The following is a 181,731-nucleotide window of genomic DNA, read 5'->3' as shown; positions in this document are numbered from 1 at the left end:
GATTACCCAAGCCGATATTAATGCGGGAAGTGTTACCAATTCGGCAATAGGAAGCGCCACTGATCCATCAAATGTGATTGTTTCTGATACTTCGGGAACCACAACTACGAATGATTCGCCGACAGTTACGACAGTTCCAAAAACATCAAGTGTTGCTTTAGTAAAAACAGCTGTTTACAATGGCAACGCCACTGCCGCTCAAATTGGCGATACCATTACGTATACCTTCACCATCACCAACACAGGTAATACGACTTTAAGCAATGCAGTTGTTACCGATGTTAAATTAGGAATGAACAACGTAGTGGTAAGTCCAAGCACTTTGGCACCAAATGCAAGCGGAACCTTAACGCAGAACTACACGATTACCCAAGCCGATATAAATGCGGGAAGCGTTACGAATTCGGCAGTAGGAAGCGCCACTGATCCATCAAATGTAACAGTTTCAGATACATCGGGAGCAACAACTACGAACGATACAGCAACGGTAACCAATCTTCCAAAAACTTCAAGCGTAGCTTTAGTGAAAACTGCCGTTTACAATGGCAATGCGACAACTGCTCAAGTGGGAGATACGATTACTTATACATTTACTATAACCAACACAGGCAATACAACTTTAAGCAATGCCGTTGTAACGGATACTAAATTAGGTATGACCAATTTAGCGGTTAGCCCGAGTACTTTGGCACCAAGCGCAAGCGGCACTTTAACACAAAACTACACGATTACCCAAGCTGATATCGCTGCGGGAAGCGTTACGAATTCGGCAGTAGGAAGCGCTACGGATTCATCAAATACGACAGTCTCTGATATTTCAGGAACAACAACTACGAATGATACACCAACAGTAACTACAGTCCCATCTGCGCCAAGTACATCAAGCGTAGCATTAGTAAAAACGTCCGTTTATAATGGCAATGCCACAGCTGCTCAAGTAGGAGATACGATTACTTATACATTTACCATAACCAACACAGGTAATACAACTCTAACCAATGCAGTTGTTACTGATGCTAAATTGGGATTGACCAATGTAGCGGTAAGTCCAAGTACTTTGGCACCAAATACCAGCGGTACTTTAACACAAAACTACACAATAACCCAAGCCGATATCGATGCGGGAACGGTTACGAATTCGGCAGTAGGAAGCGCTAAAGATCCTTCAAATGCTACAGTCTCTGATATTTCAGGTACAACTACTACAAATGATTCGCCAACAGTTACGACACTTCCTTCTGCGCCAAGCATATCAAGCCTAGCTTTAGTGAAAACGGCAGTTTATATTGGAAATGCTGCTGCTGCAAAGGTTGGCGACACAATTACCTATACTTTCACCATCACCAACACAGGAAATACTAATTTAATCAATACTGTTGTTACTGATGCAAAATTAGGAATGACAAATGTAGCGGTTAGCCCGAGTACATTAGCACCAAACACTAGTGGTACTTTAACTCAAAGCTATACAATTACGCAAGGAGATATTGATGCAGGCCAAGTAGTAAATTCAGCATTAGCTGCGGGGCGTACACCACAAAATGTCCTTGTTCAAGACACCTCAGGAACTTCAATTACTAATGACACTCCAACCACGACAATTTTAAATTCTGTTTCAAGTATTAGCCTTTTAAAAGAAGGTGTTTATATAGATTCAAACAATGATGGAATTGTAAATATTGGAGATCGAATAAATTATACATTCACTGTTCAAAATACGGGACAAACAACTTTGAGCAATGTGATGATTTCTGATCCTAATGTTATTGTTGTTGGGCAAGCAATTCCAACTCTGGCAGTAAATGCAATAAATAGTACTAATTTCTCAGCTTCATATCTCATTACACAAAGTGACATAAGTGCAGGTGTAGTTTACAATTTGGCAACAGTAACTTCCACAAACCCGAAAGGAATGACAGTAACAGCTACATCATCAGATCCAACGCCTTGTGTTACATGTCCAGTAAGTCCTACATGTTTAACATGTACGATTACTGAGTTGCCTATAAATGATTGTGCTGTTGAGGTTTTCAATGCAGTATCGCCAAATACGGGTGACGATTTTGAGCGTATTTTATATATCAAAGGAATTGAGTGCTATCCGAATAATACGGTGCAAATATTTGATCGTTGGGGGGTAAAAGTTTTTGATCTAGCAGGCTACAATAATACAAATAAGGCTTTTAGAGGAATGTCAGAAGGTAGAGTAACCATACAACAATCCTCAGGATTGCCGACAGGAACTTATTTTTATGTAATTGATTACACCAATTTTGCAGGTGAAAAAATAGAAAAAACAGGCTATTTACATTTAGAAAACGATTAAAGTTTCACTACTGTTCAATTTGCGCATTGCTTACTTTTCTAAAACAAAAACTATGAAAAAAATATATACATTTATCCTGCTTATTTTTATTTGTAGTGCTTCATTTGCACAGCAAGACTCACAATATACGCACTACATGTACAATACTATTAACATCAATCCTGCTTATGCGGGTAATAGAGGTGCTCTAAGCATATTCGGATTGCATCGTACGCAATGGATGGGCCTAGAAGGGGCACCTACAACTTATGCAGCCTCAATAAATTCGCCAATTGAAAACTCAAAATTGGGTTACGGATTATCTTTGGTAAATGATAAAATTGGTGCAGGAAATCAAAGTAATATTGCTGTTGATCTGTCTTATACGATAATGATTTCTGAGGAGTTTGATTTATCATTTGGGATCAAAGGTTCTGTTGATTTATTGAATGTGGATTATACAAAATTGAATCGTTATAATGTCAATAATCCAATTTTTCAAAACAATATCGACAATGAATTTTCACCAAATGTGGGAGCAGGATTGTTTTTTTTCTCTGAAAAAATGTACTTAGGAGCTTCCGTGCCTTACTTTTTAGCAACCAAACATTTTGATGATAATACTAGCGGTATTGAAATTGATCGTTTACATTATTATTTTATAGGAGGATATGTTTTTGATTTGAGTTCGAATATAAAACTAAAACCTAGTTTCTTAACAAAAGTGGTTGCAGGAGCGCCTTTGCAAGTTGACCTCTCTGCTAATGTTTTGTTCTCTGAAAAATTCACATTAGGATTAGCCTATCGTGTAGACGCAGCAGCAACAGCAATGACAGGTTTTCAAGTAAACAAAAATTGGTTTATAGGTTACAGTTATGATTTTGAAACCACCAAATTGAACAATTATAATTCAGGTTCACATGAACTTTTTTTACGCTATGAACTACCTAAAATCAAGAGAAGAACAATAACACCAAGATTTTTTTAAGATGAAAAACTATCCTAAACAACATATACTTTTTACACTCTTTGTCTTTGGTTATACCGTTATTAGCTCTGCGCAAAACACCGAAAAAAAAGCAGCTACTGACTACGAAAATTATGCTTTTGTAGATGCTAAAAAGACCTACGAACGCTTGTACGAGAAAGGATTAAAATCGCCTGATCTAGTATTAAAATTAGCAAACAGCTGTTATTTTAACGCCGATTTTGAGAGTGCAGCTAAATATTATAAAGCATTTTTTGATTTGGGACAAAATACAGTCTCAGCTGAATTGTACTACCGATACGCACAATCTCTTAAAGCAATTACGGAGTATGCCAAGGCAGATGAAATGATGGAAAAGTTTAAAAAACAAAACAGCAGTGATGGTAGAGCCAAATTAGCTTTAAACCAAAAAGATTATTTAGCTGTAATAAAAAGTAATTCTGGCAGATTTGATATCACTAATGCAGGAATTAACAGTAAATATTCAGATTATGGAACTGCATTTTACCAAGATAAGGTAGTTTTTGCTACTGGAAGAGATGTTAGTTCAAAATCGGATAAAATGGATCCTTGGACAGGCGAGGGGTATACCAATCTTTATTTATCAAATAAAAATGCCGATGGGACATTGGCTTCAGCCAAAATTTTAGAAGGGAATTTAAATACTAAATACCATGAGTCTACACCTGTATTTACCAAAAATGGTAAAACAGTATATTTTACTCGTAACAATTTTGTTAACGGAAAAATAGGAAATGATGAGAATGCAACCATTTTATTGAAAATTTATAAAGCCGAACTGATTGATGGGCAGTGGAAAAATATTGTTGAGCTGCCCTTCAATAGCGATCAATACAGTGCAGCGCATCCCGTCCTAAGCACTGATGAAAAAACACTCTATTTTGCCTCAAATATGCCCGGAACCATTGGGCAATCGGATATTTTTAAGGTAGCAATAGGCTTTGATGGTTCTTTAGGAACTCCCGAAAATTTGGGCAATAAAATTAATACCGAAGGCCGAGAAACTTTTCCTTTTATTTCAAATGAAAACGAATTGTATTTCGCCTCTGATGGGCATCCAGGACTTGGTGGATTAGATGTTTTCGTAGCTAAAGGTAAAAAAGAAGGGGTTTACGATGAGGTAATAAATGTAGGTGCCCCATTAAATAGCTCAAAAGATGATTTTGGTTTCATTATAAATACAGCTACTAAACTAGGATTTGTTACATCTAACCGAGACGGCGGAGTAGGTGGCGATGATATTTATCGCATCAAAGAAATTAAACCTTTGCAGACCGCTTGCGAGCAAACTTTGGCAGGCATAGTAACAGATAGCAATACCAAAAAAGCAATCGAGGGTGTGCAAATTGTATTGTATGATGATAATTATAAAAACCTACGCTCATTGATGACCGATGCTGATGGTAAATTTAATTTTGGTGTAGTCGACTGTTCCCAAAAATATTATTTACAGTTATCTAAAAAAAATTATCATGTCGAAGAAATCCCTACCAATACGGGCGATCAATCTGGTGAAACATTTTTGCCTGTAGTACTTGAAGAAAGTATTCAAAGAGTGGGACTTGGAGATGATTTAGCAAAGGTTTTTAAAATTAATCCTATTTATTTTGACTTCAATAAAGCAGATATTCGTATGGATGCTGAAATCGAACTTTCTAAGATATTAGATTTTTTATTGGCTAATCCTGGTATCAAAATTGAAATTAGATCACATACGGATAGTAGACTTTCTGATGCCTATAATTTTAATTTATCTAAAAGACGTGCCGACTCAACCAAAAACTGGTTGATAAAATATGGTGTAGACGCTACCAGATTAAAAGCTTATGGCTATGGTGAATCGCAACTTCTTAATAAATGTGCGGATAATGTAGTTTGCACCGAAGCGGAACACCAACAAAACAGAAGAAGCGAATTTATTATCGTTGAAATTAAATAATTTGTTGAACCTAACAGAAAAGCCAAATAAGCAAGTAGTCTACAAAAAGCTATTTCGTTCCTTTGGCTTTTTTATTTTACAGTTCGTCTACATTTGTGATAAATGTTTTTAGCTATTTCAAATCTGACCAATCATAACCAAACATTACATTAACAACAATTTCTTTTCGGTCGATTGATCATTGTTCTTTTATTCAATCGATCAAAAATGGTAAAAACACGTTCCAATTTGTTCCATTCCAAAGTATAAAGCGATTGAGTTCCGCTAAATTTTCTACAAATTAGTTTTTCTTCTAACAAGTCATTCAAATGTTTTGATACAGTTGATTGTGAAAGGGGTAATTCTGCTACCAATTCTTTACAAGTACGGTCTTTATGTTTGGATAAAATTGTTATGATTTGAATTCGTGCTGGGTGAGACAAACATTTTGCCATTTGTGATAATTCCAATTCTAAAGCGTGAAAAGTATTGTTGTCTTTCATATTAATCGTATTTATTAGATGAATAAAATCTAATTTTTAATTTTTTTTTTGGTTGTTTTATATGTTGTTTATCAATTAGTTGTGATTTTTGTTTTAAATATTAATCGTTAAAGTACGATTGAAAGATACAACTTTCTTGTTAGCAGTTACGTATATTTCAGAAATATAAATTACGCTACATGAAAAACATTTGTACTTTTTTACTATTGTGCTGTTCTTTAATGCTTTGTGCTCAAGAAACTACAGGGATTTTAAAAGGAAATATTACTGATTCACAAGGAAATTTTTTACCAGCGGTAGCCGTTACGGTGCTGCAAAAAAGTACTGGAATTCAATACAGTACGCTATCACAAGGTGATGGATATTACGAGTTCAATCAATTGCCGCCAGCAGCTGATTATCAGGTTAAAATTGTACTCGATGGCTACGAAGCGTTAATAATAGAATCGGTTCAAATTTTATTGGGAAAAGCCACCAAAAGAGATTTGCAATTGATTGCAAATGCCCAACAGCTTCAAGAAGTTACGGTAGTTTCTAATTCTGGCTCTAAAAAAAATAATGAAAAAAGATTAAAAATTGAGGTGATAACGAGTCTGCCTAGCGCAAACAGAAGTATTCAGGATGCTACACGATTATTACCAGAGGCTAATTTAAATTCTTTTGGTGGAGCTAATTACCGATTCAATAATTTATCTATTGATGGTAGCTCAACAAATGATGTTCTTGGTTTTCAAGAACCGGCTAGCGGTGCTGCGGGATCAACTGCGTCAGGAACTCCAGGCGGTTTAGCAGGTACACAACCAATTGGATTCGGCGCCATTAGTGCTTTGTCTGTAAAAACAGCTCCTTTTGATGTAACTTTTGGTAATTTTACCGGTGCTAGTATTAATGCAGTCACCAAAAGTGGATCCAATAATACTGAAGGTTCAGTTTATACTTTTATAAAAAATAAAAATTTAATTGGTTCACATGCCAATGGAATTCGACAAGAAAATGCCGTTTTTACTGATTATACCTACGGTGTAAGTTTGGGTGGTAAACTAATCAAAAACAAATTGTTTTACTTTTTTAATGCCGAAGTTGGTGACCGCAATGAAACAGTGCTAAATGCGCCAGGAAGCGCCACTTCAAATATAGCTCCGGAAACCGTTGCTCAAATTGCTGACCGATTAAAAACGAAATACAATTACGATCCAGGAACAGCACTTGATGCGCAAATAGAACGAAAAAACACCAAGCTCTTTCTGCGTTTGGATTATAATATTTCAGATAATCACAAGCTCACACTTCGCAATAATTTTGTTACTGGTTTTGCTGATAATCTTGAATGGACACCCACAGTTTACAATTTCACCAATCAAGGTTACCGTCATAACTCGACCACAAATAGTATTGTAGCAGAATTAAAAAGTAAATTTTCAAATGCTTTGTCTAATAAGTTGACCGTTTCGTTATCTACTGTAAATGATGATCGAACTTATTCCGGACGCGTATTCCCACATATTGAAATTATAGACAATACTGCCAACACTATTTTTGCGGGAACGTATCGCGAGGCATCTGTTTATGGATTAACTTTAAACACCATTCAATTAACCGATAATGTAACCTATTATGTGAAAAATCATAAATTCACAGCAGGTGCGTCAACAGAAATCAATGCTATTGAATATCGTTTTTTAACTGCCTTTAACGGAAGATGGCAATACAATTCTGTTGCTAATTTTTTAAATGATCAACCAAGTCGAGTTCGAGGTGTGTACAATATCGAGAACAACGATTTTGAGTTGAATAAAAGAACGCCATCGGCTGATTATTCGGTGCTTTTGTCAAGCGCTTATGTTCAAGATGAAATCAGACTTTCAAAAAAGTTTTCGATTCTTGCTGGATTTAGATTAGACTGGCAAAATACACCAACACCGTTTCCAGTGTCAGATGATATCAAAAACACACCTGAATTTGCTGGCTATCAAAACAAGATTAATAGCAGGCCAATAATCAATCCTCGCTTTAATTTTAATTATACAATTGATTCGGCTGGAAAGTACAATTTAAAAGGAGGAACAGGACTTTTTACAGGGCGAATGCCTTTTGTTTGGTACGCCTATGAATACTATATCTCGGGAACCAAATATTTTAATATCGATTACCGACCAACGGGAAGCCTAGATTTAAATGAAGATTTGAGTCAATTAGCACCCTTACAAAGCAGAAGATTAACTGAAGTAAATTTGATAGACAACAATTTTAATTTACCAAGAGACTGGAAATCGAATATATCTCTTGATGTAGCTTTAAAAAATAATTTTGCTCTAAATTTTGAGGCTACCTACACCAAGACTTTAGATGGTTTATTGTTTCAATCCATCAACCGTAAAGAAGATCAAAAAAGTAATTTTGCAGGAGCAGACAATCGTCCGTACTACAACACATCGGCAGAAAGCATAAAGATCAATCCGAACTTTACCAACGTATTTTTGTTAACCAATACTTCACAAGGATACCGATACAATCTTACTTTTGGCTTGACCAAAACAGAGGAACGCTACAATGGATTTTTAGGATATACCTATGGCGTAAGTAAAGATATTTCGAGTACCAACCGCAACTCACATGCGGCTAATTTTGAATGGAATCAGGCTTTGGTTGCGAATGCTCCTGAACTTACAGCATCTAATTTTGACTTGCGTCACAAAATAGTTTCTTATCATTTTTATGACCTTCCAATCAAATCAAGAACTTTAAAATTTGGGCTTTTGTACAACGGAAGATCAGGAAGTCCGTTTAGTTTTGTCTACGAAGGTGACGTAAACCGTGATGGATCGGCTAAAAATGATATCCTTTATATTCCTAGAGACCAATCTGAAATTAGATTGCAAAACATAGTAAATAGTAGCAATCAAGTGGTAGTTTCGGCTGCAGACCAATGGTTACAGTTGGATGCGTACATTAATCAAAATGACTACTTGCGTAAAAATCGTGGTAGTTATGCCAGTCGCAATGCGGCGCGCACGCCTTGGAATCATCAGGTTGATTTGAAGGTTATTTTTGAAACAAAACTCTTTAAAAACAAACTCGAATTTGGATTGGATGTTTTTAATGTCGCGAATTTAATTTCTAAAAATTGGGGAACTCAAGTATACGTTCCTAATATCAATAACTCGGGTTATGCCTTACTTGATTTTGTGCGTATCGAAAATCAACAGCCTGTTTTTCAATTTAAAAATCCACAAGGTAAACCGTGGTTGGTTGATAATTTGAATTCAAGATGGCAAGGACAATTGAGTGCGACTTATCATTTTATGTAATTTACAGCTTCAAGTGGTAGCTGCCAATGCGCTCTTTGAATGCAGGATCTACTTGAGCTTGATCGGCAAAAGTGTACCAATTAGCAACTTTCAATTGAATTTGGTCTATAATATTAGTTGCTTTTTTGATGTTCATTGATTTAGCAACTAGTAAAAGATCTTCTCTTTGAAAATTTTTTCTTTTGCCGTTAATGCTTAAGTTGTGTTGGCTCACCCATTCGCTGTCTGGGCGGTACGCAAAGCAAACATCGTACGCGGGAGCAAGTTCCCAAGCACCACCTTTTTGAAGTCGAAAAGCAAAATTTTTTGTATGATCGTCGCAATTTCTAGCAATCACATTAAAAACCATTCTGCGAAATAATTGCTCGGCTTGCGGATAGGGCAGGCGCAACAAACGCATGGTTTGAAAAAGTTGCTCGTAGCTAAAACTGCTTATTTGATTAAAATCGTAATGCTGCATGGCGCACAAGGTCTGAATGTGATGCTTTTGTTGGCCTCCATCACGATCAAAGCGCTTGGTCATAAAATGCGCTCGATTATTTTCTTCAAGTAAACGCGACTCCATCATGTCAATTCCACAAGCTTTAGCCATATAATAGTACGCTAGTTCAATACGGCCGTAGCCTGTGCTTTCGCCAAATTGTACATCGCTCACCGTATCGAGTTTGATTAACCAATGATCAAAACCACTAGGAGCATTGGTTTGACCTGATTTTACTTGTCCTGTTTTTGCATTGTAGGCAATGATCGCTTTTGGGCGTGCGCCACCTGCCGAAGTTCCTATTTTAAGAATATCGAGCATGGCTTTTTGTTCGTCTTGAGTTAAATTCGTTTCAAATTCATCTCTACGAGAAAGCATTTTTTGAGAAATCTGAATCAAACTATCAATTTCTATATCAAAAGCTCTTTTAGTAGGTTGTAGTTGCGATGGCTCAAATTCTAAAGCGCCCATACCTCGAGAGCCTATAAAACACAAGAGCTCCACAGGATTCATACTGTTTTCAGGACGGCCATTTTGTGCTAGCCAACTATTGATTAATTGGTTTCCGTAATCATCGGGCAAAACGTCGGCTAATAAGCCAGGTAATCCTTTGAAAGTTTTGATTTGTTGTAATTCTGGAAACGAAAAAATGCGGTTGCTAGCGTTATTAATTGGCATTTTCAATGGAGCCAAATCGGTTTTAGTAGCAACAAATTTCGGATCGTATTCAAAACTAGCCAAGCCGGTTGTTGCATTCCACGCAATCGCTCCTACGGTGGTTCCCCAAATTTTGACAAAAGCAGTTGTTATCATTACCAAGCAGAATTTGAGGAGTTATCTGTATTGTTATTTCTGGCGCGTTGTCTTTTTTGTTTTTCTTGCTTGGCAAGTTGCAACGGACTTATTTGTTCTTGAATTGTAAATGAATTCAGGACATATAATAAATCTAAAACACGAAGCACTTGCAAAAGTGTTGGTAGCGTTACTGCTCCGCCTTTTTCTAATAAACTCAGTGTAGAGCGGCTGATGTTGGCAGCTTGCGCGATTTCCTCTTGTGTTTTATTTTGAGACAAGCGATGGTGTTTTACAAATGCTCCGATCGTTTGCGATAAAGCCAAATCACTCATTGCTACCCAATATATGTATGGTTTATCATTCATAATGTTATTAATTAAGTATTAATGATTGCTTTGTCATACAAAATTACAACAAAATATAGTATTGCTTACATAATGTTTTCTTTTTTATTTTAAAACATCTAGTGTTGAATACAAGTAGAGTTCTAGATTGTAAAACTATTTATCTGGTTTCTTAGAAAAGGAAAGAGAGTGATTTTATAAGGTTTACTATTTATATTTTAGATACTAACAAAGTAAAAATAGAGGTTTCAAAAAGTATAAATATAAAAAAAACCCCAACAAATGCTGGGGTTTTGTGACCTCGACTGGATTCAAACCAGTAACCTCTTGAGCCGTAATCAAGTGCGCTATTCAGTTGCGCCACGAGGCCCTTTTTGCAAAGCGACTATTTGTCTTGCTTGCGGGTGCAAATATAGGCATAAATGTGTAATTTGCAAGCGTAAAAATGTAAAAAAATAAAAAAAAATGAACTTAAAAAATTACATCCGTGATATTCAGGGTTTTCCTAAAAAAGAAATTGTGTTTAAAGATATCACTCCGCTGCTTTTAGATCCTCAGGCAACACAAAAATGCCTTGAAGAACTAGTCAATGCTGTAAAAGATTTCCAAATAACAACCGTAATTGGTGTTGAAAGCAGAGGTTTCTTTTTCGGAACGTTGCTGGCTCAACAATTAAATGTGGGTTTTGTTCCAGTTCGAAAGCCTAAAAAGTTGCCTTATGAAACAATTTCGGCTACGTATGCACTTGAATATGGCACCGATTCGTTAGAAATTCACATTGATGCTATCAAAAAAGGCGACCGCGTACTTATTCATGATGATGTTTTAGCTACTGGTGGGACTGCAGCAGCCGTATGTGAATTAGTAGAACGTTTAGGTGGAGTGGTGGTGCAGTGCAATTTTTTAATGGAGTTGTCCTTTTTAAATGGTCGCGATAAAATTAAAAACTACGACACTTTTGCGGTGTTAACATATTAGCGCAACGCACGCGAAGTTACATAATAACGGTAGGCTAATAGAGCAAGTTGCCATTTTTTGGCTTTAGAGATGTCTGTTCCACCTTTGGTGAGACTTGGTAACACTATTTTATTGATTTGAGCTAAAACTTTGTACATCTGTTATTTTTTTGAGGCAAAGGTATAAAAAAAGACAGTCTTGGATTGAGACTGTCTTTGAACATCAATTAATTATTCTTGCTTTGTTTTGCTTCAAAGGCTTCCATTGCTTTTTCGAAATCCTTCATTTTCTTTTCGAATTCTTCCATTTCCTCATTAAATGGTTTCATTTGTTTTTCAAATTCCTCCATTTTTTTTTCAAAAGCTTTCATTTGTGGTTCCATGGCTTCCATTTTTTTATCAAAGGTTTTCATTTTTTTATCAAAATCAGCCCATTCTTTTTCGTTTTTATAGTTACGAACTCCTGATGGTGCTTTAGGTGCAGCTGGAAAAATAGGCGCTTTCGGTGTTGTGAAATTAAACTTCGGCGCTACTGGAGGCACTGGTGGCTGAGGGCGTTCTATTACGCTTCCATGTTCGCCGATGTAATTTTTGGTAATAATTCGGATAGAATTTCTTTTTCCTTGTTCGTCTTTAGTAACATTTACGCTAGTGATTGTGCTAGGAAGTAAACTTTCAGCTTCTAAGGCACTCACACGTTTGTCATTTACGTATACCTCAGTATCTTCAGGGATGCCATTTTTTTCAGTTCTAATCTGTTTAACAACAGTTACGTTGTTTTCTTTTTTAACGACGGACAGATTATTTGGATCAATGCGGTCTAGACTTAATTCATTCGACGAAAATATGTTTCCGTTACCAATTGTGTTTGAGTTTTCCTTAGTGAAAATTTTAATAACAGATTTATCATTATTTTTTTCAATATTGACAGTTGCAATGTCGTTCGGGTTTGTGCTGTCCAATTCTTTTTTTGTTACTTTTTTTCCATTAATAAAAATACTGGTGTTTTCGTCTGTAATTTCAGGAAGATTTTTTGAAATCACCTCGCTTGTTTTACCTTTTTTCACAGTATCTGATACGGCAAGAGTATTAGGGTTCTGACTTTTTGTGCTAGAACTTGTTGTTGTACTTGTTTTTTCTTGTGCAACTACTTCAATTTGAAATAGTGTAAAAAAGGCGACTAAGGCAGGAACAACGGTGGCGTATTTCCAAGAATTCCATTTTTTTGATTGATTTTTGTTTAACATAACGATTCGTTTTTTGATTAATGATTGATAAAAAGGATTGGTAAGCGCAACACAATTTTGGTGTGTTGTAAATTTTAAAAGTGTGAATTGGTATTCTTTTTTGTTAGCTATTTTTTTGATAGCTTGTTGGTCAGCAATGAATTCTAAATTTTGTACCATCGCTTTTTTGTAAAGCCACACAACCGGATTAAACCAAAAAATAATACAAAAAATACGACTCAATAATACGTCAGACGAGTGGTATTGGGCGCTGTGAACTTTTTCGTGATCAATTATATTATTGAGTTCATTAGCGCTGTACAGTGATGAATTGTACACTATTGTTTTAAAAAAGGAGAAAGGCGCTGTGTTTTCAGTTGTATTTACAAAAGTGAAACCGTTTATTGTTTCTGAAATTTGCCCTTTAAGCATTTGCTGAAGTTTGTATATGTCTAAAACAAACTTTCCTGATAAATATAACACTCCCAAACCATAGCAAATACTAGCCATAAGCCACCAATTAATTGTGGTAGTAGCTTCGGGTTTGTAGCTGCTCACCGGAAGATTTGACCAATCAATAGGGTTTGGATTGGGATCTACCCAAATAATTTCCGTGTAAGTAAACAACGGAAATACGGCCGAAGTCACTAAACCTAGTAATAAAAACCATCGATTTCCAGTAAAAAACGTCTCTTTGCGGAGTAACACGTAATACACTGCAAAAAACAATGCAAGTAGGCTGCTGGATTTAATGAAGTAGAGTTGAAGTGGTTCCATTTTTATTTTGGTTTTAGGAAATAGTTGGTAAACGACTAGCTGTTTTGTTCTTGTTGCTCAATCATATTTAAAATTTCACGCAACTCAGCTGCCGAAATTTTTTCTTCTTGTGCAAAATGGGAAACCATATTTTTATACGAGCTGTTAAAAAACGTATCAATTGCGGTATGCATAAAACGCTTGCGGTATTCTTCGAGGCTCACTGTTGGGAAATATTGATGCGAATTACCATAGGCGTTGTGCGATACATATCCTTTTTCTTCAAGATTACGAACTATGGTTGATAATGTATTGTAATGTGGTTGGTCTTCGGTAATTTCATTCATAATGTCTTTCACGAAAGCTTTTTGTAGTTTCCAGACAATGTGCATGATTTCTTCTTCTTTGTTAGTAAGTTTTTGCATGATGTTTTTATTTGTTTCAAATGTATAACTATATTTCTAGTTTGCAAACTATTTTTATAGTTATTTAACTAAATTTTTAGTTTTTGATGTTTTTTGTAGTTAAGAGCTTGTTATTTAATCGAATACTTGTTTTTTCTTAGTGTTTTGAAATTGAAAACGTTTTTATAAATGTAATTAGGTTTCTGGAAACGGGTTCGCGTGAGGGATAGGAGCAAACCGCCGCAGCGGTGCAGATAGCCCGACGCCATTACAGCAAAGGGGCTACTCAAAACAATTATGAGTAGCCCCTTTGCTTTAATGGGGGCACGCCCCAATTTTTAAAATGATATTATTTTACACTTGCCTTTTCCTGTTGAACCATTTTTTGCACCCAAACGCAACCTGCAACGGCCAAAATGCCCAATGTGCCCATAAAAAACCAATTGGCTTGATAACCATACGAGGCAATAATTTCGAGTCCCGTTTTAGAACTCGCAATGTGCGCCAAACTAAAACTCATGGTAAACAGTGCCATGTATCGTCCTTCATGACCTTTCGGAGCGCGACTCAAGGCAAAAGAGTTGGAAAATGGAAAAATAAACATTTCGCCAAAAGTGATAAATAGGATGCTTACAACTAGAATTCCGGCCCAAAAATGAATTAATAACACATAAAAACTAAGCGCCATAAGTAAGGAACCCCACAAAATAATTTTGAGTTTGTCAATGTTTTTACGCTGACTGTAGCTTACAATTGGCATTTCGAGAAAGAAAATGAGCAAGCCGTTTAAAGACAGTAACAAACCACTTTGAAACTCGGTCAGGCCAAATTTTTCGTTGTGGTACAGCGGTAAAGTGGTGAAAAGTTGAAAAAATAGTACTGCGGTGACAAAACACACAAATAGAAATATCCAAAAAATTTGATCCTTGAAAACTGAAGTTGGCAAATCAGTTTCGGCCTGATCTGTTTCCAAATCTGCTGGTTTTTTGCGCTCTTTCACTAGCAACCAAAAAATCAAAATCGAGATAATACAAGAGCTACCATCAACCCAAAAAAGTCCGCTGTAGCCCAAATTCATAATGATTAATCCACCCAGCGCTGGTCCTGCTGTGAACCCTAAATTTACGGCCAATCGTACTAAAGTGAGCGCTCTAGTGCGGTTTTCGGGCTTTGCGTAGGTGGCGAGCGATACAAACATGGCGGGTCTAAACATATCCGCAACCGTCATAATGCAAAACATACTCAAGCACAATCCCCAAAACGTACGCACGTACTGCACCGCAAATAGCAACAATCCGCTGGTAAATAAGCTGAAAACCATGATTTTGTAAAAACCAATTTTGTCTGATAATTTTCCGCCCAACCAAGAACCTAACATCGAACCAAAGCCAAAAGCGACCATAATCCAGCCCACTTGTTCGTATGAAAATTGTAAATCCTCTTTTAAATATTTTGATAAAAACGGTAAAACCATCGTGCCGGCCCTGTTGATGAAGGTAATTAGCGTCAAAATCCAAACTTCTCTGGTAAATCCTCTAAAATTATTGATGTAGCGTGTAAAAGCAGTTTGCAGCATAGCCTAGAATTGTGAGTTGCAAATTTACGATGTTTTTCAGGAGCTTTTTCCAGCTATTCGCTATAATCTTTTATTTTTTTAAAGAAAAAAATAAAAGGATTTCCGCTGCTATCTGGGCTAGGGTTTTGGTCTTCGGTAGTCATTTCTACTAGTTACTTTTCGTTGCGGTATTCTAACTTTTACACTATTTTTGCATCAAAATCAAACCATTGAAAACACTTTTCACTTTTCTGTTTTTTTGGACGTGTACTTTTGCATTCGCTCAAAAGTCGTATCAGGCGACAGCTGTAGCTCAGTTTCAAAAAAAAATGAATACCGAATTTGCTGATGCCGCCACGAGTCCGCTTACAACAGAGGATCGAGCTAAGTTCAAATCGCTTGATTTTTTTCCGGCCAATGCTTCTTTTTTTGTAATTGCGACTTTGGTAAAAACACAAAATGCAGTTCCTTTTGCTATGAAAACCACCACAAGCAGACAGCCTTTGTATGTCAAGTATGGAGAGTTGCATTTTGAATTGGAAGGTAAAAAACTAAAGCTAAACGTATACCGCAATTTGGAACTCGCTAAACAAGCAAAATATAAAGACTATTTCTTTTTACCTTTTTCTGATCGTACATCGGGTCGTGAAACCTACATTGGCGGTCGTTATGTTGATTTAAAGATTCCAAAAGGGAAAAAAATAGCGATTGATTTTAACACGGCTTACAATCCGTATTGTGCCTATAATTCAAAATATTCTTGCCCAATAGTGCCTTTAGAAAATGATTTGGATGTTTCGATTACGGCTGGCGTTAAAAAAATTCACGATTAATGGAGTTTTTTAATGCACATACACACCAATGGAGCAAGCAAGAGCGTGTTGTAGAGCTGGTCAATCAATATCCGCAGGAAATGAATGGCGCCATACCGCAGTACTCAATTGGCATTCATCCTTGGAACATTAATGAAACGCGTCTTGCTGCTGATTATGATATAATTCAAAAAAGTATGAGCCAACCCAATTGTTGGGCAGTAGGTGAGTGCGGACTTGATAAACGCATCGAAATTCCATTACCCTTGCAACAGCAAGTTTTTGAAACCCAATTGCTGCTAGCTCAAGAGTACAACAAGCCAATCATTATTCATTGTGTAGCAGCGTTTCAAGAAGTTGTTTCCATCAAAAAAAAGCTGCAAATTACCGTTCCTTTGATCATACATGGTTTTTCAAAAAATAAAGCGGTAGCACGGCAACTGCTTGACAATGGCTTTTACATCTCATTTGGGAAATGTTTACTGCGCAACCCCGGATTGGAAGAGGTTTTTGCAAGTATCCCCAACAATCGTTTTTTCCTAGAAACGGACACCGTCGAAGAAGGAATTGAGGCTGTTTACGAACTCGCTGCACGTTATAAAAACACAACAGTTGCAGCCATACAAACACAAATACAAACGAATTTAAATACCGTTTTTGGACCAAAAATATAATTTTCAATTTCAAAAACTTTTCAACTTAAAACAGAATAGAATGGCAGAATGGACAGAGAGAGCAGAACTTTTATTTAAAAAAGAAGGTCTGACTAATTTACAAAATGCAAACGTACTCGTGGTAGGATTGGGCGGCGTAGGCTCATTTGCTGCTGAATTTTTAGCTAGGGCAGGCGTGGGTAAAATGACAATTGTTGATGGTGATGTGGTAGATATTACTAATATCAACAGGCAATTACCAGCTTTACACTCTACAGTAGGACAACCAAAAATTACAGTTGTAGGAGACCGTTTGCAAGACATCAACCCCGAATTACAACTAACGCGAGTGCAAGAATTTTTGTCGCCAGAGCGTGCTTTTGAAATTGTTACTCCTGATTTTGATTATGTTTTAGATTGCATTGATAGTGTAACTCCAAAACTAAACTTGATTATCGCTGCCAAACGCAAAAGAGTTAAAATTATTAGCAGCATGGGCGCAGGTGGAAAAATGGAAGCATCGAAAGTAAAGGTTACTGACATCACCAATACCGTAAATTGTTTTTTTGCCAAAACCATTCGCAGACGCCTTAAAGAGGCCAAAATAGACAAATTAAAAGTAGTTTTTTCTTCTGAAATTCAAGACGAATCTAGTTTAAGAATGACCGACGGCTCTAATTTTAAAAAATCGTTTTACGGAACTAACAGCTATATGCCAGGTTTGTTTGGGTTGTACGCTGCTGAAACGGTGATTCGTTATTTGATTAAAAAATAGGATTGACTTTCTTATTTCTTCAGTGATAACTAATTCATAATTAATAATTCACAATTCATAACTCATAATTTAAAATGATACAAACCGTAATTTTTGATATGGATGGCGTAATCGTTGATACAGAGCCGGTACACCGCTATGCTTATTTCAAACAATTTGAGGAGTTGAATATTGCTGTAACCGAAGAAATGTATACTTCATTTACAGGATTTTCAACGCGTAATACGTTTCAAAAATTAAAAGAACTTTTTGTAATTGACCAAGAAGTTGAAGATTTGATTCAGCGCAAGCGTACCATTTTTAATGATGCCTTCGATACCAAAAGTGATTTAGAATTGTTGCCCGGAGTAGAAAAATTAATCAAAGATTTGTTTGCAAATGGAATGCAATTGATTTTGGCTTCTTCAGCTTCAAAAGTAACGATCGAGCGCGTTTTTAGTCGGTTTAAACTGCATGATTATTTTACTCATGTAGTTAGCGGCGAGGATTTCCCCAAGTCAAAACCACATCCAGCTATTTTTGAGCATGCTGCTAGTTTGTCAATTTCTCCAAAAGAAAATTGTATTGTTATTGAAGATAGTACCAATGGCGTGAAAGCTGCAAAGGCGGCCGGATTACTTTGTATTGGGTACAACAGTTTGCATTCTGAAGCACAAGACTTGGCTTTGGCCGATGTCATTGTCCAAGATTTTGAAGAGTTGAGTTTTGAAACCGTTCAGCAAATAGACTTGAAATTAAGAAATTTTTAACATTTGACGGGTCTTGAATTTGTAAATTTGGGCAACAAAAAAATTAAAAAACAATGAAAAAAATAATCCTTGCGCTAGCTTTAATTGTTAGCGGTTTAAGTGCTGAGGCACAATTGAAAACACCACAATCAAGTCCGAAAGCAACTTTATCACAATCAGTAGGTTTAACTGATGTAGAGATTGTGTATTCTAGACCAAGCGCTAGAGGTCGCGTCGTTTTTGGAAACTTAATTCCGTTTGGAAAAGTTTGGAGAACGGGAGCAAATGAAAATACAACTGTTTCTTTTGGTGACGATGTAGTTATCGATGGTCAAACGTTGAAAAAAGGGACTTACTCTTTGTTTACTGTTCCAAAAATCGAAAGCTGGGAAGTGATTTTTTACAAAACAACAGACAACTGGGGAAATCCAGCAGAGTGGAAAGAAGAAAATGTTGCTTTGAGAACTACAGTAAAACCAGAGACTTTAAACAAAAAAGTAGAGACTTTTACAATTGGTTTGAGCAATATCGACAACAATTTTGCATTTCTTGAAATGTACTGGGAAAACTCATATGCAGCAGTAAAATTCGAAGTACCAACGCAACAAAAAGCAACAGCTAACATCAATAAAGTATTGGCAGGTCCAGCGGCAGGAGATTATTTTTCTGCTTCTCAGTTTTTGTTTCAATCTAATGGCGATGCGAACAAAGCGTTAGAATATGTGAACAAAGCATTAGACATGACGAAAGAAAAACCATTTTGGTATAACAGACTAAAATCGTTAATTCAAGCGAAATTAGGTGATAAAAAAGGTGCTATTGAAACTGCAAAAGTATCATTAGCAGCGGCAGAAGTAGCCAAAAACCAAGATTACGTAAAAATGAATAAAGATAGTATTGCAGAGTGGAGTAAAAGCTAAACCAATGCAATAAGAATTTTAAAATCCCGTCCGGTAACCGCGACGGGATTTTTTTGTAGCTAGTTGCTGTAAATTAGAGACTGGAATAATTACTTTGATTAGATTTATGAGATTGGTTTAAATTTGTAGCATAACTTTTCATTTATCTAATTTTGGTAATATGTTATTATTATTCTCTCCAATAAAACTTTTTGCTACCATTTATATCTTCAAACATCGATGATTCTATCCAATCATATTTCCCTTCTTTATCTTGATATAGGATCAATTTGTCAGTTTTGATATTTTCTATATATGATTTGACTTCCACAGTACAGGAACTAAAATCCTCAACTTGGTCACAATTTATATGTGAATGAATACTGGTTTCTCCTTTTGGGTCTTCAATTCCAATTGTAATTTCAGAATTATATGTTGCAATCCAAATTGAAAATATTCCGGATTCACTTTTCAAATAACAATCAAATGAATCATCATCTTGATATTTAATAGTCCTCGTAAACTCGGGAAAATTTAATTGGAGAAATCCAATTATCAATTTTGAGAAATCTTTTTGACTCATTAATTGTCGACGTTCCATTTTTCAAGTTTGTAAAAACATTGTTTTATCTTTTTAGGGAAAAATGACCCTTAAAATTTCTTCCGTTTCCCATTTCAACCGTAAACCAATAATCTGATGAAAATACTTGTTCTCCATTTAAAGTACCATCCCATCCAAAATCCTTAAAGGTTAATTTCTTCACAAATTTCCCGTAGCGATCATATATATATGTAATTGATTCTGGAAACTTTTCTATCCCTTGGATATGCCAGTAATCATTATACCCATCATCATTAGGAGTAAAAAATTTGGGGTAATCTATTAAAATAATCTCTTTTTTATCAAAACCACAACCTTTTTTATCTCTTACTTGAACCTCATAGATTCCTCCTGAAAGGTTGCTAAAGGTATTGTTCTTTTGGTAGTTAATTCCGTCAAGAGAATATTCAAAATCACCATCACCGGAGGTCGTAATTTCAATAAAATTGTTTTGCGAAATATCTTGAATTTTAACCTCGACAATTTTGGGTAAAGTTGATCGAACCAAAGTAAAAGAAAATGAGTTTTCGCAACTTAATCCATTACTTATTTTCGAAACTCGTAATGTGTATTTTCCAGCCATTACTAAATTCACTTCAAAAGATTTAGAAACAATTGTATTATCCTCATATTTCCATTCCCAAGTATCGAAAGACAGATTAGTTGCGATTTTTAAAGAAGTTTCTAAATCGCATAAATTATATTCTTTTTTTAAATTAATTTCAGGTAACTCATTTACAATTAATTGAAAACTTGTTTCAGAAAAACATAGAGGATTAGATCGATTTTCGACTCTTACATTAATTCTTTGGGACCAAGCAATTGTATTTTGATAATTTAAAGGTAGAGGACTAGGAAGTATATTTCCATTTTCGTCTTTATATGTAATTATATAAGCAGATTTGTTAGTAATTATTTGATTTTCAATATCTGAAGTATCAAAAAGAGAAAACCCGTCACCTTGATTACAAGCATATATCGTTTTTGGTTGATTAATTATTGGTTTAATAGATGTTACTAAACGTAATAATGTTTCTGTATAACAATTTGTTCGAGGGTTAGTAACTCTAACAGTGATTGTCTCTCTACTTGGGATCGAGTTTGTATAAGGATTTGGTAAAGGATTTGGAAGTTGATTTCCATTACTATCGTAGTAATTTAGCAGCATTCCTATTTGATTTCCCAAAACATCAGATGCCACATTTGATGTGTCAAAATATTCTGAGATTCCATCATTGTTATCATCACAACCAATAATCTCTTGTAAAGGATTCGCTTTAGGCAAATTACTAACAATTAAATTGAAAGTTGATTCAGTAAAACAGTTACTATCAGTATTTATAACTTTAACTGTTATCATTTCTTGATTTATAACTAGATTAGAAATTGCATTTAATGAAGCTATAATTTTCTGTCCATTTTGATGATAAAATTCTACTTTTTTATTCGCTGTACTGCCAATAATCAAAGTTTCTATAGGCTTTAAGTTAAATTGTCCAAACCCATCGGTATCATTATCACATACAACCAAGTCAGATATTGCGGCTATATTAGGTATTGGATTTACGATTAAATCAAAAGTAGTTTCTGAATAGCAGCAAAGATTGTTTCTTTGACTAACCCGCACTGTTATTGATTCTCTATCTTTAACAGTGTTGGTAAAAGGATTTGGTAATGATTTGTATTTATTTCCTTTTCCATCTATAAAAGTTATCTCTTTATCCGTTTGTCCGCCTAAAACCTGTTCGGTAACCATAGAAAGATCAAAAGATTTTGAAATACCTGAACCTGCTACGCTTTCGCATGCTGATACATTAGTGATTCCGTAGGCTTTTGGTGGTTCTTTAACATCTATTATTTCGGTTAAAACTTCCACTGTACCATCTTTTCCAGTTACGGTGGCTGTTACTGTGAATTTTCCATCAATTGAAAAATCGTGAAAAGGAGATAGATCTGTAGATAAATTATTTACTCCAGAGGCAATATCTCCAAAATTCCATACAATTGAAGCTACTTTTGATGCATCATCAACACTAAATTCTTTTAAAAATTCAGAGCAGATATTAGAAAAATTCATTTCGAAGTTATTAGATACGTTTTTTACATTTCCAGTTACATTTATATAGAAATTGGCATCTAAAATTCCATCATCATCAGTAGAAAAGTATTGATTATATCCAATATTAGGTGAGCGGTTACATCCTCTAAACCAAGAAACACCTGTGTCTTGTACAGATCCAGCAACAAAAGCAACGGTTGATCCACCTCCTAAATCGGGATTGCTACCTTTTTCTACTTCTACTAATATTCTTTCAACACCAGCTGGAACTTTTACCGCTGTATTAAAATCTATTTGTTTTATTTGAGACTCTCTACTTAAAGTTGGAGGAAGGTTGATTACTTGACTACTACCAATAAGATCTGTTTCTGAAAAAGAAACTGGGAAATTAGCATCGATTTTGTAAATATTAAATTTTACCGTAGCTCCCCAATCAGCACCATTAACCGCGACCTGACCTGAAGTTATTGTATATTCCTCTTTGGGAGATATCCCAAAATCTTTCAAGTAAAAATCTCTAGCCCAATAAAAAGTTTGTCCATAACAACCATACATATCTGTTTTTACTAAATCATCACAAACGTTATGAGATAATCGAGTTACTGAGTCCAAACTATTAGGGTTGAGAGTTTCACCCGTTACTGTTATGTAAAAATTAGCATTAGGTACAGGGATATTCAAATCTGTTGTTGGTTCTAAAAGTTGGTTTTCATTGCAACCTTTATACCATGATTCTCCACGATCATCTATCGTTCCAGCCACAAAAACTTCAGGTGTTAAATAATTTATATAATTACTTATTTTGCCTACAACCACTAATATTTTTTCAACGCCAGCCGGAACAATAATAGGCTGATAAAAATCTACTTGCACAATTTCTGGATTACCAATAATAGCTTTGGTAGCCACGGTACCACTAGATCCAAGTAAAGGCTTTTCGAAGTACGAATTATAGATATCAGGAAACCGTTCATCAACAACATAAACTGAAAAATATAGTTCTGAACCAATATCTGATTGTGCAATTCCAATTTGTCCAGACTTTATAACAAATTGTTCATTTGGTGTTATGCCAAAATCAGATAGTTTAAAGACTTTACCCCAAGTTTCTTCTTCCTTGCAGGAGAACATATCGGTCTTAATTAGTGTTGTTCCAACATTATTGTTTAAAGTTATTTGGGAATTTATATGTTGGAAACATAATAGCAAAAGAAGTATAGCTATAATGTTAAATTTACTTTTTTTAGTTAGAGTCATTTTAATTGATGTTGCTTTTCAACTTTTTACCAACGGTTGTTTGCATTAATACCTCCGTTTTTTATTAATTTACCGTAAATATAGCTGATTTAAACTACAAAAAAATAGCTTTAGATAAAAGATATTGACCAACAAAGAGAAAAATGAACAGGAAAAATGTCTTTAAAAAAACATTTTTTAGGTCTGAAAAAACAAGTCATGTGCTTTACTGTGCTTGTTGAATTCTATTTATGTATGGATTAAAAATCTTAAAAGTTGATAGTTTTAAAAATCCCTAATAGTTATCCGGATGGTAGTTTTTTATCTAGTTGTTGTCTAATAAAGACTGGAGTTCATTAATTGGATTTTTGAAATCGTCCTATGTTCAGATCAAGTTTTACAAGTAAAAAATACTATATTACGTAAAGCCTAATAGATAATCATTTTTATTTTTCACTTAATTTTTTCATTAAAAGTGGAAATTCCTCATCGGCTATTTTGTTATCCATTTTGCCATCATTGTTGTTGTCTCCATATTCTAATCCAGTGTTAATGAAATCTTCTATTCCATTCAATTCTTTGCGGTCTAGTTTGTCAATCATTTTATTAAAATTGTTTTCTCCAATTTTGTAAATAATCTGAGTTATTAAAAAACCTTTATCGTAACATCCTGCTCCATCGCCACACTGAAAATGATTAAGCCTTCTTAAAGAATCGTAGTCGCCTTTTAATGTTGATTTAATGATATCAGCAAGCTTTTTATTATCTGCAAAACTTTGATTTTCGAGTAAAGTTTTTCCAATTGCTATACCTTCAATGTTTTCCTTTTTACAAGAAATAAGAACTAAGAGAATTGGTATAAATATTAGTATGTGCATTAAGTAGACTTTTTGAAACTGTTCACTAAACTTAATATTAAGCCTCTACTGCCTTTTCGTTTCTGAAAATCGTGTACTGTAACAATTGAGAGAGTACAATTGTTCCCATTGCGCCAATAAAGTTTAACCATAAGTAACCCAGTTTTTCTTCGCCACTCGGATAGATGTAAATAGCGTAGTAATAAATTACAAAAATCGCCAATTGACAGACTACTGCGCTGTAGAATATTGCTTTTGATTGTACTTTTTTACTATAAAAACCAACCAGGAATATTCCTAGTACCGTTCCGTAAAAAATAGAACCGATAATGTTGACCAACTGAATTAAGTTTTCAAACAAGGTTCCTACGCAGGCAAATAAAATAGCGATTACACCCCACAACAATGTAAAAAACTTGGTTGCGTATAAATAGTGCTTCTCTGATTTTTCCTCTTTTACATTTCGTTTGTAAATGTCAATTGCTGTTGTTGAGGCCAGCGCATTCAATCCCGATGCTGTTGATGACATGGCCGCTGAGATAATAACTGCTAACAATAAGCCAATTAAACCTTTAGGTAAATAATTTAGGATAAAATGAAAAAACACATAATCCTTATCGTTAGTTTCGCTGTTGCTATCCGCTTTCGAAATAATTTCTTTGGCGCGGTCGCGTAAGTCTTTTTCTTTTGAGGATAGCGCTACTAATTCTTTTCTTAAAATCGGATTGTCATAATCTTGATTTAACTGATCGATGTATAATAAGTTGATTACCTTTTTATCTTCTGAAAGTTCGTTTAATTTCTTTTCAAGAGCGTTGTATTCGCCTTTGTAGGCTGATTTTTCAATAAGTGCTTTATTATTTGGGTTAAAATTCAAAGGCACGGGATTGAATTGAAAAAACACAAATACCATGACACCGGTTAGTAATATGAAAAACTGCATCGGTACTTTTAAGAGTCCGTTCATGATGAGTCCCATTTGACTTTCACGCACTGATTTCCCTGATAAGTAGCGACCAACTTGCGATTGATCAGTACCAAAATAGGCTAGGGCCAAGAAAAATCCGCCCGTGATTCCGCTCCAAAAAGTGTATTTTTCCTCTGGATCGAAAGAGAAATTAACGATATTCATTTTATCATTTGCCCCAGCGATATGCAACGCACTTGTAAAAGTCATATCATTGGGTAAGTAATACAATATCAAGAAAAAAGTAATAAACATTCCCGACATGATAACAAACATTTGTTGTTTTTGGGTCACGTTTACCGCTTTTGTTCCTCCTGAAAAAGTATAGATAATCACCAAAACACCAATCACAATATTCATGTAGGTGAGATTCCACCCTAAAATAGCCGATAAAATAATTGCTGGTGCGTAAATCGTTAGTCCTGTACCTAAACCTCTTTGAAACAAAAATAAAATGGCTGCCAGCGAACGGGTTTTTAAATCAAAACGTTTTTCTAGATATTCATAAGCGGTATATACTTTGTATTTGTGGTACAAAGGAATAAAGGTAACGCAGATAAGTACCATGGCTATTGGCAAACCAAAGTAAAACTGCACAAAGCCCATTCCGTCATGATACGCTTGCCCAGGCGTTGATAAGAAAGTAATAGCACTCGCTTGTGTCGCCATTACCGAAAGTCCCACTACATGCCAAGGAGTTTCGTTATTTCCTAAAATAAAATCCTCGACATTTTTACTGCCTTTGGTTTTCCAAGCGCCGTAAATAACAATAAAAAGTAAGGTAACAATAAGGATAACCCAGTCAAATAATTGCATAGTTTAGGCGTATAATTTCATAATAAGACAAAAGATCAAAATGTAGAGTGCGTTGGCTAGGAGCACCCAAGTATAATTTTTTTTCCAGGTTTTTGGTTTTTTTGTTTCCATGGTTTTGTTTTAAGGCTTTATTTTTTGTCCAGGTACCGTTGTGGTTTGTTGCATTGAAATCATATTGGCCAATAACTTATAGGCGCCGGTTACACCCTCTGGCAATTCTCTAAAAAAGCTTAGTCCGGTATAAATGTAATGTCCTTTTCCGTAAGGCGCTACCAATAAAGCTCCATTTTTTGGGGTTTCACCTTGATCGTTTGATGATATGATAGGTGTGAAAGCTTTGTCAAAGGTACTTGGGTAGTACAAACCTTGCTCTTGTTTCCAGCCTTTGAAATCTGCTGCCGTTATTTTATTTGGGAAATTTAAAACAGGATGATTTGGAGCTAAGAAACGAACTTCCGCATCTTCTTCGGTCACGCGATCTCGAGATAATTTCAATGAGTAAGGTGCTAAATTTTCGGTAACTAAATCAGTAGGTGTATTGTACTGAACAATCATTGTTTTACCTGATTTTACAAAATCGAAAAGAATTTCTTGTTTGTTTTTGAGTGCATTTACGGTGTTGTAAGCACGTACGCCAGTAATTACTGCATCGAACGATTCTAAACTTTCAGGTGTAATTGCATCTGGCTTTAAAATGGTAACGCTGTAACCTAATTGAGATAAACTATTAGGAACTTCGTCTCCAGCGCCCATGATGTAAGCTATTTTTTCACCAAATGTTTTTAAATCGGTTCTAATTATTTTCGTTTGAGACGTTTGTAAAATTTGTTGTTTGGTAATGTGATCAAAAGTGACAATTATTTGTTCTTTATCAAATCGTTTGCCGTTTACGGTTGCAACGCTTTTTGCAATTCCTTCAGTGGCATTTTGTGGCGCTGTGACTTCAAAAAATACCAATTGCTCGCTGCCTTTTCTGGCAATTTCAAACGGAATAGTAGTTGGTATTACTTTCCAGTTGGTTGGAACTTCGAGCGCTAAAGTTCCTTTCACAGCATCTTTGCCCGCTTTAATTTTTACTCCAATATACTTGGATTTGTTGTCTCTAAAAAGTACAACTTTATCTGTGATTGAAGTGGTAACATCCGGCACCACATCAAGATAGTTGTAGATTTCTCCTTTTACGTCATCATTGTATTTGTATATGACAGTGCGTTCAAAAGGAAGTGTAATTCCATTAATTTGAAGGTTAAAAATCACTTTCGCTTCGCGGATAATATCAGGAGTACCAATGTTTTCTTGCTTATTTACAACATACATGCCAACGCTTCCGTTTTCACTTAACCAGTAAGGGAACGTATAGTTAGTTGTTTCTGGTAATTTTAAGTCGATTGAAAAATTTTGAACAATGTTATTTTTTAACTCTTTTTCTATTGGGGTCATACTTTGTTCTGGTAGTGTAGTTATACTTTCCAACAGGAAAGGTACATTACTACGGTTGATAGCCTCCATTTTTAACTTCAACACACTTCCTGGAGTAGTTTCTTGAGTAGGTGAAACAGCTTCAAGGTACAAGCCTGCGCAGGCTGCAATTAATTCTTTTGCTGCAGCAGCTTTCAAAGGAGCCCATTGTTTATCACTTAAAGCGGTTATCATACTGTATGCTTTGGCTAAAGCTGGAATACTTGCAGCTGGATTTTTATAATCAAAATCTTTGGCAATGGTAGTCAATAATTCACCAATCGGTTTGCCGCCTTTAACGCGATTCCAAGAGGTGTCAATTCCTTCAAAAAGTGATTTTTTGTCTTGTAAAGGAGTACCATTTATAAATTCAAGATACTCTGTTTCTTCGCCACGAGCGCCTGTGCTTCCAAATCCTTGCGATTGATGACGGCTACGACTCAAAGCTGCAATTTCTTGGTTTGATTTGCCAATACCTGTAAAATAAACGCCCGTTTGTAAAGCAATTAGATTCGTTTTGTCAGCAGCATTAAATTTTTCGATAGTGCCGTAAAACCACCACGATGTGTTAAAAAATTGTCGTTTGGTTTGCCACGGTTGTACCCATTTTAATTGTTCAGGAAAACGATTTGCGTTTGCAGCCTCTTTAAAACTTTCTACGCTTAGCATGGCTGATGCGGTATGATGTCCGTGAGTTGTTCCCGCCGAACGATGGTCAAATCGATTTACAATTACATCAGGTTGAAATTTTCGGATAGCCCAAATTACATCTGCTAAAACTTGTTCTTTATCCCAAATAGCAAGAGTTTCGGTTGGATTTTTAGAAAAACCAAAATCATTAGCACGAGAAAAAAACTGTTCTCCTCCATCAATTTTTCTAGCTTCAATAAGTTCTTGAGTTCGAATCACTCCTAATAATTCTCTTAGTTGTGTTCCTATTAAATTTTGTCCACCATCACCTCGGGTTAATGATAAATAACCTGTTCTTGCTTTTTGATCGTTAGCCAAATACGAAATCAATCGTGTGTTTTCATCATCAGGATGTGCAGCAATATAAAGCACTGAGCCTAAAAAATTTAATTTTTCTATTTGGTTATAAATTTCTACACTATTTAATTTGGCGGGTTGCTGAGCGCGTAGGGTAGGAGCACAAAATAGGATACAAGAAAATAACGGAACTAGTTTTTTAAACATTCTTTTAAAATTTAGTTGGCAGTAGCTTCAAATGTAGGAATTAAATATTTTTTGTAGAAATGTTTTCACTTTTCTTTAATGCTACAATGTTTTTTTAACAAAAAAAAGAGAGAAAACAGCTTTGGTTCTCTCTCTTTCTAGTTGTGTTACCTGAAAAGTTAGTCTCTATCATGACCTCTTCCGCCTCGTTCATGGTCGTCGTGTCCTCGGCCACCTTTTCTGTGGTCGTCATGACCTCTTCCTCTATCATGGTCTCTATCATAATACTTTCTTTTGTCAACGTAGGTTTTAGTAACATATACATCACGATCGTTTCTACCTATGTTACGTTGCGGACGTCCTCTGTATCCATGGTAATATTTTACCTTGTGCGTATTAAAGTTAGCGTATGGTCTTGATCCTCGGTAATCAGTAAGTACTACTTTATAACCTCGGTACAAATCATAGTTACGGTATCTGTATGGCAAAGTTCTTGAACGAACCCATCTTCCATCTCCAAAATAAATAAATTGAGTAGCGCGAACATCGTAGTAAGCTTCAATGTCTGGAATATAATAGTAAGATACATCATTGTAGCCAACAGGTCCCCATTGAGGTGCACGACCGATGTTTACGTTTACTGATACTTGTGCTTCTATTGTGCTGCTTGCAAAAAGAAGTAGTGCAACAGCGAGTAGTTTATATGTTTTCATGATATGTGATTTTAAGTTATAAAATTAAGTGCAATTGCTTTTTTTGAAATATTTCTATTTTCGAATTTCCAACAACTGTGCCAGAATTAAAATTTCTTTCTATATGTTTTTTTAAGTATTTGTAAATCAATGAAATGTTATCTAAAAAAAAACATTTTAATCTTTGATAATTCCTTTATCATCGATGTAAAATTTTTTAAAAGCAGTAAATTTTAGAGCTTAAATTCTTTTTTCTTCTGCTTTGGTTATAGCTAATTTTGATCCCTTAATCGGAAAGTATTTAATTTACAATCTGTAATTAACTATGCGAGGTTTGGCTAAATCAAAATCTTGTAATCTAAAGTCAGTGGTTTCTAATTCATTTGTTTTGAATATATCAGTACCATTGCCAGGAATCGAAGGATAGTACGAAAGAGAAATTTGAAATGCACTAAAAACTAAATAGTCGTTGTTAATAATGAATCCGACACTTAACTTAGAATAGGCTTTACTACTTAAAATGCTTTTCTTACTATTTCCTAAAGTCGCTAAAGAATAATTTACGTAAGGATTTAATCTAAATCCCCACAATTTCCATGGTGAATAGGCTTGAGTTTGTAAAACTACCAATGCTTTTTGAGTTCCATATTGTGCCGTGTTAAAACCACTTAATCCTTCATTTTGATTGATTGATAATTGGTCTCCAATAATACTAGATCGGTGAGCACCTAGAACAATTTGAGGTTTTATAAATTGTCTCACTTTCCAAGTTCCAATACTCATTAAGTTGGTGAAATAATTGGCTTCGAAAGTAAAAGCTGATTGCTGGGTTTTCGATCCATCAAAAAAGGAGCCTAACTCTATATTTGTACTTAAAAATCCCCATTCAAAAAAGTGTCCGAAAGCAGCTCTTGCGCCTGCATAAAAGCGATTTATTTGATTTTTATTTTGGTAGCCCGCGGTTAAACCATATATTTTGCCGGTTGGTACGTCTTCAATAATACCGTTTTGAAAGATGTATCGGTCTCTTACGAATCGTCGTGAGGTAATACCTAATCCAATCAATGCTAGTTTTTCGTTTGCGTAGAAATTATCAGGATCAAAAACAGCTGTAGGACTTTCGCTGTATTGAATATTTAAAAATCGTCCGCTTAGCACCAGTTTAGAGCTTCGATCGTCAACTGTTTGACCCTTAAAAATTTGAAAAGCCCTACCAACCCAAAAATCTTGTGTATTAAATTTGAAATTTTGAAATTCAAAAACCGAATTAACATCTGGCAGAGTATCTTTTCTGAAGTTTTGTTCTATAAAAATACCACCTGCCCACTTGGCTACAGGAGAGTAAAATGGGCGCTCAAGTGCTACGCTTTTGTTATAGTACCCATCTAAATCCAGTCGGTATTTGATATCAGTACTAACAAAGGTATTTTTTATAGTTGGAATGCGATACCCTACATCATAAGCAGTTTTACCATCTTCAAAGCGGTTGGTGATTTTATTTTGAAATTGATGTCCGGAACCCAAAAAATTACGTTCATTCAATTCAAAATTGATTCTGGAACTGGATAAAGATCCTTGCGGAAGGATGCTCCAAGAATCCAACACGCGAATAGTTACATCAACGGAATCAGTGCTTGTAGTGCTACTATCGGGTGTAATATCAACCTTATTAATGTACCGTTGCGCTCGAATTAAACGCTCAGATTCCCGAACAAGTAAGGAGTCGAAAGCCTTGTTTTTCTTAATTAACAGTAAATTTAAAATTGCCAATCGGTTGGTTTTAATGTGCGCTCTGTTCCCCACTTTTTCTGCCCACCGAGTTGGTTTTTTAAGTGTGTCAGTATCAGAATATCCAAAGGGATCAAATGTAATTATGTTTATTTTACGAATTATTTTACCTTCAAATGGACTGTATTTTTTTTGAATTTGTGGTGTGCTTCTGCTGCGAATGGTATTTCTCTTAAACACCAATTTGTGCAAGATTTTGTTGAATTTATTTTTTTTTGAAAATGAATTTATGTTATTAGCTATTGTAGTCGAATCCTTTTTTCCTTCTCTTTTTTGCCCAAACGAAGTTGTTGTCCCAAATAGGAACATCACGCATAACATTATTTTGAAAAACGTATTCATAACATAGTTGCGCCTACAAATAATAGCTGGGTACAAAAAATACAATTTTCTTTTGCAATACGATTTTTGAAGCAATTGCTAAGATACTATGTTTTTGGGGTATTTGCATCTGTTATGGTTGTAGTTTCTGTGAATACAGGCACCGGCACATCTGATTTAATGACATTGGTTTTTGGTTCGGTATCTTCTTCAGAATCAAAGAGAGGTAGTTTAATATTCCTCCATGTGTAGGTTTTAGGTAAATGATCGCCCATCAAATATCCCCATGGTTCTAAAGATTCGATGCGGTCAAAAATTACTTTTAGCATAGCAAGTATTGGCAATGCCAAAAACATTCCCGAAACTCCTGCAATTGCCCCACCAATGATGATGGCGATGATAGATATAAAGGCGTTGATTTCTACTTTCGAACTAACAATCATGGGTACTAAAATATTGTTATCGATCAATTGTACAACGACTGTAACAACAATCACTCCAACGATTACTGACAAGTCTGGAGAACCGGTTAACGAGGCCACAATACTTAAAACACCTGCAAATAAAATCCCGATGTAAGGAATCAAATTTAAGATACCTGTAATGATTCCTAATAAAATAGCATATTTCACCCCAATTATCATGAAGCCAATAGTAGTCATTGTTGCCACACAAATTAGTTCGATGATTAAACCAACGATATAACTATTTATGGCCATTCGGATGTTGGTTAAAATATCTTTTAATTGAGCATGGTTTTCTTTGCTGACTAGTTTTCCTAAAAACATCAAGAAATGGGTGCGATACAGTAAAATTAAAAAAGTATAAATTGGTATTAGAGTAAGATTTAGTAAGGTATCTGTGAACGACATTAGCGTTGTACCAATTATCTCTTTACCTTTTTCCATAGAATCTTCTGCAGCTGTATCTATGTATTTTTTTTGCTCAGAAGAACTTAAGTTGAAGTTGGTGCGAATGTAATCCTGAATATTTCCTAAATGGATGGTTAAGTTTTTTTCTATTTTATCAAAATCTTCAGTAAAATCACTTATCTGGAAAGAAAGAAAAACAAACAATCCAACAAAGAATAGTACGAATAGAATGACCGCAATCATTACCGCAAGCACGTTTGGAAATCGCAATTTTGCTTTCAAAAATTGAACTATTGGATATAGCAAAATAGCAAACAAAAAAGACATGATTATGGGCACGAGAATTCCTTGACCGATATAAAACAAAAAAAGCAATGAAATTAATGCTAGTAAAATGAAAGTAAGTTTGGCGTAAAAAGGGAATTGCATCGAGTTGCTCATATTATGTTTTTTTTATAAGTACTAAAGTTATAAAACTAAAATTTTAAAGAGCAAAGATGAATCAAAAAAAAACTAACTATTTACATATTTAGGATTGAAAGTTATAGAATTTTAACTTTTAATATAAAATTACAATTCCGATTGATTGATTCGCTAATCAATGAAATCTTGATCGTGAAACTCATTTTTTAAAATTGAAATTCCTTTTTGTAATAATAAATTATTAGGGAAAATTATTTGCTCGCCATCAATTGTACGTAAAAAAACATGAAAAGCACCAATATCTTCAATTTCTGCCTGAATAGGAAAATCTTTGTCGTGAATTTTAATTACATCACCAATTTTAAATGGAAACGAAAAAAACAAAATAATCCCTGATGTGATATTACTCAAAATAGACCATTGAGCAAACATGGCAACGCCTACAACTGTTGTAAAAGAACTCAAAGCAATTATGATATCTTTTGCTTGAACTCCCCAAACTATGATTAAAGCAATAACTACTAGAATGTTTAAAAATAGGTGCAAGTACTTAATCACTAAATTAGTTCGGTGTTCAATGGTTTGGTGCGATTGCGCATATCTACGTACCAATTTAGTAGTTACAATACGTAAAATAAAAAAAACTATTGCAGTTATTCCGCTAGCGATTATCTCTCGGGAATACTCTTGAATAATGGATAAATTCATAGGATTTAAGGTAATTGGTTCAAATAATCAAATACTTTGTCAGTAGGCAATCCCATTATATTGGTGTAAGAACCTTCAATTTTTGCAACTCCAATAAAACCAATCCATTCTTGAATGCCATAGGAACCGGCTTTATCGTAGGGTTTGTAGTTTTCTACGTAATATTGAATAGTTTCTTCGGTCAAATTATGAAAAGTGACTTTGCTATATTCATGAATAACGGTCGTTTTTTCATTGCTTTTAAAACAAACAGAGGTAATAACTTCGTGGGAGCTGTTTGAAAGTGATTGTAATATTGAGATGGCCTCTTGTTCATTTTTTGGCTTGCCGAGCGCTTGATTTTTGTGCCATACAATGGTGTCGCTGGTTATCAAAATACCATTAACGGGTAGTTCATTTTCAAACGCATCCGCTTTTAAAACAGCCAAATAATTGGTTATTTCGTGCGCTTGTAAGTGCGATGGGTATACTTCTTCGGTATCTTTTAATCGAATTTCAAAATCCAAATCTAAGTCTTTTAAAAACTGCTGCCTACGCGGGGAGCCTGATGCCAGTATTATTTGGTATTTTTTTAATTTATCTTTAAGCATTGTACTGTAAATTTAGATTGAGTAGTGCAACTGAAATGATTCCGAAGAACAAAACCCATTTAAGCACTGAACTCAATAAATGATAATCAGATTTATTTTTTGCAGACCACATTTTAATGGTAAAATAGAGTAGTGGACCAGTTACAAAAATTAAAAGATAGACCACTAAAAAAAGCAAATCCATCAAATACATGTTGATGTATCGCAACAAAATCAATAGGGGAGCAAAACTAATAGCAAATACCAGTTTGCTAGTTTTTGAAGCGCCTAAAACAATAGGTAAAGTTGCCATTCCTTGCTGTGAATCGCCGTCTAAATCCTCCAAATCTTTGACCATTTCGCGCAATAAATTGACGATAAAAGCAAAGATGGCATAATCTGTTAAGATAGAGAAAAAGAGACGCATTTGCTTTTGGTTTTCTAAGCCGGTTGCAGGGTACAAATCGAAAACACCAATAATCAGGATGCTGACTGATAACAATAGTGCAACCACAATATTTCCTACAAGTATCATTTGCTTTAAGCTAGTAGCATAAAAATAAAGAGTGGCAGCAATAAAGATAAAGACAGCCGCAAAGCTAGGTTTCATTATCACATTAGACAGATAAAACCCAATAGCTACACCACTTGTAGTTAGAGCAATATAGTAATTATAGGCTTTTTGCTCTGAAATAGTCACTCCAACAATTTGTTTTCCAGGTTTGTTAACAGCATCAGTTTGTTGATCGTTAATGTCGTTGATCACATAGCCACCTGCAGCAATACAAACAGTTGCGACCACCAACAAAAGGTACTGCCAATCGGCAAGTGCTAGCGGTATTGATTGCCATTTGAAAAATGCAAAGCGAAATAGCAACTGCATTAAGGCCAGCATCATTAGATTTTGAAAGCGAATCAGGCGAAGAAAATTCATAAGCTATTATTTCTTTTACTTTTAATCGTGTTGTCCGTTAAAATGTTCCATCCATTTGCCTTGAACTCTCATTACTTGTTCAATCACATCTCGCACTGCACCTTTACCACCATTTTTATGTGAAATGTATCCTGATATTTCTTTAATTTCAGGGCTAGCATCTTGAGGACAAGTTGCTAATCCGACTAATTTCATGACATGATAATCAGGAATATCGTCACCCATGTACAAAACTTGCTCAGGATTGATTTTGGAAACGGCTGTGTATTCATTAAAAGTAGCTACCTTATCTGGAGTTCCCAAATAGATGTCTGTGATGCCTAAGTTTTGTAAACGGATACGAACTCCTTCATTACTCCCGCCAGAAATGATGCACACCTTATAGCCACTTTCGATAGCGGCTTTCATAGCATAACCATCTCGTATGTGCATTGTTCTTAATATTTCACCTTCATTGGTTACAAATACTGAACCGTCTGTAAGCACACCATCTACATCAAAAATAAAACTAGTGATGTCATTCATTATTTCTTTATAGCTTTTTGCCATTTTCTTGTATCGATTTAGTTAAAAGTAGATAAATTTCTTTTTGATATTCCTCTTTTAAAAAATTGAGGTGTGTTGTTATGGTATTTTGATCGTTGCGTTTTGCTGGGCCTGTTTGTGCATCGACTGGTGAGAGTATTTGTATTTTGGCTGCTGTTTCTTGAATTAATGGTTCAAGTATGTCAAATGGAACTTGATTTTCTTGGCAAATTGTCGCTGCAATAGAATACAAATGATTGGTAAAATTATTAGCAAAAACCGCAGCTACATGCAATGCCTGGCGTTGCTCGGTATTGATGGCTATAACTTTATCTGAAATTACTTTTCCTACTTTTTGAAGTACATGAAAATCAGTTGCATTTTCACTTTCGATACAAATAGGTATGGGTCTAAAATTAATTTCTTTGTTTTTAGTAAACGTTTGAAGTGGATAAAAAACACCTTTCCGATTGTTGTCGTTTAAAATTTGAAGTCCTGCCGCTCCTGATGTATGAGCCACCAATCTATTTTTGAAAGGTATTTGAGAGGACACTTCGGCTATAGCATCATCGGATACACAAATGATGTACAAATCGGCTTCGATTAATTCTTCAAAAGAAGAGGTAATTTGGTCCCAAGGAACTAAAGGTGTAATGGTTGCAGAATTTCGAGCGTAAACTTGCACTAATTCTACATCACTACCATGTGAATTTTCATATTCAAACGCGGCAATTAAATGTTGCGCAACGTTTCCTGAGCCTATTACTACTACTTTGATCATCATGCAAAAATAGAAAAAAAATATGGCAAATTTTTGCAAAGAAAAATCACTCTTGTTACTGTTTTGTAATGCTTTCAGTTTCAAAAAAATCAGGCTTTCAAGACCTTCTTAATTTTGATTTAATTAACAAATGTACGATTCGCGAAGTCAACATTTTTAAGTACTTTTGTGGCACTTTTACAAAACATAACCCCATAAAAATGGAGAAAAAAATAGTTTCTTTTTTGTTTTCAACTCGCTTAATGGCCTTTTTGTTTGTTGCATACGCTGCTGCTATGGCTACAGGAACTTTTATTGAAAGCAAATACAATACAGATACCGCAAAAATTTTAATTTACAATTCGTGGTGGTTTGAAGCCATTCATGTTTTTTTTGTGATCAATTTCATTGGTAATATCAAGCGTTACCAACTCCTAAAGAAAGAAAAATGGGCGACATTGCTGCTGCATTTATCTTTCATATTCATCATTTTGGGAGCTTTTGTTACTCGATATATAAGCTATGAAGGTGTAATGCCTATACGTGAAGGTGCAACTGAAAACCAAGTTTTTTCGGAAAAAACATTTTTGACTGTTTTTGTAGATGGGGAATATCAAGGCCAAATGCGACGCAGAGTTTTTGAGGAAAAGGTGTTGTTTTCACCTGCGACCTCAAATGATTTTACAATGTCAGGTAAATTTGCTGATACACCATTTGAGGTAGAGTACGAAAATTTTGTCATGGGTGCAACAGAGTATGTGAAACCAGATCCAAAAGGAATTACTTATTTAAAAATTGTAGAGGCAGGCGATGGTGGTCGACACGAGCATTTTTTAAAAGAAGGCGAAGTTCAAAACATTCACAACGTTTTGTTTTCGTTGAATAAGAATACGGATGGTGCCATTAATATTACAACAACTGGAAAAGAATACACAATTCAAACTCCTTTTGAAGGTAATTTTATGAGAATGGCCGACAAGTTACAAGGTAAAGTGACCAAAGATAATGTTCAGCAATTGATGATGCGTTCGTTGTACAGCGTTGGCGATATGCGTTTTGTTTTTCCAGATCAGGCTGTAAAAGGAATTATCGATTACAAATCGAACAACGATTTTAAAGCAAAAACTCACGAAGACGCGCTAACAGTAAAATTGATTGCTGAAGGTCAGGAAAAATCAGTAACGCTATTGGGTTCAAAAGGTAAAGTAGGAGAACCTAAAACTGTTAAAATTGGTAAAACTGATTACACATTATTTTTCGGAAGTAAAGCCTATGAGTTGCCTTTTAAAATTAAACTAAACGATTTTATAGCTCAAAAATATCCGGGTACTGAAAAAAGTTACTCTTCATTTGAAAGTAAAGTAACAGTACAAGACAAGGAAACTTTTGATGCACGTATTTATATGAACAATGTACTAGACCATGATGGTTACCGTTTCTTTCAATCTGGTTTTGATCCGGATGAAAAAGGTACTATTCTCTCTGTAAACCATGATTTTTGGGGTACGGGACTTACTTACGTTGGATATTTTATTCTTTATTTTGCTATGATGGCCATCTTATTTACAAAACACTCTCGTTTTGCTGACTTAAAGCGAAAATTAGAAGTTGTTAAAACCAAAAAGGCTAAGTTTTTACCTGCTGTATTGCTGTTGTTTAGTTTGGGTTCATTCGCGCAAGCGCAAGAACACAATCATGACGAACATGAAGGACATGTACATGAAGAGACTGCAGCTGCGCCAGCGCCAACACAACATGCGAGCCACTCACAAAAAAAATTAAGCCAATCTGAACTTTTAGCTTTTATTACTAAAAACAAAGTTTCAGAGGCACATGCGGCTAAGTTTGCACGTTTGGTTATTCAAGATGCCGGTGGACGAATGAAACCTATTAACACTTTTTCTTCGGAATTGTTGCGTAAGGTGAGTCAGAGCAACTCGTTCAATGATATGAATTCGGACCAAGTTTTTCTATCGATGACGCAATATGCTAACTATTGGATTGATATTCCAATCATTCATTTAAGAAGAGGGAATGACAGTATCAGAAAAATTATTGGTGTAGATAAAGAAGCAAAAGTGGCACCTTTTGTTTCATTTTTTGATGAAAAAGGAAATTACAAATTGGCCAAATACCTTGAGAGTTCCTTCAGCGCGGCCAATCCGAATCAATTTGAAAAGGATTTCATTGAAACAGACAAAAGAGTTAACTTAATGGAATCTGCTTTGAGCGGTAGAATTTTGAAGATTTTCCCTGTTCCAAACGATGCCAATAACAAATGGGTATCATTTTTAGAATTGAATGAAGCTGGAATAAAAGGAATGGAGGCAACCTACACCAAAAGTGTCCTACCATTGTATTTTGGCGCACTTGCAAACGCAGCCACTACTGGCGATTTTAATACTTCAGATGAATTGGTAGAGAGTATTACTGGTTTTCAAAAACGTTTTGGTAGTAAAGTAAGACCAAGTGAAGATAGGATTTCCTCAGAAATTTTATATAACAAGTTTGATGTATTTAATAAGCTGCAAACTTGGTATATGTTAGGTTCTATTTTAATGTTGTTGTTTACAATTTTACAAATTTTTAAAGAACGTAAATGGTTGCATTATGCGGTTAACGGGATGCATATTGTTATCGGACTTCTATTTGCACTGCATACAGTTGGGTTAATTGCACGTTGGTACATATCCGGTCATGCCCCGTGGAGTAATGCATATGAATCAATTATATATATTGCGTGGGCGACTATGTTTTTTGGATTGGCTTTTGATCGCAAATCAAAACTTACAGTAGCGTCATCAGCTTTTGTAACCGCTATGATTTTATTTGCTGGTAATCTGAACTGGATTGATCCTGAAATTGCCAATTTACAACCGGTTTTAAATTCGTATTGGTTGATGATACACGTTGCTGTAATCGTTGGTAGTTATGGTCCGTTGGCTTTAGGAATGATTTTAGGAGGTGTTGCTTTGTTGTTAATGTTGTTTACCAATGAAAAGAATAAAGTGAAAATGGATTTAAATATTCAAGAGATTACCTATATCAATGAAATGGCACTTACAATTGGTTTGATCATGCTTACTATCGGTAACTTTTTAGGAGGTCAGTGGGCTAATGAAAGTTGGGGACGCTACTGGGGTTGGGACCCTAAAGAGACGTGGGCTTTGATTACTATTATGGTTTATGCATTTGTAATTCACGCACGTTTTGTTCCATCATTGCGAGGTAAATGGATTTTTAATCTGATGAGTATGTTCGCATTTTTATCTACTTTGTTTACCTATTATGGCGTTAATTTTCACTTAGTAGGATTACACTCGTATGCAAGTGGAGAAGCTCACTCTTTAAATTGGATTTATTATACTTTGGGTGGAATTGCTTTATTTGGTGCAGTTTCGTATCCTAAGTATAGAAAATATTATAAAAAGTAAATTATAATTTATTTTCGAAAAAAGCCCAACTATTTTAGTTGGGCTTTTTTATTGCTCTTTTAATCGCAAAAAGTTAAAAGTTGATTGTAATATTTGCAATGTGATTTACTTAAAAACAAAAAATAAATTTTCTCACAATTATCGATACCAAGTAATTACTGTGCTTATTTGGTTTACAAAAAAAGGGCTCAACTGTTGTTGAACCCTCTTCTCTTTATAAAATTAGCTTGGTTTTATACTTTACCTAAAGTATATAATTGTTCCATTGTAGGAGTTAAACTTCCACCTGCTGGTTCTAATGTGATTCCGAATCCTTCGGCACCATTAACACTGCTTACTGCAAATAATTTTTGCTCGTTTTTATCAAAATTTTCAAGTAAACCAATGCTTGTAGGAGTAAGCGGATTTAATTTAAGTGCCCAAACTTGGTAAACCATTCCTTCTGGTGGTTTTGGTAAATTTGCAGCATCAATATAAACTACCTCAGTTTCTTGATTCCAATATACCTTTGCTGAAGACTGAGGGCTAACTGCCTGTCCACCCAAACTTACGACTGTGTTTTTGATATCACGAACTACTGCTAAGCTAGACTCAACCGCTGTGTTTTTAATTTTTAAGGTATTGAATTCTTTTTCAATTTTAGCCTTGTCTTCTTGAGCAGCAGCCACAATTGAAGAAGTTTGATTCAACTCATTATATTGATATGCTACACCCACTAACAATGCTACAGATGCGGCCCATCCTAAATATTGGAATTTATTCCTTTTAGGTTCCAATTGAATTACAGGAGCATATTTAAGCTCTAATTTTTCTTTAATTTTTTCGTAGTTAGCCACCGAATGAAAAGGTGAAAAACTAGATGATAGTGCTACAATAGCTTTTTCTATCGAAATGATTTCTGAATTAATTTCAGCATTATTTTTTGCCTTTGCGGCAACTTCTTCACTCTCTGTTTCCGTTAATAAACCATAAACATAAAGTTCCAGAATTCCTGAGTCAATATATTCTTTTGTTTCCATTATACTTTCAAATAATTTCTGAGATCGTTAATACAATTTCTATTTTGTGTTTTTACTGTTCCTAAAGGTATAGCCAACTCGTCACTAGCCTCTTGTTGGGTGTAACCTTTAAAAAACAATAAGTCAATTATTTGAATACATTTTGGTTTGAGTCTTTTTACAAATTCATTTAATCCAATCGTATCCACTTTGTCAGACAGTATCGAACTGTCTTCAAAATGATTTACGAAATTATCTGTAGAAAGGTTTTTTTGACTGTTATTAAAATTTTTGGATCGCAGTTTGTCAATTGAAGTATTTCTAGCAATATTAAGGATCCAGGTATAAAATCGTCCTTTACTTTCGTTATACGAATCAATGTTTTTCCAAATTTTCACAAAGACTTCTTGTAATACATCTTCGGCCTCTTCTCTGTTTTTTACTAAAACATTGATAACCGAGAACAGACTTTTTGAATACATATCATAAAGATGTGTGAATGCCCTCTCATCTTTTTTGTATATCAATACTAATAATTCTTCTTGACTCATAGTTTATATTGTTTATCTCTTACAAATTTATGCAATCTAAGTGTAAATACAGTATGATTTACAGTTCGTTGCTTTAATTAACTTAAAAAATTAACATTTATTTGATAAAAACGTCGGCAATTAGTTATTTTTTAGCTTTTTAAGTATGAAAAATAATAACTTTTTACAAAACCAAAAGTAATGTACTTTCGTAAATACATAAAAGGATTGATTGATCAGTAAGTTGCAGTTGTTATTTTACTCAATATCATTCCACAGTCCTTAATTATTGTATCTAAAAATTTCAAGATTAGACTATTTTAAATTTAAGAAGACGAAATGAAAAGGATTTAATATAACAACTAATCTATCATTATGAAAAAATACAATTTGCAACAGAATCGAGGCTTCAAAACGAGCCAGAAAGTGTTGAGGAAATACATTTTACTCCAGGAACGCCTTTCTTTTTGAAAGGGAAAATTACCTACGCGTTCTAAATACCACGAGAAGTTTTTGTTGTTTATTTGTTTGGAAGCCTGACAGTTCATAGGGTCGGGCTTCCTTTTTTTATTTAACCACTGTTTAACAAAAAAATAATTTATTAAAACAAAAAAAGAATTACTTTTAACAAAAATTATAATTATGAAAAATTTAGTTTATATAGCAACTTTTGCTCTAGTATTGTTCAGTTGTCAAAACCAAGCACAACCTAAAAAATCAGATAAAATTATGAGTACAGCAGTTACAGCTAAAGAAAACATTTATCAGTTTAAAGTAGAAGATTTATCAGGTAAAACATTTGATTTTAGTACGCTAAAAGGAAAAAAAGTAATCATTGTAAATACAGCATCTAAGTGCGGATTGACACCTCAATACAAAGATTTAGAAGCAGTTTACAAAGAATACAAAGATAAAGGGTTGGTAATTGTTGGTTTTCCGGCAAATAATTTTGCATCGCAGGAGCCAGGAACAAACGAGGAAATTGCAACATTTTGCCAAATGAATTACGGTGTTACTTTTCCTATGATGGATAAAGTTTCTGTAAAAGGTGATGATATGGCTGCTATTTATCAATTTTTAACTCAAAAATCTAAAAATGGTTTACAAGATTCAACTGTAGAGTGGAATTTTCAAAAATACCTAATCAATGAAAACGGAGAACTTGAAAAAGTTGTTTCTCCAAGAGTTTTGGTTACTGATCCAGAAGTAATGAATTGGATTAAAGCATAAGCAGTTAGCTCATTTTAGAAAGTAAAATATTTTAAATGAGATTTTCAGTCAAATGGAAATCTCTTTTTTTTGTGGTTTAAGTACGTGTCAAATATTTTCTAAACTTTCAACAGTCATGACATTAAGTTAAATGAATTATCAATACTTAATTTTTCTTAAATTCTTAATGGTTTATTTTTTCCTTTAGATTTTTTCGTTCTTAAAAATTTCCGCCACTGCTGCTTCGTAGTTTCGAATACTTTGCGCTTTTTTGATCTTTTTTAAAACTTTGTGCGGGTTTGAAAAAGTAGTACTAAAATACTCCCACAAATGATACATTTTCAGTAAGATATGCGTACTTCCCGATAATGACTCACTATAAATAGCGTACAATGTATCATGAAAAGCGCTAAATAATTCCATTTTATTAGATGGATATTCGGTAGTGTCATTTTTTATCATCGTTGGTAAAAATGGATCGGCAATCAAACCGCGGCCAATCATCCAATGTGATATGGTTGGAAAACGCTCTTGCATTTCTCTAAAACCTTCGACCGAAGTAATATCTCCGTTATAATACAAAGTATGTTTGGCTTGATCAATACATTTTTGAAAACCATCAAGATCTACACCGCCTTTATATAATTGTTTTCCTAATCGCGCGTGGATGGCTATATTTTTTAAGGGATATTTGTCAAGAATGGGAAGCACATCTAAAATTTCTTGCGGAGACTCATAACCCAAGCGCATTTTCATTGATACTAGAATATCTGTTTCGTTGTGGGCACGTTCCAATATATGATTGATTTTTTCGGTATTGCTTATCAAACCGGAACCCATTCCTGATTTTGTGACCATCGGATAGGGGCAACCTAAATTCCAATTGAGTTCTTTATAGCCTAATTCTAAAACATATTTGGCAACAAACAAAAATTCTTCGGCATCGTTGGTAATTACTTGCGGAATAACCTCCAAATCTAAATTATTGTCCAATTGTAAATCGCGCTGATAAGATGGTTTGATTACTAATTTACCATTAAGTCGGATGTAGGGCGAATAAAAAGTATCAATACCACCAAATAATTTATTTTGGGCATTGCGAAAACGAAAATCGGTAAATCCTTGTAAAGGTGATGAAAGAAGGGTAAAGCTCATATTGTTTTAAAAAAATACAAAGGTATCTTTTATAACGCAAGTACCCTAATTATAGCTGGATTACTCTAATATCAATTGCATAAAAACCGAGTGCAACCAACGATCAAATTTAAAACCAGATTCTTTAATTATGCCCACCGTTTTAAAACCAAATTTTTCGTGAAAGGTGACGCTACTCTCGTTTTCGGCATCAATTACGGCAATCATGGTGTGTAGTTTTTGTTGTTTTGCTAACGAAATGAGCTCTTGCAACAGTAGTTTACCAATACCTTTTCCATGAAAATTTTCATCTACATATACCGAGTGCTCTACTGTAAATTTATACGCTTCGCGGAAACGAAATTCACTATACATTCCAAAACCAACTACTTGATTTTCAATTGTGGCTACTATCACAGGGAAACTTTTAGCCAGTTTGTCTTCTAAGATATTTTTTTGTTGCTCTAAAGTTCTCACGTTGTAATCGTACAGCGCTGTAGAGTGCAAAATATTGTAATTGATAATATCGAGAATGGCTTGAGTATCTTCGGGTTGGTAGGAACGAATGCTTACAGACATGGCTATTTGATTTGGTTCAAAATTAACAAAAAAGCGCTAAAAGAAAAGGAAAAAGCCTGCCAAGTTTGTAACTTTGTAACTCAGAAAAATGACACGATGATATACCCCAAAATACCTTTAGCGCAAAGCATAATTGAGTTGTGTTTGGCCAAAGGAATTACCACCATAATAATTTCGCCCGGCTCACGTAATGCTCCTTTAACCATAGGTTTTGCGAGTAATCCTGCTTTTACCTGCTACAGTATTGCCGATGAGCGTTCGGCAGCATTTTTTGGATTAGGAATTGCACAGCAAACTAAGCAGGCAGTAGCTTTGGTATGTACTTCTGGATCAGCTTTGCTTAATTATTATCCCGCTTTTGCGGAAGCATTTTACAGTCAAATTCCATTGATTGTAATTTCTGCTGATCGTCCGCAAAGTAAAATTGATATTGGCGACGGGCAAACGATAAGGCAAGAAAACGTGTTTGCTAACCACTCCTTGTACAATGCCAATTTACAAGAAGAGGTGTCGAATGAAAACGATATCAAAATTAATGAAGCCATAAATACAGCTTTGACTCAAAAAGGGCCTGTTCATATCAACGCACCTTTCGAAGAACCTTTGTATGAAACTGTCACTGAACTTTCGGTTAATGTCAGCGTTATTCCTGTTGCATTTGAAAATTCAATTCTAGCAATTGATGAAGTACAAAAAGCTGCTGAAAGTTGGAACAAGGCATCAAAAAAAATGATTTTAGTAGGTGTCAATGAACCAAATGCGGTTAACGATACTATAATTGAAGCTTTAGCTCAAGATGAATCGGTTGTTGTACTCACAGAAACAACTTCTAATTTGCATCATAGTACCTTTATTAGCAATATTGATACTATTATTACGCCATTTACGGAGACTGAATTTGAACAACTTCGACCTGAAATCTTGATTACTTTTGGTGGGATGGTAGTCTCAAAACGCATCAAATCCTTTTTACGAAAGTACAAACCGAAAGAGCATTGGCATATCGATCCATTTCGTGCTTATGATACTTTTGGGGCGTTGACAAAACATTTTACAGTAACTCCCAATACATTTTTTGAAGCATTATTTCCGCTTGCGCAAAAGGGAAGCAGCACTTACTTCCAGCAATGGGATCAGATTAAAAGTCATAGAAAGCTAAAAGCCGATTTGTACTTGTCGAAAATTCCTTTTTCAGATTTTAAAGTATTTGAAAAAGTAATTCCAGCACTACCGCAGCACTCTCAATTGCAAATAAGTAACAGTTCGGCCATTCGATACGCCCAATTAATTGAAATTGATCCAACCATCGAAGTATATTGCAATCGCGGAACGAGTGGAATTGATGGCAGTACGTCTACCGCAATTGGCGCCGCTGTTGCTAATAATAAACAAACCGTGTTTATCACAGGTGACATCGGATTTTTATACGATACCAATGCACTGTGGAACCACTATATTCCCAAAAATTTTAAAATTATTTTGATTAATAACGGTGGTGGTGGTATTTTCAGGATATTACCAGGTCACGCTGAAACTCCTGTGTTTAATACTTTTTTTGAAACTTCACATTGCTTAACAGCCGAGCATTTGGCAAAGATGTATGGTTTTAAATATACAATTGCTAGTAACGAAGAAAGTTTACAAACAGCCCTTACCGAATTATTTGCTCAAAACGAACAGGCTTGTATTCTTGAGGTTTTCACACCTACATTGATAAACGACCAGATTTTATTGAATTTTTTTAAAGAGTTAAATTAAATTTAATCTCAGTTTTCTTGGTTCAGAAGATTTTATGTTTAAATTTGGTAGTGTTACGAAACTAATAAACAATCATTAAACCAATTATTTATGAGTGCAAGAGAAGAATTAATTACCAAGTATGCTGCTGATTTAAAAGAAAAATGCGGTGTAGAACCAAATATGGATTTGCTAACCAAAGTCACTATTGGATGTGGACCATCAATTTATAATGCAGATGCTGCTACGGTTGCAGGAAGTCAACAAGCGGAATTAGACACTGTAAAAAATAACTTTTTGATAAAAAAATTAGGTCTTACTGACGGTCCAGAACTTGATGCTGCTATTGATGCGGTGATGGAGCAGTACGGACGTTCAAATAGAAATAAGTTTAGAGCAGTGATTTATTATCTGTTAACGGTACATTTCAAAAAAGAAAGCGTTTACAATTAATAAACTTTGTTTTACTGCATAAAAAAAGCGTTCGAATCATCGAACGCTTTTTTGTTATAATAAGTTGTATTTATCGAATTGGCAATGGGAAAACTGGCAAACTCGAGTGACCTAATTCATCTACTGCTTGAACAGCAAAGAAGAAATTGTCTTTTGAATACGGAATTTCAGCTTTAGTACCTTTTACAAAAATTGTTTTTTCCCACTGTTGTGAGGATGTTTCACGAACTAAAATATTATAGCCATAAACTGGTTTTCCTGCGGGTGCAGTCCATATCAAAGTAGAGAAATTAGTTAAATCTTTTACTTCAATTCCAACGTTGGTTGGAGCTTTTGGTGACCAAGCTAAGTTGCTGTAAGAAGCTAAGTTAGATAAGGTTACTTTTTTCATATATTCAAAGTCCATAAACTCTACTAAGTCGCCGTATTGAATGTTGTTTTCCTTACGAACGTCTTGGTGTTGATGGTCGTAGTTTTCGTTCATTTCACAAAAACGAACAGCTGTAAAACCATTTTGACTAAAAGGAGTGTGATCTCCTCCGCGCAAGAAACGATCATTGCGATATACTAAAGAAATATCTAATTGGTCTACGTATTGGTTGGTTATCGTTTTGATGTAACGTGCCAATTGTCTTGACGGGCTGTCGTTATCACGGTTGATAGACTTTCTAACTTTTGCTTCAGCCTCAGTTTCTAAAAACGGAATTGCCTCACTGAACACGCGCACCTTTGTATTGTCGCGCAACATTGTTCCGCTCGAAAGGCTGTTACCAATCATGTCGTTGTTGAACATGGCAATTAGATTCAACTTTTCGTTTTTGGCTTTATCAGCCAAATGTTTGGCACCATACAAACCTTGTTCTTCGCCAACAACTGCAACAAAAATCAAGGTAAAAGGGAATTCTCTTTGGCTCATGATGCGCGCCAATTCCATCATAGCAGCAACTCCTGAGGCATCATCATTGGCGCCGGGAGCATCACTTTTAGCATCCATCACGTCAGACGCTCTGGAGTCTAAATGGCCGCTAATAACCATCACACGGTCATCAGTAGGGTCAGTACCTTTTAATGTAGCCATTACGTTACCCAACTGGCTGTCGGTAGCAATGCGGCGTCCATCGGCTTTTACAGTAAAATAGTCAATTACAGATGTCAATCTGCCGCTTGAAGCTAAAGCATATTTATCAAATTCAGATTTTACCCAGCGTTGTGCAGCACCAATGCCACGTGTATTACTTTTGGTATCGCTTAAAGTATGACGTGTACCAAACGAAACGAGTTTGCGTACGGTAGCTTCCATGTTTTCCGATTTCACTTCGGATAGCATTTTTTTAATTTCAGGATCGTCTACGGTTGATTGTGCCACGCTCGAAAACGAGAAACAAACCAACAGTAAAAATGTAATAATGGATTTAGATTTCATTAAGTAGTTTTTATTAGTTTGCCCAAAGTTAAGAAAAAAGAAAATGAATGCTGCTTGCGTGTTTAATTTTAGGATTTGTTTGAAGTTGAAGTTGGACAGTTTTGGGCGGTATTTGGAACGGAATTTGAATTTATTGAGTTTAAATTTCGATGTAGTTATTCTAGTTGTTATCAATGTGTGAGTTTTCTAGTTGGTTTAACAACATAGTTTTGATGGATTTTCTTTTAGTATATTTACTCTTTAAAAAGAAATTCTAGAAAATTGATGACAAGAATTGCAACATTTTTAATTTTACTATCTTTTAGTTTATCAATCTATCCTCAGGCTCTCTCAACAGAGAAAAAGGAAGTACTTACTTCTATTAATTCGAATTTAATTGATATCGAAAATTCAAATGCGGACTATGATTTTAAGGAAAATGCAAAACTGAAAAGTCTTTTTCAAGATGTAAAAATTTTTGGTTTTGGAGAGGCTACTCATGGCACAAAAGAGTTTCAAGATTTAAAAATGAAGTTTTTTAGATATCTAGTTTTTAATTTTAACGTGAAAATATTTGCGATCGAGGCAAACTTTGGAGATTGTTTAGCTATTAATTCTTATATCAAAGAGGGAAAAGGTAATGCTAAAGATGCTCTAAGAGGTATAGGATATTGGATATGGCAAACAGATGAATTATTATCACTTATTGAGTGGATGAAAGCATACAATACTGCCAAAACGGAGGAAAATAAATTAAGTTTTATAGGAATCGATGTCATGAATTGTCAAAGTTCTGCAACAATACTTCAAAATCATTTACAAAATAATTACTCTCTAGCAAATCAAAAGTTTCTGACCGTTTTGAGTAATTATACCTCTGTAGTTAATTCGAAAAAAATTAGAGAAAAAGATTTTATAGAGCACTATCAAATTTTAAAGTCTCTAGAGTTAGAACTTAAAAGTTTGAAAGATCCCTTTTTATGGCAACTTAACAATTCTGTCTTGCAATATATTTTAATGAGGATAGATTTTACACAAACGCTTAGGGATAAACTAATGTCTGAAAATATAAATTGGTTGATAGAAAATAATATCGGTAATGTCTTTATTTCTGCGCATAATATACATGTTAGTAAAAAAAATATTTTATTTAACCCCTTAGGTTATTATTTGAAAAATAAATATTCTGAAAAATATTATAGTATAGGGTTTGACTTTGGCTCGGGAAATTTTAATGCTTTTGATGTTGAAAATAATTTAGTCAAAAAGTATTCTGTAGATCAACCTTTAAAAGGGTCAAGTACACAAGTTTTTTACAAAGCTTCTTCCGATATTTTTTTATTAGATTTTTGTAAAAGCACTCTATCCCCAACCTTGAGTGAATTTGTAAAATCGAAATCTTTTCGTCGAGGTATTGGATCTACATTTTCTCCAAAAATGATTGAAACCGAAAAATTAGCAGAAACTTTTGATGCTATACTTTTTGTAAAAAAATCGAACGAAACTAGTTTGTTAAAGTAGAACACATAAAATTATTTGGACGGTAAGTAATTGATTTGATTTTGGTTTTTTTGGTTAATTTCTTGGAAAAAATGTAATACCTAACAGGTTTTTAAAACCTTTTAGGTCTCAGCCATATAAATCCTATGCCAGTTACTCATGAGAACATCGCCTGAAAACATAAATTACAAATCTAGCCCCGATGGAAGCGAGTATCCCACGCTTTTTTGCGTGGATACTGCGTACAGTGGGACTGTACGCGAGCAGAAAGACAGTTGTGTGCTCCCAATAAAGAAAAAAAATAGAAATTTTTAGACTTTATTTTTTTGTGGACCGTTTCTGAATATCCTATTTTCAAACTTCGTACCTTTGCGCTTTAGAAATTGAACTACAATGATTGAAATAGGAAAATACAATACGCTTACTATATTACGTGATACCCAAGTGGGTTTGTTTTTGGGAAATCCGGAGCTGGATCCAGAAGGAATTCACGATGTGTTACTGCCAAACAAATATGTTCCAAAGGTATTCGAAATAGGTGAGGAGCTCATTGTGTTTGTGTATTTGGATCACGAACAACGACCTGTGGCGACTACGCTTGAACCTTATATTTTACTGAACGAATTTGCCTTGCTTAGGGTAAACTATACCAACCAAGTGGGAGCTTTTATGGATTGGGGAATGGAGAAAGATATCTTGGTTCCGTTCAAAGAGCAAGCACGCCCGATGGAAAAAGGCAAGCGCTACTTGGTGTACTTGTATCTTGATCAAAAAACCAATCGTTTGGTGGCATCAAGTAAACTAAACCAGTTCTTGAAAAATGAAAACCTTACGGTCGAAAAAGGAGAAGAAGTTGATTTAATCGTATCGCACATTACGGAGTTGGGGATTAACGTAATCATCAATGAAAAATACAAGGGTTTGATGTACAAAGACGAAGTGTACGATGATGCAATTCGTACAGGAGATCGCATGCGCGGATATATCAAAGCCATTAGACCTGATAATAAGATAGATGTTTCGCTTCAAATTCAGGGTTACCAAAGTATTGAACCAAATGCAGAGAAAATTTTAGACGAGCTAAGAGCAAGTCGTGGTTTCTTACGACTTACCGATAATTCTCATCCAGAAGATATTAAAACGGTACTAAAAATGAGCAAGAAGACCTTTAAAAAGGCTATTGGCGCTTTGTATCGAGAACAACGCATCGAAATTAAAGAAGACGGTATTTACTTGATTAAAGAGTAAAAAAAAGAAAGACTAATCGATAATGATTAGTCTTTCTCGTTTTAATGTTAAGCTTGTACCTGCAAGCGTATCATTAAAAAATACAGGTTGCAATTTGTTTATCAATGCGTTTACGTTATTATAGCAACAGTTTTGCTATTTCTGTTATACTTTTAAACGAAGCAAACGATACAACCTTTTCTATACCTTGTTGTAGTCACGAATCACTACTAAATTCATTCTTGCAATTTATTTGAATCGAAATATAACCTAAAGTAAACTGTGTTTAACATTAAAATACAAACTCATTTTAAATGGTTATTCCGTTGATTATCATATGTTAAAGATATTTAAATTCAAATAATAATTTGCTTTTTTGGTTTTAAATTTTACTTTTTTTAACATTTGTTTTCTATAAATCAGATAAATATTACCACAAGCTTATTGAAATGGAATAGGGATAATGTAAAAAATGATTTATTTTTACACTGAAAATTTTAAATCATTCAAAATGGATTGGATTACTGCCAAAGAGTACGAAGATATCACTTATAAAAAATGCAATGGGGTAGCCCGAATTGCCTTTAACCGTCCGGATGTGCGCAACGCATTCCGACCAAAAACAACTGCCGAATTATACAATGCTTTTTACGATGCGCAAGAGGATACCTCAATTGGTGTGGTATTGCTGTCTGCTGAAGGTCCTTCGTCTAAAGATGGCGTTTATTCTTTTTGTAGCGGTGGCGATCAAAACGCACGCGGGCATCAAGGGTATGTGGGCGACGACGGGCAACACCGTTTAAATATTCTGGAGGTACAAAGATTAATTCGCTTTATGCCAAAAGTTGTTATTGCTGTTGTTCCAGGATGGGCAGTAGGTGGTGGACACAGTTTACACGTGGTTTGCGATATGACTTTAGCCAGTAAAGAACACGCCATTTTTAAACAAACGGACGCTGATGTAACTAGTTTTGATGGTGGTTACGGCTCAGCATATTTGGCTAAAATGGTGGGACAGAAAAAAGCAAGAGAAATTTTCTTTTTGGGTCGCAATTATTCAGCGCAAGAAGCAATGGATATGGGTATGGTGAATGCGGTACTGCCACACGATGAATTAGAAGCAACTGCTTACGAATGGGCTCAGGAAATTTTGCAAAAATCGCCTATGGCTATCAAAATGCTGAAATTTGCCATGAACTTGACTGATGATGGAATGGTTGGTCAACAAGTATTTGCTGGTGAAGCAACACGTTTAGCATATATGACTGAAGAAGCGAAAGAAGGTAGAAATGCGTTTCTTGAAAAGAGAAAACCAAACTTTGAAAAAAAATGGTTGCCGTAGCGAAGTAGTGAAATTTGCTGCTCGAAAATCAAAGCACTTTATGTACTTAGATTAAAGTGCTTAAACAATTGTACTCTTTATGGAAATATTTACGAATGATATTATTGACACTCAAAATTTACCCAAATTAGAGTCTATTCCGTTTACGGCTTTGAAAAGTAAATACGGAATTGTAATTGCGTGTAATCTGGCACTGATTATCGGTGTACTTATTGGCGGTTTGTTTGTCCTTGCTGAACTTGAACCTGATGTTTTTAGCAACCGAATTTGGTTCATTATTGGTGTTTTGACGCCTTTGTCATTGTTATTAATTGTTTGTTTTGCAATCATTGGTTTCAAGAAAAAAGGCTTTGCTTTTCGTGAGCATGATGTGGTCTATCGTTCAGGAATTATTGCTACGAATACTATCGTAATTCCTTATAATAGAGTGCAGCATGTGGCTTTACATGAAGGGTTTATTTCACGATTTTTAGGATTAGCAAAGGTTCAAGTTTTTACCGCAGGCGGTAGCGCAAGCGACATTGAAATTCCGGGTATCGAAAAAGAACAAGCTGAAAATATCAAACAATTATTGATGGGCAAAATTCAAAAACAATTATAATGCGCACTGATTTTAGTCAGCCGCAAAGGCAGTCAGCCGTTGGTATTTGGGTTTTGTTTTTTTATACATTACAGCAGTACGCACGAGCCTTTTGGCCTATTTTTTTGGTTTTCTTTTTTAGGTTAAAAAACTTTTATTTGGGGTACATTTTTGGAGTGATTGGGCTTTTTTTAGTGCTAATCGCTCTCATTTCGTACTTAAAATACAGGAACTTTACTTTTTACTTGGATGAAGAAAATCAAGAATTCATTATCAACGAAGGGATTTTAAACAAGACCAAAACTGCCATCCAACTTAATAAAATTCAGCAAGTAAACATCAATCAGTCGTTTATTCAAAAGATAATTGGGGTTTATGAATTGCAAGTTGATACCGCTGGGAGCAACAAAAAAGAGGGAAACATAAAGGCTATTTCGCAGCAATTAGCTTTGGATTTAAAAGCGTGTCTACTTGAAAATGAAGGCAAAGAACATAATGTAGATCAAGCTGAAGTTGGCACAACAGCAGATATTGAAAGCAACACGACGATAGCACCCTTTATTAAAATTAGTTTCTTTAGCTTATTAAAAGTCGGAATTACATCGAACTATCAGCGCACTATTGCCTTGTTGGTTTTGTTTTTCAGTACTGTTTTCGAGAGTCTTTCAAAATTATCCGATCAAGAAACTGGCTATGAGCAGGATTTTGGGTCTTATTTTGATTCTTCGCAAGGATTAAAGGCCATAATCATGGGGTTTTTCATGGTACTTGTTGCTGTTTTGGTACTAAATATTATTCGGGTTTTTATGCAGTTTTTTAATTTTAATATTGCCAAACAAAAAGGTTCATTACTTTTATCATACGGCCTTTTAAACTCCAAGAGCACTATTGTAAAACCAGAGAAAGTTCAAATCACCACCGTTACACAAAATTACTTTCAACGTAAGTGGGGTATTTTAGACATTAGAATTAAACAAGCAACGGGTGGTGCCGAGGAACAGCGCAAATCAGCAATTGAAATTCCGGGTTGTGATCCTATAGAGCGCGACGCGATTTTACAGTTGTTGTTTTCTAAACTACCTGAAAAAGGAATCGAATTGACTCCCAATTATCGAAAGTTAGTTTTTGCGCTTTTTATTACCGTAGCTATCCCTATGGCCTTGTTTTTTGGGTTGGCAAATACTTTTTACTCTGAGATAATGGAATATGTAGGTTGGGTTCCGTTTTATGTAGTCCTGATTACTGTTTTGCAGTATTTTAAGTTCAAAAATTATCGCTTGTACATTCATCCGGAATTCATAATTAAAAAGTCGGGCGCTTGGGATGTGAGCGAAGCAATTATTTTGCCTCAAAAAATTCAAGCCATTACCACTTCACAGCTGTTTTGGCACAAAAAAGCAGATATCGGTTCGGTGATTTTGCATACAGCAGGAGGGAATATTTCGTTTCAATTGGCTAATTATACCGTACTCAAGGAACACATCAATCGATGGTTGTACGAATTAGAAACTTCCAATAGCAATTGGATGTAAAAAACAGTGCATATCGTTCTTTTATGCCGTACATTTGTACATACAATTGTCAGGAAAAAAGAATCTAAAAAAATAAAAATAGTATGAAGCAGTGGATTGAAGCCGCACGTTTACGAACCCTACCTTTATCTGTATCCGGAATCATCGTGGGTAGTATGTACGCGTTGCGACCAACAAATACAATTGAAACACCTACAGAAGTTTTTAGCTGGTCTATTTTTGGCCTTGCTTTATTAACAACCTTGGGCTTGCAAGTGCTCTCTAATTTTGCTAATGATTATGGCGATGGGGTAAAAGGAACTGATAATTCCGATCGGGTAGGTCCAATGCGAGCCATTCAGAGTGGTGCTATCAGTGCCGCCGCCATGAAGCAGGCTATCATTATTACATCTGTTTTAACCTTGTTTTCAGCAGTAGCCTTAATTTATGTTTCTTTCAAAGACACTAATCTTTGGTTTTCACTATTCTATTTGGTTTTGGGAATTCTAGCAATCGTATCGGCCATTCGCTATACGGTAGGAAAAACTGCTTACGGTTACCGTGGTTTTGGGGATATTTTTGTCTTTGTTTTCTTTGGTTTGGTGAGTACTTTGGGAGTTAATTTTTTATATGCCAAACAACTTGATTTCGATTTATTTCTTCCTGCTGCCGCTATCGGATTATTAAGTACTGGAGTTCTTAATTTGAACAACATGCGCGATGAAGCTTCAGACAGAAAATCAAATAAAAATACCATGGTAGTACAAATGGGCGGTGCCAAAGCTAAAAAATACCATTATTTCTTGGTAATTACGGCAATGGTTTTGGTTATAATTTTTGCTATTTTAAGCGAGTATCGCCTAGATCAATACCTTTTTGTTTTGGCCTATATTCCGTTAATCAAACATTTAAAAACCGTGCAAACCAATCAAAATCCAAAAGAACTCGATCCTGAATTAAAAAAATTAGCATTAAGTACTTTCGCGCTGTCTTTGCTTTTGGCGTTGTGCATGGTATCGCTTATTCAGGATATTATTGTGAACTTGTTTTTAGGCGGACGTTAAGTTTATTTTACCCCAAAAAAACTTTTAGTTTACAACTTTTGACTATATTTTTTCGTTAATACACACAAACCTTTAATTCAATTCTTATGAAAATTACATTTTATGGTCACGCTTCACTAGGTATCGAGGTAGGTGGCAAAAACATTTTAGTAGATCCTTTTATTTCTCCAAATCCAAAAGCGGCGCATATCAACGTAAACGAGCTGGCTGCTGATTATATTTTGCTTACGCACGCACACGGCGATCACATTGCTGATGTTGAGGCTATCGCCAAAAGAACCAATGCCGTAATTGTATCCAATGCTGAAATTGCTGATTATTACAGCGCCAAAGGTTTTCAGGCTCACCCGATGAATCACGGCGGAAGTTGGAATTTCGATTTCGGTAAAGTGAAATACGTTAATGCTGTGCATTCAAGTTCTTTTCCTGACGGAGCTACTGGCGGAAATCCAGGAGGTTTTGTAATTGAGAGCGAGCACAAAAACATCTACATTGCAGGTGATACGGCTTTGACAATGGATATGAAACTCATTCCAATGCGCACCAAATTAGACTTAGCTATTCTTCCAATCGGGGATAATTTCACTATGGATGTTGAAGATGCTATCCTTGCGTCAGATTTTGTTGAATGTGATAAGGTTTTGGGCTACCATTTTGACACATTCGGTTACATCGAAATCAATAAGGAAGAGGCAATCCGTAAGTTTTTCAACAAAGGAAAAGATTTAATGCTGCTAGAAATAGGAGCGTCTATCGATTTATAAATGGTTTAGGAGCTTTTTCCTGCTATTCGTTACAATCTTTTACAAAATGGCTGGCCTTAACAGGCTGGCCATTTTATAAAAGGATTTCCACTACTATCAGGGCTAGGGCGAGCGTCTAGAACGAGATGAACGTTTCTTTCTAAACCAATCGATTTCAGAGTTAACTATCTTATTATGTTACAAAAAAAATATTTTTTTACTTACTACGCGCTCTTGCTAGCCTCAGGTGTTTTCGCTCAAAAAGAAGGCTACTGGGATAAAGCGCGTGCTACCACACAAGAAATTCAAGTTTCGGCACGTGATCGAATGCTAGTCAAAACTCAAGATTTACCCGAAGGTACTACTGAAATTTTGTTTCGGATTACCTTGCTAGATAAAAATCAGCAAATGGCGAGCAGTTTGGTATCTGTTTTAAAGGCTATTCCTGATCCTACCGGAATAAGTCAAGGTTCCGCCGGAGCGGTTTTTTTGTTATCTAAAATATCGGGTGACGATACCTGCAAATACGCCGTTTTTACTTCAGCTAGTGCTGCACAACAATACGTAAAAGACGGTACTGTTAATGCTGCTTGCTTCGAGCAAAGCAAAGCCGTTAGTAAAGATGCGCAATTACTTTCTGCTGATAAAAGTCTTTGCTTGCAGCTAAATTCGGGAAACTTATGGTTTGCTTTTGAAAGCAAAAATTGGATAATGAGTCAGAAAATCATTTTAGAAGTGGTGCCGTGGGTTGACACAAAATTAAGTCGTGGTTGGACGGTCGACAGCCGAAAAGCAATAATTGAGCAATGCAAGACCTCTAATTTGGCGAAAAAAATGTCTAATTCAGATGATTTTTGTGTTTGCATTTTAGATAAGATTCAAAACAAATACAAAGCTAAGGAATTTACAAAATTACTGCCTGCAGAACAGTCCAAAGCTTTTAAAGATTTCGGTAATAATTGTTACGGCGAAACGAGTTTGTCTCAATCTATTTATGATGATTTACGCACGCAAGCCACAACCTTAGCCAAGCAAGGCAAACCAGCCGAAGCGATTACGCAATTGTTAATTGTCGTGAATGATGGTCAAGCAACAGCTTTAGATTATAACGCATTAGGTCGCAATTACCTCATGACCAAACAGTACGGCAAAGCAATTAAGTATTTAGAAGAAGGAGCTCAAAAAGATCCATCTGAATTGCTAATTCAACTCAATTTGGCGCATGCCTATTTGCTAAATGATAATTTTTCGGCAGCAAAAAAAATTCACAAAACCTATCAAAATCAAAATGTAACGGCACAGGCTAGTTGGGTAAAACAAACGGAGCTTGATTTTACTGCTTTTGCAAAAGCGGGTATTCAATCTGCAGATTTTGATCGTATTTTGAAATTACTTCGTTAACAAAACAAGTTCTAAAAAACAATATCGTGAAAGCAACTTATCATAAATACATGCTTGAGTTCAAGCGCCCGTCAGGTACCTCTCGTGGTGTTTTAACAGAGAAAGAAACTTGGTTTATTACTATTGAGCACAACGGAAAAAAAGGAATAGGAGAGTGTGGTATTTTACGTGGCCTAAGCGCTGATGATCGTCCGGATTACGAGCAGCGTTTGCAATGGACTTGCGAGAATATTAATTTGGGAGTGACTTCACTTTGGGATGCTTTGATCGAGTTTCCGTCAATACAATTTGGCGTTGAAATGGCTTTTCAATCTTTAGCAAGTGCCAATCCGTTCGAGTTGTTTCCATCTGATTTTTCAAATGGAGCACAAGCCATGGATATTAATGGTTTGATTTGGATGGGCGAAGAGGCCTACATGAAAGAGCAAATTGAAGAGAAATTAGCAGATGGTTTTAGATGTGTGAAACTTAAAATTGGAGCTATCGAATTTCAAAAAGAGTTATCTTTATTGCGTTATATTCGTACTCATTTTAGTGCTAATCAAGTAGAACTTAGAGTTGATGCTAACGGTGCTTTTGATAAAAATGATGCTTTAGATAAGTTAATTCAATTATCTGAATTTGAATTACATAGTGTTGAGCAACCTATTGCTAAAAATCAAGCTGACAGTATGGCAGAGTTGTGTAAAAACACTCCTTTCCCTATAGCATTAGACGAAGAATTAATTGGTGTTTATTCTACAACGGATAAAGAAGAATTGTTGCAAAAAATTAAGCCGCAATACATCATTTTGAAACCTAGTTTTGTGGGTGGTTTTCGAGGTACTCACGAGTGGATTGCTCTAGCCGAAAAATATCAAATAGGTTGGTGGATTACCTCAGCATTAGAAAGTAATATTGGATTAAACGCAATTGCTCAATGGACGTATTTGCAAAACAGTCCGCTTCCGCAAGGATTGGGAACCGGTACTTTGTACACCAATAATTTTGATAGTCCGCTACAAGTAAAAGCTGGACAACTGTGGTACAAAAAGGAGGTGGGATGGTCTTTTGATTTTGCTTTCTTCGAAAAAAGATAACAACAAAAACTTTTGAGAATAAAAAAACGGAGCTTTAGGAGCTCCGTTTTTGCATATAGTGGCGCAATGAGGCCGAGGCCCTTTGCTGTAATTTTTTCTGAAAAAATCCGGTCCAACCTAGTAAAGTACCTTTGAAACCAAAAGCTTGTTTTGACCATTTATATAAGTCAAAATCATCGGTATGTTTACTAATAAGCCCATTTTCAAACTGAAATTGTGCTTGTATTTTGTTAACAACTACCTTATTTGTTGCACTAAACGGATAAGTGGCAATCCATTTTGTCTTGCCTACAAATTCGTTTGCAGAAACATCTGCAAATTGAATACTTAAACTTCCTTTGCTTTTTTCAAGTAACATTTGCCACATGGCGGCAACTTCTTCACCGTGCAACACTCCAAAAACTGGATCTCTGAATTGCACGTTTGGCGCATAACAGCGCGACATTGCCACAAAATCACCTTTTGCGAAAGCAGTGTAAAATGTATTTAATAGTTGCTCGTTGGTCGTCATTTTTTAAACTCGGTTATAAGAACAATGCATTTGGTTGGTTTTACTCTTTTTCATTTTGCAAATCAAATTGCTTTATATGAAAGTTGAGATGAAACCATAAGCACATTGTAAAGCTTTTTGGGCTACAAATAAATTTATTTGCTATTGACCTCAAAAAGTAGTATAATATTTAAAGATAACTTTTTTTAGATATCTCTATTTATTTGGCAAATAATAATCTAGAATTTTATTCAATTCTAATTATTCGACCGTTGTGCTTTGCTCATTGTAGGCTGCTGTTTTCTTTTGAACCAAAGCGCCTACTGCAAATTGCAACAAAGTACCAAATACTTTTTTTATAGGATTATGTGTGCTACCAACAATGGCTTTACGTGTTACATAACCGGTAAGCAAGCCTAAACCATTACTTATTAAATCATTTTTTAGATCAGATGATTGACGGACTTCGCCAAATGTTCTTTTTAAAATATTGATAGGTTTGTAGTGGCTGTAGGTTTCGTGATATTGATTTTTTAGATCTAACAATTCCAACTCTTGCTTGCGCTTCAATAGATCAATAGCTTCTTGTAAGGTGTCTGAGGGATTGATAGGTTTCATAGCGTTTTGTTTTTAAGCATTTTTACAATAATCAAGTTGCTGATTGGTGTTTTGATCCATTTATCTTTGAATACAAACAGTAAAACAGCAATAAGCAAATAAAATACTGCTACAATGAAAAAACCATGATGTATTTTGCCAACAAGATCACCTACATAAAAAGAAAGCCCAATGTTTAATAGCAATGCAAACATTCCAATTACAACAGCAATCATCATGCGTGATAATAACGATGAGGATAAATCAGCTGCTTTATCGATAGCTTGTAACTTGGCTAATTCAATTGAAGTTTTGGTATAGGTTTCTGCTTTTTCAAAGAGATCCTCTATTGAAGGTGTTTTTTTTTCCATGATAGTTGTATTGCATTAAAAGTTCAAACAAACTGAAATCGTTTGTTGTGCTATTTAAAGTTTTTTGGCCGCTTGGGTTAAAGCTTCTGTACCTTCAATTATTGCATCTTTACCTTCCTCGGTAGCCGAATCGTATTTTTTTTGAATAGTTCCTATCAAAGCATCAATTTGACTTTTTAAATCTTCGGCATAACCAGCGCCTTTATCCGCTATTTTTTTTCTGGTTTTGCTACCTTTTTCAGGTGCAAATAATACTCCTAATAATGCTCCAACGGCAACTCCGCCTAAAATTCCTAATACTACTTTATCTGCTTTCATAATAATTTGTTTTAATGTTGATCTTTTGAATATGCCTTTGCAAATGCAGGACACTATTTTTACTTGAACTAACAACAAAACCTAAATCTCTAATTAAGAACTAAGTTTTGAGGATATAAAATTGCTAAAATCTTAGACGCTTTTTCCTGAAATAAGTCTGAATAGTACTGCAATGACAGCAATAACTAAAAGAAGGTGAATGATTGACCCTAGACTGTAAGCGAAAAAGCCGATAGCCCATAAAATAACTAAGATAACTGCGATGGTGTAAAGAAGATTGTTCATGATTTTGGTTTTTAAAAGATTAGTTTTAATTAACCGTTGGATGTATTTGGTAGTAATCTAATAGTCTTTTTTGTAAAGAATATTCAAAAACAAAAACAATTTACCTTTTCATACACCCAACGGCCTATTTATTAATTATTAGTTAAGTCTTAAACCGATGTAGGCACTAAGAACACTGTTTTTTGCATCTGAGGAAAGAAAATCGCCCTCTTTTCCAATTTTTGTTAAACCGTAGTTGTAACGTACTCCAAAATTTACAGCATCTAAATCGATACCAATACCTGCAGCAACACCTGCGTCAAATTTGTTAAAATCATTTGTATCTAAAGCTTGTTCTCCAGAAATTACACCAGATTCAAATGTTCTTTTACCGCTTACCATGTATGCAGCATAAGGACCAACGTGAACGTTAAAATTTTCTGTTAAATTAGCTACTAACAATACAGGAACTTCAATATAATTTACATTGAATTTAGATGTACTATTGTTAGTTACTAACTCAGCACCTTTAGTCGTGTAGTTGATCTCAGGTTGAATTGCAATACTATTTGTAATTGGTAATTTAGCATACAAACCAGCATTGAATCCCGTCAAAATATTATTATCATCTACTGTATCAGTATACAAATTAGAAAAGTTTAAACCTCCTTTAAATCCAAAAGCAGCTGTTTTTTCTTGTGCTTGTACTCCCGTAAATGCTAATAAACCAGTTACTACTGCTGCATAAAGTGTTCTTTTTGTATTTTTCATGACTTTGTTTTTTTAATTGTTTTTATATAGTACAAAGATGGGATGCTTCACCATAAATCGTGTTACACGAATTTGTCTTATTGTTATACAATTCACATATTTTACAAAACGAAACTCTTTTTTGGAGCTATTCTATGAGTTTTTTTACCAATTTGGATAGAAATGGACTATAATTGTTTGCTTAATGATGATTTTTGATTCCAAGTAAAGTAGTTGTTTCTCGTATTGTTCTCCTCTAAAGCAATACTGTTTCACCACTTGTTTTTGTACTAACAATTAAAACTTTATTGATTGAAGAAATGGATTGCTCCGAAATATTTTGCTGATCCTAATTATTGGATAAGATTTTCTAATTTTTCATCATCTTTGAGTTCTACAGTTCTTTTTGAAGTAATTGTTGATCCAGCAGATGCAATAACCACACAGCAAAGTGCTATTATTTCATTTGTAGTCAGACGTTCACTTAAAAAAAGTAGTCCGCAAATAGCTGCTGCAGCAGGTTCTAAACTCATTAAAATACTAAAAGTACGAGCGGGTAATTGTCCAAGTGCTTTCATTTCGAGTGTAAATGGTATTGCGCTAGATAAAAGAGCAAGAGCAATTCCCATGTATAAGTAGGTTGGAGTAAGGAGTAGGAGTCCTTTTCCGGCAATGCCAAATGGTATAATTAACAAGGAAGCAAAAAGCATTCCTGTAGCTACAGCTTGACCTCCGTTCATAATTTTCGAAATTTTCCCTCCTAATACAATATAACCTGCCCAAAGGCCACCTGCTATCAATGCAAAAACAACTCCTAAAATATCAATTTTGCTATTGGTCCAAGGAGCAATCAATGCAATGCCTGTAGCTGCTAGAGCAACCCATAAATAATCTAAAATTCGTTTTGAACCCAAAACAGCGACCAACAATGGTCCGAAGAACTCTAAGGTAACCGCAAGTCCTATCGGAATGCGCTCGATAGCCATGTAAAAAACTAAATTCATAGCCCCTAACGATAATCCATACGGAATTACAATTTTCCATTGTTTAGCGGTTATGTGAAATAAGTTTGGTCTGTAAACAGCTAGCAGAATTAGTGCTGAAATCCCAATACGTAGTGAAGCTGTTGCTGATGCACCCAAAACTGGAAATAAGGTTTTTGCAATAGCTGCTCCTGATTGAACACTTATGATGGCAAAAAGCACGGAGGGAATAGGAGGGATCGAAGGTAATTTTTTTTTCACAACTCTAATTTAAAGGAGTAGTAAATCTACTAAAAATTATAGTCTAACGGTGTACTATTTTTTTCATGATAAATTATTTTTAATACAAAATAGAACAACCAATTAAAGTTAATTTTGTGATTAAATTATTGAAAATGAGTGTTTTTTGTGATTATTTTTTTAATATCTTTAACACAATCAAAAAATTAAAACGTCAATAATTATTTTAAAATTGTTAAATCCAATTATGAAAAACTACTTTCTACTCTTTTCAGTATTCTTCACCCTTATTTTACAAGCTCAAACTAAGAATGTATTTGATATTTCGCGAAAAGGAAGCTTAGATGAAATCAAAAATGTTTTTCAAGAAAACCCAAAGCTCATAAATTCCGTAGATACTAATGGATATACACCTTTAATCCTAGCATGTTACAGAGGCAATCAAGATGTAGCTCTATTTTTAGCAGAAAAGGTAAGTGATATCAATTACAATAGTGGAATGGGAAGTGCAGTAATGGCAGCGGTAATGTCAGGAAATAGCACAATTGTATCAAAACTTATAGAGTTAAAAGCCAATTTGAATGAAGTAGATGCACAAGGAAAAACAGCGCTAATTTATGCAACCTTTTTTAATAAAAATGAAATTGTCAAAATGCTTATAAAAGCAGGTGCAAATCTCAATATCAAAGACAACGATGGTAAGAGTGCACAAGATTTTGCCACATTCAATAAAAATACTGAATTAATAATATTACTAAATTAAATAACCATTAATTACTTAAATATGAAGAAAATCTACTTACTGTTATTTTTTATTGCAACAAGCTATTTTTGCCAAGCTCAAAAAACATCGGGCGAGGTTTCACTTGGTAGTCTTATGTCGGCAAAAATTGATTTGGATTCTAATACATCAAGAGTTACGCTTACGCTAAAAGGCCCGTCTGATAGGTGGTTTGCTTTTGGTTTAAACGCCTTGAGTATGAATTCTGGTACAGATTGCGTAGTGATGCGAAGCGCAACATCATTTAGTGATGACAGATTGCTTGGATTTCAAGCTCCGGTTGCTGATGCAGTACAAAACTGGACTGTTTCTAGCAATACTGTTAATGGATCAACAAGAACAATAGTAGCAACAAGGGCCTTTAATACAGGCGATGCTTCTGATTATATTTTTGATTTTAATTTAAGCTCTTTAAATGTTATTTATTCATTTGGATCGGGTTCAAATTACACATTAGGTTATCATGGATCAACTAATCGCGGAGCAACTACGCTATCATTTACTACCTTAGGAACCAATGATTTTGCAGCTACTGAAAATGTAAATATTTATCCTAACCCGTCAAACGGAGTATTTAATATTTTAAAAAATGATTTAACTACGGTTTCAAAAGTTAGAGTTTTTGATATAAATGCAAAATTGTTGAAAGAAATTGATAGTACAAATGACGATGCTATTGCTGTAAATTTATCTCAATATGCAACAGGTCTTTATTTTATGGAAATTACCACTGGTAAAGATAAAATGATTAAAAAAATTCAAAAGAATTAAGAGCATTAAGGAAAGTAAAGGTTAATTTCAACCTGAAGTCAATTTTTGATTACATCAAATGCAAAACGATACGACTTTAAAAGTTCATTATTAATTGATTTCTAAAGTAAAGCTTAAAATTACTAGATCAAAACATTCATAATAAAAAAACCGATTAGGGATCTAATCGGTTTTTTTGTTAGAAATTCTTGAAAACGGACAACAAGAAGGAAATAAAAGTTAATACATGTAAAGAATAGTAAGAGAAAAGTCATTTCATTGATCGTAAAGAATTATTAGAGAATTATAGTTTAGAAAGAATTTATAAATAAGTTAAAAACTTCGTTTAGACTGATGGATTATGTACTTATTTTATCTTGTGGAGAGCTGTACGGCTGAAATTTTATAGATATTTAGCATAAAGATAAAAGCATTTGCATATACCAAGTCTTGAAAGCAACAATTTTTTAATTTGTATCTTTGAGAATTGCTTTTACAATGATTTTTTACAAAACTAAAAGAACTATGTTTGACGTTTTTTTTTCGCATATCCTGCAAAAAGTACCGCTAACAATTGCAGATAAAGAACTTTTGAAAACCTATTTTACCTATAAAAAACTCCACAAAAAACAAGCGCTTTTGGAAGAAGGGCAAATTGCGATCTCGCTTTCTTTTGTGACTAAAGGTTTGTTGAAATCGTATAATACAGATCAAAAAGGAGTAGAGCATGTTAATTTATTTGCTTGGGAAGGTTGGTGGACATCTGATTTATCCAGTTTTTTTAAAGAGGAAAAATCGGTTATTACTATTGAGGCTGTTGAAGAATCAGAAGTTTTGATGATAACTTTATTAAACTTTGAAAAAATGACACTTGAAGTTCCTATTATGGATAGGTATTTCAGGATTTTATTTCAAAATAGTTTGTATACCAAAGAACAACGCTTGTTGAGTACGGCAACACATTCTGCCGAGGAAAGATATCGCCATTTAGCTGCTAGTAATCCACAGCTTTTACAACGCGTTCCTCAAAATTTAATCGCATCTTATTTGGGTATTACCCCGGAAACCTTAAGTCGGATTAAAAGAGGTATCGCTTTAAGTAAATCGTGATGAATTTACAAGAGACGAATTTCTTATTTTACATCAAGTAAGAGCAATTGTAGTTGGCCTATTTTTGTTGTTTTATATTTAAAATCAACTTTTATGACAACACATCATATTCCTAAAGTATTAATTACAGGAGCAACAGGTCAAGTGGGTAGCAAAACGATTGAATTTCTTGCGTCAAATAAATCTATTGAACTTATCGCAGCGGTGCGATCTCCGGAGAAAGCCATTCCATTTCAAGACAAAGGTATCGCAACAGTACTATTGGATTTTGACGATGAAAATACGCATCATGCAGCTTTTGAAGGGATTGATCGACTATTTATGGTAACAGGTTATACCGTTGACATGCTGCGTCAAAGTAAGGCTTTATTGGATGCTGCCAAAAAGCAAGGTGTGCAACATGTTGTTCATCTGGGAGCTTGCGGTCCTGATGATACAAGCATTGGACATTGGGCTTGGCATCAATTTGTAGAGCGTTACATTGAGTGGTGCGGATTTACTTTTACGCATTTAAGGCCTCAAGATTTTATGCAAAATTTGTTAGCATACGGAGGCAAAAAAGCAATAACTAACGGAATCCTAAATCACTATGTTGAAGATGCTCGATTGAGTTGGGTTGATTTAGAAGATGTTGCACAAGTGGCTGCACTATCCTTATTATATCCTGAGACACATGCAGGTAAAACTTATCGATTAGGATTTGATGCCCAAACATTCAATGAAATTGCGGAACTATTAACAAGCATAGTAGGCAAACCTTTCCGCTATGAAGCGCTCGATCCAGAAGTATTTAAGGAAGCCATGGAACGTTCAGGTGCTGAAATGGCTTATATGAATTGCGTGTACGATCATTGGAAGCGTCATGCTGCTGGAACAATTCCAAATGCGGCTGCTACTTTTGATACTTTTTATGAAATTACCGGAAAACAGCCCACCAAGTGGAAAGGTTTTATCGAGAAACATAAAGCTACTTTTGATTACTAATTGTTTAAACATCTCATAAACGGGGAACCAAAGCTAATGTGGCTATCATAAATTTATCTTTGAAGATCGTTTATACTTGATTTAACAATTTTTTACACGAATAATTTTAATAATTATTTATTGAAATTACGGGAATTATGTAGGACTTTCTTGTAAATAAAAAACCCTTACTCACTTTTTAAAAGTTGTTAGGGTTTTAATTCTGCGGAGGAATAGGTCCTGGGCCGCAACTCCATTGCTAATTTCCGAAAGGACAATTTTAAAGACATTACTCGTGCTTTTCGAGTCACGCACTTTGAACTCATTGGTGGTGCTTTGATTGCTGGTTACAGTACCAAACTTAGAGCCCAAAACTCCAACAAAAACAATTTTATTCCCAACAAAATAGAGCGTCACATTGCTTACATCGATACCTGACTTGAAGGATACAAAGCAGCTTTAGCCAAAGAGGATGCTGATTTGATTTATCAAAATAAAGTAAGCATCTAAAATAATTATGAAATTTACCGCAGACATCAAGCCATTGTAAAGCATACCTACAGCGTTATCAAATGGCAATGAGACTTTTATTTTATCATAACCAAGAAAACTATAAAACACGCAGCAGCTGATATTGGATTGATTTTAACGCTTACAACCTGCACAAATCTTCAAACTGATTAATCACGATCTACTTAAATATTATCTAAGGATACGGGCGTTCAATCTTGGGATTCTAAGAGCAATTTTAACCCTTTTTTTTCACACTTTTTTACTTCAATAATTACAAAGCGAGTTTTATCAGAACGAATGTTAAATTTAATTTAAATTATATATATTTACTTTATGGGTATAAAAGTAGTTGGTTTGGAGGTTTTTAGACGAACTGACGTTAGCTGACATGTTAAACTTTTATGTAAAACGTCTAAAACTATCTTGACATGAATACAAAACTATTATTAGTCGATGATGATATTGAAGATTTAGAAAATTTAACTGGCATTATTTTAGAAATTTCACCAACCATAAAAATTTCTGTAGCTCAAAACGGCAACGAGATGATAAGACTTCTGGAAAGCGAAGCGCAACTTCCAGATTTTATCTTCCTGGATTTAAACATGCCCATAAAAACAGGCTTTGAATGTCTGACAGAAATTAGGAGTAACGAAAAGTGGAAAGCTATAAAAATTGTTATTCTGACTACCTCATCGCATAGAGAGCAAATAAACGAAGTGTATAAAATGGGAGCTGATCTTTATATAAGAAAGCCAAATAGTTACAATGCGTTTAAAGAAATTCTGTCTAAGTGTTTACAAATGGATTGGGGCTTTGAAAAAAGTGTAAATGCTTTTGAGAATAAGGATAATTCGATAAACTTTTTCGATTCAAGACTCGTTTATAATGATATTGTAGAAAATATTGCATTAGGCATTGTAGTAGTCAATTTTTTTCAAGATGGTAGTTTCTTTATTTCATATACTAACAAGGAATTCCATAAAATAGCACCTACTTACAGCAATAAAATACACAATGAAAATAGCAATCACTTATTTGATAGTGCACACCCTGATGATTTACCATTGATTCAAGCTTCTGTAAAACAGTTATTTGAATTGAAGGAATTTGATATTGAATTCAGGATAATAGATGCAGGAAAAACCAAAAACATAAGGTCGCAGGGAAAGCCTATTTTCAATAAATCAGGCAATTGCATAACCGCATATATTTATTTTAATGATATTACAGAACAAGTAAAAAACCAAGAATCACTAAAAGAATCTGAAAAAAAGTATAAATACATGTTTGAGAATGCTCCTCACCCGATGATTGTGTGGGAGATTGGAACATTAAATATATCAGATGTAAATAAGAAAGCAACGGAATTGTATGGCTATACAAAAGAAGAATTTACACAACTAAATAGCAGGGAAATAAGCCATCCAGAAGATATTCCTTTGATTGAGCGTATTACACGGAACTTGGAAAGTTATGGGTCTGAACATCAAAAAGTATGGAGACACCTAAAGAAAAATGGTGAGTTGATGTATGTGGACGTGAGTGCAAATGTTTTTGAACTAAATGGTAAACTTGTTTCCATCGCTCACATCCAAAATGTAACCGAAAAGATAAAGGCTGATGAAGAAATAAAACTGATGGACTTCGCATTTAAAAAGTCTGCCACACCTATCATGTTGCTTTTGGCAACTGGTGAATTTTATAGTTTTAACGATGCTTTACTAAAGTTATTGGGTTACACCAAAGAAGAATTGAGCAAAATGAATTTGTTAAATGTTGCAACAACAATGGACGAAGCAAGTTGCATTAAACAATGGAATGAAATAAGAGAAAAGAAAAATATAGTTTTTGACTGTCATTTTGAGAGAAAGGATGGTACTCTATTGGATGTGGAAATAAGTAGTAACTTAATTAACTACAATGAAAATGAGGTGAACTTTTGTTATATAAATGACATCACCGAAAAAAAGAAAGCAGAAGAAAAACTAAAACTATCAGACTATATTATTCAAAAAAGTACAACTGCCATATATCTTATAAAGTCTGATGGATCAATTTATGATTTTAATGAAGCAGCTCATAACATGCTTGGTTATACCAAAGAGGAATTTGCAATGCTTGATCAAATGGATATTGACCCTAGGTTAAATTCGGATATTATACTAGAAGGCTTCGAAGTTTTAAGGAGGGAAGGTAAAGTACATTTTCAGGCTACAATTGTTAAAAAGGATGGCGCTTTAATAGATGTGGACATAATCTCGACCTTTATTGTTTATAATGGATTAGAATTGAAATGCTTATTTTTAACTGATGTAACAGAGCAGAATAAAGTATCTGCAGAAATCTATTCTATAAATGAATTGTTGCAACGCCAAACTAACCGTTTACTTTTGGCAACAAAAAGTGCACAATTAGGAATTTGGGATTGGAATTTAAAAAATAATGAGCTTACCTGGGATGAAGGAATGTATAGGCTATACAATATTGCTGAAAACGAATTTAATTCTGTCTACGAAGGATGGTTTTCAAGATTACACCCACAAGACATTCAACGGTTGAATAACGATTTGGAACTTGCCATTACTAATAAAAAAGAATATAAGCCTGAATTCAGAATTGTATGGAATGATTCATCAGTTCATTATATAAATTCCTCAGCAATTATTGAAAGAGACAATGATGGAAATGCTATACGAATGATTGGAACCAATTGGGATGTAACTGCTGAAAAAGAGCGCATACAACATCTTAAATTATTAGAATCTGTTATTGTCCATACAAAAGATAGTATTTTGATAACAGAGGCTGAACCATTTGATTTACCAGGACCTAGAATAATTTTTGTGAATCCAGCATTTGAAAAAATGACAGGTTATACCCCTGAGGAAGTAATTGGCCTATCGCCTAGAATATTGCAAAATGAAGATACCGATAGAAAGGAATTAGACAAATTGCGAACTGCAATGAATAATTGGGAGCCATGTGAAATAACAATATCGAACTCGAGGAAAAATGGCGAGAAGTTTTGGAATAACTTCAGCATAGCACCAATTGCAAATGAAAAAGGGTGGTATACCCATTGGATTGCTGTAGAAAGGGATGTGACAAAAGAAATTGAAGCTGCCTTAGAAAAGGAAAGAATGATAAAGGAACTGATGGATATCAACTTAGAACTAAAGCAGTTTAGCTATATAACTACTCATAACTTAAGGGCACCCTTAACTAACTTAGTTTTAATTTGTAAATTATTAAGCCCAGAGAAAATAGAAGATCCATCAACATTAAAACTGATAGAGTTCCTCAAAACATCAACCAATCAATTGAATGAAACGCTAAATGACCTTATCAATGTACTCATCGTAAAAGATAATACGGACCTACTATTAGATGAATTGTCTTTTGAAGAAATACTCGATTAGGTAAAACAATTCATTTCCGGAACATTGAGTGATCGCAAAGTAATAATTGAGACTGATTTTTCTGAGGTCCCTACTGTACACTTTACAATGGTTTATCTAGAAAGTATCTTTTTAAATCTAATTACAAATTCAATAAAATACCGTCATTCTGAAAGAAATATCATTATCAAGATAAAAACCATAAAAAGTGAAAATGGTAGAACCCAACTTACTTTTTCAGACAATGGAATAGGGATGGATATGTCTCGTGTAAAGCACAAGATATTTGGTTTTCAAAAACGGTTTCACAAAAATTCTGATGGCAAAGGGATAGGATTGTTCCTTGTCAAATCTCAAATAAATGCGTCAGGAGGCCAAATCGAAGTGGATAGTGAGGTGAATGTAGGCACCATTTTTACAATAACTTTTAAATAACCCATAAAATGACAAAAACAGTTTTAGTAATTGACGATGATTCTATAACCATTCATTTGAATAAAATGGTGTTAAAATCTGCAAGTTTCTGCGACAAAATAGTAGCGGCAAAAAGTGGGGATGAAGCTTTATCTTATTATGAAAATATAGAAAAAGGAGATATCCCAATGGAAAATTTGCCCGAAGTAATACTTTTGGATTTGAATATGCCAGTACTGGATGGATGGGAATTCCTTGAAATTTTTGTACAAAAGTTCCCCGATTTTGCGAAAAAAGCAAATATTTTAGTCCTTTCTTCATCTATAAACCCTAGTGATCAGGAAAGGGCACTAAAAGACCCAAACATTGCAGCCTTTCTAGCGAAGCCACTCGACAAAGAGGAACATTTTCATATAATTGAATCCTTTTTAAATAACCAATAGAGAAAAAAAGTTTCTTAATATCTTACGGAAATTATTCCGGCTGGAGCAAACATGCAACTATTAACTCAGCTGCACGACAGTGGCCCATATTGTATGTGGCCCAAATCGATTGAAAGGATTTCCTAATTGAACTTGGTAGTTCAAACAGATCTTGAAGTAAAATCCTCGAATATTTGTTCGGCAGTATTTTAAACATGCTAATAAAACATGCTTTGAATGTCTGACAGAAATTAGGAGTAACGAATAGTGGAAAGCTATAAAAATTGTTATTCTGTCTAAGTCATCGAATCAAGAGTAAATAAATGAATTGTATCAAATGGGAGCAGATCTTTATCTGCAAAAGCCAAACAGCCACAATTCGTTTAAAAGTATTATATCTAAGTGTTTACAAATGATTTGGGATTCGCTAAAACAAATTTAACGCTAATAAAAATGTTTATACAAAAATTAAGAGCCGCAACAGCTTGCAGCCATAAGCAGCTTGAACAAAATAATTTGTCGCAGGCATTACTAAGCAATAACGTTAATGAAACTATTTACTCTAGTTACCTTATCCAACTGTATAGCTTTGTAAAAGGTTTTGAGCAATATGTTTATCCCGAATTAGATCCGCATTTTTTAAATATCAACAATAGAAAAAAAGCCAATTTTATTGAAGAAGATTTAAAAGCACTCGGCATTACAATTGATAAACATAGGCTACTTAAAGAAGAATTCTTTAGAGATACATATCCTGATGTTTATTTAGCAGCAGGTGCATTATATGTACTAGAAGGTTCAACGCTTGGTGGGCAAATAATTGTGAAACACTTGCAAAAAGTAATGTCTCCCGATCTATTAAATGCCGCCTATTTTTTGGGCTACCAACAGCGAACAGGTAGCATGTGGAAAGAGTTTTTACAACAATTTACTGCTTTACCACAATCAACACTGCAAGAGCAACAAATAATCACGGGTGCTTTTAATACATTTAAAATTATAGATAACATGCTTAGCAAAAGCAACAAAAAAATTTAACATATGAAAATTAAAAGTATTGTAAATGATTCTGTAGCAAACTTGCTTAACTGCGAAAGTGAAGCCATACATATTCCTGGTACCATTCAAACGCATGGTTTTTTGCTTGCCGTTACACAAGGTGATTATACCGTGGCTTTCTGCAGTGAAAACTGTGTTGACTTTTTGAACAAAACACATATTGAATTGCTTGGCAAAAAGCTTGAAACAATTTTTGAAAAGGCTGATATTGAAAATATTCAAGAACAGTTTAAAGAGTTTTCGGATCATTTAGCGCGACCCTTTATTATTAATTATAATGAAAAAACATTCCATGTTACTGCACACAAAAGCGATAAAGTAATTATACTTGAATTTGAACCATTTACGGAAGCTAAAATAGATTTGCCGGATCTCTTAAATCGAATGCAACGATTTACATATCACACCGAAAGGTCAGACAATCTTCAAAGTCTTTGCCAGAATATTGCTGATGAAACCCGAAGTATTACTGGCTATGACAGGGTAATGATTTACCGTTTTGATAAAGAATATAACGGTCAAGTATTTGCTGAAAGTAAAAAAGAAGACCTAAAGCCTTTTTTACATTTGAATTATCCACATACTGATATTCCTTCACAGGCAAGAGAGCTTTATTTGAGTAATTTAGTAAGAATGTTAGTGGATGTAAATTACACGCCTGCTGCTATATTTACAGTTAATGATGAAGCAAATGTAAACCGTAATCTTGATTTAAGCCTTTCCAATTTACGAAGTATGTCGCCCATACACCTGGAATATTTAAAGAATATGGAGGTGGGTGCTACTTTTGTAATTTCTATCATTCATCATAAGAAATTATGGGGTTTAATTTCTTGCCATCATTACAGTCCCAAACATATTCCCTATTACACTAGACTCACGGCACATTTACAGGCCATATTTCTTTCATCGCAAATAGATGTGCGACAAGCAGCAGATGAGTTTGAACTTGCAAAAGAAATCGGGAAAAAAGTTGTTGATTTTCAAAACTTATTAACAAATAACCCAGCTATCATAACGAAAAAAGACACTCTCTCAAAACTTAAAGATTTAATAAATGCAGATGGAGTAATACTGCATTATAATGAAGAAAATTACACCGAGGGTAATTTACCATCCACTCAACAAATTGATGATTTGATTAACTGGCTAAAATCGGAAAAAAGGTCTGAGAATTTCAATACTCATCAATTGCACCAACATTATGCTGGAGCCACAAAAATCGCCAATAGTATTGCCGGTGTGATGTATTTACCGTTAAGTGACACCAACAAAAGTTGTATCGTGTGGACGAGGCGTGAAGTAGAAAAGAGTGTTGATTGGGGAGGCGACCCATCAAAAGCAATTCAGAAGAACGAGGAAAATTTGATGCTTTCACCCAGAAAGTCATTTGAAGTTTGGAAACAAGTCGTAAAACTTACCAGCGAAGAATGGAAAACACCAGAACTTAAAGAAGCTGAAGCAATTACGATAGCCATACAACGCCAACTACATTTAGCAGATTTAAGAATAGAGGAAGAAAGATATTTAAACCTTAATCAAAAATTGCAAAAAGCGAATGATGAATTGGAAAATATGAATTGGATTAGTACCCACGACCTAAAGGAGCCATTGCGGAAAATTCAGTTTTATGGTTCTATTATTCTTGAAAGAGATGGTACAAACTTAACTGATTCTGTTAAAGAAAATATTTTACGAATGCAGAAATCTGCAGGTAAAATGCAAATTTTAATTGATGATTTGCTCACTTATTCCAAAGTAATGAATGAAGAAAAAAAGCTCGATTCTGTGAACTTAAATGAAATTATTGAAGGTATCTTATTAGATTTTAAGGAAAGTATCGAAGAAAAGAATATTACAATAGAGCTTCATAATTTACCAACTATGTTTGGCATACAATTTCAATTGAGGCAATTATTTTTAAACCTAATTAGTAATTCAATAAAATTTACCAGACCAGAGGTAGCGCCAGTAATAAGTATTTCAGCCGAAAAGGTGAACAGTAAAAGATCAAATTTTGTATTGAAAGAATTTTATAAAATTATTGTAAAAGATAATGGGAAAGGTTTTGATGCAGCCTATGAAGAAAAAGTATTTAAAATATTTCAACGCTTACACAGTCAAACTGAATTTATGGGTACTGGTATTGGGTTATCAATCTGCAAAAAAATTGTAGAACTTCATGATGGTTACATTGAGGCCGAAGGGATAGATGGTGTAGGTGCAACTTTTTCTGTTTACTTTCCTGTAGAACATTTAACAATAACGCACAAAAACATCAGCTAACATATGCTGTAAGCGATTTGGGCATTTGCTTTAATAGAAAAATTGGTTTGTATTGAAGTTTTCGCAAATCCAAAAATAGGGCTTAATTTAGACCCAAGCCGCGTGTAGCGCGGGATCAGTGTATGTAATCTAAAAAGAGTACCATGAAACAAAAATTATTATTGACATTACTATTGATTTTTACAATCAAATCATTTTCACAAGATTCAAAATTAAATTTAGAAGCTAATTATCCAATTGCAATTGGTGACAATTTTTTAGAGCAGAATTATAAAGGATTAGTAGACGTAGGAGCCAAATATAAATTTTCTGACAGTAAAACAGTAGATGTAGGAGTTTCTATAAATTTCGGCTTTTTTCAGAACACAAAATCTAATGCTACTTCCTTAAATCAACTTTTTGACGTTAAAATTTTCCCGATACAACCTCGAATTTATACGGAATTCAATATTCCAAATTTAGAAAAATTTCACCCTAATATTGGTTTAGGATATTCAATCGTAATCTATAATGCAGATTGGGTAGAAAATAGAAATGCAGATTTTCCTGCCGACATTAACGATAATGAGGGTGGCTTTAATTTGAATATTGGTCTATCCTATGATTTGAATAGCAGATTATTCATTCAAGCACAATATGACTTTATAAAAATTAGAGTTGAAGATGGAATTCCAAACACAAGCTACAATACAAATGTTAATATTTTGAAATTTGGATTTGGATATCGGATATAAAAAACTAAACATAATAGATAATCAATTTCCATGAATATGTTCTTATTACGGAGCTTAATCAAGTTACAGGGATCTATAGTAAAAATGTTCCTAAAAAGATCAGAATAGAAAGTATTGATAGAAGAAAAGAGTTGTTTCAATAACCATTTTTTATTGACTTCTTAATAATTATTGTTGGTGTAGGAACTCATATTAGGGATTTCAATATTGATTTAAAAGATGTTTTTTAAAATGAAGTTTAATGAGGAGATTTCAGAAACTTAATCAGAGGAGCTAAATAAAGAATATACCGTTAGGTTGTGTCAAAAATATAATATTGTGGGGACAATGTTGGGATATTTTGAAAATAAAAAACCCTAACTAGTAGTTAGGGTTTTAATTGAGCGGAGAAAGAGGGATTCGAACCCCCGGACCTGTTACAGTCAACAGTTTTCAAGACTGCCGCATTCGACCGCTCTGCCATTTCTCCAATACGTCGCTATCGTTTTCTGATTGCGAGTGCAAATATAATAAGTTTTTTCGAATGTGCAATATTCTTTTATAATTTTATAAAAAAATGATTCAATAACAGTGTAGAGTAAGAGTTATTTCTAAATAAAAAAACACCACAAATTTTCTGTTTTTTAAGTTAAATCAAAAAAGAGTTAGACTTGCTACCGAGAATGATAGAGGAGGAGTTGTTTAAAGAAAACATTTAAAAAGTGAATTTTTAAATATTATAAATGAAAAAGCCCGAAACTTAAGTTTCGGGCTTTTCGCGGAGAAAGAGGGATTCGAACCCCCGGACCTGTTACAGTCAACAGTTTTCAAGACTGCCGCATTCGACCGCTCTGCCATTTCTCCAATAAATCGCTTTCATTTGCTGATTGCGTTTGCAAATGTAGGGCTCTTTTTGGTTTATACAAGCGCTTTTTCGGAAAAAAATCGACTCTTTTTTGGTTGATCTTTTAACCGTTTCATTATGTTGGTTTTACGATCAAAAAAAATAAATTATTTTTAAATATTTTTTTAGTAACTAACATATTCCGTTATTTCAAGGCCGTAACCAATCATTCCAACACGTTTTTCTTGAACAGAATTGGTTACTAATCTAATTTTTGAGATATCAATATCGTGCAAAATTTGTGCTCCAATACCAAAATCTTTACTATCAATCACAATTTTTGGTGCTTTCATTTCACCTTTGGACTGTAAAATTTTCAAATCAGCCAAACGACTCAATAAATTAACCGATTGCATATCTTGATTTACAAAAATAACGGCTCCTTTTCCGTCCTCGTTAATTTTGCGGAACATATCGTCAAGTTGTTTATCTGCATTATTAGTTAGGGTACCTAATAAGTCATTATTCACTTGCGATGAGTTAATCCGCGTTAAAATTGGTTCACCCAAGTTCCATGTACCTCTGGTTAATGCGATATGAATTTGCTTATTGGTTGTTTGCTCGTAAGCGCGCAATCTAAATGTACCAAAGCGAGTTTCTAAATTAAAATCCTCTTTCTTTACAATTAGACTATCATGTTGCATTCGATAAGCAACGAGGGCTTCAATTGAAACTAATTTTAAATCGAATTTCTTAGCTACAGCAACTAACTGCGGTAGGCGAGCCATGGTACCATCTTCGTTCATGATTTCTACAATCACACCGGCCGATTTAAAACCTGCCAATCTAGCAAAATCAATAGCGGCTTCAGTATGTCCGGTTCTACGTAAAACACCACCTTGCTTGGCAATTAAAGGAAAAATATGTCCAGGACGCGCTAAATCGTGGGGTTTTGTCTCTGTATCAACTAGCGCTTGAATTGTTTTTGCTCGGTCAGCGGCAGAGATTCCTGTAGTTACTCCATTTCCTCTTAAATCAACAGATACTGTAAAAGCTGTTTCCATAGGATCAGTATTGTTGCTAACCATTACATGTAATCCAAGTTCTTTACATCTACTTTCTGTCAATGGAGCACAAATAAGTCCTCGGCCATGTGTAGCCATGAAGTTAATCATTTCTGGAGTTACTTTTTCGGCAGCAGCCAAAAAATCACCTTCATTTTCACGATCTTCATCGTCAACTACAATGATTACTTTTCCTTGACGGATATCTTCTATTGCTTCTTCAATTGTATTTAATTGTATTGTGTCTAGATCCATTTTGACATTTAGTTTTGTGATGGTAGTATTTTTTTAATAAATTTTTGGAAAGGAACGAGTAAACTGTCCATGTTAATTAATCCTATGTCGTTCGTTGCGCGGTAAGTTAATAATACAGCTAGAGGTGTCAGTATAAAAGAAGACAGCCAAGAACCTAGAAACGGCGTCATTCCGTTTTCTTGTGCCAATCGTTTTCCGAAAGTATTGATAAAATGAAAAGTAATAAAAATCAAAACAGCAAAAACAATTGGTAATCCCAAACCGCCTTTACGAATGATAGCACCTAAGGGAGCGCCAATAAAGAACATCAAGAAACAAGCAAATACAATAACAAACTTATCATACAAAGCTATTAAGTGTTTGTTGATATTTTTCTGTTTGTTAAATAATTCTGTTTTAGAGGAATCAATAGAGTAGGCAGTACTTTTTAAATTGCTAACGGCTATATTTAAAATATCTTTTTGTTGTTTATCTGTATACAAAGTCAAAACATCATCAGGTAATTTCTTTTTCACAGAACTTTTAATAATCTTATTTTTTGTCGGATAATTTACTCTGTTGTTGCTGCTTTTCGCAAAAGAAACGATATCAGTTTTTAAATTCTTGTTCAAAGAATCTAAAGTATAATTCAATTCGTTGGCAGTTAGCATTGTGTTGGTATTAGCTACCGACTCGTCATTGATATCAGATTTATAAAATTCAGATAAATCAATATTTATAATTTGCTTTTTAAATGCGCTTTTTATAAAAGGCATTTTGCTACGGTCCTCGTATTTTTTAGGAACAATATCTTCATAATAATGGCCGTCATTTAAAACTAGCTGCAAAATACTTGATTCTTCGCTACTAATTAATTCACCATCTTTGGCTTTGATAACTGTTTTGCTACCATCACCAGTTTTTGATTTTTTATGAATTGTAATTCCAGAAAGAATATTTCCTTCTTTACCGCTTTTTTTATCGACTTTAATGTTGTAAAAACCTACATCACTGAATTGTCCTTCGGCGATAGCAAGTGCCGGTTTTACTTGAGCAATATTTTTTCGAAAGTTTATAAACTTGTATTCAGCGTAAGGAATCACATTATTTGCAAAGAAAAAGGCAACAATACTTAGCAACGTAATAAAAACCGTTAAACTTCGCATGGCTCTTTGTAATGAAATCCCAGAGGATTTCATAGCGGCAAACTCGTAGTTTTCGGCAAGATTACCGAAAGTCATGATTGATGCCAGTAATATCGATAAGGGTAATACCAATGGTACGATTCTAGGCATAGAAAAAGCCAGGAACTTTACGACCATAAATATGTCTAAATCTTTCCCGGCTAACTCTGATATGAATAACCAAACGGTTTGTAAAATGAAGATAAAAAATAAGATTACAAATACTGTTGTAAATGTAGTCAGAAATGTTTTTAATAAGTATTTGTCAAGAATTTTCACCTAATGTTTTAATCTAATTTGTTGATGTAGTAATTGGGATATTTACTTCCCACAAAGGTAAATTGATTTTTTGACAAAGGTTGGTTGGTTTTAAAAGAATTAACGGTTAAAGTTGTTTTTGTTCCTTTTTTGCCAACTTCTATTAAATTGTAAATGTGTTTGGTTTGTACATCAATTCCTAAAAGGATTTCTTTTCGTTGATCTTTAGCATTTGTAGGAACTAATTTGATGTATTGAATTTTTCTACCTTTTACATTTTGAATAATGTCCATCGTATACTTATACCCTGAATTAAAAAAAGTCAACATTTTAGATGGAGTTATTGCATTATCGTCTTTTTCATTGATACTCGAAATAGTGATTTCTTCATCTTCAGGAACAATTGTATACGTTTTTTTTCCGTCAAAAATTTTAGTAACTCCCATAAAATTCAATACGTATTGATTGCCTTTCATGGTCACATTGCCTTTACTATCTTGGTTGATGTTTTCTTTGGCATTGTTTAATGAATATTTAAAATCAATTCCAATATTATTGTAACTTTTAACTTTGGCCGTCACTTGGTCAAGCAAATCTTTTGCTTTTTTATCTTGAGCTTGCGTTGAAAAACTAAACAATACGCAGGCCAAAGCAAGTGTACATTTTTTTGCTAATTTTTGAAAGTTGTTGCTTTTTGAGTCTTGAATGATAAGTTCCATGTTTTAATTGTTTTGTTCATTGTTGAAAAATTGATCAAGAGCATGCATATCCATGATGTTTACACTTCGCGCTTTACTTCCTTCAAAAGGACCTACTATACCAGCAGCTTCTAATTGATCAATTAATCGTCCTGCTCGGTTGTAGCCTAGTTTAAGTTTTCTTTGCAATAGTGATGCCGAACCTTGTTGTGCATTGACAATAATTTCGGCGGCTTCTCTGAATAAGCTGTCTCTTTCAGAAATATCTACATCAAGATTAATGCCATTTTCCTCTCCAACAAACTCTGGTAATAAATAAGCTGTTGCATATGCTTTTTGTGCACCAATGAATTCTGTAATTTTTTCGACTTCGGGCGTGTCTATGAAAGCACATTGTACACGTACGACATCGTTGCCATTAGTGTAAAGTAAATCACCTCGACCAATTAATTGATCAGCACCTTGTGTATCTAAAATAGTTCTAGAGTCAATTTTAGATGTTACTCTAAAAGCAATTCGAGCCGGGAAATTGGCCTTAATTAAACCGGTAATTACATTCACAGACGGACGTTGAGTAGCAATTATCAAGTGAATACCAATAGCTCTGGCCAATTGCGCCAATCTTGCTATAGGTACTTCGACTTCTTTTCCTGCGGTCATAATTAAATCGGCAAACTCATCAACTACCAATACAATGTAGGGTAAAAATCGATGGCCATTTTCAGGATTTAGTTTCCTAGCCTTAAATTTATCGTTATATTCCTTAATGTTACGAACCATTGCATCTTTCAATAAGGAGTAACGATTATCCATCTCTACGCAAAGAGAGTTCAAAGTATTCACTACTTTCGCATTGTCGGTGATAATAGCATCATCCATATCAGGCAACTTAGCCAAGTAATGTCTTTCTATTTTATTAAAAAGTGTTAGTTCGACTTTTTTAGGATCGACCAAGACAAATTTCACTTCTGCGGGATGCTTTTTGTACAAAAGTGATGTTAAAACTGCATTCAATCCAACCGATTTACCTTGACCAGTAGCACCTGCCATCAAAAGGTGTGGCATTTTTGCTAAGTCAACTACAAATGTTTCGTTTGAAATGGTTTTTCCTAATGCAATTGGCAACTCCATTTCGGCTTCTTGAAATTTAGCGCTTCCAATTACACTTTTCATAGAAACCATCGTTGGGTTTTTATTTGGAACCTCAATACCAATAGTTCCTTTTCCAGGAATTGGAGCAATGATACGAATTCCTAATGCTGAAAGTGAAAGGGCAATATCATCCTCTAAACTCTTAATTTTGGAGATTCGAATTCCAGCTTCTGGCACAATTTCGTATAAAGTTACCGATGGACCAACGGTAGCTTTTATTTGTGCAATTTCGATTTTGTAATTGCGTAAAGTATCTACAATACGATTTTTATTTTCTTCTAATTCTTCTTGATTAATGGTAATTCCGCCGCTTGAATATTCTTTTAAGATATCAATAGTTGGGAATTTATAGTTAGATAAATCCAAAGTAGGATCAAATAAACCAAAATCAGCTACCAATCTTGATGCTAGATTTTCTTCGATGATATCTTCCTCCGGCGCCGTTTCAATAACAAATGATTCTACTATTTCTGGTTCGACTTTAATACTAGGAGCAGGAGTAAGCTCCATAGCGATGGGCTTGTTGGCTGGTTTTACGGCTAAGTCAGATGATGCGCTTATAGTTGGCTTGAGTGCTTCCTTGTTGATTTCAAATTGGGTGCCATTAGTTTTTAAATGTATGGTATCAATTTCTTCCTCTTCTGGAGTTGCATATTCTTCTAGGTTATAACCGGCGCTGTTTTCTTTATCTTTTACTCCAATTGAAGGAGTTGCTTCTTCTTTTGCGGAAGCGGTAAATAAAGATTGAATTTTTTCAGGTGAAATTTTAACTTTGAATATTACATAAATTATTATACCGAAAATTAAAGTCAATAAAGTCCCCGTTTTTCCTAAATAATCTTGCAAAAACAAGTTAAGTTCATAACCAATTGTTCCGCCTAATTCAGGTACAGAAGTGGCAAAAAATCCTAACAAGACGCATAGAATAACCATAATGAATAGATCCCAGAACCAAATGTTTTTTAGTTTGCGACCAGGTATACCAAGTACCATGTAAAGTCCCGTTAAGAAAAACAGTCTAACAAACAGAAATGCTGCAATCCCAAATCCCTGAAAAACCAATAAATCTGCCAGAAATGCTCCAAATTTACCTAACCAGTTTTCTACCGTTTCAGAACGATCTGTTAGCGCTTGAACAGCACTTTGATCTTGTTGCCCATGAAGGTAAAAGGAAATAAAAGCGACTAGCAATGCAACCGAAAAAAGCACTAACAATGCTCCCAAAACAATTTTTTGTTGTTTAGAGATTACTATACTTTTTGGTGAATCTGCTTTGTCTGCGTTTTTTTTGTTTGGGGGAGTCGTTTTGGTTGTTTTTGCCATTCGAGATTGTAAAATTGCCTAAAAAATAAAAGGGATGTAAATAACAAGACCAATAACAATTGCAGTTAGAGCGGCAAAAAATACCGCTCCTGCTGCAATGTCTTTTATGAATCCTATTTTTTCGTGAAAATTAGGGTGAATGAAATCGGCTATTTTTTCAACTGCGGTATTAAGTCCTTCTGTGCATAACACTAAGCCTAACGCCAATGTTTGAATAAGCCATTCGGTTTTTGAAATTCCAAAATAAAATCCAGCTGCTGTAACCGCCACTCCAAGACCGCATTGTACCATGATGCTATGCTCTGTTTTGATAAGTGTAACTGCGCCTTTAAATGCAAATTGTACACTTTTTAAACGTCCAGATAAAAATTTATTGTCTTTTTGAAATTCCATAGTGTTTGTGATTACAATACTGCTAAAGCAGCTTCGTAATTTGGTTCGTCAGCAATTTCAGCTACTTGCTCAGTGTGTGTAATCACACCATTAGCATCAGTAACAATGATTACGCGAGAGTGTAAACCTGCTAAAGGTCCGTCAGTGATTTCTAAACCATTATTCTTACCAAATTCTCCTGAAGCAAAATCAGATAAATTTACCACATTTTCAAGTCCTTCAGCTCCACAAAAACGTTTTTGAGCAAATGGTAAATCGCGAGAAACACAAAGAACTACTGTGTTATCAAGACTTGCAGCACTTTCGTTAAATTTTCTAACAGAGGCAGCACAAGTTCCTGTATCAATACTTGGAAAAATATTCAAAACTAATTTTTTACCTGCAAACGAAGTTAAATCGGCTACAGATAAATCAGTTGCAACTAGTTTAAAATCAGATAATTTTGAGCCAACTGTTGGTAGTTCGCCTGAAGTGTTTATTGGATTTCCTCCTAATGTAATAGATGCCATAATTTTTGTTTTTTTGTGAGGTTCAAAAGTATGAAAATTATTTAAGATTTAAGTCTACGCTTTGGGTTTTAAGTTTTGATTTTAGCGTTTATTTAAAATTAATTTTACGTCACAGTGTGTTCCATTTTCACAAAAAAAAAAACGCACTCCGAATTGGAATGCGCTTTGTATGATGTAAAACTTTTTTATTTATCGATTGATCCAAGCACTCGTTTCATAAATTGGTTCAAAGCTTCTTTTTTATCAACACCAGACTTAACTAATTTGTTGACTTCAATCGCACCGTACATGTTTGAGATTAACTCGCCAATAACATCTAATTCTTCATCTTTTAACGAAGGGATTTCAGTCATAGCTTCTAATACATCAATAGTTTCAATGATGTAGTCCTCATCATTTTCCTCGATAAATTGTGTTAAATGTTTGATTACGGGTAATTTCATTTTCTTTTTTAATTTTAGTGTCTAAGTTTTCAGTTAAATTAAAGTTTAGAATTATATCGCCTAAGCTTACAATTTTTAACCTTTAACTAAAAAATTAAACAATTTCGTTTACCAACTCAACTAGTACTTCTTGCTTGTTGGTTTGTGTTTCGTTTACCAATTTTCCATTTACAAAAGTAGCAAAAGTAGGCAAGTTACTTACGTTAGCTAATTTGCGAGATTCTGGGAAATTTTCAGCGTCTACTAAAGCAAAAGTCATGGCTTCGTTTTCAGTAGCCAACTTTTTGAATTTTGGTTTCATGATTCGGCAATTGCCACACCAAGAAGCTGAAAATTGTACAACAACTTTTTCTTCTTTAGCGATTAAATCTTGTAAACTATCAGAAGTTAATTCAATTAACATGGGATGTTTTTTTTAGGTTTGAAAGGGACAAAGGTTCAAAGGAATAAAGTTTTTAGAACTTCATGATTATTTGCGGCAAAAAAGCTGTCGCTCAGGCCCTCTGAACCTTTGTATCTTTATTTTATTAGTTTAAACTTAAGTATTCAGCAGTACTTACGCGGTCAGCGCTCATTGCTTCTTTACCAGCTTCCCAGTTTGCAGGACAAACTTCACCTTTTTCTTGAATGTGTGTGTAAGCATCAACCATACGCAAGTACTCGTTTACGTTACGACCTAATGGCATATCGTTAACACTTTCGTGGAAAATTTTACCCGTTTCATCAATTAAATAGGTAGCTCTAAAAGTTACGTTAGATCCTTCGATGATAACAGAATCTGTTTCTTCACTGTACTCAGTTGAGTCGATGTCAAGAATTCCTAAAATGTTAGATAAGTTACGGTTTGTATCAGCAAGAATTGGGTAAGTTACACCTTCAATTCCACCATTGTTTTTTGGAGTGTTCAACCAAGCAAAGTGTACTTCGTTTGTGTCGCAAGATGCTCCAATGATCATTGTATTTCTTTTTTCAAATTCTGGTAAAGCAGCTTGAAAAGCGTGTAATTCAGTTGGGCAGACAAAAGTAAAATCTTTTGGGTACCAAAATAAAAGTACTTTTTTGTTGTTGTTTACTGCTTCTTCGAAAATGTTGATTTTTAAATTATCACCCATTTCAGAGATAGCATCTACTGCAATACTTGGAAATTTTTTACCTACTAATGACATTTTTATTGACTTTAAAGTTAATTTTTTGATTTTGCAAAAGTAGTTCTTCCTTGTTTAAATAAAAATAGATGTTTCATTACATATTCTTATACTTTAATAAACTTTTCTTATGTTTTATCTCAATTAACTTAAGTCCTCGTTGTTAACTCAAAGGAACGTGAACGGGTAACGTTCCTTTTCCTAAAGTATCTGTCAATAAATGTTGCGCCGCAACTTCTTGAAACTCTATAAAATCTTGGTAAACCATCACCAAGCTATTTGCTTGCGACAGACATGGAATTACTTGCAAGGAGTACGGATTTCCAAACACGTAGACTGTACACTTTTTAGTTTCTAAAAGCTTTTGCAGCATGTGCAACACTTCTTCTTCTAACTCAAAATTATTTAGTGGCTTGGCTTTTGGAACAAACAAGGAAATTAAAACTGTATCAAAGTTTTGTAATTCCTGTTCAAATTGTGATAAGAATAATCTATTGTTAAGTGTATAGGAAAATGTCGGACTTGATAATTCACTTTCTAAACTCGTAAAAAATAAATTGTTTTTTGGCCCGTACAAGCTTATTTTGGCAAATGTGTTCCTCTCATTAGCATCTACTAATTCAGACTTGTTAGTTTTATTTTCTAAAGTTGTGATGCTGTTTTGAGCAATTTTTGTGTTGAGTTTTGATGTTGTTTCCCAGTCAAAACTAGTTTTATTTGCAACATTAAATTCGCTGTTTGTAGTAAATAAACCTGCTTTTTGCTTGTACTTTAAGATGCGATTGTAACTAGCGTCGATTCGTTCTGGAGTCGCGTTGGCTTTAATGAATTGAATTCCCTCAGCAATGTTTTCTGCAAAACACAAAACATCATTTCCCGCCTGAAAAGCTTCCCATTCTAATTGACCTTTTTCACTGTACAATTTTGAAACACTGTGCATATTCAAGGCATCTGAAATAACTAATCCTTCAAAACCCATTTGAGTACGTAACAATCCTTCAATAACTTTTTGAGATAAAGTTGCTGAAGTATTTTCGCCATCATTCAAAGCCGGCACTGCCAAATGGCCAATCATAATAGAATCAACATTGGCGGTAATTCCTGCAGCAAAAGGATGCAATTCGTTATTTGTTAATTCCTCGAGATTTTGTGTTAAAACGGGTAATCCGAGGTGAGAATCGACGTTGGTATTGCCGTGTCCCGGAAAATGTTTCAAACAACCTAAAATGCCTGCATCATTTAAACCTTGTAAATAAGCTAGCGCGAATTGAGCAACTTTTTCTTTGTCTTCACCAAAGGAACGGTAGCCAATTACTGGATTATCGGGATTGTTATTGATATCAGCTAGTGGCGCTAAATTGTAATGAATACCAACTGCTTTTAAATCAGTGCCAATTTGTTTTCCTACTTGATAAACTAAGTCTATTTCGCTTAACGGCAAAGCGCCAAGAGTAATAGCGTAGGGATATTGAGGTGTTTTTTCAACACGCATTGCTAATCCCCATTCGGCATCAATACTAATAAGCAATGGAGTAGAGGCGCATTTTTGATAGCGAACAATAAGCTCTTTCAATCGTTGGCAACTTTCATCATTTAAAATGACTTGTTTTTTAGACTCATAATTAGTGGCAGCACTGGCTCTACTATGAAAAAAAGTGAGTCCACCAATGTGATGCTCCCTAATTAGTTGTTCCAAAGCTTGAATTTCACTTTCGCTGTCGTTAATGAATGCTGCCGGAAAGAAAAACTGTCCAATTTTTTGTTCTAAAGTCATTGTAAAAGTGGAATAGTATTGTTGTAAAAGTAAAATGCGTTGGTTCTAAATACGAATATTGTGCGAACTTGTTGGAGGCTTGCCGTTTTATTTTAAATTACATTATTTCGATTGACGAAGATTCTCAGGAGTACTTTTTTTTCCAAAATCACTAGGATAAATCAAGAATCGTGACAAAATTAAACCCGGAATAGTAGCCACAAAAACCCAAATAAAGAAGTTTCCGTACCCCAAATACTCCTGTATGTAACCACTAACCATGCCTGGTAACATCATTCCAAGAGCCATAAAACCAGTAGCAATGGAGTAGTGAGAGGTTTTTGATTCGCCTTCGGCAACATAAATTAAGTACATCATGAAGGCCGCAAAACCAAAACCGTAGCCAAATTGCTCTGCCACAACCGTTGCGTATACATTCCAAATATCTGTAGGGTGATAATGAGCTAATAAAATGAATCCAATTATAGGTAAGTGCATGGTTAAAATCATGGGCAACATCCATTTTCCTAAACCATCTTTACTAATGACAATTCCGCCTAAAATTCCTCCAATTGTGAGCGCAATTAAACCAAAAGTTCCATAAATAACGCCAACTTCCTGAGTATCCAATCCTAATCCACCTTTTTCCAATGGGTCAATCAAGAATGGACTCAGCATTTTCAGTAATTGCGACTCTCCTAAACGGAACAGTAAAATAAAAGCGAGTATTAAACCTATTTGTTTCTTTTGAAAAAAACTTTTAAAAACGGTTCCAAAGCTTTTATTTGTAATGCTTTCAGCACTTAATGGAGCGGCTGTTGATTCTGTTTTTGGACTCACGAAAAAATTATAAATAGTGATGATAGCCATTAGAATTCCGACTAAAACCATTGTGTAAGACCATGCTTTATTTTTATCTCCAAATTCAATTTCGAGGTAGCCTGCCAGTACGACAATTAATCCGTTTCCGGTAAGCATAGCAAGTCTGTAAAATGTACTTCTAATTCCTAAAAAAAAGGACTGTTGGTCTTTGCTTAGCGCCAACAAATAAAAACCATCACTCGCCACATCATTTGAGGCAGAAGCAAAAGCAGCTACCCAAAAAATCGCCAAGGTCACAAAGAAAAATTGCTGCAGCGGAAGCATAAAACCGACTAAAACAAAAGCAATTGATATTAGTAATTGCATGCTTAAAAACCATTTTCGTTTGGTAGAATATAAGTCAATAAACGGACTCCATAATGGTTTAATAACCCATGGTAAGTACAGCAAACTGGTGTAAACACCGATAGCTTCATTGTCAATCCCTAAGTTTTTATACATGATAACCGACACCGAAATGATGATGGCATACGGTAATCCGGAAGCGAAGTTTAATATGGGTATCCAAAACCAAGGCGTGTTATCTGCTTTCATAGTTAGTTTTTAGTTTGATGTTGCTGCAAATGATACAATAGTTGGCTCACTTTCGTTGCCATACAAATCGATAAAAGTAATTGCGCAGGTTTTGTTTTTGTCAAGTTTGTAACTCGGAATAGCAATTTCAGCCAACTTTGATTGCTCATTGAAGGTCACTTTCGCAATAATTTGACTTGGGTTCTTGATATCTAATTTTGTTTGAAATCGAGAACTGTACACCACTACATAACGCATGGTATCGCCTGCCGGTTGAGCAACTGTAAAACGCGAAGCTATCGGGTCATATTGAATTGTAGTAGCAACTGGTTTGCTCTGGTTTTTTTTCACTGCTTGTGGCACTACGTTGGGCAAAGCAGGATATTTGTATTGATTTTCAAGAAGCAATTTAGCTACAGTTTGATTTTTATTTACAAATCCTTTCGCACTGAAATAGGCATTTCCTTGAACGTTTTTGTAAGTTCTGGTCAAGTCAATTTGGTTTGGAATCTCTTTAGGATTGTTCCATCTTTTATCCGAATCTTCATTAACTTTATAAGTACTGTTTCCGATGTAAATCGCAGTGTTGTTCGAGTTTTCAGACCACCATTTCAACAATTTTGCATATGAAGCTTTTGGATGATCAATACTCCAATACAATTGTGGCAAAATATAATCAATCCATTTATTGTCCATCCAAGCTAATGGATCAGCAAAAAGATCGTCGTAATTGGTTTGCCCCGCCTCAGTATCGGAACCTTTTGGGTCAACCGATTTATTGCGCCAAACACCAAAAGGACTAATTCCGAATTGAACCCAAGGTTTTATCTTTTTGATAGAAAAAGCGACATCTTTTACAAAAGTATTTACGTTTTGTCTTCTCCAATCTTCTAAACTCAAACCAGTACCATACTTTTTGTAAGCAACTGAGTCATTAAATTTTTCGTTGGGCACTTTGTATGGATAAAAATAATCGTCAAAATGAATGGCGTCAATATCGTAGTTGGTCACTACTTCGTTTACTACATTCAATAAATGAGCTTGTACTTCAGGCAAAGCAGGGTTGTAATAAATTTTTCCGCCATAGCGAATCATCCATTCCGGATGTTTAAAATAATCGTGTTCAGGACTTAAAATACTAGTGTTATAATCCATTGTAGCGCGGTACGGATTGAGCCATGCGTGAAATTCAAAACCTCGATTGTGTGCCTCAGTAATCATCCAAGCCATGACATCGTAGTAAGGCTGTGGCGCTTTCCCTTCTTTACCCGTTAAGAAACGAGACCATGGCGCCAATTTAGTTGGGTAAAAAGCATCGCCAACACTACGTATTTGAACAATTACGGCATTGTAATTCAGTTTTTTGTAAGTTTCTAAAATTTCAAGATAATCGGCTTTTTGCTTGGCAACGTTATCAGTGCCGGCTTTTGGCCAATCTATATTTACAACTGTTGCAATCCATACGGCTCTGAATTCGTTTTTAGGATGTTGAGTAGCTGTTTGTGCGCTCATTTGATGAAAAGTCAGTAAAAAGATAGACATCAATAAAGCGCAGCGCTTGAAATTTTTCATTCGGTTGTAATTTTTAAAGTGTTCAAAAATAGTTTTTTTAGTGATAATAGCTAGCACAATTGCCCCTAAAATTTGGCTTTATTTGAGTTTGCAATTTCTTTGCCAAATCAGCAAGAAGCTATTTTAGGAAGTTGATGCTGGTATAAATTTTTAGAAAAACGGACCACAATTGGCTCTTGATATTTCTATATTTGTGACTCAATTCTCTTTTTACCCAAAACATGTCAATTATTTCACAATTAGAACAATTAGCGCTTGAACTTGATGGAACTTTAGTTTACGATGATTTGCACAAAATATTGTATGCGACGGATGCTTCGGCTTACCGCATTTTTCCTTTGGCTGTCGCTTTTCCAAAAACGGAACAAGATATTGCTCGAATTATAACTTTTGCTGCAAAGCATCAAATTTCGATTACTCCGCGCACCGCAGGAACTTCATTGGCAGGACAAACTGTAGGAAACGGAATAATCGTAGATGTGTCGAAATATTTTACGGCGATTAAAGCTTTTGATGCCGAAGCAAAAACAGTAACAGTGCAACCAGGAGTTATACGTGACGAATTGAATTTGTATCTCAAACCACACGGATTATTTTTTGGTCCCAACACATCAACTTCTAATCGATGCATGATTGGAGGTATGGTAGGAAATAATTCATCAGGAACTACGTCTATTCGATATGGTGTGACTCGCGATAAAATTATCAAGATAAAAGCCATTTTAAGTGATGGTTCAACGGCTGTTTTTGAGTATATTACTACGGCTGAGTTCGAGCAAAAAATGAAAGATTCTACTTTGGAGAGTCAAATTTACCGAACTTTATTTGAGGAACTTTCCAACATAGAGCAGCAACTCGAAATTAAAAGAGAATTCCCAAAACCTGAAATTCACAGACGTAATACGGGCTATGCAGTAGATATTTTGTTGCAATCGGAACTTTTTGGAGGAACAAATTCTCATATCAACGTTGGACAATTACTTTGCGGAAGCGAGGGTACTTTGGCGTTCACAACTGAAGTTACCTTGAAGGTAGATGCATTACCGCCTGCCAATAACGTGATGGTTGTAGCCCATTTTGATTCCGTTCAAGAAAGTCTCGAAGCTGTCGTAACAGCGATGAAACACCATTTGTATACTTGCGAATTAATGGACGACACCATTTTAGATTGTACCAAAACCAACAGAGAACAAGCTAAAAATCGGTTTTTTATTCAAGGTGATCCAAAAGCAGTTTTAATGTTAGAAGTGGCTTCTGAAATCAGTATGGAGGATGCCGAAAAACAAGCCGACGCTTTAATTTTAGATTTACAGCAACAAAATTTCGGCTATGCTTTACCAAAAATTTACGGTGATGATATCAACAAAATAAATGAACTTCGAAAAGCAGGTTTAGGTCTTTTGGGCAGTATTGTTGGCGATGATAAAGCGGCCGATAGTATCGAAGATACTGCAGTAGAATTAAGTGACTTACCCAATTATATAGCTGACTTTTCGGCAATGATGGAACGCCACGGTCAAAGTGCTATTTATTATGCACATGCCGGCGCCGGAGAAATTCACCTTCGACCTGTTTTAAACTTAAAGACAAAAGAAGGTGTGCATCAATTTCGAAATATTGCTACCGAGGTCGCTATTTTGGTTAAAAAATACCGTGGTTCCCTAAGTGGTGAACACGGTGATGGCATTGTACGCGGGGAGTTTTTGCCATTTATGATTGGTGCCAAAAATTACGAGTTACTCAAGCGAATCAAAAAAGCATTTGATCCAAACGGAATCATGAATTCGGGTAAAATAGTTGATGCGTTAAAAATGGACGAGAATTTGCGTGTTGAAGCGGGTAGGGAAGAGCCCAACATTGCGACCATTCAAGATTTTTCAGATAGTATGGGAATTTTGCGCGTTGCCGAAAAATGTAATGGTTCAGGAGATTGTCGCAAATTACCGTCAGCAGGTGGCACTTTATGTCCGAGTTACCGCGCTACTCGAAACGAAAAAGATACTACCAGAGCACGTGCCAATGCGCTCCGAGAATATCTTACACATTCTGAAAAAGAAAATAAATTTGACCATAAAGAATTGTACGAGGTTTTCGAATTGTGCGTGAGCTGTAAGGCTTGCTCTAGCGAGTGTCCTAGTAATGTTGACGTAGCAGCCTTAAAATCTGAATTTTTGTATCAGTACCAAAAAGCAAATGGTTTCTCGATTCGTAACAAAATATTTGCTTACAATGCTAGACTTAATGCCTTGGGAAGTATCACCCCGAAAATTACCAATTGGATTGTTAACTTGCCTTTGGTAAAAAACAAAATGGGCGTTGCCAAAGAACGCACTGTACCACACTTAGCCGCAAACACTTTTAGATCATGGTTAAGTAAGCAAAAAAGAAAGAAAACTGAATTTCCAAATGGAAAATTAGTGTTATTTGTAGATGAATTCACCAATTATTATGATGTGCAAGTTGGCATCGATGCATATGAATTGTTATCGGCATTGGATTACGAAGTGCTTATTGTTGAGCATGAAGAAAGCGGAAGGGCTTTTATTTCCAAAGGTTTTTTAGAACAAGCAAAAGCGATTGCCAATACCAATGTTGCTATTTTTTCAGGATTTATTTCTAATAACTTACCATTAGTTGGTTTAGAACCCTCAGCGATTTTAACTTTTAGAGACGAATATTTACGCTTAGCGGATGCTACAGAAAAAGCCAAAGAAGTGGCTGCACATACGCATACTATCGAAGAGTTTTTTAAACTCGAAATCACCAAAGGAAAAATTTCAGCTAAAAACTTTTCTGATAAAGAAAAACAAGTTAAAATTCATGAGCATTGCCATCAAAAGTCTTTGAGTGCGATTGAAGCAACTTTTGCAATGCTAAATTTACCAAGCAATACAAAGGTAACCATCTATAATTCCGGTTGCTGTGGTATGGCGGGCTCTTTTGGATATGAAAAAGAGCATTATGAAATTAGCATGCAAATGGGCGAGGATACCCTTTTTCCTAAAATCAGAAGTACTGCAACCAACACAACTATTGCAGCAGCAGGAACAAGTTGCAGGCATCAAATTTTTGACGGAACGTTACGCCAAGCCTTGCACCCTGTTTCTATTTTGAGAGATTGTTTGCTTTAAACGAAGAATTGCGTTATGAAATGATGGAATAATTTAACTCAAAGACAACAAATTAAAGGTCAGCGACATAATTTTAAAAAAACCTAGGAATTCAATATGTTTTGGAATAAAAAGAAAAAACCGTCGGTTACAGAAGATGACAAAAAATGGATTGAGGAAAGTTTTATTTTCCTTCGTGAAATTTTGGGCAATGAACACTTCGATAATTTAATAACAATTACTCCAACTAAAAACTTTTATAATTGGACTTTCAAAGGTGATGAAGAAGATGCCGTATTCGTTCTAGAAAGAACAAAAGATTTAATGCAAATAGAAGATTCTAACATTCGAATTGAATACTTTTCTAATCAACCAATAGAAATGAATGATGGAACAATTCTATCTAGTCCAGAAGATATTAATGGACAATGGCAAAGTGCAACTGGAGCATATGAAGAATTTGAAAATGAGAAAATAATTTACATTGAGAAAGAACAACTGAAAAACTCTCTTTCCTTAATTGCTACAATTGCTATTGAATTGTCGCGCTTTATTTTGCTTGGTGAAAACAGAATTGAAGAAAATGATGAATATTTAACTGAATTGACAGCTATAGCATATGGTTTTGGAATTTTTCTAGGTAACTCAAGATTTCAACATACCAAATTCCAAAACATTTCTAATTCAGGTTGGCAAATGAGTTGTCAAGGATATTTACCTGAACAAATAATCGCTTATGCTATGGTCTGGATAAGTCTTCAAAGAAAGGAATCAACCGAATATGAAAAATACTTAAACAAAGAAATGGCAAAATTTTTTACTCAAAATATCGAATATTTACGCACAAACAATCAATAAGGTTGCTAACAGCTACTATAATGTATTTGGGCATTTGTCTTGATGGCAAAATGATTTTGTACTTGGGAAATTTGTGCTCAATTGAAAAATATCTAATCATTAATCCCAAAACCTCGTGTCGGTTCGAAATGTTTAGTTTTTGAAAAAAAAAGAGTAACAAACTATGATAATACAATTAGTTTTATACTTTTGATTTTTGAAGTTATTTTGCAAAATCAATAACACAAAATTGCAAAAATTACAGATTATAAATTTAATTGATAAAAATACAAGATGGCATTAAAGGGCTTATTTAGAAAAAAAACCGTTCAAGATATCTTAAAGCAAGTTGAAAAAAACAATGCCGATGGCCATGCAGCCTTAGGCAAACACTTGACAGCCCGAGATTTGACCGCATTTGGAATTGCAGCAATCGTAGGAGCTGGTATTTTTAGTACGATTGGTAAAGCTAGTGCCGATGGCGGACCTGCCGTAATATTTTTGTTTCTTTTTACTGCAGTTGCCTGTAGTTTTGCTGCATTTGCTTACGCTGAATTTGCATCAATGGTGCCGGTTTCAGGAAGTGCATACACCTATTCGTATGTAGCTTTTGGTGAAATCATCGCTTGGATTATTGGTTGGGCATTGATCATGGAGTATTCTGTGGGAAATATAACAGTGGCCATTTCGTGGAGTGATTACTTTACCGGCTTGCTTCAAAGTGGAGGCATTAACCTGCCACAATGGGTTCAAATGGATTATTTATCAGCTTCTCGTGGATATGATGAAGCCATGGCACTAATGCAAAGTGGTAAAGATTTTGCTAATTTGAGTCCGGCTTTACAAAATGCTCACAATGCTTGGCAAACAGCACCGGTTATTGGTTCGTTTCATTTTGTAGCTGATTTGCCTGCCTTGTTAATCATTGTTTTAATTACAGCTTTGATTTATCGCGGTATGAAAGAGTCGCGTAATGCTAGTAATATCATGGTAGTTGTCAAATTATGCATCGTACTTTTAGTAATTGCTGTAGGTATATTTTATGTAGACACTGCCAATTGGGACCCGTTTGCACCAAATGGTGTTTCTGGAGTTCTAAAAGGAGTTTCAGCAGTATTTTTTGCCTATATTGGATTTGATGCTATTTCTACAACTGCCGAAGAATGTAAGGATCCGCAACGAGATTTACCTCGTGGAATGATGTGGGCAATCATTATTTGTACGCTTTTATACATCGCCATTGCATTGGTTTTAACCGGAATGGTTTCTTACGATTTACTAAATGTAGGCGATCCGTTAGCCTTTGTTTTTGAAAAATTAGATTTGAAATGGATGTCGGGAATTATTGCTGTTAGTGCAGTGGTTGCTATGGCAAGTGTATTGTTGGTTTTTCAAATGGGACAACCTCGTATTTGGATGAGTATGAGTCGTGATGGTTTGTTGCCGAAACGTTTTTCAAAAGTGCATCCAAAATACAAAACACCATCGTACGCAACTATTGTAACTGGATTTGTTGTTGCAGTTCCAGCGCTGTTTTTGAATCTGACTTTAGTTACTGATTTGTGCAGTATTGGTACCTTATTTGCCTTTGTTTTGGTTTGTGCTGGCGTTTTAGTACTTCAAAACAAACCAGATATCCCAAGAGGAAAATTTAAAACTCCGTATGTGAATTCTAAATTTATTATGCCAATTTTATTGTTGATTGGTGTTGTTTATGCTTTTGTGTACAACAAAAAAGCGACGATGGATTTCATTACTAATGAAACTCAGACAAATTCTTCTGCAGCCATTATTACTAGCTTAACCAAAGAAGAAACTACAAAAGTATATGATTATTTAGTTGGTTTAGATGCTAAAAATGCTACTACAGACACTCCAGATTTAGAGCAAATTTTAAATCATTACCAAGATGATGAAGCAAAGTATGCTGAAGTTGTAAAAGGTTTGCCTATTTCAGATGCATTAAAATATGAGTCAGGTTTTAGTTTGTTCAAGCATAAAATTCCAATGTGGATTTTCCTTTTGAGCTTAATAGGACTTACTGTTTGGGCTTTTCGCGCTAATTTATCTTTAATTCCGCTTTTGGGTTTAATTTGCTGCTTGTACATGATGGCAGAATTAAGCGTTTGGAATTGGATTTATTTTGGAGTTTGGTTGCTTTTAGGGTTAGTAATTTACTTCGGCTTTAGCCAAAAAAATAGTAAACTAAATACAGTTTCAGAATAAGAAATTGATTTTATATTTTAAAAATGCTTTACATCAGTAGAGCATTTTTTTTTGGTTATAAGGCAATTATTTTTGGATTTAAAAAAACCGCTAATATTCTTTTTACTAGCGGTTTCAAACCAAACAATTAAATTTTAATATTTTATTTCCAACCTCCGCCTAGTGCTTTATACAATTGGATGATTGCTTTATATTGTTGGAATTTATTGTCTATCAAATTAAGTTCTGCATTTAAAGCGTTGTCTTTTACAGTTAAAACTTCTAGATAATTTGCCAATCCATAAGTAAGAAGCTCGTCAGAATAGTCCGTGGCTTTGTTTAATGCAGTTACTTGTTTTTCTCGAACAGTTAACTTGTAAGTTTCATTGTTATAAATTGCTAGCGCATCCGATACTTCTTTTCCAGCTGTCAATAAGGATTGTTCAAACTGAAGGTAAGCTTTTTCTTGATTGGCCTTTGCAATTTCAAATCTTGTTTTTATTTGGCGTTGGTTAAAAATAGGTTGTGTTAAACCTGTAATCACGTTAGCAAAAATGGAGTTGGCACTGAACCATTCTTTTAAGTCAATACTTTGTAATCCGCCAGCAGCAGTAACTTTGAACGTTGGGTAAAAATTACTTTTTACAATATTAGTTTGCTCAAAATTAGATATCAAATTGTATTCGGCTGCAATAACATCTGGTCGGTTTCGTAGCAATTGTACTGGCGTACCAAGTGTTATAGCCGGTTGTATGCTTTGCGCTTCAAAAGTACCCCTTTCAATTTTATTAGAATTTTGCCCCATCAGAATACTCAAGGTATTTTCTAGAATAATGGTATCATTTTTAAGATCAGCGATGATAATTTCAGTGGCGTATTTCTGAGCTTCTGTTTGTTTTACACCAACCTCGGTAACATTACCTGCTTTTTTTAAGGCAATTATAGTTTCAACACTTTGATTTCGATTAATCAAAGTTTTTTCGGCTAACTTTATTTGTGCATCAATGGCCATTAGTTGGTAGTACGTAGCAGCAATATTTGCGATCAATTGTGTTTTGACCGCTTGATTTGCAGCAGTGCTTTGTAAAAAAGAGGCGTTAGCAGCGCGTTTGTTACTTCTGATTTTGCCCCAAATATCCGCTTCCCAAGATAAATTTCCAGTGAGTTGGTATTGATCAGTGCTACGATCACGCAACAAAGCACCAAATTGGCTATTTCTAGAAAGTTCCTGATGTGTCCAATCTGCAGAGGTTGAAAAAGTAGGATAGAAACCCGCTTTACCTTGTTTCATCGTCGCTTCGGCAGCCGCGATATTTTGCATGGCAATTTTAATATCCAAGTTATTTTCGAGTCCTTTCTGAATGTATTGTTGTAAAATGGCATCTGTAAAAACATTTTTCCATTCCACATCTGCGAGCGAAATCGTATCAGCTGCTACGATTTCATTTCGGTATAAATTTTCAGTTTTTAATTCGGGTCTTTTGTATTCTTTAGCCACAAAACAAGATTGGACTGTGAGGGCTAAAGCGATCAAAAAGATAATTTTATAGCTGTTATTTTTCATTTTTTTTAGTCTAAATTTTGAAAATCTGATTCTGAATGAGTAGTCGGAATTGGCTTGGAACTAATTTTTTCTTGCAAAGTTTGAAAGATGATAAACAACACTGGGATGACAAATACTCCCAACAAAGTTCCGATCAACATACCACCAATTGCTCCTGTTCCAATCGCTTTGTTTCCGACTGCTCCAGCTCCTTGTGCCAACATCAATGGTAATAATCCAAAGATAAAAGCAAACGAAGTCATCAAGATAGGACGTAATCTCGCAACGGCTCCTTGTATGGCAGCTTCTGCAATTGAAAATCCATTTTTTCTTGCTTCTGTTGAAAATTCGATAATCAAAATAGCGTTCTTAGCAAGTAATCCAATTAACATAATCAAGGTAATTTGCAGGTAAATATTATCGCTTACATCAAAAAGAAAGGCGAATAAATACGCTCCAGCCAAACCAATTGGCAATGAAATTAATACTGCAAATGGTAGCATATAACTTTCATATTGTGCGGCTAATAAGAAATACACAAATACTAGACACAATAAGAAAATATACAAGGTTTGTCTACCCGCACTGATTTCCTCACGGGTCATTCCTGAATATTCATAACCATAACCCACAGGTAAACTTTGACTCGCTACTTCTTCAATAGCCTTAATGGCATCACCGGAACTAAAACCATCTTTTGGTGCACCAGTAATTTTTACAGAAGTAAATAAATTAAAACGGTCAATTGCTTGTGGACCAAAGGTTTTTTCTAGCGTAATAAACTGAGAAATTGGTGCCATTTGACCACTATTATTGCGAACCAAAACTTTATTTAATGATTCCGGATCGCTTCTAAATGATGGGTCTGATTGATAGACTACACGGTATTGTTTTCCAAACTTGTTGAAATTAGAAGCATAAACACCACCATAATAACCTTGAAGAGTACTTAAAACATCAGTAACTGTTAAACCAGATTTTTTAATAGCTGGTACATTCAAATCAATTCTGTATTGAGGATAATTTGGCGAAAAAGAAGTTGCAGCATATTTAATTTCGGGTCTTGCATTTAATGCTGCCAAAAATGAATTGTTGACTTGACTTAATTCTTGAATAGTTCCTCCTTTTTGATCTTGTAATTGAAATTCAAATCCATTTGTAAAACCAAAACCGACTAAGGTTGGCCTAGCAAAATACAGTACTTTGGCATCTTTTACAGCAGCAGTACGCTTAAATAATTCTTGTACAATGGCATTGATTTCTTGATTGGCTTCTTTTCGCTCGGCCCAAGGTTTTAATTTTACGATTACCATTCCGTAATTACTTCCAGTTCCACTGATTAAGCTTCGACCAGAAATACGCAGAACACCTTTTATTTCAGGAATATCTTTTACTTTATTTTCAATTTGCAACAAGACTTTCTCAGTGTTTTCTAAAGAAGTTCCCGGTGGCAATGACACATCCGAAAGGATAGCGCCCGTATCCTCTCCGGGTACAAAGGCTTTTGGAGTGACATTCAATAACAACACAAACAGACCCGCAAATAAGGCAATTCCGAGTACTGCAACCCATTTTCTTTTGATGAAAAAAGAAACTGATTTTTTATACTTATTAGTTGTTGCTTCAAACCCAACATTAAACGCGGTGTAAAAACGATTTAAAAAACCAGTTTTCTTTTCGTTATCATGTCCTTTTAAGAAGATTGCACACAAGGCAGGTGATAGTGTTAATGCATTTACAGCAGATAAAACAATAGCCACAGCTAAGGTTAAACCAAATTGTTTGTAAAAAACTCCTGCTGAACCGCTAATAAATGATACCGGAATAAATACCGCCGACATAACTAAAGTTATCGAAATGATTGCACTACTAATATCACTCATGGCGCTGTGCGTTGCTTTTTTAGGATCGTGTTCCCCAGCTTCCATTTTCGCATGTACAGCCTCGACAACTACAATGGCATCATCGACCACAATACCTACAGCGAGTACCAATGCAAAAAGTGTTAATAGGTTTATGGTGAAACCAAATAAGCTCAAGAAAAAGAATGTTCCTACAATGGCAACAGGAACTGAAATAGCAGGAATTAGCGTTGATCTCCAATCTTGTAAAAAGATAAAAACAACAATAAATACCAAGATAAACGCTTCGATTAAGGTATGAATTACTTTTGTAATGGATTCATCTAGAAAATCATTTGCATTAATTAGAGTGGTATAATTTACTCCTTTTGGGAAGTTAACCGAGCTTTCTTCTAAAACTTTCAAGGAGCCTTCAATTACCTCTTGCGCATTCGATCCCGCAGTTTGCGCCACGGCAATCGCTACCGATTGATTGCCATTTGTTAAGGTATTACTGGCGTAGTTTACAGCTCCTAGTTCGATTTTTGCCACATCACCCAATTTTAAAACCTCACCATTTGCTGTAGAACGAATGACGATATTTTCGAATTCTTGGGTATTTTGTAAACGTCCTTTGTACTTTAAGGTATATTGAAACGATTGGTTGCTACTTTCCCCTAACTGTCCGGGTGCTGCTTCGATATTTTGCTCCGCTAATAAAGCAGTAACATCAGAAGGAACCAATCCATAAGCGCCCATTACATCTGGCTTGAGCCAAATACGCATCGAATAATCTTTTTGTCCAAAAATAGTTGCTTCACCCACGCCAGCAACTCTTTTAATTTTTGGCAAAATGTTGATGTTGGCATAGTTTTGTAAAAAGGTCATGTCGTAATCAGGATTTTCACTGTACAAAGAAAAAATCAAGATGTTGTCACTTTGTCTTTTTGATGTGGTAACTCCAGCTCTGGTAACTTCTTGTGGCAATAGAGGTGTAGCTCTTGAAACTCTATTTTGAACGTTTACAGCTGCTAAATCTGGATTTGTACCCAGTTTGAAGTAAATACTAATCGAAGCTGATCCGTCATTGTTTGAAGTAGAGGTCATGTAGGTCATATCCTCGACACCATTAATTTGTTCTTCTAGCGGAATAACCACCGAATTCATTACCACTTCGGCACTTGCACCTTGATAATTTGCTGTAACCGTTACTGTTGGTGGTGCTATTTCTGGGTATTGCGAAACTGGAAGCGAAAGCAATCCTAAAACCCCCAATATCACTATGATAATAGAAATCACAGTTGACAATACTGGTCTGTCAATAAATTTTGAAAACATATGTTTTGATTTTTAAAAAGTCAATTATTTTTTTGCAGGATTGATAATGGAATTAAAATCAACGACTTCGGGCTTTATTAGTGTGCCCTCTGTTACAATTCCTATTCCTTCAATTAGCATTTTATCGTTGGGATTCAATCCGCTATCCACAACAAAAAACTGTCCACCAGGTACTGATCTCACAGTTATTGGAACTGCTTTTACTTTACTTTCTTTGTCCACAATTAATGCAATGCGTTTGTCTTGCATTTCTAAAGTTGCGTTTTGAGGAATGATGATCACATTTTGCAAATCAGTCGGAATTTGAATTACTCCACTTTCGCCAGAGCGCAATAATCGATTTGAATTAGGGAAACTCGCTCGAACATTGAATGAACCAGTTTGCGCATTGGCTTGACCGCTAAAAGTTTCTATTTTACCTTTTTGCTCGTAAGCAATTCCGTTACTTAGGACCAAGTTAACTTTTGGCATTTTGTTGATTTTCTCCTGAAAGGTTTTACCTGCAGCATGCATCATTATATCTAGCTGTTGTTTTTCATTTACTGAAAAGTAGGCATAAATAGTACTTACATCTGAAATGCGTGTGAGTGGTTCTGCAGTTTGACTACTTACATAACTTCCTAATCGTAAAGGCAATGAACCTACAATTCCGTTAACAGGGCTTTTTATAGTAGCATAATTAATGCGGGCTACAATACCTTGATAAATACTTTTGGCATTAGCCAAATTTGCTTTAGCAGTTTCAAGTTGCACATCGCTGATAATATTGCGTTCTACAAGTGGTTTTAGACGGCTAACTTCTACTTGAGCAGCAGTTACTTTCGCTTTTGCGGCAGCGGCCTCCTGATTTGCAGTTTGTGTTTCTAGTTTAAAAAGAAGTTGTCCTTTTTTAACTTCTTGACCTTCTTGCACATAAATTTTTTCAATATAGCCATCTACTTTAGCGCGAATATCAATATCTGTAATTCCTTCTAAACTTGTAGGATATTCAGCTAAAAGGGTTGTGCTACTTGTAGCTATTTGAGCCACTTTGTAGGTTGGTGTAGGAGGTGCAACTTGCTCCGTTTCTTTTTTACAAGAAAGAAAGCTTATGGTTATCAAAAGGGCGCTTATTAAGTATCTCTTTTTCATTGGATTTGGTGTTTCTAAAATTAATTTTTGGAGTTGTTATTGTGATTTTCAATCTCTTTGAATGTCGAAATAGTCTTTAATAAAAGAGATTCTACTTCGTAAACATGATTTTTATATGCTTTTACATTTTGCATGTTACAGCGTTCTTCAACGCACGAGGCTGTTTGTTCTCTATAACCAAGTAATTTATCGATGAGTGTTTTTTCGCTCTCTAATATTTTGACATAATTCTGAAGCCTCTCGCTAAAAGGTGAAGCTTTAAAATATTTTTTTCGATCGCCTGAAAGAGTGTGGTAATTTATTTTACCCATCTTTAGCAGTAAATTTAAATTGGTTGAAATGGAGCTTTTACTAGCAGCCATTTTTGCTATAATTTCTTCAAATGTGAGTCCGTTTTTACAACCATCAACAATTAAGAGTCCTAAAATACGAGAACCCAAAGGCGGTAAATGGTATAAAAGTTCGAAATGAATGCCAAACATTTCAATCAATTCCTCGCGTTCTTTCTGCATAAATTCTGTTATTTTTTTGCAAAATTACAAGTTAGTTCGTAATTCACCGAACTAAGCGAACTTAAATTTATGTTAATTTGAATTCTAATAAACAAGGAGTGCAAAATGAGTGTAATATTTATTTAAAAGCCTAAAAAGTAGCTATGAATCAATTACATTCGAAAAAAATGCTTAATATTGAAAATTGTAATAAAACGATTAACTACTTTTAACTAAACCATACAATTATGAACACAAAAGATTATTCACCATTTATAGTAGCCGCATTTTTAATTGTAGCAACAATTACAACAGCCCAACATAAGTTTGTTAATACTCCTCCAGAAGTTTCGCCTATGCCTATGAAACCTGAAATGACTGAAATTTGGGAGCCACAAGTTCAAGTAGTAACGCCTGCGAAAGTTTTAGGAAACGCTCCTTCGGATGCGATTATCTTATTTGATGGAAAAAATTTAGATCAATGGGTAAGTCAAAAAGATAAAAGTAAAGCTGCGCCATGGAAAATTATCGACAAAGATTACTTGGAAGTAGTTCCTGGTTCTGGCGGTATACAAACTAAAATGTCTTTTGGAGATTGCCAATTACACCTAGAATGGAGTGCTCCAGATGAAGTGCTTGATGGCGGGCAGGCGAGAGGTAATAGTGGTGTTTTTTTTCAAAACCGTTATGAACTCCAGATTTTAGATTCATACAACAATAGAACATACGCTAACGGTCAAGCAGGTAGTATTTACAAAGATCATCCACCTTTGGTTAATGCTGTAAAAACGCCTTTAGAATGGAACGCATACGATATTATTTATACCGCACCAAGATTTAAAGCGGATGGTAAAATTGATGCTCCAGCTCGAATTACGGTTTTCTTGAATGGCGTTTTGGTGCAAAATAATGCGACAATAAATGGACTAACTTTGTACATAGGTTTGCACAATTATCCGTCTGCGCACGGAGAGGACGTGATTTCGCTGCAAGATCATGATTCCAAAAATCAGTTTAGAAATATTTGGCTTCGAAGATTATAACATCAAAATAGAAATGGAGCGCTTGTAACGCTCCATTTTTGTAGGATTTCATTTTTGAAAATGAATTTACTTATATTTGTTGACCTTTAAAAACAAAAAAAGTGACTCTAATTAATAAGAAGAAAATATTTAATGATCCTATTTACGGGTTTATCACTATACCGAATGCACTAATTTATGATCTAATTCAACATCCTTATTTTCAGCGATTGCGTCGCATCTCACAAATGGGTTTGTCGTACTTAGTTTACCCTGGTGCCAACCATACCCGTTTTCATCATGCATTGGGCTGTATGCATTTGATGCAAAAGGCAGTTGATGTACTTCGTTTTAAAGGAGTTGTCATTTCAACTGAAGAGGAAAATGCCCTGTATATTGCTATTTTACTTCATGACATTGGCCACGGTCCATTTTCGCATGCTATGGAAAAAAGTATTGTTGAAGATGTACACCATGAAGAAATTTCTTTGCTATTCATGAATCAGTTAAACATTGAATTCAACGGACAATTAAGCCTTGCAATTCAAGTGTTTAAAGGAGAGTACAACCGTAAATTCATGTTGCAATTGATTTCTAGCCAATTAGATATGGATCGAATGGATTATTTGAAAAGAGACAGTTTTTACTCTGGAGTGGCAGAAGGAAATGTAAATTCGGAGCGTTTGATTCAAATGATGAACGTTGTGGATGATTATTTGGTTATCGAAGAAAAAGGAATTTACTCAGTTGAGAAATTTTTGATGTCCCGAAGATTAATGTATTGGCAAGCGTATTTGCACAAAACGAGTTTGGTAGCCGAACTTATTTTGATGAAAATCTTAAAAAGGGCAAAAGAACTTACGCTAAAAGGCATTGTGCTTCCTTGCAGTGAACCTCTTTTATTTTTTCTGCAAAACAGAGTTTCATTACAAAATTTTGATGCAGCTACTTTAGATTTGTTTTCACAATTGGATGATTTTGATATTATTGGCGCTTTAAAAACATGGCAAAAACAGCCCGATTATATTTTGTCAACTTTAAGTAAAATGATCGTCAACAGGGATTTGTTGAAGATCAAATTGAGTAGCGAAAAAGTAGATTTAGACTATTTACAAGAATTGAAAGAACGATTTTCTAGAGAACATCATATTTCTGTTACAGATACTAACTACTTTATTTTTAGGGGAAAAATCAAAAATCAAGCCTATAGTAAAGAGGCAGAACCTATTCGAATTTTGAAAAAAGATAGCACAGTTGAAGATGTAATTGAATCTTCTGACCAGCTGAATTTAAAATCGTTATCCAAGGCAGTGACCAAGTATTATCTATGTTTCCCAAAACAACTGTTATAAAAACAGCATTTAAAATCTATTTTTTTATATTTTTGTCGCGATGAAATTTACAGCAGAACAAATAGCGGGGATATTAGAAGGAGAGGTAATTGGCAATGCCAATGCCGAGGTTTCTACCTTATCAAAAATTGAAGAAGGAGCAGAAGGTTCTCTTACTTTTTTATCTAATCCGAAGTATCAAAATTATATTTATACCACAAAAGCCTCTATAACAATTGTTAATAAAAGTTTTGTAGCCGATGCTCCTGTTGAGACTACGCTTATAAAGGTAGACGATGCTTATGCTAGTTTTACCAAACTTTTAGAATTTTATAACGAAGTTAAATTAAAGAAGACTGGGATAGAACAGCCCTCATTTATAGCGGAAAACGCAAAATTGGGAACCAATACATATTTAGGAGCCTTCAGTTATATCGGGCAAAATGTTGTTTTAGGTGATAATGTCAAAATTTATCCAAATTGTTTCGTAGGTGATAATGTAGTAATTGGAGACAATTGTGTTGTTTTCGCTGGTGCAAAAATATATTCGGAAACAAGCATAGGAAACAATTGTACGATTCATTCCGGCGCTATCATTGGTGCAGATGGATTCGGTTTTGCTCCAAATCCAGATGGCACTTACACTAAGATTCCTCAAATTGGAAACGTAGTTATTGAAGATAACGTTGATATTGGATCCTGCACTACAATTGATAGGGCAACGATGGGTTCTACAATTATACGTAAAGGAGTAAAATTAGACAATCAAATACAAGTTGCTCACAATGTCGAAATTGGCGAGAATACTGTGATTGCGGCCCAAACAGGCGTAGCAGGATCAACCAAAATTGGTAAAAATTGTATGATTGGTGGTCAAGTGGGTATTTCTGGTCATTTGTCAATTGGCAATAATGTGCGCATTCAGGCACAATCAGGCGTTGGTCGCAATATAAAAGACAATGAAATTTTGCAAGGAAGCCCAACATTTGGATACAATGATTTTAGTAAGTCATACATTCACTTTAAAAACTTACCTAAAATTGTTGCAGAAATTGAAGAATTAAAAAAACAAATATTAAACCAAAAAAATGGAAACAATGGTTAAACAGAAGACCATCAAAACAGAAATCTCACTAACAGGAGTTGGCTTACATACTGGTAAAGAAGTTAAAATGACTTTTAAACCTGCTCCAGTGAATAATGGTTTTACTTTTGTTCGAATAGATCTTGAAGGACAACCCGTTATTGAAGCAGATGCTAATTTTGTAGTAAATACACAAAGAGGTACCAATCTTGAAAAACGCGGTGTACAAATTCAAACTCCTGAACATGTTTTAGCAGCTTTAATTGGTTGCGATTTGGATAACGTTATTATTGAATTGAATGCTTCTGAACTTCCAATCATGGATGGTTCATCAAAATATTTTGTTGAAGCTTTAGAACAAGCAGGTTTTGAAGAGCAAAATGCTAATCGTAATGTTTATGTGGTAAAAGAAGTTATTTCATTTACAGATGAAGCGACGGGCAGTGAAATATTAGTAATGCCTAGCGACCAATATTGTGTTACTGCAATGGTTGATTTTGGTACCAAAATTCTTGGAACTCAAAACGCTAATATGAAAAACATTTCAGAATTTAAATCTGAAATTGCTAATTCAAGAACATTTAGTTTTTTGCATGAACTAGAATCTCTTTTAGAACATGGATTAATAAAAGGAGGCGATTTAAACAACGCTATTGTGTACGTAGATAAAGAAATATCTGCAGCCACAATGGAAAATTTGAAGCGAGCTTTTGGTAAAGATGAAATTTCAGTAAAACCAAATGGTATTTTAGATAATTTGACTTTGCATTATCCAAATGAAGCAGCGCGTCATAAATTGCTTGACGTTGTTGGTGATTTAGCTTTGATAGGAACCCGCATTCAAGGAAAAGTAATTGCAAATAAGCCAGGGCATTTTGTAAACACGCAGTTTGCAAAAAAAATGGCGAAGATTATCAAAATAGAACAACGTAATTACGTACCAGTTTATGATTTGAATCAAGAGCCTTTGATGGATATTCATAAAATCATGGCTGTTTTGCCACATCGTCCACCGTTTTTATTGATTGATCGCATTATTGAAATGTCTGAAAGTCATGTAGTCGGAATGAAAAATGTAACAATGAATGAAAATTTCTTCGTAGGACATTTTCCAGAAGCTCCAGTAATGCCAGGAGTTCTTATTGTAGAAGCTATGGCACAAACAGGCGGAATTTTAGTTTTGAGCACTGTTCCAGATCCAGAAAATTACTTGACGTATTTCATGAAAATTGATAATGTCAAGTTCAAACATAAAGTTTTACCCGGCGATACATTAATCTTTAAGTGTGATTTGATTACACCAATAAGAAGAGGTATTTGCCACATGCAAGCCAATGCTTACGCTAACGGAAAATTAGTAGCTGAAGCAGAATTAATGGCGCAAATTGCAAAAAAACAATAATTTTTTTGTTGATTTGGTTAATCGTTTTTCGGTTAATCGATTAAACAGGTAAACGATTAAATAAAGATTATGAATCAACCACTAGCTTACGTTCACCCTGGTGCTAAAATTGCCAAGAATGTTGTTATAGAGCCTTTTACCACCATACACAACAATGTAGTTATTGGTGATGGAACATGGATTGGATCGAATGTGACCATCATGGAGGGAGCCCGCATCGGAAAAAATTGTAATATTTTTCCAGGCGCAGTTATATCGGCAGTGCCGCAAGATTTAAAGTTTGGAGGCGAAGATTCGCTTGTAATTATTGGCGACAATTGTACAATTAGAGAGTGCGTTACAATAAATAGAGGTACAATTGCTTCAGGTCAAACTGTTATTGGAGACAATTGCTTGATTATGGCAACGGCTCATATTGCGCATGATTGTCACGTTGGTAACAACGCCATTATTGTAAATGGTGTATTATTAGGTGGTCACGTGACTATTGGCAATTACGCTATAATTGGAGGATTGTCAGCTATTCATCAGTTTATTAGTGTGGGTGACCATGCTATGATTTCTGGTGGATCATTGTTGAGAAAAGATGTTCCGCCTTACACAAAAGCAGCAAAAGAACCACTTTCATATGTAGGTATAAATTCTGTTGGTTTAAGAAGACGTGGATTTACCTCTGAAAAAATCAGAGAAATTCAAGAAATCTACCGTATTTTGTATCAAAAGAATTACAATGTAACGCAAGCATTAGGGATCATTGAGGCAGAAATGGAAGCGACTCCAGAACGAGATGAAATTATCGATTTTATTCGAAATTCATCAAGAGGAGTAATGAAAGGCTACTCAGGAAATTATTAAAAATAGAAACAAATATAAACCGCTATTACATTTAAAATAATAGCTAAACATACCAAAATGGCAACTACATCAGATATTAAAAACGGATTGTGCATTAAATACAACAACGATATTTATAAAATTATCGAATTTTTACACGTAAAACCAGGTAAAGGTCCTGCGTTTGTGAGAACTAAATTAAGAAGTTTGACTAACGGGAAAGTATTAGATAATACATTTTCTGCAGGTCATAAAATTGATGAAGTTCGTGTAGAAAATCATAAATTTCAATTTTTGTATCCAGAGGGAGAGCAATTTCACTTCATGAATACAGAAACTTTTGAGCAAATTTCATTGAACAAAAACATTTTAGACTCACCAGATTTACTAAAAGAAGGTGAGAATGTAATGGTAAGTATCAATACCGAAACTGATTTACCTTTATCCGTTGATATGCCAGCTTCAGTAGTTTTAGAAGTAACTTACGCAGAGCCAGGAATTAAAGGAAATACGGCAACGAATGCTACTAAATCTGCAACTGTCGAAACAGGTGCTACTGTAAATGTACCTTTGTTTATCAACGAAGGTGACAAAATTAAAATTGAGACAGCTACGGGTTCTTACATGGAGCGTGTAAAAGAGTAATTAATTTAGGTTTTCTATTTTTTGAAACAAATTTCAAGTTTGATCAAAATAGAAAACCTAATTTGCTTTTTATTAAAGATATATTAGATGAAATTCGAAAAAGTTTACGCTCTACAAGATATAGCCGCAATTATTGGTTGTGAGTATGTTGGTGATGCCAATTTTCCGGTGCAAGGTATGAATGAAATTCATGTCGTTACACCAGGAGATATAGTATTTGTGGACCATCCAAAGTACTATGACAAAGCTTTGCAATCGGCCGCTACAATTGTTTTAATCAATAAAAAAGTAGACTGTCCAGAGGGCAAAGCACTTTTGCTTTCTGATGATCCTTTTCGAGATTTTAATGTATTGACAAAGCATTTTAAACCCTTTCAGGCAACTAATTCTGCTATTGCTCCTTCTGTAAAAATTGGAGAAGGAACTGTAATACAACCCAATTGTTTCATAGGGAATCAAGTTGTAATTGGCAAAAATTGTTTAATTCATCCCAACGTCACTATTTACGACCATACTATAATTGGTGACAATGTGATTATTCATGCAGGAACCATTTTGGGAGCCGATGCTTTTTATTACAAAAAACGTTCAGAAGGTTTTGACCAATTAATCTCCGGAGGTCGCGTTGTGATTGAGGATAATGTTGGTATCGGCGCTTTGTGTACCATTGATAAAGGTGTAACGGGTGATACAACTATTGGCGCAGGCTCAAAGTTAGATAACCAAGTACACGTTGGACACGACACTGTTATTGGTAAAAAATGTTTGATTGCTTCGCAAACCGGAATTGCGGGATGTGTTGTCATTGAAGATGAAGTTACTATTTGGGGACAAGTAGGAACTACCAGCGGGATTACCATAGGCGCAAAAGCTGTAATTATGGGGCAAACGGGAGTTACCAAATCGGTTGAAGGTGGGAAATCCTATTTTGGTACACCAATTGAAGAATCCAGAGAGAAATTGAAACAATTAGCTCACATTAAAAAGATTCCAGAAATTTTAAATAAACTAAAATAATATGTCTGTAAAAGAGATAGTTCAAAAGTTTTATAAGTCGGATGCCTTAATTGATAGTGCGGTCATCAAAGATTTTCTTCACCCAGAAGTGGTAGTGGAGTGGAATAGTAGTAAAGGTTTTGTTGAGCTAGATTACAATGCATTGGTTCAATTATCCGATGAATTAAGTAAAGCTTACGTGCGTTCAAAGGTGCGCATTAGCCATATCTTAGCAGAGAATGATCTGGTGTCTTTACGCTACTCCCATTTTGTAAAAACTATTGAAAATCCTAGAGAGGAGATGTTATTAGCTCATTTTAATGTTATTTGGCAAATTAAAGACAACAAATTATTTCGTGGCTATCAAATGAGTCAATTATCCTAATTTTAGTATCAAAAAACTGCCGAAGCACTAGTAATTAGTGATTACTATTTTATACTTTTGCATAACCATTTTAAAAACTACATAAAAAATATATCATGAGTGTTTTAGTTAATAAAGATTCCAAAATAATTGTTCAAGGTTTTACTGGAAGCGAAGGTACATTCCACGCTTCTCAAATGATTGAATACGGTACAAACGTTGTAGGTGGTGTTACTCCAGGAAAAGGAGGAACAAGTCATTTAGATCGTCCGGTATTTAATACTGTAAAAGATGCTGTTGATCAAGCAGGTGCTGATACAAGTATCATTTTTGTACCACCAGCTTTTGCTGCTGATGCTATTATGGAAGCTGCTGATGCTGGTATTAAAGTAATCATTGCAATTACTGAAGGAATTCCAGTTTCAGATATGATTAAAGCTAATTCTTATGTAAAAGAAAGAAATGCAAGATTAATTGGTCCTAACTGCCCAGGTGTAATTACTCCAGGTGAAGCTAAAGTGGGAATCATGCCAGGTTTTGTGTTTAAAAAAGGTACTGTTGGTATCGTATCTAAATCAGGTACTTTAACTTACGAAGCCGCTGACCAAGTTGTAAAACAAGGATTAGGAATCACTACTGCAATTGGTATTGGTGGAGACCCAATCATTGGAACTACTACAAAAGAAGCAGTTGAATTGTTAATGAATGATCCTGAGACAGAATTAATCATTATGATTGGTGAAATTGGAGGTCAATTAGAAGCTGATGCTGCTAAATGGATAAAAGCGGATGGAAACCGCAAGCCAGTTGTTGGATTCATTGCTGGAGAAACTGCTCCTGCAGGAAGAACAATGGGTCATGCTGGTGCAATTGTTGGAGGATCTGACGATACAGCTGCTGCTAAAAAGCAAATCATGAGAGACAACGGAATTCACGTTGTTGATTCACCAGCTGAAATTGGTAAAAAAGTAAAAGAAATTTTAGGATAATGACCTAAAATATTAATATTATAAAGCCTCACATTTTGTGGGGCTTTTTTTGTTGTAAATTAAATTAAAGAAATATCTTTGCACTTTATTTAAAAAATCTTACATCCAAGGTTTTTTTTTAATAAAAACAAAACACACGAATAGTTTTCAGTGAGCCTCACGATTTTGTGAGATCTTTTTTTGTGAAAATCTATTCCATTAAAAATAACATATATGTACAAAGAATTAGAAAAATTCACGGTTACCAATCAATTTTTATTCAATGCTGAGGATAGTTTAGAGCAAGTTTGTAATGCTTCTGAGGGATCTGGCATATTTTTAGTTTACGCTGTAGGTGACGAGAAAGAATTAATTATGGTGGGTTCAACTGGGACTGTTCAAAATAACGGCGCTTTGAAAATAAAAAATGGCGGTTTATTCGATAAAATTGTAGAAGGTCACCAATTTGCAAAAACAGGAAGAAAATATTCTTGGCCAGCTCAAATGAAAAAAGAAGTTATATCTGCTCTTGAAGTAGTTTGGTATGAGACTTTTAACAATGAAGTGAAATCAATTCCAACTGCTGTAGAAGGTCAAGTATTACAATCATTTTTGGATGAAAACGGAACGCTGCCTAGATGGAATGTTGCTTTCTAATAAATTTCCTTAAAAAATTGAAAGTCCCCAATTAAAGTTGGGGACTTTTTTATTTAAAAGGATTCGACCATTTTGGATCGGTATATACATTAGAGCCTGATAGGGTTTTTATGAAAGCAATCAATGCATCTACTTCGGTGGCTGTCAAATTCAATTTTTGTCCAGATCCGTTTGGACGCAATCTCGGATCTAAATTGGTATTGCCAGGAGCAATTGTAATAGTGCCATAATGGCCAATCACATTTTGCAAAGTAGCTAGATTAGCTGTGTGCATAAATGCTCCATTGGTACTTCCATCTTTTTTGACAGCGTCTCGCAAGGTCGGGGATCTAGTATTTGTAAGATCAATACCATTTGAATTTAGTATTCCAATAATTCCGTTATTACGACTATTGGGGTCAATACTAAATTCAGGTGCTTGATGGCATCCTGCGCAACCTAATCCTCCAGCAGTTCTACTACCACTTGAATCAAATACCGGTGGTGTTAAAAACAGATTTTTTCCTTGATTTTCTTGTACTGTAAAGTTTGGAAAAAGTTGATTTTCAGTAGCTACAAGTGCGCGACCTGTATCATATTTTGCATCGAATGATTGAATGCTTCTAATAAATTGCGCTAAAGCCAATTGAATTTTGTTTTCAGTAATATCTTCTGAACCATAAACAAACTTGAACAATTCTTTATAATATCCGATGTTTTGAAGTTTACTCGTCAGTGTATTAAAATTACCATCGCCCAAAGTACCGCTAAAACCCATTTCAATATGATCTTGAATTGGTTGTGTTGTTTGATTTTCTAAATTACTTGCTCGTTCATTCCAGAAAAATTTACTTTCATTATTAAAACGAGTATTTATCAATCTCATGCTATGTCTACTCGTTAATCCGTTTACACCAGTACTTGCTTGTGCAACATCTCCAAATGCATTGGCTTGAACGTGACAACTTGAACATGAAACTGTATTTGTAGCTGAAAGATTTTTGTCATAAAATAAAACACGTCCCAATGTCGCTCCTTTGTCTGTAATAGGATTGCTTGTTGTATTGTCCTTTGTGATATAAGCAGGTACTACTTGATTAGCATAATTGTCTAATTGACTTAAATTTATTTTCCCTTCAAAGCTTGCTTTTATATTGGGGTAAGCTTCAATTGCAATATAATCAGTTGCGTCGTTAGTATTGCTGCAACTAGCTGTTAAAATACTAGCAGCAATAAATAAGCTATGTTTAAGTAATTTCATTATTTTGTGTTTATAAACTTGATTGTTTTACTATTCAAACCTTTAAAAATGATTTATTATTTAGATTAGACTATCCATGATAAAAATAGTTTAATTTAAATAAATACTTATTTATTATCATAAATTATTGATAATTAAAATTTATTATCTAATATTATTTGCAAAATATTAATAGAAGTATTTTGCTTTTTTAGTGGAAAGTTTGATATTTTTTACCGTTTGCTTAATTATTCGCAAAAAATCAATTACTTTTGCACCCGTTATCACGAATCCTGTAAAGGGATAGCAACCTGCAACAACAAGCAAGGTGCTAAAACGATAAGCCAAATCCTTTGGAAAAAATGTTGTTTACATTCCCAATACCAGCTTTGTTTTTCGTCATAACACTTAATTTAAAATTATTTTTATGACAAATTTTACTAAGGAATCCGGAAATCCGTATGCTTTGATTCCGCTATTTATTTTTATTTTTACTTTTTTGGGTGCTGGTATTTTACTAGATGATTTTTATGCGTTTCCTTCACCAGTAGCAGTATTAGTAGGTATTATTGCTGCATTCATTTTATTTAAAACATCAACTGATGATAAAGTAGATACTTTAATTGCTGGTTGTGGTGATAGTAAAATCATGACAATGTGTTTGATTTATTTGTTTGCTGGTGCTTTTGCCGTGGTGAGTAAAGCCATGGGTGGTGTAGATGCAGTAGTAAATTTAGGGATTAGTACTATTGATGTGGCTTATTTTCCGTTAGGAATTTTCTTGATTGCCTCGTTTTTATCTACTGCTACAGGAACTTCTGTTGGGGCTATTGTAGCAATTGGACCAATTGCGATATCTCTCGCTGATAAAAGTGGTGCTTCTATGCCATTAATTGCTGGCGCTTTATTAGGTGGTTCTATGTTAGGAGATAATTTATCAATGATATCAGACACGACAATAGCCGCTACACAATCTCTTGGTTGTGATTTGAAAGATAAATTTAAGATCAACTTGTTTATTGCACTTCCGGCGGCCATTGTAACTATTTTAATTTTCTTTTATTTGGGTTTTAATTCAGATGTTGTTGCTGTAGATATCGCTAAAAATGATTACTCTTTGTGGGCTATTTTGCCTTATGTTTTAGTAATCGTTCTTGCCGTTGTGGGTGTCAATGTATTTTACACATTATTGCTAGGAACTATAATTGCAGGTTTGATAGGTTTTTACAATGACTCATTTACGGTAATGGAATTTACCCAGAAAATTTATGAAGGCTTTACTAGTATGACCGATATCTTTTTGCTATCTATGCTTACAGGAGGATTAGCTGCTATGGTTGATAAGGCTGGAGGTATTACTTGGGTTTTAAACCAAATCAAAAAAAGAATCAAAAGTAAAAAATCAGCACAAACTGGAATTGGAGTGTTGGTAGGATTTGCCAATTTAGCTATTGCCAATAATACTGTTTCTATTGTAATTACAGGGCCTATTGCAAAGGAAATTAACGATGAATACGGATTGAGCGCTAAAAAATCGGCCACTATTTTAGATATTTTTTCTTGTGTCATTCAGGGAATATTGCCTTATGGAGCTCAAATTTTGTTGATACTGAATTATGCCAATGGCAAATTAGATTTTCTTGATATTTTGAGTAATGCATGGTATCATTTATTTTTACTTGTGTTTACATTGATTGCTATTTATGCTGCTTTTTGGGATAAACTAGCCTACCGTTTTTTGAAGGTATAATTGTAAAAATTATTGTTCATAATCAAGCCTAAATTTTTTTTAAAAAAGGAAATAGTATATATTTGGCAAGTCGTTTTTAGCCCTGATAGCAACGGAAATCCTTTTGGGTACGCGACAGCGGATCTAAAAGATTGCAGTGAATAGCAGGAATAGCTTCGAAAAAAAAATAACTAATTTTTGATTATGAAATTACTAGAAGGAAAAGTTGCCATTATAACAGGCGCAAGTCGCGGAATTGGGAAAGGAATTGCAGAAGTTTTTGCAAAACATGGCGCTAACGTTGCGTTTACATACAGTTCATCAGTTGAGTCGGCAATGGCTTTGGAGAACGAATTGAATGCATTGGGCATTAAAGCTAAAGGATACCAATCAAACGCAGCGGATTTTAATGAAGCACAAACGTTTGTGGATTCAGTTTTGGCTGATTTTGGAACAGTTGATGTATTGATTAACAACGCCGGAATTACAAAAGATAATTTGTTGATGCGTATGTCTGAAGAGGATTTTGACAACGTTATGGATGTGAACTTGAAATCGGTTTTTAACATGACAAAAGCCATTCAACGTACCTTTTTAAAGCAACGTGCAGGATCAATTATTAATATGAGTTCAGTGGTTGGTGTGAAAGGTAACGCAGGACAAACGAACTATGCGGCTTCAAAAGCAGGTGTAATTGGTTTTTCGAAATCAGTTGCTTTAGAATTAGGTTCAAGAAATATTCGTTGTAACGTAATTGCGCCTGGATTTATTGAAACTGAAATGACTGCAAAGTTAAACGAAGATGTTGTAAAAGGTTGGAGAGATGGAATTCCGTTGAAAAGAGGTGGTTCTACTGAAGATGTAGCTAATGCATGTTTGTTTTTTGCATCGGATATGAGTGCTTATGTTACCGGTCAGGTACTTAATGTATGTGGCGGAATGTTGACTTAAAATGTCATTAAAAGATTTAAAATTCAAAGATTGAACGAATTTTGAACTTTAAAACATATTATAAGCTGTAAATTCTTCAAATCTTTTAATAAAGAATAAATGACAACAAACACAATACTATTGGTACTTTTATCTTTGATACTAGCTGGGGTGTTGTCGTATTTACAGTATATTTATAAAGCTAAAAATCAAACTAAAACGGTTTGGTTTTTGGCTTTTTTGCGTTTTTTATCGCTTTTTGGTATAATGTTACTGTTGATAAATCCGATAGTCACGCGTAAAACCTTGGAGTTATTTAAAACTCCTTTGCTAGTTGTGGTTGATAATTCGAGTTCAATTTCTTTTTTAGAAGCCACCAAACAAGCCAAAGCAACAATGCAAGCTTTGCAAGATAACGCAGCATTACAAGAAAAGTTTGAAATACAATCTTTTCAATTTTCTAATACCATGGAGCCTTTTAGTCAGCTAGATTTTAAAGGAAGCCAAAGTAATATTGATGTGGTTGCTAAAAACTTGAAGAGTAATTTTAAAAACAAAACTTTTGCCACCGTTTTGATTACTGACGGAAATCAGACTTCGGGAAGTGATTATGTATTTCAATTCGATCAGCAAAATAAAGTATATCCTGTAGCTGTGGGCGATACGACAACCTATTTGGATTTGAAAATTAGTCAATTAAATGCTAATAAGTATGCGTTTTACAAGAATAAATTTCCTGTAGAAGTGTTTTTACAATATGCAGGAAAGCAAAATGTCACGGCTAGTTTCTCCATTTCGCAAGGGAATAATGTCGTGGTAAAGCAAAGTATTTCTTTTTCTGCTTCAAAAAATAGTGCCACTTTGAATTTGCTTTTACCTGCAGATAAGGTGGGATTGCAGTTGTATCAAGCTAAAATAAGTTCGAATTTGACTGAAAAAAATAAATACAATAACGTAAAGAATTTTGCAGTTGAAGTACAGGATCAAAAAACGGCTATAGCTATTGTATCGGCTATTGATCACCCGGATATTGGTGCTTTTAAAAGAGCGATTGAAACTAATGCGCAACGCAAAGTAACGGTAGTTAAACCCAATCAAATTAACAACTTACGCGATTATAATATTCTTATTTTTTACCAGCCTACTGCTGCTTTTAAAAGTGTTTTTGAAGGTGCTAAAAATGCTAAAATTAGTAGTTTTATAGTGACCGGGATGTCAACCGATTTTAATTTTTTGAATCAGCAGCAAAATGATTTGAATTTCAAAATGAGTGGCCAAAGTGAAGATTATTTGAGCGTTTTGAATACTGATTTTAATTTATTTGCTACTGATGATATCGGTTTCGATGCCTTTCCTCCGTTACAAAATGCATTTGGTACCATAACATCAAAGGCGGGTCTTGAAATTTTACTTTCGTCAAAAATAAGAGTGATGAATACTAATGCACCACTTTTAGCTTTTGCTGAAAATGAAAACCAACGTAAGGCTTATTTACTAGGCGAAAATAGTTGGAAGTGGCGTTTGCAATCGCATATTAAAGAAAAATCATTCGAAAAATACGATCGTTTTGTTGATAAAATTATTCAGTATCTAGGATCAAAAGCAGCCAAAAAGCCTTTAGTTGTAGATCATGAAAGGTTTTACAATGCAGGAGAATCAATCGTTATTAGTGCACAATATTTTAATAAAAATTATGAGGCCGATGACAAAGCACGCTTAACAATTAGCTTACTGAATAAAAAAACAAAACAGCAAACGAATTATGATTTGTTGAAAGCGGCAAACGGTTATACAGTAAATCTTGATGGCTTGAAAGCAGGAACGTATCAGTTTACGGTGAAGGAACTGAACTCTAATACGACCTACAGCAGCAGTCTAGAAATTATTGATTTTGATATCGAAAAACAGTTTGTAAACTCGGATATTGATCGATTGTCGCAATTGGCATCGCAAACTTCAGGACAGTTATTTTATCCGAATCAGGTTGACAAGCTTATTCAGACTTTGTTAGAAAATAAGGATTACCAAACGACTCAAAAAGAAATTGTCGTCAAAACACCGCTTTTAGACTGGGTGTGGTTATTGGTCGTTATTACACTTTTACTTGCTACAGAATGGCTCGTTCGTAAATACAATGGCATGTTGTAATACTAAAAAATATGGATTTTAGGCTCAAAGTTTTTTATACTGTAGCACAACGTTTGAGTTTTACAAAAGCTGCTGCCGAATTATTTATCACCCAACCGGCAGTTTCGAAGCACATTCAAGAGTTAGAAGAGTATCATAAAATCAAATTGTTTGAACGCAATGGATCGCGAATTGCCATTACAGCCGCTGGAAATGTCTTATTGAAACATGTAAAAAACATTTTTGATATTTACAGTGAAATCGACTTTGATATGAATGCATTGTTGCAAACGCAGTCGGGTGTATTACGAGTAGGAGCGAGCACAACCGTTTCGCAATATATTATTCCGCCCGTTTTGGCTCAATTTCATCAAAAATTACAAGACGTTCAAGTTCGTTTATGGAACGGAAATACGGAACAGATGGAAACAGCTTTAATTCAACAAGAAATTGAAATTGGAATTGTTGAGGGAAAATCTAAAAATAAACTAATCAAATATACTCCGTTTTTAAAGGACGAACTTGTTTTGGTTTGCAATAGTAAAAACCCATTAACTAAGCGTGATACAATAGGAATCGATGATTTGAAACAAATGCGTTTTTTATTGCGCGAGCAAGGCTCTGGAACACTTGAAGTTATAGATGATGCGTTGAAAGCTTTGGGTGTAAAACTATCCGATTTGCAAGTAGAAATGCAATTGGGAAGCACGGAGAGCATCAAATCGTATCTTATGAATTCAAACTGTGTGGCTTTCATATCTATTCATGCCATTCAAAAGGAGCTGCAGAATGAGGAATTATATTTACTTGATTTAGATCGTTTTGCGATAGAACGTTTTTTTTACATCATTACTTTACAAGGAAAAATACATTCACTTGCTGATGTTTTGGCACAGAAAATATTGAGTTATTATAACTTAAAGTTATAGTAGATTACAAGATACGATTGGTATAAAATTAACAATCGTCGCACCTTTGTACTGTAATTTTCAATACAAAATCGTGAAAACTCAAATACAATCCAATTCGATAATCTTAGTAAAAGAATTGTTGGCACAAAACAAAGTGGCTAGCATTATCTTCTTCACTTTTTTACTTATTTGTGCAACAGGCTTTATTAGTTCAGCAATAGCTTTGTTACTCGGAATAGTTGTAACTCATTTTTTCGGAAATCCGATTGCTGTTTACTCTCCAAAAATAGTCCAGTGGCTGTTACAAATATCCGTAGTTGGTTTGGGTTTCGGAATGCAATTAAAACATGTTGTAACTGCCGGTTCGGCTAGTTTTGGAATTACAGTGGTTTCTATCGCAAGTACTTTGTTGTTAGGTACGCTCTTGGGAAAATGGTTTAAGACAGATCGTAAAACGAGTCACTTAATTGCTTGCGGTACTGCAATTTGCGGAGGTAGCGCCATTGCGAGCATTGCACCCGTGATTCGGTCTACTGAAAAACAAACTGGCTTGGCACTTGGCGTTATTTTTATTTTGAATGCCATTGCTTTGTTTTTGTTTCCGATTGTTGGCCACCTTTTGAAATTATCTCAAAATGAATTTGGAATTTGGAGTGCCATTGCCATTCACGATACTAGTTCAGTTATTGGCGCCGCAAGTAGTTATGGTAAGGAAGCGTTGCAAATTGCGACAAGTGTAAAATTAGCTAGAGCCTTGTGGATCATTCCTATTTCAATTTTTACGGCATTATTAACTAGTAACAAAGCGGGTTCAATTAAAATTCCGTATTTTATATTTGTTTTTTTAGGTGTAATTATTATGCAAACTTATTTTCCTGTTTCAGATTTTGTAAATGTCAAAATTAATTCACTATCAAAAATAGGTTTGACAATTACTTTATTTTTAATTGGTTCAGGTCTTACCAAAGAAATGCTTTTTAAAGTAGGCGCAAAACCATTATTACAAGGATTGTTATTGTGGGTTTTTATCGCGAGCGCATCTCTTTTGGCGGTAATGTACTTTTTTGATTAATATTTAAAAAAGACAATTTAGCGGAAATTCATTTTTTGGTAAAGAACAGATGTTAAGTAAAGCTTAATAATGCATTAGTAATTGCAGTTCTTTTTTTGAAAACCAATTTAATGAGATACATTTGCCTTTCTAAAAAAAATAATTAAATGAAAAATTTCAAACTGAAACCAACTCTTATTGTTTTTACTACAATTTGTGCAGCAGTAGTACTGATGTCATGGGGTGTTGTAGGGCATGAGCGCATCAACAGAGCTGCTGTAATGGCGTTGCCAAAACCCTTACAAACATTTTTTTACAACCACATTGATTTTATCACGCAAGAAAGTACAGTTCCTGATTTGCGTAGAAATGTTTTGAATGACAAAATGGAGCCACCTCGCCATTATTTTGACATGGAAAACTTTGGTGATCCAGCTTCGTTTCCTAAAACTATGGAAGAAGCTAAAGCAAAATACGACGAGAAATTCTTAACGAAAAACGGAATTTTACCTTGGCACATTCAGGAGTTAATGGAAAAATTAACTAAAGCATTTAAGGATAAGCGTAAAAACGAAATTCTTTTTATTGCGGGTGATTTAGGTCATTATATTGCAGATGGTCACATGCCATTACATACCTCAGACAATCATGATGGACAAAATACAGATCAAAAAGGAATCCATTCTTTATGGGAAAGCCGCTTACCAGAGTTGTTCGCCAAAGATTATAAGTTTAACGTTCCACAAGGTGTGTATTTAGAAAATGTAGAAAAAGCTACTTGGGATTTAATAAACGATACGCATAGTTTGGTGGAACCATTGCTAGCCATTGATAAAAAATTAAGAACAGCTACACCACAAAATAAAATTTTTGTAACCGATGCGGCAGGTGTAATTGTAAAAAATAAATACGGAGGCACAATGTATTCTGATGAATATGCTAAACAATTACATGCTGACATGGATGGTATGGTTGAAAAGCAAATGAGAAAAGCCATCACCGTTACGGCTAGTTTTTGGTATACGGCTTGGGTTAATGCTGGTAAGCCTGATTTGAGCAATTTAGATACTCCGGAATTAACTAAAAGAAATAGCAAATTGCTAAAAAAAGACATGAAGACGTACCTAAAAGGAGATCTTTTTGGACTAACAAGCGATAAAGAATAAAACTTTATTAACTATCAAAAGCGGGTGAGACGAATGTTTTCCCCGCTTTTTTTTATTATTAATTGAGATTGTCTTTTTTGTTTTTTAAAATATCAGATGCAGTCTGGTAATAAGAAATAGTTTGATTTACAAGATCAGTTCTTTCTTTTTTTAGAGGTGTTTGGTCGTAAAGTAGTTGATAGTTTGGATTCATTTTTTGAACACTTTGTAGCCTCAACTGAAACTGTTTTACTTTTTGTTTTGGTGAAATTACCGTTAATACATTATCCTTTATTAAACCTAGATCTTGATAAGTAGCAACGAAAGCTCTTGGCCTGTAGTTTGCTTTTAGAACATCTTGCCCATAAAATTTACTACGATAATCAAAATTTAGAAGACCAAGTACCGAAGGAATCACATCTATTTGTGACATTAGGTTAGTGTATTGTTTTGGTTCTACAAAACCAGGACTGTAAATCATCGCTGGAATGCGGTATTTATCAAGTGGTAAAGTAGTTTTTCCTGCACTTGAGGCACAATGATCCGCTAGAATTACAAAAACAGTATTAGCAAACCAAGGCTGTTTTTGTGCCATTTCAAAAAATTTGCGTAAGGCATAATCCGTATATTTTACGCCACCATCGCGTGATTTAGCATCACCAGGAATATCTATCTTTCCATTTGGGTAAGTAAAAGGTCTGTGATTACTAACAGTCATAATGTGGTTAAAAAACGGCTGACCAGTTTTGGCTTCCTGATTCATTACGTTAATTGCTTTGTTATACATATCTTCGTCACAAACGCCCCATATGTTAGCAAAAGTGATTTCTTTGGGTGTAAAAGTCTTTTTGTCTACAATATCATAGCCGTTACCTGCGAAAAAATCCTCCATATTATCAAAAAAAGCATCACCTCCATACATAAATTTAACGGCATATCCCTTTTGCTTGAAAATGCTACCAGTTGAAAATTTATTCTGATTATCCTCTCTTTTTACAACACTTTCGCCCGCTGTTGGTGGTAAGCATAGAGAAACCGCTTCTAGGCCACGAACCGTTCTATTTCCGGTGGCATACAAGTTAGTAAATACTAAACTTTTAGTTGCTAAAGTATCCAAAAAGGGCGTTAAACCTTTAGTATTGCCATACATCTGCATAAAATCGGCACTAAAGCTTTCGATAGTGATTAAAACTACATTCTTTTTATTCTCAATTCCATCATTATTAATCATATGTATTGAACTTGATCCTTGCAATGATGGAATTTGTTCTTGAAGTAGGGCAAAAGCTTCATCCGAAGGTATTGTTTTATAAAATTTAAAATAGTCCAATTCGCTATGTACAAAAGCAAAATAAAACTTGTACAATCCGTTGGCTTGCAATTCATTGGTAAAAACATTTCGAGAGTTTTCTTTAGTCGATAAATAAGGTAAAGTAAGTAATGCTAGACCAAAAAGGAGGATATAGATTCCTGATATTTTAATTTTTTGTGTAAAAGTGGGAATGTTTTCTATATAGCTTTTTGATTTTTTAACAATGTAATAAGTGATTAATCCCGCTAGCGCGAACAAAGCTGAAAACAAGGGAATTACAGGATAAGATTCCATGATATTTCCTATTACTTCATTAGTATAAATTAAATAATTGACCGCAATAAAATTGTAACGAACACCAAATTCATTCCAGAAGAAATATTCACTGATTGCATTTTGCAAAATCAACAGAACATAAAGTAAAATAACAAAAGAGAATAACCAATATCGAATTGTATTTCGGAACTTCGGTAAAAAAAGTAGAAGTCCAAAAAGGAGCGTTTTGATAAAAAGAAAACCAATTGCAATTTTTGGTAACGCGCTTCCGTATTCATTTAGAATAGTATTGCCAAAAGTTATGTAGCAAAGCACTGCTAAAAAAAGTCCTAGAATTATATACCCGTAAGGAGAATGATACTTGGCGTTTGAAATGAATATTAAATAAAGCCACAAGAATGAGCTAATCAAAATAAAAATCAAGACGTCCGAAAGAAATCCTAAAATATAAATCGAGAAAGCCTCGGTAGCAGTAAACGAAGACTGTGTTATGGGATGAAAATAAAGTGCGAGCCGAATTACCAAACTAATTGTCAGGTAGAACATCAGTAAATAATTAAATGGCGCCGTTAACTTAAAAAACTTCATAATTCTTTTTTCGGTAAATGTAACGGTAGTTAAACCATTAATATTTTAAGATTTGCTTAATGTTGCACGCCAAATTAATATTAACTTAAGAATAGCCGTTGTGGAAACCAGCAATCAATAAAATGAATAATTTTACAGAGAATTTTAATTCAAGGTCAAATGAAGAAATCCATTATTTTTTTATTCCTCATGATAGGAACAATAGGTTTTTCACAAAGCTGGAAAACATCTTTTACAGAAGCAAAAGCTCAAGCAGCTGCCGAAAACAAAAACATACTTTTAGTTTTCTCAGGATCTGATTGGTGTGCTCCTTGTATAAAATTAGACAAAACCATCTGGCAATCGGAAGAGTTTAAAAGTGAATCTGCTAAAAAATGGGTGATTTACAAAGCTGATTTTCCAAAGAAGAAAGCCAATTTATTGCCAGCAGAATTAACCGAAAGCAATAAAAAGTTAGCTGAGCAATACAACAAAGCAGGAAATTTTCCGCTGTTACTGTTGTTAAATCCTGCAGGATCAGTATTGGGAATTAGTGGTTACAAAAACGTGAGTCCACAAGAATATATTCAATTGATTCATTCTTTCGAACAAAAATGAAAAAGATAGCCTTTTTAATAGCAGTTATTTGTAACCTTTCGGCACAGTCACAAATCATTCATAAACACAAGTTGTTTATGTTAGGGAGTCCATTTGAAGTGACTGCTGTTGCAAAAGATACTATTGCCGCAAATGTATACATTGATTTGGCCATAGCCGAATCAAAACGAATTGAAAATTTAATCTCAGATTGGATTCCCACCACTCAAATTTCTCAAGTCAATAAAAATGCGGGCATTAAGCCAGTTAAAGTGGACAAAGAAGTTTTTGAACTAGTCGAAAGAGCTATAAAAATTTCGAAGTTAACCAATGGTGCTTTTGATATTTCGTATGCTTCGATGGATAAAATTTGGAAGTTTGATGGGTCGATGAAAGTAATGCCTACCGAAGAAGCAATCAAACAATCAGTTTCGAAAATTGGCTATCAAAACATCATATTAGATCCTAAAGAGCAGACCATTTTTCTGAAATTAGAAGGAATGAAGTTAGGATTAGGAGGAATAGGACAAGGGTACATAGCCGACAAAATAAAGAGTTTATTATTTTCTAAAGGATGTTTGTCAGGAATCATAAATGTTTCAGGTGATATAAATGCGTGGGGAAAGCAACCTGACGGGAAACCATGGACAGTAGGAATTGTAAATCCCGTAAATAAAAATAAAATTTTCGCCACTTTTCCACTAACCGATAGCGCGGTGGAGACTTCGGGGAGTTACGAGAAATTTGTTGTTTTTAATGGCAAAAGATACTCACACATCATTGATCCGAGAACGGGTTATCCTGCCACGGGAATTGTAAGTGTGTCTGTATTTGCAAAGCAAACAGAAATTGCAGATGCCTTAGCTACAGGAATTTTTGTGCTAGGAGTAGACGTTGGTTTGGATTTAGTCAATCAAATAAAAGGAGTAGAGTGCATCATTGTAGATGATACGGGTAAAGTGCATTCATCAAAAGGAATAGATACCAAAAATACAATCAATTAAATAGTAGTGCGATGATAAAGAAATTAGGATTAATGCTGGTAGGTTTGTTTGTTTTGCAATCTTGTAGTGCGGTAAAGGAATATGAAAAAGAAAAAATTAACGATCCTGATATGAAGCTATCAGCAAGAACAGCAGAGCGTTATGAAACTTCTTTTCAAGTGTACCGTGAAGCTTCAGCTGGAGCCAATGGCGGTAAATCGGGTGGTGGTTGTGGTTGCAATTAACCTTGCAAATATTTGACTTTAATAGCAATTCAATTAAAATGAAGATAAAATTTATAGCACTCTTGCTTATTGGAACAGCAACTGCATTTGCACAAGATACAGCCAAGGAACCTGTGTTTAAAAAACGTGTATTAGAAACTACCGAAGTTGATTTTTTGGCAAGTTACTATACGCAAGATGGTTCAAGATCGGCTGTTTCAGGTGGGCTTGGATCTGAAAAACTTACTGATGTCGCTTCAAATATTGTAGTGGCAATGCCATTAAATGATGATGATGTTTTAACTATTGATTTGGGTATTTCGGCTTACTCGTCAGCTTCCTCAAGTAATATCAATCCGTACGATACTACAAATGGCACGCCTTGGCAAGCCTCTTCAGGTGCATCACAGAGCGATCAGCTTACATCTATCGTAGCTAATTACAGCCATAGTAGTGACTCACGAGATCTTATTTGGAACGGAGATGTATCTTTTTCTAATGAGTATGATTACACTTCCGTTGGAGTAGGTGGTGGAGTAGCACGTTTGTTCAATGAAAAAAACACAGAGCTTAGTGTAAAAGTGAATGCCTATTTAGATCAATGGAGACCTATTTACCCAAAAGAATTATCAGATTTTGATAGGAATGGAGCTGGTTTTTTAAGTCAAGGTATTTTCAATGGTAGAACTATTTGGGATCAAAATGGACAAGCATCTACGGCTTATTTACCGAGTGCTTTCAAGCCAGTTACGGCAGTTAATAGGAATTCATTTTCGGCTTCATTTGGATTTTCACAGGTTTTAACCAAGAAATTACAAGTTTCGTTTTTCTTTGATGTGTTGCAACAACAAGGACTTTTATCCTCACCATATCACAGAATGTATTTTGCTGATAAAGCGAACTTTTATGTAGGGCAGCCGCAATTTATTGCAAATTATACCAATGAAAACAATAAAGGAGTGTATCAATTAGCAGATGATATAGAGCGATTGCCTGATACTAGATTTAAAATCCCAGTGGGAGCACGATTGAATTATTATCTAAATGAACGTGTTGCTTTGCGAACCTATTACCGTTACTATTCAGATAATTGGGACATACAATCGCATACCGCTAGTATTGAAATTCCTGTAAAACTGACGGATAAATTTACAGTATTCCCAATGTACAGGTACTATACACAAACACATTCTAAATATTATGCGCCTTACGAAACCCATTTGTCAACTGAAAAATTTTATACTTCAGACGCTGATTTAGCTACTTTCGATGCCAATCAATATGGTTTTGGGGTGAATTATACCGATATTTTTACAGCGGCTAAAGTTTGGAAATTTGGACTGAAAAATATTGATTTTAGATTCAATCATTACAAGCGAAGTGATAATCTTACAGCCGATATTGCAACCGTTGCATTTAAATTTATAATGCAATAAAGCTTAATTTTACAAAAAAAGAAACATGCACTTATTAATTGTAGAGGATGAGGCTGGGATTATTCAGTTTTTGAAACAAGGATTAGAAGAAGAAGGTTACACCGTGAGCAGTGCTGCTGATGGGAGTCTTGCATTTGAGAAAATCCAAAAGGAAAACTTTGACCTGATTTTATTAGATTGGATGTTGCCCAAAATGACAGGTTTAGAGTTGTGCAAAGCCATTCGGTTAAAAAATAATACTACACCCATTATTTTTTTAACTGCTAAAGATACGGTTCAAGAAACTATTGAGGGGTTGAAAGCAGGAGCCAATGATTATATCAAAAAACCTTTTAGTTTTGATGAATTATTAGAACGAATCAAGATCCATTTTAGGAATCAAGGTGAGATTACAAAACTGACCTTGGGAAGTATAACAATTGATTTAGCGCAGCATAGGGTTTTAGTAAACGATGCGGAGGTTGCCTTTACACAACGGGAATTTGAGCTTTTGACTTACTTAATTAAAAATAAAGGTAAAGTTTGTACCAGAACACAAATTATTGAAGATGTTTGGGACATTCATTTTGAATATGATACTGGCGTTATTGATGTTTTTATGAATGCTATTCGTAAAAAATTGAATTTAAAATTAGAACAAGACAATATAAAAACTATTCGTGGAGTAGGCTATATCGCTAATGATTAAATAAAAATGCAACAACTTTCATTTAAAAATAGAATTGCTCTCAATTATATTGTCACCACAGCTTTACTGATTTTTGTGGTGTTTTGTATCATCTATTCAATTGTAAAATTTAGTGTCTACAATCATGTCAACACTGATATTAAAAGCGAGGCAGACAAGCATTTAACCGAAATCGAAATCGTTGGCAATTCATTTCATTTAATTCACAAAGAAGAATGGAAGGAACGTGAACACAACACACTTGATGTGAATCCTGTTTTTATCCAGTTTATCGATCAAGATGGAAAATTAATTGAAAAGTCACCAAATCTTAAAAATAAGACTTTATCTTTTGACCCTAAGCATGTTTCAAATGTACTTTTTGACGATGTTCTAGCCAATAGCGCCATCAGGCAAATGCAAGTTCCCATTTACAATAAATCTAAAATTATTGGGTATTTGATCGTTGCTATGTCGCTTGAAGATGCTACGATGGTTCTTGATAATATCTCCAAAGTATTGATTATTACTTATCCTCTAATTTTATTAGTCCTTTTTTTTCTGGCTCGTTTTATTGCTGGTCGATTTATAAAGCCAATTAGTTCTATTATTACTACTTCAAACGATATTACAAAAGACAATTTGACGTCACGGATCGTATTGCCTTTTCAAAAAGATGAATTGTATGTTCTATCGCAAACAATAAATAATTTGTTAGACCGCATTGAAACCGCTGTAGAACGTGAAAAACAATTCACTTCTGATGCATCGCATGAACTCAGAACTCCACTAACAGTTATCAAAGGAACACTCGAAGTTTTAATAAGGAAACCGAGAGAGCACGCTGAATATAGCGAGAAAATAAACTTTTGTGTCAACGAAGTAAACCGCTTAAATAACTTAGTAGATCAATTATTATTGTTGGCTCGTTTTGAAAATCAAAAACAGACATTAAAAACAGAAAAAGTATATTTAAACGCCTTGTTTTTAGATACTATTTCTCGATTTTCAGCAACTATTCAAAGCAAGAAAATCAATGTTAGTACCAATTTTTCGGCAGAATATTACACAGAAACAGATGGTTATTTATTTTCGATTGTAATTAACAATTTAATATCGAACGCATTAAAATATTCGAATCAAGATGGAAACTTGACAGTAGTTTTGAAAGAAGTTGACTCTATAATTGAATGCCAAATTAGTGATACTGGGATAGGAATTCCTGCTGAAGATGTGGATAAAATTTTTAATCAATTTTACAGATCTCAATCGAGTAGTCATCCCGAAATTAAAGGCACCGGTTTAGGACTTTCTATTGTAAAAAGATTATGTACTTTGCTCAACATTGATATTGCAATTAGCAGTCAGGAAAACAAAGGAACCACGATTATTTTAAGATTATTTGAAGCACACCTTAAGTAGTTCTTAAGGAAATTGTTATCTTTCAACCTTACTTTTGAGGTATAAAAAAGATTAAAATGCTTGAAAAAATAATTGCTTTCAGTTTAAAAAACAAACTCATTGTTTTACTATTCACACTCGGAATTTTTGGATTTGGTCTCTTTTCTGTTTTCCAAATTTCAATCGGTGCAGTTCCAGACGTGACCAACAACCAAGTTCAGGTAATTACAACTTCTCGTAACCTTTCCACCCAAGATATTGAACAATTTATTACCTATCCAGTTGAAATTGAAATGGCTAATTTGCCAGGTGTTAAAGAAATTCGTTCGATTTCTAAATTTGGTTTGTCTGTTGTTACCATTGTTTTTGATGAAAATTTAGGAACCTATCTCCCGCGACAACTTATTGCTGAGAAAATTAAAACGGCTTCGGAAAAAATCCCGCAAGGTTTTGGAACACCAGAAATGGGGCCAATCACCACAGGACTTGGTGAAATCTATCAATATACATTAGAAGTAAAACCAGAATTTAAAAACAATTATTCTGTAACAGATTTAAGAACCATTCAGGATTGGGTAGTAAAACGCCAGTTATCTGGAATTAAAGGTGTTGTAGAAATTAACACTTGGGGTGGATTTTTAAAACAATATGAAATTGCAATTAGTCCATCGAGTTTAAAAGCGATGAATATTTCGACCGCTGATGTTTTTACGGCTCTCGAAAAAAACAACAGTATTGCTGGTGGAGCCTACATTGAAAAAGTAAATCAAAGTTATTTCATCAGAGGTGAAGGTAAAGTTAATTCAATAGAAGATATTGGAAATATTGTAGTTCAAAATAATAATGGTCTTCCAGTTTATATTAAAAATGTAGCGCAAATTCGTTACGGTCATGCCAATCGTTTTGGTGCCATCACAGGCAATGGCGAAGGGGAAAAAGTTTTGGGACAAGTCATGATGCTCAAAGGAGGAAACTCTAAACAAGTTATTGATGATGTGAAGAATAGAGTTGCCGAAATCCAAAAATCACTGCCTGAAGGAGTTTACATCAATGGATTTTTAGAACGAAGCGAGTTAGTTGGGAAAACGACTTTTACCGTTGCCGAAAACTTGATTTTAGGATGCTTAATCGTAATTTTTGTTGTGGTACTATTGCTAGGAAACTGGCGTTCTGGTTTGGTAGTGGCCTCTGTAATTCCGTTGTGTTTGTTGTTTGCCATTTCGTTCATGAATATATTTGGTATCGATGCTAATTTAATGAGTTTGGGTGCTATAGATTTTGGAATTATCATCGATGGTGCTGTAATTATTGTCGAATTTATTGCGTTTCAAATAGCTAGTAAATTCGCTCATTTAGGTAATCTTAGTAAGGAAGAACGCCAGCTAGAGATTGACCAAATCACCTATAAAAGCGCTTCCAAAATGATGAATTCGGCTATTTTTGGCCAGTTGATTATTCTGATTGTTTTTATTCCAATTCTATCCTTATCTGGAATTGAAGGTAAAATGTTCAAACCAATGGCAATGACGTTTAGTTTTGCTTTGTTAGGCGCCATGATTTTTTGTTTTACCTATGTTCCTGTCGTTTCTTCATTGTTTTTGAAACCAAAAGAGGAAAATCCAAACTCCTTCTCCAGCAGGTTAATCCATAAGTTGAATTCGTGGTATTTGCCTCTAATTAATTGGGCTATAGCTAATACCAAAAAAGTTTTATATGGTGCTCTTGGCTTATTATTGCTGGCCGCAGGCTTATTTGCAACCATGGGAGGGGAATTTATTCCAACGCTAGACGAAGGTGATTTTGTAATTCAGCCCGTTTTAAAAACAGGAACGTCATTGACTAAGACGATTGCAATTACTACAAAAATTGAAAAAATAATCCTTAAAAACTTTCCAGAAGTTACACAAGTTGTCAGTAGAATTGGCGCTGCGGAAGTACCTACTGACCCCATGTCTATGGAAGAGAGCGATGTTATTGTGAAATTGAAACCCAAATCAGAATGGACTTCGGCTTCCACCAAAGATGAATTGGCAGATAAAATAAAAGCAGCTTTAGAAAATCAAATTCCAAATATGGAAATCGAATTTACCCAGCCGATAGAAATGCGTTTCAACGAATTAATTTCGGGAACGCGATCTGATGTGGCAGTTAAAGTTTTTGGCGAAGACCTAACTATTTTGGCTGAAAAAGCACACGATATAAAAAATGCAATTGCAAAAGTAGACGGTGCTTCGGATATTATCATCGAAAAAACAGAAGGCTTGCCACAAATGTCCGTAGTTTATGATCGTTCGAAAATTGCCCGTTACGGGTTGAATATTGCTGATTTGAACGAAATGATTGCCCTTGGCTTTGCCGGAAAAACCGTTGGAACTGTTTTCGAAGGCGAAAAACGTTTTGATATGGTTGTGCGTTTGGATCAAACAAACCGACGAGATATTGAGGATTTACGCAATTTATACGTTCCAACTCCAAACGGCGAACAAATTCCTTTGCGCGAGTTGGCTTCGATCGAATATACTGAAGGTCCTGCGAAAATTTCTAGAGATAATACCAATAGAAGAATTGTAGTGGGAATCAACGTTAGGAACCGAGATTTGCAGAGTGTAGTTACTGATATTCAGCAAATTGTTGAAAACAAAATCAAATTACCAGCAGGTTATTACGTGAAATATGGTGGACAATTTGAAAATTTACAAAGTGCCAAAGCCCGATTGATGATTGCAGTTCCTATCGCTTTATTTTTGATTTTTATCCTTTTGTATTTTGCTTTTGGATCTGTAAAAGAGGCTTTAATGGTGTATTCAGCAATTCCGTTGTCAGCAGTGGGTGGTGTTTTGTTTTTATGGATACGCGATTTACCGTTCAGTATTTCGGCAGGTGTTGGTTTCATCGCACTTTTCGGAATCGCAGTATTAAACGGAATAGTGCTCATCGAACATTTTAAAGAACTCAAACACCAAGGAATGAAAGATATTGATGCTTTAATTCTGAAAGGAACTACTGATAGATTACGTCCGGTATTATTGACTGCAGCTGCAGCCGCATTAGGATTTTTACCTATGGCAATTTCATCTTCAGCAGGAGCCGAAGTGCAACGACCTCTTGCAACGGTTGTTATTGGGGGATTGTTTACGGCAACAATTTTAACCATGATTGTATTGCCTATTTTATACAAAGTTTTTGAGAATCAGTCTTTCAAAAAAGCGAAACTAAAGAAAACTCAAAATGCAACTTTTATCATTATGTTATTGTTAAGTACTTCATTTGCATTCTCGCAAAATTCTAATCCAGAATTGGATAGTTTGATGTCGAAAGCAATGCAAAATAACAAAGGTATCAAAGCGGCTCAATTGCAAGTGGACAAGACTAAAGCCAATATCAAAACGGCGAATACTTTTGATAAAACCAATATTTATTACAGTTACGATCAAAATAATTTAGCACTCAATAACCAACCTTTGCGTGTTTTTGGTGTGCAACAACGTTTTGCTTTTCCAACGGTTTACGGAGCGCAGAAAAAAGTATTTTCTTCTGAATACGAAAAGGAAAAAGCTAATTTTGAAATTCAAAAAAACAAACTTTCTTTGGCTGTAGCCAAATCCTATCAGCACATTGTTTATTTGCAACATCAAGAAAAACTGTATCAGTATTTGGATAGTTTGTATCAAAATTTCTCGAAAGCAAGCGACAGACGTTTTGAATTAGGAGAAACGAATTATCTCGAAAAAATTACGGCTCAAGCCAAGTTTAGACAAATAAGAACCAAGCTTTCGCAAATTGAGAATGATAAAAAAGCACAGTACGAACTGTTGCAATCCTTACTACAAACCGATGAAACAATTGTGATAAAAAGCAATAAAATAGCACCCTTATCATCTTCTATTGACGAAACAAGTAAAATACTATATACTGCTTATTTAGAAAGCATTACAACTAATTATAAAAGTCAAATTATGTTGCAAAAACAACATTGGCTGCCAGATATTAACCTAGATTATTTTCAAGGTAGAAATAATGGATTATCGCAGTCGTTGTATGGTTTTCAAGTTGGATTTGCGGTACCCATTTTATTCTCAGGACAAGTAGCAAAAAGTAAAGTAGCACAGCTGGAATTGCAAAGTTGGGAACAACAAAAGCAAAATGAAGCTACAAAAATAGAGAAGTACATCACTCAAAAAAAGAATGAATTAGCAAAACATCAGGAGGCAATAAACTACTACAATTCATACGGTAAAAAATTATCGGATGAGATTATAAAAGTGGGAAATAACAGCTACAAACATGGTGAAATTGATTTCTTTCAATACATCCAAAGTCTAGAAAATGCCACAACTATTCAAGTAGATTATTTAGACACTATTTTGCAATTCAATCAAACCCAATTAGATTTACAATACCTCAATTTTTAATATTTTACCAATGAAAAACGCACTCTATATAATCACTATCTCACTTTTTTTATTTTCTTGCAAAGAAGCTAAAACGGAAGAATCAGAACCAAAAGATAACGGCTTAATTACTGTATCTGCTACTCAATTCAAAACCTCGGGAATGGAGATTGGGAGTCCAACAGAACAGGATTTTGATGTTACCGTAAAAGCATCAGGGAAAATTGATGTACCGCCACAAAACCGAGCTAAAGTGAACACTTTTATGGGTGGTTATGTAAAATCGACAACGCTTTTGGTTGGAAATAGAGTCACAAAAGGTCAAGCTTTATTGACTTTGCAAAACACCGAATTTCTGGATATTCAAAAAGAGTATATGGAAGTAGCGGAGCAATTGAATTTCTTGAAATCAGAATACGACCGCCAAAAAACCTTGTACGATGAAAAAATTACTTCGCAAAAAAACTACTTAAAAGCCGAAAGCGACTATAAAAGAGCTAAAGCCATGCATCAAAGTTTACGTGCCAAATTGTTACTCTTGAACATTAATCCTAGAAATGTCGAGAGAGGAATATTGACTTCAACAATCACCATTTTTTCTCCAATAACCGGTGATATTGTGATTATGAATGCCAATGTAGGTATGTATGTGGCGGCTTCGGATGTGATTTTAGAAATTGTTGATACGGATCACTTGCATTTAGAATTAGCTGTTTTTGAAAAAGATATTTTGAATGTGAAAATTGGACAAAAAATACATTTTAAAGTTCCCGAAGCATCCAAAGATGTTTTTAATGCCGAAGTACATTTGGTAGGAAAATCAATTGAAGGAAACGACAGAACAATTAATATTCACGGACATTTAGACGATGCTATAAAACAAAAACTGTTGACAGGAATGTTTGTAGAAGCGGAAATAATTATCGATTCTAAAAAAGGTTTAGCGATTCCTGTTGAAGCATTGGTGACAGAAAACAATAAAAATTTTGTACTTTTAGTCAAGAATGAAAAAAATGGATATTCGTTCCAGAAGGTAAGTGTTACTGTTGGTTCAAAGTCTGAAAAATTTGTCGAAATACTGCCAAACACAGCAATATCAGCTTCATCAAGACTATTAACAAAAGGAGTTTTTGATTTGGTTAATTAATAAAAAAGGAAATAATGGACTTGAATAAACTTAAAGATCAGTTGCAAACAGAGGTTGATACCGCCTTTTTGTACGATAGGATTGCTGCCATTCAGTCTGACGAAAATCTTTCGATAGTTTTACTAAGCTTAGGCGAAATCGAGAAAGGACACGCAAAACACATGTTAGATAAAGTTCGTACCATAGAACCAAATTTCAACATGCCTTTGCCATCTGGTAGAGCAAAATTTCAACTGAAGTTGGGTAAAATTTTTGGTTATAGTTCCATAATTAGCTCGTTATCTTCAATAGAAAAACAGTTTGCCGAAAATTCGGTTCGAAACAAAATTAAAACGGGTGAAAAACCAACTGGTTTTGAGCACAATCACCTAAATATTATTGAGGCTGTAAATAATAATGCAGCTTTAAATGTTTCTGGAGGGTTGTTGTCTAAATTTGAGAGTAGGCATAAATCCGTGGGCGGAAATGCTTTGCGAGCGGCAGTTTTAGGTTCTAATGATGGATTGGTTTCTAATATGAGTTTGGTCATGGGAGTTGCTGGAGCAGCTGTTTCTAATGATACGATATTGTTAACCGGAATTGCAGGACTTTTGGCAGGTGCTATATCAATGGCGCTAGGCGAATGGCTTTCGGTACAAAGTTCCAGAGAATTAAACCAGCGTCAAATTGATTTAGAAACTGAAGAATTAGAAGCTTCTCCCGAAGAAGAGAAAAAAGAATTGGTTTTATTGTATCAAGCCAAAGGAATGAATGTGGTCGAAGCACAAAAATTGGCTGACAAAGCTTTTGAAAATCCGCAAACAGCGATTGATGCCATCATCACAGAGGAATTAGGAATTGACAAAGAAGAATTAGGAGGATCAGCTTGGGAAGCAGCTACAGCATCGTTTGTGCTTTTTGCAATTGGAGCGATTATTCCGTTATATCCTTTTATGTTTTTAGACGGGAAAAATGCAATTTTACTGAGTGTCGGAAGCAGTGTTATAGGGCTTTTTGGAATAGGAGCAGCCATCACTTTATTGACAGGAAAAAGCATTTTATTTTCAGGATTCAGACAAGTGGCTTTCGGTTTGTTAGCTGCAGCAGTTACTTACGGAATTGGTTCGTTAATAGGCGTTTCCTTAGCAGGATAATATTCTAAAAAAATTAAATATCACAAATAAATACTAACTTAAAGTAAAAGATTATGAATGATGCACACTTACACCTAGTTGTAAACCATTTTCCTATTATTGGAACAATCCTTGGACTTGGGATTTTAATCGCTGGAATAGTACTCAAGAATAAATCGGTACAAAACACCGCTTATGTATTATTTGTCATTGCAGCTGTTTTTGGCTTTTTTAGTATGTCTACCGGTGAAGGAGCAGAAGAAATGGTGGAAGATTTCCCAGGAATAGGAAAAGCAATTATTCATGAACATGAAGAAATGGCTGAAAAATTAGCAATTGTTTTGTATGCGCTGGCAATTACATCATTATTTGGTCTTTATTCTAATTTGAAAAACAAGCCAAAAGCAAATCTAGTTTCTTATATCGCGACAGTTGTTGCAATCATCGCTGTGTTTTTTGCGCAAAAAACGGGTATAACAGGAGGCGAAGTTCGTCATACTGAAATTAGATCTGAAAGTGCTGCTGCAGATAGTACTACAGAGAAAATCGCTCCTACAAATGAGGAGGAAAAGCAATAAAAAAGATATATTTAACAAAAAAGCAATATTTAGTTAAAGTATTAATTGCTTTTTAATTAAAAAAGAATCTATATTTGCAAAGAAAAATAAAAGACATGTTTACAATACAATTACATCATCATCATTTTCATTATTGCTCTCAAGCGATGTGTTAATGGTATGCATGTAAATCATCATATTTAAAAACCCGTTTGAGTACATCAAACGGGTTTTTTATTACCCCACATTGTACTCAAACATTATCATTCTAAAAAAACAAAAAACAAAAAAATGAGTACATTAAAAATTGCAATTCAAAAATCAGGTCGTTTAAACGAAGACAGCATTCAAATTCTAAAAGATGCTGGTATCTCAATTGATAACGGAATCGACCAATTAAAAGCTGAAGCATCTAACTTTCCTCTTGAAGTTCTTTATTTAAGAAATTCGGATATTCCACAATATTTAATGGATGGCGTAGTAGATATTGCCATTGTTGGGGATAATTTATTGGTTGAAAAAGGCGGAAATATTGAAGTTATTCAAAAATTAGGTTTTTCAAAATGCAAAGTATCTGTTGCTGTACCTAAATCTTTTCAATACACATCTGTAAAAGATCTTGATGGGATGCGCATTGCTACATCGTATCCTAAAACGGTATTGGATTTCTTTAATTCAAAAGGTGTTACGGTTGACATTCATCAAATTTCAGGTTCGGTTGAAATTGCGCCAAACATTGGTCTTGCTGATGCTATTGTAGATATTGTTTCAAGCGGAAGTACCTTGTTTAAAAATAATTTGAAAGAGGTTGAAGTCATTTTTAAAAGTGAAGCGGTTTTGGCTGTTTCGCCAAAGGTAAGTCCAGAATCTCAAAAAATTATCGACACTTTAAAATTCAGAATCGAGTCGGTTTTAAGAGCTAGAAAGTCAAAATACATTTTGATGAACGTTCCTAATGATAAAATCGAGGCAGTTGGTAAAATTCTGCCGGTTTTACGCAGCTTAACCGTTTTACCATTGGCACAAGAAGGTTGGAGCAGTGTACACTCGGTAATTGACAAAGATACTTTTTGGGATGTTATCGATCAGTTGAAAGAGGCTGGAGCCGAAGGAATCTTGGTATGCCCAATAGAGAAAATGGTCTTGTAAAAACTTTAGATGATAACTTATTTTTAGTAAAAATTCATTGCGAACTTTGCGAAAACCTTTGTGAACTTTGCGGTTAAAAACAATACGATGAACAAAATATACAATCCAAAACCAGAAACGTGGTCTAGTATTTTAGAACGACCTACAAAAACGGTAGATGATATTGAAGCTACTGTAAAAGAAATTTTCAAAGAAATACAGAAAAAAGGGGATGAGGCTGTGGTCAAATATACCTCGCTTTTTGATGGGGTTGCAGTAGACACAATGATTGTTACTGAAGCTGAAATTCAAGAGGCTATCGCTGCAGTACCTCAAGAGTTAAAAGAAGCAATTGCTTTGGCAAAGGCTAATATTACTGCCTTTCACCGTGCTCAAAAAACAGAGCGTGTTGCTGTTGAGACTGTACCTGGAGTTTCATGCTGGCAAGAAAAAAGACCTATTCAAAAAGTAGGTTTGTACATTCCTGGAGGAACAGCGCCTTTATTTTCGACTGTTTTGATGCTTGCCGTTCCTGCTGAAATTGCGGGTTGTAATGAAATTGTTTTGTGTTCACCACCTGATAAAGAAGGCAAAATTAATCCTGCTATTTTATTTGCGGCCAATTTATGTGGCGTAACTAAAATCATGAAAGTGGGCGGAATTCAAGCCATTGCAGGTTTAACTTTTGGTACAAAAAGTATTCCTAAAGTGTACAAAATTTTTGGACCAGGAAATCAGTTCGTAACGGTAGCCAAACAATTGGCAACACAATTTGGAGTTGCTATTGATATGCCTGCTGGCCCGTCAGAATTACTAATTGTGGCTGATGACACTGCCGTTCCTGCTTTCGTAGCGTCGGATTTATTGTCGCAAGCAGAGCATGGAGCAGATAGTCAGGTGATTTTAGTTTCGACATCAAAAAAATTAATTGATGCTGTTGCTGATGAAGTTGCTACTCAAATAGAGGCTTTACCAAGAAAAGCCATTGCTGAGAAAGCCATTGCCAACTCTAAATTAATTTTTGTCGAAAATGATGCTATTGCTTTGGATTTAATTAATGAATACGGTCCTGAACACTTTATTATTTGTTCTGAATTTGATGATTTTTATAGCAATAACGTCCTTAATGCAGGTTCTGTTTTTATAGGAAACTATACTCCTGAAAGTGCAGGTGATTATGCCTCGGGAACCAATCATACCTTACCAACGAATGGTTATGCCAAGAATTACAGTGGCGTAAACTTAGATAGTTTTATGAAAACGATGACTTTTCAAAAAATTAACGAACAAGGAATTCAAGCCATCGGAAAGGCAATTGAAATTATGGCCGAAGCAGAAGGATTGCAAGCACACAAAAACGCAGTTACATTACGATTAAAAGCACTTGAAAATGGAAAATAAGTTCGATATTACTAATTTAGTTCGGGAGAATGTAAAAAACATGAAGCCGTATTCATCTGCTCGTGATGAGTTTGAAGACTTTGATACAGCCGAAATGATTTTTTTGGATGCCAATGAAAATCCGTTTGAAAATGGCGTAAACAGATATCCAGATCCACAACAAATGCGTGTAAAACGCCTTTTAGCGAAACAGCGTCGTGTACAAACGAATCAGATTGTTTTAGGAAATGGAAGTGATGAAATTTTAGATTTACTTTTCAGAGCATTTTGTGAACCAAATACTGATAACGTGATTACTTTGCCGCCAACTTATGGCATGTACGGCGTTTTATCTAATTTGAATGCCATTGAAAATCGAGAGGTTTTACTTTCGGAGGATTTTCAGCCAGAGATTGAAAAAATCATGGAAGCGGTTGACGCCAATACCAAAATGATCTTTTTATGTTCGCCAAACAACCCAACAGGAAACTCCTTTTCAGATGAAAAAGTAGCGTATTTGTTGCAAAATTTCAAAGGACTCGTTGTTATTGATGAAGCGTATATTGATTTTTCTAAAAAAGAAAGTTGGATCAATGAATTGGATGAATATCCTAATTTGATTATTACACAAACGCTTTCTAAAGCTTATGGATTGGCTGGAATCCGTTTAGGAATTTGTTATGCTTCTAGCGCGGTTACTACCATATTAAACCGAATTAAACCTCCTTACAATGTAAACGAATTGTCGCAAAATAGAGCGGTAGCAAGACTTGAAGATCAGAAAGCTATTGCAACTGAAATTGAGTCAATTATATCACAAAGACAACTTTTAATTGAAGCTTTATCAGAAGTGAGCTATGTAGAAAAAATTTATCCTACAGAAGCCAATTTTGTTTTGGTAAAAGTGGATGATGCCAATAAAAGATATACTGAGTTAATTGCAAAAGGAATTGTAATTCGAAATAGAACTACTCAAGCACTTTGTGAAAACACATTGCGTTTGACAGTAGGAACTGAAGATGAAAATAAAAAATTAATAGTAGCTTTGAAGGATATTGTATAACCTTAATTCAAACAAAATGAAAAAAACAATTTTAACTTTATTAGTGTCGTTATTTTTTGCGGTTGGAGTAGCTGCGCAAGAGACAAGTACATCAGAAACAGGTAAGATTTATTTTTTGCGTTCAACAGGTTTTCAGGGCTCAGCAGTAGCTTTTAAAACTTTTATTGATGGTGAATTTGTGTGCAAGTTGAATAACAAAAAATACTCTATCCATGAGGTACCTGTTGGGAAACATGAATGTTCTGTTCAATTTGGCGGCAAAGTATCCAAAGAAAAAGCAGAGAAATTTGTAATTGATGTACAACCGGGCAAAACAGTTTATGTTCAAATTGTATTTGAATCAGGTATACTTATAAACAATGTGTATTGCGAAGAAGTAACAGAAAACACTGCTACTAGTAAAATGCAAAACATGAAGGAAGATACTGAATGTAAATGATACTTTTAGCTTCACTGCTTCGCGTGAGGGAATGTAGTGGAGCTCTTTGTAGTGCCGCGAAGCTGGGCAGTACAAAAGCGGGAACGAATAGCCCGACCCGACTTTTTTTGGAGGGGCACGCCCAAAACTTGAAATATTATATTAAAATAACAGAACGCAGTTGCAGTTGCCAATGCGTTTATTAGTAGGAATACCATGAAAAAAGTGCTTTTTATAGATCGTGATGGAACGATGGTTTTGGAACCTCATGACTACCAGTTGGATAGTTTTGAGAAATTAGAATTTTACCCAAATGCGTTTCAATATTTGGGAAAAATTGCAAAAGAATTGGATTTTGAATTGGTTATGGTGACCAATCAAGATGGTTTGGGAACTGCTTCGCACCCCGAAGAGAATTTTTGGCCAGTGCATAATTTGGTGATGAAAGCTTTTGCAAATGAAGGTGTTGTTTTTAGTGAAGTTTTGATCGATAAAACATTCCCACATGAAAATGCTCCTACACGCAAGCCAGCAACAGGTTTATTGACTAAATATATCAATAGTTCTGACTATGATTTGGTAAACTCATTTGTAATTGGTGACCGCATTACTGATGTGGAATTAGCGAAAAATTTGGGTGCAAAAGGGATTTTCATCAATACTGATGAAGCATTAGGAAGTGACGAGATAGCTTCAAAAAGAGAAGAATTAGACTCGGTAATTGCCTTACAAACTACAGATTGGAAAACGATTTATGAGTTTTTAAAACTAGAGGAACGTTCTGCAACCATTTCTAGAAAGACGAATGAAACTGATATTTACATCAATTTAAATCTAGATGGAACTGGGAAGAGTAAAATTGAAACCGGAATTGCGTTTTTTGATCACATGCTGGACCAAATTGCACGTCACGGTCAAATGGACTTGGAAATCCTTGTGAAAGGTGATCTAGAAGTTGATGAACACCACACGATTGAAGATACTGCTATTGCTCTTGGAGAAGTTTTTGCAAAGGCGTTGGGTAACAAATTAGGCATTGAGCGTTATGGTTTTTGCTTGCCAATGGACGACTGTTTAGCTCAAGTGGCTATTGATTTTGGTGGTAGAAATTGGTTGGTTTGGGAAACCGAATTCAAACGAGAAATGGTAGGTAAAATGCCAACCGAAATGTTCTTTCACTTTTTTAAATCGTTTTCAGATGGTGCCAAAGCCAATATCAACATCAAAGCTGAAGGTACCAATGAGCACCACAAAATTGAAGCGATTTTTAAAGCTTTTGCAAAAGCGATAAAAGTAGCCGTGAAGCGCGATACGGAAAAAATGATTTTACCAAGTACAAAAGGTATGTTGTAAAAATGTTTCAAGTTTAAAATTTCAGGTTGACTCGAGCAACTTTAAACGTTAAACTTGAAACTTGAAACAAAAGTGAAATGAAAATAGTAATTATAAACTACGGAGCCGGAAATATTCAAAGCATCATGTTTGCCATAGAGCGTTTGGGTTTTACAGCTGCGCTTAGTAACGATTGGAAGGAAATAAAAGCGGCGGATAAAGTTATTTTTCCCGGTGTTGGTGAAGCAAGTTCTGCAATGAAAATGCTTATCGATAGTGGTCTTGATGTATTAATTCCTACTTTGAAACAACCTGTTTTAGGGATTTGTTTGGGTATGCAATTGATGTGCAACAAGTCAGAAGAGGGAAACACGGCCGGTTTGGAAATTTTTGATGTAGATGTAGTAAAATTTACTTCAAAAGTAAAAGTGCCGCAGATGGGCTGGAATCAAATTTATAATTTGAAATCAGATCTGTTCAAAGGAATTGCTGAAAAGGAATATATGTATTTGGTACATAGTTTTTATGCGCCAAATTGCCCCGATGCCATTGCTACCACAAATTATGAAGTAGAATATGCCTCAGCATTGAAGAAAAATAATTTTTACGGAACACAATTTCATCCTGAAAAAAGCGGTGATGTTGGCGAACAAATTTTAGGGAATTTTTTAAAATTATAAGATTGAAAAATTCAAAGATTGAAAAATTAGGGAGTCAAATATTTCTTTGACTAACAGTGTTAATCTTTAAATAATTCAATTATTAAATCTTTAAATTAAAATAAATGAGAATAATACCAGCAATAGACATCATCGACGGGAAATGTGTCCGTTTGTCAAAAGGCGATTACAACACCAAGATTATTTACAACGAAAATCCGTTAGAAGTTGCTAAGGAATTTGAAGCGCACGGAATTGAATATTTACATTTAGTAGATTTAGACGGAGCAAAATCAAGCCAGATTGTAAATTATAAAATATTGGAACAAATTGCAACGCAAACCAGTTTAAAAATTGATTTTGGCGGCGGTTTGAAAGCTGATTCCGATTTGAAAATTGCGTTTGAAAATGGTGCGAATCAAATTACTGGCGGAAGTATCGCAGTTAAAAATAGAGAATTATTCGGAAAATGGATTTCGGAGTACGGCGCGGATAAAATTATTTTGGGAGCAGATGCCAATAATGAAAAAGTAGCTGTTTCAGGCTGGTTAGAAAATTCAAATGAAGATTTGATTCCGTTTATTCAAGACTATCAAAATAAAGGAATTCAGTACGTAATTTGTACTGATATTGCCAAAGATGGTATGCTAGAAGGACCATCATTTGATTTATATTCGAAGATTTTGGCGGATGCCAATGGTATAAAATTAATCGCTTCTGGTGGAATTTCTACTTTTGAGGAATTACCAAGACTTGCTGAATTAGGTTGTGAAGGAACGATCATAGGTAAAGCCATTTACGAAGGACGAATCTCATTGAAACAGTTAGAAAACTACATGTTAAATAAATAGATTATTTTGCGAAGAAGCACAAAGAAGATGCAAAGATTCACCAAGATTTTTGTGTATCTCTGTGAAAGTTTTGCGAATCTCTGTGTAACAATTATAAAAAATGTTAACAAAAAGAATAATTCCTTGTCTCGACATTAAAAACGGAAGAACTGTAAAAGGCGTCAACTTTGTAGATTTACGTGATGCTGGAGATCCGGTTGAATTAGCTAAAATATATTCGGATGAAGGAGCTGATGAATTGGTTTTTTTAGATATTTCGGCAACCGAAGAAAGAAGAAAAACATTAATTGATTTGGTTCGAAAAGTAGCTGCAACTATTAATATTCCATTTACAGTTGGTGGCGGAATTTCCTCTGTTAAGGATGTTGATGTTTTATTGCAAAATGGTGCCGATAAAGTATCTATCAATTCATCAGCTGTTAAAAATCCTCAGTTGATTAATGATTTGGCACAAAAATTTGGAAGCCAATGTGTTGTAGTTGCTATTGATGCTAAGCAAATTGACGGCCAGTGGATTGTACATTTAGTTGGTGGAAAAGTACCTACTGAATTGAATTTATTTGATTGGGCAAAAGAGGTCGAGCAACGTGGAGCGGGTGAAATATTATTCACCTCTATGGATAATGATGGAACTAAAAACGGCTTTGCTAATGAGGCTTTGGCCAAACTTTCGGAACTAGTTAATATCCCAATTATTGCTTCGGGAGGTGCAGGAAACATACAGCATTTTGTAGATTCGTTTATTGATGGAAAAGCCGATGCAGCCTTAGCAGCAAGTGTATTTCATTTTAAAGAAATTGAAATCAAAACATTAAAAGAAGCTCTTAAAAATAACAATATTGAGGTTAGGATATAGAAACAGATACTAGAATAAAGAGAAAAGAGAATCGTACTAGATAATCTTTCAATTTTTAATCTTTCAATCTTTAAATTAAAAAAATGAACATAGATTTCTTAAAAAATACAGACGGATTAATTCCAGCCATTATACAAGATAGCGAAACCAAAGCCGTTTTGATGTTGGGCTACATGAATGAAGAAGCATATCGTAAAACTATTGACACGCAAAAAGTAACTTTTTTTAGCCGCTCTAAACAAAGACTTTGGACAAAAGGAGAGGAGAGTGGCAACTTTTTAAACTTGGTTGATATAAAAAATGACTGTGATGGCGATACTTTATTGATTCAAGCAAAACCAGTTGGACCAACATGTCATACAGGTGCTGATACTTGCTGGCAAACAGAAAACAAAGCTGATTATGGGTTTATTTCGCAATTAGAGAAAACCATCGAAACGAGAAGAGAAAAAGCTGACTCTGAAAAAAGTTATGTTGCTTCTTTATTCCAATTAGGAATCAACAAAATTGCACAAAAAGTAGGCGAAGAAGCAATAGAAGTTGTAATTGAAGCCAAAGATGATAATGATGATTTGTTCTTAAGTGAAAGTGCTGATTTATTGTTTCATTATTTGATTTTACTGCAAGCCAAAGGATTCAAATTGAATGATGTTATTGATGTGCTGAAAAGTCGACAGAAATAATCTAGAAAACTATAAAAACAAAACCCAATAGAAATTTAAAATCTATTGGGTTTTGTTTTTTATTTAAAATACTAAACTTGTATATTTAATTTTTGAAAATCAAATAATTAAATATCTGAAACAGTTTTTCAATCTTTTAATACAATCCACATCTTGCAACAAAACACCAATCATACCGGCTTGTACATTATTCTAACTACAGAGGAAGATGATATGAGACCGGTTTACATAGCAGGAAATTTCAATAATTGGCAAACACAGGACCAAGCATTTGTGATGGAAAAAATGGGGCAAAACAAATACCATTTTAAGTTCCCAAATGATTTTGTTTTTCCTGAAACTCTTTTGTATAAATTTACAAAAGGTGATTGGAGTGAAGTAGAAATTGACGAAAATGGCAATCGAACAGAAAACCGCACAACTGTTTTAAGAACAGGAATTCAGCTCGAGTCAGTAGCGCGATGGAGGAAAAATTGGTTGCCCTTTAAGCAGTCGTTTTTACCACAAATACAATTAATTTCAGATGAATTTGAAATCCCTCAACTCCATAAAACACGAAAAATTTGGGCTTTACTGCCACACGATTACGATCAGTCAGAGGAGAGGTATCCTGTCATGTATTTACAAGATGCTCAAAATTTATTTAACGATAATTCTGAATTTGGCAACTGGGAAATCGATAAAAAAATAGCAGTGATGTCAGAGTACAAAATCGGTAAAATTATCATCATTGCTATTGAGCACGCTGAAGAAGACAGACTCAAAGAATATAATGTGGGTAAAACAATTTTAGGAAAAGGACAAGGTAAAAAGTACATTCGATTTGTTACCGAAACACTAAAACCATACGTTGATGTTCATTTTAGAACAAAAAAAGAACGAGAATTTACTGGAATTGGTGGAAGTAGTATGGGTGGATTGGTCAGTATTTTTAGTGGGCTCCGAAATCCTGAAGTTTTTAGCAAGTTGATGATATTTTCTCCTTCGTTGTGGGTTGTGCCCGAATTAACTATTAAAACCAACGAAGTTCCTTTTCCTGAAACAAAAATTTATTTATACGCTGGCGGAAATGAAAGTAAAACGATGCTAAATCAAGTTAAAAATTTTAAAAATGAATTAATAAAGAGTACATTTATAAAAGACTTGAACTTATTGAATGTCAGTGTAAATAGATATGGGCAACACAGTGAGCGCTATTGGAGTGATGAATTCCCAAAAGCAATCGAATGGTTGTTTTTTCAACAAAAGTAAATTCAATAAACAAATAGTTCCAATAACTAGTTTACATACATCATTATGAAAATAAAAATCATTCCAGATTTAGAAGGCTTTTCAGGAACGATCTTGATTCCAATATTTGAAAATGAAGAGGTTGATAGAAACACAGTAATCTTAGAAAACACCTCAGTACCATCAACTCTTTTTAGCGGAAAAAAAGATAGCACTTATGCGTTTCAATATAAAAATAATTTGTGTTTGGCAATTGGTTTGGGAAAACAAGCCGATTATAAAACAATAAAAACTATTTTTAGGCGTGTAGCAACAAAACAGCAAGATCTGCTAAATGAAGATGTTGCCATAGTGATTTCAGAAAATTTTTCTGCAACTCAGGTTGAAGCGATCATTTCTGGTTTATTATTAGGAACTTATAATTTAGGACATTACAAAAAAGAGCAAAAGAATCATGCTTTTTTAAATCCGAATTTCATTTTAAACATAGTCACTACTTTAAATTTCAAGTTGGCAGCCGAAAGAGGAATTAAAATTGCTCATGCGCAATTGGCAAATTTCCATTTAGTAGATCTGCCACCCAATACCGTTACACCCAAGTATCTCGCCAATTGGGCTATAGAAAAAGGAAAACAATATGGTTTTGATGTAGTTGTTTTAGGCCATGAAGATGCCAAAATTGCAGGACTTGGTGCATTTTTAGCGGTGGGTAAAGGTAGTGAGCAAGAGCCGCAGTTTGTAATCATGAAATATGTACCAAAGAACGCTATTCAGCCACTTAAGCACGTGGGATTGGTAGGTAAGGGCATTACTTTTGACACAGGAGGCTTAAATATAAAAACTGCAGGAATGTTGCATATGAAGTGCGATATGGCAGGTGGCGCAGCTGTATTTGGTGCCATGCAATTAATAGCTGATTTGCAACTACCTATTAAAGTAACTGCTATTGTTCCTTGCGCGGAGAATGCAGTAGATGCCAAGTCTTTTTTGCCAAGCGATGTAATTAAAAGCTATAGTGGTCATTCTATTGAAATTATTGATACTGATGCTGAGGGCCGACTAATCTTAGCTGATGCTTTGTCCTACATGATCAAGAATTTTAATCCTGAATATTTAATTGATATTGCTACATTAACAGGTAGTAGTGTAGGTACTTTTGGCTATGAATGCGGTGCATTATTTACGAACAATTCTAAAATAGCGGAGCAATTACAAGTAAATGGGGACGCAATTGGCGAAAGGCTGTGGCAGTTACCACTCTGGGATTGCTACAAAAGTGATATTCAAAGTGATATTGCAGATGTGAAAAACTATAGTGGAAAAGCAGTTGCAGGAGCAATTAGTGCGGCTAAATTTTTAGAATATTTCACAAACGAGCATCCTGCTTGGGCTCATTTAGATATTGCAGGCGTGGCATTTGGCGATGATGAATTTGCTAAAAGTAAACACGCAACAGGTTATGGTGTACATTTATTAACTTTATTTGTTGAAAATCTTTAAGTTATGAAAAATTCCAAAAATTTTCTTTGCATCTCGAACTACTTTAAAGGGACTGATTTTTTAACTCATCTAAGCAAATTAAACAACAATGTTTATTTGGTTACTAGCGAAAAATTAAGAGATAAACCTTGGCCTCACCAACACATAAAAGAAATTTTTTATATGGAAGGGCAAGACGTCGACTGGAATTTAGAGCATTTATTATTAGGTGTAGGTAACTTTATGAAATCTACAAAAATTGATGCCATTGTAGCTCTTGATGATTATGATGTAGAAAAAGCGACTTATTTGCGTGAAAATTTACGAATAGACGGAATGGGGCAAACAACCGGAAGATACTTTAGAGACAAATTGGCCATGCGCATGAGAGCGAAGAGTTGTGCAATTCCAATACCCTCTTTTTGTTCTCTTTTTAATGATCATGATATCAATACTTTTGCAGATACTGTAGCAGCTCCGTGGGTTCTCAAACCAAGATCTGAAGCTTCGGCATCAGGAATCATAAAAGTAAATGATAAAGAAACACTTTGGATTCATATAAACGAGCTCGGTAACAATAGATTTAAATACCTTTTAGAACAGTTTAAACCTGGTTCCGTGTACCATTGTGATAGTTTAATTTCAAAGGGTGAAGTTATTTTCAGTTTAACATCTAAGTATTTAGCGACCCCGATGGAAATATCACAGGGCGGTGGCGTTTTCAGAACAGCTAATGTACACTATGATTCAGAGGATGATTTAGTTATAAAAGAATTAAACGTTCAGGTCATGAAAAGTTTTGGTTTAAAGCATGGTGCCGCGCACACTGAGTTCATCAAAAATGAAGAAACTGGTAAAATGTATTTTCTTGAAACTTCGTCAAGAGTAGGAGGCGCTCATATAGCCGAAATGGTGGCAGAGGCATCTAATATTAATTTGTGGAAAGAATGGGCTGCAATTGAAAATTCATTAGCCAAAGGAACGGCATACCAATTACCAACCGTTAAAAAAGAATATGCTGGTATTGTGCTCACACTTTCAAAGTACCAACATCCGAACTTAGCCGCTTTTTCTGACCCAGAAGTTTGCTTTAAAGTTCCTTTAGAATACCATGCGGGAATCATTGTTAAATCAGATAACGCGGAACGTATACAATTTCTATTAGAAGATTATGGAACCCGATTACGGGAAGATTTTACAGCTGTAATAGAGCAAGTTAAAGTGGGTAATTTACATTAATACTTACAATAAAATCAACTAGATAAAATCACTTTTTTAAAATGAATAAATTATTAGATCTTATTGTTCATATACGAATCATGAAAAAAACGTTTATTTTTATTTTATTAGGCCTTTCAGTTCAAGCAAGTTTAGGACAAGAGCTTTTGCAGAAAAACATAGAAAAATTTTCACATCAGGACAGCTTGCGTGGCAGTATTACAAAGGAGCGCGCTTGGTGGGATCTAAAAAAATACCATCTTGATATTAAAGTTAATCCTCTAGATAGCACAATCAGTGGATCAAATACAATTACGTATCAAGTTTTGGAAAATGAAAAAAAGATGCAAATAGATTTGCAACAACCAATGCAAATTTCTAAAGTCATTCAAAACGGAAAACAAGTTTCTTTTCAAAGAGACGGTAATGTATTCTATCTTAACTTGACGGAAGCTCAAACAAAAGGAAGTATACAGCAAGTACAGATTTTTTACAACGGAAAACCAAAAGTAGCTGTTAATCCACCTTGGGATGGCGGAATTACTTGGAAAAAAGATGCCAATGGAAAATCTTTTATAGCTTCCTCTTGTCAAGGTCTAGGTGCAAGTGTTTGGTGGCCTAACAAAGATCACATGTATGACGAAGTAGAGAATATGTTAATCAGTGTGAATGTTCCATCCTCATTGACCAACGTATCAAATGGTCGTTTAAAAAGTATCAAAAAATTAAAAGATGGAACGAGTACTTTTACTTGGTATGTTGCCAATCCGATTAACAATTACGGCGTAAATATCAATATTGGAGATTATGTTTCTTTTTCAGAAAAATACAAAGGTGAAAAAGGAAATTTAGATTGTACGTATTATGTTTTGAGAGATAATTTAGCAAAAGCCAAAAAACAATTTAAAGACGTTCCTAAAATGTTGAAAGCTTTTGAACATTGGTTTGGACCTTATCCATTTTATGAAGATAGTTACAAATTGGTTGAAGCGCCGTACCTTGGAATGGAACATCAAAGTAGTGTAACATATGGAAACGGATATCAAAATGGATACCGAGGCAGGGATCTAAGCGGAACAGGATGGGGATTAAAGTTTGATTTTATTATCATACACGAGTCTGGCCACGAATGGTTTGCGAATAATATTACCTACAAAGATATTGCTGACATGTGGATTCATGAAAGTTTTACGAACTACTCTGAAAGCCTCTTTTTAGAGTATTACTACGGAAAGGAAGCTGGATATACTTATGTGAGAGGTCTTAGAAATATAATTGAAAATGATAAACCTATAATTGGTAAATACGATGTAAACAATGAAGGTTCGGGTGATATGTATCCTAAAGGAGCAAACATGTTACACACCATTCGCCAATTAGTGAATAATGATGAAAAATGGAGGAAAATATTGAGAGGATTGAATAGTACTTTTTATCACCAAACGGTAACGACCAAGCAAATTGAAGATTATTTATGCAAGCAAACTGGAATTGATTTGTCAATGATTTTTAATCAGTATTTAAGAGATGTTCGTGTACCAAAATTAGAATATTCTGTAAAGAATAATCAACTTAAATATCGCTGGACAAATACTATGCAAGGTTTTAATATGCCTTTAAAAATCACTCTAAATGGCAAAGATGAATTATTACAACCAGAAAATCAGTGGAAAACAATTCCATTATCTAATAATGAACTTAAATTGGTAATAGATCCGAACTTTTATGTAGAAACTTTAAAAGTAACAGAATAATTTAAATACTCAACAAAAAAGGGATACTGATTGCATCCCTTTTTTGTTGAGTTTATTTTTAAAGTTTAAATTAAATTTTTCTTGATATAATTAAAACTCGTTGCTGCTGATTCTATCGGATTAGGTTTGTAATTTGATTCATGTTCCAAGAAAAATCGTTTCATTCCCGCTTGTTTTGACTGAGTAAATATTGCTTTAAAGTCGATAGCACCTGTGCCAATTTCTGCATTAAAATCAGGATTTGCTTTATCCATATCTTTTACATGCCACATACTAAAGCGGCCTGGATATTTTTTAAACAATTCCAGAGGATTATTTCCAGAACGAACAACCCAGTACAAATCCATTTCAAAATCAACTAAATCTTTGTCTGTATTGTTTAGCAAAATTTCATATCCATTCGTTGTTCCAAATTTGGTGAATTCAAAATCATGATTATGGTATGCCAATTTCAGCCCACCACTTTTACAAATACCACCAATTTTGTTTACATGTTCTGCCAATTTTTTGTACGCATCCGCTGTAGTTCCTCTCAAATCAGCTACTATATAAGGTACCGTAATATATGTACTACCCAAAGTATTGGCGGTTGTAATGTAATCCGAAACTAAATCAGTAGATCCATCTTTAATCATGCTATTGAAATCAAAATGATTGCTACTAGCTTTTAAACCATTATCATCTAACATTAATTTAAAATCTTTCACACTTGTTCCAAAAAATCCTGTCTTAGGAGCGTATCCAAAAGTTTCTACTTCTGTAAATCCAGCTTTGCCCACTTGTGCCAAAACACCTTTAACATCTTTAGGTAATGTATCACGCAATGTCCATAATTGAATCCCGATGGCTTTTCTTTTAGCTTCAAAAGCAAAACTTGGAGCAATGGCTAAAGCACCTAATGCTAAACTGGTATTGATTAGAAATTCTCTTCTTTTGTTCATGATCTTTATTTTTTTAAAAGTTAAATGTCACAAATTGAAATGGCTTGTTGTAACGAAGCTACTTTATTAGAGTTAGTAGGTATAAATTCTTGACCTACAAAACCTTTAAAACCTGTTTTTGCAATGGCTTTCATAATTGCAGGATAGTTCAATTCTTGGCTATCGTCAATTTCATGTCTTCCGGGAACTCCAGCGGTATGATAATGTGCAATGAATTGATGATTATTTGTAATTGTACGAATAACATCTCCTTCGTCAATTTGCATATGGTAAATATCATACAGTAATTTAAAGTTTGGAGAATTAATACGTTTCGCTAAAGCAACACCCCAAGCTGTTTTATCACACTGATAATCTTTATGATCAATTTTACTGTTAAGTAATTCCATGACTAAAGTTACGTCGTGTTTTTCGGCAAGTTTTAGTAGCGGTTGTAACCCAATTACGCAATTTGCTAAACCTTCTTCATCCGATTTTCCTCTTTTGTTTCCGCTAAAACAAATAAGATTAGAATATCCAGCAGCCGCAACCCTAGGAATCATATCACTATATCTTTTTTGTAATTGCTCATGGAAAATAGGATCATTAAAACCATCAACAAGATTAAGTTCAGCTCCATTGCACATGGTAGAAACTAAATTGTATTTTTTTAAAATTGGCCAAGCGTCAGGACCTACCAAATCAATTCCAGTAATACCTAACTTTTTAGCTTCTTGACAAAGAGTTTCTAAATCTAAATGATCAAAACACCAGCGAGAAACCGAGTGATTGATTGTGCCTTTTAGTTTAATACTTTTAACAGAATTAAAACTTTGAGACTGACCAAATGCCGCCATTTGGCTTGCAAAACCTAAACTTGCTGTACTTGCCAAAATACCTTTTATGGCTGATCTTCTGTTTAAAGAGTCGCTCATGATGCGCTAGATTGAATTAACAGCTGGAGTACCTTCCTTTTTTTGGTCAAATAATAAAGCAAAAATCACAAAAACAAAGAAAGCAATGGCTGCTGGAGCAATCCAAACCACTTGCCAATTAATAGCTCCATCAGTAAGCTTGTAATTGTCAGTAATCCAACCTGCAACCGCAAATCCTATTAACATTCCAACGCCATAAGTAGCGAGAGTTATTAATCCTTGTGCAGCACTTTTATATTTTTCTCCCGCTTTTGAATTGGTATATATTTGACCTGAAACAAAAAAGAAATCATAGCAAATACCGTGAAGTGCAATTCCAATAATAAGCATAAAACTTAAGTCATTTCCATTCCCGTAAGCAAATAGAAGATAACGAACAGCCCATGCCAACATACCAATTAAGATTGTTTTCTTAAAGCCATAGCGACTAAAAAATACAGGAATAAAAAGTAAAAACAAAACTTCAGAAATTTGACCAATTACCATTTTGCCAGTTGGTCCTTCAATACCTGTTTGTGACAAGTAAAGATTGGCGTTTTGATAGTAGAATGCCAATGGAATACAAATAAGTATTGATGAGATGAAAAAAACAGCAAAGTTTCTATCCTTTAAAAGTTTTAAAGCATCTAAACCTATTATATCTGCAATTTTTATTTTTTCGTCGCTACCTTTTGGTGGGGTAGCTGGTAAAGTAAAACTAAAAAGGCCTAATAGTAAAGAAGCGCTGCCTGCTAGTAGGAATGTATTTTTAAGTAATCCGTCACGAAGTCCTTCTGCAGAATCCCAATGAAAAACATAGCTAATAGCTAAGCCAGCAATGATCCAACCAAGAGTTCCAAAAACTCTAATATTTGAAAATTCTTTTTCAGGATCTTTCATTTGATTAAAAGATACTGAATTGACTAGAGCCAATGTTGGCATGAATAAGATCATGTAACTCAATACATAAGTGTAAAAAACAGAAACATCCGAAGATTTATACATTTGATACATTAAAAAGGCACCAATTATATGCAAAATACCTAGAATCTTTTCTGCATTAAAGTAGCGATCAGCAATTAAACCAATGATGAAAGGAGCAACAATGGCACCCCAAGATTGTGTAGAAAAAACAGCAGCGCTTTCTGATCCCGAAGCATTTAAATTGTTTCCTAAAAAAGTTCCTAATGTAACAAACCATGCGCCCCAAACGAAAAATTCAAGGAACATCATGATGGATAGTTTTACTCTGGTTGTAGTATTCATTGGTTAAAATAATAAGTGGTTTGGTTAGTTAATAGCATTCTTTTATCAAATTACATTCCGGCTTCACAGCCAGTGGTAATCTTCATGGTATTCCATTCTTTAATCAAAATATTTCTAAACCAAACATTATCACCATGGTCTTGTAAAGCAATTTTACCTTTTTTGAAAGTTCCAAATCCAGGCCAAGTTGCAAATTTGCTACCAGCAATTAGATTTTTAAAATTAGGATCCCACAAAGTAGTCTCTACGATTTTTACGCCATTCAATTGAAAAGTAAGTTTTCCAAATTTGCAGACGATATCAACAGAATTCCATTCACCAGCTGGTTTTACTGGCTCTGAACTACTTTTTATCAAATCGTACAAATCACCAGCTCTGTGTTTTTCAATTTTTGCATCAGGATGTCCTGCATTGTCTAACACTTGCATTTCAAGACCAGTCTCGTAAGTGTTTTTATATTTTGTTAAATCTTCATTCACATAAAATATAATTCCACTATTGGCATTAGATGCCACTTTCCATTCTAACTTCAAGTGGAAATTTTCATATTCTAGATCAGTAACCAAGTCGCCACCTTGACCATCTTTCGAGGCAGTTGGATCAAAATGCAACATACCATCTTCCACTTTCCATGCACTTCCTACTGTTTTTTTTCCGTAAGTATGCCATCCTGTTGTTGATTGGCCATCAAAAATTGATTTAAACCCTTTTGGAACAGCTGTTTGCTGTGCATTTGATGTTTGCATTGCTACTAGCAGAACAAACGCCGAACAAATATTTTTAATCATTTTATTGTATTTTAATTATTCTAAAAATTATAAAGTAAGCGCTTTCCAACCCTCGCGGTAATCACGTTTTACAAACTGATTTACTTCGTCAAAATTGGTGATTTTCATCGCAGAGTTATCCCAAAGCAGTTTAGCAGAACGGCCAGGATATACTTCTTCACCAAGCTCCTCACGAATTACATCATATCCTCTTACAGCTAAATTAGCCATAAGCAACGCTTCTGTTAATGGTCCCGCTACTTCAAATGGAGAACTTAATTCTGTTTTTCCATAGCCTGCAATAGCCGCTTCAACCCATTGTTTGTAATGACCTTCTGCGCCGCCATCAACTCTAGCATATTTTTTAGCCACTTTCAAGTTTTCGTTTTTGCTTAAAGGCAACAATCTCGGATTCAATCCATAAGTATCGCACATCATTTTTCCTTTGGTTCCAGTAAACAAAGTTCCGTTACCTCCATCGCCAAAGATTTCATTTGGAGCTAATTCATTTGGACGTCCTGGCTGAATTCCCCCATCCATCCAATGTACTTGAACATCACCTTTTGTTTTGTTTGTTTTAGGGAAGGTAAGGGTAACGTGACTTGATGGAGGACAACTTTCTGGAAAGTAACCTCTTTGGAATTCATCAACATAAACAGAGCCAACGCTACATTGAACATCTTTTGCATATTGCAATCCTAATACGCTAAATGGGGCTTCTAATAAATGACATCCCATGTCACCCAGAGCTCCTGTACCATAATCCCACCAACCACGCCAGTTAAAAGGTACCAATTTATTTACATATTCTTTGAAGGGAGCAGTACCCAACCACAAATCCCAATCTAATTCTGTTGGAACTGCTGCTTTATTTGTTGACCAAGGAATTCCTTGTGGCCAAACAGGACGATCTGTCCAAGCATGTATCGTGTGTACGTCGCCGATAAGGCCTGCTTCGTACCATTCTTTCATTATTCTAGTTCCATCATTTGAGGCACCTTGATTCCCCATTTGTGTCACTACTTTGTATTTTTTAGCTGCCTCTGTTAAAATTCTTGCTTCAAAAATATCGTGAGCAATCGGTTTTTGTACATAAACGTGCTTGCCCAATTGCATTGCGGCAAGTGCTTGAATAGCATGGTTATGGTCTGGAGTAGATACAGAAACGGCATCAATATTTTTATGTTCCTTATCTAACATTTCGCGCCAATCCTTATAAAATTTGGCTTTTGGAAACGCTTTAACGCTATCAGCGGCTCTACGAGTATCTACATCGCATAAAAAGGAGATATCTGCTTTTCCACTTTTAGCAAACATCGCAATATCAGAACGACCTTTACCACCAACTCCAATTCCAGCTACAGAAAGACGGTCGCTAGGAGCAATAAATCCTCGTCCCAACACGTGTCGAGGTATAATCATAAATGCAGCAGCTGCAGCAGCGGTTGTTTTAATAAAATCCCGACGATTATTTGTTATTTGATTATTTTCTTCTTTTGGTTTCATAGTTATTTTTCAATTAGATAATAAAAAGGAATCAAACACTAGTTATTTCGAACCTTCCGCTTAGTAGAGGGTCTGTCTTATTTTTTTAGAGATAAGATGTATTTGGCCATTGATTTGGCATCTTCCTTTTTAATTGATCCATGGGCTGACATTGGTACAGCACCCCACACGCCAGAACCACCCTTGATGATTTTTCCACTTAAATAAGCTACGTTTTTATCATTCAACGGATATTTCTTTGCAATATCTAAATAGGAGGGACCGATTAGTTTTTTATCAATTTTATGGCAACCAACACAATCAGATTTAGCAATTAGTTTTTCACCATCAGTTGCCTGATAGATAACAGAAGCTTTTTTGGTAATCGTAATGTATTTAGATGATAAAGTAGGGGTTGAAAATGAAGTCAAGGCTAATAAAGCTGCTCCAAACAGTACAAATTTTAGTTTCATTTTAGTTTATTTATAGTTTTATAGTCCTAAGTTTTTTCTATTGAATGCTTGATCAGTAGCTACTGCTGCAAAATCATCAAATGCTTTATCGGTCACTTTAATGATATGATTTTTGATAAATTCTGCACCTTCACGAGCACCGTCTTCTTGATTTTTTATACAGCATTCCCATTCCATAACAGCCCATCCTTTAAAATCATATTGAGTTAGCTTGCTAAAAATAGTTTTAAAGTCTATTTGACCATCACCTGGAGAACGATATCTTCCTGCTCTATTGGCCCAATTTTGGTATCCGCCAAATGTTCCTTGCTTTCCGGTTGGATTGAATTCAGCATCTTTGACATGAAATGCCTTAATACGTTCGTGATAAAAATCAATGTATTGAATGTAATCTAATTGCTGTAATACAAAATGAGAGGGGTCGTATAACAAACAAGCCCTTTCATGATTATTTACCGCCTTTAAAAACATTTCGTAGGTTTCGCCATCAAACAAATCTTCTCCAGGGTGTATTTCGTAACAAACATCAACTCCATTTTTATCAAATTCATTTAAAATAGGAGTCCAGCGCTTGGCTAGTTCTGCAAATCCCTCTTCAACCAATCCTGCCGGTCGTTGCGGCCAAGGATGAAAATATTGCCATAACAAAGAACCGCTAAAGGTTGCATGTGCAGTCAAACCTAAGTTTTGAGATGCTTTTGCAGCATACATCATTTGCTGTACTGCCCATTCTTGACGCGCTTTTGGATTTCCATGTACATTTTTTGGTGCAAATGCATCAAAAAAATCATCATAGGCTGGGTGTACTGCCACTAACTGCCCTTGTAAATGAGTTGATAATTCGGTGATTTCTAAACCGTAGGAGGCTATTTTTCCTTTCAGTTCATTAGCGTATGTGGAACTTTCGGCAGCTTTTTGAAGATCTATGAATCGTGAATCTAGAGTAGGCATTTGGATACCTTTAAATCCTAAATCAGCAGCCCATTTACATATGCCATCTAAGGAATTGAAAGGTGCTGTATCACCAATAAATTGTGCTAAAAAGACTGCTGGTCCTTGAATTGTAGTCATATAATTTGTTACATGTTTAATACTTGAAGTTATTTAGACAACAAAAGGTGTCCATTTTAAATCTGATTCGGATGAAGCAACAACATTATCAATAAATGCCATACCGCGAACTCCATCAACAACAGTTGGAAAGTCGAGCATTTCTGGACTTGGTTCCGTTCCTTGTAATTTACATTGCAATGTGAGCGCAAAATTTCTATAAATATTAGCAAATGCTTCTAAATATCCTTCTGGATGTCCACCAGGCGTGCGACAATTGTGAGTAGCAAAAGATGATAAATGACTGTAATTAGAACCAGCTCGTAAAATTTGAGTTGGTTCAGTCAACCATTTAACTAATAAGGTATTCGGATCGTGCTGTAACCATTCTAGACCACCATTTTCTCCATAAACTCTAATTTTCAAAGCATTTTCTTCACCTGCAGCAACCTGCGATGCCATTAATACTCCTTTAGCTCCATTTTCGAATTTAAGTAGAACAGCGCCATCATCATCCATAACACGGCCATCAACTAACGTATTTAATTCAGCACAAACCGCGGTAATTGGACTGCCAGTTATGTACTCAGCTAGATGTGCTGCATGAGTACCAATATCGCCCATTACAGAACTTTTGCCTGATTTTTTAGGATCAGTTCTCCAAGCTGCCTGCGCATTCCCCTCTCTTTCGGAAAGCCTACTCAACCAGCCTTGAGGATATTCTACCCAAACTTTTCTAATTTTTCCTAGCTTCCCATCTTTAACCATGGCTTTTGCCTGTTTTACCATAGGATATCCTGAGTAGGTGTGGGTTAAACACAGTGTTAAACCCGTTTCATTTACCTTATCTTGTAGTAACTTGGCCTCCTCAAGAGAAAACGTAATTGGCTTTTCGATCACTACATTAAAACCATGTTCTAAAGCCATCATAGCAGGAGCAAAATGAGCAAAATTAGGAGTAACAATTGTTACAAAATCTATTCTTTCTTCTGAAGGCAAAGCAGCTTCAGACTTAATCATTTCTTCATAACTAGTATAAGTTCTTGACTCAGGTAAAAAAAGTGCTCTGCCAGATGCAATAGCAGTTTCGGGATTGATACTTAGCGCACCACAGCTCAATTCAATTAAGCCATCCATATTTGCTGCTAAGCGATGAATTGCTCCAATAAAAGCATCCTGTCCACCGCCAATCATTCCCATTCTTAATTTTCGTAATGCCATTGATTTAGATATTACCTTTTTTTAATTCTTTAACTGCATAATCACAAGCACGTGCTGTAAGAGCCATAAATGTTAGTGATGGATTTTGACATGCAATGGATGGCATACAGGAACCATCAGTAACAAAAACATTACTCACTTCGTGCATTTGATTCCATTTATTTAAAACTGATTCTTTCGGATCGTTACCCATACGTGCAGTTCCCATTTCGTGAATTGCCATTCCTGGATAACAATCATTATCGTAAGTTTTAACGTTTTTAATTCCTGAAGCTTCTAACATTTCAGCAGCATCATTCATCATATCTTCACGCATTTTAGCCTCATTTTCTTTGTGCTCACAATCAATGGCAAGAACTGGCTGCCCCCATTTGTCTTTACGAGTATGATCAATATAAACTCTATTTTCGTAATAAGGAAGCATTTCTCCAAAACCACCTAACCCCATACTCCAAGAATCTGCAGGTAATGACATGGTTTCTTTAAAATTTTGACCAAAGGCTAACTCAGCTACTTCTTTATGCCAAGAACCTCTACTTGCGCCACCTTGATAGCCGAAACCACGTAAATAATCACGCTTGTCACTTCCGTAGTTTTGATATCTCGGGATATAAATTCCATTAGCCCTTCTTCCGTAAGTATATTTGTCTTCAAAACCTTCAGCGGTTCCTTCAGCCCCACAACGGAAATGGTGATCCATTAAATTATGTCCTAAATGGCCACTAGAATTTCCTAAACCGTTTGGATGTGCCTCCGATGTTGAATTTAATAAAATGAAAGTTGATCCTAAAGTTGATCCATTTACGAAAACAATTTTTGCATAAAACTCCATGGTTTCATTGGTTTCGGCATCAATTACCATAACACCTTTTGCTTTCTTTGTATCCTTATCGTAAATAATATGATTTACAATAGAGTAGGGTCTCACAGTTAATCTTTTAGTAGCAGTAGCTGCTGGAAGCGTAGAGGATTGGGTACTAAAATAAGCACCAAACGGACATCCTCTGCTGCAAAGGTTACGGTACTGACAACTTCCACGACCTTTGTGAGGAACGGTTAAGTTAGCTGTTCGTCCGATAGTCAATATACGTGTTTGATTGTAGTGTTTTTCCAATCTTTCTTTAACTGATTTTTCTACACAGTTTAAGTCCATCGGAGGCAAAAATTTACCATCTGGTAGCAAAGGCCAGTTCTCTGCCTGACCGCTAATTCCAGCAAATTTTTCAACATAATCATACCATTTTTCTAAATCTTTATAACGTATTGGCCAGTCATTACCATAACCGTCTTTTTTGTTATCCTCAAAATTGTGATCGCTAAAACGATAACTTTGTCGGCCCCACATTAATGATTTACCACCCATGTGAAAACCTCTGTACCAGTCAAATCTTTTGTCCTCGGTATAAGGACAATCCAAGTCATTTACCCACCATTTTTCAGTAGCTTCATTATAAGGATAATCTCGAGTTTGTACCGGATGCGTACGTTTCTGTTCTTGTGTTAGTTTGCCTGCTCGTTCAAATTCCCAAGGAGCTTTCATTGCCGACTCGTAATCTTTAATGTGCTCTATATTCATTCCGCGTTCAAGCATTAGCACACGCATTCCTTTTTCGGTTAGTTCTTTTGCTGCCCAACCACCACTTATTCCTGAACCTACTACAATAGCATCATAGGTGTTTTCTGCTTTTAAATTGGTATTAATGTTCACGTTTAGTTTTTTTTTGGTTTAAAATTCTAGTTTTTTGTTTTTTAGCATTTAATTGGTTGCCCAAGCTTTTTGTCCTGGTTTGTACTCTGCGCTACCGTCGTATCGTCCTGGAACAGGCAAATATTCTCTGGCTTGTGTACAACCAATTTCTGATGAATAATACCCAAGAATGGTTAAATCTCTGGCAAGAAGAAAAAAGGAAGGAGCTCTGTTAGTTGCAATAGCCTCTGCTCTTAAGTCTTCCATCAGTTTTTGACGTTCCGCTGGTGAAGTAGCTAAAAATTCTTTGTTAAAATCTTTTACAGATTTGTATTGCATTGCTTTCAATCCGCTTGCAAAAATTTCCTGCATTTCAACTGGATAACAATCTTTAATAATCATTGGAATGAAAGTACCCAAACCTGCTGCTTTAGCACCTGGTGATGAAGCTGTAGTTGGAATAATGATTTCGGCAAATTCAGCTAAAATAGCTTCATCTGTTGCCGTAAAGTTTAGTTTTTTGTTTTCGTCAATTGGCGAACTAAAACTTTCAAACAAAACGCCCATAGTTGTTGCTGAGATTGCGCTTCCCATCAAAAACGCAACGCTTTTAAGTGCTTCTCTTCTATTCATTTGCTGATTATTAAAATTAATGATTATTACAAAATTATTAGAACTATACAATAATAAAGAAAAAAAAACCAGCTTGATTTTTTTTATGTTAAAAAAATAAATTATTCCATATTTTACATTTTATTAAGTAAAACAATTTAAAAAATTCATCAAAAGGGTTTACTACTGTCTATTTTTCAGTAAAAAATTATTATCTCAGGGTGTTTAAAATTCGAAAAAACATTTTTTTTAGTTTATTTAGGTCTTTTAAATAAGTTTTATATTACAGTTTAAACCCTTAAAAGTTACTAAACCGTTTTATCATTGCGTTAAAATGACTTATTAAAGAAAAATATTAAGTGTTCTTTAAAATCTACTTAATAAATATTTGTAGTGATTTTCGACAACTTGGTTTAACTATTTTTTTAACTCAACAAGGAATTATTTTTCAAATAATCCGATTGATCCGCCAACCCAATCAGCATCTTTATTGAATTTAACACCGATCATTTCTCCTCGACTCAGGCGAACTAAATTACAAAGTAGAGTAGGAGCGCTATCATTTTGGTCCCAAGTACAAAGTATCCTAACTTCGGCTTTTACTTTCCCATTTGGTGATTGTATAATTGGTGCGTAAGTAACTTTTTTTTGCAGAATATAAAGGTCTTTTTCTACAACATTTTCAATATCCTGACGTGTTACATGAAAAATAACTCCTGCGCCTGCAAATGAAAATAAAGGTTTCAAAACATAATTTTCTAAATCTGTTGGGATCTCATCGAGTTCGCTCAATAATCTCGTTTCAATACAATATTTTCCTTTTAACAGGGGCAGAATGAATTTGCTGATTCGGAAAAACCAATTGGGATGTCCTGCCCACTCTATATCAAGGGAATCAGTAAAACTAAAATTCAAGTCCAAGTCAGATCTTTCTTCTAATTCATCAAAGATAACACGATTGTATATTCGTTTTATTTGTTTTTGTTCGCCAAGTTTGTTGGTGTAATACAATTTATTTCCTTTTTTTATCAATTCTGTGACACAAACGACAGCTACTCCTAAATCGCGTTCACAGTAATAAAAATCAATTTTTGTGTTTTGTTTTTCCGGTTCAATTTCTAGTAATATTACATCTTCTGGTAAATGATTACCACAAATTATTTTTTGTAGAATGCTTATGTATTCATGCTTTGAAATCCCATTAATAAAAGGTGTTAATTCATCCAGAAAAGGATAATGATTTTTAAATTTCTCATAAAGATTCATTTGATAATTAAACAAAGATGGAAATCCTTGCACTTCGATCAATTTTGGTATGATCTTTTCATTTTCTATGCAAATGCCAAAATCAATAGCTAGAAATGTGGTGTGATTGTCCTCGTTAGGAACACTACAATGAGGAGGCACTGCTTTTTGAGTTTGTGCTTTAAAATTATTTTGACTAATAAAAAAAATAACTTCTTGACAGCCTTCGATCAATTGATCTTTCAGGGTGTTGGGAATAAAAAAAAGAGTTTCGGCTATTCTGAAGGTTGGTAAATAGTCAAAATCAGAGGCAATATCGTCTTTTAAATTTTGGTATTTCTGCTCAGAAAATTGCGAGTTGAATAATTCCCTATATTTTTCAATCATGAGAGAATGGTTTTAATTCGAAATCATTTTTTTTGTCTTAATCAAATCATTAATTGCGATTCGAAGAAAGTTCGGAATCAGAGTTTCGTTCGTTCTATAAATTTTATCATCATCTAATAAATCCTCTAACATTGAACGAAATTTACGTTCCCCTTTCATAGCTTTAATTCTTTCTTTGGTTTCTTTATTTCTCAGGAAGGTTACAAAACTTATTGGATCTGCTTCTGGATGAAACTGTGTGCCAACAAAATAATCGGTAAACCGGACTGCCATAATTGCTCTCTCGTACTGAACGTGATCTCTAATTTTTTCGAGAGAAATGATACGAGCTCCTTTTTTACTAAAAACACTTAATTTAGGCTGTACTACTTGATAATCACGAGAATCAATTGCATAAAAAGGATCTGGAAGTCCCTCAAATAGAGGATCTACAAGACCTTCTTTTGTTTTATGAATTGACATTACTCCAAATGAGGTGTCGTTTCGTTTGGTAACTTTTGCTAAACCAAAGTGCTGGCAAGCCATTTGAAATGAATGACAAATAAAAAGCATGTGTTTTTTTATATCATTTTCTATATTCCATGCCGATAAAGCATCAATAAATTCATAATATTTTCTATCCCAAATACCATCTCCTTCAAGAGGGTTTCCTGGCCCGCCTGTCGAAATATAAATATCGTATTTTTTAATATCTGGTAATTCACATTTTTGGCGAACATCAAAAATATCGTAACGTACAACCGGATGAAACCTATTGATCACATCAATTATACAACGCATGCCCTGATTGGATTCACCGTTATACATGTCTAAAAGTGCAATTTGTAATGGTTTTGGTAGCATATCCGTAGATTAAATATTTAAATTATAAGCCTTTGGTAAATTCGGATGTAATGAAATCAACTACGCTTGTGAGTTGTCCTGTTTCATTAAAAACAGCTAATTGCTTGTCTGCACCGGTACCATTTTTTAATATTTCATGAACAAAGTTAATTTCGTTTCTGCTTCCTAGTTCATCTACAACATCATCAATAAAATCAAGCAATTCAAGAATAAGCATTTTGGTTGCTACCTCTTTTTGTAATCCAAAATCAATCATATTGTTTTCTATTCCGTAGCGCGCTGCTCTAAATTTGTTTTCCTTGATCAATGCTAACCTATAAATATTAAAGCTAGTGTTGTTCATGTTTAATTTGTATAATTTGGCCACAATAGCTTGAATTATAGCTACGATACATATAGTTTCATCAACGGTAAGTGACATGTCACAAATTCTAAATTCGATAGTATTATAAAATGGATGCAAACGCAAATCCCACCATATCTTTTTAGGATTATCGATACAATTGGTTTTTACCAAAGTGTCTAAATAATTATCATAAGAACTTACCGAATCAAAGTATTCAGGCAAACCTGTTCTTGGGAACTTGTCGAAAACCTTAGTTCTAAATGATTTATAACCCGTTTGTCTGCCTTCCCAAAAAGGAGAGTTTGTAGAAAGAGCAAAGATATGTGGCAAGAAATAGGTGGCTTGGTTCATTAATTGTAATCCTATTTCACGATTTTCGATTCCAACATGACAATGCATTCCAAAAATTAAATTTGAACGTGCGGCATCTTGAAGTTCATTTACAATATCATGGTAACGAGGATCATCTGTAATAGGTTGGTCTTGCCACTTTGAAAAGGGATGCGTACCTGCTCCGCCAACGATTAAATTTTGCTTATCAGCCAATTCGACTATTTTAGAGCGTAAAAATCGAATCTCATTTTTGGCATCTTTAATATTTTTACAAATATTAGTACCTACTTCAACCACTGATTGATGCATTTCAGCCTTAACTTGTTCGTTCAATATAATTTTTGCGCCATCTACAATTTTAGATAAATGCGAACGTAAATCTCTAGAATCAGGATCTATAATTTGGTATTCTTCTTCTACACCAAGCGTAAATACAGGTAATTTCTTTAGCATAATAATTTTTTTAGTGTTTAGTCGCAGTCGCAGCTTTCAGTTTATTTACTGATTACTTTGAATGAAAACTATCTTACTGCATCTTTGATAAAATCACCCCAAGTTAAGTTTACTTTACCAGATTTTTGTTTTTTTGCTGCAGCAATTGCCATTTTAGCAGCTTCTTCAACAACCCATTCAAAATTAGCTTCTCCTACAGATGTGATTTCAGCATCGGGAGCAGGATTTCCAAAATCTATTGCGTAAGGAATGCCATCTCTTACAGCAAATTCAACGGTATTAAAATCGTAACCTAAGCCTTTACATAGGCGTAATGTGTAATCCTTTATAGTCGCCAGTAATTTTTTATTTGCAGGTGGTCCATCGAGTACATATCTTAAATGATGAGGGTTTCGTGGCTCATATTGCATAATGCGAACCGCCTTTCGACCCAAACAATACACTCTAAAATATTCAGTAAAAACGATTTCTTCCTGCAAAAGCATTACCAATTGACCTGTTTCTTGATGTTTTTGCCAAAACTCTTCTTTGTTTTCAAGACGATACACGTTTTTCCATCCACCGCCTGCATAGGGTTTCATGTAGGCAGGAAATCCGACGTACTCAAATATTCCATCCCAATCCATAGGATATTTTAAGTTGCGAAAAGATTTTTCGGTAGTATCTGTAGGATGGTCGGCAGAAGGTAAAATAACCGTTTTAGGTAACGGAACTCCCAAAGTATCTGCCAAGGAATTATTGAAAAATTTATCATCAGCACTCCACCAAAACGGATTGTTAATCACATTTGTACCTGTTAAAGCAGCATTTTTTAAGTAAGCTCTATAAAAAGGAACATCTTGACTAATGCGATCAATGATGACAGCATACTCTCCATCTTTGTTTTGTACTACTTTATCAATTGTTACCGCTTCGGCAATTATGCCTTTTTCATTTTTTGAATTAACTCGATCAATAAAGGCTTGCGGAAAAGAGTCTTCCATGCCAAATAAAATTCCAATTTTTTTCATCTTGATTCCTTTATTTTGTTAAAAAAACTTAATTCGTGATAAATAATGCGGAAACATTTCTTTCCATAAGGGCCAATCGTGATTTTGTTCTTGCCTGATATCTAGCCAATGGTGAATATTTCGATTACTCAACACCTTGCTCATTTTTAAATTGGCATCAAAGCAAATATCCCAATTTGAAGTTCCTAAAACGATATCAATATTCCACAATTCATGATCATCCAGACCGTATAAATAATCTTCAGGACTATTGTAAAAAACAGCATCATTGTGAAAACCATCCATGAAATTTTTGATACTAAAAGCACCACTCATTGCAAATAAATGGCTGACATATCCAGGATGACGAAATGCAAAATTTGCAGCATGATAGCCTCCAAAACTGCAACCTGCTATTGCAATTTTTCCTGTTGGACTGTGATGCATTATTTTTTCGACAATTTCGTGGCAAATCATTTTATCGTATTGAACGTGGTTTTCGATACGATGAATAGGGTGTATATTTTTGTTATAAAAACTGTTTTTATCTACACTATCAGGACAAAAAATCTGAATTAAACCTTGATCTAAATACCATTTTGCCGATTCAATCAAGCCCATGTCCTTGTTTTCATGAAAACTTCCCATAGAGGTAGGAAACAGTAAAACAGGGTAACCAGCATGCCCAAAAACTAACATTTCAATTTCTTGATTGAGATGCGGGGAATGCCATTTGAAATAGTCTTCCATCATAAAATTTACTTTAAACAAGTATAACGAAAAAAACGACTGAATTATCTTCAAATTAGAAAGTTACAATACAATTCAAGGAAATCGAACATACGAGTATTATTTCAATCAAATATTTAAAATAGGATTATATGAGGTACCAAAAATGCATTTTCGTTAAAAAATTAACAAATTTACATTCGCAGATAATCAAAAGAAATTGATGTTACAATTAAAAAGAAGTAAGGATTTTAATGAGATATTGTTTTTTTTAGTGTCTATCAATAATAAACAGCCACAAAAGATTGTGATAGATTTTAGAGATAATCTATTTATTCTGAGGACGTTTTTAATTTGTAGGAGAATTTTATTTAGTGGCAAAAAACTGTAGTTGGCTTTTTAGGCGCTCTAATAACATACTCATCATTCGTTTATTTAAATGAGATGCATTAACACTGTATAAATCATATTCTTGTGAGGTAAAAAGACCAATGATAATTCCTTGACATTTATTTCTGAAGGCAGTATCTTTTTGCACAGCATTCTCCATGAGTGCCATTTTTTTTTCAAGCGTAAGATTGTAAAAATCAACTTTACTGTTTTGAGCATACGAATTAAAAATACTCAAAAACAAGTCGTTTTGTAGCTTTAAAATAGGTCTTAATACTTGGTTTTGAAAATGCTCATCAGGAGTAGTAGCTTCGTTGATAGAACCGATAGTTTGACCTCTAAAGTCATTTAAAAAAGAATCTCTTGTTGTCATTTTTTTTAATTAAAGGTAAACAATAGCGTGAAAAGTAACGTTACGCAAGCTTAATTTAGTTGTTAAGATTATATTGTATCTGAAGGAATTTTATTTTTTGGTAAAACTACTAAGTGTGCTCTCAGACATAGTTTCAAACAATTCGAGGCCAAAATACGGAGCTGCTGCAATAATATGATCGAAAATATCAGCCATAATGTATTCGTAATTTTCGAATCGTTTATCATACGAAAAAACATAAACTTCAAGTGGTACGCCATGTGCAGTTGACTGTAATTGTCTACAAAGCAAGAGCATGTCCTTATTCACACTTGGATAATGAGATAAATATTCGGTAATATATTTGCGAAAAACACCTAAATTAGTCAAGTTTCTACCATTTATTGGAAGTGATTTGTCTATACTGTTTTGCAGATTGAATTGATCAATTTCTTGCTTGCGAGCAGCAAGGTATGCTGTAATAAGCTGAATTTTATTTAATTCTAGAAGATCATTTTCGTCAAGAAATCGAATGCTGCTAGTTTTTATTAAAATATGTCTTTTAATTCGTCTTCCGTCTGAGTTTAGCATGCCTCGCCAGTTTTGGAACGAATCTGAACTTAGACTGTAGGTTGGAATTGTAGTTGTGGTATTATCAAAATTTCGAACTTTTACGGTAGCTAAATTGATTTCAATGACATCACCATCAGCACCAAATTTGTCCATTGTAATCCAATCGCCAATGCGTACCATATCATTTATTGAAACTTGAACGCTAGAAACAAATCCGAGAATTGTATCCCTAAAAATTAAAATGATTACTGCTGAAACAGCTCCTAATATTGTTAGCAATTCCTTCTTATCAATATCAAATAATTTAGAAACAATTAAAGTGCTACCCACAACCCACAGCATAATCATGATAACTTGAATGAAGCTGTCAATGGGTTTATCGCTATAGCGCGGTTTCAGTTTTAAATAATCGCGAAGTGCATTAAAAATAGTGCGAATAATCCACAGAACCAAGACAATAATATAAATACCAACCACTTTGCCAAATACGCCTTCCCAATATTCAAATCGATCTAAAATGATGGGTACTGACTTGTAAATAAATAAAAGCGGAATCAAATGCGCGATGTACTTGGCCGTTTTATTCGAAACCAGCAAATCATCAAATTTTGTTTTGGTTTTTTTAGCAATGATAGCTAAAATGGTCACCAAAACTAAGCGAAAGACAACATAAATGATATATGAAATAGTACATAAAACGATAATATTTAGTACCAAACTAACATACGATGCCACGCTACTGCCTAAACCCCATTTTCTAAAAATAGGGTAGAGGAATGTGAAGATTGCTTCAATGTATTTAAACATTTTTCAGATATTTTTTATCCACGTAAAAAGTTCCGAACGGGATTAAGGAGCCTAAACATATAATTCCGAATTTTTTCCAATCCCAATTTTGTTCAAATTTCAGCAATATTGCTAGTATAATGTAGCTAACAAATAAGAGACCATGTGCCATTCCTATTGGAAAAAGTAACGTTTTATAGAGAACTAAATTTGTAGGTTTTACAATTAGCATATTTGAAAACAATGCTAAATAAGAAACTCCTTCTAATAAAGCGACAATTTTGAAAATTTTAAGCATGATATTTTCTTTAAAGTATAAAAAACAAAATTAGCTATTATCACGCAATTTTATGTAACAGAAACCTAAAGTAATTACTTTTGCAATCTTAAACTTTGATAATGAGTAAGCGAGAGTTAAAAAAATATATTGCAACACTAGATAAAGAACAACTTGAAGAACAAATAGTCGAGTTGTATGAAAAATTTAGCGCTGTCAAAGTGTATTACGATTTTGTTTTTAATCCAAAAGAAGACACTCTTTTAAAAGAATGTAAAACTAAAATTGCCTACGAATATTTCCCTGTCAAGAAAACGGGACGTCGTAGCAGACCCAAAATGCGCCGCTCCGTAGCTCAAAAATATATCAAACATTTTCAAATTTTAGGTGTCGATCCTTTTGTGATTGCCGATGTGATGTTGTACAACATTGAAATTGCTCAAACTTTTTCAAGCGAAAACACCATCAAAGTAGAGGGCTTTTACAAAAGTATGTTTAACTCATTTGAGCAAGCAGTTGTTTTTTTAATTTCAAATGGAATTCTAGATGATTTTAGAGATCGATTAAGAGCTATTCATACCGAAGCCATCCGTCAAAAATGGAATAATGAAGTATCTTTTGAAGCAGTTTTAGATCGATTGGAATACTAGAAAAATTTTATTTTTAGATCATTCATAGTATTTCATTATCAAGATTTAAAGCAAAATCACAGTAGGATTTTACGTTTTCGAAGAGATTAGATGGAATTAAGTGGCTCAATCTGAGTTAAGCGGTCCTAGTTAAATCAATTTTATTTAATCTTATGCCTATTTTTTTTCTTAATTGTGGCTCAAAAACTGTTTTTTAGGCGTATTTTTGCAAAAATCCAATATTTACCAATGTCCCAAAACACTTTAGAAATAGAAATCGAAGACAAAAAAGAACTTTATGCGTACCAAAAAGGCGATATCGATGCCATTTTTGAACGCATAGATAATGCACCGGAAAAACATCATTTACTATACCAACTCCCAACTGGAGGAGGAAAAACTGTTGTGTTTTCAGAAATTGTAAGACGTTATTTATCACAACACGATAAAAAAGTGGTAGTTTTAACGCACCGAATTGAACTTTGTAAGCAAACCTCAAAAATGCTAAAAGGCTTTGATGTAAAAAATAAAATCATCAACAGCAAAGTTAAAGATTTACCAGACCAAAACGAATATTCTTGTTTCGTGGCAATGGTCGAAACACTTAAAAACCGTATCAATGATGATAAATTGCATCTTGATAACATTGGTTTAGTAATTATTGATGAGGCGCATTACAACTCATTTCGCAAGTTATTGAGTTCGTTCAAAAACGCATTTATATTAGGAGTGACGGCAACGCCGCTAAGCTCTAATATCAAATTACCAATGCATCAAAGTTATGATGAACTAATAGTAGGTGATACCATTAGCTCATTAATCGAAAAAGGTTTCTTAGCAAAAGCTATTACTTACAGTTATGATGTAGGCTTGACTTCCTTAAAAGTAGGTATTAACGGGGATTACACCGTAAAATCATCTGATGATTTGTACACCAATATGGCCATGCAAGAAAAATTATTGCATGCCTACACTGAAAAATCTATTGGCAAAAAAACCTTGATTTTTAACAACGGTATCAACACTTCGTTATACGTTTATGAAACGTTTAGAGAAGCAGGCTATGGTATTAGACACTTAGATAACACAAGTAGCAACGAAGAACGTAAAGAAATTTTACATTGGTTCAAGCACACGCCAGATGCCATTCTAACATCAGTCGGAATTCTTACAACAGGTTTTGATGAGCCAACTGTTGAAACTATTATCTTAAATAGAGCGACTAAGTCACTTACTTTATACTACCAAATGATCGGGCGTGGATCTCGAAAATTGCCTGGCAAAGATTCCTTTACCGTAATCGATTTGGGTAACAATGCCGCACGTTTTGGCTTGTGGAGCGAACCTGTAAACTGGCAACATATTTTTAAATCACCTGAGTTTTATCTTGAAAATTTACGTGACGACTCTGAGATCGAAATGTATTTCAAATACAGCATGCCGCCTGATATTCGCGAAAAATTCAGCAAAACAGAAGTGGTTACTTTTGACGTAGAAGAAGAACATAAATTAATCATCAAGCAAAATTTACGTTCAAAAGAAGTTTTAGATAAGTCCCTTGACCAACACGCTGCAATGTGTGTGGACAATTCTGAAACCTTGCAAGAAGCCAAAGCGCTAGGTAAATTATTAGATGATGATATTGAATGCCGCATCAAACGTTATGCAAAATGTTTGAGTCAGTGCAGTAAAAATTACCGTGAATGGCTCGTAGACGATTATAAAGTCAAACTCGTTTTGTTAATCGGTAAAAAATACCGCGAAAAAATCATGAACGAACCTGACGAAGATTAATCTCTCTGTCAGGAGCTATTTCCCGCTATCCGCTGTATTCCCGATAAATAAAAACTACGGCTAAAAAGCCTTGTTTTTCTAAATCGGGAGATGCCGCTACTATCGGGGCTAAAAAAACGAGCAGGCAACAACTATTTTTTTAAAACATTCAAAATCCAAAAAACATGTCAAAACAATTCTCTGATTTAGGAATTTCGGCACCACTGGTAAAAGCAATTACCGATCTGAAAATTGTTGTGCCAACAGAAATTCAGCAAAAAACAATTCCGATACTATTATCAAATAAAACAGATGTAGTTGGACTTGCACAAACCGGTACAGGAAAAACGGCTGCTTTTGGATTGCCAATTTTACAATTAATAGATACTACTGCAACGCACGTTCAAGCTGTAATATTGGTTCCAACCCGAGAGTTAGGCCATCAAATTACACGAAATTTAGAAGATTTTGCTAAATATTTACCTGAATTATCAATAGCGTCTACTTGTGGTGGAATTCCAATTAAACCACAAATAGAACGACTTTCACAACCAACTCAGGTTGTAGTTGCAACTCCTGGAAGGTTAATTGATTTACTACAGCGTAAAGCAATTGATTTGTCTAAAACACAATTTCTTGTATTAGATGAAGCTGATGAGATGGTATCCATTTTAAAAGAAAGCTTAGACGAAATTGTAAGTGCCTTGCCTAAAGAGCGTCGTACTTTACTTTTTTCAGCAACCTTACCTGGCGCAATCAAACAGTTGGTTCAAAACTACCTTCACAAAAATGTGCAACACATCAGTGCACAAATGGAAACTGTTGGTCATCAAGGAATCGATCACGAATATATAGTTGTGGACCCAATTGAAAAATTAGATGTTTTAATGTATTTTTTAAATTCAAGAGAAGGGGGGCGCGGCATCATTTTTTGTAAAACAAAAGCCGCCGTTAATAAATTGGCTAAAAACCTAGCCATAAACCGTTTTTCCTCTGGAGCCTTACACGGAAGTTTGTCGCAAGGTATTCGAGATCGCATCATGGAGCAATTCAGAGAAGGTCATATCAATATTTTAGTGGCTACAGATTTGGCTGCAAGAGGTATCGATGTAAAAAACTTGTCGTACGTTGTCAATTATCATTTGCCAGATGTATACGAAGCTTATGTGCACCGTAGCGGTAGGACGGCTCGTGCTGGTGCAAAAGGATTGGCTTTGACCGTTTTGCAAGCGGAGGAAGTTGCTGAAATTGCTGATTTTGAAAGAGAATTAGGTATTACTTTTACACCTTTTCAAAAACCAAGTGCTTTAAGTATCGAGCAAAACAATACTTTACTATGGGCCAAACAAATTTTTAAAACCAAACCCAACCACGATGTTGACGCTGAGTTTAAAAATAAAGTAAAAACGATTTTTCATCATTTAACAAAAGATGAATTGGTAGAAAAATTACTAGCAAATTATCTTTTGCAAAATAAAAATGAGCCAGCTGAAAAAGTCGTAAAAAGACAGAAAATGAAATAAAATATACTTCTTTAAACATAAAAACATCACTCGAACGTAACCGTTTTGGTGATGTTTTTTTTTGATGTTAGAATTAGTACTGTTTTATTCTATAATTTGGCTTCTTAGAAAAGCTTAAATTTTGTAGAAAGAGCTAAAATTTTAACATTACGTTAAACCTTTTGAAAAATCAACAGTCAAAAGAACAAACCAAAATTAAATAATCATGAAGAATTTAACACCATTTGTGCTTTTATGGCTATTTTTTACATCTTGTAGCGGAGATGATAATCCAAACTCACCAGAAGTACCAACAAATATGTATTTCCCACCCACAAGTTCAAACACTTGGGAAACACATTCTAGCAATAGCTTAGGATGGAATCAGGCCGCGATAGGACCGTTGAAAGATTTTCTGGCGCAGAAAAACTCCAAATCGTTTATGATTTTAGTTAATGGTCGCATAGTTATGGAAGAGTATTTTAACGGTCACAACGCAACCACTTCTTGGGAATGGAATAGCGCCGGAAAGACCTTAGTAGCAGCTACCACAGGAATCGCACAACAAGAAAATCTTTTAGATATAACTATGCCAGTCTCAAATTATTTAGGTAATTCGTGGACAGCAATGCCTTTGGAGAAAGAGCGATTGATTAAAGTTACTGACTTGTTAAGCATGACATCAGGGAATGATGACACCAAACAATTTGTGATAAAATCTAATATAACCTATGTTGCTGATGCGGGTACAAGATGGGCTTACAGCAATGTTTTTCAAAAATTATTTGATGTTGTTACATCGGCAAGTAAACAAAATTTTGAAACGTATTTTAATGCCAAGCTCAAGAATAAAATAGGAATGGATGGTTTTTGGAATTACGGAACGATATTTACTGTTTATCATAGCACCACGCGTAGTATGGCTCGCTTTGGATTATTGGCCTTAAACAAAGGAAAATGGGAAAACGAAACCATCATCAACGAAACTTATTTCAACCAGAGTATTACACCATCGCAAGCAATAAACCCATCTTATGGCTTTTTATGGTGGTTAAACGGAAAAAACAAATACATGATTCCGAGTGAGCAAACTGTTTATCAAGGCTTCTTAATTCCATCAGCACCGGCAGATATGTACGCCGCGATGGGAGCCAAGGATCAACGTATTTATGTGATTCCGAGCAAAAAAATGGTCGTAATTAGAATGGGCGTAGCATCTGATCCTGATAATACTAATTTTGCAGTATCAGGCTTTGATGAAGAGCTTTGGAAGAAAATAAGCGCTGTAATTCAATAAATAGAATACATCAATTTAATGTACCATTACTACTTCGTTATCAGTTGAAGTTGTAATGGTATTTTTTATTTTACGTTTTCCAATTAATAAAACAATAAGTGCCAATACTGTTGTTCCAGTGATAAGCCATACCATTGGCACTATTGATTTGGTTACAAAAACACCAACTGCAAAGGAGGCCAATGCTCCTAATCCCAATTGAATAGCGCCCATTAATGCCGAAGCGCTTCCTGCATTTCGAGTAAAAGGAGCAAGGGTAAGTCCTGCTGTATTCGGATTTGATATTCCTAAACAAGCCAAAAACAGAAATAATAGGGCAATTGTGCCATACAGATTCAATAAATTATTTATCGCCAAAATTAAAAACAATAAGCTAATTCCGGTTTGTACCAATAGCGCGCCTAAAATCATTTGCTCACTTGTAAAACGTTTTAAAAGCACGGAATTCAACTGACTCGCTCCGATAAAACTTAAGGACATAAAGGCAAAAATCCAACCGTACATTTTTGCATCGACGGTATAAATATCCATGAATAAAATTGGAGAAACAGCAACGTAAGTAAATAATCCTGAAAATGCTATTGATCCAGCAAAAGCGTAAGTATAAAACTGAGGATCTTGTAAAATAACCCAAAAATTGGTCAAAATAGGTTTTGGTTTTAAAGAAATAGTTGCATCAGGTTGATAGGAATTTGGTAATCCAAACTGAGCTGCTAATAAAATAAAAATTCCAATCACCATCAAAATTAAAAATACAGTATGCCAACCGTAATCAGCAGTAATGTAACCGCCCACGGTAGGTGCAAGCATAGGAGAGAGTCCCACGACTAACATCAACATTGAAAAGACTTTCGGAATGTCTTTCACCGGAAACAAATCACGAACCATCGAGACAGAAGCTACTGTTGCAGCACAACTTCCTATGGCTTGAATGAATCGTAATCCAATAAAAGTATCAATATCTTGCACAAAAACGCAACCCAACGAAGCCAAAATATAAACTAGCAATCCAATAAACAAAGGTTTTTTTCTACCAAAACGATCCAATAAAGGACCATACAACAATTGCCCCGCCGAAATACCAATAAAGTAACTTGATAATGTCATAGCTACTTTTGCAACCGTCGTCTTTAAATCTATTGCAATGCCAGCAAAACCTGGTAAATACATGTCAATTGAAAAAGGACCTAATGCTGTTAAAGCTCCTAGAATTAAAATTAATTTAGTGTAAGTTCCTTTTTTCATTGCAGTGCCATTCATAATTTTCAATTTTTTGGCAAAGATACGTTTTAAGAATCCCAGAACAGAATAGGAATCGTTTAAAAAGGGTTTATGAAGCTAGTTTTTAATCAAAAGTAAAACACCAGATACACAAAGTAAAAAAAGCATACTGTTTTTTAGCATGGTTTCATTGATAAAGGAGTAGACCTTCTTTCCTAAAAATAATGCTACAACAAAGAAGGGTAACACATAGAGTGCGTTGTAACACTGCTGCCAAGTCAAGATTCCTTCAAAAGCAAGTACGGGAATACGCATCAAAGTAATGAGTCCCAGAATACCAAACATAGTAGCACGAACTACTTTAACATCTGGAGTTTGATTTTTAATGATGATCAAATACAATGGTCCGCCGGTTGAAAACACTCCTGAAAAAAAGCCACCCAAAAATCCAAAAAAGAATTTCATCTTAGTTAATACTTTGATTTCACTTGCTGATTTTAGGCTGTTGAGCACAAATAATAATATAAAAATACCTAAAGCCTTTTTGAGAAAAATAGGCTGACCATAAGCCAAGACAAGAATCCCGATTAGTAATCCGAAAAAAGAAGAAACAAACAGCTGTTTCAGTAATTGTTTATTGATTAACCGCCATTCTTTATAAACATGAAAAGGAGTGGATAGCATGTAAAAAATAGACAAATAACCAATAGCATCAGGCAAAGGCATTACAAAAAGAAGTACGGGCAAAGCAATTAAAGCGCCTGCAAAACCCGTTACGGTTTGCACAAAGAATCCTAAACAAATACCAATCGTGAGCCAAAAAACAGTATAATCCATTTGGCAAAATTAGATTAGAAAATCGTATTTTTTAAAATAGAATCAACGGAAATAATTATAATTTACCTTTAAAAAATGTAATTTTGCATCTTAAACCAAAAATAAAATGGTAGACTCATTAGATTTAAAAATAATAGATTGTTTGAAAGTAAATGCGCGAAGTTCATTTGTAGAAATAGGAAAACAAGTTGGTCTTTCGCCGTCATCAGTGCGAGAACGTGTGCAAAAGCTTGAAGAGAATGAAGTTATAACCGGGTATCAAATACAGCTTAATCCCGCTAAACTGGGTTTTGGTTTAGAGGTGTTTATCATGTACAAATTATTCAGTGGTAAATTGATGATTTTTTGTGCAGATTTAGCTTTATTCCCAGAAATTTATGAAATTCATCGTATTACGGGAACGCATAATATTTTTATGAAAGTAATTCTGCGAGATCAAATGCATTTACAACAATTTATTGATAGACTTTTAGGCTATGGAGAACCAACAACACACTTAATTTTATCTGATTTAAAAGAAATTAAAATCTAACAAGATTTTGAAGAATAATAAGTTTTTCTAGTCGTTATTATATGAACTATAATTTATATTATGTAAAATAGAAAAATTAACTTCTCACACTAACCATGAAAAAATTTAATTATACCATAATTAAAGTAAGCCTAAATTAGAACATAAAAAAAAGCATTGCTCTCACAATGCTTTTCTGTTCAATAAAAATGATTTTATTTTATGTTTACTACAAAATCCCAGTTTTCCCAGCTTAGTACAACAGCATTTTTTTCTACAGTATAAACTAATTTCTCTGTTGTTTTTTTAGATGCCTTCTGTTTGATTGTCACTCGCAATTGATCTTCGGTTTGCTTGTATTTGTAAGCTCCCCATTGTTTAGCTTCTTTATTGAATATGATTACAGATTCTTTTTCTGATGGTAAAACAAAAAATGAATATTTTCCTGCTGGTAGTTTAGCTCCTTCTACAGTAATTTCCTTATCGGTTTCAAATGTAGTTGCATCATTTGCACCAGCACGCCACACTTGATTAAATGGTACCAATGCACCCCAAATTGCTCTACCATTTACTGATGGGCTACCATAATTAATTGTAATTGTAGCTCCATTAATTTTCCCTGTTACAGATTCTTTTGTACTTGTTGGTTTTCCTTGCCCTGAAGCCACAGTAACCAGTAAAAATCCAATAATTGCAAATTGTATTTGTTTCAATAATTTCATAATAAAGTAGTTTAAATTTTAGATTAAAAGTAAAACAACTTCCACTTTTTTTCATGCTATTAGCTTTATTTTTATGAAAATATTAAGGATTGTACAAATTATGTGTTTTGCCATGTGCTACCTTGCAGTAGTGTTTTTTAATTTCTTATTTTTACCATCGATTACAACACTTGAACCATTATGAATTCGATAGCTGAACAAATTGCTGATTTTTTAAAAGAATATGCGCCCTTCAATTTTTTAACATTTGAGGAGTTGTCCAATATTGCAGCGAATATTCGGGTAGTTAATTTGGAAAAAAATAAATCTCTTTTTCAAATAAACGATGCCTTGCATGATAGTTTTTATGTAGTAGCTCAAGGCGTTATCAACTTATCTGTTATTGCTGATGCAGAAGAAACATTGTTAAACAAATGTGGACCTGGTGATATTTTTGGATTGCGTCCGTTTTTTGCAAAAAACAATTACATGATGACTGCTAAAGCCCGCGAAGAATCGTTGGTTTATGCAATTCCCATCGAAACTTTTCGTCCTTTTGTTGCAAATAATTCCGAGGTGCTCAATTATTTATTAGAAAGCTTTGCTGTCAATACTAGAAATCCAAAAGACAAAGAAAATTTAATAGGAAAATTAATTAGCGATAACGTGTTTTATTCTGATCAACAATCAGAAATGCAGTATTTTCAGTCCTTAAATTACAATACCTCTCCACTAGTTACCAACCGCAGTTCTACGATTAAAGAAGTTGCTTTGCTAATGACCGAATCATTGAAAGATAATGCGCTGGTTGTCGAAAATAATTGGCCAATTGGTATTGTAACCGATTGTGACATGCGTTCTAAAGTGGCCACTGGTCGTTATGAACTGCACAAACCAATAACATCAATAATGTCGTCTCCTGTTATTACAGTGGTCGAAAACATTTCACTTGCCGAAGCACAACTTGTTATGCTTAAGAATAACGTAACTCATTTGTGCGTGACCCAAGATGGTACAGATAAGTCTGCTATTAAAGGAATTATATCTGAGCACGATTTAATTGCAGCTCAAGCAAATAACGCTGGTGTACTTATAAAAGAAATTAAAAGAGCTCAAAACCCGAAAGAATTAAAGCAGATCAGAAATCGTGTTACCGATTTAATTCAATCTTCTATTTCTAAAAATATTCCGTTATCACACGTTTTCAATATTACGAGCGAAATTAATCTGGCAATTATTAAAAGAAGTGTAGAACTTTCTATTTTAGATTCAGGCTCTCCTCCTGCCCGTTTTGCTTGGTTAAGTATTGGAAGTCAAGGACGAAAAGAACAGCTATTACGTACTGATCAAGACAGTATCATTGTATTTGAAGATGTTTCGCCAGAAAAATACCGTGATGTAAAAGATTATTTTGTTAGACTGGGTAAAAAGACAACCGCTACACTTGAAAAAATTGGATTTGACTACTGTCCAAATGGCCACATGGGTAGTAATATACTTTGGTGCAAATCACTGACTGACTGGATAAAACAATACGATAATTGGATGAATACTCCAGGTGAAAATTCAGCTGATTTAAGTAGCATCTTTTTCGATTATGAAATAACTTTTGGTGAACAAAAAATTGAGGATGCTATAAGCGATACTATTTTTAAAAATGCTAAAAACAATGCCTTGTTTTATGATTTTCTGGGCAATGATGCACTCCGAAAAAACTCTCCTTTAACGTTTTTCAAAAATTTCAGTTTGGAAGAAGACGGTCCAAACAAAGATAAATTCGATATTAAAACTAAAGCCTTAATGCCATTAATTGACGGCGCGCGCTTATTTACTTTAAGTTTTGAGATTCGCGGAATAAACAACACGTTTCAACGTTTTAAACAATTGTCTCTAACAGATCCCAAACATGCTGAAATTTATTTAAATTGTGCGGAGGCATTTTTAACTTTATCAAAATTTAGAACCCTCGAAGGCTTAAAAAATGATAACGATGGACAATTCATTAATCTTGAAGAACTTTCAAAAATTGATCGCGAAAAATTAAAAAATGCATTAGCACCGATGCGTGATTTAGAAGAATTGATTAAAAGCAAATTTCAACTTACACAATTTTCATAATTATGTTAGACTGGTTAAAAAATATTAACAAAGAATATCCGGAATTCTGGAAATCTTACAGCGCGAAATTCGATAAAAAATCTTCTCGATATGTTATTTTATCTACCGAAACAACAGGCTTGAATCCACAAAAAGATGTGATTTTATCAGTGGGTGCCTTTGCTATAAAAGATAATGCAGTACACATTGGTGATAATTTTGAAAGTTACCTAATTCAGTACAAATTTTTACATGACAACGGCTTGACTAACGAATTCATGATGGAAAGTACTATCAAAAAAAGTAGCGAACCACAAGCCATTCAATCGTTTGTAGAATATATTGAAAATGCAATCTTAGTTGGCCATCACATTGATTTTGATGTTGCCATTATCAACGAAGCCTTAGAACGAATGGGATGCGGTAGACTCAAAAATGAAGCTTTAGACGTAGATGTGATGCACCGTAAGCTAAATGACATAAGTGATAAAGAAACGTCTCTTGATACTCTTTGCGAATTGTATCACGTTCCCATTAGTGACCGCAATTCGGCAGCCGACGATGCTTACAAAACGGCGCTTCTATTTTTGAAATTAAAATCAAAGTTAAAGATCAAGTAGGAAAGTCAAATTATAAAATTTCATCTAGCATTACGGCTTGCCAAAATTTTCCGTGATGAGTAACTGAAATTGGGTAATCAAAACCTAATTCTTCGTTCCGAATAAAAGGTAGACCTTCTTTTTTTAATATTTTGTGGTCTTTTTTTAATTCTAAAACGGATGAAAAATGTTTAGGATCAGTAACGGCAATTGTATAGATTTTGTCATTGTCAATCACTGTTTTAGTTAAAAAAATTTTGTCTTTAAAATTTACCTTTCCAAATACACTTGTATCAATTGAACATCCAAACTGTATCGGATTAAAAACTCTCGTTCCTGTTTCTCGATTGAAAATTTTATAAGCCGCTTCCTTCTGGGACCATAGTTTCCAAACCATTTGCTCTTGGTCTTTCGCGGTTTCGATATAAAATTGCTCTTTGACAGAAAAAATTTTATTCAAAAAACCGGGCCGCTGCCAGTTACTTTCTAACCTCGCAACGCTCAAATCGATTACATCGTTCCCAATCACATTTTCTTATTTTGCAATTAATCCCGTGCTGCTAATTTTTCCTCAATGATTGCCATTGCCGCTTTTACTGTTAACATTTTCTCCATCGATTCATTATCAATAATAATATTGTATTTTTCTTCGATATCTAAAACAACATCTACTAAGTTAGCAGAGTTAATCTTTAGATCTGCAATGAAATCAGTTTCTTCAGTTAAGTTTTCAAAAGCTTCGTTGTTAGCAATATAAGGTTTTATAATTGCTTTTAGTTCGATTATGGTTTGTTCTTTATTCATTTTTTTATTTATTTCTCCACTAATGTAGCAAAGATTATTGATCATTCGTACTTTTTAAAAACGATACATGCATTCACATCGCCAAAGCCAAAACTGGCTTTTATGGCATACTGCATATTTTTTTCTAGCTTTGTTCTTGGTATTTTTTCCTCGTCAATAAGATCTGTAATTTCAGGATGTAAATCAGCACAATTTAAATTCGGAAAAACAAAACCTTCATGCAATTGCAAAACAGTAGCCACACTCTCAATACTACCTGCTGCTGACAAGCAATGTCCAACCATTCCCTTGAGTGAATTTATTAATGGAAAATCGTTCCCTTTCCGATTCAAGGCTTTTGTCCAATTTTCAATTTCCAAACTGTCTTTTGAAGTTGCAGTTAAATGTCCGTTAATTAAATCGATATTGTGTGCTTCTACTTTTGCATCCTCTAATGCATCTGTAATGCACTTTTGAACAGCAACCGCATTTGGAGCGGTCATGGTTCCAGTACCTCGTTGTCCTCCAGAATTACAACTACCTCCCAAAATTTCGGCATAAATGGTAGCGCCTCGCGCTAATGCACTTTCTAAATCTTCCAAAACTAAAGCACCAGCGCCACTTCCCGGCACAAACCCTGATGCTGTTGCCGATAATGGTCGCGAACCTGCTTCAGGATCCTGATTGTGTTTAAAAGTACACACTTTCATAGCATCAAAACCGCCCCAAATATAAGGTCCTGAATCACTTGTACTGCCAGCTAACATACGCTTTGCTTTACCTAATTTGATACGTTCAAAAGCCATTAAAATTGCCTCTGTTCCAGTTGTACAAGCAGATGAATTGGTTGTAACTTGATTTCCTAAACCTAATTTTCCGCCAAGATAGGCACTCACACCACTATTCATGGTTTGAGCAACAGCTGTGCTCCCCAATCGGCGGGTTTGTAAATCATCTATTTTATAAATGCTTTCGCGAAATTTATCAATTCCTGATGTTCCTGTTCCAAAAATAGTTCCGCTTTCCCAGTCAGGATTTTCATTGATTTCCATAGGTAAACCAGCATTTTTCCAAGCTTCAATACCAGCAATTACTCCGTAAAGAATACCACTAGAATTAAAATTACGTAATTCAAGTTCCGTAAAATATTGCAATGCAAGTTCATTAGAAACAGATGGTGTTCCAGCTATTTGACATGAAAATTGGAGGCGTTCTAGCTCGGCGTTGTGCTTAATACCCGAAGTTCCATTTTTGATGGCATTTGTAAACACATCAAGTCCAACCCCATTTGGAGCAACAACACCTAGACCCGTAATAACAACTCTCTTTTTCATTTATTTAGAAATTATCATTCCTGCAATTGTTCCTCTACAAACTTCTTCTTCTTTTTCATTTATCATCAGGACTTTACATTTTAATTTTCCGAATCTAAAATATATTTTTTCTGAAATAATAGTCACTTTTTCATTAGGAAAAACAGGTTTTAAAAAATCTATTTCTGTTGATGTTAAGACTATTGAAGTACTTTTATTAAATGAATCATCTAACAAAAACACACCTAAGCAAACCAATCCAATTTGCGCCATAACTTCGGTTAAAATCACACCCGGAGTAACAGGATTATTTACAAAATGACCTTTATAAAACTCTAAATTTTCATCAAAAGTATACGTTCCCTTGACACCATTTTCATCAATATGCAGAATTTTATCCACAAAAAGAAAAGGTTTTGAATACGGAAGCTTGGCTAAAATTTCATCGTTTTTCATTGGGCTTTTCTCTTTTAAAATTGCAACAAAATACGCTGCGCTGAAAATCCAGGACCAAAACTCAGCATTAAACCCTTCTCCCCTTTTGCAGGCTGCGAATCCATAATTTGTTCTAAAACATATAAAACTGTGGCACTTGACATATTACCGTATTGTTTCAATACCGCTTTTGTAGCGTCAATATTTTTGCCCAAACCTAAAAATAGTTCTTCTACAGTTTGAATGATTTTTTTTCCGCCGGGATGAAAAATCAAGTGATCAATTTCATTAATTTGAAGGCTATTCTTCTCTAAAAAGGGATGAATGATTGCTGGAAAATGTGATGCGATAGTTTCAGGAACTTCAATATCTAAAACCATTTGCAAACCAGAATTGGTTAGTTTAAATCCCATCATATGAATGTTATCATAAAAATGATACATCTCGTCGGCAATTATTTCTGGTCCCTCATCATCTTCGTGTGAAGATAACAACACGCAAGCAGCTCCATCACCAAAAATGGCAGCACTCACAATATTGGCCATGGAATAATCATCGAGTTGAAATGTAGCTGTTGGACTCTCAACGGCAATAACAGCCGCGCGCTTGCCAGGATTGGCTTGCAAGAAATTTTTAGCGTAAATCATTCCTGATATTCCTGCAGCGCACCCCATTTCAGTAACTGGCAGGCGAACAATATCTTGGCGCAATTGCAATGCGTTTATCAAATAGGCATCAAGAGACGGAATCATAATACCGGTGCAACTAACCGTAATGATATAATCTAAATCCTTTGGGAGCCAATTTGCCTTTTTTAGGGCTTTATCGAGTACTTTTTCACCTAATTTTATGACTTCACGAATGTAAATATCATTGCGTTCCTCAAATGAAGTTTTGGTAAATACTTCAATAGGATCCATAATAGAATATCGTTTGTCAACAGCAGCGCCTTCAAAAATTTTCTTTACTTTTCTGACAAATCGATCGTCCTGACCAAGGAGCCAAGCATCTAAAAAAGGTAAAATTTCTGCGGTTGTTCTTGAATATTGTGGTAGCTGCTTAGCAACTGTTTTTATTTTTACACTCATTATTTGGTAATTATCCATTGGTATCGAAACGCCCATTTCCAGCGAATCGTATCGTTTTTAAAATTAAGTTTTTTCGAAAATTCTTCTAAATCTTCTTTTTTAAAACCTCGTAAAATAGATGTTAATCCATCTTCGCGTGACATAGCATTCAATCGAAATACAAAACACAAAGCCTGAAATAATCGATAAGCGACAGCACTGCGATGCAAATCGTTGATTACAACCCCTAAGCGGGCTTGTTCATAAAACACCGCTAATAGCCTTTCTATTTCTTGATCTTTGAAATGATGTAAAGTCAAAGTGCACAAGACAATATCACATTTTATTTCAACAAATGAAGGACTAAAAATATCCAAGCATTCGTAACTTATATTTGAAAAGTTTTTAGATAAATTTTGTGCATGATTAATTGTAAAAGCATTCGCATCAATTCCTATTAATCGGAATTTAAAATTATTTTTTTTGCCAAAATCGGCTAAAGACCGCAACATGTCACCATTGCCACAGCCCACATCAATGATAACAATTTCTTTTTCCGAAGCAGTATTTTTTAGTAGTTTTTCCACTCCCTTTAAGGTAAGTGCGTTTCCTCCCAGAAGTTGATTAATGGATGCAATTTTGTCCAAAGCATCTCGAAGTATTTCACCCTCAAGTGCAAAATCATCCATGATTTCCGCTTCTTCTGTTCTGTATTTTGTTTGTATCAATTGTTAT

At 34.7% G+C, this 181,731-nt stretch carries 160 protein-coding genes, 3 tRNA genes and 1 riboswitch (1 of these 164 running past the window's edge); of the genes, 82 read left to right on the top strand and 81 right to left on the bottom strand.

Features of this window, described 5'->3' with window-relative positions:
• From L1S34_RS08795 to L1S34_RS08785, 3 genes are all read left to right on the top strand, one after another.
• A partial coding sequence (locus L1S34_RS08795; protein WP_236363698.1) for a gliding motility-associated C-terminal domain-containing protein occupies window positions 1–2,326 on the top strand: 2,326 nt, incomplete at its 5' end.
• Between the two features lie 52 nt (window positions 2,327–2,378).
• Window positions 2,379–3,293, top strand: a complete 915-nt coding sequence (locus L1S34_RS08790; RefSeq protein WP_236363697.1) for a PorP/SprF family type IX secretion system membrane protein — start codon at window positions 2,379–2,381, stop codon at window positions 3,291–3,293.
• 1 nt (window position 3,294) lies between these two features.
• Window positions 3,295–5,253 (top strand): OmpA family protein, encoded by a 1,959-nt coding sequence (locus L1S34_RS08785; protein WP_236363696.1) that lies wholly within the window; start codon window positions 3,295–3,297, stop codon window positions 5,251–5,253.
• Between the two features lie 149 nt (window positions 5,254–5,402).
• On the opposite strand, the gene L1S34_RS08780 is transcribed toward L1S34_RS08785, so the two are convergent.
• A complete protein-coding gene (locus L1S34_RS08780; protein WP_166133953.1) occupies window positions 5,403–5,735 on the bottom strand; it encodes an ArsR/SmtB family transcription factor in 333 nt (110 codons plus the stop codon).
• Window positions 5,736–5,914: 179 nt separating this feature from the next.
• Here L1S34_RS08780 and L1S34_RS08775 point away from each other — a divergent pair, with 179 nt between their 5' ends.
• Window positions 5,915–9,043: a TonB-dependent receptor gene (locus L1S34_RS08775; protein ID WP_236363695.1), complete on the top strand. Its 3,129-nt coding sequence runs from the start codon at window positions 5,915–5,917 to the stop codon at window positions 9,041–9,043.
• Between the two features lies 1 nt (window position 9,044).
• On the opposite strand, the gene L1S34_RS08770 is transcribed toward L1S34_RS08775, so the two are convergent.
• From L1S34_RS08770 to L1S34_RS08760, 3 genes are all read right to left on the bottom strand, one after another.
• On the bottom strand, window positions 9,045–10,337 hold the full coding sequence (locus L1S34_RS08770; protein ID WP_236363694.1) for a type II toxin-antitoxin system HipA family toxin: 1,293 nt from the start codon (window positions 10,335–10,337) through the stop codon (window positions 9,045–9,047).
• On the bottom strand, window positions 10,337–10,684 hold the full coding sequence (locus L1S34_RS08765; RefSeq protein ID WP_236363693.1) for a helix-turn-helix domain-containing protein: 348 nt from the start codon (window positions 10,682–10,684) through the stop codon (window positions 10,337–10,339). Before L1S34_RS08765 ends, L1S34_RS08770 begins: the two co-directional genes overlap by 1 nt.
• A 275-nt stretch (window positions 10,685–10,959) precedes the next feature.
• Window positions 10,960–11,033, bottom strand: a tRNA-Arg gene (locus L1S34_RS08760).
• A 95-nt stretch (window positions 11,034–11,128) separates the two neighbouring features.
• Here L1S34_RS08760 and L1S34_RS08755 point away from each other — a divergent pair.
• Window positions 11,129–11,641, top strand: coding sequence for an adenine phosphoribosyltransferase (locus tag L1S34_RS08755; protein ID WP_236363692.1), 513 nt, complete (start codon window positions 11,129–11,131; stop codon window positions 11,639–11,641).
• Here the strand turns inward: L1S34_RS08755 and L1S34_RS08750 are convergent.
• From L1S34_RS08750 to L1S34_RS08735, 4 genes are all read right to left on the bottom strand, one after another.
• Window positions 11,638–11,778 (bottom strand): SsrA-binding protein, encoded by a 141-nt coding sequence (locus tag L1S34_RS08750; protein ID WP_236363691.1) that lies wholly within the window; start codon window positions 11,776–11,778, stop codon window positions 11,638–11,640. The two genes, L1S34_RS08755 and L1S34_RS08750, sit on opposite strands and share 4 nt — an antisense overlap.
• A gap of 68 nt (window positions 11,779–11,846) precedes the next feature.
• Window positions 11,847–13,622, bottom strand: coding sequence for a M56 family metallopeptidase (locus L1S34_RS08745; RefSeq protein WP_236363690.1), 1,776 nt, complete (start codon window positions 13,620–13,622; stop codon window positions 11,847–11,849).
• Window positions 13,623–13,657: 35 nt separating this feature from the next.
• Complete coding sequence (locus tag L1S34_RS08740; RefSeq protein ID WP_236363689.1) at window positions 13,658–14,026, bottom strand: BlaI/MecI/CopY family transcriptional regulator; 369 nt, start codon at window positions 14,024–14,026, stop codon at window positions 13,658–13,660.
• A gap of 328 nt (window positions 14,027–14,354) precedes the next feature.
• A complete protein-coding gene (locus L1S34_RS08735; protein ID WP_236363688.1) occupies window positions 14,355–15,581 on the bottom strand; it encodes an MDR family MFS transporter in 1,227 nt (408 codons plus the stop codon).
• Between the two features lie 308 nt (window positions 15,582–15,889).
• Between L1S34_RS08735 and L1S34_RS08730 the strand changes: the two genes are divergently transcribed.
• The 5 genes from L1S34_RS08730 (at window position 15,890) to L1S34_RS08710 (ending at window position 19,448) form a co-directional block, all read left to right on the top strand.
• Window positions 15,890–16,393 (top strand): DUF1684 domain-containing protein, encoded by a 504-nt coding sequence (locus L1S34_RS08730; RefSeq protein WP_370637596.1) that lies wholly within the window; start codon window positions 15,890–15,892, stop codon window positions 16,391–16,393.
• The gene (locus L1S34_RS08725; protein ID WP_236363686.1) at window positions 16,393–17,046 is read left to right on the top strand and encodes a TatD family hydrolase; all 654 of its coding nucleotides are present in this window, start codon (window positions 16,393–16,395) and stop codon (window positions 17,044–17,046) included. The genes L1S34_RS08730 and L1S34_RS08725 overlap by 1 nt, the downstream gene beginning before the upstream one ends.
• Window positions 17,047–17,086: 40 nt before the next feature.
• Window positions 17,087–17,800 carry a tRNA threonylcarbamoyladenosine dehydratase gene (locus L1S34_RS08720; RefSeq protein ID WP_236363685.1) on the top strand — a complete coding sequence of 238 codons (714 nt, stop codon included), beginning with the start codon at window positions 17,087–17,089 and terminating at the stop codon, window positions 17,798–17,800.
• Between the two features lie 74 nt (window positions 17,801–17,874).
• Complete coding sequence (locus L1S34_RS08715) at window positions 17,875–18,549, top strand: HAD family hydrolase (RefSeq protein WP_236363684.1); 675 nt, start codon at window positions 17,875–17,877, stop codon at window positions 18,547–18,549.
• A gap of 53 nt (window positions 18,550–18,602) precedes the next feature.
• Entirely contained in the window at window positions 18,603–19,448 is an 846-nt protein-coding gene (locus L1S34_RS08710) for a DUF2911 domain-containing protein (protein WP_166134167.1), read from the top strand.
• A gap of 169 nt (window positions 19,449–19,617) precedes the next feature.
• On the opposite strand, the gene L1S34_RS08705 is transcribed toward L1S34_RS08710, so the two are convergent.
• The 13 genes from L1S34_RS08705 to L1S34_RS08645 all read right to left on the bottom strand — a co-directional run bounded on the left by L1S34_RS08705 (window position 19,618) and on the right by L1S34_RS08645 (window position 36,207).
• Entirely contained in the window at window positions 19,618–20,028 is a 411-nt protein-coding gene (locus tag L1S34_RS08705) for a hypothetical protein (protein WP_236363683.1), read from the bottom strand.
• Window positions 20,029–20,053: 25 nt separating this feature from the next.
• Window positions 20,054–23,344 (bottom strand): T9SS type B sorting domain-containing protein, encoded by a 3,291-nt coding sequence (locus L1S34_RS08700; RefSeq protein ID WP_236363682.1) that lies wholly within the window; start codon window positions 23,342–23,344, stop codon window positions 20,054–20,056.
• A gap of 425 nt (window positions 23,345–23,769) precedes the next feature.
• Entirely contained in the window at window positions 23,770–24,201 is a 432-nt protein-coding gene (locus tag L1S34_RS08695; RefSeq protein WP_236363681.1) for a hypothetical protein, read from the bottom strand.
• Between the two features lie 37 nt (window positions 24,202–24,238).
• Window positions 24,239–25,963, bottom strand: a complete 1,725-nt coding sequence (locus tag L1S34_RS08690) for a sodium:solute symporter (protein WP_236363680.1) — start codon at window positions 25,961–25,963, stop codon at window positions 24,239–24,241.
• 120 nt (window positions 25,964–26,083) lie between these two features.
• On the bottom strand, window positions 26,084–28,615 hold the full coding sequence (locus tag L1S34_RS08685; RefSeq protein WP_236363679.1) for a PIG-L family deacetylase: 2,532 nt from the start codon (window positions 28,613–28,615) through the stop codon (window positions 26,084–26,086).
• Window positions 28,616–28,773: 158 nt separating this feature from the next.
• The gene (locus tag L1S34_RS08680; RefSeq protein WP_166134177.1) at window positions 28,774–29,307 is read right to left on the bottom strand and encodes a hypothetical protein; all 534 of its coding nucleotides are present in this window, start codon (window positions 29,305–29,307) and stop codon (window positions 28,774–28,776) included.
• A gap of 285 nt (window positions 29,308–29,592) precedes the next feature.
• Window positions 29,593–31,254 carry a hypothetical protein gene (locus L1S34_RS08675; RefSeq protein ID WP_236363678.1) on the bottom strand — a complete coding sequence of 554 codons (1,662 nt, stop codon included), beginning with the start codon at window positions 31,252–31,254 and terminating at the stop codon, window positions 29,593–29,595.
• Window positions 31,255–31,502: 248 nt separating this feature from the next.
• On the bottom strand, window positions 31,503–32,708 hold the full coding sequence (locus tag L1S34_RS08670) for an AI-2E family transporter (RefSeq protein ID WP_236363677.1): 1,206 nt from the start codon (window positions 32,706–32,708) through the stop codon (window positions 31,503–31,505).
• Window positions 32,709–32,861: 153 nt separating this feature from the next.
• Window positions 32,862–33,398, bottom strand: a complete 537-nt coding sequence (locus L1S34_RS08665) for a mechanosensitive ion channel family protein (protein ID WP_166134183.1) — start codon at window positions 33,396–33,398, stop codon at window positions 32,862–32,864.
• A 5-nt stretch (window positions 33,399–33,403) separates the two neighbouring features.
• A complete protein-coding gene (locus L1S34_RS08660; RefSeq protein WP_236363676.1) occupies window positions 33,404–33,988 on the bottom strand; it encodes a Maf-like protein in 585 nt (194 codons plus the stop codon).
• Entirely contained in the window at window positions 33,981–34,901 is a 921-nt protein-coding gene (locus L1S34_RS08655) for a geranylgeranylglycerol-phosphate geranylgeranyltransferase (RefSeq protein ID WP_236363675.1), read from the bottom strand. The genes L1S34_RS08660 and L1S34_RS08655 overlap by 8 nt, the downstream gene beginning before the upstream one ends.
• A gap of 21 nt (window positions 34,902–34,922) precedes the next feature.
• Window positions 34,923–35,450 (bottom strand): KdsC family phosphatase, encoded by a 528-nt coding sequence (locus L1S34_RS08650; protein ID WP_236363674.1) that lies wholly within the window; start codon window positions 35,448–35,450, stop codon window positions 34,923–34,925.
• Window positions 35,434–36,207: a Rossmann-like and DUF2520 domain-containing protein gene (locus tag L1S34_RS08645; RefSeq protein WP_236363707.1), complete on the bottom strand. Its 774-nt coding sequence runs from the start codon at window positions 36,205–36,207 to the stop codon at window positions 35,434–35,436. The genes L1S34_RS08650 and L1S34_RS08645 overlap by 17 nt, the downstream gene beginning before the upstream one ends.
• A gap of 200 nt (window positions 36,208–36,407) precedes the next feature.
• Between L1S34_RS08645 and ccsA the strand changes: the two genes are divergently transcribed.
• Window positions 36,408–39,620, top strand: a complete 3,213-nt coding sequence (gene ccsA, locus L1S34_RS08640; RefSeq protein WP_236363673.1) for a cytochrome c biogenesis protein CcsA — start codon at window positions 36,408–36,410, stop codon at window positions 39,618–39,620.
• Between the two features lie 233 nt (window positions 39,621–39,853).
• On the opposite strand, the gene L1S34_RS08635 is transcribed toward ccsA, so the two are convergent.
• Both L1S34_RS08635 and L1S34_RS08630 read right to left on the bottom strand, forming a co-directional pair.
• Window positions 39,854–40,639, bottom strand: a complete 786-nt coding sequence (locus tag L1S34_RS08635; protein WP_236363672.1) for an anti-sigma factor — start codon at window positions 40,637–40,639, stop codon at window positions 39,854–39,856.
• On the bottom strand, window positions 40,639–41,169 hold the full coding sequence (locus tag L1S34_RS08630) for an RNA polymerase sigma factor (RefSeq protein WP_166134202.1): 531 nt from the start codon (window positions 41,167–41,169) through the stop codon (window positions 40,639–40,641). The genes L1S34_RS08635 and L1S34_RS08630 overlap by 1 nt, the downstream gene beginning before the upstream one ends.
• A 621-nt stretch (window positions 41,170–41,790) precedes the next feature.
• On the opposite strand from L1S34_RS08630, the gene L1S34_RS08625 reads away from it, so the two are divergent.
• A complete protein-coding gene (locus tag L1S34_RS08625; protein WP_236363671.1) occupies window positions 41,791–42,378 on the top strand; it encodes a glutathione peroxidase in 588 nt (195 codons plus the stop codon).
• 183 nt (window positions 42,379–42,561) lie between these two features.
• Here the strand turns inward: L1S34_RS08625 and L1S34_RS08620 are convergent, their stop codons facing one another.
• Window positions 42,562–43,512: a tRNA dihydrouridine synthase gene (locus L1S34_RS08620; RefSeq protein WP_236363670.1), complete on the bottom strand. Its 951-nt coding sequence runs from the start codon at window positions 43,510–43,512 to the stop codon at window positions 42,562–42,564.
• Window positions 43,513–43,572: 60 nt separating this feature from the next.
• Entirely contained in the window at window positions 43,573–44,070 is a 498-nt protein-coding gene (locus tag L1S34_RS08615) for a GNAT family N-acetyltransferase (RefSeq protein WP_236363669.1), read from the bottom strand.
• A gap of 96 nt (window positions 44,071–44,166) precedes the next feature.
• Between L1S34_RS08615 and menD the strand changes: the two genes are divergently transcribed.
• Together menD and L1S34_RS08605 are read left to right on the top strand one after the other, a co-directional pair.
• Complete coding sequence (gene menD / locus L1S34_RS08610; RefSeq protein WP_236363668.1) at window positions 44,167–45,828, top strand: 2-succinyl-5-enolpyruvyl-6-hydroxy-3-cyclohexene-1-carboxylic-acid synthase; 1,662 nt, start codon at window positions 44,167–44,169, stop codon at window positions 45,826–45,828.
• A 90-nt stretch (window positions 45,829–45,918) separates the two neighbouring features.
• On the top strand, window positions 45,919–46,260 hold the full coding sequence (locus L1S34_RS08605) for a DUF2853 family protein (RefSeq protein ID WP_210789378.1): 342 nt from the start codon (window positions 45,919–45,921) through the stop codon (window positions 46,258–46,260).
• A gap of 70 nt (window positions 46,261–46,330) precedes the next feature.
• Here the strand turns inward: L1S34_RS08605 and L1S34_RS08600 are convergent, their stop codons facing one another.
• A complete protein-coding gene (locus tag L1S34_RS08600; RefSeq protein ID WP_236363667.1) occupies window positions 46,331–47,683 on the bottom strand; it encodes a M28 family metallopeptidase in 1,353 nt (450 codons plus the stop codon).
• 264 nt (window positions 47,684–47,947) lie between these two features.
• Between L1S34_RS08600 and L1S34_RS08595 the strand changes: the two genes are divergently transcribed.
• From L1S34_RS08595 to L1S34_RS08555, 9 genes are all read left to right on the top strand, one after another.
• On the top strand, window positions 47,948–49,183 hold the full coding sequence (locus L1S34_RS08595) for an erythromycin esterase family protein (protein ID WP_236363666.1): 1,236 nt from the start codon (window positions 47,948–47,950) through the stop codon (window positions 49,181–49,183).
• 372 nt (window positions 49,184–49,555) lie between these two features.
• A complete protein-coding gene (locus L1S34_RS08590; RefSeq protein WP_236363665.1) occupies window positions 49,556–50,410 on the top strand; it encodes a CvfB family protein in 855 nt (284 codons plus the stop codon).
• A gap of 451 nt (window positions 50,411–50,861) precedes the next feature.
• On the top strand, window positions 50,862–51,731 hold the full coding sequence (locus L1S34_RS08585) for a 1,4-dihydroxy-2-naphthoyl-CoA synthase (RefSeq protein WP_255710752.1): 870 nt from the start codon (window positions 50,862–50,864) through the stop codon (window positions 51,729–51,731).
• A gap of 79 nt (window positions 51,732–51,810) precedes the next feature.
• Window positions 51,811–52,332 carry a PH domain-containing protein gene (locus tag L1S34_RS08580; protein ID WP_236363663.1) on the top strand — a complete coding sequence of 174 codons (522 nt, stop codon included), beginning with the start codon at window positions 51,811–51,813 and terminating at the stop codon, window positions 52,330–52,332.
• 137 nt (window positions 52,333–52,469) lie between these two features.
• The gene (locus L1S34_RS08575; RefSeq protein ID WP_236363662.1) at window positions 52,470–53,843 is read left to right on the top strand and encodes a PH domain-containing protein; all 1,374 of its coding nucleotides are present in this window, start codon (window positions 52,470–52,472) and stop codon (window positions 53,841–53,843) included.
• A gap of 83 nt (window positions 53,844–53,926) precedes the next feature.
• Window positions 53,927–54,886 (top strand): 1,4-dihydroxy-2-naphthoate octaprenyltransferase, encoded by a 960-nt coding sequence (gene menA, locus L1S34_RS08570; protein ID WP_236363661.1) that lies wholly within the window; start codon window positions 53,927–53,929, stop codon window positions 54,884–54,886.
• 86 nt (window positions 54,887–54,972) lie between these two features.
• A complete protein-coding gene (locus L1S34_RS08565) occupies window positions 54,973–55,650 on the top strand; it encodes a metal-dependent hydrolase (RefSeq protein ID WP_166134226.1) in 678 nt (225 codons plus the stop codon).
• A gap of 174 nt (window positions 55,651–55,824) precedes the next feature.
• Window positions 55,825–57,030, top strand: a complete 1,206-nt coding sequence (locus L1S34_RS08560) for a tetratricopeptide repeat protein (RefSeq protein WP_236363660.1) — start codon at window positions 55,825–55,827, stop codon at window positions 57,028–57,030.
• A gap of 26 nt (window positions 57,031–57,056) precedes the next feature.
• Entirely contained in the window at window positions 57,057–58,109 is a 1,053-nt protein-coding gene (locus L1S34_RS08555) for an o-succinylbenzoate synthase (protein ID WP_236363659.1), read from the top strand.
• Window positions 58,110–58,143: 34 nt separating this feature from the next.
• Here L1S34_RS08555 and L1S34_RS08550 read toward each other — a convergent pair whose 3' ends face one another.
• The 7 genes from L1S34_RS08550 to L1S34_RS08520 form a co-directional block, all read right to left on the bottom strand.
• Window positions 58,144–58,620 (bottom strand): nuclear transport factor 2 family protein, encoded by a 477-nt coding sequence (locus tag L1S34_RS08550; protein ID WP_236363658.1) that lies wholly within the window; start codon window positions 58,618–58,620, stop codon window positions 58,144–58,146.
• A gap of 240 nt (window positions 58,621–58,860) precedes the next feature.
• Window positions 58,861–59,217 (bottom strand): hypothetical protein, encoded by a 357-nt coding sequence (locus L1S34_RS08545; RefSeq protein ID WP_166134234.1) that lies wholly within the window; start codon window positions 59,215–59,217, stop codon window positions 58,861–58,863.
• Window positions 59,214–59,567, bottom strand: coding sequence for a phage holin family protein (locus L1S34_RS08540; RefSeq protein ID WP_166134236.1), 354 nt, complete (start codon window positions 59,565–59,567; stop codon window positions 59,214–59,216). Before L1S34_RS08540 ends, L1S34_RS08545 begins: the two co-directional genes overlap by 4 nt.
• Window positions 59,568–59,621: 54 nt before the next feature.
• Window positions 59,622–59,885, bottom strand: coding sequence for a YtxH domain-containing protein (locus tag L1S34_RS08535; protein ID WP_166134237.1), 264 nt, complete (start codon window positions 59,883–59,885; stop codon window positions 59,622–59,624).
• A 132-nt stretch (window positions 59,886–60,017) separates the two neighbouring features.
• The gene (locus L1S34_RS08530; RefSeq protein WP_166134239.1) at window positions 60,018–60,170 is read right to left on the bottom strand and encodes a lmo0937 family membrane protein; all 153 of its coding nucleotides are present in this window, start codon (window positions 60,168–60,170) and stop codon (window positions 60,018–60,020) included.
• Window positions 60,171–60,308: 138 nt separating this feature from the next.
• Complete coding sequence (locus tag L1S34_RS08525) at window positions 60,309–60,920, bottom strand: porin family protein (protein ID WP_166134241.1); 612 nt, start codon at window positions 60,918–60,920, stop codon at window positions 60,309–60,311.
• A 332-nt stretch (window positions 60,921–61,252) separates the two neighbouring features.
• Window positions 61,253–62,143 (bottom strand): EamA family transporter, encoded by an 891-nt coding sequence (locus tag L1S34_RS08520; RefSeq protein ID WP_236363657.1) that lies wholly within the window; start codon window positions 62,141–62,143, stop codon window positions 61,253–61,255.
• 226 nt (window positions 62,144–62,369) lie between these two features.
• Here L1S34_RS08520 and L1S34_RS08515 point away from each other — a divergent pair, with 226 nt between their 5' ends.
• From L1S34_RS08515 to L1S34_RS08470, 10 genes are all read left to right on the top strand, one after another.
• Window positions 62,370–62,885 carry an ankyrin repeat domain-containing protein gene (locus L1S34_RS08515; RefSeq protein ID WP_236363656.1) on the top strand — a complete coding sequence of 172 codons (516 nt, stop codon included), beginning with the start codon at window positions 62,370–62,372 and terminating at the stop codon, window positions 62,883–62,885.
• A gap of 21 nt (window positions 62,886–62,906) precedes the next feature.
• On the top strand, window positions 62,907–63,674 hold the full coding sequence (locus L1S34_RS08510) for a T9SS type A sorting domain-containing protein (protein WP_236363655.1): 768 nt from the start codon (window positions 62,907–62,909) through the stop codon (window positions 63,672–63,674).
• A 504-nt stretch (window positions 63,675–64,178) separates the two neighbouring features.
• Window positions 64,179–64,763, top strand: coding sequence for a Crp/Fnr family transcriptional regulator (locus L1S34_RS08505; RefSeq protein ID WP_236363654.1), 585 nt, complete (start codon window positions 64,179–64,181; stop codon window positions 64,761–64,763).
• A gap of 93 nt (window positions 64,764–64,856) precedes the next feature.
• Window positions 64,857–65,747 (top strand): SDR family oxidoreductase, encoded by an 891-nt coding sequence (locus L1S34_RS08500; RefSeq protein ID WP_236363653.1) that lies wholly within the window; start codon window positions 64,857–64,859, stop codon window positions 65,745–65,747.
• Between the two features lie 920 nt (window positions 65,748–66,667).
• Window positions 66,668–69,661, top strand: a complete 2,994-nt coding sequence (locus tag L1S34_RS08495) for a PAS domain S-box protein (protein WP_236363652.1) — start codon at window positions 66,668–66,670, stop codon at window positions 69,659–69,661.
• A 24-nt stretch (window positions 69,662–69,685) separates the two neighbouring features.
• On the top strand, window positions 69,686–70,075 hold the full coding sequence (locus L1S34_RS08490; RefSeq protein WP_236363651.1) for an ATP-binding protein: 390 nt from the start codon (window positions 69,686–69,688) through the stop codon (window positions 70,073–70,075).
• 8 nt (window positions 70,076–70,083) lie between these two features.
• On the top strand, window positions 70,084–70,497 hold the full coding sequence (locus tag L1S34_RS08485) for a response regulator (RefSeq protein WP_236363650.1): 414 nt from the start codon (window positions 70,084–70,086) through the stop codon (window positions 70,495–70,497).
• A gap of 381 nt (window positions 70,498–70,878) precedes the next feature.
• On the top strand, window positions 70,879–71,514 hold the full coding sequence (locus L1S34_RS08480; RefSeq protein WP_236363649.1) for a biliverdin-producing heme oxygenase: 636 nt from the start codon (window positions 70,879–70,881) through the stop codon (window positions 71,512–71,514).
• A 3-nt stretch (window positions 71,515–71,517) separates the two neighbouring features.
• Window positions 71,518–73,821 carry an ATP-binding protein gene (locus L1S34_RS08475; RefSeq protein WP_236363648.1) on the top strand — a complete coding sequence of 768 codons (2,304 nt, stop codon included), beginning with the start codon at window positions 71,518–71,520 and terminating at the stop codon, window positions 73,819–73,821.
• Between the two features lie 143 nt (window positions 73,822–73,964).
• Complete coding sequence (locus L1S34_RS08470; protein ID WP_236363647.1) at window positions 73,965–74,555, top strand: outer membrane beta-barrel protein; 591 nt, start codon at window positions 73,965–73,967, stop codon at window positions 74,553–74,555.
• A gap of 384 nt (window positions 74,556–74,939) precedes the next feature.
• Here L1S34_RS08470 and L1S34_RS08465 read toward each other — a convergent pair.
• The 14 genes from L1S34_RS08465 to L1S34_RS08400 form a co-directional block, all read right to left on the bottom strand.
• Window positions 74,940–75,024 (bottom strand) — tRNA-Ser (locus L1S34_RS08465).
• Between the two features lie 289 nt (window positions 75,025–75,313).
• Window positions 75,314–75,398 (bottom strand) — tRNA-Ser (locus tag L1S34_RS08460).
• A 165-nt stretch (window positions 75,399–75,563) separates the two neighbouring features.
• Window positions 75,564–76,697, bottom strand: coding sequence for a 3,4-dihydroxy-2-butanone-4-phosphate synthase (ribB, locus tag L1S34_RS08455; protein WP_236363646.1), 1,134 nt, complete (start codon window positions 76,695–76,697; stop codon window positions 75,564–75,566).
• An 8-nt stretch (window positions 76,698–76,705) separates the two neighbouring features.
• Complete coding sequence (locus L1S34_RS08450; protein ID WP_166134264.1) at window positions 76,706–78,139, bottom strand: LptF/LptG family permease; 1,434 nt, start codon at window positions 78,137–78,139, stop codon at window positions 76,706–76,708.
• Between the two features lie 8 nt (window positions 78,140–78,147).
• Window positions 78,148–78,837, bottom strand: coding sequence for a LolA family protein (locus tag L1S34_RS08445; RefSeq protein WP_236363645.1), 690 nt, complete (start codon window positions 78,835–78,837; stop codon window positions 78,148–78,150).
• Between the two features lie 3 nt (window positions 78,838–78,840).
• Window positions 78,841–81,291, bottom strand: coding sequence for a DNA translocase FtsK (locus L1S34_RS08440; protein ID WP_236363644.1), 2,451 nt, complete (start codon window positions 81,289–81,291; stop codon window positions 78,841–78,843).
• Between the two features lie 18 nt (window positions 81,292–81,309).
• A complete protein-coding gene (locus L1S34_RS08435; RefSeq protein WP_236363643.1) occupies window positions 81,310–81,684 on the bottom strand; it encodes a diacylglycerol kinase family protein in 375 nt (124 codons plus the stop codon).
• 11 nt (window positions 81,685–81,695) lie between these two features.
• Entirely contained in the window at window positions 81,696–82,193 is a 498-nt protein-coding gene (gene tpx, locus L1S34_RS08430; RefSeq protein ID WP_166134270.1) for a thiol peroxidase, read from the bottom strand.
• 185 nt (window positions 82,194–82,378) lie between these two features.
• The gene (locus tag L1S34_RS08425; RefSeq protein WP_166134272.1) at window positions 82,379–82,636 is read right to left on the bottom strand and encodes a DUF6952 family protein; all 258 of its coding nucleotides are present in this window, start codon (window positions 82,634–82,636) and stop codon (window positions 82,379–82,381) included.
• 94 nt (window positions 82,637–82,730) lie between these two features.
• Window positions 82,731–83,039 carry a thioredoxin family protein gene (locus L1S34_RS08420; protein WP_236363642.1) on the bottom strand — a complete coding sequence of 103 codons (309 nt, stop codon included), beginning with the start codon at window positions 83,037–83,039 and terminating at the stop codon, window positions 82,731–82,733.
• Window positions 83,040–83,163: 124 nt separating this feature from the next.
• Window positions 83,164–83,802 (bottom strand): peroxiredoxin, encoded by a 639-nt coding sequence (locus L1S34_RS08415; protein ID WP_236363641.1) that lies wholly within the window; start codon window positions 83,800–83,802, stop codon window positions 83,164–83,166.
• Window positions 83,803–83,944: 142 nt separating this feature from the next.
• Window positions 83,945–85,555 carry a glycoside hydrolase family 3 protein gene (locus L1S34_RS08410; RefSeq protein ID WP_236363640.1) on the bottom strand — a complete coding sequence of 537 codons (1,611 nt, stop codon included), beginning with the start codon at window positions 85,553–85,555 and terminating at the stop codon, window positions 83,945–83,947.
• Between the two features lie 102 nt (window positions 85,556–85,657).
• Window positions 85,658–86,950, bottom strand: coding sequence for an MFS transporter (locus L1S34_RS08405; RefSeq protein WP_236363639.1), 1,293 nt, complete (start codon window positions 86,948–86,950; stop codon window positions 85,658–85,660).
• A gap of 9 nt (window positions 86,951–86,959) precedes the next feature.
• Window positions 86,960–88,501, bottom strand: coding sequence for a glycoside hydrolase family 10 protein (locus L1S34_RS08400; protein WP_236363638.1), 1,542 nt, complete (start codon window positions 88,499–88,501; stop codon window positions 86,960–86,962).
• 221 nt (window positions 88,502–88,722) lie between these two features.
• Between L1S34_RS08400 and L1S34_RS08395 the strand changes: the two genes are divergently transcribed.
• From L1S34_RS08395 to L1S34_RS08385, 3 genes are all read left to right on the top strand, one after another.
• Window positions 88,723–91,632, top strand: a complete 2,910-nt coding sequence (locus tag L1S34_RS08395) for an FAD-binding and (Fe-S)-binding domain-containing protein (RefSeq protein ID WP_236363637.1) — start codon at window positions 88,723–88,725, stop codon at window positions 91,630–91,632.
• Between the two features lie 96 nt (window positions 91,633–91,728).
• Entirely contained in the window at window positions 91,729–92,469 is a 741-nt protein-coding gene (locus tag L1S34_RS08390; protein ID WP_210789443.1) for a hypothetical protein, read from the top strand.
• A 273-nt stretch (window positions 92,470–92,742) separates the two neighbouring features.
• A complete protein-coding gene (locus L1S34_RS08385; RefSeq protein ID WP_236363636.1) occupies window positions 92,743–94,674 on the top strand; it encodes an amino acid permease in 1,932 nt (643 codons plus the stop codon).
• A gap of 142 nt (window positions 94,675–94,816) precedes the next feature.
• Here the strand turns inward: L1S34_RS08385 and L1S34_RS08380 are convergent, their stop codons facing one another.
• Genes L1S34_RS08380 through L1S34_RS08365 form a run of 4 tightly spaced genes read right to left on the bottom strand, consistent with a single transcriptional unit; the run spans window position 94,817 to window position 101,018 of the window.
• Window positions 94,817–96,217: an efflux transporter outer membrane subunit gene (locus L1S34_RS08380; protein WP_236363635.1), complete on the bottom strand. Its 1,401-nt coding sequence runs from the start codon at window positions 96,215–96,217 to the stop codon at window positions 94,817–94,819.
• Between the two features lie 5 nt (window positions 96,218–96,222).
• Window positions 96,223–99,375: an efflux RND transporter permease subunit gene (locus L1S34_RS08375; protein WP_236363634.1), complete on the bottom strand. Its 3,153-nt coding sequence runs from the start codon at window positions 99,373–99,375 to the stop codon at window positions 96,223–96,225.
• Between the two features lie 24 nt (window positions 99,376–99,399).
• Window positions 99,400–100,506 carry an efflux RND transporter periplasmic adaptor subunit gene (locus L1S34_RS08370; protein WP_236363633.1) on the bottom strand — a complete coding sequence of 369 codons (1,107 nt, stop codon included), beginning with the start codon at window positions 100,504–100,506 and terminating at the stop codon, window positions 99,400–99,402.
• 20 nt (window positions 100,507–100,526) lie between these two features.
• Window positions 100,527–101,018 (bottom strand): GbsR/MarR family transcriptional regulator, encoded by a 492-nt coding sequence (locus tag L1S34_RS08365; protein ID WP_166134294.1) that lies wholly within the window; start codon window positions 101,016–101,018, stop codon window positions 100,527–100,529.
• A gap of 227 nt (window positions 101,019–101,245) precedes the next feature.
• On the opposite strand from L1S34_RS08365, the gene L1S34_RS08360 reads away from it, so the two are divergent.
• The 10 genes from L1S34_RS08360 (at window position 101,246) to L1S34_RS08315 (ending at window position 110,300) form a co-directional block, all read left to right on the top strand.
• Window positions 101,246–102,040: a 3-keto-disaccharide hydrolase gene (locus L1S34_RS08360; RefSeq protein ID WP_236363632.1), complete on the top strand. Its 795-nt coding sequence runs from the start codon at window positions 101,246–101,248 to the stop codon at window positions 102,038–102,040.
• Between the two features lie 101 nt (window positions 102,041–102,141).
• Window positions 102,142–103,371, top strand: a complete 1,230-nt coding sequence (locus L1S34_RS08355; RefSeq protein WP_236363631.1) for an HD domain-containing protein — start codon at window positions 102,142–102,144, stop codon at window positions 103,369–103,371.
• A gap of 40 nt (window positions 103,372–103,411) precedes the next feature.
• Window positions 103,412–104,455 (top strand): UDP-3-O-(3-hydroxymyristoyl)glucosamine N-acyltransferase, encoded by a 1,044-nt coding sequence (gene lpxD, locus L1S34_RS08350; protein WP_236363630.1) that lies wholly within the window; start codon window positions 103,412–103,414, stop codon window positions 104,453–104,455.
• Window positions 104,448–105,836 (top strand): bifunctional UDP-3-O-[3-hydroxymyristoyl] N-acetylglucosamine deacetylase/3-hydroxyacyl-ACP dehydratase, encoded by a 1,389-nt coding sequence (locus tag L1S34_RS08345; RefSeq protein WP_236363706.1) that lies wholly within the window; start codon window positions 104,448–104,450, stop codon window positions 105,834–105,836. Before lpxD ends, L1S34_RS08345 begins: the two co-directional genes overlap by 8 nt.
• Window positions 105,837–105,905: 69 nt before the next feature.
• Window positions 105,906–106,691, top strand: a complete 786-nt coding sequence (lpxA, locus tag L1S34_RS08340) for an acyl-ACP--UDP-N-acetylglucosamine O-acyltransferase (protein ID WP_236363629.1) — start codon at window positions 105,906–105,908, stop codon at window positions 106,689–106,691.
• A gap of 57 nt (window positions 106,692–106,748) precedes the next feature.
• Window positions 106,749–107,315: an elongation factor P gene (efp, locus tag L1S34_RS08335; RefSeq protein ID WP_236363628.1), complete on the top strand. Its 567-nt coding sequence runs from the start codon at window positions 106,749–106,751 to the stop codon at window positions 107,313–107,315.
• An 87-nt stretch (window positions 107,316–107,402) separates the two neighbouring features.
• Window positions 107,403–108,332 carry a UDP-3-O-(3-hydroxymyristoyl)glucosamine N-acyltransferase gene (locus L1S34_RS08330; RefSeq protein WP_236363627.1) on the top strand — a complete coding sequence of 310 codons (930 nt, stop codon included), beginning with the start codon at window positions 107,403–107,405 and terminating at the stop codon, window positions 108,330–108,332.
• 1 nt (window position 108,333) lies between these two features.
• Entirely contained in the window at window positions 108,334–108,696 is a 363-nt protein-coding gene (locus L1S34_RS08325) for a nuclear transport factor 2 family protein (protein WP_166134308.1), read from the top strand.
• A gap of 95 nt (window positions 108,697–108,791) precedes the next feature.
• A complete protein-coding gene (gene sucD, locus L1S34_RS08320; RefSeq protein WP_236363626.1) occupies window positions 108,792–109,664 on the top strand; it encodes a succinate--CoA ligase subunit alpha in 873 nt (290 codons plus the stop codon).
• A gap of 213 nt (window positions 109,665–109,877) precedes the next feature.
• Entirely contained in the window at window positions 109,878–110,300 is a 423-nt protein-coding gene (locus tag L1S34_RS08315; RefSeq protein WP_236363625.1) for a hypothetical protein, read from the top strand.
• A gap of 49 nt (window positions 110,301–110,349) precedes the next feature.
• Here L1S34_RS08315 and L1S34_RS08310 read toward each other — a convergent pair whose 3' ends face one another.
• Window positions 110,350–111,540 (bottom strand): cytochrome-c peroxidase, encoded by a 1,191-nt coding sequence (locus tag L1S34_RS08310; protein WP_236363624.1) that lies wholly within the window; start codon window positions 111,538–111,540, stop codon window positions 110,350–110,352.
• A 255-nt stretch (window positions 111,541–111,795) separates the two neighbouring features.
• Window positions 111,796–111,892, top strand: a riboswitch (SAM-I-IV-variant riboswitch).
• A 54-nt stretch (window positions 111,893–111,946) separates the two neighbouring features.
• On the opposite strand from L1S34_RS08310, the gene L1S34_RS08305 reads away from it, so the two are divergent.
• From L1S34_RS08305 to L1S34_RS08280, 6 genes are all read left to right on the top strand, one after another.
• Window positions 111,947–113,269 carry a Na+/H+ antiporter NhaC family protein gene (locus tag L1S34_RS08305; protein WP_236363623.1) on the top strand — a complete coding sequence of 441 codons (1,323 nt, stop codon included), beginning with the start codon at window positions 111,947–111,949 and terminating at the stop codon, window positions 113,267–113,269.
• Window positions 113,270–113,452: 183 nt separating this feature from the next.
• Complete coding sequence (fabG, locus tag L1S34_RS08300) at window positions 113,453–114,199, top strand: 3-oxoacyl-[acyl-carrier-protein] reductase (protein ID WP_236363622.1); 747 nt, start codon at window positions 113,453–113,455, stop codon at window positions 114,197–114,199.
• 99 nt (window positions 114,200–114,298) lie between these two features.
• Window positions 114,299–116,326, top strand: a complete 2,028-nt coding sequence (locus L1S34_RS08295) for a hypothetical protein (RefSeq protein ID WP_236363621.1) — start codon at window positions 114,299–114,301, stop codon at window positions 116,324–116,326.
• Window positions 116,327–116,337: 11 nt separating this feature from the next.
• Window positions 116,338–117,234, top strand: a complete 897-nt coding sequence (locus L1S34_RS08290; RefSeq protein ID WP_236363620.1) for a LysR family transcriptional regulator — start codon at window positions 116,338–116,340, stop codon at window positions 117,232–117,234.
• Between the two features lie 73 nt (window positions 117,235–117,307).
• Window positions 117,308–118,288, top strand: a complete 981-nt coding sequence (locus L1S34_RS08285; protein ID WP_236363619.1) for a YeiH family protein — start codon at window positions 117,308–117,310, stop codon at window positions 118,286–118,288.
• A gap of 146 nt (window positions 118,289–118,434) precedes the next feature.
• On the top strand, window positions 118,435–119,433 hold the full coding sequence (locus L1S34_RS08280; protein WP_236363618.1) for a zinc dependent phospholipase C family protein: 999 nt from the start codon (window positions 118,435–118,437) through the stop codon (window positions 119,431–119,433).
• 58 nt (window positions 119,434–119,491) lie between these two features.
• Here L1S34_RS08280 and L1S34_RS08275 read toward each other — a convergent pair whose 3' ends face one another.
• On the bottom strand, window positions 119,492–121,588 hold the full coding sequence (locus L1S34_RS08275; RefSeq protein WP_236363617.1) for an LTA synthase family protein: 2,097 nt from the start codon (window positions 121,586–121,588) through the stop codon (window positions 119,492–119,494).
• Window positions 121,589–121,747: 159 nt separating this feature from the next.
• On the opposite strand from L1S34_RS08275, the gene L1S34_RS08270 reads away from it, so the two are divergent.
• From L1S34_RS08270 to L1S34_RS08160, 23 genes are all read left to right on the top strand, one after another.
• The gene (locus L1S34_RS08270) at window positions 121,748–122,185 is read left to right on the top strand and encodes a thioredoxin family protein (protein ID WP_236363616.1); all 438 of its coding nucleotides are present in this window, start codon (window positions 121,748–121,750) and stop codon (window positions 122,183–122,185) included.
• Entirely contained in the window at window positions 122,182–123,168 is a 987-nt protein-coding gene (locus tag L1S34_RS08265; RefSeq protein ID WP_236363615.1) for an FAD:protein FMN transferase, read from the top strand. Before L1S34_RS08270 ends, L1S34_RS08265 begins: the two co-directional genes overlap by 4 nt.
• Window positions 123,169–123,179: 11 nt before the next feature.
• On the top strand, window positions 123,180–123,392 hold the full coding sequence (locus tag L1S34_RS08260) for a DUF4266 domain-containing protein (RefSeq protein WP_166134330.1): 213 nt from the start codon (window positions 123,180–123,182) through the stop codon (window positions 123,390–123,392).
• Between the two features lie 38 nt (window positions 123,393–123,430).
• On the top strand, window positions 123,431–124,807 hold the full coding sequence (locus tag L1S34_RS08255) for a DUF3570 domain-containing protein (RefSeq protein ID WP_236363614.1): 1,377 nt from the start codon (window positions 123,431–123,433) through the stop codon (window positions 124,805–124,807).
• A gap of 25 nt (window positions 124,808–124,832) precedes the next feature.
• Window positions 124,833–125,495: a response regulator transcription factor gene (locus tag L1S34_RS08250; protein WP_166134333.1), complete on the top strand. Its 663-nt coding sequence runs from the start codon at window positions 124,833–124,835 to the stop codon at window positions 125,493–125,495.
• A 6-nt stretch (window positions 125,496–125,501) separates the two neighbouring features.
• Window positions 125,502–126,896 carry a sensor histidine kinase gene (locus tag L1S34_RS08245; protein WP_236363613.1) on the top strand — a complete coding sequence of 465 codons (1,395 nt, stop codon included), beginning with the start codon at window positions 125,502–125,504 and terminating at the stop codon, window positions 126,894–126,896.
• A gap of 56 nt (window positions 126,897–126,952) precedes the next feature.
• Window positions 126,953–131,287: a CusA/CzcA family heavy metal efflux RND transporter gene (locus tag L1S34_RS08240; protein WP_236363612.1), complete on the top strand. Its 4,335-nt coding sequence runs from the start codon at window positions 126,953–126,955 to the stop codon at window positions 131,285–131,287.
• A 10-nt stretch (window positions 131,288–131,297) separates the two neighbouring features.
• Window positions 131,298–132,413, top strand: coding sequence for an efflux RND transporter periplasmic adaptor subunit (locus L1S34_RS08235; RefSeq protein WP_236363611.1), 1,116 nt, complete (start codon window positions 131,298–131,300; stop codon window positions 132,411–132,413).
• A 14-nt stretch (window positions 132,414–132,427) separates the two neighbouring features.
• A complete protein-coding gene (locus tag L1S34_RS08230) occupies window positions 132,428–133,546 on the top strand; it encodes a VIT1/CCC1 transporter family protein (RefSeq protein ID WP_236363610.1) in 1,119 nt (372 codons plus the stop codon).
• Between the two features lie 53 nt (window positions 133,547–133,599).
• Window positions 133,600–134,103, top strand: a complete 504-nt coding sequence (locus L1S34_RS08225; RefSeq protein ID WP_236363609.1) for a hypothetical protein — start codon at window positions 133,600–133,602, stop codon at window positions 134,101–134,103.
• Window positions 134,104–134,373: 270 nt separating this feature from the next.
• The gene (hisG, locus tag L1S34_RS08220; protein WP_158729799.1) at window positions 134,374–135,231 is read left to right on the top strand and encodes an ATP phosphoribosyltransferase; all 858 of its coding nucleotides are present in this window, start codon (window positions 134,374–134,376) and stop codon (window positions 135,229–135,231) included.
• Window positions 135,232–135,318: 87 nt separating this feature from the next.
• Window positions 135,319–136,611 carry a histidinol dehydrogenase gene (gene hisD, locus L1S34_RS08215; RefSeq protein ID WP_236363608.1) on the top strand — a complete coding sequence of 431 codons (1,293 nt, stop codon included), beginning with the start codon at window positions 135,319–135,321 and terminating at the stop codon, window positions 136,609–136,611.
• On the top strand, window positions 136,601–137,653 hold the full coding sequence (hisC, locus tag L1S34_RS08210; RefSeq protein WP_236363607.1) for a histidinol-phosphate transaminase: 1,053 nt from the start codon (window positions 136,601–136,603) through the stop codon (window positions 137,651–137,653). The genes hisD and hisC overlap by 11 nt, the downstream gene beginning before the upstream one ends.
• A 16-nt stretch (window positions 137,654–137,669) precedes the next feature.
• The gene (locus L1S34_RS08205; RefSeq protein ID WP_236363606.1) at window positions 137,670–138,092 is read left to right on the top strand and encodes a DUF2846 domain-containing protein; all 423 of its coding nucleotides are present in this window, start codon (window positions 137,670–137,672) and stop codon (window positions 138,090–138,092) included.
• Window positions 138,093–138,287: 195 nt separating this feature from the next.
• Window positions 138,288–139,424 (top strand): bifunctional histidinol-phosphatase/imidazoleglycerol-phosphate dehydratase HisB, encoded by a 1,137-nt coding sequence (gene hisB / locus L1S34_RS08200; protein WP_236363605.1) that lies wholly within the window; start codon window positions 138,288–138,290, stop codon window positions 139,422–139,424.
• Between the two features lie 77 nt (window positions 139,425–139,501).
• Window positions 139,502–140,083: an imidazole glycerol phosphate synthase subunit HisH gene (gene hisH, locus L1S34_RS08195; protein ID WP_236363604.1), complete on the top strand. Its 582-nt coding sequence runs from the start codon at window positions 139,502–139,504 to the stop codon at window positions 140,081–140,083.
• A gap of 104 nt (window positions 140,084–140,187) precedes the next feature.
• Complete coding sequence (gene hisA, locus L1S34_RS08190; protein WP_236363603.1) at window positions 140,188–140,913, top strand: 1-(5-phosphoribosyl)-5-[(5-phosphoribosylamino)methylideneamino]imidazole-4-carboxamide isomerase; 726 nt, start codon at window positions 140,188–140,190, stop codon at window positions 140,911–140,913.
• A 100-nt stretch (window positions 140,914–141,013) separates the two neighbouring features.
• Window positions 141,014–141,769 (top strand): imidazole glycerol phosphate synthase subunit HisF, encoded by a 756-nt coding sequence (gene hisF, locus L1S34_RS08185; protein ID WP_086453301.1) that lies wholly within the window; start codon window positions 141,014–141,016, stop codon window positions 141,767–141,769.
• 83 nt (window positions 141,770–141,852) lie between these two features.
• The gene (gene hisIE, locus L1S34_RS08180) at window positions 141,853–142,452 is read left to right on the top strand and encodes a bifunctional phosphoribosyl-AMP cyclohydrolase/phosphoribosyl-ATP diphosphatase HisIE (RefSeq protein ID WP_236363602.1); all 600 of its coding nucleotides are present in this window, start codon (window positions 141,853–141,855) and stop codon (window positions 142,450–142,452) included.
• A gap of 153 nt (window positions 142,453–142,605) precedes the next feature.
• Window positions 142,606–143,703, top strand: coding sequence for an alpha/beta hydrolase (locus L1S34_RS08175; protein WP_236363601.1), 1,098 nt, complete (start codon window positions 142,606–142,608; stop codon window positions 143,701–143,703).
• Between the two features lie 45 nt (window positions 143,704–143,748).
• Window positions 143,749–145,182, top strand: coding sequence for a leucyl aminopeptidase family protein (locus tag L1S34_RS08170; RefSeq protein WP_166134361.1), 1,434 nt, complete (start codon window positions 143,749–143,751; stop codon window positions 145,180–145,182).
• A gap of 3 nt (window positions 145,183–145,185) precedes the next feature.
• Window positions 145,186–146,400 carry an ATP-grasp domain-containing protein gene (locus L1S34_RS08165; protein ID WP_236363600.1) on the top strand — a complete coding sequence of 405 codons (1,215 nt, stop codon included), beginning with the start codon at window positions 145,186–145,188 and terminating at the stop codon, window positions 146,398–146,400.
• A gap of 80 nt (window positions 146,401–146,480) precedes the next feature.
• Complete coding sequence (locus L1S34_RS08160; RefSeq protein ID WP_236363705.1) at window positions 146,481–148,133, top strand: M1 family metallopeptidase; 1,653 nt, start codon at window positions 146,481–146,483, stop codon at window positions 148,131–148,133.
• A gap of 65 nt (window positions 148,134–148,198) precedes the next feature.
• Here the strand turns inward: L1S34_RS08160 and L1S34_RS08155 are convergent, their stop codons facing one another.
• The 18 genes from L1S34_RS08155 to L1S34_RS08070 form a co-directional block, all read right to left on the bottom strand.
• The gene (locus L1S34_RS08155) at window positions 148,199–149,074 is read right to left on the bottom strand and encodes a sugar phosphate isomerase/epimerase family protein (protein WP_236363599.1); all 876 of its coding nucleotides are present in this window, start codon (window positions 149,072–149,074) and stop codon (window positions 148,199–148,201) included.
• A 20-nt stretch (window positions 149,075–149,094) separates the two neighbouring features.
• A complete protein-coding gene (locus L1S34_RS08150; RefSeq protein ID WP_236363598.1) occupies window positions 149,095–149,988 on the bottom strand; it encodes a hydroxypyruvate isomerase family protein in 894 nt (297 codons plus the stop codon).
• A gap of 6 nt (window positions 149,989–149,994) precedes the next feature.
• A complete protein-coding gene (locus L1S34_RS08145; RefSeq protein WP_236363597.1) occupies window positions 149,995–151,233 on the bottom strand; it encodes a nucleoside permease in 1,239 nt (412 codons plus the stop codon).
• A 50-nt stretch (window positions 151,234–151,283) separates the two neighbouring features.
• Entirely contained in the window at window positions 151,284–152,021 is a 738-nt protein-coding gene (locus L1S34_RS08140) for a 3-keto-disaccharide hydrolase (RefSeq protein ID WP_236363596.1), read from the bottom strand.
• A 27-nt stretch (window positions 152,022–152,048) separates the two neighbouring features.
• The gene (locus L1S34_RS08135) at window positions 152,049–153,506 is read right to left on the bottom strand and encodes a Gfo/Idh/MocA family protein (protein ID WP_236363595.1); all 1,458 of its coding nucleotides are present in this window, start codon (window positions 153,504–153,506) and stop codon (window positions 152,049–152,051) included.
• A gap of 77 nt (window positions 153,507–153,583) precedes the next feature.
• A complete protein-coding gene (locus L1S34_RS08130) occupies window positions 153,584–153,958 on the bottom strand; it encodes a c-type cytochrome (RefSeq protein WP_236363594.1) in 375 nt (124 codons plus the stop codon).
• Window positions 153,959–153,976: 18 nt separating this feature from the next.
• On the bottom strand, window positions 153,977–155,029 hold the full coding sequence (locus L1S34_RS08125) for a sugar phosphate isomerase/epimerase family protein (RefSeq protein ID WP_236363593.1): 1,053 nt from the start codon (window positions 155,027–155,029) through the stop codon (window positions 153,977–153,979).
• 33 nt (window positions 155,030–155,062) lie between these two features.
• Window positions 155,063–156,229 (bottom strand): Gfo/Idh/MocA family protein, encoded by a 1,167-nt coding sequence (locus tag L1S34_RS08120; RefSeq protein WP_236363592.1) that lies wholly within the window; start codon window positions 156,227–156,229, stop codon window positions 155,063–155,065.
• 4 nt (window positions 156,230–156,233) lie between these two features.
• Entirely contained in the window at window positions 156,234–157,937 is a 1,704-nt protein-coding gene (locus L1S34_RS08115) for a GMC oxidoreductase (protein ID WP_166134381.1), read from the bottom strand.
• 48 nt (window positions 157,938–157,985) lie between these two features.
• A complete protein-coding gene (locus L1S34_RS08110; RefSeq protein WP_236363591.1) occupies window positions 157,986–158,549 on the bottom strand; it encodes a gluconate 2-dehydrogenase subunit 3 family protein in 564 nt (187 codons plus the stop codon).
• A 420-nt stretch (window positions 158,550–158,969) separates the two neighbouring features.
• Complete coding sequence (locus L1S34_RS08105) at window positions 158,970–160,160, bottom strand: hypothetical protein (RefSeq protein ID WP_236363590.1); 1,191 nt, start codon at window positions 160,158–160,160, stop codon at window positions 158,970–158,972.
• A 12-nt stretch (window positions 160,161–160,172) separates the two neighbouring features.
• Window positions 160,173–161,003, bottom strand: coding sequence for a type 1 glutamine amidotransferase (locus L1S34_RS08100; protein WP_236363589.1), 831 nt, complete (start codon window positions 161,001–161,003; stop codon window positions 160,173–160,175).
• A 22-nt stretch (window positions 161,004–161,025) separates the two neighbouring features.
• Complete coding sequence (locus L1S34_RS08095; protein ID WP_236363588.1) at window positions 161,026–162,135, bottom strand: carboxylate-amine ligase; 1,110 nt, start codon at window positions 162,133–162,135, stop codon at window positions 161,026–161,028.
• 68 nt (window positions 162,136–162,203) lie between these two features.
• Entirely contained in the window at window positions 162,204–163,145 is a 942-nt protein-coding gene (locus L1S34_RS08090; protein ID WP_236363587.1) for an ATP-grasp domain-containing protein, read from the bottom strand.
• 18 nt (window positions 163,146–163,163) lie between these two features.
• Window positions 163,164–163,877, bottom strand: coding sequence for an alpha/beta fold hydrolase (locus L1S34_RS08085; protein WP_236363586.1), 714 nt, complete (start codon window positions 163,875–163,877; stop codon window positions 163,164–163,166).
• A gap of 343 nt (window positions 163,878–164,220) precedes the next feature.
• Window positions 164,221–164,616 (bottom strand): glyoxalase, encoded by a 396-nt coding sequence (locus tag L1S34_RS08080; RefSeq protein WP_236363585.1) that lies wholly within the window; start codon window positions 164,614–164,616, stop codon window positions 164,221–164,223.
• Window positions 164,617–164,706: 90 nt separating this feature from the next.
• Window positions 164,707–165,975 (bottom strand): mechanosensitive ion channel family protein, encoded by a 1,269-nt coding sequence (locus tag L1S34_RS08075; RefSeq protein ID WP_236363584.1) that lies wholly within the window; start codon window positions 165,973–165,975, stop codon window positions 164,707–164,709.
• Window positions 165,968–166,252: a DUF3817 domain-containing protein gene (locus L1S34_RS08070; protein ID WP_236363583.1), complete on the bottom strand. Its 285-nt coding sequence runs from the start codon at window positions 166,250–166,252 to the stop codon at window positions 165,968–165,970. The genes L1S34_RS08075 and L1S34_RS08070 overlap by 8 nt, the downstream gene beginning before the upstream one ends.
• 101 nt (window positions 166,253–166,353) lie before the next feature.
• Between L1S34_RS08070 and L1S34_RS08065 the strand changes: the two genes are divergently transcribed.
• The 4 genes from L1S34_RS08065 to L1S34_RS08050 all read left to right on the top strand — a co-directional run bounded on the left by L1S34_RS08065 (window position 166,354) and on the right by L1S34_RS08050 (window position 171,432).
• On the top strand, window positions 166,354–166,881 hold the full coding sequence (locus L1S34_RS08065) for a DUF6155 family protein (protein ID WP_236363582.1): 528 nt from the start codon (window positions 166,354–166,356) through the stop codon (window positions 166,879–166,881).
• Window positions 166,882–167,109: 228 nt separating this feature from the next.
• The gene (locus tag L1S34_RS08060; protein ID WP_236363581.1) at window positions 167,110–168,654 is read left to right on the top strand and encodes a DEAD/DEAH box helicase; all 1,545 of its coding nucleotides are present in this window, start codon (window positions 167,110–167,112) and stop codon (window positions 168,652–168,654) included.
• Window positions 168,655–168,818: 164 nt separating this feature from the next.
• Window positions 168,819–170,156 carry a DEAD/DEAH box helicase gene (locus L1S34_RS08055; protein WP_236363580.1) on the top strand — a complete coding sequence of 446 codons (1,338 nt, stop codon included), beginning with the start codon at window positions 168,819–168,821 and terminating at the stop codon, window positions 170,154–170,156.
• A gap of 205 nt (window positions 170,157–170,361) precedes the next feature.
• The gene (locus tag L1S34_RS08050; protein ID WP_236363579.1) at window positions 170,362–171,432 is read left to right on the top strand and encodes a serine hydrolase domain-containing protein; all 1,071 of its coding nucleotides are present in this window, start codon (window positions 170,362–170,364) and stop codon (window positions 171,430–171,432) included.
• Window positions 171,433–171,447: 15 nt separating this feature from the next.
• Here L1S34_RS08050 and L1S34_RS08045 read toward each other — a convergent pair whose 3' ends face one another.
• Both L1S34_RS08045 and L1S34_RS08040 read right to left on the bottom strand, forming a co-directional pair.
• Entirely contained in the window at window positions 171,448–172,692 is a 1,245-nt protein-coding gene (locus L1S34_RS08045; RefSeq protein WP_236363578.1) for a multidrug effflux MFS transporter, read from the bottom strand.
• Window positions 172,693–172,770: 78 nt separating this feature from the next.
• A complete protein-coding gene (locus L1S34_RS08040) occupies window positions 172,771–173,490 on the bottom strand; it encodes a sulfite exporter TauE/SafE family protein (RefSeq protein WP_236363577.1) in 720 nt (239 codons plus the stop codon).
• Window positions 173,491–173,596: 106 nt separating this feature from the next.
• Here L1S34_RS08040 and L1S34_RS08035 point away from each other — a divergent pair, with 106 nt between their 5' ends.
• Window positions 173,597–174,022: an Lrp/AsnC family transcriptional regulator gene (locus L1S34_RS08035; protein ID WP_236363576.1), complete on the top strand. Its 426-nt coding sequence runs from the start codon at window positions 173,597–173,599 to the stop codon at window positions 174,020–174,022.
• Between the two features lie 194 nt (window positions 174,023–174,216).
• On the opposite strand, the gene L1S34_RS08030 is transcribed toward L1S34_RS08035, so the two are convergent.
• Window positions 174,217–174,723, bottom strand: coding sequence for a DUF2911 domain-containing protein (locus tag L1S34_RS08030; RefSeq protein ID WP_236363575.1), 507 nt, complete (start codon window positions 174,721–174,723; stop codon window positions 174,217–174,219).
• Between the two features lie 180 nt (window positions 174,724–174,903).
• Here L1S34_RS08030 and L1S34_RS08025 point away from each other — a divergent pair, with 180 nt between their 5' ends.
• Both L1S34_RS08025 and L1S34_RS08020 read left to right on the top strand, forming a co-directional pair.
• Window positions 174,904–176,820: a DUF294 nucleotidyltransferase-like domain-containing protein gene (locus L1S34_RS08025; RefSeq protein WP_236363574.1), complete on the top strand. Its 1,917-nt coding sequence runs from the start codon at window positions 174,904–174,906 to the stop codon at window positions 176,818–176,820.
• 2 nt (window positions 176,821–176,822) lie between these two features.
• Window positions 176,823–177,419: a 3'-5' exonuclease gene (locus tag L1S34_RS08020; protein ID WP_236363573.1), complete on the top strand. Its 597-nt coding sequence runs from the start codon at window positions 176,823–176,825 to the stop codon at window positions 177,417–177,419.
• A gap of 10 nt (window positions 177,420–177,429) precedes the next feature.
• Here L1S34_RS08020 and L1S34_RS08015 read toward each other — a convergent pair whose 3' ends face one another.
• The 7 genes in view from L1S34_RS08015 to L1S34_RS07985 are tightly spaced (at most 42 nt apart) and all read right to left on the bottom strand, a layout consistent with a single transcriptional unit that may run on beyond the window.
• Window positions 177,430–177,927 carry a 4'-phosphopantetheinyl transferase superfamily protein gene (locus tag L1S34_RS08015; protein ID WP_236363572.1) on the bottom strand — a complete coding sequence of 166 codons (498 nt, stop codon included), beginning with the start codon at window positions 177,925–177,927 and terminating at the stop codon, window positions 177,430–177,432.
• Window positions 177,928–177,944: 17 nt separating this feature from the next.
• The gene (locus L1S34_RS08010; protein WP_166134423.1) at window positions 177,945–178,202 is read right to left on the bottom strand and encodes an acyl carrier protein; all 258 of its coding nucleotides are present in this window, start codon (window positions 178,200–178,202) and stop codon (window positions 177,945–177,947) included.
• Window positions 178,203–178,243: 41 nt separating this feature from the next.
• The gene (locus L1S34_RS08005) at window positions 178,244–179,515 is read right to left on the bottom strand and encodes a beta-ketoacyl-[acyl-carrier-protein] synthase family protein (protein ID WP_236363571.1); all 1,272 of its coding nucleotides are present in this window, start codon (window positions 179,513–179,515) and stop codon (window positions 178,244–178,246) included.
• Window positions 179,516–179,950, bottom strand: coding sequence for a 3-hydroxyacyl-ACP dehydratase FabZ family protein (locus tag L1S34_RS08000; protein WP_236363570.1), 435 nt, complete (start codon window positions 179,948–179,950; stop codon window positions 179,516–179,518).
• 14 nt (window positions 179,951–179,964) lie between these two features.
• A complete protein-coding gene (locus tag L1S34_RS07995; RefSeq protein ID WP_236363569.1) occupies window positions 179,965–181,017 on the bottom strand; it encodes a type III polyketide synthase in 1,053 nt (350 codons plus the stop codon).
• Window positions 181,017–181,685: a methyltransferase domain-containing protein gene (locus L1S34_RS07990; RefSeq protein ID WP_236363704.1), complete on the bottom strand. Its 669-nt coding sequence runs from the start codon at window positions 181,683–181,685 to the stop codon at window positions 181,017–181,019. Before L1S34_RS07990 ends, L1S34_RS07995 begins: the two co-directional genes overlap by 1 nt.
• Before the next feature lie 42 nt (window positions 181,686–181,727).
• On the bottom strand, window positions 181,728–181,731 hold the end of the coding sequence (locus L1S34_RS07985; protein WP_236363568.1) for an NAD(P)/FAD-dependent oxidoreductase. Its footprint extends 1,112 nt past the window's final position; the window shows 4 of its 1,116 coding nt (coding positions 1,113–1,116); its start codon lies beyond the right edge, outside the window; the stop codon is at window positions 181,728–181,730.

The organism is Flavobacterium sp. K77 (assembly GCF_021608205.1).
GTDB classification, from domain to species: Bacteria; Bacteroidota; Bacteroidia; order Flavobacteriales; family Flavobacteriaceae; genus Flavobacterium; species Flavobacterium turcicum.
This window is presented reverse-complemented; position numbering and strand designations above follow the sequence as displayed.

Excerpts from the sequence above, each read along its gene's own strand:
- L1S34_RS08790 (WP_236363697.1), top strand. The coding sequence starts at position 2,379 with ATGAAAAAAATATATACATTTATCCTGCTTATTTTTATTTGTAGTGCT.
- L1S34_RS08785 (WP_236363696.1), top strand. The coding sequence starts at position 3,295 with ATGAAAAACTATCCTAAACAACATATACTTTTTACACTCTTTGTCTTT.
- L1S34_RS08780 (WP_166133953.1), bottom strand. The coding sequence starts at position 5,735 with ATGAAAGACAACAATACTTTTCACGCTTTAGAATTGGAATTATCACAA.
- L1S34_RS08775 (WP_236363695.1), top strand. The coding sequence starts at position 5,915 with ATGAAAAACATTTGTACTTTTTTACTATTGTGCTGTTCTTTAATGCTT.
- L1S34_RS08770 (WP_236363694.1), bottom strand. The coding sequence starts at position 10,337 with ATGATAACAACTGCTTTTGTCAAAATTTGGGGAACCACCGTAGGAGCG.
- L1S34_RS08765 (WP_236363693.1), bottom strand. The coding sequence starts at position 10,684 with ATGAATGATAAACCATACATATATTGGGTAGCAATGAGTGATTTGGCT.
- L1S34_RS08755 (WP_236363692.1), top strand. The coding sequence starts at position 11,129 with ATGAACTTAAAAAATTACATCCGTGATATTCAGGGTTTTCCTAAAAAA.
- L1S34_RS08750 (WP_236363691.1), bottom strand. The coding sequence starts at position 11,778 with ATGTACAAAGTTTTAGCTCAAATCAATAAAATAGTGTTACCAAGTCTC.
- L1S34_RS08745 (WP_236363690.1), bottom strand. The coding sequence starts at position 13,622 with ATGGAACCACTTCAACTCTACTTCATTAAATCCAGCAGCCTACTTGCA.
- L1S34_RS08740 (WP_236363689.1), bottom strand. The coding sequence starts at position 14,026 with ATGCAAAAACTTACTAACAAAGAAGAAGAAATCATGCACATTGTCTGG.
- L1S34_RS08735 (WP_236363688.1), bottom strand. The coding sequence starts at position 15,581 with ATGCTGCAAACTGCTTTTACACGCTACATCAATAATTTTAGAGGATTT.
- L1S34_RS08730 (WP_370637596.1), top strand. The coding sequence starts at position 15,890 with ATGAATACCGAATTTGCTGATGCCGCCACGAGTCCGCTTACAACAGAG.
- L1S34_RS08725 (WP_236363686.1), top strand. The coding sequence starts at position 16,393 with ATGGAGTTTTTTAATGCACATACACACCAATGGAGCAAGCAAGAGCGT.
- L1S34_RS08720 (WP_236363685.1), top strand. The coding sequence starts at position 17,087 with ATGGCAGAATGGACAGAGAGAGCAGAACTTTTATTTAAAAAAGAAGGT.
- L1S34_RS08715 (WP_236363684.1), top strand. The coding sequence starts at position 17,875 with ATGATACAAACCGTAATTTTTGATATGGATGGCGTAATCGTTGATACA.
- L1S34_RS08710 (WP_166134167.1), top strand. The coding sequence starts at position 18,603 with ATGAAAAAAATAATCCTTGCGCTAGCTTTAATTGTTAGCGGTTTAAGT.
- L1S34_RS08705 (WP_236363683.1), bottom strand. The coding sequence starts at position 20,028 with ATGGAACGTCGACAATTAATGAGTCAAAAAGATTTCTCAAAATTGATA.
- L1S34_RS08700 (WP_236363682.1), bottom strand. The coding sequence starts at position 23,344 with ATGACTCTAACTAAAAAAAGTAAATTTAACATTATAGCTATACTTCTT.
- L1S34_RS08695 (WP_236363681.1), bottom strand. The coding sequence starts at position 24,201 with ATGCACATACTAATATTTATACCAATTCTCTTAGTTCTTATTTCTTGT.
- L1S34_RS08690 (WP_236363680.1), bottom strand. The coding sequence starts at position 25,963 with ATGCAATTATTTGACTGGGTTATCCTTATTGTTACCTTACTTTTTATT.
- L1S34_RS08685 (WP_236363679.1), bottom strand. The coding sequence starts at position 28,615 with ATGTTTAAAAAACTAGTTCCGTTATTTTCTTGTATCCTATTTTGTGCT.
- L1S34_RS08680 (WP_166134177.1), bottom strand. The coding sequence starts at position 29,307 with ATGAAAACATATAAACTACTCGCTGTTGCACTACTTCTTTTTGCAAGC.
- L1S34_RS08670 (WP_236363677.1), bottom strand. The coding sequence starts at position 32,708 with ATGAGCAACTCGATGCAATTCCCTTTTTACGCCAAACTTACTTTCATT.
- L1S34_RS08665 (WP_166134183.1), bottom strand. The coding sequence starts at position 33,398 with ATGAATTTATCCATTATTCAAGAGTATTCCCGAGAGATAATCGCTAGC.
- L1S34_RS08660 (WP_236363676.1), bottom strand. The coding sequence starts at position 33,988 with ATGCTTAAAGATAAATTAAAAAAATACCAAATAATACTGGCATCAGGC.
- L1S34_RS08655 (WP_236363675.1), bottom strand. The coding sequence starts at position 34,901 with ATGAATTTTCTTCGCCTGATTCGCTTTCAAAATCTAATGATGCTGGCC.
- L1S34_RS08650 (WP_236363674.1), bottom strand. The coding sequence starts at position 35,450 with ATGGCAAAAAGCTATAAAGAAATAATGAATGACATCACTAGTTTTATT.
- L1S34_RS08645 (WP_236363707.1), bottom strand. The coding sequence starts at position 36,207 with ATGATCAAAGTAGTAGTAATAGGCTCAGGAAACGTTGCGCAACATTTA.
- ccsA (WP_236363673.1), top strand. The coding sequence starts at position 36,408 with ATGGAGAAAAAAATAGTTTCTTTTTTGTTTTCAACTCGCTTAATGGCC.
- L1S34_RS08635 (WP_236363672.1), bottom strand. The coding sequence starts at position 40,639 with ATGGAAACAAAAGAATATATTGACTCAGGAATTCTGGAACTTTATGTT.
- L1S34_RS08630 (WP_166134202.1), bottom strand. The coding sequence starts at position 41,169 with ATGAGTCAAGAAGAATTATTAGTATTGATATACAAAAAAGATGAGAGG.
- L1S34_RS08625 (WP_236363671.1), top strand. The coding sequence starts at position 41,791 with ATGAAAAATTTAGTTTATATAGCAACTTTTGCTCTAGTATTGTTCAGT.
- L1S34_RS08620 (WP_236363670.1), bottom strand. The coding sequence starts at position 43,512 with ATGAGCTTTACCCTTCTTTCATCACCTTTACAAGGATTTACCGATTTT.
- L1S34_RS08615 (WP_236363669.1), bottom strand. The coding sequence starts at position 44,070 with ATGTCTGTAAGCATTCGTTCCTACCAACCCGAAGATACTCAAGCCATT.
- menD (WP_236363668.1), top strand. The coding sequence starts at position 44,167 with ATGATATACCCCAAAATACCTTTAGCGCAAAGCATAATTGAGTTGTGT.
- L1S34_RS08605 (WP_210789378.1), top strand. The coding sequence starts at position 45,919 with ATGAGTGCAAGAGAAGAATTAATTACCAAGTATGCTGCTGATTTAAAA.
- L1S34_RS08600 (WP_236363667.1), bottom strand. The coding sequence starts at position 47,683 with ATGAAATCTAAATCCATTATTACATTTTTACTGTTGGTTTGTTTCTCG.
- L1S34_RS08595 (WP_236363666.1), top strand. The coding sequence starts at position 47,948 with ATGACAAGAATTGCAACATTTTTAATTTTACTATCTTTTAGTTTATCA.
- L1S34_RS08590 (WP_236363665.1), top strand. The coding sequence starts at position 49,556 with ATGATTGAAATAGGAAAATACAATACGCTTACTATATTACGTGATACC.
- L1S34_RS08585 (WP_255710752.1), top strand. The coding sequence starts at position 50,862 with ATGATTTATTTTTACACTGAAAATTTTAAATCATTCAAAATGGATTGG.
- L1S34_RS08580 (WP_236363663.1), top strand. The coding sequence starts at position 51,811 with ATGGAAATATTTACGAATGATATTATTGACACTCAAAATTTACCCAAA.
- menA (WP_236363661.1), top strand. The coding sequence starts at position 53,927 with ATGAAGCAGTGGATTGAAGCCGCACGTTTACGAACCCTACCTTTATCT.
- L1S34_RS08565 (WP_166134226.1), top strand. The coding sequence starts at position 54,973 with ATGAAAATTACATTTTATGGTCACGCTTCACTAGGTATCGAGGTAGGT.
- L1S34_RS08560 (WP_236363660.1), top strand. The coding sequence starts at position 55,825 with ATGTTACAAAAAAAATATTTTTTTACTTACTACGCGCTCTTGCTAGCC.
- L1S34_RS08550 (WP_236363658.1), bottom strand. The coding sequence starts at position 58,620 with ATGACGACCAACGAGCAACTATTAAATACATTTTACACTGCTTTCGCA.
- L1S34_RS08545 (WP_166134234.1), bottom strand. The coding sequence starts at position 59,217 with ATGAAACCTATCAATCCCTCAGACACCTTACAAGAAGCTATTGATCTA.
- L1S34_RS08540 (WP_166134236.1), bottom strand. The coding sequence starts at position 59,567 with ATGGAAAAAAAAACACCTTCAATAGAGGATCTCTTTGAAAAAGCAGAA.
- L1S34_RS08535 (WP_166134237.1), bottom strand. The coding sequence starts at position 59,885 with ATGAAAGCAGATAAAGTAGTATTAGGAATTTTAGGCGGAGTTGCCGTT.
- L1S34_RS08530 (WP_166134239.1), bottom strand. The coding sequence starts at position 60,170 with ATGAACAATCTTCTTTACACCATCGCAGTTATCTTAGTTATTTTATGG.
- L1S34_RS08525 (WP_166134241.1), bottom strand. The coding sequence starts at position 60,920 with ATGAAAAATACAAAAAGAACACTTTATGCAGCAGTAGTAACTGGTTTA.
- L1S34_RS08515 (WP_236363656.1), top strand. The coding sequence starts at position 62,370 with ATGAAAAACTACTTTCTACTCTTTTCAGTATTCTTCACCCTTATTTTA.
- L1S34_RS08510 (WP_236363655.1), top strand. The coding sequence starts at position 62,907 with ATGAAGAAAATCTACTTACTGTTATTTTTTATTGCAACAAGCTATTTT.
- L1S34_RS08505 (WP_236363654.1), top strand. The coding sequence starts at position 64,179 with ATGTTTGACGTTTTTTTTTCGCATATCCTGCAAAAAGTACCGCTAACA.
- L1S34_RS08500 (WP_236363653.1), top strand. The coding sequence starts at position 64,857 with ATGACAACACATCATATTCCTAAAGTATTAATTACAGGAGCAACAGGT.
- L1S34_RS08495 (WP_236363652.1), top strand. The coding sequence starts at position 66,668 with ATGAATACAAAACTATTATTAGTCGATGATGATATTGAAGATTTAGAA.
- L1S34_RS08485 (WP_236363650.1), top strand. The coding sequence starts at position 70,084 with ATGACAAAAACAGTTTTAGTAATTGACGATGATTCTATAACCATTCAT.
- L1S34_RS08475 (WP_236363648.1), top strand. The coding sequence starts at position 71,518 with ATGAAAATTAAAAGTATTGTAAATGATTCTGTAGCAAACTTGCTTAAC.
- L1S34_RS08470 (WP_236363647.1), top strand. The coding sequence starts at position 73,965 with ATGAAACAAAAATTATTATTGACATTACTATTGATTTTTACAATCAAA.
- ribB (WP_236363646.1), bottom strand. The coding sequence starts at position 76,697 with ATGGATCTAGACACAATACAATTAAATACAATTGAAGAAGCAATAGAA.
- L1S34_RS08445 (WP_236363645.1), bottom strand. The coding sequence starts at position 78,837 with ATGGAACTTATCATTCAAGACTCAAAAAGCAACAACTTTCAAAAATTA.
- L1S34_RS08440 (WP_236363644.1), bottom strand. The coding sequence starts at position 81,291 with ATGGCAAAAACAACCAAAACGACTCCCCCAAACAAAAAAAACGCAGAC.
- L1S34_RS08435 (WP_236363643.1), bottom strand. The coding sequence starts at position 81,684 with ATGGAATTTCAAAAAGACAATAAATTTTTATCTGGACGTTTAAAAAGT.
- tpx (WP_166134270.1), bottom strand. The coding sequence starts at position 82,193 with ATGGCATCTATTACATTAGGAGGAAATCCAATAAACACTTCAGGCGAA.
- L1S34_RS08425 (WP_166134272.1), bottom strand. The coding sequence starts at position 82,636 with ATGAAATTACCCGTAATCAAACATTTAACACAATTTATCGAGGAAAAT.
- L1S34_RS08420 (WP_236363642.1), bottom strand. The coding sequence starts at position 83,039 with ATGTTAATTGAATTAACTTCTGATAGTTTACAAGATTTAATCGCTAAA.
- L1S34_RS08415 (WP_236363641.1), bottom strand. The coding sequence starts at position 83,802 with ATGTCATTAGTAGGTAAAAAATTTCCAAGTATTGCAGTAGATGCTATC.
- L1S34_RS08410 (WP_236363640.1), bottom strand. The coding sequence starts at position 85,555 with ATGACTTTAGAACAAAAAATTGGACAGTTTTTCTTTCCGGCAGCATTC.
- L1S34_RS08405 (WP_236363639.1), bottom strand. The coding sequence starts at position 86,950 with ATGAAAGCAGATAACACGCCTTGGTTTTGGATACCCATATTAAACTTC.
- L1S34_RS08400 (WP_236363638.1), bottom strand. The coding sequence starts at position 88,501 with ATGAAAAATTTCAAGCGCTGCGCTTTATTGATGTCTATCTTTTTACTG.
- L1S34_RS08395 (WP_236363637.1), top strand. The coding sequence starts at position 88,723 with ATGTCAATTATTTCACAATTAGAACAATTAGCGCTTGAACTTGATGGA.
- L1S34_RS08390 (WP_210789443.1), top strand. The coding sequence starts at position 91,729 with ATGTTTTGGAATAAAAAGAAAAAACCGTCGGTTACAGAAGATGACAAA.
- L1S34_RS08385 (WP_236363636.1), top strand. The coding sequence starts at position 92,743 with ATGGCATTAAAGGGCTTATTTAGAAAAAAAACCGTTCAAGATATCTTA.
- L1S34_RS08380 (WP_236363635.1), bottom strand. The coding sequence starts at position 96,217 with ATGAAAAATAACAGCTATAAAATTATCTTTTTGATCGCTTTAGCCCTC.
- L1S34_RS08375 (WP_236363634.1), bottom strand. The coding sequence starts at position 99,375 with ATGTTTTCAAAATTTATTGACAGACCAGTATTGTCAACTGTGATTTCT.
- L1S34_RS08370 (WP_236363633.1), bottom strand. The coding sequence starts at position 100,506 with ATGAAAAAGAGATACTTAATAAGCGCCCTTTTGATAACCATAAGCTTT.
- L1S34_RS08365 (WP_166134294.1), bottom strand. The coding sequence starts at position 101,018 with ATGCAGAAAGAACGCGAGGAATTGATTGAAATGTTTGGCATTCATTTC.
- L1S34_RS08360 (WP_236363632.1), top strand. The coding sequence starts at position 101,246 with ATGAACACAAAAGATTATTCACCATTTATAGTAGCCGCATTTTTAATT.
- lpxD (WP_236363630.1), top strand. The coding sequence starts at position 103,412 with ATGAAATTTACAGCAGAACAAATAGCGGGGATATTAGAAGGAGAGGTA.
- L1S34_RS08345 (WP_236363706.1), top strand. The coding sequence starts at position 104,448 with ATGGTTAAACAGAAGACCATCAAAACAGAAATCTCACTAACAGGAGTT.
- lpxA (WP_236363629.1), top strand. The coding sequence starts at position 105,906 with ATGAATCAACCACTAGCTTACGTTCACCCTGGTGCTAAAATTGCCAAG.
- efp (WP_236363628.1), top strand. The coding sequence starts at position 106,749 with ATGGCAACTACATCAGATATTAAAAACGGATTGTGCATTAAATACAAC.
- L1S34_RS08330 (WP_236363627.1), top strand. The coding sequence starts at position 107,403 with ATGAAATTCGAAAAAGTTTACGCTCTACAAGATATAGCCGCAATTATT.
- L1S34_RS08325 (WP_166134308.1), top strand. The coding sequence starts at position 108,334 with ATGTCTGTAAAAGAGATAGTTCAAAAGTTTTATAAGTCGGATGCCTTA.
- sucD (WP_236363626.1), top strand. The coding sequence starts at position 108,792 with ATGAGTGTTTTAGTTAATAAAGATTCCAAAATAATTGTTCAAGGTTTT.
- L1S34_RS08315 (WP_236363625.1), top strand. The coding sequence starts at position 109,878 with ATGTACAAAGAATTAGAAAAATTCACGGTTACCAATCAATTTTTATTC.
- L1S34_RS08310 (WP_236363624.1), bottom strand. The coding sequence starts at position 111,540 with ATGAAATTACTTAAACATAGCTTATTTATTGCTGCTAGTATTTTAACA.
- L1S34_RS08305 (WP_236363623.1), top strand. The coding sequence starts at position 111,947 with ATGACAAATTTTACTAAGGAATCCGGAAATCCGTATGCTTTGATTCCG.
- fabG (WP_236363622.1), top strand. The coding sequence starts at position 113,453 with ATGAAATTACTAGAAGGAAAAGTTGCCATTATAACAGGCGCAAGTCGC.
- L1S34_RS08295 (WP_236363621.1), top strand. The coding sequence starts at position 114,299 with ATGACAACAAACACAATACTATTGGTACTTTTATCTTTGATACTAGCT.
- L1S34_RS08290 (WP_236363620.1), top strand. The coding sequence starts at position 116,338 with ATGGATTTTAGGCTCAAAGTTTTTTATACTGTAGCACAACGTTTGAGT.
- L1S34_RS08280 (WP_236363618.1), top strand. The coding sequence starts at position 118,435 with ATGAAAAATTTCAAACTGAAACCAACTCTTATTGTTTTTACTACAATT.
- L1S34_RS08275 (WP_236363617.1), bottom strand. The coding sequence starts at position 121,588 with ATGAAGTTTTTTAAGTTAACGGCGCCATTTAATTATTTACTGATGTTC.
- L1S34_RS08270 (WP_236363616.1), top strand. The coding sequence starts at position 121,748 with ATGAAGAAATCCATTATTTTTTTATTCCTCATGATAGGAACAATAGGT.
- L1S34_RS08265 (WP_236363615.1), top strand. The coding sequence starts at position 122,182 with ATGAAAAAGATAGCCTTTTTAATAGCAGTTATTTGTAACCTTTCGGCA.
- L1S34_RS08260 (WP_166134330.1), top strand. The coding sequence starts at position 123,180 with ATGATAAAGAAATTAGGATTAATGCTGGTAGGTTTGTTTGTTTTGCAA.
- L1S34_RS08255 (WP_236363614.1), top strand. The coding sequence starts at position 123,431 with ATGAAGATAAAATTTATAGCACTCTTGCTTATTGGAACAGCAACTGCA.
- L1S34_RS08250 (WP_166134333.1), top strand. The coding sequence starts at position 124,833 with ATGCACTTATTAATTGTAGAGGATGAGGCTGGGATTATTCAGTTTTTG.
- L1S34_RS08245 (WP_236363613.1), top strand. The coding sequence starts at position 125,502 with ATGCAACAACTTTCATTTAAAAATAGAATTGCTCTCAATTATATTGTC.
- L1S34_RS08240 (WP_236363612.1), top strand. The coding sequence starts at position 126,953 with ATGCTTGAAAAAATAATTGCTTTCAGTTTAAAAAACAAACTCATTGTT.
- L1S34_RS08235 (WP_236363611.1), top strand. The coding sequence starts at position 131,298 with ATGAAAAACGCACTCTATATAATCACTATCTCACTTTTTTTATTTTCT.
- L1S34_RS08230 (WP_236363610.1), top strand. The coding sequence starts at position 132,428 with ATGGACTTGAATAAACTTAAAGATCAGTTGCAAACAGAGGTTGATACC.
- L1S34_RS08225 (WP_236363609.1), top strand. The coding sequence starts at position 133,600 with ATGAATGATGCACACTTACACCTAGTTGTAAACCATTTTCCTATTATT.
- hisG (WP_158729799.1), top strand. The coding sequence starts at position 134,374 with ATGAGTACATTAAAAATTGCAATTCAAAAATCAGGTCGTTTAAACGAA.
- hisD (WP_236363608.1), top strand. The coding sequence starts at position 135,319 with ATGAACAAAATATACAATCCAAAACCAGAAACGTGGTCTAGTATTTTA.
- hisC (WP_236363607.1), top strand. The coding sequence starts at position 136,601 with ATGGAAAATAAGTTCGATATTACTAATTTAGTTCGGGAGAATGTAAAA.
- L1S34_RS08205 (WP_236363606.1), top strand. The coding sequence starts at position 137,670 with ATGAAAAAAACAATTTTAACTTTATTAGTGTCGTTATTTTTTGCGGTT.
- hisB (WP_236363605.1), top strand. The coding sequence starts at position 138,288 with ATGAAAAAAGTGCTTTTTATAGATCGTGATGGAACGATGGTTTTGGAA.
- hisH (WP_236363604.1), top strand. The coding sequence starts at position 139,502 with ATGAAAATAGTAATTATAAACTACGGAGCCGGAAATATTCAAAGCATC.
- hisA (WP_236363603.1), top strand. The coding sequence starts at position 140,188 with ATGAGAATAATACCAGCAATAGACATCATCGACGGGAAATGTGTCCGT.
- hisF (WP_086453301.1), top strand. The coding sequence starts at position 141,014 with ATGTTAACAAAAAGAATAATTCCTTGTCTCGACATTAAAAACGGAAGA.
- hisIE (WP_236363602.1), top strand. The coding sequence starts at position 141,853 with ATGAACATAGATTTCTTAAAAAATACAGACGGATTAATTCCAGCCATT.
- L1S34_RS08170 (WP_166134361.1), top strand. The coding sequence starts at position 143,749 with ATGAAAATAAAAATCATTCCAGATTTAGAAGGCTTTTCAGGAACGATC.
- L1S34_RS08165 (WP_236363600.1), top strand. The coding sequence starts at position 145,186 with ATGAAAAATTCCAAAAATTTTCTTTGCATCTCGAACTACTTTAAAGGG.
- L1S34_RS08160 (WP_236363705.1), top strand. The coding sequence starts at position 146,481 with ATGAAAAAAACGTTTATTTTTATTTTATTAGGCCTTTCAGTTCAAGCA.
- L1S34_RS08155 (WP_236363599.1), bottom strand. The coding sequence starts at position 149,074 with ATGAACAAAAGAAGAGAATTTCTAATCAATACCAGTTTAGCATTAGGT.
- L1S34_RS08150 (WP_236363598.1), bottom strand. The coding sequence starts at position 149,988 with ATGAGCGACTCTTTAAACAGAAGATCAGCCATAAAAGGTATTTTGGCA.
- L1S34_RS08145 (WP_236363597.1), bottom strand. The coding sequence starts at position 151,233 with ATGAATACTACAACCAGAGTAAAACTATCCATCATGATGTTCCTTGAA.
- L1S34_RS08140 (WP_236363596.1), bottom strand. The coding sequence starts at position 152,021 with ATGATTAAAAATATTTGTTCGGCGTTTGTTCTGCTAGTAGCAATGCAA.
- L1S34_RS08135 (WP_236363595.1), bottom strand. The coding sequence starts at position 153,506 with ATGAAACCAAAAGAAGAAAATAATCAAATAACAAATAATCGTCGGGAT.
- L1S34_RS08130 (WP_236363594.1), bottom strand. The coding sequence starts at position 153,958 with ATGAAACTAAAATTTGTACTGTTTGGAGCAGCTTTATTAGCCTTGACT.
- L1S34_RS08125 (WP_236363593.1), bottom strand. The coding sequence starts at position 155,029 with ATGACTACAATTCAAGGACCAGCAGTCTTTTTAGCACAATTTATTGGT.
- L1S34_RS08120 (WP_236363592.1), bottom strand. The coding sequence starts at position 156,229 with ATGGCATTACGAAAATTAAGAATGGGAATGATTGGCGGTGGACAGGAT.
- L1S34_RS08110 (WP_236363591.1), bottom strand. The coding sequence starts at position 158,549 with ATGAATAGAAGAGAAGCACTTAAAAGCGTTGCGTTTTTGATGGGAAGC.
- L1S34_RS08105 (WP_236363590.1), bottom strand. The coding sequence starts at position 160,160 with ATGATTGAAAAATATAGGGAATTATTCAACTCGCAATTTTCTGAGCAG.
- L1S34_RS08100 (WP_236363589.1), bottom strand. The coding sequence starts at position 161,003 with ATGCTACCAAAACCATTACAAATTGCACTTTTAGACATGTATAACGGT.
- L1S34_RS08095 (WP_236363588.1), bottom strand. The coding sequence starts at position 162,135 with ATGCTAAAGAAATTACCTGTATTTACGCTTGGTGTAGAAGAAGAATAC.
- L1S34_RS08090 (WP_236363587.1), bottom strand. The coding sequence starts at position 163,145 with ATGAAAAAAATTGGAATTTTATTTGGCATGGAAGACTCTTTTCCGCAA.
- L1S34_RS08085 (WP_236363586.1), bottom strand. The coding sequence starts at position 163,877 with ATGATGGAAGACTATTTCAAATGGCATTCCCCGCATCTCAATCAAGAA.
- L1S34_RS08080 (WP_236363585.1), bottom strand. The coding sequence starts at position 164,616 with ATGACAACAAGAGATTCTTTTTTAAATGACTTTAGAGGTCAAACTATC.
- L1S34_RS08075 (WP_236363584.1), bottom strand. The coding sequence starts at position 165,975 with ATGTTTAAATACATTGAAGCAATCTTCACATTCCTCTACCCTATTTTT.
- L1S34_RS08070 (WP_236363583.1), bottom strand. The coding sequence starts at position 166,252 with ATGCTTAAAATTTTCAAAATTGTCGCTTTATTAGAAGGAGTTTCTTAT.
- L1S34_RS08065 (WP_236363582.1), top strand. The coding sequence starts at position 166,354 with ATGAGTAAGCGAGAGTTAAAAAAATATATTGCAACACTAGATAAAGAA.
- L1S34_RS08060 (WP_236363581.1), top strand. The coding sequence starts at position 167,110 with ATGTCCCAAAACACTTTAGAAATAGAAATCGAAGACAAAAAAGAACTT.
- L1S34_RS08055 (WP_236363580.1), top strand. The coding sequence starts at position 168,819 with ATGTCAAAACAATTCTCTGATTTAGGAATTTCGGCACCACTGGTAAAA.
- L1S34_RS08050 (WP_236363579.1), top strand. The coding sequence starts at position 170,362 with ATGAAGAATTTAACACCATTTGTGCTTTTATGGCTATTTTTTACATCT.
- L1S34_RS08045 (WP_236363578.1), bottom strand. The coding sequence starts at position 172,692 with ATGAATGGCACTGCAATGAAAAAAGGAACTTACACTAAATTAATTTTA.
- L1S34_RS08040 (WP_236363577.1), bottom strand. The coding sequence starts at position 173,490 with ATGGATTATACTGTTTTTTGGCTCACGATTGGTATTTGTTTAGGATTC.
- L1S34_RS08035 (WP_236363576.1), top strand. The coding sequence starts at position 173,597 with ATGGTAGACTCATTAGATTTAAAAATAATAGATTGTTTGAAAGTAAAT.
- L1S34_RS08030 (WP_236363575.1), bottom strand. The coding sequence starts at position 174,723 with ATGAAATTATTGAAACAAATACAATTTGCAATTATTGGATTTTTACTG.
- L1S34_RS08025 (WP_236363574.1), top strand. The coding sequence starts at position 174,904 with ATGAATTCGATAGCTGAACAAATTGCTGATTTTTTAAAAGAATATGCG.
- L1S34_RS08020 (WP_236363573.1), top strand. The coding sequence starts at position 176,823 with ATGTTAGACTGGTTAAAAAATATTAACAAAGAATATCCGGAATTCTGG.
- L1S34_RS08010 (WP_166134423.1), bottom strand. The coding sequence starts at position 178,202 with ATGAATAAAGAACAAACCATAATCGAACTAAAAGCAATTATAAAACCT.
- L1S34_RS08005 (WP_236363571.1), bottom strand. The coding sequence starts at position 179,515 with ATGAAAAAGAGAGTTGTTATTACGGGTCTAGGTGTTGTTGCTCCAAAT.
- L1S34_RS08000 (WP_236363570.1), bottom strand. The coding sequence starts at position 179,950 with ATGAAAAACGATGAAATTTTAGCCAAGCTTCCGTATTCAAAACCTTTT.
- L1S34_RS07995 (WP_236363569.1), bottom strand. The coding sequence starts at position 181,017 with ATGAGTGTAAAAATAAAAACAGTTGCTAAGCAGCTACCACAATATTCA.
- L1S34_RS07990 (WP_236363704.1), bottom strand. The coding sequence starts at position 181,685 with ATGGATGATTTTGCACTTGAGGGTGAAATACTTCGAGATGCTTTGGAC.